The organism is Pedobacter suwonensis (genome assembly GCF_900111825.1).
GTDB classification, from domain to species: domain Bacteria; phylum Bacteroidota; class Bacteroidia; order Sphingobacteriales; family Sphingobacteriaceae; genus Pedobacter; species Pedobacter suwonensis.
Window position 1 is genome coordinate 57,672 of sequence record NZ_FOJM01000005.1, and the last position, 230,686, is coordinate 288,357.

A 230,686-nucleotide genomic window follows, 5' to 3' on the forward strand; every position below is an offset into this window, starting at 1 on the left:
ATTTTTTGGTTTTAACCGGAACGATATTTAGAAGCGCGGCATCACCCTCTTCAGAATGTTCGGTAATAAGCTGCATGCCCACACAGATGCCCAGTACAGGTTTGGTTAGCTTTTTTATGGCTTCAACCAGGCCGGTACCCTTTAATTTTTCCATGGCCGCAGCCGCATGGCCAACACCCGGGATGATGATGTGGCTGTATTTTTCGAGGTCATTTTCTCTATTTACCATGCCGTAGGTCACACTTAAGCGGTCTAAAGCTGCGGTAAGAGAGAAAATATTGCCTGCTCCATAGTTTATAATTCCAACCATAATTTAATAATTAACATTCTTTTTTTATAGGTTTGAAAATGAAAGTCAGTTTTTCATCGCGCCTGTAGTCCCGTTATCGCTTATAGTCCTCGCTACGCTGCGGGCTATTCCGCTCTATCGGGTTTATTTAACAGCGGATGGGCGTTACCCTCCGCCTTAAACCTTTCAGCCTTCCACTTCTCTTACAACATTCCTTTGGTACTCGGCAATACCATTTTCTCTGCATCACGTTTTATAGCCATTTTAATGGCTTTTGCAAATGCTTTAAAAATGGCTTCAATTTTATGGTGCTCGTTATCACCTTCCGCTTTTATATTTAGATTGCATTTTGCAGCGTCACTAAACGACTTAAAGAAATGATAAAACATCTCTGTTGGCATATCACCCACTTTTTCGCGTTTAAATTCAGCATCCCAAACGATCCAGTTTCTTCCACCAAAATCAATGGCTACCTGTGCCAGGCAATCGTCCATTGGTAAGCAAAAACCATACCTCTCAATGCCGAGTTTATTCCCCAGTCCTTTAGCAAAGGCTTCTCCCAGTGCAATACCGGCATCTTCTATCGTGTGGTGTTCATCAATATGTAAATCACCTTTAGCCATTACTTCTAAATCAACACTGCCGTGTCTGGCGATCTGATCAAGCATGTGATCGAAAAAGTTTAAACCGGTCTCGATTTTGGCTTTCCCGGTTCCGTCCAGATCAAGCTTGATGGTGATGTCGGTTTCATTGGTTTTGCGCTCATGATGGATTTTCCTGCTCCCTGCTTTAAGCAGGTTATAGATATCTTCCCATTTTTTGGTTTCCAAAATGATAACATCTAAGAGTGTTTCATGCTTATCCAGCGCTTCTGTAGAGCCTAATGCATCATTCTGGCGAAGAAAAATGGCTTTTGCACCTAAATTTTTGGCCAAAACTACATCATTCAAACGGTCGCCGATAACGAAAGAGTTTTTCAGGTCGTAATCTTCGCTAAAATATTTTGTCAATAAAGCCGTGCCTGGTTTACGGGTAGGAGCATTGTCTTTTGCGAAAGTTCTATCAATTACAATCTCGCTAAAATGTACGCCTTCACCTTCAAAAGTCTCCAGCATGAAATTATGGATCGGCCAGAAATTTTCTTCCGGATTTGAAAGTGTACCCAAGCCATCCTGGTTGGTAACCATTACGAGTTCGTAATCCAGTTCGGCTGCAATTTTCGATAAATAATATAACGAACGTGGATAAAACTTAAGCTTTGCAAAACTATCTACCTGTTCATCATCTGGCTCGATATTTAAAGTGCCATCCCTATCTATAAATAATACCTTTTTCATTTTAGAAATTTTCTAGAACAGTTAATAGTTTGTCGTTTTCTTCTTTTGTACCCACAGTGATCCTTAAACAACCTTCGCATAAAGTTACTTTAGAACGGTCGCGTACGATGATGCCTTGCTCTACTAAAGTATCATAAATTTTTAGCGCATCTGTAACTTCTGTGAGAATAAAATTTGCATCAGAAGGATATACTTTTTTTACAATATTTATTGCACTTAATGCCTTGCTTAAACGATCTCTTTCTGCAACAGATTCTTTAATCCATTCGTTTACTTGTGCAATGTTTTTTAAGGCTTCAAATGCTAAATCCTGGGTGGCCTGGTTGATGTTATAAGGTGGCTTAATTTTGTTCAAAACATCAATCACTTTTGTGGAAGAAAAGGCCATGCCTAAACGTAACGCAGCGAGTCCCCAGGCCTTCGAAAAAGTTTGCAAAACCACAAGGTTTGCGTACTCAGTTAACTCCTGAATAAAGGTCTTCTGACGGGCATAATTAATGTACGCTTCATCCACTACAACGATGCCGTTAAAGTTGGCTAAAATGGTTTCAATATCTTCCCGGTTTATCGAATTTCCGGTTGGATTATTTGGCGAGCAAATGAAAATTATTTTCGTGTTTTTATCGATCGTTTCTGCGATCTTTTCCATGTCTAACTGGAAGTCCGGAAGCAGGCTTACTTTGCGTATTTCTACATCATTTATGTTGGCCGAAACTTCGTACATTCCGTAAGTTGGAGGCAGCACAATTACATTGTCTTTTCCGGGATTACAGAAAGCGCGAAATAACAAATCTATTGCTTCGTCACTACCGTTTCCTAAAAAAGTATTCTCAATTGGCACGCCCTTTATTTTACTGATGGCATCTTTCAGGTCCAGCTGTAAAGGATCTGGATAGCGGTTATAATTGGCGGGCAGCGGTGAGCCATAACTGTTCTCGTTTGCATCTAAAAAAACAGATGCCTGACCTTTAAATTCGTCCCTTGCGGTAGAGTAGGGGCGAAGGTTTTTTATGTTTTCTCTTACTAAATCGTTAATGTCCATTATTATATTTTTATTCGTCACCCTGAATTTATTTCAGGGTCTTTTACTGTTATAGATGCTGAAATAAATTCAGCATGACGTATTGCGAAGATGTTTATCTAATTTTTAATTCGTATACTCACAGCATTTTTATGCGCTTCTAGACCCTCTGCTGCTGCAAGGATCTCTACTGTTTTGCCAATATTGTTCAAGCCTTCCTGAGATAAGTGCTGGAAAGTGATTTTTTTCAAAAACGCATCTGTTGATACGCCTGAATAAGCCTTTGCAAAGCCACTGGTGGGTAAGGTATGGTTGGTTCCCGAAGCATAATCGCCCACACTTTCTGGTGTAAGATTGCCTAAAAAAACAGATCCTGCATTTACAATCAGGGGGATAATACTTTCAAAGTTTTCCGTGGCCAATATTAAGTGCTCTGGTGCATATTCATTTGAAAATAACATCGCTTCATCCAGGTTTTTAGTTAAAACAGCATAAGAATTAGCAATGGCCTTGGCTGCTATCTCTTTTCTAGGAAGAATAGTAAGCTGACTTTCAATTTCTTTTAATGTTTCAGCTATGATTTGATTAGAGGTAGATACCAAAATAGCCTGGCTATCAGTTCCATGTTCTGCCTGTGCAAGTAGGTCTGCAGCAATAAATGACGGATTGGCAGTCTCATCTGCAATGACCAGTACCTCCGATGGTCCGGCAGGCATGTCAATAGCCACCTTATTTTGAACCATGGTTTTCGCTGTGGTTACGTAGCGATTGCCGGGGCCGAAGATCTTATATACCTGTGGCACACTTTCCGTTCCAAAAGCCATAGCTGCTACAGCCTGTGCGCCTCCAATCAGAAATAATTTTTCGATACCCAATAACACTGCGCAGTAAGCCAGGTAACAATTTGTTTTACCATCACTTTGCGGTGGAGAGCATACGATGATTTCTTTACAGCCTGCAATAAGCGCTGGTGTTGCCAGCATTAAAAAAGTGCTTGGTAATACTGCAGTTCCCCCCGGAATATACAATCCGACCTTTTCAATTGCCCTGCTTTCGCGCCAGCAAACTACGCCTGGCATGGTCTCTACTTTATCTTCTTTTTTTAACTGAGACAAGTGAAAATTTTTAATGTTTTCATACGCCGTATCAATCGCTTTTTTTGCTTCATCAGGGATAGTTGCTGCAATAGCTTTTAACTCCGCTCCATCTAGAAAAAGTTTTTCCAGTTCCACCTTATCAAAGGTTTTGGCAAAATCAAAAAGGGCTTTGTCGCCATCTGTTTTTACTGATTTTACAATGTCGGCAACACGACTTTCCACCAACTTATCATCCTCAATCTGTCTGGAACATAGTTCTTCAATTTTTGATTTAGATAAATCTGTATAATTATAGATTTTCAATGATTTATATTTTTAAATTAACTAATAGTTAATATGAAATTTTAAAAATTTATCTGATTATTTTCTCAATAGGCATCACTAAAATACCTTCGGCTCCGGCAGCTTTTAAACTGTTTATTTTATCCCAGAAATCTTCTTCTGCAATTACCGAATGTACGGCTACCCAGTTAGGTTCGAAGAGTGGAACTACCGTAGGACTTTTTACGCCGGGCAGTAAATCAACCACTTTTTGAAGGTTATCTTTCGATACATTCAGTACTACATATTTGTTTGATTTTGCACTAAGTACAGAGCGGATGCGTTGCAATAATTCTGCTACCTCCGGATTGTCGGCGATAGATTTGTTTCCGATTAAAACAGCTTCAGATTGCATGACATCAGCGAAAGGTTTTAAGCCATTACTTTTTAATGTTCCACCTGTTGAAACGATATCGAAAATGGCGTCACTTAATCCCAAACCCGGACCAATTTCTACCGATCCTGAAATGGTTCTGATATCAGATTGTATTCCTTTTTCCTGTAGAAATTTTTCGAGAATTACCGGATAAGAAGTTGCAATGGCCTTGCCGTTTAACTCTTCCAATTGTTGGATGTTGCTGGTGGCCTGAACGGCGATTTTTAAGGTGCATTTTCCAAAACCTAATTTTTGAAGATAGTCTACCTCGGCTTTGGTTTCTACAATCACATTTTCGCCCACTATACCTAAATCGGCGATGCCGTCCTGTACGTATTCCGGAATATCATCATCGCGCAGGAAAAGAATTTCTAAAGGAAAATTGGTAACAGTTGAGATGAGTGAACTTTTGTAGTTTTCGAAAGATAAACCACAATTTTTAAGTATTTCTACAGATTTTTCGTTTAACCTACCCGATTTTTGGATAGCAATTTTAAGTGTTTTCAAAGTATTGAATATAGAGTGAACAAGAAATTATTTTACGGAAAAAAGTTTTGAAGTACAAAACAAACATATCATATCGCCTATCGGCGATGGTGTAAATGTAAGTGATGGTTCAAAGTTAAGTTCATAAATTATTTCTGCCAGTATCAATACGTTAGCTGATAAGCGCTGGCAAATATAGTGTTTGATTTGTGAAAACAAAAAATAATGGCACTTAATTTGCCATTATGCTGTTTTTATTGTCATTAACCGTTAATTTATATTAAAATTTTACGCTTTTGAAAAAGTTTCACCTTCTTATTCTGCCATTTATTTTATTTATATCTGCTTGTGGGTGGTTTAAAAGCCCGCCTGAGATTGGGCAAGTGCTATCTGAACATTTCAAGAATAAAATCTATAAAGATTTTGATACTGTAGCTTACGATAGTGTTTTTGTGAAAACAATGGACAGTCTTTCAGGTAAATTCGTAAATCCCAAAGCCATAAAAGCGTTTTATAAGAATAATAATACTCAGCCTAAACTGGTTACACAATTTTACATTAATGGCCAGTTAGACTCACTGGTGAGTTATTTAGATCAAAGCACGGTACATGGCTTTAATCCAAAAATCTTTAAGGGAGATGAAATTAAAGGTTTATTGACTGTGTTAACGGCCAATAAGTTTAAGAAGGTAGAGGAAAGTTATCCTATAATTGCTAAACTGGAACTTCTGTCTGCAAATGCTTATCTAAATTATAACAATTATCTAAAATATGGAGTCGTAAATCCGCGGACCATTTTTTCGCGTTATTACATTAAAGTGAAGCGTCCGGATAGCTTGGGTATGATTAATCTTTTAAAGGGCAAAAGCCTTATAGATACCCTAAAATCCGTTCAGCCAAAGTCGGCTCAATATAAGGCTTTACAAGCTGCTTATTTAAATACAGATTCGCAAAGTGAAAAGCGGATTTTATTGTTGAATATGGAACGTTTCCGCTGGAAAATGCCGGAGACAGGAGACAACTATGTACAGGTAAATATTCCTGATTTTAGGTTGACCTGGTTCGATAAAAAAGATACCTTAATCACGATGAAAGTATGTGTGGGCGGCAAGCGTGAAAATAGTTACGAAGAGAAGCTTAAAGCCTTTTCGAAATCACGCAATTTAGATGACAAACCGAAGAATCATGAGACACCATTATTGTTCAGTAAAATCAACTCTATTCAGGCCAATCCGGTGTGGAATATTCCGGTAAGTATTGCTCAGAGTGAGATCTATTGGATGGCAAGAAAAGACCCTTATTATTTATCGAACAGTAACATCAAAGTTTACTATAAAGATCGGCTGATTGGTGAACCTGATACCATCAACTGGAGCAGGTATTCACGAGATAAATTACCTTTTAAATTTAAGCAGGGATCTGGTGGTGGAAATGCCTTGGGAAAGTTTAAATTTATCTTCGATAATAGCTCGAGTATTTACCTGCACGACACCAATAACAAGAACGGATTTAACTTAACCAACAGGGCCATCAGTCATGGTTGTGTACGCATCGAAAAGCCACTTGAATTTGCTGAACTTTTGGTGAAAGATCCATACACTTATGATAAACTTAGGGCAGAGGTTGATCTGCCACCAGTAGATAGTACGCATATAAAATGGTATAAAAAACGTATGGCCCAAAAGGCAGATACCACCAAGGCTTTTCAATTAAAACCTGCCTGGTTCGGACCAAAGAAACCAGTTCCTTTATTGATTACTTATATTACAGCCTGGTCTCAGAATAATCAGATTGAATACCGTCCCGATGTTTATGGTATGGACGATAAACTTTGGGCGGCAATGAAGAAGTTTAGGTAAGAAATTAAGTATAGCATTCGGTCTTTTACCTGAAAAGCATTAATTTTGTGTTGTTTTTACACAAATTAAGGGATGATCGATCAAAACATTAAAATTGCCGTTGATGCCATTGTATTCGGCTATGAAAAGGGAACACTCTATGTGTTGGCCGTTCAACAGCGCTTTGGTAAACTCGCCGACCGGTGGGTATTGCCCGGTGGATTTATTTTGAATGACGAACCTTTAATAAATGCAGTGGAACGTGAGCTTAGGGAAGAAGCAGGGATAACAGTGAATTATCTGGAGCAATTAGCAACATTCGGCGACAACGTTAAGCGCGACGAACGTTTCAGGGTGATTTCTGTAGCCTATTTTGCCTTGGTAAATCCTAAGAATTTTGTACTCAAGGCTGATACCGATGCCAAAGATGCCAAATGGTTTGATGTAGCGCAGTTGCCAGTATTGGGATATGATCATAATGAAATGATTAAACTTGCTCACCAACGTTTAAAAAGTAAATTGACTTATCAGCCTATCGGATTCGACCTCCTGGACCAGGAGTTTCTGTTCTCCGACCTCGAAAATTTATATTGCTCTATTTTGGAGCGGGATATAGACAGGAGAAATTTCAGAAAAAAAATATTAAGCTTTGGGATTGTTACGGAAACCGATAAAGTGGTCAAAATAGGGTCTAGTGGACGTCCAGGAAAACTTTTCACTTTTGATAAAGCAAAATATAATCAGATTTTAAAAGAAAATTTTCAGTTTGATATTAGGTTTGCGTAAAATAAACACAAATTATTTTTTGTATTCTAATAATGATTTTTATATTTGTGTAAATAATACGCAAATATATGTTAAATCTTCATCCAAGTTTTACTCCGCTAGGCGAAAATAACTTAATCGAGCACAAATCTTTCTTATTTGCAGGTGGGGAGCCACATGTAAAAATTTCAAATAATTTTGATGTAACCAAACCTGTTACCATCACACATCGAATAAATTCCTTTAATGATTTAGGTCTGATCTGCATTACCGTTGATGCCTTGAAAAGAATGGGCGTAAAGGAAATTAATCTTTTCATTCCATATTTTCCGGCGGCGAGGCAAGATCGGGTAATGGTTCCCGGAGAGCCTTTATCGGTAAAAGTTTATGCTGATCTGATTAATGCAATGGCGTTGGCAAGTGTTACCATTTTCGATCCGCATAGCGAAGTGACTCCGGCATTGCTGAATAACTGTGTGACCATTTCTAATCATGAATTTATAAAACAGGTGATTGGGAAAATTGGGAATGAGGTAAAGCTGATTTCCCCTGATGGAGGGGCTTTGAAGAAAATTTATAAAGTTTCTGAATTTTTAGGCGGGACAGAAGTAGTAGAATGCTCCAAAAGCCGCGACGTAAAAACCGGAAAACTTTCTGGTTTTAAAGTATATAGCGAAGATCTGGCCGGGGCAGATTGTTTAATTGTAGACGATATCTGTGATGGTGGTGGGACCTTTATCGGTTTGGCAGAGGCACTAAAGGCTAAAAACGCAGGAAAATTATATCTGGCGATCAGTCATGGCATATTCAGTAAAGGCTTTGAGGTGTTTGATCCATACTTTGAGCAGATTTTTACAACAGATTCGGTCAAAGATGTTGATCATGCCGGCGTAACGCAGATAAAATTAATGGATATTTTATAGAATAATATGAGAACGGTACTACCTCCAGAGATTATTTCGCCGTATGATGTGTCGGTATTTCTTGCCGGAACCATTGATATGGGACATTCGGTTGATTGGCAACAAGAATTTATTCATCAGGCAGAGATGGAAGAAGCCTTAGATGATGTAGTCGTTTTCAATCCACGAAGAAAATTCTGGGATCACAGCTGGACACAGTCGATCGAAAATATATGGTTCAGCGGGCAGGTAAACTGGGAACTGGATGCGATGGAAAGTGCTGATGTGATTTTGTTATTCCTTAAAGCAAATTCCAAATCACCCATTTCGATGATGGAGTTAGGTCTGTTTGCCGACTCGGGAAAGCTGATGGTTTGCTGTGAGGAAGGGTTTTGGAGAAAGGGTAATATCGATATCGTTTGTAAGCGCAAAGGAATCGATCAGTACGATACCTTCGATAAACTTAGTGCTGCTGTAATGGCAAAGCTTAAAAATTTGGTAGAAAGTAAATAAAGCGAAAAAGATGAAAGACATGATTATTCATAGCGCAATGTTCGGACTGGTAATTGGCGATGCTTTAGGCGTTCCTGTGGAATTTAAAACCAGGGCATATTTAAAACGAAACCCAGTTGTTGATATGATGGGCTTCGGTACGCATCATCAGCCCGCAGGCACCTGGAGCGACGATAGCTCGCTTGCGCTTTGCCTTGCCGAAAGTCTTTGCGGTGGTTATAATTTGGATGATATCTCACAAAAATTTCTCCAATGGTATAATGCTGAAATCTGGACGCCTCATGGAAAAGTTTTTGATATCGGAATTGCTACAACAGCGGCAATTAATATGATAAAACATGGGGCCGATCCTGTTTTATGTGGCGGAGCAACTGAAACAGATAATGGAAATGGATCATTAATGCGGATTTTACCCTTATCGTTTTATCTGCATGATGAAAAAGACCTGAAGATGGTTTTTAAATGCGTAAAAGAAGTTTCATCTATCACCCATGCGCATTTTCGTTCCGTTTTTGCCTGCTTTATCTACATCGTTTATGGTTTGGAGCTATTAAAAGGAATTGAAAAACGAGAAGCTTACACCAATATGCAGCTCAAGCTTAAAGATTTTATTGCGGATCATGATTTTGAACAAAAGGAAATTGATTTGTTTAAGAGGGTTTTAATAGATGATATTTCAACTGTTGGTGAAAATGATATTTATTCTTCAGGGTATGTTTTGCATAGCCTGGAAGCTGGTTTGTGGTCTATCCTAACAACCGGATCTTATGAAGATGCTGTTCTAAAAGCGGTTAACTTGGGCGAAGATACCGATACAACGGGCGCAATTACCGGTGGCCTAGCCGGTTTAATCTATGGTTTTAAATCTATCCCTAAAAATTGGATCGACTCCATTGCAAAGAAAGCTGAAATTGAAAAACTTTGCGAAAAAATGAATACTGTATTGAAGAACGTAAGTGAAGAATTTTAAGTAAAAGGCGATGATCATCGAATTAATCAAAGCGGATATAACAACAATCGAAGCCGATGCCATTGTTAATGCAGCGAACAGTTCGTTATTAGGTGGTGGTGGAGTTGATGGCGCTATCCACAGAAAAGGCGGCAAAGCGATTTTAGATGCATGTATGGCCATCAGAAATAAACAAGGGAAGTGCGACACTGGCAATGCGGTAATTACAACTGCAGGTAATTTACCTGCAAAATACGTGATCCATACCGTTGGGCCAGTTTGGAATGGTGAAAGTGAAAGAAATAATGAACTGCTTGCAGCATGTTACCGAAACAGTTTGATGCTTGCAGTAGAAAATGACATAAAGGTTATCGCTTTTCCGAACATCAGCACCGGGATTTATCATTTCCCGAAAGATAAAGCAGCAGAAATTGCCATTAGAACGGTAAATAATTTTGCTCAAAAAGAAAAAATAGAAAAGGTAATCTTCGTTTGTTTCGATGATAAGAATTACGATTTATACCTACAAAGATTAGGGAGGTAATAACTTAATAGTTATGGATAATAAGATAACAAAAGGCATCAGTAAGTCGTTAAGTTACATTTTGAGGCATTCACCAGAAACCATAAAGCTCAAGCTGGATGAAAATGGCTGGGCTGAGGTGGATGAACTGATTGCCAGATTTGACCTTTATGATTTAAAATTAGATTTTGAACTGCTTGAATATGTTGTTGAGCATAACGATAAAAAAAGGTTTGCATTTAACGCAGATAAAACCAAAATAAGGGCAAATCAAGGGCATTCCATTTCAATAGAGCTGGACCTTGATGAGGGGGAACCGCCATCATACCTATATCATGGCACAGTTGAAAAATTCCTGCCTGATATTAAAGCGCAGGGATTGCAGAAAATGAGCAGACAGCACGTGCATTTAAGTGCCGATAAAGAAACCGCCATTAAAGTAGGAGGCAGGAGAGGAAGGCCGATTATCCTCATTATTAACAGTAAAGCAATGAACAAAGCAGGATATAAATTTTATTTATCAGCCAACAACGTATGGCTTACAGCTGTTGTACCTGCTGAATATATCACATTTTAACATGGGCAGGACATTGGTAATAGGGGATATTCATGGCGGATTAAAAGGCCTGATCCAGTTATTCGAACGTGCAGGCGTTTCAAAAGAAGATAAGCTCATCTTTCTGGGAGACTATGTGGATGGCTGGAGTGAATCTGCACAGGTAATTGATCATTTGATCCGCCTGGACGAAAGTCATCAATGCATCTTTATCAAAGGCAACCATGATGCCTGGTGTATAGACTGGCTCGAGAAAGGCATTGTAGATGAGGTTTGGTTTGTGCATGGAGGTAAATTAACCATGGATAGTTATCGTAATTTATCTGATGGCGCGAAGAAAGAACACTTAAATTTCTTTAAGCGAATGAAAGATTATCATGTAGATGGGCAGAACAACCTTTTTATCCATGCAGGTTTTTCTTCCATGCACGGACCAGAAAAAGAGCGCTACTCATCAAATTATTCGTGGGACAGAACGCTTTGGGAAATGGCCCTGGCCATGGATAACCGGATTAAAAAAGATGCAGCAATTTATCCGAAACGTTTATTGTTGTATCACGAAATCTACATTGGCCATACGCCAACGCTTTATTATAACACAAATTTGCCCATGCAGGGCTGTAGCGTTTGGAATATTGATACCGGTGCAGCATTTACCGGAAAATTAAGCTGTTTAGATATCGAAACTAAACAATTTTGGCAAAGTGATACACTACAAAGCCTGTATCCAAACGAAAAAGGAAGAAATAAATAAGATCAAAATACATCAAACCATGAATCCATTATTATTAACAGATGGTTATAAAGTTGACCACCGAAGACAGTACCCTGAAAATACCACATTGGTTTATTCTAACTGGACACCTAGAAAAAGCAGGCTCGAAAACGTAAATCATGTTGTACTTTTTGGCTTGCAATATTTTATTAAAAAATACATTATCGAAGATTTTGACCGAAATTTCTTTAAACAACCGAAAGATGAAATTTTGAAAAAATATGCCCGTAGAATCAATAATTACCTTGGCGAAAACCTGGTAGGCACGCAGCACATTGCCGATTTGCACGATCTGGGTTATATTCCTATGGTTTTTAAATCACTTCCGGAAGGGGCTGAAGTACCTTTGCGCGTACCGATGTTTACGATGTACAATACCAAACCTGAATTCTTCTGGCTGACCAATTATTTTGAAACTTTACTATCGGCTGTGGTATGGTTACCATGCAATTCGGCCACCATTGCCAAACAATACCGTAGCATTTTAGATCAATATGCAACAGAAACTTCATCCGTTCCTGAATTTGTAGATTGGCAAGGTCACGATTTTTCTATGCGCGGTATGGGTGGGATAGAAGCGGCAGTAACCTCAGCAGCTGGTCACTTGCTAAGTTTTACAGGTACAGATACCATTCCGGCGATCGATTTTTTGGAAGAGTATTATAAAGCAGATTCGGATCAGGAATTGATCGGCGGCTCTGTAGCGGCTACAGAACATTCGGTAATGTGTATGGGTACGAATACCGGAGAACTCGAAACTTTTAAAAGGTTGATTTTAGAAGTTTATCCAAAAGGAATAGTTTCCATCGTTTCTGATACCTGGGATTTGTGGAAAGTGTTAACAGAATACCTGCCTGTATTGAAAGATGATATTGTTGCCCGACCTGGTAAGGTGGTTATCAGGCCTGATTCTGGTGATCCTGTTGATATTATCTGTGGAAATCCCGACGGCAAAAATGAAAATGAAAAAAAAGGTGTAATCGAACTGCTTTGGGATGTTTTTGGCGGAAAAACTAACGATAAGGGCTTTAAAGAACTCGTGCCTCAAATTGGTGCCATTTATGGCGATAGCATTACCACTGAGCGGGCTACACAGATCTGTGAGCGTTTAAAAGCCAAAGGTTTTGCATCTACCAATGTAGTGTTTGGCATCGGATCTTTTACTTACCAATATAATACACGCGATACTTTTGGTTTCGCTATGAAAGCCACCTATGGCGAAGTAGATGGTGTTGGTCGTGAAATATTTAAAGATCCCATTACCGATGATGGTACCAAAAAATCAGCAAAAGGTTTATTACAGATTTTTAAAAATGCCCGGGGAGAGTATGAACTAAAAGATCAGTGTACCTGGGAAGAAGAAGCGCAGGGTGAATTAAAAGAAGTTTTCAGAGATGGCAAACTGTTAATTGATTATTCTCTTGCCGAAATTAGAGAAAGGCTAAAGAATAGTTAACTTCGCAAAGTTTTTGAGGCTGTATCAATACTATAAAACTTTCACGCTGAGCCTGTCGAAGGGCAATAATAAAGGGTTTCGACAGGCTCAGCATGAAATATTAGTTGTTAGCTACACCTCATTCAATGAAAGACATCAAAGAAATGCAGGAAACACCTATTTTTAACCATCAGGCTGATATCGTAAATAGTGCCATCAGGTTTATGAACGCATGGTTTAAACAATCAAAGGCGATTACAATGGAACTGAACGATTTTTTTATCCTGCCTGGAAATAAAATTATTGGCAAAGATGTGATCATTGGGCGTTTGAAAGGTATTTTCGGACAATCAGACGGATATGTTGGGGGGCGTTATGATATTATTGATGTTAATTTCGAATTATTTGATGAGGTTAAAGGCATGGGCTTTGTGGAGGGCGTTGCAGGTTACCGGGATGTGATTCAAAAACAATCTAAAATTATAAGCGGACCTTTTAAATTGTATTTTGCATTAAGCAATGGCCAATGGAAAATTGTAAATATCGAATTTCCCGGGTTTAGTTATTAGGTTGAAAAGTTGAGAATATTTTTATTCCACCAAACTTCATCTTAAGGGATAGTTTATCCCATAAACTCTCGTAAGTGCCGTCCTTTAGAGCGGAGTGCAACGCAGTCGAGAACCACGAAGTGCTCAGCGAAGCTAAATCTATCTCGCTAGATCTCTCCATTCCGCGGTGCTCCAGTCGAGATGACGCAACTTAATAATTAAGGAGGAATATTATCCCCAATTCCATATTTTTTCTATCTTTGGTTTTTAATGAATTTCCTTTATCCGGGCTTTCTTTTTGCACTACTATCGGTTGCCATTCCGGTTATCATTCATTTATTCAATTTCAGGAAATTTAAAAAGGTTTATTTCTCTAATGTTCAGCTTTTAAAAGAAGTAGAGCAGCAAAATTCATCAAGAGAAAAACTTAAAAACCTGCTTATTCTTGCATCGCGGATTTTAGCGATCATCTTTTTAGTGCTCGCATTTTCCCAGCCTTACATTCCTGCTCACAACCAAAAAGCTACGGCATTAAACAATATAGTTAGTATTTACATCGATAACTCTTACAGTATGGAAGCCGTTAATAAAGACGGCAGTTTATTGGACGAGGCAAAACGTAGGGCAAAAGAACTGGTTAAAGGTTTCGGAGTGAACGACCGGTTTCAGTTATTAACAAACGATTTCGAAGGGAAACACCAGCGTTTGTTAAATGAAGAATCATTTTTAAAAGCACTGGATGAGGTGAAAATCTCGGCAGCGAGCCGCAATCTCCAGCAGATTTTAAACCGTCAGGAAAATGTTTTATCAGGCGCTGAAAATAAATACAGCTTCTTAATCTCCGATTTTCAAAAAAATATCCTATTCACCAAAAAACTCGAAACCAAAACGGATATTCAATATTCATTTTTAAAATTGAATGCCAATACCTTAGCCAATGTTGCGGTAGATAGCGTTTGGACACTTTCACCAAATCATCAGCCAGGTGCAAATGAACGTTTAGTAGTACAGCTAAAAAATTATTCGGAAGAAGATGCAAAAAATATTCCCTTAAAACTAAGCATTAACAACCAGCAAAAAGGATTGGGTTCTGTAACCATTCCTGCGGGTAAAACAGTGAAAGATACCCTGAATTTCTCTGGACTTAATGCCGGGTGGCAAAAAGGTGTAGTGAGTATTAAAGATTTTCCTGTAACCTTTGATGATACCCTTTCATTCAGCTTTAAAGTGGATAGAAGTTTTCCGGTTTTAAGTATTAACGGGCCTGATGCGGGTAATTATATCAAAGCCTTATTTGCAGCTGACGGATACTACAAATTAGCTGAAAATGTAGAAAGCAACATCAACTATAGCAATTTTACCAATTATGGCTTAATTGTATTGAATGGATTGAAAAATCCTTCCAGCGGACTGGCACAACAGCTAAGAACCTATCTCAAAGCAGGGGGTACAGTTGTGCTTTTTCCAGATCTGGATGCCGATATCCAAACTTATAATTCATTTTTAAGTGGATTGTCGCTTCCCACCATTCAGGGGCTAAATACTACCCCAAGTAGAGTTGATCAGATTGATCTTCAAAATCCAATTTTCAAGACTGTTTTTGAAGAAATTCCTAAAAATCTGGATCTACCAACGGTTTCGCGTTATTATTCTTTTGTGGAGAAAAACACATCCAATAAAGAAGATATCATGTCATTGGCGGGTAGAAGAATTTTTTTTGCTAAATATGGGTTAGGGAATGGGCAGATTTATTTGTCGGCCACCGGTTTGAATGCCAATGACGGAAATCTGGCACGTCATCCGGTTTTTGTACCGTTAATTTATCGCTTAGCCCTAAGTGGGGGGAATGAAATACCACTCTATTATCATATTGGTAATGATAATACATTAGCCAGTAAAAAAATTGCGATAGGCAAAAACCAGAGTTTAAAAATTACGGCCGATCATTTTGAAGCCATACCTGAGATACGACAGGTAGATGGAAAAACATTGATCTATATCGCCGATCAGGTTAAAAATGCAGGCTTTTATAACTTGAAACTTGCTGATTCGCTGCTTGCTGTTTATAGTTTTAACAATGGCCGGACCGAATCTGATTTACATTACCTAAGCAAAACAGAATTGGAGCAATTAGCCGGTAAAAGTAACCTGAAAATATTCGATACCGATAAGGATGCTGTTAAATTAATTGCCGGTGGCAATAAAATCGGACAAACTTTATGGAAACTTTGTCTAATTTTGTCGCTGATTTTTATTGCATCAGAAATTTTGCTCATCCGATTTTTTAATAACACAAAGAAAACAATATGAATCTCCTGGTTAAAAATGTAACCATTGCCGATCCGCAAAGTAAATTCAATAGTCAACAATGCGATGTAAGAGTAGAAAATGGTAAGATCACGAACATAGGTAAATTATCTGCCGATAAAAATGAAACCGTTTTTGATGCTCAGGGTGCTTTTTTAACACCAGGGTTTTTCGATTTAAATTGTGCCGCAGGAGATCCGGGTTTTGAAACGAAGGAAGATCTTGATACGTTAACACAAACGGCGAAAGCCGGTGGATTTACAGGATTGGCCTTGTTACCGCAAACCAATCCGGTTGTACAGTCGAAATCTCAGGTCGAATATATCGTTAATAAGGCCAAAAATAATCTGGTTGACGTTCTTCCTGTGGGGGCCATCAGCCAAAACCGGGAGGCAAAAGAATTAGCTGAACTTTTCGATATGCAACAGGCGGGTGCTGTAGCCTTCTCTGATGGCGATAAAGCCCTGCAAGACGACGGCTTTATGAGCAGAGCCTTACAATATGCCAAAGGTTTTGATGCATTGTTAATGGTTTATCCCGAAAATAAATCAATTGCAGGTAAATCGCAGATTAACGAAAGTAAAAATTCAGTGCTTCTGGGGATGAAAGGTTTGCCTGCATTGGCCGAGGAAATGCACATTGCACGCGATATTTTTTTAGCAGGCTATAACGAGACCAAAATCCATATCAGTAATATTTCAACCGCAGGTGCAGTTGCTTTAATCCGTAAGGCAAAAAAAGATGGTGTTCAGGTTTCATGCGATGTAACGGCACATCACCTCGTATTTACAGAAGAACTTTTAACCGATTTTGATAGCAATTATAAGGTTAAACCACCCTTGCGTGGAAAAGCTGATGTAAAGGCATTAATTGCAGGTTTAAAAGACGGAACCGTTGATGCAATTACTTCCCAGCACCGCCCGGAGGAAATAGAATTTAAAAATGTAGAGTTCGAAATTGCCCATTACGGCATTGTGGCCCTACAAACGGTGTTGCCGTTGTTGTTAAAAGCTGGATTGGATATTGCTTTAATTGCCGAAAAATTAGCCATTAATCCGCGAAAATTGTTAAATTTAACAGTTCCGGTAATTGAAGAAGGGGCATCAGCTAACTTCGCGGTTTTCAATGCAAGCGAAAAATGGCTATATAATGCAGCCAGTAATTATTCCAAATCGGCAAATAGTCCGCTGTTGGGTAGCGAGCTTACCGGTAAAGTAAAGCTGGTTTGTAACAATGATCAATACTGGGAGAGTTAAGGTTAAAGGTTAGAAAGTTGAGGACAAAAGGTTTTTAATGATCTCAAATGATATAGTATAAAAATTATTGATAAATTAACAGGTTATAAGGACTTAGACTGAAGCAAGAAATGATAATTTTGTTGTTCAGGTCATACAATCTTATCATCCTAAAATCTTAATCATGGATAATAGAGTAAAAAAAGCATTAAGTGCTTCAATTAATAAATATGCTGAGATTTCGGCAATCAATGTTGAAGGTTTTGAAACAGAATTATTGTCTGCTTTTGAACTGGATGTTAACTTTTTAGATAAGGCTACCGCTTTTGATGCTGTTTTTGATTCGCATCCAAAATTTGAAGAGCTGAGAGAAGTATTTTTCGATTTACTGATGGTAAATTTCTTCAGCAGCGACGTGCAAAAACTGGAAGATGATTATTTGGAAAGCGATGAATGGGCCAATATTGAAGAGGAAACCATTGACAGGGGAACCGAACTTTTAAATCTCTTGTTATATATTAAAGAGTGCAAGGATGAAGATTTGGATCCTGAACTGGGTGATTTCCTGAAAGAATTTTTGTTGGTAGAAGACGATGAATTTCAGGATGAGTTTGAGATTTACGAAGAGCTGATCAGCAACCAGCAACTGGCCGAAAGCAGTGTAGAAGAAATCTGTAAAACGGCTGCAAAATTAAATATCAGCGAAGAAATGCAGGAATTGTTCGTTCCTTTTATGGTTTTCTTCCTGGATGTTGAAGGCAGTAAGGAAACTGAAAAAGAATTAATTCAGTTTAGCCGTAACAAAGCTTTCGACGCTGCATCTTATACATTGATCACAACAATCAATAACTAAAAAATTAAAAAAAATGGACAAGAGTGCTCTTATTTCCAAATTAGCTTTAAAAAATGGATTAATGTTGGCTGCGGTTTCAATCGTGTTATCATTAACCCTGCATTTTATCGATCCCGTTTTAATTTACACCAGTTTTATGGCGCAAATATTAATATTTGTTTTATTTATCGTCTTATTGGTAGTAGTGGGGATTAACATTCGTAAAGAAATTGGTGGTTTTTGGACATTTGGAGAAGCTTTCAAAGCTTTTTTGATTGTTTCGTTAATTTTGGCATTAACGGCTACACTTTACAACGTAGTACTCATGAAATTTATTGATCCAGATCTTCCGGCGAAGGCTGCAGATGCGATTGAAACTGCGCAAAGAGCGATGATGGAAAAATTTGGAATGGCCAGTGAACAAATTGATGAAGCGATGGCCAAAGCGGGCAATATGCAGGAAAAACTCGAGCCTACCTTTAAAAATATATTTACCAGTTTTGGCGTTTCACTTGCCTTGTATGGTGTGCTTTCGCTCATACTTGCCGCTATTTTGAAAAGAAAAGAACCAGTTACCTTTAACTCGTTTCCAAAAGAAGACTAATTTCTTCTCTAAAATTTTGAAAGTGCAGGTTTTATCATTATTTTGATGAAATCTGCACTTTTTAGTTTAACTAGCTACTGGTAATGCATCATTTATATATTATTTCGGGTTGTAATGGAGCTGGTAAAACAACGGCATCATTTACTGTCCTCCCTGAAATTCTTGATTGTAGGGAATTTGTGAATGCCGATGAAATCGCCCGTGGAATATCTCCGTTTAAGCCTGAAAGCGTAGCCATTCAGGCAGGAAAAATTATGCTGAACCGGATTGATGAGCTGCTATTGCAAGAGGTAGATTTTGCTATTGAAACTACGCTCACTACTAAATCTTACTTGAATACAATTAAAAAAGCAAAGGCTTTAGGTTATCAGGTAACGCTTTTATTTTTTTGGCTAAATGATGTAGAACTTGCTATTGAAAGGGTTAAAATGAGAGTGTCTGAAGGTGGACACGATATCCCTGAAGATGTAATCAGAAGAAGGTATAATAAAGGAATACAAAATTTACAGCAGTTTGCCAATGTTGCTGATTACTGGTTAATAATCAATAGTTCAGATAGGGAATTACAATTCATAGCAGAAGGGAATTTGACGGATGAAATCACTATCTTTGAAAAAAAGACTTGGTTGAAATTTAATTTTTTACCTAATGGAAAATAAGAACAATGTTGAATTGCGGGATAAAATACGTCTGGGCCTCAATTTAGCATTCAAAAAACTTGTCGCATATAAAGCGAAAAACGATGGTGTTTTGGTTTTTTCCGATCAGGGAAAAATTATAAAAGTAAAAGCTAAAGACATCAAATTATAATCAAATCAAAAATTTTCAACGTGCAGGTTTTATCATTTAATTTGATGAAATTTGCACGTTTTAATTTAACAAACCTTGCAGGTTTCTAAACGGCGTAGCCCTCAATGAGACTGTTGAAAACAACATACAAAACGAATTAAACCTGTGAGGTTTATGCTTAAAAATGGATATATCAATTGTAGTACCCTTGTTTAATGAAGATGAATCCTTGCCGGAATTAACGGCCTGGATTGATAAAGTGATGATAACCAATAATTTCAGCTATGAAATTATACTTGTTGATGATGGTAGCACCGATAGATCCTGGGCTGTAATTGAAGATTTGAGACTTCAAAACCCTGCCATAAAAGGCATTAAATTTAGGCGTAATTACGGTAAATCTGCCGCTTTAAATGTCGGTTTCGAAGCTACGCAGGGTGATGTGGTGATTACCATGGATGCAGACCTGCAGGATAGTCCGGACGAAATACCGGAGTTGTACCGACGTATTAAAGAAGAGAAACTGGACCTGATTTCAGGCTGGAAAAAGAAACGCTACGATCCGATTACGAAAACCATTCCCACGAAACTCTTTAACGCGGCTACCCGTAAAATGAGCGGTATCGAACTAAACGATTTTAACTGTGGCTTAAAGGCTTATCGGAGTGATGTAATCAAAACCATCGAAGTTTATGGTGAAATGCACCGTTATATCCCCGTTATTGCCAAATGGGCCGGCTTTGGTAAAATAGCTGAGCAGGTGGTAGAACACCGTGCACGTAAATATGGCACAACCAAATTTGGTTTCAGCAGGTTTATCAATGGCTTTTTAGATTTACTTTCTATTTTCTTTGTGGGTAAATTCGGCAAGCGCCCAATGCACTTTTTTGGGTCGTTGGGAGTTTTAAGTTTTCTTATTGGTACTTTTATGGCACTATGGATGATCGGTGAAAAACTCTATCACCTTGCCGCACATATTCCTTACAAAAGAGAAATTACTGACCAACCGTTATTTTATATTGCGTTGGTTGCTATTATTGTAGGCTCGCAAATGTTCTTGACAGGTTTTGTGGCCGAACTGGTAACCCGTAACGCACCAGAAAGAAACCAGTATTTGATAGAAAAGGAATTAAGGTAGAAGGTTAGAAGGCGGAAGGTTTTATCCGCTCAAACCCTCAACCTTTAAACCCTCAAGCTTCAACCTCCAAAAAATGTTTTTCTCCATTATCATCCCCCTTTACAATCGTCCGCAGGAAATTGACGAACTTTTATACACTTTAACTAAACAGACTTATTTACAGTTTGAGGTTTTGGTTATTGAGGATGGCTCTAAAAACGATGCGAAGGAAATCGTTGCTTCTTATGCAGATCGACTGGATGTTAAATACTATTTCAAGGAGAATGCGGGACAGGGTTTTGCCCGTAATTTTGGCTTTGAAAGAGCTAAAGGCGATTACTTTGTTATTTTCGACTCTGACATTCTGGTTCCGGCCAATTACTTAGAGATTGTTAAAAATTATCTGTACGAACATCATTTAGACGCCTATGGTGGTCCTGATGCAGCGCATGACAGTTTTACACCTGTACAGAAAGCAATCAGTTACGCCATGACATCGCCTTTCACCACAGGCGGCATCCGTGGAAACAAACAGCATGTAGGGCAGTTCCATCCCCGCAGTTTTAACATGGGCGTTTCCCGTCAGGCCTGGGAAAAAGTAGGCGGGTTTATTTTAACGCGTTTAGGCGAAGATATTGAATACAGTATCCGCATACATGAGAACGGTTTTAAGATTGGTTTGATTCCCGATGCAAAGGTTTATCATAAGCGCCGCACCAGCTTTAGCCAGTTTTATAAACAACTGCATTTTTTTGGCAGGGCCAGGATTAATATATATAAACATTTTCCAAAAGAGTTAAAGCTCGTTCATTTTTTTCCTGCCTTTTTTACATTGGGCTTTGGTTTCACTATTTTGTGTAACTTTATATATCCTCCATTGGCATATGTTTGTAACTTCTTCTTATTGATTTACTTTATGTTGATATTTTTTTATTCATGGTCTGTAAATAAATCGTTAAAAGTTGCATTTTTGAGCATTGTATCCTCATTTATCCAATTAACTGCTTATGGTTTAGGGTTTATACAGGATTTATTTAAACGTGTGGTATTCAAATAACATGATCAATTATTTAAAAGAAAGTACTTTTGCCGTTAATGATGTGATGCAAAAAGCCTGGGGCATCACCAGAAAACACTATTTCTCAATTGCTACATTATGTTTTTTGATGTTTATTACCGCCAGTGCATCAAGTTTAATGGCCTTTTTTATTAAAGATGTGAGCAAAGCTTTAAGCGTGATCATGGTGATCATTTTCGTTCTGCTTTATTTTACCATAAATCTCTCATTGTTTAAGTACATCTTTCATTTAATGGATGATGAGGAAAACGATGTGAAGATTGTTGATACACTCCCAACCAGACAGCAGATTATCAGGTTTCTGATCGCTACCCTTTATTTTGTAGGCTGTATCCTTGGTGTTTATCTTGTTGTCATTCTGGTCGCTTTTCCATTTATTTATACCGGGATTAATTTATCGATCGTTAAAAATGTAGCCATCTCGGTAGGGATTATTGCCATTTTCATCACCTGGTTAAGGATTTCATTTTTTCCGTTTTTTATTATCGATAAAGGTGCAACACCATTTGATTCTATCAAATTAAGTTTGGCTACCACCAAAGGAAATTTCACTAAGATATTATTGCTATTGGTTGTTTTGGGTGGTGGATATTTAATTTACCTGTTATTAAATTACCTGCAATGGCCTTTAATTGCCTTTATTGTAAATATTTTAAGTTCATTCATTATTGTTCCACTATCAAGTGTGGCCTTAACCGTTGCATACCGTAAAATTTCAAGCGAGTATAAAGGTGATCAGCATCCTGATATTTTACATAATATAGTTTAACCCCCAACCCCTGAAGGGGGGTAAATCAGATTAAATTTATGGAAAGAGAACGGAACGGTAGAAAGGAAAAGTCTTCTTCAGGAGGCTGGGGATTAAAAGCAGCGTTAAGTAAACCCTTTGCGGCATTTGCAGTCTGGCAGATCAACAAATGGAAATATAATGCCGTTAATGCTCAAAATGATATATTAAAGCGGCTGGTTAAAGCCGCCGAAAATACAGCTTTCGGGAAAGATCATCATTTTAATGATATTAAAACCTATGCTGACTTTAAAAAACATGTGCCGATTCATGATTATGAAGGTTTAAAGCCTTATGTGGACCGTGTTGTGGCCGGAGAGGCTGATGTGCTTTGGAAAGGAAAACCGCTTTATTTTGCTAAAACATCAGGTACTACATCAGGTGTCAAATATATCCCGCTTTCTAAAGAATCGATGCCTGAGCATATCAAAGCTGCGCGAAATGCCATTTTAACTTATATCAACGAAACGGGCAAGGCTGATTTTGTAAACGGAAAGATGATCTTTTTACAGGGGAGTCCGGTGTTGAATGTAAAAAATGGAATTAATGTAGGTCGTTTATCTGGCATTGTGGCCCACCACGTACCAGCTTATCTGCAAAAGAACCGGTTGCCTTCTTATGAAACCAATATCATTGAAGATTGGGAACAAAAGGTAGATGCCATTGTGGAGGAAACCATCAATGAAAACATGACTTTGATTTCAGGCATTCCGCCCTGGGTACAGATGTATTTCGATAAGCTTTCAGAAAAATCCGGAGGAAAGAGAATTGCCGAAATATTCAGGAATTTCAGTCTCTTTATTTACGGTGGTGTAAATTTTGAACCTTACCGGGCAAAAATTGAGCAGAGTATCGGTAGGAAAATTGATGCCATCGAAACCTATCCGGCTTCTGAAGGATTCATCGCTTATCAGGATTCGCAGAAAGACAAAGGTTTATTGTTATTGACTGATGCTGGTATTTTTTACGAATTTGTACCCACTGATGAATATTATAATGATCATCCAACACGGTTATCGCTTGGTGAAGTTGAACTGGATACCAATTATGCATTAATTTTAAATACCAATGCAGGATTATGGGGTTACAGTATTGGTGACACCGTTAAGTTTGTTTCTAAAAACCCTTACAAAATTGTGGTAGCAGGGCGGATTAAACATTTTATTTCTGCTTTTGGCGAACATGTAATAGGAGAAGAGGTAGAACAGGCCATTTTAAGCGTAGCGAATGAAGAGCAGGTAGAAATTACAGAATTTACAGTAGCGCCACAGGTTAATCCGGAAGCAGGGCAATTGCCTTATCACGAATGGTTTGTGGAATTTTCAACTGTACCAAAAGATCTGGCTTCCTTTAGCAAAAAGGTGGATGAGGCTTTGCAAAAGAAAAATATTTATTACTTTGACCTCATTGAAGGAAATATATTGCAGCCGTTGATTATACGTACTTTGCAAAAAGATGCCTTTGTAAACTATATGAAAAGTGAGGGAAAATTAGGCGGGCAAAATAAAGTACCGCGGTTGAGTAATGACAGGAAGTTGGCGGAAGGGCTGGAGCGGTATATTGTTTAAAGAATTCATCATTGCGAGGAGGAATGACGAAGCAATCTTTTTTGTAATAATAGCTTACGATAGATTGTCATTTCGAATCCAATGCAACGCAGTGGAGAACCCGAAGGCTCAGCGAAGCCAAATCTGTTTACACGGATTTAAAATTTCAGTTCGTGCCTTCACGAAACGAAACTATAATGGTTTGTGAGGATACAAACTATGGCAGAATAAAATAAAGCTTAATTGATTTAAGCAAAACGGTATTAAATAATTGAAAAGAATAACTGATCGCCACCGCTCGTGCCCTCACGAAACGAAACTTTAATGGTTGGTGAGGACACGAACCATGGCGACTGTAACTATATAAAACGATTTGAAAAGAATAACCATATTAGGTTCTACAGGGAGCATAGGTACACAAGCTTTGGAAGTGGTCAGGGATCATCCTGGAGTTTTTAAAGTAGCGGTGTTATCAGCACTGAAGAATTCTTTATTACTCATTCAGCAAGCAAAGGAATTTAAGCCTGCAGTTGTTGTAATTTGTGATGAAAGCAAATACAACGAAGTTAAAGAGGCTTTGCATGGCCTTAATATAAAAGTTTTGGCAGGCGAAGCCGCCTTGTCCGAAGTTGCGGCTTATCCGGATAGCGATGTTGTGCTTACGGCGTTAATGGGGTCGGTAGGGCTTAAACCTACTATTGCAGCTATAACAGCGGGAAAAAATATCGCGCTTGCAAATAAAGAAACCCTGGTGGTCGCAGGCGAACTGATTACCCAACTCGCAGCTCAACACCATGTTAAAATTTTACCGGTTGATTCGGAACATTCGGCCATATTTCAATGTTTGGTGGGGGAGGAACAAAATGAAATTGAGAAGATTTATTTAACCGCATCCGGAGGGCCATTTTTAGGTAAAACAAAGGGTTTTTTATCAACTGTAAAAAAAGAGCAGGCCTTAAAACATCCCAACTGGGTAATGGGTGCAAAAATTACCATCGATTCTGCCTCGTTAATGAACAAAGGTTTGGAGGTAATTGAAGCTAAATGGCTGTTTAATCTCGAGGTAGATCAAGTTGATGTAATTGTTCATCCTCAGTCAATTATTCACTCCATCGTTCAGTTTACCGATGGTTCTATGAAAGCCCAGATGGGCGTTCCTGATATGAAACTGCCGATCCAGTACGCATTAAATTATCCCGATAGGCTAAAAAACAATTTTAAGCGTTTTAATTTCTTAGATTATCCGACTTTCAGCTTTGAAAAGGCAGATATGGAAACATTCAGGAATCTGAACCTGGCATTTGCTTCCTTAAAAAAGGGAGGGAACATGCCCTGTATTTTAAATGCGGCGAACGAAATTGTGGTCGCGGCATTTTTGGAAGATAAAATCGGTTTCCTCCAGATGAGTGATGTAATTGAACAGTGTATGGAAGAAATCGGTTTTATAGAGAAACCACAATTGAACGATTTTTTAGAAACTGACAAACATAGCCGTATCTTAGCCGGCAGATTAGTAACAAAAAGTAAAGTTTAACATCTAACATAAAAATTTTATAAGCGAATATGAACGGATTGATTATGGCGGGGCAACTGCTGCTTGGATTGTCTTTATTGGTAATATTACACGAATTAGGACATTTCTTGGCAGCCAGAGCATTTGGTATTAAAGTAGAAAAGTTTTATTTATTTTTTGATGCATGGGGTTTTAAACTTTTCAGTTTCAAAAAAGGTGATGTTGAATATGGGGTGGGGTGGTTGCCACTTGGCGGATATGTGAAGATTGCGGGGATGATTGATGAGAGTATGGATACCGAACAGATGGCGCAGCCTGCACAACCTTGGGAGTTTCGTTCTAAACCAGCCTGGCAGCGTTTAATCGTAATGCTTGGGGGGATTATCGTAAACGTAATTGTAGGTATTTTTATCTTTTGGATGCTTACGTTCAACATCGGGCAAAATTATACGGTCAACAGCAAACTCAATGATGGTATTTCTGTAGGCACAATTGGTAAGGAAATCGGTCTGAAAAACGGAGATAAGATTTTAGCCATCAATGGCAATAAACTCATACGCTTTGAAGACGCGATATCAAGCAAAGTATTGTTTGATGGGGCACAATTAACTATTTTAAGAGATAATAAAACCCTTTATATCTCCGTGCCGGATACCATTCTAAATAAAATATCTAAAAATGATAAAGAAAATTTTATCTCTCCAAGGTATACCATGGAGCGTGTGGAAAAGGTAAGTGCACCTGATGAGAAAGCAGATAAGCCATCATTTTTTGATAATTTATTTGGAAAAAAATTCGAGAAACCTGTATATCCGGCATATACTGCTGGTATTAAACCAGGTGATAGTATTTTAGCTGTGAATGGAAAACCAATCACTTTTTTCGATCAGTTTAAAGAAGAAGTTTCTGCGAATAAGTTAAAACCCATTACGGTTAAAGCCTTGCGTAAAGGAAAAGAAATCACTTTCAATCTTAAAGTAAGTAAAGAGGGTACAATCGGAATTATTCCTAACCTGAAAATGCCTGAAACTGCACATGTAGATTTTGGCTTTATAGAATCGCTTCCTGTAGGCGCTAACATGGCCTGGAGTACATTTGTAGACAATGCTAAAGGTATCGGAAAAATGATTACCGGTAAGCTAAGTGCACGTAACATCAGCAGCCCGATCGGTATTGCAAAGGTTTATGGCAGCACTTTCGACTGGGTTAAATTCTGGACGCTGACAGGATTGATCTCTATGGCTTTGGCATTTATGAATTTGCTGCCTATCCCAGGCTTAGATGGTGGGCATGTGGTGTTTCTTTTGATCGAGATGGTACAGCGTAAGCCTGTAAGCGAAAAGGTGCTTGAAAGGGCTCAGATTGTGGGTTTTGTTATCCTGATCTGTTTAATGGTATTTGCCTTTGGTAATGATATTTTAAAATCTTTCGGTAAGTAAAAGCAAATTGATATTATTGCCGCAGATGAGCAGGTCTTTTAGCTGCTCTGTACATCTGCGGCTTTTTAATTTTAACATACATCATGAGTGTAGCAGCATCAGATATTAATTATTTCGATTTCTACGAATTACCAATTCAATTTTATCCGGATCAAACTATAGTAAAAGCTAAGTTTTATGCTTTGAGCAAACAGTTTCATCCTGATTTTTATGCCAATGAAAGCGAAGAAAAGCAGCAGGAAGTACTGGAATTATCTACATTGAATAATAAGGCTTACCAAACGCTAAGCAATGCTAAGAAACGCTTAAAATACGTATTGGAATTGAAGGGTATCGTAGCAGCTGATGAATCCTATCAACTGCCGCAATCTTTTCTAATGGAAATGATGGATATTAATGAGGCTTTAATGGATTTGGAATTTGAGCCAGATGCAGAAAAGCGCACACAGGTAAAACTTGATGTTGAGACGATAGGAAAAGATTTAACTAATGAGCTCCAGGAGCTGACGAGGCAGTTCGACAGCAATCCAAAGGAAGCTGATGCGCTGTTGCCTGCTATAAAGGATAATTTTTATCGTCAAAAGTATATCGACCGGATTAGGGAGAAATTGGCTTAACAGATGAGTAAAAAGTCCGGGGTCTGGGGTCCGGAGTCCGAAGATATGTTGTAATAGCCAGATGACTGGCTCAGTGTTCTCTGCGCCTTCACTTAATGTGCTCGGTGGTAAAAGATGAGATTGGTCTGAAAGTCCGGGGTCCGGGGTCGGAAGTCCGAAGATATGTTGTAATAACCAGATGACGGACTCAGTGTTCTCTGTGCCATCACTTAATGTACTTGGTGGTAAAAGACGGGGGGTGGTCTGAGAAGTCCAGGGTCTGGGGTGCGATTTCCGAAGATTTGGTGTAATAACCGGAAAATGCGCTCGGTGTTTTTGCTTTAACTCTTTGATTGTTGTGGTTATATACAATTGATACGCAACCGAGTTTCGGAAAGGTGATTGTCTAAACCCTAAACCTTCTACCTCATAAAACACTTTATTGTAAAATCATTTTTTACTTTTTGTTAGACAAAAGCTTTGTTTTATTTTCGGAACAAACAATCAGATCAATGAACAGTTCCCTTTCTATTTTTCGTAAAGTAGCCGTAGCAGAAGGAATATCATACCTGCTTCTATTATTTGTAGCCATGCCTTTAAAATACTTTGCTAACCTTCCCTTATATGTTAAGTATACCGGATGGGTTCACGGCTTGTTATTCGTATTATATGCAGCTACATTGGTTTTGGCCTGGCAGGAGCAAAAATGGAAGTTTGGTAAAGCAACCCTGATTTTTTTGGCTTCCTTGCTGCCGTTTGCCCCGTTTATTGTAGATCGCAAGCTGAAAGACGAACGGCCGGAAAATGTAAATAGCATAAAGTAAAATAGTTATAGATTAATTGAAAATATTTTTTGGATTTTAACTTTCAATTTCTACATTTGCAACCCCGTCCAACACGAATGCCCGGATGGCGGAATTGGTAGACGCGCTGGTCTCAAACACCTGTGGGAAACCGTGCCGGTTCGACTCCGGCTCCGGGTACCAAGCCGGAAAGAGAGTTTTTCGAAACATTCTTTCCGGTTTTTTTATGCCATAAATTCTTGTTTATAAGGTGTGTCAGGCCGGCTGGGGTCAAGCAAAAAAATGCGGATTAATTTTAGGCATAAATTTTAGATCATCGGAATAGGAAGAGTTTCACATTTCTTACGCCGCTGAACTCCTTGATCTCGCATTGAAGATTCAGTATGATAACCCTGCAAACGGCCTCAGCTAATTTTTTTAACCTGAACCAGATTGCTGGTTTTAATTGTATCTGAAAAGAATCTACCGCGACGACCTCTCCACTTTTGTTGATCTTATTAACTGGTGGGTAAAGCCCTTGATATCAAATCATTTATTATAGTGACTTAAGTCATACCTTTTTTTTTGTTCAAGTGATAAATTTGAGATGACATACCATTTGCCTTAGGCGGCTAAACGACATTTCAATAGAAAATATGATGAAAAATGACCAGGCGCTGCAAAGCTGTTAGTGTTTTTTGTTATCTGGACTGAAATACTGTGTAAAACGTTGCAAAAATAATTCAACGGTAATGGAGATAAATACTTTTGGGTTTAATGGTTTGAGCGATATCCAGGTAATGGCTTCCCGGGAGAAGTACGGCGCAAACGTCTTGTCCTACAAAAAGGAAAATCCCTTCCTCGATGCTCTCAAAAAAATTATAAAGGAGCCAATGGTGATCTTGTTGCTGGCTGCGGCCCTGATTTATTTTCTTACAGGGAAAACCGGCGATGGTATTTTTCTCTCTCTTGCCGTATTAATTGTTGCTGCCATCTCCCTCTATCAGGATTCGCGGAGCCGAAACGCTTTGGAAAAATTAAAAGATTTTTCGCAGCCCAAATGCAGCGTGATCAGAAACGGGATGGTGATGGATATAAACTCAGGAGATCTTGTCATAGGGGATTATCTGATTGTTGAGGAAGGAAAATCAATAACGGCTGACGCAGTAATTGTTCATTCCAATGATTTCTCTGTCAATGAAAGCGTGCTCACCGGCGAGTCCCTGGCTGTTTATAAAGACAGTTCTTCAGACGAGAATTTAATCTTTCACGGAACCACCGTGGCAAGCGGCCTTGCTATTGCCACCGTACAGGCTATAGGAAATAAAACCCGCCTTGGCAGAATCGGGAAAAGCCTGGAGTCGATAAAAGAAGAAAAAACACCTCTTGAACTGCAGATAAACAATTTTGTTAAAAAAATGGTAATGGTTGGTGGTATGGTATTCCTCGCCGTTTGGTTAATAAACTACCTCCGCTTTCCGCATATTCTCGACAGCCTGATCAAGGCACTGACCCTGGCAATGAGCATTTTACCGGAAGAAATCCCTGTAGCATTTACAACATTTATGGCACTGGGTGCCTGGCGCATGATGAAAATGGGGATTGTCGTCAAACAAATGAAAACCGTTGAGACCCTTGGCAGTGCTTCAGTAATCTGTACCGATAAAACCGGAACCCTGACCGAGAACAGGATGAGCCTGACAAAAATATATGCCCTGCAGACCAATCAAATCAGTAATGTTGAAGGTCATGTTTTCGATTCGGCCACTCAGTAAATCTTAACCCTGGGTATGTGGGCCAGTGAACCTATACCCTTCGATCCAATGGATGTTGCCCTGCATGATGCCTACCTTAAAATTCATCAGAAGACGAGCGCCATGCCTTCCATATGATTCATGAGTATCCGCTGGGAGGGAAGCCCCCATTATGACACACCTGTTTGAAAACTCCCATGGCCATCGAATTATCTCAGCCAAAGGGGCACCAGAAGCACTTATGATGGTAAGTCATCTTAGCGAATTTCAAAAGCAAAACATCAATGAAGCGATTTTTCCTTTGGCCAAAGAGGGGTATCGGGTTTTGGCAGTAGCAGGCAAGTTTTGAAGGGGATAATTTTCCGAAAAACCAGCAGGAATATGAGTTCTCATTTAAGGGGCTCCTGGCCTTCTATGATCCTCCTAAGAAAAATATCAGCGCTGTACTGGATGCCTTTTATGCTGCAGGTATCGCTGTTAAGATTATCACAGGAGACAATGCACAAACTACTGGCGCCATCGCAAGGCAGATCGGCTTTAGGGGTGCTGAAGATTGTATAGGCGGTGATGAGCTGATGCCACTATCTTTAACCCAGCTCGGAAAAAAGGTTAAATCTGTAAATATTTTTACCCGGATGTTTCCTGAGGCCAAGCTAAAGATCATAAATGCAATCAAAAACAATAAAGAAATAGTAGCCATGACCGGTGACGGGGTGAATGACGGACCTGCATTGAAAGCTGCTCATATCGGCATCGCTATGGGCAAAAAAGGAACTGAGATTGCCAAGCAGGCCGCTTCATTGATATTGCTTGAGGATGATTTATCCAAGATGGTTGATGCGGTGGCGATGGGCAGGCGCATTTATACCAATTTGAAAAAGGCCATACAGTATATTATATCCATTCATATTCCCATTGTATTAACCGTATTTATACCGCTGGCCATGGGCTGGATTTATCCTAATATTTTCTCACCTGTTCATATCATTTTTTTAGAGCTGATTATGGGGCCAACCTGTTCGATCATTTATGAGAATGAGCCGATCGAGAAAAATACAATGCTGCAGAAACCAAGACCGCTGACTTCAACCTTCTTTAATTGGAAAGAATTATCTATGAGCATCATTCAGGGATTGGTAATTACCGCAGGGACACTTGCAGCATATCAGCATGCGATTAATGATGGAGCGGATGAGCTAATCACACGCACCATGGTGTTCAGCTGCCTGATATCCGCAAATATATCGCTCACGCTGGTCAACCGCTCTTTTTTCTACTCGCTTTTTACTACCACAAGGTACAAGAATAACCTTGTTCCCATCAAGATAGGCATTACCGTTGTCATTTCAGGTGCGTTGATCTACTTGCCACCCCTGGCATCATTTTTTGGATTTCAGTCACTTAGTTTAGTTAGACTCTTGATTAGCATTGTCTTGGGATTTGTTTCTGTCGCGGGGTTTGAACTTGTCAAATGGAGAAACAGGACATATCAGCAACCAAAATAAAAAGCCTCGGTTAAAACTGTCCGGAACTCCCATCATGCCTCTTGCTTGTAGGATAAGAAAAAAACGATGAGCAGGAGCTAGGTTGTTTAGCAGACTTTTTGAAGGTAATCAGCTATATCGGTACTGAATCTGCTCTGCTGATCGAAAACATATTTATATATGATCAATATCATCGCCGGAAAAAAGGGAAATTCTGAACTTAGGTGCATACATGGTTGTGCAGTTGCCCGGCCAGCGAAAAATTGATAAATATCCGGATCATGAAAACAATACTTGCTTTGACCGATTTTTCAGAATCTGCTGAAAATGCGTCACGCTATGCATACGAACTTGCAAAAAGGGTTAAGGCTCACCTGATGCTTTGTAATGCCATCACCGTTCCGCTTTCACAGCCCATCCCGGCGGAATGGTTTGGCCAATGGATTATGATTCGGTCATTAGCAAGAGCAAAAGAGCGCTGAAAGACTTTGCCCATCTGATCGTTGATTCAAACGGTCTTCCAGATAAAGCCTTTCCCAAAGTTTCTGTAAAAGTAAAGGTTGGCGATATCTCTGATCTCGTGCGGGAAGCCGTTCTAACCACCGAGGTTAATCTGGCCGTGATGGGGCTTTCCGGTGCCGGAGATATGCGGAGGTTTTTTCTGGGTAGCAGTACCAGGGACATGATAGACGCGGCGCAGCTACCCCTGATGCTTATACCGAAAACTGTAAAATTCAGTCCCTTTACTAAAATCGCGTTCGCAACCGATTTGAGTACCGCGGACTTTGAGGCCATCCAGTCCCTGGCAGTGTTGGCATCAGCATCCAATGCAGAGTTGCTTATCGTCCATGTTGTAGAGAATGGGATGGGGCCCGAGAGAACAGGAAAGATCAATGACTTTATTGCCCGGCTGAGGACAGACATCAACTACGATAAGATATATTATAAAAATGTATACAATAAGGATGTTGAGGGTGGACTGGAATGGCTCAGTGAACACGGGCAAATAGATTGCCTTTCTATGATTCATCGTCCGCATGATTTTCTCGACGGGGTGCTGAAGGGTAGCCATAGCCAAAAAATGGCCAGGCTTACCGAACTCCCGCTGCTCGTATTTCCTCAGGGCCATAAGGATGTTGTTTCCTAAGAATCTCCAGACAAGATATATCCAAAATGATCCTAAAACGATGAAAGCCGCTGTGATCCATGGTTTGTGATCATCCCCAGCGTATTGAGTGGGTAAAGGTCAAAAAAACAAAAGGATCCTTCGCTAAACGCATGTCGATTTGTTATCTCTCACAAATGATTATGGTTTATGCAACAAAATTTAATCAATTAAAATGTCAGGTTTTTCGTTCAAAGTTTCCCAGTCAGGATATTTTTGATACGAAATACTTAACCTGGGTTTGATATTATTTTATAAACCCTTTAGCTTTCAAATCATCAACCATAGGCTAAATAAGCATTAAAAAGCTTTTAACATATTACGTGGGCCTTAAACGGAGCAACGCTTTGCCTGATCCATCTTTTTTGTAGTATCAAAATTATGAGGAAGTCAATAAACTTTACCCGCACTAAATAATAGTTGGTCTTTTTTTGATAATACATTCATTTCGTAAATTCATAGCTTTTAACTATCTATGTCATTCATTAAGTTATTAATGGAAGGAGAGGAGAGTAAAACACTTAATATCGACCAATTCGAAATGATGTTTCGCAGAAACCATCAATTTCTATGTGCTGTGGCTATGGAATACGTTCATGATCAGTTTACAGCGGAAGATATGGTGCAGGACTTTTTCCTTGACTTCTGGCAGAGGCGTCATACCATTCAGTTCACCACAAGTTTCGAAGCCTACGCACGAAGAGCTGTAAAATATAAATGTATCGATTTCCTGCGTAAAAGTGCAGTAAATGAAAAGAGGAATTCGATGTTGGACACGTTAGATCAGGAGCAAGAAGATATTAATGAGACAGAATATAGCGAAGTCAGGCATCAGCGTTACCTAAAAATTGTTGAATTGGTTCAAAAACTTCCGGAAAGCAGGCAAAATATTTTTATCATGCATGCGGTAGACAAAATGACCTATGTAGAAATTGCAAAAAAGCAAAATATTTCTGTAAATACGGTTAAAACACAATTAAGCAGAGCTTATTCTGCGCTTCGCACTCATATAGTTCTAGTTTGCATTACTTTTACCCTTTTTCAGGGAGTATTTAAATTTATTTTAGAGAAAAAATAAAAATTTATCCATTGGCTGTCACCCATTTTCAATACATCTACGACAGTGTTGTAATATGGATAAGAAATTCAGCAATTTTACTCCTGACTGGGACAAGCTTTTAGATGAACTAGAAGCTGATGAGCAGTTATCTAATTCCCTGAGTGCCGATGAACAATTACTTTTGGCAGAACTTCGTACCATCAGGAATGCATCTGCTGACGCACTGAAAGCTTATTCTTTTTCTGATACCAATAAAAAATGGGCTGAATTAAGGGCTCAGATCGAGCCAACAGTGGCTGTACGGCGTAAGGTTGGTGTGCGTAAACTTTGGTTCAGCATCGCAGCTGCTGCGGTGCTGTTTATTATAGCCATTAGTTTTATTTATAACCGCTATCAGCAGGAGCCGCAGCCACAAAAGCTGGTCAATATGATCAAAAACGATATTGCACCTGGCAAAAATGCTGCTACCCTCACCTTAGATAACGGCAAACAAATTATCTTATCTGCTGCTAATAACGGTAATCTGGCTCAGGAAGCAGGAATTGTGATCAGTAAAACTGCAGATGGGCAGCTCATTTACACCGCAACAGGTGCTAAAACAGCTGCAGGTACACACATTCATACCTTGTCGACTGCCAGGGGTGAAACTTATCGCCTGCGTTTGCCAGATCAAAGTGAAGTATGGCTGAATTCATCTTCCTCTATCAAGTTCCCCGCATCATTTGCATCGGCGAAATCGCGTAAAGTGGAACTTACAGGTGAAGCTTACTTTCAGATTGCAAAAGATAAAGTACATCCCTTTATTGTAAAAACCAACCTTCAGGAGGTACAGGTACTGGGCACACATTTCAATGTGAACAGTTACGCTGATCATCGCAAAGCAGTAACTACGCTTATTGAAGGAAGTGTGAGGGTGTCCAATCGTTCACAACAGACAAAAACCATTAAACCTGGAGAGCAATCTACAGTACTGGACGGGCAAGACATTGCCGTTGCGCCTGCCGACATTAAAAATGTAATGGCCTGGAAAAATGGTTATTTCCGTTTCAGAAATGAGCCGATTGAAGAGGTGATGGCAAAGATCAGTCGTTGGTACGATATCGATGTGGTATACGCCGGGAAAGTATCGGGTGAGCTATTCAATGGTAACATTTCGCTTCATAAAAATATAAGCGAAGTGCTGAATATGCTCAGCTATTCAAATGATGTAAAATTTAAAGTTGAAGGAAGGAGGGTAACCGTTATACAATAGAAATATACACAATCTAATCTATCGGAAATTCAAATTCGTCCCCCCGGGACCACAAGGGGCTGCGATGCAGAATAAATTTAAATACCAGTCCGACGCCAATCGAACTGGTAATAAAAGTCCGGTAATTAACCAAACAGTTAACTAACCGCTAAAAGCCGCGAACTCGAAATACAAGGCTTTAAGCAACAACCAAACTTATCAAATGTACCAAATTTGCACTAAACCAGTGCGCTTTCTTAGCGCGCAACACAAACTATGGAGAGTTATGAAGCTAACCACTTTACTCATACTTGCTTTTATCATGCAGGTCAGTGCGGCCACCTACGCACAAAAAATTACCCTGTCGGCCAAAAACGCTGGACTATTTACGATTTTTGATCAGATCAGTGACCAGACAGGATACGATTTTGTGATCACAAATTCTGTGTTAAAGGGTTCTAAAAAAGTTACGATAGATGTTAAAAATGCTGAACTGAACGACGTTCTTGATCAGATATTCAAAGACCAATCGCTGGAATTTACGATTACCAACAAATCAGTACTTGTAAAAAAGAAAGCGCCTGCATTATTTGAAAAAATTATTAATCATTTTCAGGCGATTGATGTTACCGGTAGGGTGCTCAACGAAAAAAATATGCCTCTTCCCGGCGCTATTGTAAGTTTAAAGGGATTGAAAAAACAGGTAGTAACCAATAGTGATGGTGAGTTCAAACTGGAGAATGTGGATGAAGATGCTGTACTTGTAGTTACGTTTTTAGGTTATCAGACCAGGGAGATCAAGGCTTCGCAAAATCTTGGCAACATCGTGCTTGCTATTCAAACCAGTCAGTTGGATGAAGTGACCGTTTCAACAGGTTATCAAACGCTTTCAAGAGAACGCGTTACCGGCTCATTTTCGAAGGTATCATCCAAGCAGCTGGATCAACAGCGTCTAAGTAGTATGCAGTCGCTACTGGAAGGCAGGGTACCAGGTTACAACAATGGTCTGATCAGAGGAACAACTTCAATGAACAACCAACTGGTACAGCCTTTATATGTAATCGATGGCTTCCCTATAGAAAACCTGAAGCTGGATGCCAACAATAATGTAGCTCAAGGCATACCGGGACTAAACCTGGAAGATATTGAAAGCATTACGGTACTTAAAGATGCTGCTGCGGCATCTATCTATGGAGCACGTGCTTCCAATGGTGTTATCGTTATTGTAACCAAGAAAGCAAAAATGGGCAAGCCTCAAATCTCTGCCTCCAGTACATTCACTGTATCACCTTACAGGTTATATACCGATAACCTGACGAGTTCGTCAGACATCATAGAACTGGAAAAAGAATGGGCGGCGAATAACCCGAATTTACGGGGTGCAAATGCTGCTAATTATGCGGCCAACCTATTGCAAAATATGGCCTATCCGAGCCAGGGTATTAATGCTATTCTGAAAAATGCTGCCGGTACGCTATCACAAGCAGATCTCAACAGCAGATTAGCACAACTGGCATCCAGTGGATACCAGTATTATGATGATGTAGAAAATTACAGTAAACGTAATCCCTTTTATCAGCAATATAACCTGAGTGCCGGCAGTGCAACCGAAAAAAATGCTTTATATTCATCTGTCACTTACCGTAACAATAAAACACAGGATAAATTTGCAGGTGATGAATCCGTTGGTGTTAATATCAACAACACCACCCAGATCACCAAGTGGCTGAGCATGGAACTGAGTACATTCTTGTCTTACGTTGAGGGGAATACCCAGCCTTATAATACCTTATCACCGGGATATGCCTATTTACCTTACGACCGTTTGGTGAATGCCGATGGAAGCAACTTTACTTCTACTGCAGCGTCACGTTTATCTGCCAATACCATGGCACTGATCAATAATAACCGGCTGTACAATATGGACATTACGCCATTGGATGAACAGGCAATGAACCTTGGCAAAACAAAGAACTTTACCAGCAGGTCGTTTGTCCGCCTGGGTGCAAAAATAACCGATTGGTTATCTTACAAATCAAGTTTTCAATATGAGTATGCAACCAGCAGGCTCGATCAGCTGTATGATAAAAATTCCTATTTTGTTCGCAGTAAGGTAAATAGTTTTGCTTCTGGTAATCCTGTAGCTGGCGGAACCGCAATCTTCAATCTTCCCTATGGGAATATCAATTACAAAGAAAATCAGTTCAATAATGCATATAACTTCCGCCAGCAGTTAAACGTTGACAAAACTTTTGGGGAGAAACATAGCTTTACCGCAATTTTAGGTTCTGAGATCAGGAACAGAAAAATTGAATATTATAACCAGTCGCTTTACAATTATAATCCAAATACATTAACCTACAGCTTAGTCAACCAGCCTTTATTGGGCAGCTACCCCGGGAATATTCTCGGAGGGGGAAATTTTACTGCAAGAGATGCAGCATTTAATAGGGTCAATATAGAGCGTTTTGTCTCTTTCTACAGTAATGTTGGCTATGCCTATGATGAAAAGTATCTCTTTACAAGTAGTATCCGATGGGATAAGTCAAACCTCTGGGGTACCAGTTCAAAATATCAGCATACACCCATCTGGTCATTTGGCGCAGGCTGGAATATCAACAAGGAATCTTTCTTTAATGCAGACTGGGTAGACCGGTTGAAATTACGTGCTTCACATGGTATCGGCGGCAATGTTTACACTAATAGTGCACCATTTACCACTTTTAATTTTAACCCTAACTACAATGTAGGAGGCTTGCAGGCAACAGTAGGCAGTAGACCAAATCCAATGTTATCATGGGAAAAAACAACAACCACCAATGGCGGTTTGGACTTTGCTGTATTGAATAACCGTTTGTCGGGTTCAGTAGATTATTATCGTAAAAGAGGTACCGATTTACTTGCCAATACGCAGGGCGTGCCCACAGAGGGATTTGGTTACTCAACCTATGTCATCAATAACGGAAAGATGCTGAATAATGGTATTGAAGTGAATCTGTCTGGCGATATTATACGCGCTAAAGATTTGAACTGGAACTTAAGTGTACAGTATGCTTATAACAAGAATAAAGTTACCTACGTGAATGTCGAGGCTCCTTTCTATATTCTTCAGCTTGATTATCCGCAATCATTTCCGCGTATCGGAAATCCATACAATGCCATTTACAGTTATCAATGGGCTGGTTTGAGTGATAAAGGATTGCCACAGGTTTATAATGAAAAAGGAGAGAAGGTGTTGGCTTCGCCAACTACGCTACAATCTATTGTGTACAGCGGAACGACTGTTCCAAAATACAGCGGATCATTTAACAGTACGCTGGATTATAAAAACTTCACTTTATCTTTTCTGTTGACTTTCGAGGGCGGTCATAAAATGAGGAATACATTTTTACCTACACTTGGAGCCGGCTATAATAGTGCGCTTAACGGCTATGTAACGCAAATCAGTACCGTAAACAAAGATATTGTAAACCGGTGGAGAAATCCTGGTGATGAGCTAACAACCAATGTGCCTAAAGTGGTTTTTGCCGAAGATCCTGCGTATAACAGCCAAAGTGCCAGTATGTATGGTTATGCTGATATCAATGTGATTGATGCGAGCAATATGCGTTTAAGAAATATTTCACTTGCATATAAAGTACCGCAACTGGTGGCTAAAAAGGCAGGAATGAGCAATATACGTTTCCAGTTTAATGTGGAGAATGCATTTACACTGGCCAAATCTCAAACGGCGAAATACCTGCTTAATGGATACAGCATGCCGAATTATGTATTGGGAGCTTATCTGACTTTCTAAAAACAGTTTATACTGCACCAGCAGTAAAAGAACATTTAAAGACATAAGTGATGAAAAAAATACTTTTAAACACCATAAAATTAGCGGCTATTGCTTCAGTACTGAGCCTTAGCAGCTGCAATAAATTTATTGATATACTTCCTGTAGGGTACGGACAGATTCCTACCGCACTATCAGATTATGAAGCCCTGTTGCGCGATGAATATGGCAACCACCGCACAGATATTACCCAGGCTGTACTTTTGCTGAACGACAAGTTTGAAACCAGCGGCAACCTGAATTACTATCCCCTGTACAAGGCAAACTATAACTGGAATGAATCGGCGGATCGAATTGCATTAAACAATGCCGATGAAGGTACCTATTACAACATGTACACCGGAATAAACACCAGCAACCTGATTATCGGAAAGGCAGCCGGTACTACCGGTGGTACCGATGCACAGAAAGCTGAACTGATTGCTCAGGCGAAAGTGCTGAGGGCGTTTGATTATGATATCCTTGCCAATTATTACGCAGATACTTATGAAGAAGCAAATGCAGGCACCAAATTATCGGTGCCGCTGATCCTCAGTGCTGATATTGGCGCTCCTTATACGCAGGTATCGATCAAAGAGTTATATGATTTTATGTTAAAGGATATCAATGAGGCCATTCCAGCTTTGGGTGCCACCAGTGCAACAGTACTTCATCCTAACCTCGGATCAGCAAATGCGTTGAAAGCCAGGATACTTTTACAAATGGGAAGATATGCAGAAGCTTTGGCCGCCGCGAACGAAGCGTTGAAGTACAATGATAAACTGTTCGATTGGACAACTTTTTATAATACTTACAAAACGCAGATAGAGGCAGTTAATGTATATTCAAATGCGCCTTCGCCAATGGGCTTTAATTATGTGGAAAATTATTATTTCCGTCATGGTTCATCTAGTAATGCCGGCCGGGAACAGTCGATCCGCGTGGACCGTGCAACCCGTTTTGAACAGGGAGATGCAAGGTTTGCTTCACGCTGGAAACTCCGGACAGTTGGTGCAGATACTTATTATACCAGCATTACCACCGGATATTTCAACGTGGGTGGACTAACCACCACTGAAGTTTACCTGATTAAAGCAGAATGTCAGGCACGTCTCAATGATGTTCCAGGTGCAATGTCTACCCTGAACATGGTGAGGGTAAAAAGAATCTTTGCTGCAAATTATGCACCGCTAAGTGCAACTAACACGATCGAAGCGGTAAAACTGATTCAGCGGACCAAAAGAAACGAACTTATTTTAGGCATTACACCATTTGCTGATACACGTCGCCTGAATAAAGATGCTAATTATGCTGTTACGCTAAGCAAAACGGAAGGTGGGCAAGCCTTAACGCTTACTCCTAACTCACGTATGTGGACGATGCCATTTCCACAGGGTGCCTCAAAAAATCCGGGTAATGGCACCATCAAACAGAATGTAGATAAGTAAAGAAATACCAAGTTAAAAGCGATATAACATGAACATTTTATTTAAAACCGTATTCACCCTTGTACCTGCGACGCTGATGTGTTGTGGAGGCCCGCTATTTGCACAGAACGGGAAATATGTAATAACCGGTAAGCTGCCTGCCGCTAATGAAAAGGTATATCTTGGTCACGAAGCTGGCGACAAATATGTCATCACAGATTCAACCAAAGTTATTAATGGCAGTTTTATGTTTAGAGGAGCGGTTAAACAACCGGGCTTTTATAAACTGGAAAGCAAACACCTTAAAAACCCAATCGTTTTTATATTAGAAAACGCGGCCATCAATGTGTCTAAACCTGATAGTGTATCGCCCGTGGTGATTAGTGGTTCTCCTGCGCACGATGTGTATATGAATTTTTATAATGGCCCATGGAAAACAATCACTGCCAAGGCCGGAGGTATTTACGGAAGACTTGATCAGGCAGAGAAAGCTGGCAAGATGGATACCGCCACCCGTGCAGGCTTAGACAGAGAATTTAGAGCCCTGGATACTTTGAATATCGCAACTGTGAAGCAATACGTTTCCAGGAATCCAAGCTCAGCCGGATCGGCAGGTATCATCTATGATCGCTTCATCAGTTATCCGAATTTCCCGGTAGCTGAAGAATTATATGGGATGCTCACGAAAGAAGCACGGCAATCAGATATTGGCGAACAAATTAGCACCGCAATAAAAACGAATGCGAAAACGGCCAAAGGGAAAGTTGCTCCGGCAATTGCCATGCCTGATAAAGATGGTAAAATTGTAAAGCTTTCTGATTTTAGAGGGAAATATGTACTCGTTGATTTCTGGGCGAGCTGGTGTGGACCCTGCAGGAGAGAAAATCCAAATGTAGTGGCCGCTTATAAAAAATATCATGACAAAGGCTTTGAAATTTTGGGTGTATCCCTCGATTCTAAAAAAGATGCCTGGTTGAAAGCCATTGCAGCTGATGGCCTCACCTGGACGCATGTTTCAGATCTACAGGCTTGGTCTAACGCTGCTGTTAAGGAATATGGTGTAAAAGCGGTACCAGCAAGCTTTCTGCTTGATCCCGAGGGTAAGGTGGTAGGTAAAGATTTGAGAGGAGAGGAACTGAACAAAACCCTGGCTGGTATTTTCAAATAATAACTATACAAACATCAGTTTATAAATAGCTGCGGCCCCCGGGCTTGCAGCTATTTTTGTTTGAAATGAGGTGAATTTTGTTTGCTACATTACAATTTAGAAACCACTGCGAATTATAACATAAAATGGGAGCCCACAATTTTTAAATTTGCCAATCTCAACTGGAATGAACTGGCTAGGAAGTTAGTCAAAACTTAATCTAACAATTACCAGAAGTCACTGATCTTTTTAAAACCGTATTGACCGATCATTTATTAGCCTCCATCACATTAGCACCGATATCATGATAGGAGCCTTTTATTCCCAGCATGTCTTTTTCCAAATTATATTAGCTTTCTTAGATTATTCTGAACTTTCATGTATCGGTTTCATAATTCCATGGCTACTGAATGTATAGATGTTCTTTGCGATTCGATCCACCTACAAAGTGTCGCCCTTTTTAGGTCTAATCATCAGTCTGGTTGGCTCGATGCTCTTCTCTTCGTTTCACTTCTAAATTTTTATTCCTCTCTACCAATGCACTAAATTTTTCTGATATCGAATGATATTGTTCCTCGTCAAAATCTTCTAAATAAATTTTCTTGAATTGCATTTTCGCTTTAATAGTCGGGATTTTAACCAACATGCCTTTTTCGTTATTTGCCAAATGATCAAAATAATGCCAGTTGCTCACGTATTCGCCAGTAAGTAGATTTATACTTGCTTCACCACTACCGTCGTTTGTTGCGCTCCCCAAAGCGTACTCACTTACGCCGATTAACCTTATTCGCTTTTCATTTTTCTCATACCTAAACTGGCAGGCATAACCCGAACGCATCCAATTCGTATTCATTTCGAAACCGGTTTTTTTAGGTTCAATGAGGGTATTATCTCCAGCCGTTTCTATTTTTTTACTTTTTATTTTTTTAAAGTTTTGGGTAGATAATCTACAAGTAATTTTATGATCGTGTTCATCCAGGTAAACAGTATCCATCTTTCCATCCAAATCAATGTCTTTTACCAACTTTTTCTGCGCATAGGTTGATAAATTTAAAGTTAATATACCTGCGATAATCATTAGTTTTTTCATGTGTGCCTGCTAAAGTTGTACCTCCTGATCGTTAGTTAAAGCTGAAATTTACATATCACTGTTTATTTTTTAAATGTGCTTTACCATTGATAGGTGTTTGTATATTCTTGCCATTTTTTAAGTGACTCCTAATGGTTATGTCGTTAGTCCTCTTTGGTTATTTTAACATCAGTAAAGTGACCTAAGGTTCCCGGGCCTATCCATAATCCTATACTTCCGCGGAGATTTTTACCCTGTTTCAGGTCATTTACAATTAAAGTGGGTTGAGCTGCACCATTTACATATAGTCTGGCCGTTTCATCCTTTACCACAATTTTTATTTTGATCCATTCTGCCGGCAAGATATCTACATAAGCTTCATACTTTCCTGGTGTTTCTTTTCTTAATTTTTCCCATGGATATCCTGGAATAGAAATATACTGGCTGGAATGATTCCTCCGTAACTGGTCATTTGCACGACCATTGGTGGGACGTAAATAAAAAACTTCCGTTTTTGACGCGTCAAGAGCTGCTCTGAATGCTATTCCTACAAACCCACGTGCTGTCTCACTAGCGTTTGCAAGTGTTTGTCCCGAAATGGAGGCTTCAATTATTCCGTTATGAAAGTCAGTATCTTTTAAGATCGCAAGTGTATTGTCTCCATCTGCTTCGCCTTTTATTTCGAGGGCTAAAGCATTTTTACCTTTGAAGACAGCGGCTTTAACCGTTACCTGAAATGGAACTACATCAGATGGACTCTTTGCAAAGTTTTGTGCCTTTAGGTTCAAGCTGAATATTGTGCTTAAAAACAAGACGTATAGTATTCTACTGATCATAAGAGAAATATTTTAAGTGACTTAATTCATCTAAAATAAAGAAAATGGTTTTTCTCTTAGAATCTTTTGATAATCTTCTATTTCTCGAAATCTTTTAGCGGATGACTACAACTCAATTATCATTTCTATTGATGATATGCTATCATTTATTTGCTCCTTAGATTCAAAATACCACCACTGAATTACTAAAATAATGTACTTAAAATCACTGTACTTTTGGAAGCCCATCTTGATGAGGAATGAGATTGCAATTTAATACACTGTTTTTGCAATTTGTAAAGCATTTTATTTCCAGTTAAGCAACCCTATAGCGGGATAAGCTACCTGATAAACGGGACGATTTCTCCAAATGGAGTGCTGGTTAAACTTCCATAAAGAGACAACAGAAATAATATACCGATTACCAAAAGAAATAAGGGTTTGTATCTAAATTCTTTTTCTTTTTTTACTGTGTATCTGTAATAAAGATAGGTGCTTGTCAGATAAATTGTTGTAAAAACCAACATCATGTAAGTAACAGTCATAATTGTATTAGCTTAAGTTTTTTAGTGATATTAGATTAAATTTAAAAATCAATTTTTTATGATTTTTATGCTAACTGACATTCGTTGAATATGGTTCATTATTCGTAGGGAACTGAGCTAAATCCGTTTATGCAGGTGCTGTTCAACGCCCCCAAGACAGTTAACGCTCAACAAAAGCGGAGCGGATGATCGTTGGTAATTACAATTAAAATATTTAAAATTTGGAACAAATTAATTTAATGTTGGATACCTGACAACTTCTATATCCGTAATTAGCCATGCAAATGGAATTAAACTGTAAATAAAGGGATTCGCACGTGCTTTAATGTTAATTTTAGCCAGCTTAGGTCAATCTGGTAATCTATAGCAGGACTGCAACTACCATAAATGCCGGAGTTTTAAGGTTTAACTTAGTTTCCCACTTTATTGAAAGCATTGGTCATGATCTTACCTGGATCGCTATCTTTGAATAATACCGTTGGTATTTTGTAGTTTTTGGTATCAGTAGTGCTTGGCATATCCTCCTTCATGGTGTTAATATCGGTTTGGGTGTAAGTGCCTTTCAACAAATCAATTTTCTGTTCTGTATGCCCTCCGGCACCCATACTAAAAGCACTAACCTGTGTTAAAATTAAATCTTTGTTGATGTATTGATAAGTACTTTCAATGCTGCCTGCCGGACCGGTTGCCTGCATAGAAATAACCAGTTTTCCACTATCAATCTTAATATTTTCATAGTCGTAGATGGAGTAACCATTTTCACGGTATTTAGGCTCCACTGCCGAGAATGATTGATCATAGCGTTTATATTTTTCACCTTGTTTAAAAAGTACTAAAGTAGGGCGAAGTGCCGTGCTATCCTGCTGGCTTATGAGTACGATAACTGCATCTTTTAGTCCATCGTTGTTCAGGTCGCCTGTGGCTTCTAAATCTATTTTATAGTTGGCCGGAACAAAATCGTTAATGGTATTACCCGTACCGGGAAAAAAAGGATCTGCACTTGTGGAGTCAGCTTGTTGAGAAAGTTCCGGTTGATTTTTTACAGTATCTGCAACTATTTTCTCCGCTTGCTGTTTTTTATTTTGGCAAGCGATAATTGTTAATGAAATATTAAAAAAGAATACAAATTTTTGAAGCGGTTTTATCATGATATTTTGATTAACTTATGGAGACGTTATCATTTAAATGTTTCTGATTACGAGGCTTTAAGAGAAATGCTTTATTGTTGCAACACTTTCCTTTTAAAAGCGATGTTTAAGATATTTAATCATACTTGCTGAAAATTAAATTAGTTTTTTTTTAAAAATGCAGCGGCTTCCACCTTTTCAAATTCTTTCTTACCCTCATCCCATAAATAAGCTCTGTAGTAAACTTTTTTGTCTTCCGGATTTTCTTTGCAAATCCCGGCGATAAAAAGCCTGCTTGTTAGGTTGCCGATTGCTCTATCCTCTGCAAAAAGACATGAATTCTCTTCACCCAGCGGCAGGTCGTATATTTTTCCATCTCTTACATCAATCATAAACCCCATGATACAACTCGCGCCGCAGCCAAATACAGAAACGACATAGTATCCTGCAAAGCTGATTTCGTTGGTTTGGTAAGCTTCCGTAATTCTGGTTTTAAAATCTTTAGCATTGGGGTAGCTTGCCCAGTTTATAGGCGCATATTGGGTTACTTTTGCAGCATCTACATGATATCGTTCGAAATCAACGTTATCATGATCATCAAGCCGGACTTCTTCGGGCTTTTCCTTTGGCAGCTGAACTGAAGGTAATGAAGCGGTAGGCGTATCAACGATGACCTTTGCTGTATTATCTGCAGGACCAACTTCCACGGCTTCGTTATTACTTTTGGTTACGTTGTTACAGGCGTATGTCGTTGCCAAAATACCCAGAAACAGGCAATTGATCAGTTTTGTCATTTTCATAAAAGTTAATGCGGTTTAATCTAACTAGCAATGTCGATTCTCTTAAATTTTAGGTATTTGCCATCAATAACTGCAAAGCTGTAAATAATATTGTATTCACCTTCGCTTACAGCATTGCCTTCTTCATCTTTGGCATTGTTGGTATAAGCTAAGTTTAAACTCAACACCTTACTGGTCTTATTGTATTCGGCAATCAGTTGATATTTCGTTTCGTTTGTTGTAACTTCTGGCGTTTCATTATAACCTGTTTGGTATAGCTGATCAGCATTAATTTTCAGTAATGTTTTAACAAAATCTGCATTAAAAATTCTGCTATAATATTGTTCCAGGTCTTGTTCGTAAAATAGATCGGGATTTTCGAATTTGTTTTTTCTTTCCTTTATTTCAGCTTCGGTCAAATTGCATAAACTCCAGATGGAGGCACCATCATCTGCAACCGGGAAATCAAAATATGTTTTGAGCTTTTTGAGATCTTTTGAATAAATGGTTTCTCTAAAATTCTTAAAATCATCTGACCAATCCTTAACTTCAACATCATTTTTTGCTTGAGGTATAAGAATAGTGCCTTTTGCCGCCGTTCGAGATGTTGGTTGCTCTTTTGCCTTTTTTTGCGAGTTATTGCAGGCTGATAATAAAATAAATGCGAGAATTAGATGTATAGGTTTCATAGTAGCGTTTTCAATTTGTTTGTATAGGTTAACGCTAAAAGCTTATAATGGTTTTGACGTAAAGGTGTTGCGGTGGAAAAATAAGTATTTCTGTAAGTTCCAAACTGCTGAGTTTTGACACTTTGATTTCCGAAAACAATAGATCTGCTTCATTGGATCGTATGAAACTAAGTGAATAGGTTGCGTTGAAAAACTATCCATTAGTTTAGCATTCGGCTAATGAAAATAATGAGGTGAAGAGTGAGCGGATCTTCATCTACACAGATACAATGAATACTGAAATCATTCTTGTTTTAATAGAATGCTAAAAGGGATAGCTCAGACCTAAATTGGAATAGGTTGAAACAATACTTTCCGCTAATACGATTTTGTAAGTTCTAGAGAATTCTTAAAAATACCGTTAAATAAAAAACAAATTTCTACATTTGCAAAAACATCAACTGTTCAAAACCTTGAGTCATGTAATATCATTTCGCATATCGTGTTAAATGATCTTCTCCAATCGGGAAGGAAGTAATCTCTATTTTTAATTTTACTTATTACAATATGGCTATTTCACAAAAATATGGTCGTACTTTTCATTATCCGTTTTCGCCGGGGACAATGAGCGATGATAGAATTCAGTACGATTATTGGAAATATTTACAAAATATACCAACGCTAATACATACCGAAAAACTAGACGGGGAGAATAACTGTTTGTCAAAGAATGGTGTTTTTGCCCGTTCCCACGCTGCTCCTACAGTATCGCCCTGGACGCAGAGCCTCAGGCGCTTTTGGGAATTGGTGAAATATGATCTCGGCAATCTGGAGTTTTTTATAGAAAATCTGTACGCAATCCATTCGATCGAATATCGTAAGTTAGAACATCATTTTTATGTGTTTGGCATTCGTGAAAATCAACGTTGGTTAAGCTGGGAAGAAACTAAGTTTTATGCCAACATACTCGATTTGCCAACAGTTCCAATTATTAAAATCGAACACACTCCCGAAAATCAAATACAGTTTGAAAAAGAAATATTGTTGTTAGCCAACAACGCTGGTGCTTTTGATCCTTACGACATTGGAGAGAAATCAAAAGGCATTATGGAGGGAATTGTAACCAGAAACGCTGAAGGGTATGCCGTCGATGATTTTGCAAAAAATGTCTTCAAGTACGTGCGTAAAGGGCACATTAAAACGAATGAGCACTGGACGAAAAATTGGAAACGCGCAGCCCTAATCAATGAAGGAGGTAGATATGTGGACTATTAGTGAAAATAAAGAGTGGTCTTATCTTGAAAGCCGATTTGATTGGGTGAGGCGTATGAAGGAAGTACCTCAAGATCCTCATTATCATGCAGAAGGCGATGTTGCAACACATACGCAAATGGTGCTGCGAGCTTTGCAAAATGAATCAACTTTTCAACAGTTATGTGGGCAAGATCAGGAGATTTTGTGGGCTGCAGCTTTGTTGCATGATGTAGAGAAATATAGTACTACAGTTTTCGAGACCGATGGGCGCATTACTTCTAATGGACATGCACGGAAAGGCGCACAGTTTGTAAGGCAGTTGTTTTACGTTAATGGCCCTGTACCTTTTGCCATTCGCGAGCAAATAGTCGGTTTGGTCAGGCTTCATGGCTTACCTATCTGGTTGTTTGAAAAAGCAGATCCCTTAAAAGCTGTTGTAAAAGCAAGTATGGAAGTTAATTTAAAATGGTTATGCTTGCTGGCAAAGGCTGACATGTTAGGGCGTATTAGCAGTGATCAGGAAGAGATGTTGTACCGAATCGCTTGTTTTGAGGAGTACTGTAAAGAAAATCGATGTTGGGGCAACGCCAGAGCCTTTGAGGCAGATTATGCAAAGATGTACTATATGCAGAAGGAAGATGCTTATTTGGATTATATTCCATTTGAAAGACCAAATGCAGAGGTGATATTAATGTCTGGTTTACCGGGCGCAGGAAAGAATAGTTTTATTAAAGCACATTATAATGACTGGCCAGTCATTTCCTTAGATGATATTCGTAATGAAAAGGGTATAGCTCCAACCGATAAAGTGGGTAACGGACGTGTGATACAAGAAGCAAAAGAACGCGCAAGATATTCTTAAGAAAAAAACAATCTTTTGTGTGGAATGCGACTAATATAACCGGTCAGCTGCGTTTGCAACTGATTGATTTATTTTCAACTTATAAAGTAAGGATAAAGATCGTATATATTGAAGTCCCTTATCATAGTCTGCACCAACAGAATAAAAATAGAAATGATAGAGTGCCAACGGCAGTGATAGATAAGCTCGTTAGTAAACTAGAAGTGCCGAAATTGTGGGAAGCACATCAAGTGGCTTATCAAATTAGATGATATCTGATTATAGCACATTTGATCAGATCATTGATTAAGCCTAAATCAGATAGCGAGTAGCTTGATAAGTTTGCAGCTGGACCCACAACGCCATCCATTCATTTGGATGGCTTTATCACTCTTTTTGGCGTATTTCGTAATGCTAATTCTTAACTCGATTCCTAAGAAGCGATCTCAATTTTTTTAGGGATCTTCTTAACCTTTGGATCAAATGATAGAAGCGATGGAACCAACAATTCTAAAATATTAAGTATATTTAATGCCGAATCAGCTATGCAGGAACTTAAAAATTTGATACGTTCCAACGTTTGGTTGGAAGAAGAGGACCTTAATAAGATATTAGGGTGTTTTAATCTGAAAACGTTACAAAAGAGTCAGCTGCTGCTAAAACGTGGCCAGATCGCTTCACACTATTATTTCTTAAACAAAGGAGCACTTCGCTTTTTCTATAACGATGAACAGGAGCTTACTGCCTGGATCGTTCAGCCTGGCGAGTTTTTTGCTGAAATTTCCAGCCTGAATCCAGGATTACCTTCACGCTTTAATATAGAGGCGGTTGTAGATACTGAACTATACTGTATCCATAAGAACGATATGGATTCGCTTTACAAACAGATTCCGGCCTGGCAGGAATTTGGACGAAAACTCTGGGAAGGTATGTGTGTGCGTATGATCAGTGAGATCATTAGTTTCCAGACCATGACTGTAGAGGAACGTTACCTGGCATTTCTACAAAAGCCCGGCTTCATGCAATTTATTTCTGTAAAGCAACTGGCTTCTTACCTTGGCATAACACCAAACGCCCTAAGTCGCATTCGTAAAAATCTTCGATAATTGCATTATCTACCAAATGGTAGTTCTATTGACTTTCTATGGGCCTAGCTTTGTGAACTCAATAAGAAAGAACAATGAACAATATTATTTTAGTTGCCGGTGCTACCGGCGATCTGGGAAGCAGGTTATGCAAACACTTACTCAAAAATGGCGCTAGTGTAAGGGCTTTGGTAAGAGAACAAAGTAATCAGCAGAAAGTGAATGAACTGCACGAATCAGGAGTAGAGGTTATAGCGGTTCACTTTGCTGATGAAAAGGGACTGGTGTCGGCCTGTAAAGGTGTTTCCTGCGTAGTGTCTGTACTTGCAGGCTTGCGTGATGTGATTGTAACCGCACAAAGCCAGTTGCTTCATGCTGCCGTAAAAGCGGGCGTTCCCCGTTTTATTCCATCCGATTTTTGTACAGATTTTACTCAGCTACAGTTTGGCGAAAACAGGAATTTTGATCTGCGTAGGGAGTTCCAATCCGTGCTTGAAACCAGTAACATCCGGGCTACCTCGGTATTCAACGGTGCTTTTGCCTATGTTTTGCAGTATAACATCCCACTTTTGGATACCAAAGCGCAGACCATTACCTACTATTCCGGAAAAGCTGATTGGCAGATCGACTTCACCACTATAGAAGATACGGCAGCTTTTACGGCATACGCTGCATTGGATGATAATGCGCCGCGATTTCTCCGCATTGCAGGCTTCCGGTTTAGCCCGAACGAATTGGAAGCGCTGACCGGACGTGTTTTTGGTGAACATTTCAAACTAAAAGAACAAGGCACACTGGAGCAATTCTCGGCTTACATCCAAAAGTTGCGGACAGAAAATCCAGATGGGGAAAACCAGCTATACCCGCAATGGCAGCAGATGCAATATCTCTACAGCATGTTTGCGGCACATCATCATATGCTTGATAATGATCGGTATCCTGGTGTAAGCTGGCAAACCGCAGAAACAACACTTAACGAAATAAGTAACAACAAAATAGCGTAGTATGGAACAGGTATATAGTGATGAGCAGCTCATAAAACATTGGCCGGGCTTTACCAGCCATGTAATGGAAGTGAACGGAACACAACTGCACTTTGTAGATGGCGGCGGCGAAGGTCAGGTATTGATCTGCCTGCCCGGCTGGCCGCAAACCTGGTATTCTTATCGTTCTGTTGCGCTGCCTTTGGCTGATCGCTTCAGGGTTATCGTAGTCGATATTCGTGGTATGGGCAGTTCGGCAACACCGGCATCAGGTTATGACAAAAAAACAATGGCTACTGATGTGTACGAGCTGATGCGCTTATTGGGTATTGGTAGGGCGTATGTTATGGGCCATGATATAGGCGGTATGGTGGCCTGCAGCCTGGCGCATAATTATCCGGAAGTGGTAGAACGCCTGATCCTTGCAGATGGTCTGCATCCTAATGAAGGAATGATGCAAATGAAACTGATGCCGCCTCCTGAAACTTTTGGCGAAAAAATAGATCACCAACAACCTTACACGTGGTGGATGAGTTTTAATCAAGTTAAAGAACTGCCTGAAAAATTGCTGGAGGGCCGCTACCGTTACCTGCTAGACTGGCTTTTCGATTACGTGATGGTGGACAGTTCGAAAATGCCTGATTTTGATAGGGAGGTATATGCATACGTTTACAACCAGCCGGCGCGTATACGCGCTTCCAATTGCTGGTACCAGGCTTTTAACCAGGATATAGCCGATGCCAGAAATTATTCGAAGTTAAGGATGCCTGTTTTAGGTATTGCCAGCAATGTTTCGTACGGTTTTTATCAGTATACTTTAACAACGATAGCCGAAAATTATCAACTGCTTAACCTGGAGAATACCGGTCACTATATGTTTGAAGAGAATTCTTCAGGCGTTTGTGAAGCCATCATGGCGTATTTAACAAATAGCAACGAAGATAACGACTGAATTGCTCCAATAGTAAGTTTTTAACTATTTATTAATCATTTTTTTATAAAAAAAAGAGGCTGTATCATCTTTGTAAGTTCACATCTATTTCGTTACGTTGAGCTTCCAGAAACTTTGGGGAGGCTACCGTTGACAAAATCCGCTAGGGCGGTCGAGATCAGATAGCAATCGGATCTCGAGTATGCGGGAACCACGCAGTGCTTAGCTAAGCTAATCTTAATACATTTACGTTAAGATTATCTCGATGAGTACTCCGTGGTTCCTAATCAAGTCGTGAATGACGATCTTAGGAATATTACATAATCAAAATTTATTTGTCAATCATATATTTTGCGATACAGCCTCTTTTACTCACTCATACATTTACATTTGAGGCTTTTAAAGAATTGCTTTTTGCGTTATTGCGTGTCAATCTTCATTAGCAGGTCAATTTTGTGCAGGTAATGCAGGAATTAACCGGTTATTTTCAGTGATTTAACATATCCATCAGCTAATTGAAAATGATATTTCAAAATAACCGGACTACCCGGAAAGTTTCCTGAAGTTTTCGCTAACAGGATGTTTGCTTCTTCGTCATATCCTACCGGCTCAATAGTAGCGTGATATTCTTTGTTTGCTTTATCAATCCAGCTTTCAATTTCTGCTTTTCCGTTATGGGTTTTGCCTTCATCAAATACTTCTGCATTTTCAGTAAAACAATTTGTGTACGCAGCACTGTCAAATTCGTTTTGTGCTTTTACTAATTCGGAGATCATTTTTGGTAAATTCATCGTATTATATTTTTAAGAGTTTTAAATTGTTGGTACTGTACCGCCGTCTATTATAAATTCGGTTCCTGTTAAATAGCTGGCTCTTGGCGAAACCAGAAAGCCGACCAGTTCAGCTATTTCTTCAGGTTCGGCAGGTCTGCCGAAAGGTATGCCACCCAGGGCATCCATTACACTTTGCTGCGCTTCAGCTATGGTACTATTTGCGTTTCTTGCAATTTCACCCAGCCATGCCTCCGATGCTGCTGTATTGATCCAGCCTGGCGAAACGGTTAGCACCCGGACACCCTTAGGGGCAACTTCGTTCGATAAACTTTTACTGTAATTTCTCAATGCTGCTTTTGCGGCGGCATAGGGCAAAGTAGATTCATACAGAGGCAGTTTACCCTGTATGGATGCAATGTGAATAATGACACCGCTTTTCCTGTCGATCATTTGTGGCAAGAATCCCCTGTCCAGCCGTACCGGCGCAAGCAAATTAGCTTGTAAATTTGATTCCCAATCTTCATCGGTCAATACAGAAAAACCACCGGCCGGTGTTGATGAACCACCAAGGTTATTTACTAAAATATCCAGTCTTCCATATTTAGAATGTACTTCGCTGACTACTTTTTGTGTTCCTTCTGCCGTGCTCAGATCGGAAGCAATAAAATGCATATTGCTGTTTTCTTTTTCAGGTGCATTTCTGGCGCTGATAATCACTGTTGCTCCGGCTTGTAGTAGTCTTTCGGCAATTGCTTTTCCAGCTCCTTTTGTTCCACCGGTTACCAGGACCGTTTTACCCTGAAGTTCATTATTGTAATTAAATTGATTTTCCATTTTTCAGATTCTTTGATACAAATTTCGCAAGTATCACTTTTTCAGGCAATAACGGAAAACCGAATTGCATAGGGATAATTTTTTCCCCTATTGTACGATTTGGTACATTGGATTAAATTTGTATATGCACGAAAGAAAAATACCTTTGAATTTAAATTGCGGCCTCGACCTGATCGGCGAAGTCCTTTACGGCAAATGGAAAATTCGTTTGCTGTGGTTTATCCATCAGGGACATTTGAGGCCAAGCGAATTACAGCGTAAAATTCCGGATGCTTCAAGGCGCGTTTTAAATATCCAGTTGAAAGAACTTGAAGATCATGAGCTGGTGACAAAGAAAATTTATGCTCAGGTACCGCCAAAAGTTGAATATTCCCTTACAGATTTTGGTAAAACCTTGGTTCCGGTAATTTCTGCCTTAGGATTTTGGGGTGATGAACATGAGAACAGGCTGAGAAGGGTAATTTTAAAAAGAATGGAATCCTCACAAAACCTTTCAGAATATACTGTACTGCCATAAGGATCATGAAAAACAAAATAAAGAAGGCTTATCCCATAATTCAATTCCATTAACAATAACATTGGATTTTTAACCTTTCATGTCTTGACTCCTGATGTATTTGAGGGAAAAAGCCCTGGTGGGTTCCTGCTGTTCTTAGCTATCTTCTATTCTTGCTCTAAATGTACATTTTCACTGTGCTGATGTACCTTCAAAATGTATCCAAGGCCGTATACATTTTCAATACTCACCTGGTTAGATGCCCGGAAAAGCCTGCGCAGTCTTGAAATGAATACTTCCAGACTTTTTCCATTGAAATAGTCATCATTTCCCCATAAGGATAAAAGCAGGTCCTTTTTTTTAACCACCTGGTTAATATTACCTGCCAGCTGATCCAATACCTCTGATTCTCTTACCGTGAGGGAAATTTCTTTACCATCGGGCATTAAAACCAATAACTGATCCTTTTGGTACCTGATATCTCCCAGGTTGATATAGTCAGATTTTACAGCAGCTGGTGCTTTTGGATCAGGTGAAAATTTATTAATGATGTTTGCGATTCTCAGTACCAGTTCTTCAATTTCAAACGGTTTTGATATATAATCAATGGCGCCAATTTTAAGCCCCCTGAGCCGGTCTTGTTTTTCGCTGTGTGCCGTTAGGAAAAAGAAAGGTTGGCTGGCGTTAATTTTCACCAGTTCAGCAGCCAGTTCAAAACCGTTAATGTCAGGTAGCTGTACGTCAACAATCACCAGCTTGTTGTTAAACGGGTTTGCAGCATAATACGCTAACGCTTCTGTAGCAGTATTAAACCATAATACGCTAAAGCCACGTAATTGCAGGTATGCTGTGATAACGTTGCCTAGATCCGGTTCATCTTCAATTATTATGATATCATAAGGCATAGGATTGCAGTTTAGTTGATGTTAATCTGATTTACAGGTATGTGTACCAGAAATTCGGTTCCTTGTTCAGGTGTTGTTCTTATACTGATTTTCCAACCGTGGATATCAAGGCATTGTTTTACATAATACAAGCCAAGCCCCAGGCCTGAAACGGTATTGTCTTTAACTCCACGGAAGAATTTATCGAATATTTTTTCTTTCACATCCGCTTCAATTCCCTTTCCATTATCTTTGATATGCAGGGTATAGCCATCCTTGCTTTTTGTGATAAAGATCATCGTTATTTTAACGTCGCTTTGATTGTGTTTAAAGGCATTGTCAATGATATTCTGCAGCATGGTGGTAAATACAAAAGGATCCAGCATCACTAGTATTTCCGAATCGTAAGGATCGAATGTCAGCCTGTCTGGTGCCTGTATTTTTATTTTATAGTCGTTTACCAGCGTTAGCACAATATAGTTGAGATCTGTTTCTTCTAAATTGATATGGTTGTTCATTTCCGATACTCCAAGCATTTGGTTGATGTGGGAGTGAAGTCTCCTGGCTTGTCTCTCCACAATATTTACCAGTGTATTTACACGATTCCGGTCGCTGAGTACCTCATTTTCGTGCAGGCTTTTACTCGCCAGCAGAATGGTGGTAATAGGGGTGTTGAATTCGTGTTTGATACTGTTTAGGAAATCGGATTTAATATCCGTTTCTTTTTTCTGCCGCATCCAGCTGATATAAGTGTAATAATTGATGCCTACGATGATCAAGATGCAAAGTGCCACCAGCAAAAACGTAGGCAACATCTGATACGCCACTTTGAGTGTGCGGCCAGGCTGGTCAACAAAAAGGTTAAAGGTTATCCTGTAATTGTAAACCAGGTTACCACTGACAGAAAGATTGGTAATTCTGTTCTGCACCGTCGGATGAGTTAATGTGCCATCTATAATGATACCGAACGGTGTCTTTTGGTCTGCTTTAAAACCGGTAGGGGTATGGTTGTTAAATATGGTGATGTCTCCGATTTTGGTATCGAAGTTGATGTCTATCTGCTGAAAGGTAAGCAGGTATTGTAAGTTGCTGTCCAGGCCATTTCTTTTTACTATCGATTGGAAAACACTGTCCATCGTACTTTCCTTTTGAAGCTTCTTCAATAAGCTGTTGCTAACGCTTTGCGAAAGTTTAATAAATTCATGCCGGTTACTGAGGTAAGCATTTTTAAGTGCAGGCATATTTTTGATGAGGATGGAATCGATAATCTTTCCTCCGCCCTTATAAACCTTATCTTCAGGTATACTGCGTCCGTATTCATCATTAATCAGTGTTTTTTCCTTTAAACTATAGTCTCTATCTCTGAGTACGTAGGAGTTATAGGTTAACCTGAATTGCACAAGAAGCAATATCAGAAAGCTAACCAATACAACTGCCTTATATATCCGATCTTTCATTTTATTCTTTAAAAATAGTCCTATTATTCCATAAATGACATATCGTTAAGCTTTTGTTAGGTTTCTGTTACGTTTTTGTTCGGCAAATTGTTGCGGGGCGGGATGTAGCTTTGACAATGGATCTGGATGACCTTTTAAATCAGGTTTATCAAGCCATCTAACTCGGGTAAATAGGTGCGTAAAGCCTATTATTCGAAAAATTCACAATAACAATTAAACTAAAAAAAAGGAAAAATGACCTTTAGCAGGATTTTATCATTATCACTTATCGTTTCGGCTGTAATAGCGATGAACCCGGTCAGGGCACAGCAAAAATCTGCCAGCAAACCCCTGGCAGAGCTGCAACAAGATTTCGTTGACCTCGGATTGGGCATGTTTATTCACTACGGTATGCCAACTTTTATGGATCAGGATTGGTCTGATCCGGATGCAGATCTTTCCCTGTTCCAATCGCCAAAACTTGATGCCGATCAATGGGCTAAAGCTGCAAAATCTGCTAATATGACTTATGGTTGCCTTACCACCAAACACCACAGTGGTTTTCCGATCTGGAATACCAAAACAACGGCTTACAACGTCATGAATACACCATTAAAGCGCGATGTGGTAAAAGAATATGCAGATGCTTTCCGAAAAAATGGCTTAAAGGTAATGTTGTATTATTCTATACTGGATACCCACCATGGCATCCGCCCAAATCAGATTACACCCGAAAATGTGAAAATGATTAAAGATCAGATTACCGAACTACTGACCAATTATGGTGAGATCACCGCCCTGATTATTGATGGATGGGATGCACCATGGTCAAGGATTTCTTATGATCAGGTACCTTTTGAAGATATTTATTACCTGATTAAATCGTTACAGCCGAATTGCCTGGTCATGGATCTGAACGCGGCCAAATATCCTGCTCAAGCGCTATTTTATACCGATATCAAATCTTATGAACAGGGGGCAGGACAGTTTATTTCAAAAGAAAACAATAAACTTCCGGCGTTAGCCTGTCTTCCGCTGCAGGCCAACTGGTTCTGGAAAACATCTTTCCCTACCACTGCGGTAAAGAACGTACCCGAACTGGTGAACAAATTCATTATCCCGTATAACGGTGCATACTGCAATTTTATTCTGAATGTAGCACCTGGTAAAAATGGTTTAATAGATGATAATGCTTTAACTGCCTTGAAGGAAATGGGGCAACTCTATAAAAAACCTACTGGTATTCCACGTATTCCACCGCATGCTGCTCCGATTATCTCCAGTAATATGGCTAAACATATAAAAAGCAATAGCAGCTGGAGTGACGATATGAACATCATGGATTTTGCCAACGACGATAATTTTAGCTCTAGCTGGTCATCCAATTATACGGTTAAATCGCCTTGGTACGAGCTAAATTTTGAGAAGGCAGTGCCATGTAACATGGTGGTGCTTACCGCTGGAAATAACCAAAAAGCATCCTATCATTTACAATACTATGCAAATGGTCGATGGAATGCACTAGCCGCAAATAATGAAGGAGAAAAAAAAGTTGCCATTTTCCGGTTCGAGCGGATCTGGTGCGAAAAAATCAAAGTTACCATTACCGATTTCGATAGTCCGCCTGCTATTGCTGAACTAGGCGTATTTAACGAAAGAAAATAAAATGTGCTTAGCCGGATTGGATGTGGTCCGGCTAGGCTTTTAATACGCTAATGGACAATTTTGATACTAAGCTATCCGATACTGTTTCAGGTAGGTTTTCAAGATCTGTCTCGCCTGGTGGATATGGGTTTTTACTGTTCCTAAAGGAATACCCCGCTCTTCAGCAATTTCTTCATATTTATACCCCTCAAAATACCGCTGGAACGGAATCCGGTACTGTTCAGGCAAACTCTTCAATGCTTTTTGGATATCATCCATCACAAACTTTCCTTCCGAAGAAATCTTGGTTGAACTTTTGAGTAGGTTAGGACTTGATAAATCTTCATCCCTACTAATTACTGAATGCCTTTTTTGAGCTTTACGGTAGTCGTTGATAAAGGTATTTCGCATAATTACATAAAGCCAGCCACGTAAATTGGTGCCTTTATCAAACTTTGCGCAAAATCGAATTCCTTTAATCAGTGTATCCTGCACCAGGTCTTTCGCATCATCTTCATCTTGGGTAAACCGCATCGCATGGGAGAGGAGGGCAATAGCATGCCCATCAGCCGCCCTGCTGAATTCATTTTGATTCATAGTTTTTCAATTAGGTAGATAGGTTATTAAAGAACAGGCTGAATTAAATTATGTTTTGATTAATCTTGAGCAGCATAATAAGCCATAGCATAATAACAGACCTGTTATAGATCTAAGCATCTGGTTTAGGTATGGCCAGGCGGCTTAATGGAACTTTTTTTGTAAAATAAAATGGCTAGCCATAATCATTCAGGTGAATTTAATTCTGTTAACATCTATGTGATTGTTACATTTAAAAATAAATTTGAAGAACATAACAAAACTATTATTGTAGCATACAGGTTTTCTTAATTAAGGCTGCTTACAAACAAAAAATATTTAAGATGAATGATTGTTTAAAAATATCTTCAATAAATTTGAAGGTTCTTTCAAATGGATTTAATTCCTAATCACTATGATAAAGTCAGCTCATCTGCCTGATCTCTTCGCGCTTCAATCCATTTTTGAAGGTATTCAGGATGCCATATATTGTCATGACCTCGAATTTAGAATAACCAATTGGAGCCCTGCGGCAGAACGGATGTTTGGCTATACCGCAACAGAGATATTAGGACAGTCTATTTTTCTGCTGATTCCGGATGACAGGCATGCAGAGAAGATAAAGCTGATGCAGGAAATTTTAAATGATACACGTATCAGCCATTTCAGAACCGTCCGGCTTGACTGTTCGGGTAAGAAAATACCTGTTTCCTTAAGCTTTTCGCCGATCAAAAATCAGGATGGGAAAATTATTGGTACGTCGCAAATTGCACACGATATCTCCTTCGAACACCAGGCAGAAGAAAAACAATCCATGCTTGCTGCCATTATAGAAAGTTCTGAAGATGCCATTATCAGTAAAACGCTTGATGGGATCATTACAACCTGGAATAAGGGAGCAGAGCATATTTTTGGCTACACTGAAGAAGAAGCCGTTGGGCAACCGATCAGCATACTTCTCCCTGCCGACCGCTTGAGCGAAGAAGAAGCCATCATTGCAAGCCTGCGGCGGGGTGAGCGGGTAGGCCATATACAGACCATCAGAAAAACAAAAGATGGACGCTTATTAAATATTTCACTCGCAGTATCTCCTATCAAAAACCGCGATGGCGTGGTTATTGGGGCGTCGAAGGTTGCCCGTAATATTACTTCTCAAAAGGAATCTGAAAGGTTAATTGCCAAGCACATAGAGCGTCTGGAGCTGTTGAATGTAGTGGGCAGGAGCATCAATGGATCTTTGGATCTTCAGCAGATATTACAGCAGGTAACTGATTCGACAACAAAACTTACAGGTGCAGCCTTTGGGGCATTTTTTTATAATCAGGTTAACCAGAAAGACGAATCTTATTGGTTATATACGCTATCGGGTGTTCCTAAAGAGGCTTTTGCTAACTTTCCGATGCCACGTAACACCACTTTATTTCATCCGACCTTTAGCGGTGCGGGCGTAGTACGATCAGATGATGTTACCCTGGATTCCCACTACGGCAAAAACGGACCTTTTTTTGGAAAACCATCAGGTCATTTACCAGTGGTGAGTTATCTGGCTGTTCCGGTTAAAACCAAATCAGGCGAAGTCATTGGCGGGTTGTTTTTCGGTCATCAAGATAAGGCCGTTTTTAAAGAAGAACATGAGGAACTGGTGTTAACAGTAGCTTCACAAGCGGCTATTGCCATAGAAAATTCCAGGCTTTTTAAAGAGGTACAGGAACTAAGTGCCAAAAAAGACGAATTTATTGCAATGGCTTCCCATGAATTAAAAACACCAATGACCTCTCTTTTCGGCTTTTTGCAGCTGGCCAACCGTCATGTAGTGGAAGGTGTTTCGAAAAATCTGATTGAAAAGTCGATCAAACAATTGCAGAAAATGATCGTTTTGGTTACCGATCTTTTTGACGTTTCCAAGATCCAGGCCGGAAAATTACAATTGAACATGGAATGTCTCAATCTGGGCCTACTGGTTCAGGAAATAAAAGAATCTTTTTTACAAGCCCATCCCGACCATAACTTAACTATCGAAATGCCCGAAGAAAGTTTTGTTCATGCTGATCGCATGCGTCTTGAACAGGTACTTACCAATTTATTGAACAATGCAGTTAAATACGCACCTGAACAAAAAACAATTGAATTAAAGGTGCTGCATGTGGATAAAGTGGTACATACATCGGTTAAAGATTTTGGTCCGGGGATTAGCGAAGAAAACCAACGGCACATATTTGGCCAGTTTTATCAGGCTAAGGAAAATAGAGATAGCTCATCAGGGCTGGGCTTAGGGCTTTTTATATCAAAAGATATTATTGAAAGGCATGGTGGCCAAATCTGGGTAGAAAGCAAGCCTGGTAACGGCGCTACCTTTAATTTTTCTTTGCCATTGGCATAAAAATTCAGGCTTGCAGCAGCTGTCCATGGGATTTACTGGATAAAAAATGAGATGGCAATAGAAACGCTAAACCAACATCACGGCGGCAAACCATATAGGTAAATACCTTTTGATAGGCACCCCTGCCGTTGATCAGGTTTTTAACTCTTGATTGTTGAAATGTTACAAAGTAAACCCTACCGTATAAACCTGTTTCTTATAGGTACTGGGCGACATGCCCGTAAGTTTTTTAAAAGATTTTGAAAAGTAGGAGAGGTTGTCAAAACCGGTTTGTGTTGCAATTTCTGAATAGGCAAGCCGGCTGGTAGCCAATAAATACTGCGCACGTTCGATCCTTTTTTCAAGAATATAACTAACAGGGCGTTGCCCGGTAAAAGTTTTGAATAAACGGGAGAAGTAATCGGGATGCTGATTAATACGTGAAGCTAAACTGGTGACAGATAGTTCCTGGTGCAGATTGACGAGTATGTAACCCACTGTTTCCACGATCTTCGCGGGCGCATGCCGTTCTTCCGGTTTGCGTTGTAATTGTGGTTGGAGCAAGCGTCCCATCAACTGAAGCAGTATCCCCTGGGTTTCCAGGTAGCTGGCTAAACCCTGCATGTTGTTCAGCTCCTGATATTCTTTATAGTAAATATTTTTCTCATAAATTTTCGGATCATCAGACCGGTTAATGCCACGGCCCGGATTTATTTCGAGCAATCGTTTAAAAAGGTCAATATCCATCTGCTTTGCCTTCACTTTCGAAGCATTACGGCTTCGTGCAAAAAGAGAACTCCCATCTACAGACTCTTCAAAAAACTGCACAAAATACTGGCTTAAATATCCGTCGCAATGTAAATTACAAAGGGTAAAACTGGGTATAATATACAGGTATCCAGGTTCAAGTTTTAAAGAACCCGACTGGCCGGATATCTCACCGCTTCCTTCGTCTATATAATAAATCCGGAAATAAGGACTGATGACGTTTAGGTAATTCCATTTTTCCGATAATTTCACATAATCTACATTGAGTAGTGAAAAGGTATTCTGCAGTACTCGCTTAATCATTTTTAAATGTCGGATTTTTACAATAAATAGTCTAATTTATTTAAAAATAGACCGGATAACATGTTTATTTTTGAAAATAGTAACCAGATATAAAAATCGTTATTACACAAATGAGAAAAAAAATATCCATAGGCATTATTGCAATTTCCATGTTGCTAAATGCACAGGCTCAGCAAAAAAACACCAGCCCTGAGCAGGGTAAATTCAAACCTACAGACGAATCTTTAAAGCAGTATCAATACCCCGAGTGGTTCCGTGATGCTAAATTTGGTATCTGGTCGCACTGGGGGCCTCAGGCAGTTCCCCGTCAGGGCGATTGGTATGCCCGGGGCATGTATCTGCAAGGCAATGATCAGAACAAATATCATGTAGCACATTACGGACCACCATCTAAATTTGGTTATAAAGATATTATTCCACTCTGGAAGGCAGAAAAATGGAACCCTGAACAATTGATGGCCCTTTATAAAAAAGCGGGGGCAAAATATTTTGTGAGTATGGGTTCACACCACGATATGTTTTTCTTGTGGAACTCGAAAATCCATAGATGGAATTCTGTAAAAATGGGGCCTAAAAAGGATGTAGTTGGCCTTTGGCAAAAAGCAGCAAAAAAAGAAGGCCTCCGTTTTGGGATTTCTGAACACCTGGCTGCAAGTTTCAACTGGTTCCAACCCAGCCATGGAGCCGATAAAACCGGACCGTTTGCCGGGGTTCCGTATGATGGACATGATCCACAATATTCAGATCTGTACCATTTGCCAGCTGATTCAAGCAACATTAAAGAATGGCTGACCAATAATCCGGCATGGCATAAAAAATGGTTAACCTACGTAACCGAACTGATTGATAATTATCATCCCGATCTGCTTTATTCTGATAGCAAAGTGCCTTTTGAAGAATATGGCCGTAAAATGGTGGCGCATTACTACAACCAGGACCTGGCTAAAAACAAAGGTAAACTTGAAGCGGTTTATACCCCTAAAGAACCTTCTGAAGGTAAATGGGCGCAGGATGTGGAGCGTGGTGTGCTCGATTCGATCAGTCCTTTCCCGTGGCAAACCGATACTTCAATTGGCGATTGGTATTACCGGACAGGCCAACGTTACAAAAGTACAAATGAAATTGCCCAGCTATTGATTGATGTGGTTAGTAAAAACGGAAACCTGCTGATTAATGTGGTGCAAACCCCTGAGGGCGATTTAGAGCCTGATGTAATTAAAATTGTAACGGAGTTAGGCGAATGGACCAAAACTTATGGAGAAGGAATTTACGCCACAAGGCCCTGGAAAGTGTATGGAGAGGGACCATCTACTATCAAATCGAACCAGAAAAAAGGAGATTTTGGCGGATTGGCCGATACACGTGATTACCAAGCTACGGATATCCGATATACCACAAAAGGGGGTAACCTTTTTGCGTTTTGCATGAGCATGCCTGAAAAAGAGATCAAAATGGAATTATTAGGAAAAAATTCTAAATATCTTGAAAAACCGATTCATTCGGTTACCCTTCTGGGCAGTAAGGAAAAACTAGACTGGACACAAACCGACGATGCACTGCTGATCAAAAAGCCTAAGAATTACCCTGCCTGGGCGGTTACAGGATTTAAAATAGAATTTAAAAAATAAAAATGTACTCAATCTTCTTTGATGGAAAATAAGCGCTCCACGCTGGCGGTAATATTAATTACCTCACTGTTTTTTTTATGGGGATTTGCCCATAATCTTGACCCTATATTAATTCCGCATTTAAAACGTTCATTTACGCTCACTACGGTACAGGCTACGCTTGTAGACTCGGCGGTTTTTATCGCCTATTTTGTAATGGCGTTGCCGGCAGGTATCATCATGAAAAAATACGGCTATAAAAGTGGGATAATCATTGGCCTTTTGATATTTTCAGTAGGCTGTTATTTGTTTTTGCCTGCGGCCCAGGTACAATCCTACAATTTCTTCCTGGCTGCACTTTTTATTATTGCATGCGGACTCACTATTCTGGAAACAGCAGCAAACCCCTATATTACCTTGGTTGGAAAACCGGAAACCTCTACTTTCAGACTAAATCTTGCCCAGTCTTTTAACGGGCTTGCGGCTTCACTTGCACCAATCATTGGCGGTAAACTGATCTTGGTAGAGGGCGTATCAGATAGCGCGCTTGCAAAAATGGATCTGGCTACTCAAAAATCGGTACTGGCATCAGAAGCTACCTCTGTACAGGGACCATATTTTGTGTTAGGGACCATATTGGTTATATTGGCTGCTGTATTTTATTTTATCAAATTACCCGATATCAGAACAAATAATGAAGGGACGGCTAAACAAAGTTTTTGGCAGGTTTTTAAACATAAACATTTATCGTGGGCAATAGCTGCACAGTTTTTTTATGTTGGCGCACAGGTATCTGTATTTAGCTTGTTTATTCTTTATGCAACTAAATCAGCGGGTATTACAGATAAAGAGGCAACTTATTACTTAGGTGTTTGTGGTTTTGCATTTCTGATCGGACGTTTTTTTACTACTTTCCTGATGCGCTTTTTTAAGGCCCAATATTTATTGGTTACCTATGCCTTTATCAGTGCATTGCTTTGCTTTGTTGCCATCATGGCTTCTGGCATCACAACGGTGTATGCCGTTATTGGCATTTGTTTTTTTATGTCGGTGATGTTTCCTACTATTTTCTCTCTGGGCATTAAAGACCTTAAAGAGGATACCGAACTGGGAAGTAGTTTAATTATCATGTCAATTGTTGGTGGCGCAATATTACCACGTTTTTTTGGATATTTGAGTGACGGAACGGGAAATATCCAGAATGGATATTACGTGCCCCTGGTTTGTTTTGTTGTGATTATGCTATTTGGCTTAATGGGGCAAAAAACAACAAGAAAAGACATCATTAATCAACCGAATGAAATTTTATAATTAAAAATGAAAAGATACTGTTTAGCCCTCGATCTGGTAGACGATGAAAAACTGATCGCAGAATATGAAGCGTACCATGTTAATGGATGGCCTGAAATTAAACGTAGCATTATCGACTCGGGCATACTGGATATGCAAATTTACCGTGTTTCCAACCGCCTGTTTATGATTATGGAAACAGAAAACGATTTTAGCTTCGACAAAAAGGCACTGATGGATGCCTCCAACCCGAAGGTAGAGGAATGGGAAAAGCTGATGTGGAAATACCAACAGGCATTGCCATTTGCAAAGCCCGGAGAAAAGTGGGTACTAATGAAAAATATATTTCAGTTAAATGCTTAACGAAAATAAACAACAAGAGCCGGTACTAAATTTGCCTCCGGTTGTTTTCGGAACCAGTAGTTTGGGAAATCTTTATCTGGCAATAGATTATAATGTTAAACGGGAAGTTGTAAAAGCCTGTGTAGACTCATCAAAACCGGTTGCCTTTTTTGATACGGCAGGTAAATATGGTGCAGGTCTCGCATTAGAATCGCTGGGAAAATGCTTGGCGGATTTGAAGGTAGATCCTCAACAGGTAGTCATTAGCAATAAGCTGGGCTGGTACAGAACACCTCTTTTAACTCCTGAACCTACATTTGAGCCCGGTATCTGGAAGGATATTGAACATGATGCGGTGCAGATGATCAGTTATGATGGGATATTAAAGTGTTTTGAGCAAGGTAACGAGCTTCTGGGCCATTACAAGGCACAGATGGTGTCGGTACACGATCCCGACGAATATCTTATTGCAAGCGAAGGTGAGGAAGATTATAAAGAACGTTATCAACAAATTCTTGATGCTTACATGGCTTTGGCCGAACTAAAATCTGCCGGCTTAGTTTCTTCCATCGGGGTAGGTGCAAAAGATTGGAAAATTATTCAGGCTATCGCGGCAGATGTTGATCTTGACTGGGTGATGATTGCCAACAGCTTAACCATCAAATCGCATCCCCCTGATTTGATCGCATTTATAAAAGAGCTAGACCAGAAAAATATTAAAGTAATTAACTCGGCCATATTTAATGGCGGCTTTTTAACCGGCGGAGATTTTTATAATTACCAGCCGGTTGATGGGAATAGTTTGACGGGGAAAGCGCTTTTGGAATGGAGAGATAAGTTTTATCAGGTTTGTAAAACGTTTGAGGTACTTCCTGCTGAGGCCTGTTTTAGTTTTTCTGCAGGTTTTCCCGGCGTAAAAAGCATTGCTTTAAATACCACACGGCCTGAAAAGGTGGCTGTTAATGCTGCGCTGGCCCAAAAAGAAATTCCTGCCGGGTTTTGGCAGGAAATGAAAACACAGGGATTAATTGAATTTTTATAATAAGGATGAAAGCATTAGTTTGTAATACACCAGGAGAATTTACCTATATCAATAAAGAAATGCCATCAGTTGAAGACGGGATGGTATTGCTCAAAATGAGGAGACTGGGAATTTGTGGCACCGATTACCACGCATTTGAAGGTACACAGCCATTTTTCGAATATCCAAGAATCCTCGGCCACGAAATTGCTGCTGAGGTAGTAGAGGCTGGGGGAGGAGCAAACTTTAAAACCGGAGATCTGGTTACCATTAGTCCATATTTTTATTGTGGAAAGTGCATTGCATGCCGAAGCGGCAGAACCAATTGTTGTGTAAATATTAAAGTTTTCGGGGTTCATATAGACGGTGCGATGCAAGAGTATATCACGGTTCCTGCAACTGCAATTGTTAGTGGGGAAGGATTAACTGTAGATGAACTTGCACTGATAGAGCCATTGGCCATTGGAGCGCACGGCGTTGGCCTGGCACAGTTGAACAAAGGCGACACCGTGGTGATACTCGGCGCCGGACCTATTGGTTTGGGGACTATTGCCTTTGCCAAAATAAGTGGAGCTGAGGTTATCGTTATTGATGTAAATGATAACAGGTTATCTTTTTGCAGCGAGCGTTTGGGTATCACACACACCATAAATCCATTAAAAACCGACGTTTTAGAGCAGCTGTCAAAAATTACCGATGGAGAAATGGCGAAAGTGGTAATTGATTGTACCGGAAATTTAAATGCCATTAACAATGCTTTCAAATTTTTGGCACATACCGGTAAATTTATCATGATAGGCCTTCAGAAAGGTACGATTGAGGTGGTACATCCTGAGTTTCATAAGCGCGAAGCTGTACTGATGAGCAGTAGAAATGCCTTGCCGCATGATTTTGCCTATGTGATTGATTGCATTAGAAAAGGGTTGGTTAAACCGATGGATTTTATCACCCATAATGTTCCATTTACGGAAGTAAAAGAAAAGTTTAATCATTTGCTCCAGGCCAATGAATCGCTGATCAAGGCATTGATCAGTTTTGATGAATAATGTCAGGTATTTAATTTAATTCTAAAAAAGGAATTCCAGTAATTAAAGAGCAGGACTAGTTTTGTATATCAAATCTGATCCTGTTTTTTTATAATATGATATCGTTTTCTTATTACCGTTTTCTGTTTAACCCTTAATTTCAAGCTTATATCCCTTAGCGCGGACCACAGTAATATTGATGTTTGGATCAGGTGCCAGTTTTTTTCTCAGTTTCGATATAAACATATCCAGGCTACGGCCAACAATAATCCCTTCATCTTCCCATATTTCTTTTTGCAGCCGGCTTCTCTCTATGGTTTCGTTAGGAGACTGGGCGAAGATGAGCAGTAATCTTGTTTCCGTACCAGTTAACGCTATTGTGTCTTCATTTAGGGTGAGTTTACGGTTTTTAGCATCAAACAGAACTGAACTTAAAGTTATCAGGTCGTTATGTTCATCATCATTGGGTAAAGCCTTTATGGGTTTAACCGATCTAAAGAAGATAAAGCCAACAAACGCTAAAAATGGCAGGCTACCGAGCAGATACCCATTCTTTTTGGTGATTATGCCTGTAGGTTTCAGTTGAATGTTGATCATATATTGTGCTTTTGGTTGTTTTCTTCCTATGCAGGCTATAATTTCATCTTTTTTGTTGTGGGCTATTGCGTAGCCATAAACAGTGCTTGAATCGTTAATATTCAGCACTTTAACTACGTAGTTGTCTGTCATTGGGTCATTTGCTAGCAAACGTTTAGTCGTATTCACCAGGGTGATGGGGTTGAAACTAAATTCATGCTCAAACTGAATTTGATATTCATTTTCCGCAACCTTTTTTATCGGAAGCACCCTGGATATACTATCGCCCGATTGTAAAAGTAGTTCATCTCCGATGCGACGAAATAAGACCTCTCTTCTTGAAAGATGAAAATCATCATTATCCGAAATACTGAAAGCTGCAAAAATCATGATGAAAGATAAAAGCAATAATGCACCGAAGAGGTACATGCTTTTACCCGTGAAGAGGTTTCGACTAAGTTGCATAATGTCAATGTTTTATTTACAAAGTTTACATTTTTATTTACAATCCTGCTTCTTCAGACGGATAAATATCAAAGTAAGTTTGTTTCATTAATTTTTAAAAAGATATGGAAAATAAACAAAAAGCCTTAAACAAATCTGATTTATCAGCAGATAGATCGATGATGATCAAACCTGCAAAAAAGAGGAACAAAATGATGTATGTGCTGATTTTGCCGCTGGTGGTGGTAAGCGGATTAGCATTTGCTAACCGTGAAATTAAAAATGAGAGTAAAAGGCTCAGCTCAAAACCCCTTTCTGCTGCTCAAAGAGACGCCGAGAAGAAAAAATGGGAGGTTAGCCCTGATGGTATTAAATTTAGAAAATGGGAATCGTCACCAACAGGAAAAAATGTACATGTCAGTGCTGCTAAGATAAAAAAAGATATAAGTGAATTTACAGATATGGAAGCCGTGGTAACGGCATTAACGCTTCCGCCCGGATCAAGATTGGGGTTCGGTGTAATGGCCCGCATTAATGGTGCCGATTACATTGTAAATTTTGAGGCAGAAAAGTCTCAACTTGCACCATTGTATAGCTTAAAGATTAACGATAAGATCATGGTCAGAAGCCGTAATATGTCATACGCACCTAAGTATTCATATCCAATAGTATCTGCTGAATATGTAGAACGGGATAATAAGGTAATTTTTAAACGTTTACCCCGCAAAGGTGGTTGCTAAGCAAATTAATAACGTCGTAAATTTAATGAGGCTATTATAGCCTGTTATAAGGTTGATAACAAGTTATGCCTTCAAGAAGAAAATGGAAAGGAAGTATCTAAACTTTTCCATTTTCTTACTCATAAGTTTTATCAATCAAAAACGAAATGGCATTTTGAATTTCCGATCGTCCATCTGCACTTTTAAGGTCCAATCCACAAAATGTACAATCGTTCGTGGTGGCGTAAATGTCAAGGTAGTAAATTCCTGAAATCAGCAATGCAATAATGGCCCGGTATCTTTTGGCATTTTTCTCGAAATGAGGATCAGTAATGCCTTCAAATAAGCGCGCTCCGTTTTCTTCGCGATCGTTCGCCAGTTTTTTCAAGGATCTACGGTTGTCTAATAATCCCCAAAGCAGAATTTTCTGGATATTTTTATTCTTGAAAACATAATCGAATTGAGAGAGAAGCATGTCTTTAGAAAATTTTTTTCCTCCATCTTTTATCACAGTTCCACCCGATTCATCTTTTACATTGCTCCAAAAATCCTGTGATCGGATGTATTCATCAATCAGACCGTCCTTCCCACCAAAATAATTATAGATTAATTTTTTGTCCAAGCCTGCAGTACGTGCAATATCATTGACCTTTAGGCCTGAAAAACCTTTGGTATGCAGTATTTTTTCTACCGCATATAAAAATTTCTGTTTGCTTTTTTCTTTGTTCCTAAACGGTTTGGCTTCTGTTTCCTCTTCCATATCATATAAATAACCAACGGGAAAATTACATAATCATTTTAAATATTTTTATCACCAATTGGTGATATGTTGTATATTTGTCTAGTCGGGGCGATTGGCAAAAGAATGACGAAGCGCTCTGCAAGACCCAAACTACATTAATCTGAGCAAACGATATGAAAAAGGAAACTTCCATTTCGGCAATACCTGTAGAAGAATTGTATAAAAAGAAAAAAAGTCTGCAGGGTGCACTGCTTGGGCTTGGCTTGGTATTGCTCGTTGCTACTGCAGTTATTATCTATCTGGCCTTTTCATCTAACATGCCCAAAGTACTGATGATCGTTCCGTTTTGCAGTTCGCTAACACTATTGCCAGCTTTTATCAGCTTGTCGCAGATTAATACTGAACTTAAAAACAGAAACGCCAAATCATAGCCAGCCATGTCAACAGATTGCCTGAATTGTGGCGCTCCGGTGATGCAGAATTACTGTGCAAACTGTGGGCAAAAGTCTACTACACATCGTTATTCCATTAAACACTTTATTGAACATGATTTTATTCATGGGGTTTGGCATGTAGATAAAGGCATTTTATTTACCCTGAAAAGCCTGTTCACCCGGCCGGGGCACAGTGTCCGCGAATACATTCAGGGCAAAAGGGTTCCTTATTTTAGTTTTATTACGCTCATCCTGCTCATTCTGACGGTATCAGGTCTCATAGCGCCCTATGCACATGGCAATATGTCCGATCTGATGCCTAAGAGTGGCAAAGCAATGATGAACGATCTCGAGAAATTTATTTCTCATTATCCCAAACTAGTACTCATTATCACAATTCCTGTTTATTCTTGCTTCAGTTTAATCTGGTTTAGAAAAGCGAAGCTTAACTTCTCAGAACACCTGGTTTTAAACTCGTACCGCGTTATTGTAGAAATGATTATCGGGCTGCTTGTTTCGGTCCTGACCATATTCTATCACAATACCCAGGTGCTGTTATTTCTATACTTCGGTGTATTAAGTTTTTTAGGTCTTTTCTATAGCATTTGGTTTTATTATCAGTTTTTTTCGGCCTTTAACTATCGTAAAATCGCTTTGATTTTAAGAAGCATCCTCGTTCCGGTATCGTACAGTTTACTTGCCCTTCTACTTGGCATTGTTTACGCTGTCATTGCAAAACGTTGATTTTAACAGGCGAATACCGTTGAATAAGGAGTTTTATATTTCATTTACTAATAAAATAGGTGCTTAATTCGATTTTTTTGGCCCGGATCTGGCGTTGCGTGGTATAAAAAAAATTGATTAGGTGTGCAAATGTATCGAACCAGGTTTTGCAGGCAGACAAAAATATTGTGGTTATTGCGGGCCGCGCTGCTGTGATGGAAGATTTTATCAGAAATAATTTAATCAGGATTAATGAGGTTTTGAAGAGATATATTCTTTAAACCAAGTCAAAACCTATCTTTTCTTTCCTTGGATACCACTTTTAAAACAGACAGATTATTATGAAACATTACTCTTCGTTCAGAATGAAAGTAAGATCTGTTGGCTGCTGATATTTAAACAGCGTAGCGGAGTGGCAAAAGCAAGGTAGAAATCTCATTTTTCGGAATACATTTTGCTAAATTAAAAGTGATGATTAATGTTAGTCCCGAAACAAAACAACAAGCCTTATTATTCCTCGCAAGGGATCAGAAAGTGGCAGCCGTCAAAATAATTAAAGATCAGAGTAAATGCGGTTTAAAAGAAGCTAAAGATTATGTAGATGCCTTAGAAGTTGGAGTACAGCAACCAATAACCAATCTCGGCAATCTGGACGCTGAGCTATTGGCTATTTTAAATCAGGGCAATAAACTAAACGCCATTAAGCATTATAAGGATGCCACAGGTTCGGGGTTGGCAGAAAGTAAAGATTATGTGGAAAAGTTGATCCGCTCTGAGGTTACCGGCAATGTGATGCAGCGAAGCAGGGATACGGAGATCAAAGATATCATTTCTGACCATGTAGGGGATAACCAAAATCCCATTCAAAAATTTTTGATAAAACTATTGATTATTGTTATGGCTTCAGCAGCTTTAACTTATATTCTGTTTAACATGTAGTAAAAAGTGATGCAATATTTCTGATAGAATTAAAATGCGTGAATTAAAATCATTAATTTGATTTCACACACAAATAAATCTTTAGAATATGAAAATTACATTGGATTCCAAATCCCTTTTATTGGGATTTTTTGGCGCTGGCATTATGTTTACCGCCATCAGTTTTAAAAATAGTCAGGATCAAACGGGCGGAAGGTACCGTACGGAAGTAAATGCCACTAACATGGTTGTGATCCTGGATAGCGAGACCGGAAATTACATCATTGCACCAGAGATAAAGGATTTCGGTAAAGTACAATGGGTAAAGGGTGAGTTTAATAAGACTTTTGATACTGCGATTGATAATAGAAAGGAACTGAAATAACAAAAGGAGTATTTTTTATACCATTGTGTATCCTGTTTTAAATTGTCATCCTGGGCGCAACGAAGGATCTTTCTAGTGTGATTGACTACCTTATAGAAGGATTCTTCACTGCGTTCAGAATAACAGCAGGGCGCCTTCGTGTAAGGGACGCGTACGAAAAGCATAGCTATTCAAGCGCAGATTCCACTGCTGTTTCTCAATTTTCAAACCTGAGTGTAACGAATGATTTTTTAAAGTCAGGCTATATCTGTCAGCGATAAATCTACCCCAGCTTCCTGCCGGTATTAATTACATTAACGCCATTAAAACGTGTGGTTGCGCTACCATGCGAAACGGCGCTTACCTGCCCTGGCTGACCTTTACCATCCGAAAATGTCCCACCCAGGCGATAATCGTTTTTGTCGCAGCGCTGTACGCATGAATTCCAGAATTCCTGGGTATTGGCCTGATAAGCCGCGTCTTTTAACATGCCAACAATTTTGCCTTCTTTAATTTCATAAGCCAGCTGTGCGCTAAACTGAAAATTATAACGCTGCTGGTCTATAGAGTAAGAGTTCCGGCCAAACATATAAATACCTTTTTCTACATTTTTAACCATGTCGGCTGCACTTAATGCCGTATTTCCAGGCGCCAATGATACGTTGGGCATCCGCTGAAACTGGATGCTGTCCCAACTGTCGGCATAACAACAACCTTGCGATTCTTTTAGTCCTAAAATATGCGCCTGATCGCGGATGGTTTGATAATTTACCAAAATTCCATCTTTAATGATGTCCCATTTACCACATTTTACGCCCTCATCATCATAGCCTACTGCACCTAACGACCCTGGTTCCAGTTTGTCGCCGATGATATTCACTTCTTTACTGCCGAAATTGAATTTTTTTGATTCCCACTTATCCAATGTCAGGAAACTGGTTCCGGCATAATTGGCTTCATAACCTAAAACGCGGTCGAGTTCTGTGGGATGGCCGACAGATTCATGTATGGTTAGAAAGAGGTGTGACGGATCTAAAACCAGGTCGTATTTACCCGGTGCTATAGGTTTCGCTTTTAATTTCTCGTCAACATGTACTGCGGCTTCGCGCACATCGTCTAGCATATCGTACCGTTTTTTGTACATGGTAACCGGCCCGCCTTTTATCTTTTCTTCATCTTTGGGCTTCAGGTACTCGAAACCCATACCCATTGGTGCGCTTAAAGCATTTCTGGTTTCGAACTTGCCGCTGGCAGAATCGGTTTTTGTCAGGGTAAAGGTTGGCCATATCCTGTGGATATCCTGATCGATGTAAGATCCGTCAGTAGAGGCAAAATATTTTTGTTCATTGACCATGAAGAGATTGGAACTGATATATTTAGCGCCACCTTTCATGGCCTCGCTATTTACATTTAAGAGGAGATCAACTTTGTCGGCAATGGGCACTTCAAAGGCATTGATTTCAATGGGTGTTTTCCAGTTTACCTCGCCAAAACCCTTTTGCGCGGCTAGTCTTACAGGTTCTTCCATTAATCTGGCATTTCCTTTAGCTATGGCCACGGCAGCTTCAGCAGCCTTGGCAATGCTGCTGTCGTCCATGTTGTTTGTTGCGGCAAAACCCCAGCTTCCGTTTGCAATCACGCGAACACCTAACCCGTAGGATTCAGAATTGGAAATGTTCTCTACCCGTGTTTCCCTGGTGGCCACAACCTGGTTCAAATATCTTCCTATACGAACATCAGCATAAGTGGCACCTTTGCTTTTGGCTGCATTGAGCGCAACATCGGCCATTTTTTTCTTTAAAGCAACATCAACAGGCGTTAAAGATTCTTCAACAGAAATCATTTTGCCGAAGGCCGGGATATTTGGCATCATACCGGCGGTAAGGCCAACACCCGTCATGTATAGGAAATCTCTTCTTCTCAATTTTTGGATTATTTATTAATAAAAAAAGGGGTGTCATCTCGACTGCAGCTGCCAATTTTTCATCGGTTGTGGAATGGAGAAATCTATTAAGTTGTTCAACTATTAGATCTCTCCGTTCCGTTGCACTTCAGTCGAGATGACGATTTAACTTATGCCCTTCGACTCCGCTCAGGGTGACCTTCTGAGGGAATGGTGGTTGTTAAATAGGTATTATTCTTAAAAAATATCGTCATTTCGACTGTAGCTGCTGATTTTTCATCGGTAGCGAAACGAAGAAATCTATTTAAAGAGATTTACTGTTATAGATCTCTCCGTTCCGTTGCACTTCAGTCGAGATGATTTAACTTATGCCCTTCGACTCCGCTCAGGGTGACCTTCTGAGGGAATGGTGGTTGTTAAATAGGTATTATTCTTAAAAAATATCGTCATTTCGACTGTAGCTGCCAATTTTTCATCGGTAGCGAAACGGAGAAATCTATTTAAAGAGATTTTCTGTTATAGATCTCTCCATTCCGTTGCACTTCAGTCGAGGACGACACTACTTAAACCGCGTCTGATAATGAAGTGAATGTAAAATCCCTGATTTTCATCGGTGGGATCAATCCGCTTCCTGTTCTCACCGGCTTGCCCAAAGCTTCTACATTGTTCAGCATAATAACAGGACTTTCGTTGAACCTGAAATTCTTGATCGGGAATTTGATCTCGCCATTTTCAATGTAAAAAGTACCATCACGGGTTAATCCGGTCAATAATAAGGTTTGCGGGTCTACTGATCGGATATACCAGAAGCGTGTTACCAATATCCCTTTTTCCGTGCTCTTGATTAAATCTTCCAATGATTGATTGCCGCCTTCAATGATCATGCTGCGGCTAAAAGGAAGTGGTTTGACATTTTTTTGCGCGGCCCAGTATCTCGAATAAGACAGGTTTTTCACCACTCCTTTTTCTACCCATTGCGTTCTGGTTACCGGCAAACCTTCTCCGGTAAATGTAGCAGATGGAATTTCAGCATTCATCGGGTCAGAATAGATATTCACATTTTCGGAGAATAATTGTTCGCCTAAACGTGTACCGCCGCCTTTTTTGCTCATAAAACTCCGGCCTTCATCAGCACTGCGGGCATCAAAGCCCCTAAACATATTGCCAATAATATCGCTGGCAGCAAGCGGCTCTAAAATTACAGTATACTTGCCTGGCTCAATGGCTTTTGCCCCTGCCGAGCCATTGGCTTTGCTTGCCGCAATTTTACTGAGTGCAAGGGTATCCATTTTATCCAGATCATTAAAATCCTGCTCTACATAACCAGAACCTGTTCCCTGTTTGTTTCTTACTGTAACAGAAAAGGAAACATTTGTCCCTTTATTATAAGCAAACAAACCTTTCGAGTTCATAATGGCATTGAAACGGGTAGCATTTTCAAGGAAACCAGCAGCATCCAGGTTCGCAGCTTTAGATACGCTCAAACTTTTACCTACCATTTCAGCCCGGGTATCTGGGGTAATAGCAGCTGTTTTATCATTATAGGTATTCGATTCTGCAAAGGTTTGTGGACCTAGGGGTGGCATAAATTCGGGATTCTCTGGCGCCAGCATGGCCAGCTCTTCTGCTCTCTTTATTACTTTTTGCAAAGAGGCATCATCGAATTCATTGATAGTGGCAGAACCGGTTTTCTTTCCAAAAGTGGAACTTACGCCTAAGCTCATGGTACTGATCTGGCCTGCGGTAGAAACGGCATTACGGGCATAACGGATGTTACCTCCATCAGCGCCGGTTAAACTTACCTCACAAAAATCGGCTTTCGAATAACCGATGACTTTTTTTAATATCGCTTGGGCTTCTTCTTTACTTAATATGGCCATAATTATATTTTTCTTGCTGTATTGATAACATTAACTCCATTAAACCTGGTGGTGGCGCTGCCATGCGAAACAGCACTGCTTTGAGAAGGCTGGCCTTTTCCATCGTTAAACGAGCCACCCAAACGGTAATCACTTTCATCGCAAATGGCATTACAAGAGTTCCAGAATTCTTGTGTATTGGCCTGATAGGCCACATCATTAAGCATACCTACAATTTTGCCTTGCTTAATTTCATAGAAAATCTGTCCGCCAAACTGAAAATTATAACGTTGCTGATCAATAGAGAAACTTCCATCGCCGATGATGTAAATGCCTTTTTCAACATTTTTGATCATCTCATCCACACTTAGTTTTTCTTTGCCCGGCTGTAGTGAAACATTTGGCATACGCTGAAACTGAACATCATCCCAGCCTTGTGAGTAACAGCAGCCGTTCGATTCGGTTAAACCAATAATATGTGCCTGATCGCGGATGGCCTGGTAACTGACCAAAATGCCGTCTTTGATCAGATCCCATTTTTTGCATTTTACACCTTCATCATCATAGCCTACAGCACCTAACGATCCAACCTGCGTTTTATCGGCCACAATGTTCACTTTATCGCTGCCAAATTTGAATTTTTTCGATTCCCATTTATCCAATGTCAGGAAACTCGTTCCGGCATAATTGGCTTCATAACCTAAAACGCGGTCTAATTCTGTCGGATGTCCAACCGATTCATGAATGGTTAACCATAGGTGCGAAGGATCTAAAACCAGGTCGTATTTGCCCGGTTCAACGGATTTTGCTTTTACTTTTTCTGTAGCTACACGGGCTGCTTCCTTTACGTCTTCGAGCATATCGTAACGGCCTTTATAGCGCGTAACAATACCGGTAACTTTATCTTCAGGTCGCGCGTGCATGTATTCGTAACCCTTGCCAGAAGGAGCACTTAATGCGTTACGGGTTTTAAATTTACCCGATTCACGGTCGACTTTGGTGACGTTAAAAGTGGGATAAATGCGGTGCACGTCCTGATCGATGTAAGAGCCATCGGTAGAAGCGAAGTATTTTTGCTCATTAACCGCGAAAATGACGGAATTTACAAAATTGGCGCCGTTTTGCATGGCCACATCATTAACATTTAAAAGCAGGTCTACCTTTTCTTTTACCGGCACTTCAAAGGCATTAATTTCAATGGGTGTTTTCCAGCTTACCTCTCCATAACCTTTTTGGGGCGCCAGTTGAACCGGTTCACCCTGTATTTTGGCATTGGCTTTTGCAACCGCAACTGCTTGTTCAGCTGCTTTGGCAATGGCATCTTTAGTTACATTGTTTGTAGCGGCAAAACCCCAGCAACCATTAACCAATACACGGATGCCCACGCCATACGATTCAGTATTGGCTACACCCTGAACCCGTTTTTCACGCGTGGCTACAAATTGGTTAAGATAACGCCCGATGCGGATATCAGCATAACTTGCACCTTTTGATTTTGCTGCATTTAGTGCAACATCTGCCAGTTCTTTTTTAATTTTTACATCTACTCCGTCTAAGGCCCGTAAAGGGTCTATCGGAGTTCCGAAAGCAGAAAGGTCGGGCAGAAGCAGGGCACCCATACCCATTCCGGATAAATAGAGGAAGTCTTTTCTTTTCAATTGGTCGAGTTTAGTTAGTTTACGATTTCAATATAGCCAATTGTGTGGCTAAAAATGGAAATTTGATTATAACATTTTAGTTTCAAAAGCAGAATGGGGGGAGATTTTATAGGGAAAGTGTTCTTAACCACAGATAGGGCAGATCCTTCACTCCGTTTGGCGGCTGAACAAATTATTAACCAGCCAAAATCCTGGCTTCGTACCATAAAAAGACAGCAGCCAGTAAAAAACCGATAAAAAACCACCAAATCGAAACCTTTTCTTCTAAAACGACATCTGCTACTTTGCTTTTAGTTTCTGTCGTGTTCAGGTTTTTTATAAACTGATGTGTTTCATCCAGCTTTTGCTGGTTTTTGAGTACTTGCCAATCGGTTTTTTTATAAATGTATATGGGCTCAACATTTTGATTTACTTCCAGATAAGTCCAGCCCGGTTTTTGAGGCCAGTAAAAAGCATCCCACTGGAAAGGAAGCACCATGTTTTGCCGTGGACTTAGCAAAATACTATCGATTTTTAGTATTGGTACCTGGCCGGATGCTGCCAGATCTGCGATAATCTTCATCTTTTGATTAATTGCGGGGAATTGAGGAAAAATGTCGACGGTTAGCACATTATTTCTTTTTCTTGCCGCACTGGCTAAAAGTGCTGACCAATAGGCGGCATAATCATTTTTTTTTCCTGAAAGTAACCAGTGGAAGGTAGACGAAAGTGTAGAGGCCAGTACTTTGCCATAACCGTCGATATTACTGTTGACCAGTGTTTTTCCACTGGCATCTACAATAAGAGGCTTATCTGTATATTCAGGCTTTAAAAATAATCCTTGTTCAATTGGTAAGGCAGTAAGTTTAGAATTATCTTCAGTAAGTTTTAAATTGAGCAGTTTCCCTTTCAGAGCGGGTGATTCAAATCTGCTAAACCTGCTGCCAAGTGTTGTTGAAGATTTTAAATTAGCCACCCTGATCAATAAACCCAGTCCGTTTTTAACCGCAAGCGCTATTGATGATCTTTCATCAGGACTGATAGCAGCTAATTCTTCTTCATCAATAATCAGGATGTCGAATTTTTTTAAGGATGAGCTATTGATCCTTGTCAGGTTTAAACTATCAAGATTGAGAAAATCGAAGGCATATTTGTTTTTACTGATCTGACTTCTGAAAGCTACAGGATACTGATTTTGATAGAGCCAGTTTTTTAGAAATTTATACTCAAAATCTGGAAAAGAGGCCATGATCAATACTTTCATTGGTGTTTCATCACCAACTTGCATCGGAACCGGTTCTTTTGCCAGTGTATCGGTTTTCTGCAAACTAACCAGTTCATAAACAGCTTTTCCAGTGTGTTTTGGCGTAGTTTTAAAGGAAAAGGGTTGGCTCGATTTTGCACCGATTTCGATTGAATCTACGGTTTTGCCTAAGCCTTTGAACAAAAGTTTAACCGGCTCCATTCCTGAGTTCTGGTAAGTACCCTGAACCTGCCATACTTCGGTTGTTTTTAATTTGCCAGGCCAGTTGGCAGCGATGATTCCGGTGGGATTTGCAGCAGGATGGAAGCTGACCCGGTACCCTTTTAGTTGTGCTAATTCGGCTTTGTTTAACCCATAGCCATAAAGTTTCAGTTTCCGGATATTTGGATTTGATTTTAGGAAATAAGGAAGATCTGGAATGGTTATAACATTTGTGTTTTTCGGGTTCGCGGAGGAAAGTGCGTATTTCTTCCCCTTTAGGTTGGTAGTCGAATCCGGATGAGTGCCTTGGGTGATTAAAATAACTTCGTCTGTATTTTGTGGCCTGCTCGTTTTGTACCTGATGGGTACAATTAAAAGCACAAAACAGCTTACCGCAATAATGTTAGCCAAAATCCGCCAGATCAATCTTGCTTTATTAAACCTATGTGTCTCTTTATAAAGTAAAAAAGCCAGTAAACACAGCCCAGTCAGTATAGCGATATATTTAAATTCCATAGCTATCAGTCTGTTTTATTGAGGTTTTTAAAATAGCTCTGATACAGAGCCGAGGCTGCACCGGCATTTTGCATCTGTGGTTTTGCACCTTCGGGACCGATCATTTTTTGTATGGCTCGTTGCACCAGGTCTATATCATTAATTATCAGTTTATTACCTGTGCTTAACTTCCTTAAACTGCTAAGTGCAGTTAAATAAGTAGCAGGATGATCTGCTGCCGCGCCAATCAGGTATTTTCCCGTTTGGTTAAGTAAGAACTGATCTTGTTCAGTAAATTTCCTGCCTATTTTTCTGCTTTCCAACCTTGCAAGTGCTATTTTGAGTGTGGCAATTCTCTTTTCCTTTTGCTCAAAGGTCATTTTTTGCACGGGCTGGGTAATTTTATCCAGTTCACCACTTAAACGTTTTTCGGGTTTCAACGCTGCCGTTTTTACGGTTGTTTTGGCCACATAAGCGCGTGATTTCTGTTGGAGATCTTTCAGTAACCTGAGCGCTTTATATTCATAAGGCAAAGCTTCTTGTGGCTTATAAGTTCTCAAGCGCAGTTCAGCATTCCACATTTCAGTTAAAACAGCTTTTAGTTGTGCTTTTATTTCAGGTTCAAAAAAGGTAGCGTCTTCTGCAATATCATGTTTATGGGCGTATTTGTCCATAATGCTAGTTACATCACCAAATTTTTCACCCTCAGCCTTGTGTTCCGTATGGCCATCGTGATCGTCATGGTCGCCACCAATTTCAGTTTCGTTTTCTTCGCCCAAAAACTGCCCGTAACGCAGGCGCAAAAGCTTTTGGTCAATACCTATTTCATTACTTTTGTTTTTAAAAGTTTGTACAGGTATCGATGATTGTTCTTTCAATAATTTTTCGGTATCAATAATGATCTGCCTTTCGCTTCTGAAATATTCAGGAACCAGGTTGACACCATTTGTCATTCCAGCTAAACTCATTAATTCAGTAGTGTCTACAATGGAAACGAAATACACATCCGAACGGCTCGATTGGCCATGGTTGTCCATTGCTTTGATAAAAAAGTAAAGTTCATCGCCTGGTTTCATGCCCAGGTTTTTCAAATCAATCAATTTTGCCAGTGCGATAGTCTTCCTACTACCAAAATTGGTGTCAAATGATAGTTTTTTCTCGGTAAAACTCACACCCTCGCCTTTGCCGCTGGCCATGGTAGCCGATATAAAAGCATCGTTAATGCCATAATCATCAGTAAGCAATACTTTTAGATTGATTTTTTGTGGCTGACCAATGTCGATTGTGGTGTGCTGTTTTGGTTGGATAATTTTGATCGTAACCGCTAGGTCTGGAATCGCTTCAATCTGATAGAGATCTGATTTTTTACCATCAAGATCCAGCTGATAAAAACCAGATTTGCTGATGGTTTTGCTGACAGTCCATCGTGTATGTGCCTTGTTCAAAGCCTTTAATGGAATAATTTCAGTATTGTTAAAAATAAGGCTCAACTTTTTGATGCCAATATTCGTTTCTATTTTCCAATCTATCTGGGCACCGGTCTCGGCAGTAATGGTAAACTGTTTTTGATTCCTTTCTGCTTTTCCGGTGTAAGGTGGCGGAATAACGATGGCGCTGAAATCGGAGATTTCTGCGGGTATATTTTCTTTGATCGGCTGAATTTGATTCGCCTTTTCGCGGTCTTTTAAAGAATCATTATCGCGTAATGGGATCTGAGTAATTGCAAAACTGATCAGTAAGCCTGCTAAAAGGATGAGCAAGCCAGCATATAATTTCTTTAAAGGTTCTTTTGGCTGCGCTAATTTAGGAATGATGTTTTCGATTTTGCTGCGTTGTAATTGTTGCAGTAGGGATAATTCAGCCTCGTTTTGCAGCAGCAGATCAGCGCTTTCTTCCAGCTCGGGATATCGGTTATTCAGAAAACGCGTAATATCCTGATCGGTGGTTCTCCAAATCGGTTTGATGTACAGTAAAATACCGAGTACAACAGGAAAAATAATCGCAAAAAGCCATGGAGAATAATGCAGCGGGTAAACGCAAATAAACGACAAAACCAAAGCAGTGGCCAGGGCAATAGAAACCATGCCAATCAGATAAAAGCTAATCCATTTTATCCTTAAATTAGTGATCCAATTCCTATCTTCAGTGTTTAACATCGGCTGTTTTTTTTCTGAATGATAAAATCCGTTCGGTAACAAAGATCAATAAGGCAACTGCCCAGAATAAAGGTTGAAGCAACACATTCTGAGTATTTTCTGAAGTGGATTGGATGTCGCCGGGTTGAAAGTCAACGGTTCGCCTGGCAGATAGACGTCGCTGATCGGCAGCGTTGTTTTCAAAGCCAAATTGCGCGGTGTTTTCTGTGCTGATTACCATTGGCATTAACGCTTTTACAAATAAACCATCCCAAACCAAACCATTCCACTGCGGATTAAACCGACTGTAAAAGTGGAAAGTATGTGAATTTTTGGTTTTTTCTTCTGTTAAAATAGCATTTCCAAAACTATCCGTCCATATTTTTTCAGCGCTACCCGGCGAAGCCATTCTTTTACTCAATTTAATATGGCGGCCATCAAGTTTGATAAAGGAAGGCTCTTCAATTATTTTCCCGTTTTCATATTGAAATAAGGTTCCATTTGTTGTAATGGAAGATTTGAAATTTGCAGCTACTGCATCACCTGATAGCCAAAAACCAATGTCAGCTTTTTCTGCGGGCGGATTGATGACGATTTTCCGGTTGGTAAAACTGCCAATTGCCTTTAAGGCTGCAATAACATATTTTCCATCTGGAGTTCCGGAAGCCTGATGTATGGCAATTTTTAAAGGTACTTCGTCTCCTGAATGTAAATCCTGGTAGGTGGTATTGGATGGATTCGATTTTGCTTCATATTTCTTCCAGGCATATCCGGCAATCCAGCTGCTTAGGGTATCGGTTTGATTTAAGGGGATCCAGTTCAATTGGTAATGAAGGATTGGTAATTCATCTCCAAAACGGGTCAGGCGCCGATCGGCGAAGAGATAAACGCTCGCACCTGCAGGGATAAACTGATTGGCAGCATGAAGTAAATCACTATAGTCAATATTATCGAACTTTTCAGATTGATGTTCAGCAGTGTCTTTTAACGTTAATGCTTTAAAACCTACATTAAAATCGTGGATTTCATAACCCTTGTTGAGCAGTGAATCGATTGTATTTTTATTTGATTTGAAAACCTCTTTAAAAGTAGCGCTATCAATCAAAATCCAGCCGGTTTCCTTTTCAGTCGGGATTATTTTTTTCAAATACGGCTTTGCAAGCGAAAAAGCCAATATTCCCAAGAGCAAACAGCGAAGTAAGAATAATAACCAATCGTTGATTTTAAAGCTTTTAGCGCTCGCCTTCGAACTTTCACCAAGCAGTGCTATGCTACCAATTTTAAGCGTTTTGCCTTGTTTAACATTCCACAGGTGTATAATGAGCGGAACAATTAGTCCGGCCAGTGCCAATAAACCTATGGGAGATAGAAAATGCAATGTTTAAATTCTTAGTTTACTTCTTTGTTTTAAAAAATCTCTTAAAGCCTCATCTAAAGGTTCGTGGGTAGAAATGGTGCGGTAAAAAATTCTTCTGTCGAGCATTTTAGCTCTGGTTTCGGCTAAATAAGTTGCAAGTTTGCTCTTATAGCGCTGTCTTGCTTTTTCCTGGTCAATCTGAATCGTTTCGCCCGTTTCCAGGTCTTCAAAAGTGCTATAGCCTTTAAAATCAAGCTCAAGTTCATTCCTGGCTAACACATGAAAAACTACAATTTCGTGCCGAAGTGTACTTAAGGTGTCCAGCAATTTAATAATCTCATCATTAGTTTGATAAAGATCGGTCACAAAAATGAGCAATTCGCGTTTTTGAGTACTGGCAAATAATTCGGTGTAATGAATGGGTTTGGTAAAGTGGCCTTCAGCTTTAATCTGCTCCAGCTGATAAAACAACCTGGACAAATGTTGGTAATCCTGCTTCGCTGCCATAGCATAAATGCCCGCACTTTTTAATACGTATAAGCCAACGGCGTCGCCTTGTAAACTGGCTAGGTAGGCTAAAGAAGCCGTGAGATAACGGGCATAGTCTATTTTACTAAAATCGCCATCACTATGGCTCATCGAGGCGCTTGCATCTATTAATATACGCAGGGCAATATTGGTTTCCACTTCCGATTCGCGAATATAATAGCGATCTGACCGGGCAAACACTTTCCAGTCGAGCGAGCGCAAATCATCGCCGGGCTGATAACTTCTATATTGGCTAAACTCCAACCCTGCACCTTTTACGGTGCTTTTGTTAATGCCATTCATAAAACCATCAATCGTCATTTTTGCCGATAAGGAGAGGTCTTTAATGGCCATCAATATTTTAGGATCGAGCAGTTTACTCATTAAATATTGGCTTTTGGTTTCGAAATGGCCTTGATCAGTTCGTCAGTTACGTTGTCTGATGAAACATTTTCAGCTTCTGCTTTAAAGTTCATTAATACCCTATGACGCAGTACGGGATAAGCCATCGTTTGTAAATCTTCCAAAATCACTGCATACCGGCCTTTAAATAATGCTCTTGCCTTAGCAGTTAAAATTAAGGCTTGCCCGGCACGCGGACCTGCTCCCCAGCGTACCCATTCCTTCACGAAATTTACCGTCGTGGTTTCTGGGCGGGTAGCACGGATCATTTCGCTGACATAGGTAATCAGGTCATCGCTAATGCTTACATCACGGGTAATGGCCTGAAGTTCTTTGATTTCTTCTGCACCGATAACCGGATTGATTGTGGCCTTTTTGCTACCTGTGGTGCTGCTTAAAATCTGTGTTTCTTCTGCTGCGGTAGGGTAGCCAATCTTGATGTATAACAGGAAACGGTCTAACTGTGCTTCAGGTAGTGGATAAGTACCGGCCTGTTCAATAGGGTTTTGGGTAGCGAGGATAAAAAATGGGCGATCTAAAGGGTAAGTTTGTCCGCCAAAGGTTACTTCAAATTCCTGCATGGCCTCTAATAAAGCCGATTGGGTTTTTGGCGGAGTCCTGTTTACCTCATCAGCCAGAATAATATTGGCAAATAATGGCCCTTTATTAAATTTGAAGAACCGTTTTCCGGTGACATGGTCTTCTTCCAGTATCTCGGTGCCCACAATATCAGTCGGCATTAAATCGGGCGTAAACTGTATTCTTCTAAACGAAAGAGCCAGCGCTTCCGATAGGGTTCTTACCATCAAAGTTTTCGCCAAACCCGGTACACCTTCAAGTAAACAGTGGCCGCCTGCCATCAAGGCAATCAGGATTTCTTCAATAATTACATCCTGACCAACAATTACTTTCTGTATTTCGCTTTTTAACAGGGAGATCTTATCGATCAATATTTTTAGGTTGTTTTCTGAACGCTCCAAAATGGTTGATTTTTTTAATACAATGATATTGTGCATCAATATAGCTCATATTGACAGATAGTTTTAAACTTGTGAAAAGAATATCAAAAAATTTACAAGATAATTTGGGCAGAAAGCACAAATAATGAAAAATGAAGGTAATTTTAGGCTGTGCGAAGAGCTAAATTTACATTTGCGAGGTTAAAATATAATTCAGGCGACTGGGATACGGATCAGCGCATGCCATCTAATCTATTAAATTCGCTGTTGGAGTATACCACCATTCCATTAGATGAGGAAGAGAAAATTGTTGAATTGAGCAGTCGCGATGTGTTTAAATATCCCTTTTGTTATTTAAGCGGACATAAGCTGGTTCAGTTTACACAGCAGGAAGCCCTAAATTTTAAAACCTATGTACACAACGGGGGCTTCGTTTTTGTTGACGATTGCAACCACGATATTGATGGCTTGTTTGCCCGCTCATTTGAAACGCAGATGGGTAACCTTTTTGGACCTCAGGCTTTAAAGAAAATCCCCAATAACCATGGTATTTACAATGCTTTCTTCAAGTTTGAAAAGGGACCGCCAACAACATCTTTTGAGCTGAATGGCTGGGGTGATGATCTGGTACATGATTACCTGAAGGCCATTACCATTAACAACAGGATAGGCGTATTGTATAGTAATAAAGATTATGGTTGCGAGTGGGATTATGATTTCAGGAACAAACGTTTTTTAGCTGAAGACAATACGAAGTTCGGGGTAAATATTATTCTGTACGCTATGGGGATTAACAGTTAGTGCTTGACAGTTTCCAAAGTTTAAATAGCCGGTAATATCCATGCGGATTTTCATAAAGAACACATAACTGTTGTCATTCTGAACGCAGTTAAGAACCCGGAGGCTCTGCGAAGCAAATCTTTTAAAAGATAATAATTCAATAAAAGTTCCTTAGTTGCACTCAGGATGATATTTCAAAAACAGTGTTGGATTCCAGGTTCGCTGTTTTTGTATTAACATCTGACAGGTTTAGTTCATTCAGTAATTAAAGCTTGGAAGCAGCAGATGCTAACATCTGCCGCCACGAACACCTTTTCTGTGCTGCCAGATGTTACCATCTGGCAGGTGATATGTCTTTACATGTTTCCAAAACACCCCGTCCTGCGGACACCCCTCTGGGAGAGGGGAATGGATATGCGGATACCATATGCTCCCACGCTTAACAAATGGCAAATAATCTAAAGGCAAATAAACTATAACGCATATGCGGTTTCAGCTTTTGATTGATTCAGTACTAAAAAACTCTGTATGTTACCTACATAAGCCAGAGAACCGATATTCTCCCTCAGGAAATGGTTATAAGAAACCATATCGGGCATAGCTACTTTAAGCATAAAATCAAAATGCCCGGTAAGATGATAACATTCCATCACCTCGGGATATTTATCCATCTCCATCTTGAATGCTTTCACAATATCTTCCGAATGCATGGTAAGTTGAATATGCGGAAAAGCGATAAAATGTGACCTCAATTTATCAATGTCTACCAGGGCAACTGTTGATTTAATATAACCATTTGTTCGCAGTTTTTTAATTCGTTCTACAATATGGGTCATGCTTTTCCTGAGCTTTCCGGAAACTTCTTTATAGGTTAATAGTCCATCACGTTGTAAAAGGTTAAGGATTTCGATATCTGTCTGGTCAACTTTTGGAGGTTGCATGTTAATGCTTAGTGTATATTTTTTTTGTTTTGTTTGCTTTTGCAAAGCTTAAAAATAGTTAAATTAAGTTGTATTTAATTGATTTTTAATATTTATTTAAAAAATTACTTAGTGTATTTTTTACAATAATATTAAGGATTTCGGAGGGTCAGTAAAAATTATATTCTGTTCGTTTATTCAATGAACAGGTGAAACCAAATTTTAGCATGTAGAGGGTTAGGTAAAAAATAATTTTTACCAAAAAAACAGCTTATTGCCGTATAATGTGCTTAACTACTGATCTTTACAGTGTAATTGATCCTAACCGAATATTCTTCTTTTATGCACAAAAAACACAACTTTGGTGCCGGCCCATGTATATTGCCGCCATCTGTAATGGAACAAGCTGCCAGGGCAGTAATCAATTGGAGAGGGATGGGTTTATCTATCCTGGAAGTTTCCCATCGGTCGCCGGAATTTGAAGATGTAGTACTTAAAACCCAGCTTTTGGTTCGCGAGTTATTGGCTGTTCCCGATCACTATTCGATACTGTTTTTACAGGGCGGGGCCAGTACGCAATTTGCTATGGTTGCGATGAATTTTTTGGATACAGGAAAAAAAGCGGCTTATTTGGATACGGGGTATTTTGCACAAAAAGCCATTAAAGAAGCGCGTTTGTTTGGTGAAGTAGATGTGTTCGCTTCTTCTGGAGATAAAGATTATACCTATATCCCGGTTGATTTTAATTACGATAAGCAAGTGGCATACCTGCACTGCACGTCAAATAATACCATTGAGGGAACTGAAATGTTTGATTTCCCAAAAGGAGGTGCACCGCTCATATGCGATATGTCATCCGATATTTTTTCAAGAGAAATCAACATCACCGATTTTGATCTCATTTATGCAGGTGCCCAAAAAAATATGGGTCCTGCTGGTATGACATTGGTTATCGCAAAAAATGAGTTTATCAACCAGGCAAAAAAAGAAATTCCTTCCATGATGGATTACCAGATCTTCCGAGATAACATGAGCATGTACAATACCCCGCCGGTTTTTTCGATATATGTAGCCATGCTTAATTTATTGTGGCTTAAAGATCAGGGTGGTGTAAGTGGAATTGAACAAAAAAATATAGCAAAGGCAAAATTGTTGTATGCTGAAATAGACCGAAACCCACTGTTTCATGGAACCGCCGATGTTGAACATCGATCGCGGATGAACGTTACTTTTTTGGCGGTTAATAAAGAAGTGGAAGCCGGTTTCTTAAAATTTGCTGCAGACCAGGGAATTGTGGGCATAAAAGGTTATAGAACCGTTGGCGGATTTAGGGCTTCGCTTTACAATGCACTTCCGCTATCAAGTGTTGAAATATTGGTGGACGCCATGGCCACTTTTGAAAAAGAATACAGCGGCAAGATAGCGCTTGAACTCGAATAATCTATTAAAGATGATAAAAATCGCTCCATTAAAAGCACTACAGCCTGGTAAAGATCTGTTTGAGCTATTGATTACCGATCAGGCAAACGATAAATTGCATAAAAATGAACAGCCGTCATTTGAAGACCTGCTCAATCTTTTCGGATGTGCTTTAAACGATCTGCCTGCAATTTATATTTATGAGTTCCGTGGTGAAAACGGTGTGATGAGGGGAATTTGGGCGGCAATTGATCTTAGTCTGACACCAGAAAACACCATTAAAAGGCATGAAGAAACCTTATCATCAAAAGTAGCGTCGATTATGGTCGATCGGAAAGGTAAGCCCATTCAGAAATCTCCGATTTTATTGGTACATAAAAAAGATAAAACCTTAGATGCGCTGATCGATTTTGTGGTGCGTACAAGAAAACCTCTGGAAAATGAATGGTCGCAAATGGGCCATTTCCTTTATCAGGTATCGGAAGACCAGCTGATTGAACAATTTGTTGAGGAATTTAAAAATGTTAACTCGCTTTATCTGGCCGATGGGCATCACCGTTTGGAAGCTGCCTTTGCTTTGCAGCAAAGCAGGCCTCAGCAGATCAGTTCGCTATTGGTTTCTGCTGACATGATTTCCATTAGTGCCTTTCACAGAATGATTACAGGTACAGATACTTCTTGCTCCTCGTTTATGGAAAAACTGAAAACACATTATTATATCTCCAAAATTCCAAATAATAGACCTTACAAGCCCGATCGGAAAAATAGGATAGGTCTCTTTTTTAAAGGACAGTGGTATCAATTGGATCTAAATGGCGTCTCTGCTTTGTCTGCAATGCCCGATACGGTGATTTTACAGGATTACATTCTTGCTCCTGTGCTGGGTATTCATAAGCCCAAGGAAGACGAGAGGCTGATTTGTTTCCCGGATTGCAAATGGGCGCAATTTCTTGCTGAACTGGAGGGCGATGAAAACGCAATTGGTTTTTCACTTTTTCCGATGACCGCCGATGCATTTATAACGGTGGCAGAAAAGGGCGAATTTTTACCGCCCAAATCTACCTGGATAGCACCAAAGGTTCCGCAGGGCTTGATGGCCTGTAGTTCAGCAGCTATAGAGGCAAAAGGCGAACAGTTAAAGATAAATTAATGGTTAAACTTATACGATAAACAATATGTCAGATCTCGACTTAGAAAATATAGCACAGGTAGGTGCTACTTTTCTGATCATTACATTCTTTTTAGTGGCTTTTTTGAAAAAGCGTCTTAAAGTTAACAAGAGAAAAAATGATACAGAGCAAGATTACATGCATTGGCTCTGACCTATTTTAGCACTTCAATCGCGGCGAGTATTTTTGTTTTTTACATCAGTTTAGCTTGATAGAGAATCGGTTTTAGGATTAAAAGTATGTTTATGCGCTCATCATTGCAGTTTTGTTATCGTTAAATTTTATACTTTTGGTTGATTACAATTAACCTGATATATTTATGAAAATGCTTTTTAGGGCTTGCATACTTTCCATTTTAATTTTTTCTTCTATCAAGGCAAGTGCACAAACAGTTACTCTAGATTATTTTTTCAATCGTGAAACCCGTAAAGATAAGGACGATAAAGAGGTTCGGTTTCACTATCTGTGGGGTGAGCGGGCAATGAGTGGTTTTTCTATTTTAGGCAGTATATTTAAAAAGGAAGGATTTAAGTTGGATTCGCTTGAAACTGCACCAACTGCAGCCAGGTTAAAAGGAAGCGAAGTATACTTAATTGTAGATCCCGACCGGCCTAAGGAAAATCCGGAACCAAATTATATTCGGGCTTCAGATATTGCCGAAATTGCTGTTTGGGTAAAACAAGGAGGTGTATTGGTCATGTTTGCCAATGATAGTGCCAACGTAGAATTGCCGCATTTTAATAAATTGGCAGAGGTGTTTGGCATGCATTTTACCAATGATATGCAAAATCATGTTATTGATGACAATCATTTTGAGGATGGCGCTATTGTTATCAAAAATAATCCGGTGTTTAAAACGGCGCAAAAAATATTTATGAAAGATATTTGCGCTATTGAAACCAAAGGCGCTGCTAAGCCGGTATTAAAAAATAAAGCCGGTGCAACGGTTATTGCCCATGCTAAATATGGTAAGGGTAATGTGGTGGCCATTGCCGATCCGTGGTTGTACGACGAATACGTTAATGGCCGTTTGCCAAAAGAGATGGGTTTTGAAAATGATAAGGCTGCTGTAGATCTGGTAAGATGGTTAAAAATGCTTTCGCGGAAATAGTTACAGCTTATCCAGTTTAAAATAGCCTAAATGAATTTCATCTTCAGGTAAATGTCCTGATGATGGTTTGATCTCTATATGGTATTTTTGTTTCGATTCATCGCTTAAAATGTCTTCAATTTTATAAATATCGTCTACATCAATGCCATATTTTTCGTCGATATGCGAATTGGCGCCTTTTATAGAATTGGTTTTAAAAAATACCGTTTTCTTTGCTTCCTGTATGGCTTTGGCCCTTTCATCATGTACCGATAGTACAATATGATGCTGCTCATATAACTGATTAGTTAGATAGCCGCCAAGGTTAATAAAGAACAATTTGTGGAGCGAGGGTAAGGTATGCACGTCACGTAACCCGATGCTGATTTCATAATCATCCACCTTATTAACTTCCCTCCAGCCATCAATATGCAGGCTGGTGCCCGTCCCCGGCCAAAAAGCCTTAATCTCGGGCACCAGATCTTTTAGCGAATGGGCAATGCCGAAGAAATAGTCGTGCTGTTCGACATTTCGTTTCGGGGCTTTTGAGCCCAGTAAAATCATATATAGTTTTAATTCGTTCATTGGCGTATTAATTCATTAATGCCTTCCGGCAATCTATCATTCAAAATTCAATCTGTTAATAAAACTCACCTTTTTTAACAGAGTTAAGCTAAATAGGTTCTTAAATTTTAGGATTTTCTTCATTTCTAACCACAGCGCGCATCGAGCAGGCACGCAGGACAAGATTTGAAGAGAGACTTTAACTGTATTTTCTTCATCTTTACCGTAGCCCTGAATGTTGAGGAGAGAGATCTATCATAGCAGGTTAAAAATTTTCCATTGCTGTCTAAAGGACGTCCTAATTTCAGAACCTAAATCTCCGGACCTCTGAACCCTGACTTGTTAACTTATTAACAAACAATCCAAACAATTTTCTTTTTTTTAGATTGTATCTGTTACAAATGGATACGAAAACTGCAAAAAAGAAAATTGCCATCATTGGTGGCGGCCCGAGCGGCTTGTTCATGTATAAAAGATTAATTGAATCTGAAGTTCCCAATTTCGAAATAGAAATATTCGAACGCAAAGGCTACTTGGGGGCGGGTATGCCTTATAGTGCTGAAGGGGCAAATGTAGAACACATTACCAACGTATCCGACAATGAAATTCCGATTATATTCAACTCTATTGAAGATTGGGTAAAAATTGCACCAAAAGAGATTTTAAAAAAGTTTGATATCGATGAGGACAAATTTAACGAATACAAGGTATTGCCAAGATTGTTTTTTGGAGAATATCTTTCTGCCCAGTTTAACTTATTAAAAGAAGTTGCAGAAAATAAAGGTATTAAAACTGATGTACACTTAAATTGTGTGGTTGATGATATTGTTGATGTTTCTGAAGATCAGCAGGTTGTGGTGAGCATTAAAGGACAAAATAAAATTCGTTTCGATCTTGTAATTATTTGTACTGGTCATAATTGGCCTCAAAAATATGAAGGAAAAATTCGTGGTTATTTCGATTCGCCATATCCACCAAAAAAGATTGCATTAGAAGTGAACCACACCGTAGGTATTATGGGTTCATCATTAACTGCCATTGATGCCTTAAGAACCCTGGCGCGGCAAAACGGAAAGTTTACAACTAATGAAGATGGTACCTATTCTTACCAGTTAGCCAGCGAAGGTTTTAAAATCGTAATGCACTCACGCAGTGGGTTATTGCCAGCGGTGAGGTTCCATCTGGAAGATTCCCATTTGGGCAAAGAAGAGACGCTGAGTAAGGCCGAAATTCAGGAAAGCATTAAAGAAAATGGAGGTTTTTTGCCATTGGATTATGTATTTGAAAAGAATTTTAAACAAATGTTCGTTGAAAAAGATCCTGTTTTTTATAAAAAGATCAAAGACATGAACCTTGAGGAGTTTGTAGGTGCCATGATGGATTATCGTGAAAAAATGGAACCATTCGATCTGTTTAAGAAAGAATATGAAGAAGCAGAAAAATCCATTGAGAAAAGGAAATCCATCTACTGGAAAGAAGCACTCGCCATTTTAAGCTTCGCCATGAATTACCCTGCAAAATACCTTTCGGCAGAAGATATGGAACGCCTGCAAAAAGTTTTGATGCCACTCATTTCTATTGTAATTGCATTTGTTCCCCAAAGTTCGTGCAGAGAGCTTTTGGCCCTTCATGATGCGGGCGTATTAAGCATTGTTGCCGTTGGCGATCAGGCAGAGGTAGAGCCTTTAACAACTGGCGGAGCAGATTATCATTACAAGGTTGATGGTAAAAAGGTAACCGTCCATTTCGATACCTTTATCGACTGTATTGGCCAGCCACATCTTTCTTTTGACGATTTTCCTTTTAAAAGCTTAATCAGCAATAAGACTATTAGTCCGGCGACACTAAAATTCAAAACTGCCGAAATAGGGGAAGAAGAAATGAAACACAATGATTTAGTAACCAAAAAGGGCGATGATTATCTTTTGACTGTTCCCGGTATTACCATCAATGATCATTTTCAGGTGGTTGATGAGGCTGGTGAGGCGAATGAAAGAATTTATATCATGGCCGTTCCATACATCGGTGGTTATAATCCGGATTATTCAGGAATCGATTTTTGTGAAGCCGCTTCTGAAGCGGTATTGGATCGTATCTTAAGCTAGAGTTTTATTTTTAGGTGGAAGTAACTTGTTATTTACGCGGTAAAATTTACAAAGAAATCTGAAGTAGACCGTTCACAATATCTTTATTTAACATATTCCTTCATAAACTTTTGGGGATTGTAAAACCGTTCGTTCAGTTGTAGCTTATTAAAGGTTAACCAGCTGGCACAGCCATAATCATCAAATTTTTTCCTGATTTCTAAATGGAGGTGGTGATAATCGCCTCCATACTTTTTACTTTCCTGCGGTGTAAATAACCTGGCCAGTTTGGTATTCTGATCCACCTGCTGACCATTGCTTACATAAATCTCTTTCAGGTGTTTATAAGAAGTGAACATCGTTTGGCCATTAGGCAGTTTATGTTTGACCACTACGGTACGTTGGTTTTCCCCTAAATGTACAGAACAAACTACTCCGTTGGCCATGGCATAAACACCAACAAGTTTACTTTTTGGTTGAGCAGGATTGATATCAATAGCCGTGTGAATATGGCCTTTAACATAACTGTCGCGGTGATCGCCAAAAATGCTGATGATTTTAATGTTGATTGTCTTTTTACGGTTAGCTACATCAAAGGGTAAAAACCATTGATCTGCAGTTTTTGCAGGAGCGACATTGGTGTAATAAGGCTTCCAGCGGTCGCGGTCTTTCTCAATGGTTGGCGTTTCAAATAATAGCATTGATAAAAAAATAAATAATAATGTTTTCATGCCATGAGGTAATTTAAAGCAAGATAACGATTTTAATAGATAAACTATCTTTGTAGTTAAAATAATATTATGGTTATTTCAACTAAAGCGCAGTAAAACGAAGAAATCGGTCTGAACAGATTTAACTTCAAGGGCTTTTGGGTTTTTAATTGTTTTGCAATCCACTCAAACTGGGCGATCCATATTATTTTTATGGCCGATATTAATCTGGAAAAGAGAAGGTTTATTTGATTTCATCAATCGCTCGATTTACCCAAAGTCAGATGGCAACGTCTGACTGCACCTTCAAATGAATTCCTTGGTTGGTGTCTCACCGACCGATCAAGATGTTTATTCCGAGTGGTCTGTGGGGACACAGACCACGGCGTTTGCGTTCGTTATTCCCAACTTGATTGGGAATCGTAATACTTTAGCTGGACTTGTTACTTGCATAAGATTCCCGCCTGCGCGGGAATGACGATTGCGTAGACAACAAATCCCCCATCCCGGGGCATTTGTTGTTTATTTTTTCTTCAACTCTATCACCGTAATCTCTGGCCAGATCCCGATCCGGCCTGAAAAACCCAGAAAACCAAAACCCCTGTTTACGTTTAAAAACCTGCCATTTTCGGTCTTAATGCCTGCCCAGTGTTTGTAACGGTATTTCACCGGACTCCATTTGATCCCGAAAGCTTCTATGCCAAACTGCATGCCATGGGTGTGCCCGGCAAGGGATAAGTTAATTTTAGACGGATAATTTTTTACCTGTGCATCCCAGTGCGAAGGATCGTGCGAGAGCAAAATCTTGAAATCGGTAACACTGGTATTCTGTAAGGCCTTATTCAGATCACCACGTTCTCCAAAACCAATTCCCCAGTTTTCTATTCCAGCTAATATAATTTTTTCGCCGTTCTTATGCAGTTCTACATGTTCATCCAGTAAAAGTTTAAAGCCAAGTTCATTGTGGTACGCTTTTAATCGGTTCAGGTTCTGTATTTTATCTGCTTCTGTAGGCCACTTGATATAATCGCCATAATCGTGATTTCCTAAAACAGAAAACTGTCCGAATGGTGCTTTAATCTGCGAAAAATGGCCTATGTAAGGTACAATTTCTGATGCGGCATTATTGACCAGATCGCCGGTGAAAACAAACAGATCACTTTTTTGCGCATTAATCATATCAATCCCTTTTTGAACGGCTTTTGGATTGGTAAAACTTCCCGCATGTACATCAGAAATTTGCGTTAACGTAAAGCCATCAAAACTTACAGGCAGATCATCAAAGTATAAAGTATTTTTAATTACGCGGTAAGCATATTTTCCCTTGGTAATGCCATAAGCAAACAGGGCAATGGTTAAACAGAACATTATAAAAGCAAAATCTACCCAGTAGTTGTTTCTGGCAGCGATATGAAATCCACCTGATTCAAAACTAATAGCAACTGCCATCAATAATCGGAAAACATCGCCGAGCAGCAGAAAAAAAGCGAATACAATTTCTGCTGCAAAAACAATCAGGAAAGTGTGGCTGACGATCTGGAAAAATTTATTGATGCCCTGAATCCGCATTTGCTGAATGGCAAAAAATAAGGCAAAAGTTAAACCGGTAATAAATACCCAGAAAATGGGGCTTAATAAGCTGGATTGACTGATTGCACCCAGGCCAGATAAAACATAAGCGTTAAAGGCAAAAAATATAATTGCAACGATGATGAGCGGCAATAGATTGAGTTTTCTTTTCATGATTAGATCTGCAATTCAGAATAGTGCGCAAAAGTAGATTTTAAACGCTGATAATTGACTTTCTGTTAAATGATGAAGTTATTTTTACGCCCGTTTGATTAAAGCAATGATCATTATTCTGCGTTATATTTATCAATATGATAGCAGGAGGAATTAAAATCAACTTCCTGTTGCATATTTTATAATTTACTTTCTTTTATTAGCTTTGTACAAATATGCTATCCAAAAAGACAAAATATGCCATAAAAGCGCTTGTGGCGTTGGGCAAAAATTTAGATAAACCACCCATGCAGATTTCGAAAATTGCAGAGGAGGAGCATATCCCTAAAAAGTTTTTGGAGCAGATTCTGCTCGATTTGCGTAACGCAGGCTTTCTATATAGTAAAAAAGGTGCCGGAGGCGGTTATAGCCTCAACAAAAAACCTGAAGAAATCTTTTTGGTACATGTAATGCGTGTAACCGATGGACCGATCGCCATGGTTCCCTGTGCGAGTTTAAACTTTTACCACAAATGTGATGAGTGTGTAGATGAGAAAACTTGTGGAATCAGGAGTGCTTTTATTGATGTTAGAGATGCTACGCTCAAGGTTTTAACCGAAACCAGCATTGCCGACGTAATTGGCCGCGAGGATAACCTAAAAATCGGTATCGTTAATTTATAGTTTTTAGAACTTTCTCCTAATGGTCTGTTACCCTGAACCGCGTAAAAACCTATCAGGTTTTTTAAACCTGATAGGTTTAAGCATACTAAATCAATTGGCAGTTAGCAATTTGTAGTTTTCAGTTACCCTAATTTAAGAATTTAATTTACAGATTTCTCCATTTCGCTGCGCTCCAGTCGAAATGACGTTCTTCTATGTAAATTTTTTTATAATAAATTACTACTATTCCTATATACTTTATATATTTGGCATATAAATTTCAGTTTTATGCCTGAAAAGTTAACTGCTGTACAGATGATGTGCTGTTGCAAAACGCAATAATTGGAACCTACAGATCACTTTTAGTATAAAACATGGAATGCTTCCCGGTGAAAGGGAGGCATTTTTAGAATTAGCTAACAACACATATGCAAAGTTTCAGAACAGAACTCGAAAATCCGATTGTCGAGCAGGACATTATCGATTTGGAGAATAAGATTAAAGCTTTCAGGGATGGAACCATTCACGACGAAAAGTTTAGAAGCCTGCGTTTGGCCCGTGGTGTTTACGGACAAAGGCAACCGGGTGTGCAGATGGTGCGTATTAAGTTGCCGTTTGGCAAGGTAACTTTTAAACAGTTATTGCGTATTGCCGATATTGCCGATGAGTACGGAAGTGGTAACCTGCACTTAACTACCCGTCAGGATATCCAGATCCACTATGTAAGTTTAGACCGCACACCAGAACTTTGGGCAAAGCTCGAACAGGATGATATTACCCTTCGCGAAGCCTGCGGAAATACGGTGCGCAATGTAACCGCTTCTCCAAATGCTGGAATAGATGCAGAAGAGCCTTTTGATGTTTCACCTTATGCTCAGGCAGTATTTGCCTACTTTTTACGTAATCCCATCTGTCAGGAAATGGGCCGTAAGATTAAAATTTCTTTTTCATCCAGTGATAGGGACACCGCATTCAGCTACATTCACGATTTAGGTTTTATTCCTAAAATAAATGAAAAAGGCGAACGTGGCTTCAAGGTTTTATTTGCCGGTGGTTTAGGAGCACAACCTTTTCTGGCCAATGCCGTTCACGAATTTTTACCTGAAGATCAGTTAATCCCTTTTACTGAGTCTGTTCTTCGCGTTTTTGACCGTTATGGCGAGCGTAACAATCGCAATAAAGCACGCTTAAAATATCTTGTTCAAAAACTGGGTCTGGAAGAGGTTTTGCGTTTGGTTGCTGAAGAACGCACCGCCAACAAAGTAAAAACCTTTAAAATTGATGTTAACGCTGTTCAACAACCACTCTTGCCTTTAGAACAAGAATACCCTTCGGTAGAGATACTGAATGAAGCCCATTATAAACACTGGTTAGCTACCAATGTAATTGAACAAAAGCAAGCAGGGTTTTATGGTGTTTATGTAAAAGTTCAGGTAGGAGATATCAAAACAGATAAAGCAAGGGCGTTTGTTGATGCCATCAGGTTATATGTGGCTGATGAAATCAGGATTACCCAAAACCAGGGCTTATTGTTGAAATTTGTACGGAAGGAAGCTTTGCCTTCTCTATACACCGCTTTAAATAAAATTGGTTTTACGACAGCCGGTTTTGATAGTTTGGCCGATATTACGACTTGTCCAGGTACTGATACCTGTAACCTGGGTATTTCCAACTCGATGACACTTGCTGAAGTTTTGGAAGAGGTTATTTATACCGATTTCCCCGAGTTTATTTACGAAAAAAACATCAAGATCAAAATCAGCGGCTGTATGAACTCTTGCGGTCAGCATGGTTTAGCTGAAATCGGTTTCCACGGAAGCTCGGTAAAAGCCGAAGGAAAAGTGGTTCCTGCCGTTCAGGTGATGCTTGGTGGAGGTACTGTAGGTAACGGCGTAGGCCGCGTGGCAGAACGGGTAATTAAAGTGCCCTCAAAAAGGGCAACAAGTGTTTTACACTATATTTTAAATGATTTTAAGGCCAATAACCTGGCTGATGAAAACTTCCATCAATATTATGATCGTAAAGGTAAAGACCATTTTTATCAGTTGTTGAAGCCATTGGCCGATTTAACCAACCTTAAAACAGAGGAGTTTGTAGACTGGGGGCATGTGGAAGAATTTGTAACAGCCATTGGTGTAGGCGAGTGTGCTGGTGTAGTAATTGATCTCGTAGCTACCTTATTATTAGAGGCTGATGAAAAATTTGAATGGGCAAAGCAAAACTTAGATAAAGGTGCTTATGCAGATTCTATTTACCATACCTACAGCACTTTTGTAAGTGCTGCAAAATCGCTGTTGTTGGATAAAGGAGTAAATAGTAGCACACAGGTTGGGGTAATTCGCGAATTTGATAGCCACTATGTAGAAACCGGCGAATTTAATTTGCCTACCAATTTCTCAGACCTGGTTTTACAGATCAATAAAAATGAACCAACTGCCGAGTTTGCAAAGAAATATTTTGAAGAAGCCAATCAGTTTCTAAATCAAATTAAAGAGAAAAGAGCGGTATTGGTGAAATGAGATTTGAGATGATAGATGTGAGAACTGTGAACGCTAAGCGTCAAACAACTCTTTATCCAGTTTTTCAAAATAGAATAATTAAAAAGATACATGGTTAATCAAAATATAGAATCAAAAATTACCCTTTTGGGGGCAGGTCCAGGCGACCCGGATTTATTAACCTTAAAAGGCGTAAAAGCATTGCAAACTGCTGATGTGGTATTGTATGATGCTTTAACCAACGAGGCATTATTAGAGCATGCTCCGGCAGCCGCCATTAAGGTATATGTAGGGAAACGTTCTGGAGAGCATTCCTACCCGCAGGATACCATCAACAAATTAATGATCGATTATGCTCTAAACTACGGTCATGTAGTGCGTTTAAAAGGTGGTGATCCATTTGTTTTTGGCAGGGGATATGAGGAATTGGACTATGCTGCATCGTATAGCATTCCGGTTAGTGTTATTCCGGGTATTTCAAGTTCGATCGGCGTACCTGGCCTACAACAGATCCCGGTTACGCACCGCGGTATGAGCGAAAGTTTTTGGGTAATCACCGGAACGACGACTTCCGGAGAAGTATCTGCTGATATTTACCAGGCAGCACAATCAAAAGCTACGGTACTGGTACTGATGGGACTCAAAAAACTAGCTAAAATTGTAGAGATCTTTAAAGCTGCAGGCAAGCAAAATTTACCAGCTGCAGTAGTGCAGAATGGATCTGCAGAAGATGAAAAATTGGTTATCGGCGTGGTTGAAACCATAGAAAGGTTGGTGCTACAAGAAAATATTAAAGCACCTGCATTATTAATTTTTGGAGAAGTTGTATCATTACATCCGTCATTTAAAAAATTAATTAAACAATATGCAAGTATTGCCTAACCAATCTGATAGTGCAGCGTCTTTTTCTGAAGAAGAAAAAGGTAACCAGCTTTTTCCTGTTTTTGTAAAGCTGAACAAGCTGCGTACATTATTAATTGGTGCGGGCAATATCGGGTTGGAGAAGTTAACGGCAATTGTAAATAATAGCCACAGCGCTACCATTACCATCGTAGCAGAGCAGGTATCGCCAGAGGTTTATGCACTTGTTGCAAATTATCCGCTGATAAAAGTTAAACAAAAAACTTTTGATGTAAATGATTTAAATGATATTGATATCGTTTTTGCTGCGACCAATAATTATATTTTAAATGACGAAATCAGAAAGGTAACGCATGAGCGTGGTTTGCTGATCAATGTGGCCGATAAGCCAGAATTATGCGATTTTTACCTGGGGTCAATCGTTCAAAAAGGTGATTTGAAGATTGCCATTTCTACAAATGGAAAATCGCCAACCATTGCTAAACGTTTAAAACAAATTTTAAATGAAGGTTTACCTGCAGAGCTGGATGAAACGCTGCAGAATATGAGTGCTTTGCGCCAAACGTTAAATGGCGATTTTTCTGCAAAGGTTAAAAAACTGAATAAGGTTACCCAAAGTTTAATTAATCCGAAAAAAAGCTTTGCCGAGCAGAATATCAAATGGTTAATCTGGGTAGCATCGGTTTTACTCATTGTCGCTATCGGATTTTCTCTGTGGAATACCGAGCCGGAATTCCAGCAATTTTTAATCAATATCGATCCGTTGTTTTATTGGTTTTTAGGTGCCGGATTTGTATTCGCATTAATAGATGGTGCCATTGGGATGTCGTATGGTGTGACCACCGCATCATTCTCGCTTGCGATGGGTTTGCCTCCCGCATCCGCAAGTATGGCCATCCATATTTCTGAGGTAATGAGTAACGGAATTGCAGGATGGATGCATTACCGGATGGGGAATGTAAACTGGAAATTATTTAAAATTTTAATCCTTCCTGCTATCATCGGAGCCGTTTTAGGCGCTTACATCCTATCTTCATTAGAACACTACAGCAGTTATGTTAAACCGGTTGTTGCAGTTTATACACTTTTTCTGGGGGCTGTTATTCTAATGAAAGCGTTTAACATCAAAAGGAAAAAAGCGGATCAGAAAATCAAAAAAATTGGTTTATTAGGTTTTGTAGGAGGTTTTATAGATGCAGCCTTTGGTGGCGGATGGGGATCGATTGTATTATCCAGTTTAATTGCAGGCGGCAGGCATCCCTTGTTTTCTTTGGGCACTGTGAAAATCAGCCGCTTTTTTATCGCCACGTTGAGTTCGCTTACCTTCTTTACCATGTTAGGTGGCAAACACTGGGAGGCCGTTGTAGGTTTAATTATCGGTAGCGCAATCGCATCGCCAATAGCCGCAAAAGTATCCAACAAAATTTCGGCAAAAACCATTATGGTTGCCGTGGGGATTATTGTGATGATCGTAAGCTTAAGGAGTGTAATCATGTTTATTTTAAAATTAATATAGTGATGGGGAACTTAGAGGAGATAAAAGCAACACTGGAAGGCTTAAGTACAGTAGATAAACTGAAATTTTTGGCAACTGAATACGCCGGGCGTATTATATTTTCAACCAGTTTTGGCTGGGAAGACCAGGCAATTACCCATTTAATTTTTGCCAATAATATTCCGATCAAGGTTTTTACTTTAGAAACCGGACGTTTGTTTCCGGAAACCTATTATGTTTGGAACCGTACCTTAGAAATTTATAATAAACCCATTCATGCCTATTATCCGCAGAACGGACTCTTAGAGGATATGGTCAACACAAAAGGCCCTAACAGTTTTTACGAATCGGTAGAGAATAGAAAAGAGTGCTGTTACATCCGTAAAATCGAACCCTTAAAAAGAGCATTGAAAGGTAATGATATCTGGATAACAGGGATCAGGGCCGATCAAAGTGCCAACCGCGAGGATATGCATGATTTGGAATGGGACGAAGGAAACCAATTGATCAAATTTCACCCTATTTTTGATTGGACTTTGGATGACGTAAAAACCTACATTAAAGAAAACAATATTGTGTACAATACTTTGCATGATAAGGGTTTTCCTAGTATAGGATGCGCACCCTGTACACGAGCAGTACAGCCCGGCGAAGATTTCAGGGCCGGTAGATGGTGGTGGGAAGACCAGAGCAAAAAAGAATGCGGTTTACATGCCGCAGGCTGATGGAAGAAGTAAAATGGTAGATATGGAATGGAATTTAAGCCTTCCAACTTTTCGAACCTTCCGACAATTAACAACAACAAATATAACTTTGAGTGTTTGGAACATTCAATATTTAAACATTCCAACAATTGAAATGAGTACATATAATTTTGATTATTTAGATGAGCTGGAGGCCGAAGCCATTCACATCTTACGTGAAGTTGCAGGTCAGTTTGAAAAACCAGCCCTTTTGTTTTCAGGGGGGAAAGATTCGATTACTTTGGTTCGTTTGGCAGAAAAAGCTTTCCGTCCGGGTAAATTTCCTTTTCCGCTGGTACACATAGACACCGGTCATAATTTCGAAGAAACCATCACCTACCGTGATCAAATGATAGAAAGGATTGGTGAGAAACTTATTATTGGCTCTGTTCAGGAATCTATCGACCAGGGTAAAGTAGTAGAACAGACCGGTAAAAATGCCAGTAGAAATGCATTGCAAACCGTAACCTTGCTCGATACCATTGCCAAATACCAGTTCGATGCCTGTATTGGCGGTGCCCGTAGAGATGAAGAAAAAGCCAGGGCAAAGGAGCGTATTTTCTCTGTCCGCGATGAGTTCGGACAGTGGGATCCGAAACGCCAGCGTCCCGAACTCTGGAACATTTACAACGGTAAAATCCATAAAGGCGAAAACATTCGTGTATTTCCGATCAGTAACTGGACAGAATTAGACGTCTGGAATTACATCCGCAGGGAGAAAATAGAACTTCCGAGCATTTATTTTTCGCACGAACGAGAGGTAATTACCAGGAATGGCCAGCTGATGGCCGCTTCGCCTTTTTTAAATATGGATGAGGAAGATGTGGTACAACGTAAACAGGTGCGTTTCCGTACGGTTGGCGATATGTCTTGCACCGCCGCAGTAGAATCAGACGCATTTTTGATCGACGATATTATTTCAGAAATCAGTGCCTCAAAAATTTCAGAGCGTGGTGCACGTTTAGACGACAAGGTTTCTGAAGCCGCAATGGAAGACAGAAAAAAGGGAGGGTATTTTTAAAGGAGACGTGAGATTTTAGATGTGAGATTTGAGAATCTTGCATCTGTCTAATCTCATATTTATTATTTTTAAGGGTAGCGTGAGATCTGACAATCTTGCATCCGTCTCATATCTATTATCTCATATCTCAAATCTCAAAAAAATGAACATATTAAAATTTTTCACAGCAGGCAGCGTAGATGATGGTAAAAGTACCTTAATTGGCCGTTTGTTATACGATACAGATTCTATTTTGGCTGATCAGTTAGAAGCTTTGCAGCGCTCCAACCGCAAAAATGACGATGGGACAATAGACTTAGCCATTTTAACTGATGGTTTAAGGGCAGAACGTGAGCAGGGTATTACCATTGATGTAGCCTATAAATATTTTCAGACAGAAAAGCGTAAATTTATCATTGCAGATACCCCGGGCCACATTCAGTATACCAGAAATATGGTTACCGGAGCTTCTACTGCTAACTTAGCCATCATCTTAATTGATGCCCGTAACGGTGTGGTAGAGCAGACTATCCGTCATTCGTATATCGTTTCTTTACTGGGCATTAAACATGTGGTGGTCTGCATCAACAAGATGGATATGGTGGATTATAGTGAAACCGTGTATAGTGCCATTGTTGAAAAATACAAAGTTTTGGCGCAGCGATTAAAGTTGGTTGATGTAACCTATATCCCCGTGAGCGCATTAAAAGGCGATAATGTAGTACAAACATCAGAAAATATGCAATGGTATGAAGGTGAAAGTTTGTTGCATTTTCTGGAAAAGGTAGATACCGACCACTTAGATCAATCTCAACTGGCGCGGATGCCAGTACAATGGGTAGTTCGTCCGCAAACAGCAGAGCTGCATGATTACCGGGGTTATGCTGGGCGTGTGTTAAGCGGAACTTTCAAATTAAATGATAAAGTTACGGTCCTTCCTTCAGGAGCAAGTTCTGTTGTAGAGAAGATTGAGTTTTTTGATGAAGAACTTGATGCTGCACACGCTGGTCAATCGGTTATCATTCACTTAAAAGACGATGTCGACATTAGTCGTGGTGATACCATTGTAAATGCATCGGCTTTGCCACAGGAAACAAAACTGATTGAAGCAGATCTTTGCTGGATGGATACGCGTGCCCTTGATACTTCCATCATGTATAATATTCAACATAATAGCAAGGTTACCAAATGTAAAATCAGCGAAATTCTACATAAAGTAGATATCAATACTTTAGAAAAGCATGCTGCAGAAGAATTTAAACTGAATGATATTGGCCGTGTAATTGTGAAAACCGCTGATGCGCTGGCTTTTGATTTATATGATGATAACCGGGCAAATGGTTCTGCTATTTTAGTTGATACCCGGACCAATTTAACCGTTGGCGCACTCATGTTTAGGGCGGCAGTGGAGTAGGCGGTAAGATGGAAGATGTTGGATGGAAGATTTGAAATAGCCAATAAGCAATTTTCAATGATCAATAATGGATAGTGTTGTAGGGTACGGCTAAAATCTTGATATTCTTAACGCATTAATGATGGAAGAATGGACGATGTGAAATGTAAGATGGAAAATAAAAATTAATAAATCGCTAAATCAGTTACTGATCCTAAAATCTCGTAATCCAGAAAACCTTAGCGTGGAGAACCACAACCAAATATAATAGTGAAAGCTTTAGATTATTCTAATGCGAAAGCAATTTCAGCGGGGCACCAAATGGTGCCCCGTTTTTCTTTACAGGTTTTTTGTATATTTAACTTATGGAAACGATTCAGATTTTTCATCTCGTTATTACAATATAAACGGAAACCCAAATTCCAAAACATGAAAAAAAATCTCTTGTATTTCGCTTTAGCGGCTATGCCCTTCGTTTTTGCCTGTAACCAATCTCAGAAAAAGACTGATACTGCAAAAAAAGATTCGGTAGTCAATCAAACCTGTTATGCCGCTTTCTTCGAAAAAGACAGTGCTGCTATGATTGTAAAAACAATGGCATCTGGCAAAATAACCGGTTCACTTTTGGTAAAATATGCTGACAAGCCTGAAAATAACGGCAAAATAAGTGGAAAATTTAACGGCGATACTTTACTGGTTGATTATCGGTTTAATACAGGTAAAGATACCACAAAGGCATTTACCAACCCACTGGCTTTTTTAAAGAAAGATGGTAAACTCATTATGGGAGTTGCACAGATTGAAACCACGCTGGGAAGATCCTATTTTGTAAAAGGAAAGCCCATTAATTACGAAGCCGGGAAATTTACTTTTTCAGAGGTGGATTGTAAATAAACGCTTGATCTTACATCCTGAGGGATAATTAGTTTGTCATTGCTCCAAAGACGCTGGTCTTAGCGTCTCGCTAAGACCTTGTTCAATTTTTTTGCCACGGAGGCGTAAAAGCACGAAGATATTTTCTAACGCTATCCGTCACCCTGAATTTATTTCAGGGTCTATCATATCTCCCGTTTTTCTGTCGCTCCGGTTCAGATACACAAATGAAGTTTGCCCTAATGTATCGATTATAGTTTATTTTTGCCACTGATGCAGAGAAAGCACGGAGATTTTTTTCGCTTGTTAGGCTCCATTTGCGGTACTATCATTTCGGGCGATAGTTATAAGATCGAGTGGTAGCTATACAGATATCCTTCAATTTGTTCTGAACGACAGTTATAAAATTATTTTAAAATAAATTACTACAATTTCTATAGACTTTATATATTTGTATTGTTAACGAATGGATAATGGACATAAACTTTCAGTTATGATTTTGAATAAAGTAGAAAAAGCGAACATTGAACCAAAAATTACATTAATAGGTGCTGGTCCTGGTGACCCGGATTTATTTAGTTTAAAAGGGGTTAAGGCATTAAAAACAGCTGATGTTGTTTTGTATGATGCAAATGTAAACGAAGCTTTATTGTGTCATGCACCAGATGGTATCCCTAAAGTTTATGTAGGCAAACGTTCTGATGATGAATCATTTTCTCAGGACGCAGTAAACAGGCTCATCATTGACTATGCTTTAAATTATGGTCATGTTGTACGTTTAAAAAGCGGCGACCCGTTTTTCTTTGCAAAAGGGTATGAAGAAATAGATGCAGCAGAATCTTATAGTATCCCTACTGAAATCATTCCTGGGATTTCGAGTGCCACAGGTGTGCCAAGTTTGCAAAAAATCCCTATGATTTATAAGGACATGAGCGAAAGTTTTTGGGCAGTAACTGGAACCAATTCTAAAGGTGAAATTTCGGAGGATTTGTACATAGCTGCAAAAACGAAAGCTACGATAGTTGTTTTAAACGGCATTGAAAAAGTAAAAGAGATTGCAGCCATTTTTCAGGCAGAAAGTAAAAATCTGTTGCCAGTTGCCGTTATCCAAAATGGTTCCACACCTGACGAAAAGATTGTGGTAGGTATAGTTGAAACCATTGCTGAGATTGTGGAAGATAAAAGAATAACGGCCCCGGCTCTATTGGTTTTTGGCGATGTGGTTTCATTACACCCTCAATTTCAACCCATCCGCGATTTCTACGAAATTATCGCTGAAGAGTACTAGATATTTTTAAGAAATATATTTGTTTTGTTGTTAAAAACCGCTTATGGATTTAAGCGGTTTTTTTATGTTTGCATTTTCATATTATATGATGTGGCTTCACGCTCAAATTATTTCAGGATCTCTGGCGTAAATAGCTGTTTTGAAAAATCTCCGCGTTTATCTGCGAAATCAGCGGGAAGTTATCAGCCACTTGTTCCCGCAGAATTAAAAAGATCACCGCTGAAAAGTCTAAATTAAAACCATGCGAACAGAGTGTAAGATTTCATCGTTCCGCATTGCTCCAATTTAGAACTCAACAGAAAATTGTTCCCAATACCACATTTCCAGCGTTTGACGGGAAACCAACTTTGTTTATAAGCCTGATTGTAGCGGTAAGCCCGGAACGCAGTGAGGACTTATAGCGGAAAGCAGGGCTGCAGGCCGCCACAGAAAACAGAACATTCACTTTCAAAAAAACACAGAAGTAAATTTATATGAATTAGATCTCTCCGTTACGCTTTGCTCCAGTCGAGATGACGATATTTGATAGAATAATCAACTAAAAATATAATTTTCATTATTTGCAAAACTCAAAACAATTAGTAACTTACTTCAGTTATCTACTGCAAATATTTGATGGAAATTATACATATAAGTGCCGAGTGTTACCCAGTTGCAAAGGTTGGTGGTTTAGCCGATGTAGTAGGGGCCTTACCAAAATACCAGAATAAACTAGGCCATATTGCCAAAGTGGTTGTGCCTGCTTACGATACCAAATTTATCCGCGAAAGTGAATTTGAGGTCACTTATGATGCCTGGGCAAATTACGGGAATAACCACTTTCAGTACCGTATTCTAAAAGAAAAAACCAATAAACTGGGTTTCGACTTATATATTGTCCATATACAGGGCTTAACAGACCGCCCAAATGTATATGGTTACGGCGACGATACGGAAAGATTTATGGCTTTTCAGATTGCTACCCTCGATTGGATGGTGCAATGGGAGCATCGCCCGGACGTAATACATTGTCATGATCACCATACAGGATTGATTCCTTTTATGGTTTCAAATTGCATAAAATATAAGCCTATAAGCATTGTGCCTACGGTGCTAACCATTCATAACGCCCAATATCAGGGCCAGTTTGGATGGGATAAATTGTACTATTTACCCGCATTCGATTTATGGAAAGGTGGTTTACTGGGCTGGGATGATGCCATAAATCCCCTTGCTTCTGCTATTAAATGTGCCTGGAAGGTAACTACGGTTTCGCCAACTTACCTGGAAGAAATGATGGGCAATGCGCGCGGACTGGAAAGTTTGTTACGACAGGAACGTTGGAAATCAGTTGGGATATTAAATGGAATTGATAACGAAGTATGGAATCCTGAAACAGACCCCATGCTGAATAAGGGTTATACTATAAAAACTGTAGAAGCTGGGAAATTGGCAAACAAAAAAGCACTTTGCGATGTTTTTCAATTAGATTCATCTAAGCCCCTGTTTACTTTTATAGGAAGATTGGTTGACGAAAAAGGTGCCGATATTTTACCGGACATTTTTTATACCGCTTTGCAACAGCATGGCGACAACATCAATATTTTGGTTTTAGGCTCGGGAGATAGTTGGGTGGAAGGAAGGTTAAACCAGTTGAAGGATTTCTTCGGAGGCAGATACAATGCTTATATCGGTTATAATGAACAGGTTTCGCATCAAATATATGCAGGTGCGGATTTTCTGATCATGCCATCAAGAGTGGAGCCTTGTGGACTGAACCAGCTTTATGCCTTACGCTACGGAACGGTTCCGATTGTGCGTAGGGTTGGAGGGCTGAGAGATACTGTGATCGATATTGGCGACAATGGTTTCGGGATCTGCCATGACCAAACGAGTATTTGGGATGTTACACATTCTATTAACCGTGCAGTTGGATTTTACAATGATAAAAAAGCCTTTAAAGCTGTAAGAAAAACCATGATGAAAATTGATCATTCATGGGATAGGGCAGCCTTGAATTATATAGAATTATACCAAAATTTAAAATAAGCTTAAGCATGACTGACAAAGTTTTAGGCGTTATCCTTGGCGGTGGCCAGGGCTCTAGATTATCGCCACTAACACAAACACGTTCTAAACCGGCAGTTCCGATAGCTGGTAAATACCGTTTGGTAGACATTCCAATCTCGAACTGCCTCAATTCGGGTATCCACCGTATGTTTGTGTTAACCCAGTTTAATTCGGCATCCCTAAACAAACACATTAAAAATACCTATCACTTTAGTCACTTCAGTACGGCTTTTGTTGATATCTTAGCTGCCGAGCAAACGGTGCAAAACTCTGGCTGGTTCCAGGGTACTGCAGATGCTGTCCGTCAGTGTATGCATCACATCGTTTCTCATGAATTTGATTATATTTTAATCCTTTCGGGTGATCAACTTTACCAGATGGATTTTAAAGATATGATTGAGAAACATATCGAAGCTGCTGCAGAAATTACCATCGCTACCATTCCGGTAACGGCAAAAGATGCAACTGATTTTGGTATTTTAAAGGCTGATGAGGAAAACATGATTACTTCTTTCATCGAGAAACCTAAAACCGGATTAGAGGATTGGGTTTCTGATACGGGGGAAGAAATGCAATCGGAAGGGCGCAACTTTCTGGCATCGATGGGGATCTACGTTTTTAACCGCGATTACCTGATCAATATCTTAAACGAAAACGAAGAGGAAAAGGATTTTGGTAAAGAAATTTTGCCTAGAGCTATTAGGGAAAGCAGGGTTTTAAGCTTCCAATATGAGGGTTATTGGACCGATATCGGTAACATTTCATCTTTCTTTGAAGCCAATTTAGGACTGACAGATGAAATACCGAAGTTTAATATGTTCGATAGCAACCATGCTATTTTTACCAGGGCAAGGATGTTGCCACCTTCGAAAATTTCGGGTACCACTTTAGATAAAACCATTATTGCTGAAGGCTGTATTATTCAGGCCAGCAAGGTAGAACATGCTGTTTTAGGGATCAGGTCGAGAATAGGAAAGGATACGGTGATTACCAATGCCTATATTATGGGTAGCGATAGGTACCAGACTTTAGAAGAGATACAGGAAGAAAACAGTAAGGGAAATTCTTTGATTGGAATAGGCGATCGTTGCTTCATCAATAACGCCATCATTGATAAAAATTGTCGTATTGGTAACGATGTTAAAATTAATGGCGGCGATCATTTGGAAGATGGCGATTTTGAGCTTTATGCTGTAAAAGATGGTATAGTGGTTATTAAAAAAGGTGCTGTTGTACCAAGTGGTACAGTAATTTAAGATATATTGTCATTCTGAGCGAAGCGAAGAATCTTTCAAGACCTTACAGATTTCAAAAATCTGTGAGGTCTTTTCCGTTTATTCCAGCGAAAACCCTGGATATATCAGGTCTTTTTATCTTTCTACCCAACATTTTCCCGGTAAGCTTGTTAGTAAATAAACAAAAAATAGTTTATGACCGATCATCAACACCTTTATCAAACAGGAATTATAGGGAATTGCGCTTTTATCGCTCACGTAAATAAAAATACTGATATATCCTGGCTTTGCTGGCCACGTTTTGATAGCCCTTTTGTATTTGGCAGTTTATTGGATGAAAAAAAAGGAGGTGAATTTTCGATTTTGCCACAGGGCGAATTTACTTCTCATCAATATTACATCGAGAATACCAATGTTCTAAGAACGGAGATTAGCGCTGAAGACGGAAAATACCGGATTACCGATTTTGCACCCCGTTTTCATTTATACGATCGCTATTTTAAACCACTGATGTTTATCAGAAAAATTGAGCCTTTGGAAGGTAACCCGCGCATTACCATTAAGTGTGAGCCGGTTTGCGATTATGGAAAAGGTAAAATGAGATCAAGCAGGGGAAGCAATCACATCGACTATTTGGGCTGTGATGAAAATATACGCTTAAGTACCAATGTATCACTTACCTATATTTTCGACGAGAAAGCATTTGTGCTGAACGAGCCAAAGTATTTGGTGATGACTTATGGACAAAATTTAGAAGCACCGATCGTTAGTACAGCCGAGAATTTTTTAAGGGAAACCATTTCTTATTGGCGTTTATGGATCAAACATTCATCAATAGCAGGTTTTTACCAGCCATTTGTAATCCGTTCGGCCCTCGTTTTGAAAATCCACCAATACGAAGACACAGGTGCCATTATAGCCGCAAGTACCACCAGTTTGCCCGAATCACCAGGTAGCACAAGAAACTGGGATTATCGCTATTGCTGGCTTCGCGATTCGCACTATGTGCTCACATCCTTAAACCATATCGGACATTTTGAAGAAATGGAACGGTATTTTAATTACCTGTCCGATATTTCGCGTGCTGAAGATGTGCGTTACCAGCCTTTATACGGTATTGCGGGCGAAAGACAAATTACCGAACGCACTCTTGATCATCTGGATGGTTATAGAGGAGAACAGCCCATTAGGATCGGAAATCAGGCATACGAACACATTCAGAATGATATTTATGGGCAGGTTTTGATTTCTATGCTGCCACTTTATACCGACCACCGTTTTGTTTTTTCGGAACGGGGTGATTCAGTAAAGTGGATTGAAAGTGTACTTTCTAAAATTGAACGTACCATTGATGAAAAGGATGCCGGAATATGGGAATTCAGAAACATTGCCAATGTACATTGTTATAGTAACCTTTTCCAATGGGCAGGTGCACAGGCTGCTTTAAAAATGGCTAAAACCATTGGTAATGAAGATTTCGAAAGACGTGCAAATCTGCTGATTGAGAAAGCTTCAGCACATATTGAAGCCTGCTACGATCCGGAAAGAAAAGTGTATACCAATGCTGTAGGAAGTCCGCATTTGGATGCCAGCACACTACAGCTGATTATGATGAATTATCTTGATCCCGCTTCTGACCGGGCAAAGGACCATTTAATTGCTTTAGAAAAGGAACTCAAAACTGAAGATGGACTTTTTTACCGATACCTGCATGCTGATGATTTCGGTAAACCCAAAACCACATTTTTAATCTGCGCATTTTGGTATGTAGAGGCTTTGGCCTGTGTGGGACGTACTGACGAAGCGATAAAGGAGTTTGAAAATATCGTTAAATACTGTAACCACCTGCTATTGTTTAGCGAAGATGTTGACGCCAAAACAGGTAGTCAATGGGGTAACTTCCCGCAGGCTTATAGTCATGTAGGTTTGATGAACGCCGCTTACCGCATTGCCATTAAGCTGGATAGGCCGATATTTTTGTAAGATTATAGATTAAACTTTGACAACTATGATATGTAAAATACATATTTGACGTTGTCAAAGCTATTTTCAAAAAGGTCTGTGGTGACACAGACCCTGGCTTAGGGCGGGAGAGATTTTTCCTGTAAAAAAGACCCTGAAACAAGTTCAGGTTGACGTTGCAGAGAGATTTAATGGATAGGATAAAATTCAATAGAAAGCATCGCCATCTCTACTGAAATGCAGAGGAATGGAAAGATCTATTTGAAAATATATCTCTAATAGATTTCTCGACTGCGTTTCACTCCGCTCGAAAAGACGATATCTTTCATAAGAAATAGGTCTGTTAGGACAAACACCTTCGTATTAGATTAATAGATTTGGGCGAAAATCTGCGAAAATCATATTGAAATCTGCGGGATTCTTTAAAATTATAGTTGAAAAAAGGTCTGTGGGGACACAGACCCTGGCTTCGGGGCGGGAGCGATCTTTCCTGTAAAAAAGACCCTGAAACAAGTTCAGGTTGACGTTGCAGAGATTTAATGGATAGGATAAATTCAATGGAAAGCATCGTCATCTCTACTGAAATGCAGAGGAATGGAGAGATCTATCTGAAAATATCTCTCTAATAGATTTCTCGACTGCGTTTCACCCCGCTCGAAAAGACGATATCTTTCTTAGGAAATAGGTCTGTTAGGACACACACCTTCGTATTGGACTAATAGATTTGGGCGAAAAATCTGCGAAATCATATTGAATCTGCGGGATTCTTTAAAATTATAGTTGAAAAAAGGCCTTTGGGGACACAGACCCTGACTTATGGACGGTAGAGATCTTTCTTGTAAAAAACACCGTGAAACGAGTTCAGGGTGACGTTGCAGAGAGATTTAATGGATAGGATAAAATTCAATAGAAAGCATCGTCCTCTCTACTGAAACGCAGAGGAATGGAGAGATCTATCTGAAAATATTTCTCTAGTAGATTTCTCGACTGCGTTTCACTCCGCTCGAAAAGACGATATCTTTCATAAGAAATAGGTCTGTAAGGACAAACACCTTCGTATTGGATTAATAGATTTGGGCGAAAATCTGCGAAAGTCATATTGAAATCTGCGGGATTCTTTAAAATTATAGTTGAAAAAAGGCCTTTGGGGACACAGACCCTGACTTATGTACGGTAGAGATCTTTCTTGTAAAAAACACCGTGAAACGAGTTCAGGGTGACGTTGCAGAGAGATTTAATGGATAGGATAAAATTCAATAGAAAGCATCGTCCTCTCTACTGAAACGCAGAGGAATGGAGAGATCTATCTGAAAATATTTCTCTAGTAGATTTCTCGACTGCGTTTCACTCCGCTCGAAAAGACGATATCTTTCATAAGAAATAGGTCTGTTAGGACAAACACCTTCGTATTGGATTAATAGATTTGGGCGAAAATCTGCGAAAATCATATTGAATCTGCGGGGATTCTTTAAAATTTAATTGAAAAAAGGAGGCTGTCTCAGAAATGATTTTGGAGATTTTTGGCAGAATAATATTTTGAAAGGGCGTCATTCCCGTGAAAACGGGAATCTTAATGCGATAGAACGGCAACTAAATAAGTCCTTAACAGAGCATTAAGATGCCCAGTCAAGCTGAGCATGACGACATACCCAAATTTAATTCTACTGCTATTATTTAATCTGTTATTTTGAGACAGGCTCTTGGCATTATGGTATTAATTAACTATACATTTATTAACCCCGTTCAATAAACTCCTCTTTTACTAAACTCCAAAGTAACTTTCTTACCTCTTTAAAATCATTTAAGTAATACTTTGCTTCTGAAATATTATTGCCAACTTTTATGGTAAAAGCATTATCTGGCAGTACTTTGAAAATGTCTTCATCGGTATGGTCGTCGCCTAATGCCAGAATGAAATCAGGGTTTTTATCATATAACCAGTTTAAAGCAGCTTTTCCTTTATTAACTTCTATATTTTTAAACTCGATTACTTTGTTCCCTGGCATCAACTGTAATCCTTTATCAGCAGCCAGAATTTTCATGTGGCTTACGATTTCATTGGCCCGTAAATCACCTAATCCATCTTCTGCTTTTCGATAGTGCCATACCATTGAATAGCTTTTTTCCTCAATGAATGATCCTGGAGTACGGTCGGTATAGGTTTCTAATAAAGTCTTTATTTCCTGTTTCCATTGGTCGGTAAGCAGGGGCAGACTATTCCACTTATCTCCATACGACTTTTGCCATGCGCCATGTTCAGCAATCAGATCTACCTTTAAATGCCCAAACCACTGCTCCAGCGTTTCATGTCGCCTTCCGCTTATAATGATCACTTTATTGGCATGATCAAGGGTCAGGTTTTCGATTAGATCATAAAGTTCGTCGTCAGGAGAGGCATCATCAATGTTCCCGGTAAAATCTACCAGTGTGCCATCATAATCTAAAAATAGAACCCTATCGGTTGTTATTGCATATTTAGCAGCAATTACTTCATTAATCGAATTTACTGCGTGTTTAGTTAATAATGATTTTTGAGAATCTTTCACTTCGTTTAATCTTAAAATAAAATTGTTAACCCAATGTTTAACGTTAAATTTTTCCACTATAGCCCGCATGGCTTTCATGCGTTGCTGTTGTTCTTCCAAAGGCATTTTTAATGCAGTTACGATGGCTTCCATAATGTCGCCTATATTATTTGGATTAACAATTACAGCATCAGTTAATTCTTTGGAAGCACCTGCCATTTCGCTTAAAATCAATACACCATCTTCGTGGTTCCGGCTAGCTACATATTCTTTACTTACCAGATTCATCCCATCGCGCATCGGCGTTACCAGGCAAATGTCGGCAGTTGAATAAAGTGCAGAGAGTACTTCAATGGGGAAAGAGCGATAAAAATAATTTACTGGAATCCAGTTTATGGAGCGGTACCTCGCATTTAAATTTCCAACAAACTGGTCAATCTGGTCTCTTAACTCGCTATATTGTGGTACGGTATCCCTTGAAGGGACTACAATCATGAAAAGTTCTATTTTACCAATATATTCGGGATGTTCCTGAAGTAGTAATTCCATGGCTTTCAACCTTTCGAGTATACCTTTACTGTAGTCTAACCGGTCGATAGAAAGGATTACTTTCATCTCTTCTTTACCAGTCCTGAAATAATCAATTTCTTTTTTTACTTTTTCAGTGACAGGTAGATCAGAAAATTTATCGAAATCAATTCCCATTGGAAAAGCTTCTATCACAATTTGTCTTTCGTGACTATTAAGTACGTTTGATGATGAGTTTACGGGTAGCAAACGTGTGGCGGTGCTGATAAAATGGCGTACATCATCGTAAGTATGGAAACCAATTAGATCGGCACCAATCAGGCCATTTAATAGTTCTTCCCGCCAGGGGATGAGCCTGAAAATTTCGTATGACGGAAAGGGAATATGCTGAAAAAAACCGATGGTAGCATTCGGGAGTTTCTCTCTTAAAATACCTGGCAACAGCAGCAATTGATAGTCTTGAATCCAGATTTTATCCTTTCGATCCAGTACATGCATGGCACTTTTGGCAAATTTCTCATTTACCGATCGGTAGCAATCCCAATAACTTTGTTCATAATTTGCGTAGGTAACCAGGTAATGAAATACAGGCCATAACACTTCATTTGAAAAGCCTTCGTAATATAAATTAATTTCGTTTTGGGTAAGAAAAACCGGATAGAGGTTTAGTTCGGCAAGTTTTTGCGTAACTTCTTCCTGACGTTCTTCCGGAACCTCAATTCCGGGCCATCCGATCCAAATGGAGTTGCCTGATTTATATACATCGCCAAGGCCGGTGGCAAGGCCGCCCTCGCTGGGAATAAACGTGTATTCGTTGTTCTCTTCAATGATTTTAACGGGTAGTCTGTTCGATATTATAACTGTCTTCATGCTTTTATTCGATGTATCTATATCTTAAAAGCATTATCATTCTTATTTTGTTTGAATTTTTAGGTCAAAAAAACATTCAGATGATTAAACGTAGTTAAATACCAATGAAAAAGTTGTACCACTTTCGGGAGTAGAAATAACTTCGATACTGCCTCTGTGCATTTTCATGATGTTACGGCTGATGGTTAATCCTATACCCGATCCATTTTTTCTGGTGGTATAAAATGGAACGAATATTTTTTCAAGATCATCAGCCGCTATACCTTTTCCATTATCACTAACATCGATATATAGCTTGGTGTTTTCTAAACGGTAATTTACATTGATATGAGGCATATCCTTATTTTCGACCGCATAAATACTGTTGGTAATCAGGTTAATTAATACCTGTTCTATCAATTTCAGATCCAGCTGAATGGTGATTTTTGATGAAGTCTGTTCTACATCCAGCACCACATTTTTAACTTTAGCAAATGGCTGCATCAGTACCTTAATGTGCTTTAATATTTCTCCAATGGTATGCGGCTCAAGGTTTGGTGTAGGCAGTTCGGCAATTAAACGGTAATCTTTTACGAAATCCAGTAAACCGGATGAGCGCCTTTGGATCGTATGAAGTGCTGTTTTAAGGTCTTCCATTTCATCTTCAGTTAAGTCCTTTTTATCGGTTACCATTTTGTTGATAGTATCTGATAAGGAGCTGATAGGCGTGATGGAATTTAAAATTTCATGCGAAATAACACCGACTAACCTGTTCCAGGCTTCAGTTTCTTTTTGCTCAATTTCATCTTTAATGTTCTGAAAACTAATGATGATGTAGTTCTTCCCGTAAAGGTTTAAAGGAATCACTTCAGTAGATAACTGGGTTAGTTTATCCTGAATCTTAAGTTCCAGAAACCTTTTTCCACCTGTTGAAATCTGCTCTATTTCTGCTCCGAACGCTGGCAAATGCTCTTTTAACCGATGCCAGTATTTATAGGCGGGCACACCTAAAAGGTTAGAAGCAGCCTGATTGAAAAATGCAATCTCGTTATCTTTTTCTGCTGTTGTATTGCTCACCACGATTACCCCAACCGGAACCTGCTCTAAAATGGTTTTGATCAGCTGAAACATGGCTTCCTGTTCCAGTTTAATCTGTTTGTGAACCTGTAAAATATCAGTAAACGATTCGTATAGCTCCGGGAAACTGCCTCTGGTTGTTTTGTTTCTGAAGTTTAAGGTATGATCTCTCGTTTTTACGGCCAAAATGAAACGGTTAATATCGGACCGGATCTGATTGATATAGTAATAAAGGGAAATAATGGTACCCAATAAAATCAGTGCAACGCCTGTAATGGTAAACCAGAGTTCGGTGTTTTTAATGAGGTAAAATAAAAGATAACCCAGCAGATTGATGGTCAGCAGGCGGAATATTAAACGGAAGGTAAAGCGTTGATAGAACATTGTTAAGGTTTAGGGTTTAAGGTTTATGGGTATAGGGTTGAAGAAACGGTATTATAACCTTACGCCTTAAACCCTATACCTCAAACCTCTCTTAGATTCCAAATTTTTCAATTCTTCTGTAAAGTGCTGCGCGGGTTAAGCCTAATTCTGCTGCTGCTTTTGATATGTTTCCTTTGTGTTTATCAATGGCCTTCTGCACCATCATTTTCTCCATATCTTCCAGAGCCATTTCATCTGGTAGTGTGTTGTTCTGTGCGTAACGTTGCGGACTTAGCTGCAGATCATCTTCGGTAATATCAGCTCCATCGCTCATAATAACGGCTCTTTCCAACACGTGCTGTAATTCGCGTACATTGCCTGGCCATTGGTACTTTAATAGTGCTTCCTGCGCCTTATTGCTTATTTTTTGCAAATTTTTATGGTATTTGGCACTAAAGACCTGCAAAAAGTGATTGGCCAAAAGTAAAATATCTTCGCCACGTTTACGTAATGCCGGTAATAAAAGTTCTACTGTATTAATGCGAAACAATAAATCCTGCCTGAATGTATTTTTTGCGACCATTTCGTTCAATGGCATATTGGTTGCCGTAATGAGGCGTACATTTACTTTACGCTCTTTGCTTTCGCCCAAACGGGTAACCGTTCGGTTTTGCAAAACACTTAATAATTTGGCCTGAAGTGGTAGTGTTAAATTTCCAATCTCATCTAAAAAAATCGTCCCCCCATCAGCTAGTTCAAAGCGGCCCGGTTTATCTTCTTTGGCATCGGTAAAAGCACCTTTAGCATAACCAAATAATTCACTTTCAAATAGATTTTCGTTTAGGGCACCTAAATCCACATGCATAAATACCTGGTTTTTCCGGTGTGAATTTCCGTGGATCTCATAGGCGAATACCTGTTTTCCGGTTCCGTTTTCACCCAGGATCAGCACATTTGCATCAGTAGGGGCAACTTTTAATAGCGTGTGCTGTAATTGCCTTATTTCAGTAGCTTGACCAACAATATTCTCAAATCCTCTTGCAAGATCTTTTTGAAGCGATGTGTGTATCTTTTCAAGCTTTTTAACCTTTTTGGTCGATTCTCGAAGTTTTGATGCCGATGAAATGGTGGCAAACAGCTTTTCATTTTCCCAAGGCTTAAGGATGAAATCGGTAGCACCTTTTTTTATTGCTTTTACTGCAAGTTCAACATTACCAAAGGCAGTCATTAGTATCACCACATAATCTTTATCAATTGATAAAATATGTTCTAACCAATAAAGGCCTTCTCGGCCATCACTGGCGCCTTTTTGATAGTTCATATCCAGCAAAATGATATCAATTTCATTTTTGCTCAATAAAACGTTAATTTCTTTGGGCGATTTACATGTAATTACCTGCTTTACCTGTTGCTTTAAAAACAAACGGGCACTTAGCAGGATATCGTCATCATCGTCAATAATTAAAACAGTGGCGTCTAACATAACCTTGCCTCTTCCAAGTTAGTATTTCTTATTTTTTGCTAATGTTATCCCATCAATAAGGTGCTGAAAGGATGGGGCAAATTTAATAAAACTGTCCGCTCCCGCACATTAACTGTCCGATAACGAACATATCAAAAATAAAATAATTAATTAGTGTTTGGTAATCAGCGTTTTAAGTATGATTTGATGTTTTGGCACAAGCTTGGTTACTAGCAGACCAAACAGTAAACCAAACAATGGACAAGAAAATAGAGAAGAAGAGATTTAGCACTAAAACCCTGTTAATAATGGGTGGCACAATTGCTTTTGTAGCAATTGTAATTTATGGCTATACTTTGTCACTCAAAAAAGTTTATAGTGCCGATGCAGATAAGTTGACCATCAGTAGAGTAGAATATGGTGATTTTGAAGATGTAGTGCTGTTAAATGCCAGTGTAGTTCCCTTAACCTCGGTAATTGTAAGTTCATCAGAAGGAGGGACAGTTGCGGAAATTTTTACTGAAAATGGCGCATCTGTAGTGAAAGGTACACCACTGTTACGGATTGCAAATTCGAATGCCATGTTGGGGTATACTTCGCAACAGACAGCTGCTACCGAACAAATTAATCAACTACGTAAATCGAGGTTGGATTTAGAACAAAATCAAAGAATCCTGAATCAGGATGTATTGGATGTGGAGAATAATTTACGTACTGCAACCCGCCAGTATCGATTGGATAGTGCACTTTTTGCCAAAAAGGTAATTACACTCCAGGAATTTAATAAATCTAACCAGGATTACGAATATTACCAGGGTAAATTGAAAATCGTTCGCCAGGCGATTAAACAGGAAAATCAGAGCCGTAAAATGCAACTGGCCCAGATTGACCAATCGATGGGGCAAATGAATGAAAGTTTGGAGATGATCCGCAAGAACATTGAAAATATGACCATTAAAGCGCCGGTTTCCGGTAAACTTTCGTCTTACGATCCGGTAATTGGTAAATCTTATAATGCCAACGAAATGATCGGAAAGATTGATGTGTTACAAGGTTACAAACTGCAGGCAGGGGTTGATGAGTATTACATTAACCGTGTAAAAGAAGGACAAACCGCCAACTGTGAATTTAATGGTAAAACTTATAATTTAACCGTAAGCAAAGTCATTCCTGAGGTTACAGCGGGTCAGTTCCAGGTAGAAATGGTTTTTAAAGGTCCGGCACCTGAAGGTTTGCGACGTGGATTATCTTTACAAACAAAGTTAACTTTGTCTGATAATAGTAAATCATTGCTCCTTGCCCAGGGACAGTTTTTCCAGAGCACAGGTGGCTCGTGGGTTTTTTTAGTAAAGAATGGAAAAGCAACTAAGAAAAACGTTAAAATCGGGCGAAAAAACTATCTGTATTATGAAATATTGGATGGTTTGCAGAAAGGCGACGAAGTAATTACTTCATCTTACGATCAGTTTAATCAATACGACCAGGTGGAGATTAGTAAGTAGGGCGTTTGGCGTTTGGCGTTTGGCGTTTGGCGTTTGGCGTTTGGCGTTTGGCGTTTGGAGTTGGAGTTTGGAGTTTGGAGTTTGGAGTTTGGAGTTTGGAGTTTGGAGTTTGGAGTTTGGAGTTTGGAGTTTGGAGTTTTTTAAGAAAATGGGTTTAAAGTTAAACAAAAAATATAATCAGGTCTTGATACTTGCTACTAAATACTTGCTGCTCAATACCTGATACTAAATACTTGATACTAGAATTATGATTAAAATAGAAAATCTGGAAAAAGTTTACAAAACAGAAGAAGTAGAAACGACAGCACTCAATGGCATCAATCTCCATGTAGCAGCAGGAGAGTTTGTTTCCATTATGGGGCCATCAGGCTGTGGGAAATCTACCTTGTTAAATGTAATGGGTTTATTGGATAAGCCCGAAAGTGGAAGCTACAAATTTATTGATACAGAGCTTTTAACCCTCAACGACAGGGAGCGCTCAAATTTCCGAAAGAGAAACATGGGTTTCGTTTTCCAGAATTTCAATTTGATCGATGAATTGACCGTTTTTGAGAACATTGAATTGCCCTTAATTTATAACAAGGTTCCTGCCGGAGAGCGTAAGAAACTGGTAAACGAAATCATCGAGCGAATGAATATTGTAAACCGTAGCGGGCATTTTCCACAACAATTATCGGGCGGACAACAGCAAAGGGTAGCGGTAGCAAGGGCCTTGGTTACCAAGCCGAAATTGGTTTTGGCCGATGAGCCTACCGGAAACCTGGATAGCTCACATGGTAACGAAGTAATGGAGTTGCTGTGCGAACTGAACGAAACCGGAACCACCATCGTAATGGTAACCCACTCCAGCCACGATGCCAGTTTCTCTAACCGGATCATTAACCTGAAAGATGGTCATGTGATTTCGGAAAAAATAAATAAGAGTAGAAACGAAGAACTGATATAGAGGTTTGAGGTAAAAGGTTTAAACCGTAGGGCTTAGGGCAACTTAAACCTTCAGTCCTAAACCTTACACCTAAAAAAAAGATTTTAGTTTAGTTAATGATAGCCGCCCAATAATCTTCCCGGATGGGAAGATCTGGGATTGGCAAATAAGGTAAAAGGTTCATAGGTAGAAGGCGTATGGTTTATGCGCTGAAACCTTCCAACCTTTAGCCTTCCAACTTTCAACCTTAGCAATATGTTCAAATTAAACCTGAAAATAGCCTTACGGAACCTTTGGAAAAACAAGGGTTTCTCTCTGATCAATATCGGTGGCTTAGCCATTGGCTTGGCCAGTTGCATGGTTTTGTTACTTTATGTGGCTTACGAGTGGAGTTACGATAAGCAATTCTCCAATCATGATAAAACTTATGTAGTTTATCAAAACATGAAGGCAAGCGGTAAAACTTTTAGCTGGGCCTGGACACCCAATGTGATGGCTAAAGAAGTGCAGGAAAAAATCCCTGGTGTTAAATATGCCGCTCACACTACTTATCCGAGAAAACAGCTCGTTACTGTTGGCGACAATAAAATAAATAGTAGTGCCATCTTTGCTGACCAAAATTTCATTAAAATACTGGACTACAAATTTCTAGAGGGAAGCCCCGTTCAGGTTTTGAAAGATGTAAACACCATTATCCTCACCAAATCTTTTGCAAAAAAGTTATTTGGAAATGAAGATCCTATTAATAAAATGGTAAAGCTTGAAAATCAGGATGTATTAAAGGTAGAAGCCGTAATAGAAGATGTGCCTGCCAACAGTAGCCTGGCTTTTGAGTGCATTATGCCTTGGGCACTGTTCGAAAAACGGGAAAGCTGGATAAAGGTGGGCAATTGGGGCAATAATATGTGCCTAACGCTTGTCCAGTTAAAGGATAACAACTTTTTCAGCGCTGCAAATAATTTGATGCATGATATCTATAAACGCAACCAGAAAGATAACATATCTGAAGCATTATTACATCCATTAAACAAATGGCATCTGTACGATGATTTTGTAAACGGCAAATCGGTAGGTGGTAAAATAGATCAGCTTAGGATATTTTTATTGCTGGCATTTTGCATTTTGTTGATCGCCTGTGTAAACTTCATGAACTTATCTACGGCACGCTCAGAGCGCAGGGCAAAAGAGGTTGGCGTTCGTAAAGCAATAGGGTCAACGCGCAAAGCGCTGATCAATCAGTTTTTTTTAGAATCCTTACTCCTCACTTTTATCGCAACCGTCTTAGCTTTTATCTTAATTGAGGTTAGTTTGCCATATTTTAATAGCTTGTTAGATATTAAACTAACAATAGACTACCATAATGGCCTGTTTTGGTTAACCTTATTGGGGTTAATGATTTTGACAGGATTGGTTGCCGGCAGTTATCCGGCGCTTTATCTAAGTTCTTTCGAGCCTATAAAAGTTTTAAAAGGGTTCACCCTTAAAACAGATTCATCCGCTGCGGTAAGGAAAGTATTAGTGGTGGGCCAATTCGTTTTTGCTGCAGCTTTAATTGTTTGCACAGCGGTCATTTATCAGCAGCTCAATTATGTTAAGAACAAACCCATTGGTTACGACAAATCCAATTTGATTCAAATTGCTGTAGTAGGAAAAATAACTGATCCTGTTAAATTGGACTTGCTTAAAACCCAACTGTTAGCATCGGGCGCTGTAAGCAATGTCACCTCTTTCAGTACAGATTTTACTGAAGGAGGAGACAATACTACGGCTGTATACTGGGAAGGTAAAAACCCTAATGAGGCCATTTCTTTCAATCATAGGGCAATAGGATATGATTTTGTTGAAACGATTGGCACTAAAATGATCAGCGGCAGGGAGTTCTCTGTGAAATTTCCTGATGATACCAATAGCGTATTGTTAAATGAAGCAGCCGTGAAAATGATGGGATTGAAAAATCCGGTCGGCAAGGTAATCATTTTCTGGGGTAAAAAACTAACTACTGTTGGTGTTGTAAAAGATTTTGTGGTAGAAAGTGCTTATCAAAGAGTGGCCCCGATGATTTTTAGGGCAAATACAAATGGCGACGCGAGGGTACTTATAGCAAGATTAAGTCCAAATCAGAACATCAGCTCTTCTCTGGCCAAGATTGATGATCTGGTACAACAAATGGAGCCAAATTATCCTGTAAACCGAAAATTTGTGAACGAATCTTTTGAAGAGAAATTTAAAAATGAAAAATTATTGGGTTCACTTTCAAACTGGTTTGGTGGTTTTGCCATTTTCATTTCTTGTTTAGGCTTATTGGGTCTGGCGCTTTTTATGGCCGAACAACGCAAAAAGGAAATCAGTATCCGGAAGGTTTTAGGTGCGAGTACCGGCAATATCCTGGTGTTGCTGAATAAAGACTTTATAAAGCTGGTAGCCGTTGCCAATATGATTGCCTTTCCTTTAGCTTATATTATCATCAATAAATGGCTATCTGCTTTTGATTATCGTGTGGCTATTTCGTTTCTACCCTTTCTGCTCGCCATCGTCATCTCTGTTTTAATTGCAGTGTTAACGGTCAGTTTGCAATCGGTAAAAGTGGCAAAGGCCAATCCTATTGATGCACTTAAATATGAATAATGGAGAGAAGGCGAAAGGTTTTAAGGTAGAAGGCTAAAGTGTCCAAAACCTTACAACCTGCAACCTTTCAACTTTTAAACTTAAAAAGATGTTTAGACTCAATCTAAAAATAGCCTTACGCAACCTTTGGCGCAACAAAGGCTTCACGCTGATCAATCTGGGCGGGTTGGCCATTGGTTTGGCCAGCTGCATGATTTTATTATTGTATGTAGCCTACGAATATGGTTATGATAAGCAGTTTACCGATTATGATAAAACTTATGTGCTTTACAATAACCAAAAAACCGCTTCTGAAACCTTTAGCTTTATGGCCTTCCCAGGTCAGTTGAGAGATGAAATCAAAGAAAAAGTTCCTGGTGTGGCCAAGGTAAGCCGTTTATCTTATGCTGAACCGATGCTTTTATCCTACAATCAAAACAACTTTAAAATGAACGCCGTTTTCGGCGATCCGGATCTTCTTAAGATGTTCGATTATAGGGTGTTGAAAGGTAATCCAAATACTTTTTTGAACAGTGTAGATGGGGTAATTCTGACAGAGACACTGGCTAAAAACCTTTTTGGTAATGAAGATCCGCTTAACAAGGTAGTTAAACTGGATAACAAGGAGAGTTTGAAAGTAGAAGGCGTTATTGCTGATCGCCCTAAAAATTCGACATTGGGACAAGATTATATCATGTCCTGGAGATTGTACGAAAAATTAAATCCATGGACTAAAGACAGTGGCTGGGGAAACAATTATTGTATGTTGTTTGTGAAACTTCAGGATAATTCCTTTTTTGCTCGTGCCAATAACCAGATGAAAGGCATGATCAAGGCCCACGATAAAGCAATTAATGGCGAACCTTTTATGCATCCTTTATCTAAATGGCATTTATACGATAAATTTGAAAATGGGAAAAATGTAGGCGGAAAGATTGATCAGTTGAAGATTTTTTTCCTTTTGGCTTTCTGCATCCTGCTAATTGCCTGCGTTAATTTCATGAACCTTTCTACCGCCAAATCAGAAAAGCGGGCACGCGAAGTTGGAGTGCGTAAAGCTATCGGCTCTTCGAGAAATAACCTGGTAGGCCAGTTTATGTTCGAATCAGTTTTATTAACCACCTTGAGTATGCTTGTAGCTTTTGTTTTAATTGAGGTAAGCCTGCCATATTTTAACAATTTATTGGGCATTACCCTGGGGATAGATTATAAAGATTATAAATTTTGGTCGGTATTTTTAGTTTTAACCTTGTTAACTGCAGTAATTGCCGGCAGTTACCCTGCTTTTTACCTTTCTTCTTTCGATCCGGTTAAAGTTTTAAAAGGATTCAAAATTTCTGGGGGATCTTCATTGTCCATCCGTAAATTCCTGGTTATTTTTCAGTTTGTATTTGCAGCATGTTTAATCGTTTGTACTGCAGTAATTTATCAGCAGTTAAATTACATTAAAAATAAACCTATTGGTTACAATAAGGCAAACCTAATACAGATTTCTACAGAAGGCGAGTTCTCTAAAAAAGAAAAACGCGAAATCCTAAAAGATGAATTGCTTAAATCGGGAGCCATAACTGCCTTTACAGAGTACAGTTTGTCGTTAACCAGCGGAGGTAACAATACTTATGGAATCAACTGGCCGGGTAAAAACCAAAAAGATAAAATCCTGGTCAACTTTAGGTTTACCAACCTCGACCTTACCAAAACTACTGGTATGGAAATTTTAAAGGGAAGAGACTTTTCTAAAGATTTTGTAGATACCGCTAATGTATTGGTTAATGAGGCATTGGTTAAGGTGATGGGAATGAAAGATCCTGTCGGTAAAATGATTGAATGGGGGCAGCCAGTAAGGATCATTGGAGTGGTTAAAGATTATGTAATGGAATCTCCGTATCAGAAAGCAATTCCTTTACTTATTGCGCAAAATCCTGATAATGTTACTACCATTATTATGAGATTAAACGATAAAAACAACATCACCTCATCTGTTAACCAGATTAGCGAAACAGCGAAGAGACTAAATCCTGCTTATCCGGCCACGATAAGGTTTGTTGATGACAACTTTGAATTAAAATTCAAAAATGAAAAACTGTTGGGAACACTTTCTAACTGGTTTGGAGGTTTTGCTATTTTTATTTCTTGCCTGGGTTTATTGGGGCTGGCTTTATTTATGGCCGAGCAGCGCAAAAAGGAAATCAGTATCCGGAAGGTTTTAGGCGCCAGTACGGCAAATATCCTCACTTTATTGAATAAAGACTTTGTCAAACTGGTTGCCATCGCCAACCTGATTGCATTTCCGTTAGCTTATATCGTTATCAATAAATGGCTTTCAGCTTATGAATATCGTGTTTCAATTTCCCCTTTGCCGTTTATCATCGCCATCGGATTATCGGTATTGATAGCCATTTTAACGGTTAGCGTACAATCGTTAAAAGTGGCCAAGGCAAATCCTGTTGATGCTTTGAAATATGAATAAAGTTCGGAAGTAAGAGGGCAAGAAGGTAGAAGGCTAAAGCGTCCTAAACCTTCCAATCTTTAAACTTTCAATCTTCAACCTAAAAAATATGTTCAAATTAAATCTAAAGATCGCGTTGCGGAACCTATGGAGAAATAAAGGGATTGCGGCCATTAATATTGGCGGGTTGGCCATTGCTTTAGCTGCATTTATTTTGGTAACGCTCTATTTTACCTATGAAACCAGTTTCGATAAGGAAAATCCGAATTACGAGAATATTTATGTTGTTGGAATAACATACCCGGAATTTAAAACCAATTATGTTGCGGCCCCTTTTGCTGAAGCAATCAGGCAAAATTTTCCAGAAGTTGTGTCGGCAGGTGTGATAAAAGATAGTGCTTTTGAACTGACAATTAAAAAAGGAAAAAATACGCTGTTTACTAAAAAAATTCTACAGGTAAGTTATGATGCCGCCAAAATTCTAAATATCCAGCCCGCTAATGGTCTCATAAAACCAGCAGGAGAGACGGAACGACTTACTTATCTGAGCACTGAAAGCATGAAAACGCTTTTTCCGAATAAACAGGACGATGAACCAGAAATGGTTGGTTTTGGAGCAAGCACTTCTGGAATAAGCGGAGTGATTAATGGATCTATAAAAAATAACCTGCATTCCAACTTCACTTTTGATGGTGTTAGTATTGGTAATGAACTTGGCAAGAATGATCATTATAACATGAATGATTACACCATCTATTTACAGGTAAAACCTGCAACAGATGTTGAAAATCTTGAACAAAAAATTACCGGTTTATACCGTACTGAATTATTGAAGGACAAAAGCGAGGAAAAGTCAATAAAAGAAATAAAGGGTATCTCTACTTTTTTAGACCCATTGGCTAACCAGCATTTAAAGCCAAAAGCGGGTAACGATGCTCCCTATAAAATATTAATAGCAATTTCTGTCCTGGGTGTTTTGATTTTGGTGATTGCGTGTATCAACTTCACTAATTTGAGTATAGCACAAGCAGGTAAACGCGCTAAAGAGGTCGGTATAAAAAAAGTTATGGGTGCTTATCGTTTCCAGTTAACCAAACAGTTCCTGGTAGAGATCTTGATGCAATGTTTAGTCGCCATTATTTTAGCCTTAATTATCGCAGAATTAGCTTTACCTAGATTCAACAGCCTGTTTCAGGTTCACTTATCTATCTGGGATACTGCGAATGGTTTATTCTGGAAAATACCTCTTATTTTAGTATTAATTACCTTTTGCGCAGGCATTTATCCGGCAATTGTTTTGTCAGGTTTTAAGCCATCGCTCGTACTTAAAGGCAATTTCTCTACCAGTAAACAAAGTTATTGGCTACGTAATGCTTTGCTGGTTTTCCAATTTAGTATGGCGGTTATTTTCATTATTGGCTTATTCATTATCAATTCGCAATTAAAATACATGCGGAGCGAAGATTTAGGCTTTAATGTCAATCAGGTTGTTTATGTGAAAAATTTAACAATGTTTAATAATCCGGCCAAATTTGGCTCAATTGATTTCGAACCTGTCAGGCAAAAAATGTTAAAAGTTCCAGGTATCAAATCAGCAACTGTGGCTACTTTTATTCCTGGTGGCCAAAATGGAATAAATAGCTATGCTGCAAATGGTATAAAAGCAAATATTGATTTTGTTAATGTAGAGTTTGACTATTTTGAAACTTTAGATATTAAATTAAAAGAAGGTCGTTTTTTCTCAAACAAATTTAAAACTGATACGATAAATTCGGCAATTGTAAATGAAAGTGCAGTTGCCAAATATGGTATTAAAAATCCAATCGGAAAAATTATTAGGGGATGTGATATTGATTATAAAATAGTTGGTGTAATCAAAGATTTTAAAACGCAGGGTTTCGAAAACGCAATTCAACCTACAATTTATACCATTAAAGATCCTTGCGGCAGTTTTAAAACCGAAATCTTGCTTAAGATTGAGCAAAATAAAATGGCCGATGTATTGGCTACCTTAAAAGCGCAGTGGCCCGAAATTAATAAACTTGATGGGGAAGATTTTCGCTATGTCTTTCTCGACGAACTTTACGGCAAGCTGTTCAAAAAGCAGGAACAATTGGAGTCGGTATTTTTCACTGCTGCAGTACTCACTATTTTTATTGCATTACTGGGTTTATATGCATTTGCCAAATACATTACCAATGGGCGCTTAAAAGAAATTGCCGTGCGTAAAATTTTGGGTGCAACTGATGTGCAGTTACTTAAACTGATCAATAGTTCATTTTTTTACCTGGTGGTTGTTGCGAACATCGTTTCCTGGCCAATTGCCTATGTGGTTACCAATATGTGGCTCAAGACCTTTGCTTACCGGATCGATTTTCCTGTTTTGCCATTTGTAACTACCACATTGATAACAATTTTATTAACCATTATAACTGTAAGTATACAGGCCAAAAAAGCAGTAAATGCCAATCCTGTTGATGCTTTGAAATATGAATAATACAAGGTGGAAAGGTAGAAGGTAATGAGGTGGAAGGTTTAAACGCCCAATCCCTCAACCCTCAACCTTTTTGCCCTCAACCTCAAAATATATGTTCAAATTAAACTTAAAAATCGCCTTACGCAACCTCTGGAAGAATAAAACTTCTTCCTTTATCAACGTAGTTGGTTTAGCTATTGGCCTTGCTGCCTGTTTAATGTTGCTCCTGTATGTTACCTACGAATGGAACTTTGATAAGCAGGCTAAAAACTGGCGGAATGTATATGTTGCCATGACTAATGTTCCAGGGGATGGTAATAAAATTGCCGCAACTTTTAATGGTACTACCACTGCTCTCGGTCCATTATTAAAAGCGCATTTACCAGAGGTGAAATATGTTGCCCGCATGGATTACGGCAAAAAAAGTTTAATTGCTAACGGACAAAACAGCTATAAAAAGGATTCAAAATTTGCTGAACCTGACCTGCTTAAAATGTATGATTATCAGTTTATTTCAGGTGATCCGAAAACCGCGTTAAAGAATCCTCTTTCTGCGATCTTAACGGAAAGTACAGCAAAAACTTTGTTTGGAACCACCGATGCTTTAAACAAAGTTGTCCGTTATCAGGATAGGGAAAATTTAACCATTACAGGTGTAATCAAAGATTTGCCAGAAAACAGTTCTAATCGTTTTGATTTCTTAATGCCCTGGTCGTTCTATGAAATTCTTGATCGCGATGTTAAAGATTTAAACTGGAATAATTACAGTTTCGTAACGATGGTATTGTTAGATCAGAATGCAGATATTGATTTGGTAAATCGTAAAGTTGATGGTTTGGTGAAAGCAAATGCGCCACAAAATGCACAATCGCAACCACATTTTCTGTATCAAGCAAGCAAACTGCACTTGTTCGGGAAGTTTGAAAATGGCAAACCTATAGGTGGCAATATTGAGCAAATTTACCTTTTTGTTGGTTTAGCATTTGGAATTTTATTGATCGCATGTATCAATTTTATGAACATGGCTACGGCAAAATCGGAGAAGAGAGCAAAGGAAGTCGGTATTAAGAAAACCATTGGAGCAAACCGCTCGTCACTAATTCTTCAGTTTTTAACCGAATCGATGGTTCTTACATTCATTGCGGTTATACTCGCCATTGCTTTACTTGAACTTTCGCTTCCGGCATTTAATCGATTACTAAACTTCAATATTGGCATTTCTTATTTTAGAGTGACGAGTTGGCTTGGGATATTGGGAATTGTATCAGCCACGGGGCTAATAGCAGGTAGTTATCCGGCTTTTTATCTCTCATCCTTTAATCCAATCCAAACCTTAAAAAGAAAAATAAATGCCAAAGGATTTCCAAATATCAGTTTAAGGCAGGTTTTGGTGATCGGTCAATTCTGTTTCGCTATTATACTCATTATTGCAACGTTAGTTATCTATCGCCAGATTCAATACATTAAAAATAAGCCCGTGGGCTTTGATGTTAATGCCCTGGTCGAAATGCCCCAGGAGGGAGAATTGAAAACCAAATTCGATTTATTTAAAACTCAATTGCTAAAAGCAGGAGCTGTTACGTCGATGTATCAATCATCTGTTAGTCTTTCTCATCATGGCCGAAATTTTATGGATATAAAATGGGATGGAATGACTAAGCCTGCAAATACAGTCATGTTCAACCAAGTGGCTACATCATACGACTTTATTAAGACCAATGGCATTAAATTACTGGCGGGAAGAGATTTCTCAGAGCGTTTTGCCTCAGATACCAGCGCAATTATGGTTAGTGCATCGGCTGTGAAAGTATTTGGCTACAAAAATCCGATTGGTAAAAAAGTAACACTTTTCGGTACAAACGCACACATTATTGGCGTGTTTGATGATTACGTATGGGATTCTCCATACAAATCGAACAATCCACAAGTTGTTTTCATCAATTTAAAGCAAACCGGTACCATCACCATGCGTCTCAATAATGCAAATAGTTTGCAGCATAATATCGAAACCATTAATAGAATTACAAAAGCATTTAACCCGGCTTACCCAACTGAGATCTCATTTGTAAATTCACTATATCAGGAAAAATATAAGTCAGAACAAATATTGGGAATATTATCTAACCTCTTTGGCGGATTGGCCATTTTTGTTTCCTGCCTGGGTTTGTTTGGCCTTGTTGCCTATAGTTCCGAACAACGTACCAAGGAATTTGGTGTAAGGAAGGTTTTAGGCGCATCTGTAGCCAATTTAATGCAGTTACTATCCCTGTCTTTCCTAAAAATGATCGCTGTAGCCATCGTAATTGCCATACCAATCGGTTATTTGTCAATGGTAAAATGGTTAAATAATTTTGAATATCATACAGAATTTAGCTGGTGGATTATGCCGCTAGCTGCTATTGGAACTTTAACTATAGCATTATTTACGGTGAGCTTTCAGGCTTATAAAACGGCCAAAGCTAACCCTGTTGATGCACTTAAATACGAATAATACAAGGTGGAAAGGTAGAAGGTAATGAGGCGGATGGTTTAAACGCCCAATCCCTCAACCCTCAACCTTTTTACCCTCAACCTCAAAAATATGTTCAAATTAAATCTAAAAATCGCCTTACGCAACCTCTGGAAACACAAAGGCTTCACATTAATTAATGTTGGTGGCCTCGCCATTGGCATGGCCTGTTGCTTAATGTTGTTGTTGTATGTCAATTACGAATGGAGTTTCGATAAACAGTATAAAAATGCAGATAAGGTTTATTTTGCCACTTTAAACCTGAAATATAACGGCAGGTTAGCTACAACCATGGCGGTGCCAAATAAGTTGGCAAATGCTGCCATGACAGAACTGCCAGGTATCAAAAATGCTGCACGCATCACCATGCCTGGCAACTTCAGGCTTTATAGCCATGATCAGAATCATTTTAAACTGGAAGCATTGAGTGCAGATCCCAGCTTTCTGCAAATCCTTGATCAGAAATTTATTTATGGTAATCCGGAAACAGCATTGGCAGAACCGAATAATGTATTGATCAATGCTTCTACAGCTAAAAAGTTGTTTGGCAATCAAAATCCGCTGGGCCAGCTTATTACTTATGATAATAAAATCAGCCTGAAGGTAAGTGCAGTAATTGAAGACCTGCCTAAAAACCAGACCATTCAGTTTGATGTTTTACAGCCCTGGACATTTTATGAACAGGAAAATCCGGGCGAGAGAGAAAACGGATGGGGCGCTATCACCTGTTTAACTTTATTCCAGCTAAAAGATAATGCCGATTTAACTGCTACTAATGTCGCCATCAAAAACTTTATCGTGAATAAAGAAGCTGATCTGAAAGAAATGACTTACCAGCTTTTTCTTTTTCCTTTGGCTAAATTCCATTTGTATGATCATTTTGAGAACGGAAAGTCGGCTGGAGGTAAAATAGATCAATTGCGTTTATTTGTTTTTCTGGCCATTTGCGTATTACTTATTGCCTGCATCAATTACATGAACCTTTCTACGGCAAAATCAGAAAAACGCGCCAGGGAAGTTGGTGTGCGAAAAGCTTTGGGTTCCACCCGAAATACCATTATGGGACAATTTATGATCGAATCGCTATTATTATCAGTTATAGCGATGGCCATTGCTTTCATTACGCTCGAACTTTCCTTGCCCTATTTTAATAACCTGCTTAATATTTCCATTAATATTGATTACAGTTCTTACCCATTTTGGATGCTGTTGCTGTCGATGGTATTGATTACAGGTTTGCTTGCCGGAAGCTACCCGGCATTTTACCTTTCTTCTTTTATTCCGGTAAAAGTGCTTAAAGGTTTTAAAGGTTCAACAGGTTCATTATCTATCCGTAAAACATTGGTAATATTACAGTTTAGCCTTTCCATCTGCATGATTATCTCTGCTATTGTAATTTATAAGCAGATGCAGTACATGCGAGATAAACCACTTGGATTTGATGTCGCTGCACTTGCCCAGATCGATTTGGAAGGTGTGTTAACAAATCCAGGTAAACTGGAAGTTTTCAAGAACGAACTTAAACGTGCTGGTGCAATTGAATCAGCAACAGAATATGCTAGTTCATTTACGCGTGGCGGAAACATTACGAGCGATATTTCGTGGCCTGATAAACCCAAAAACGATGTTTCGGTTATAAGTTATAGAAGTACCGGTTTTAACTTTGCCAATACTGCAGGCATTAAAATTGTTGCAGGAAGAGACTTCGCCTCGAAATTTCCTGCAGATACGGCAACTTCTTTATTATTAAATCAGGAAGCCGTTAAAGTAATGAGATTGAAGAATCCCGTTGGAACGGTTATTACCTGGGGCGATAATCCACCGCTAAAAGTGGTCGGTGTTGTACAGGATTTCTTTAACGAATCTTTAGGAGCCAAAGTTTCACCAACCGTTTACTATTATAATGCGAAAAAAAGCGAGACACTGTTGCTTAGGCTGAATACTAAGCAGTCATTGACAGCGTCGCTGGAAGCTATTAAACAGGTCAGTCAACGCTTAAATCCAGCATATCCGGCAGAAATAAGATTGGTAAGTGATGGTATGGCTGAAAAAATAAAAAGTGAAAAGCTTTTAAGTGTACTCTCTAATATCTTCGGAGGTTTTGCCATTTTTATTTCATGCCTCGGTTTGTTAGGGCTGGCGCTCTATATGGCCGAACAGCGCAGTAAGGAAATTAGCATCCGTAAAGTGTTGGGCGCCAATCTTTCAGATATTTTAGTTCTGCTGAACAAAGATTTTATGAAACTGGTGGTTATTGCGAATCTGATTGCTATCCCGGTAGCTTACATCCTCGTAGCTAAATGGCTTGAAAAATATGATTACAAAATTTCGATAAATCCCTGGCCTTTTTTGCTGGCACTTTTAACATCGATACTGATTGCTTTGATTACAGTAAGCCTGCAAACGTTTAAAGTCGCCAAAGCCAATGCCGTTGATGCACTTAAATACGAATGAGGCAGAAGGTTTGGAGGTTGAGGGCGTAAGGTGAAAGCGCCCAGACCTTAAACCCTACACCCTAAACCTTAAACCATATGTTCAAACTTAATCTTAAAATCGCCTGGCGAAACCTTTGGAAAAACAAGGGTTATACATTGATTAATATCCTTGGCCTGTCTATAGGGATGGCAAGCTGTATCCTGATTTTCATTTTTATCCGTTTTCAGCTCAGTTTCGATGAAGGTTATAAAAATGAGGATCGGATTTATCGGGTGGTTACCAACTGGAAATACAGCGCCTACGAAGATTTTTCTTCAGGAGTACCCGTGCCTTTTGCTGCGGCTGCCCGAAATGAAATTGCTGGATTTGAAACAGTGGGTTCAATTGTAAAAAGAAACGCCTTTCTGCAGATAAACGATGCCAACGGAAAAGAGAAAATGAAAAGCCAGGAGGCTGTATATTATGCGCAACCCGATTTTTTTAATGTCTTAAGTGATATTAAGTGGATCTACAGTGCGCCGGAACTTGCCCTGGCAGAACCCAATACTGTTGTGCTGTCAGCAAAATATGCTGAAAAGTTTTTTGGTAGCGTAAAAGATGCAATTGGAAAAAACATGAGGCTTGGCGAAAAAATTAACCTGAAAGTAGCTGGCATTATTCAGGATATGCCACAAAACAGCAGTTTCCCTTTAGAAATTGTGATTAGTTACGAAACCTACAAAGGTCGGTTCAATAATAACTGGGATTCAGTCAACTCCGCCTTTTGTAGTTATGTCCTGCTAAAAGAAGGTCTTAGACCTGAAGATTTACAACAATCAATAGCCAATTTTAATAAAAAATATTATCCGGTTGATAAAATAGCGGGTAATCAGGAAAACAAATTACAGGTATTAAGAGCTATTCATTTCAGCGATAAATACGATAATTTCGCAAATGCATCTATCAACCGTAGTCAGATTTATGGGCTGGCTATAATTGGTCTGTTCCTGATCATTACTGCTTGTATCAATTTCATTAATTTAAGTACTGCACAGTCGGTAACCCGATCAAAAGAGGTAGGTGTTCGTAAAGTAATGGGCAGCAAACGTAGCCAACTGATCTATCAGTTCTTAACCGAAACTTTTGTAGTCAGTTTAGCCGCTTTACTTATTGCGTGTGTAATTACTGAACTGGCCATACCGCCCATGCAGCATCTTTTCAAGGGCAGGATCGAATTCAGCCTTTTTGGTCATCCATCAATCTTTGCATTTATGGCATTACTGGTTCTATTCATTGCTTTTCTTGCAGGATTTTATCCGGCACTTGTTATTTCCGGTTTTAAACCTGCCCTGGCTATAAAAAATAAAATAGCATTGAATAAACGAGGGTTGAGCCTTCGGAAAATTTTAGTTGTAGCCCAGTTTGCAATTACCATAGTGCTTATCGTCGGAACTTTGGTAGTGATAAAGCAGATGCAGTTTGTGCAGCAAAAATCACTGGGATTTAATCCGGATGCCGTTGCTATGGTTGGTATCCCTAATGACAGTTTAAGTAAAATCAAATACAACACTTTTAAAGAGCGGATAAGCAAACTTCCGGGTGTTGAAGATATTAGTTTTTGCCAGTCGCCGCCATTATCCGGTAACATCAACTCCAGCGATTTTACCTACAATGGCGTCAAAAACAAGGATTTCGAATTAAGGAATATTCGGGCAGACGAAAATTTCTTTAAGGTTTTTGATCTGAAATTAATTGCCGGAAAATTATATCATAAGAGTGATACCGCAAATGCCTGTGTGGTTAATGAAACCTTCCTAAAGAAAATGTCGATTACAAACCCTGAGGAGGCAATAGGAAAAGTAATTTATGCGAGTGGGAATACAGTGCCTATTGCAGGTGTGGTAAAGGATTTTAACGACCAGTCATTACGAGAGCAGATTTCGGCACTTGCCATTTTTCCCGGAAAAAATGATTATTGGAATGTGTCGGTGAAAATAGATAGCAAACAAATTGCCGCTACAATGAAAGAGATCGATAAAATATGGAACAGTACTTTTCCTAATGGGGTTTTTGATTCAGCTTTTGTAAATGAAACCATCAACAGTTACTATGAAAGTGAACAGATTATGGGGGTGTTGTTTAAAATATTTGCCGGTGTGATTATTTTCATTTCATTTATCGGTTTATTTGGATTAATATCATTTGTGGCCACGCAAAGAACTAAAGAAGTTGCCATACGGAAGGTTCTGGGAGCCTCAACGCTTGAACTTGTAAAAATGCTGAATGGTTCTTTTCTCGTTATGGTCTTCGTTGCCAACATCGTGGCATGGCCCCTTGCTTATCTTTTTGTTTCGAAATGGTTAGCCGGTTTTGCCTATCGAATTGATGTCAGTATCTGGCCATTTGCATTGGCTATGGCCATATCAATGGCAATTACGCTGGTCACGGTCAGTATCCGCTCATATAAAGCGGCCTCGGCAAATACTATTGATGTACTTAAATATGAATAATGGCGGGAAGGACGAAGGTATTAGGGTAGAAGGTTCGACCGTCTGAACCCTTAACCCTCAACCTTTAACCTTCCAACCCTCAACCTTACAACTATGTTCAGACTTAACCTCAAAATCGCTTTACGCAATCTTTGGAAAAACAAGGTATATGCCACCATAAATATTGTTGGCCTGGCCCTTGGACTAACTGCTTTTGTACTCATGATTTTGTATATCAATCATGAAGAAAGTTACGATAAATGGTCTCCAGATTTAAAAAATGTCTATCAGATTAGGGAAAAACATGATTTTTTTACCCCTGATAATAAGGAGCACTGGAATGAGGTTTCAAACAGCCGCATCGCAAATTTGATCAGGACGAAATTACCACAGGCAGTTGCAGTAACTAAAGTAGATAACGACTGGAGTTTTGGCAGTGGTTATTCGGTTAAAACAGACAACGCCGATCCGGTTATGGTGAATAAGATCAAAGATTCGGATAGCAGCTTTTTTAAGGTTTTCGATTATCAGTTTGTTCAGGGTAGTGCCGACCAAGCCCTTGAAAACAAGAATACAATTGTTTTGAAAGAGGATCTGGCCTTGAAGCTTTTCGGTACGACAAGAGCCCTGGGTAAAACAATAAAAATCATACGCTGGAGGGATGATAAAGGCGATTTATTTACGGTCACCGGTATAGTCAGTGAGCCTAAAACGCCACAAAGTGTTCATTTTAGCGCTATTATGAGAACCGGAAATAAAGATAGAGACCCTGATGAACCAACCAATAACAATTACTGCCTGATGTTCACTAAACTGAATAAAGCCAGCGACACGTTGGTATTGAACCAGACTTTACAGAAGTTATATGTCGATTTCAGGAAAAACTTATTGAAAGGGCAGGAGGAGGATTATGAAGATATGCAAAAACCTAAAAAGTTGCCGGGCTTAAAAGTCATCCCGTTAGCAACTGTGCATTCCAATCCGCCGTATACCCTGAGCTGGTTCGAAAAGTTAAAACCTGTAATGGCCATATCGGCATTTTTACTCCTGGTTTCGATCATTAATTTTATCAATCTGGCCACGGCACAATCTGTGCAGCGGGCCAAGGAAGTAGGGGTAAAAAAGGTACTGGGTTCTTATAAAAGCCAATTGACCGCTCAGTTTTTGGTTGAATCCGGGTTGCAGAGCCTGATTTCGCTTTTTCTCTGTATTGTTTTAATTGAAATGGTTTTGCCAGCTTTTAACCAGCAGTTTAATGTGGCTTTAAGTTTTTGGCACAATGCCAGGTTATTGGTCCTGATTGCCCAGCTGGTAGGCCTGTTTGTGTTTGTAACCTTACTTGCAGGTTTATACCCGGCCTGGGTTTTATCTAATTATAATCCTGTAGCTGTTTTAAAAGGCAATTACGAAAACGGTTTGCGAGGTGTAGTTCTTCGTAACGTATTGGTTGTCTTTCAGTTTGTTATTTCGGTAACGTTCATCATATCCATTGGTGTAATGGAAATGCAGTCCCGGTTTATGAGTAGCAAGGATTTAGGCTTTGAACGGGGAAATCTTATCAATATAAAGACTAATTATGAAGATAACTTTGCCGAAAGGCTCAAGAAAATACCAGGTGTCCAGTATGTAGCAACGACTACTCAGGTATTAGGCAATAGTTTTAATGTGCCTGAAGAAATTAAATACAAGGGTAAACCCATAAAGTTAAATACCGTTACCGTTACGATGGACGCACTGCCGGCGCTTGGTGTGAAAGTACTGCAAGGCCGGATTTTTTCCAGGGAATATAAAAGCGATACGGTTAATACTGTAGTTTTAAACGAAGCAGCGGCAAATTTATTCGGAAAAAATTTAATCGGGCAGACCTATCAAAAAACCGATTGGGAAGGTAAAGACAATATTTTCCAGGTAGTAGGCATTATTAAAAACTATCATAACGAAGGCTTTGATAAAGCAGTTTTGCCAACGGTTTATAAGGTAACCAGACTTGGAGGTACTTCAAATACAAACAATTTACTGGTGCGTTTCAATACGGCTCAACATAAAGAGATCATCAGCAAAATTGAAAAGGAGTGGAGAATGCTGTATCCGAACTTTCCAATAGAGTACAATTCTCTTGACGATGCTTTTTCGAAAGTCCTCGAAGAGAATAGGCGGTTTATGAATATGATTGTATTGTTCAGCCTGGTTTCTGTCTCCCTGTCATTACTTGGTTTATTTGCACTTTCTACATTCGTGGCTAAGCGGAAAACCAAGGAGATTGCAGTAAGAAAAGTGCTTGGGGCATCAAACATCCAGATTGTAAGCTTACTCAACAAATCCTTTCTGATTCTGGTGGTTGTGGCAAATTTAGTCAGCTGGCCTGTTGCTTATATTATTATAAAAAAATGGCTTGAAGGCTTTGCTTATCGGATAGAAGTGCCCTTTATACCTTTTGCCGCTGCTACGTTAATTTCAGTAATTATAGCCATCCTTACGGTAAGTATACAGGCACGAAAAGCCGCTGTAACCGACCCGGTAAACGCACTTAAATATGAATAACACCCGCGTATAGCGTTTTGTGTTTAGGGTAGATTTTTCACTCACCGCCAAACGCATTGCGCTAAACCCTAAAAGATGAATAATGGCCAAAGGTTTTAAGGTAGTGAAGTAAAGATTAATACGCCTAAACCCCATGCCCTAAGCCCTATGCCTTAAACCTTAAAATATGATACAACTTACCAATATCGAAAAATACTACGCCAGCAAAGGCGTTAAAAATTATGTGTTACGCTTAGTAACCACTACCATTAATCAAGGCGAATTTGTTTCTGTTATGGGGCCATCCGGTGCCGGAAAATCTACCTTGCTTAACATTATCGGCATGTTAGAAGAGCCCACTTACGGTAATTATCATTTTATGGGCGAAGATGTAACCAGTTTAAATGAACGTAAACGAATTGAGCTCTACCGAAACCATATCGGTTTCGTGTTTCAGGCTTACCATTTAATTGATGAGATGACGGTTTACGAAAACATTGAGGCGCCACTTTTATATAAAAAGGTGGGTAGCGCCGAACGCGCCAGCAGGATAGCCGATCTGCTCGACAGGTTTAATATCGTGGCTAAAAAAGATTTATTCCCAAATCAATTGTCGGGCGGTCAGCAGCAGTTGGTAGGTATCGCACGGGCCCTGGCTGCGCAGCCTTCCATTATTCTGGCTGATGAGCCTACAGGGAATTTACAGTCGGCCCAGGCTGAAGAAATTATGAGCCTGTTTAAAAAGCTCAATGAAGAGGAGGGTATTACCATTATACAGGTTACCCATTCAGAAAAAAATGCCCAGTATGGAAACCGTATATTACACATTGCAGATGGCCTTATAAAAGAAGATATCAAGATTCAAGCTTAACATATTTCCAGTAGAAACAATCCTTTTTAACTGTGGTTAATTACCTTTGCGCTATGCAAAAAACGTTTACCGATCAGATGGGGCGGGCGGTGATCATTAATTTTCCACCCAAAAGGATTGTTTCTGTGGTGCCCTCTCAAACGGAGTTGTTGTTCGATCTTGGCCTTGATACTGAAATTATCGGTTTAACCAAATTCTGTATCCATCCGATAGAAAAATTTGCGGAGCGTACCAAGGTGGGCGGTACCAAAAAGCTGAATATTGATCTGATTAAGGATTTAGAGCCAGATCTCATTATCGGCAACAAAGAAGAAAACACACAGTCCGATATCGAAGAATTAGCCGAATATTTTCCGGTATGGATGAGCGACATCTTTACTTTGGATGATGCCATGAAAACCATAGCGCAAATAGGCGAGCTGGTAAACCGGCAGCCAGAAGCCAGTTACCTCAACCATTTAATATCAGCGGGATTTAATGACCTGAAAACACTTGCGCTTCAAAATAAAATTGATAAAAAGGTGGCCTATCTTATCTGGCGGAAGCCTTATATGGCTGCGGGAAAAAATACATTTATTGATGATGTTTTGTTAAGCAATGGTATGATGAACATCATCCATCAGGATCGCTATCCCGAAATAACGCTTGAGGAACTGAAAACTTCGAACTGTGAACTGATTCTGCTTTCATCAGAACCTTATCCTTTTAGCGAAAAACACATAAAAGAAATAAATGAGGCCATTCCAAATACTAAAGTAATGTTGGTTGACGGCGAAATGTTCAGCTGGTATGGAAGCCGATTGGTTAAAGCAGTTCAATACTTTTTTGAATTCCAGAAGCAAATTATTGATCGTTAGACGCAATTTTTTATCATTTGTAGCATATCTTTAATTTGGATCGTTATCATATTATAATAAGTTGTTATTCAATAATCAATATTGGTAAAAACATAATCATATGAAAAAGATATTAGTATTAGCCTTATTTGTAGCGGCAATTTCTGGTTGCAGTTCAGTTAAAAATGGAGAAAAAACCAGTACGGTTACCGCAAGTGGAACAATAGAAAAGCCAGGGATCACTACTTTTCAATATGGTACGCATTTATTAAAAGCTGACCATAAAACTTATGCTTTGAAAAGTGGAACCATAAACCTGGATTTGTATTTAGATAAAAAGGTTACCATTAAAGGAAAAAAGGTTGCTGGTTATCCTGTCGACGGTGGTCCGGAACTGGTTGATGTAACGCTGGTAAGATTTTAATTAAATGGAATTGTAAGGTATTAAGCTGGTCTGCCTGATGCTTTCCTTGGTTTGTGTGTGTCACGCACCTTCCGGATCAATTTTTTTTAATTCATAAAAGTTTGATTATTCAATTAAGTTTCTATCTTTGCAGTCCTTAAAACATCCTATCTGCGGAAGTGGCGTAATTGGTAGCCGCACCAGACTTAGGATCTGGCGCTTCACGGCGTGGGGGTTCGAGTCCCTTCTTCCGCACCATATATAAACCGTTCTGATATCCAGGGCGGTTTTTTTGTGATCAATGGTCATGTAGTCGACGACCTATCTATAATGATAATCGATTAAAAGAGATACCCATCGACTCCGTTCACGGTGGCACCAATTTTATATTTTTTATACGTCAAGGATATGGTTCGGTTTGGTTCCGAGGAACGTTTGGTGTTTTAAAGATTAAAGGAAGTTCTGTAGCCGCTCATTTTCAAATTCCTCTCACGGGTATCTTCGTCTGCTGAAATAGATATTGAGATAGGGGCAAAGCCGTTTTATAAGTACACGGACTTGTGGAAAATGCATTCGCCGGTAAAATTTTCTCCTTAAAAATTAATGAGTTAGCATTTATTTTAAAGAATACACACTAAAATATGGGTGATACCTTTTGATTATCCAATCTTGTTTCTATCTTTGCAGTCCTTACAACATCCTAACTGCGGAAGTGGCGTAATTGGTAGCCGCACCAGACTTAGGATCTGGCGCTTCACGGCGTGGGGGTTCGAGTCCCTTCTTCCGCACAACAAGATAAAGGCCGTTCCGATGTTTACATCGGAACGGTTTTGTTTTTAAAAAACATTGATTAATAAAAATTGATGTACTGTTTCGGTTGTGTCGATATATGATTTTATCATGTCTCAATGCCCCGATCTGAAGCACATCTTAATATATCTCAGAAAAAATGAATATTACACAGGAAAAAACCGGCAACTTAAATGCTGTTGTAAAAATCAAGATCGCACCTGCTGATTACACTGGAAAAGTAGATAAAGCTATTAAAGATCAAGCTAAAAAAGCACAATTACCTGGTTTCCGTAAAGGAATGGTTCCTGCTGCCCACATTAAAAAGATGTATGGCAAAAGTATCTTAGTAGAAGAGGTAAACAACTTGTTGAATGATACCTTATCTAACTATATCGCTGAGCAAAAACTGGAAATTTTAGGTCAGCCACTCCCTAAAATGGACAATGAACGTGAATTCAAATGGGATAATACCGATGATTTCGAGTTTGATTATGAATTAGGTTTAGCTCCGGCTTTCGACGTAAATATTTCATCTAAAGATAAGTTTACCGAATACGTGATTAAAGCTGATCAGGAAACGTTAGAAAGCCGTATCAAAAATATTCGTCGTAGCTACGGCAAAATGACCAATCCTGAGGTTTCAGCTGATGGTGACGTGCTTTACGCAGAATTGACCCAGGTGGCTGAAGATGGTACCGCTGTTGAAGGTGGCATTACCAGTACAGGAAGTGTTCGTTTAGATCAAATCAAAGATGAAAATATTCTTAAATCGCTAATTGGTTTAAAGAAAGACGATGAAGTAACCATCGATATCCAAAAAGCTTTCGAAGATGCTGCTGTAATTGCAAAAGCTTTAAACATTTCAGAAGAAGAAGCTGCTGCGCTAAAAGGGGACTTTAAACTTCATGTTAAAAACGTTAACCGTTTAGAAGAGTCTGATTTAAACCAGGAGTTTTTTGATAAATTATTTGGTGAGGGTACGGTAACTGACGAAGCTGGTTTCAGGGCAAAAATCACCGAAGAAGTAGAAAGTATGTTTAAACAAGATGCTGAGCGTAAATTATCTAATGATATTTATGAAGCATTATTAGCTAAACACACATTTGAATTGCCTGATGAATTCTTACGTCGCTGGTTAAAAGCTACAAACGAAAAACTAACGGATGATGAATTAGCTGAGGGTTATGATGATTTCGCTAAAAATCTGAAATGGACGTTGATCGAAAACAAAATCATCAAAGATAATAGTATTGAAATCAAGTATGAGGATGTTGTTCAGGCAGCTAAGGCTAAATTGGATGCACAATTCAGAATGTACAGCCCAAGTCCGCTTCCTGAAGATCAGTTGGCTCAATATGCTGTTCAGTTTTTACAGGAAAAAGAAAATGCAAACCGTGTTTTCGAAGAAGTAAAAGCATTAAAAACTTTCGAACAAATTAAATCTGTTGTTACTTTAGAACAAAAAGATATTGATTACGATAAGTTTGTCGAGTTAAATAAAGCATAGTGCTTTTAGCATGGGGCATGGTGTCAATTACTACGGCATTGTCTCCGATTGCAAACCCGAATAAAAAATCTTATTTTGTTGAATGGCAAAATTTAGATTTCAAGACTTATTAATTTGGCAAAAAGCTATTTTAATAGGAAATAAATTAATTGATATTTCTGAAAGATTAGAAGAAATAAAAAAGTTTAGATTTGCAGAGCAGCTTCGAGGAGCTGCTCTTAGCGTATCCAATAATATTGCAGAAGGTTCCGGCTCCAATTCAACACCTGATTTTAAAAGGTTTTTAAATTTTGCCCACCGGTTTGTATTTGAAAATGCTAATATTCTATTGGTATTGAATTTAAGGTTGTTAGTTTCTGACAGGGATTTGGCTGAGCTGCTGGAAGATTTAGATGTTTTAGCCAGGATGATTTCCAATTTTTCGAAAAGTTTGAAATAGACCGTGCAATATTGTCAGACATTTTTATGTGGTATACTCTTTGTCTAAATAAAATATAATTAAAATATTATTGATATTTTGGTTTATATTATTCACGAAACGATGAGGAGCAAAGCGCTCTGCGCTATGCCCTCTGCTAAAAAACTCAAATAATGAACATAGACTCACAAGAATTCAGAAAATTTGCCGTTAAACATCAGGGAATTGGCGGTTTACACGTAGATAAATTTATTGCACAGGCTAATCTGAACCCTCAGAACATGACGCCTTATATTATTGAAGAACGCCAGCTGAATGTGGCCCAGATGGATGTTTTTTCAAGGTTAATGATGGATCGCATTATCTTTTTAGGCGATGCAATTTATGATCAGAATGCAAATATCATTCAGGCGCAGTTATTGTTTTTACAATCAACAGATGCCGATAGGGACATCCAGATTTACATTAACTCTCCAGGTGGCTCGGTGTATGCCGGTTTAGGTATTTACGACACTATGCAGTATATACAGCCGGACGTAGCAACAATCTGTACCGGTATGGCCGCATCAATGGGCGCTGTTTTATTGGTAGCCGGTGCCAAAGGTAAACGTGCTGCATTACCTCACTCAAGAGTAATGATCCACCAGCCGTCAGGCGGTGCACAAGGTGTGGCGTCTGATATGGAGATCAACTTAAGAGAGATGTTGAAATTGAAAAAAGAATTATACGATATTATTTCAGAGCACTCTGGCCAGACCTATGATTGGGTAGAGAAAGCTTCAGATCGCGATTACTGGATGACAGCTGATGAGGCTAAAGGATTTGGTATGGTTGATGAAGTATTATCGAGAAACGCAAAAAAAGATGGCGAAACAAAATAAAGAATCCCGTTGCTCATTCTGCCATTCTGGCAAGCATGAAACGTTGATGTTGATTGAAGGTATGGATGCATTTATCTGCGATAAATGCGTTACCCAGGCCAATCAGTTGCTTGCACAGGAATTAGGTACTAAAGGCACGAAAAATATTCAGGAGGTAATTAATTTACTAAAGCCTCTTGAAATTAAACAACATCTTGATCAGTATGTTATCGGTCAGGATGATGCAAAAAAAGTATTGTCTGTTGCGGTTTACAACCACTATAAACGCCTGAATCAAAAGGTAGATAAAGACGAGATCGAGATTGAGAAGTCGAATATCATGCTGGTGGGCGAAACAGGTACCGGAAAAACCTTACTGGCTAAAACCATTGCGAAAATTTTGCATGTGCCTTTTTGTATCTGCGATGCTACGGTTTTAACTGAAGCGGGCTATGTTGGTGAAGACGTTGAGAGTATCCTTACCCGATTGCTTCAGGCAGCAGATTACGATGTAACCGCCGCCGAACGCGGTATTGTATATATAGATGAGGTAGATAAGGTAGCGCGTAAAAGCGATAATCCTTCTATTACGCGTGATGTATCGGGCGAAGGTGTTCAACAAGCCCTACTGAAAATTTTAGAAGGTACGGTGGTAAACGTTCCGCCTCAGGGCGGACGTAAGCATCCGGATCAGAAAATGATTCCGGTAAACACCAATAATATTTTATTTATCTGTGGTGGCGCATTTGATGGTATTGAGCGTAAAATTGCCAACCGTTTACGCACCCAGGCAGTAGGTTATAAAGTAAAGAAAGATGAGATGGTATTAGATCTTAAAAATCTTTATAAGTATATTACACCTCAGGATTTAAAGTCATTTGGATTAATTCCGGAATTAATCGGCCGTATACCAGTTCTTTCTCACTTAAATCCATTGGATAAAGAATCGTTAAGAAATATTTTAACAGCGCCTAAAAATTCACTCATCAAACAGTATGTGAAGCTTTTTGCTTACGAAGATGTGAAGTTGGTTTTTGAAGATGAAGTTTTGGATTTCATTGTAGATAAAGCGATGGAATACAAATTGGGTGCACGAGGTTTAAGATCAATCTGCGAAGCGATTATGTTGGACGCGATGTTTGATACGCCGACACAGACTGACGTGAAGGAATTGCACATCAATCTCGATTACGCGATAGAAAAATTTGAAAAAGCAGACTTTAAAAAGTTGCAGGCCGCATAAAATTCAAATCCTCTCGCGAAAGCGGGAGGATTTTTTGTAATACGCTTAACGCATGGCGCAGAGCGCTAAACTAATTGTTATGAATGAAGAAAAAGATGTAAAAAAAGACGAGGAGATTGTCGAGAAATCAAAAAAAATAAAAGAAGTTGAAAGTCCGGTTAAATCAGGATTAAAATCAAAAGAGGAGATTGTTAAAAACTGGTTGCCGCGTTACACAGGCAGGCCGTTAGATCAATTTGGTGATTATATCCTGTTAACCAATTTCAGTAAATATGTAAGCATGTTTTCCGAATGGAATGATAATGCGCCGATTATGGGTTTGGACAAGCCGATGCAAAGTGTTACCGCAAATGGTATTACGATTATCAACTTTGGTATGGGAAGTCCATTAGCCGCAACCATGATGGATTTGCTAACGGCCATTAAACCTAAAGCAGTGCTTTTTCTGGGTAAATGTGGTGGATTGAAAAAGAAAAACCAGCTGGGTGATTTAATTTTACCTATTGCTGCCATTAGGGGAGAAGGTACCTCAAATGATTATCTGCCTGCAGAAGTACCTGCCTTGCCAGCTTTCGCGCTTCAGAAGGCAATTTCCACAACAATACGTGACCATGGCAGGGATTACTGGACTGGGACCTGTTATACTACCAACCGCAGGGTTTGGGAGCATGACAAGGAGTTTAAAAAGTATTTGAAAACATTGCGTGCAATGGCAGTGGATATGGAAACAGCAACGATTTTTACCACAGCCTTTGCGAATAAAATCCCAGCCGGCGCCTTGCTTCTGGTTTCTGATCAACCGATGATTCCTGAAGGCGTTAAAACTGCAGAAAGCGATAGCACCGTAACCGAAAGGTATGTGGAAACCCATTTACGTATTGGTATCGATTCATTAAAGCAATTGATCAATAATGGATTAACGGTTAAACACCTGTTATTTTAAGAGGAAGAAGCTGTCACCCTGAACTTGTTTCAGGGGCTTTAATTTCAATAGGAAAGATATTAGAACTTTCTTAACACTATCAGATCAGTATGAACTATATCCCGAAGTTTAAGCTGTGAATCCAGATAAGTAGCCATGTGTGATCAGGTCATCTGCATTATTGATGGTATAATTACATTTGTTATGCAGCAATACCACCCTGTCAGAAATATCCAAGATAGACTGGTAGTAATGATCGGTAAGAATAAAGCCTTTTTTTGCTTTTTCTTTATTGATATGCTTTTTTAATTCCTCTATCCATAATGGAGATAATTGCGAGAATGGCTCATCAAGAAGTATATATTCCGTATCGCTGTAAATCATTAACAAACATTCCATAAATCTTCGCTCTCCGCCAGATAAATTATAGAATTTTGCACTCAAATGATTGGTCACAAAGTCAATTTGCTTTAATTCAGCTTTTTGCTTTTTGCAAAAAGTATCAACAGCCTGCAAAACAGTGATCTGGTCTGGGATAAAATTATCTTGCGGTAAATACGAAAGATTCTTAGACTGGTAACCTTTATGATATACTTTATTATTGATGTTAAGGTGTTTGAAATTTGCTTTTACGCTCCCAAAAATGATTTGTAGCAAAGTGGATTTACCTGATCCGTTTCTGCCCAACAAACCGACTACTTCACCGATTTTACAGTTTAAGTAAACACTGCTTAATACTTCGCGGTCTGCAAAAAATTGATTAACACTGTCGATAGAAAGTCCCTGCATATTGATGATGCCACTAAGATTCCAATAAAAAAAAATAAATCATATAAAACCAGGTTAAGCATGATTTTTCTAAATCCTATGCCTTGATTTTTGAAAAAGTAGGCTGTGGATTGATAAAACATAAAGTATATACCTGCAGAAAATGACCAGCCGATAAGTTTGATGAATATGGCGAAAGAATAAATGCCCGGTTGCGAGAAACCATTTAAAATGAAGAATACCGCAGTTAAAAGACTAACCAGTATATTCCATAAAAAGATGGGTTTGTATATAGTTATGGATTTTTTGAGCAAAGCAATCGACATGATTTAAAGATATAAAATCATAACGATAAATTTAGTTGCGTATAATAGAAAAAGATTTGGCGGAAGTAGCATCTTTCCTATTATTGTTGACAAACCTGTTAAATAACAAAAGACCGGCATTTGCCAGTCTTTTGTTATTTCTTTGAATCTGAATTACTATCCTAAATAAGATTTTAGGATTTTGCTTCTTGAAGTATGACGTAAGCGTTGTAGCGCTTTATCTTTAATCTGGCGAACACGCTCACGTGTTAAATTAAATTTCTCGCCAATTTCCTCTAACGAAAGTGGGTGGTTAGAACCCAAACCGAAGAATAAAACGATAATTTCTCTTTCCCTTTCGGTTAAAGTAGATAAAGAACGTTTAATTTCTTCCGATAAAGATTCGTTGATCAATGAGCTATCCGTATTTGGCTCATGGTTTTCCAATACATCCAATAATGTATTTTCTTCACCTTGAACAAACGGGGCATCCATAGATACGTGACGGCCTGAATTGCTTAAAGTATCTGAGATTTTATCAACCGTAGTTTCTAAAATATCTGCCAATTCTTCCGGAGAAGGCTCACGTTCATATTCTTGCTCGAGCTTAGAAAAAGCTTTGCTGATTTTACTTAACGAACCTACCTGATTTAAAGGCAAACGTACAATACGGCTTTGCTCAGCAATAGCCTGCAAAATAGATTGACGGATCCACCAAACCGCATAAGAAATAAATTTGAAACCTTTAGTCTCATCAAAACGCTTTGCCGCTTTAATTAAACCTAAATTGCCCTCATTAATTAAATCGCCTAAAGTTAAACCCTGGTTTTGATATTGTTTTGCAACAGACACAACGAAACGCAAGTTGGTTTTGGTTAACCGCTCTAATGCAGCCTGATCGCCCTCACGAATCTTCCTTGCTAAAATTACTTCCTCTTCTGCCGTTATTAAATCTACTTTACCAATTTCGTGCAGGTATTTGTCTAACGACTGACTTTCACGGTTGGTAATGGATTGCGTTATCTTGAGTTGTCTCATTTATACGTTTTGTGTGCTCTTTTAATTATTGAAGTGTGCAAAGTTACGAAATTGTATTGCAATTTGAAAGGATAAAATGCTGAAAATGTTACCGTTTGCACACGTTTTTTCTACTTTTACTTACAACAAAAATCATTCCAATAAAGTTTTTGGTGTATTTTGGCTTTCTGATGTGTGTATAACTGTTTTTTAATAATTATTTATTGTAAATCAATAAAAATATTTTGATTAGTAATAATTTTATTTTATTCTTGTACAGTAAATTTTAAATAAATATGACCTTTCTGTTTCTACTAATGAAACAGAGAAATACAAAAAAAGGTATTCTTTACTGACTAAAGTCAACATGATTTTATGTCAGTGAGGTAAACATTATACAGAAGGCAAAAAACTGACCATTTTACACATTTTATGAACAAGCTTATAAAGATTTTTAGGTACTCCGGATTTTGTTTGATTTTTATCGCGCTCACGTCTATAGCTAATCATTTAATTGATGCTATGGATCATTATCATGCAGGAACGCTTTCGATTAATTTAGTTGAAAATAACGTCGTGCAGGAAGTAAAAACTATTGGGAAGGCCAGGTTTACCAATAGCCATATCGGTTCATACGCATTTAAACCAACGTTAAAGCAGGCTATTGTTTTATCAGGCGCAGGGATTGATGGCCTTGGTTCTCATGCTGCTTTTTATCTCATTCTGGGAAGTATAATACTTTTTATAGCTTACAAGCGGCCAGAATGGCTCGAGAACTTAACCGAAGTTAAATTGTGGCAATGGGTAGGCGCAGGTATTATTTTATTTTTTAGCCTAAAATTTGTTTCTTTTTGGGCCATGAAAGGGTATGTTGAGGATTTGACCGGTAAGGCATTTAAATACCAGCCTATAATTGCTGAAAATATAAATTTGGGCGTAATTTCGCTCATTGCTATACTTAGCGTAATTTACGAGTTGCTTTCGTATTCCAGAAGCCTTAAACAGGAAAATGATTTAACCATTTAGGTTAAATGAAAACATTTTAATTTTATTTACTCAAATGCCTATTATTATAAATTTAGATGTGATGCTCGCCCGTCGCAAAATGTCGCTTACCGAGTTGAGCGAGCGGGTGGGGATAACGATGTCTAACTTATCCATTCTTAAAACAGGCAAGGCAAAGGCCATCCGCCTGGAGACTTTGGAAGCCATTTGTGCAGTTTTAGATTGTCAGCCTGGTGATATTCTTGAATTTCGTGCTGAATAAACCTTATAGGTTTTTAAAACCTGTAAGGTTCGGTGTTACAAAGAATCAGCTGCCCTGGTTACGTAAACCTGATAGGACGGAAAGCCCGGAGCGCAGCGAGGACTTGGAGGGATAGCAGGGCTTTCGGAGCCGAAATGTACAGGACCTTGCTTTCCAAAAAAATATTGACCAACTAAGGCGACTTGGTCAATTGAAATGAAATTGACTGAGTCGAGTTTCGTTTCACCATGAACCGAAACTAAAATAGATTATTCGCATACGATACCCCTTCCTGCGGACGCACCTCTGATAGAGGGGAATAAAAAAAACCTTCCAGTTTGCACTGAAAGGTTTTAAAATATGTATTGCTTTAAGCTTTAGTTTTTTAGCTTTCGCTTATGCTTTTTCAGCCAAAACTTTGGTTACTAAATCGGCTGCTTCTTTTAAAGCAATCGCTGAATAAACCTGTAAGCCAGACTCATCAATTAATTTTTTAGCTTCTTCGGCATTTGTACCTTGTAAACGGCAGATAATAGGCACAGGGATATTTCCAATTTCTTTGTATGCATCGATAACACCCTGAGCAACACGGTCGCAACGTACAATACCACCAAAAATGTTGATCAGGATCGCTTTAACGTTAGGATCTTTCAAAATAATATTAAAAGCCGCTTTAACTGTTTGTGCATTTGCAGTTCCGCCTACGTCAAGGAAGTTAGCTGGCTCACCACCCGCCAATTTGATAATATCCATGGTAGCCATTGCCAAACCTGCACCGTTCACCATACAGCCTACGTTACCATCAAGGTTAACGAAGTTCAGGTTGCTCGCACTGGCTTCAACTTCCATTGGATCTTCCTCGGTAACATCACGCATCGCAGCATAATCAGGGTGACGGAATAAACCGTTCTCATCCAGATTCACTTTGGCATCTACCGCGATTACTTTATCATCAGAAGTTTTTAATACCGGGTTGATTTCGAACATGGAAGAATCGGTTGCTTCGTAAGCTTTGTATAAAGCAGTAACGAATTTTACCATTTCTTTAAAAGCATTACCGCTAACACCTAAGTTAAAGGCAATTTTACGTGCCTGGAAACCTTGTAAGCCAACTTTAGGATCGATTTCTTCTTTGAAGATTAAATGTGGCGTGTGCTCGGCAACTTCTTCAATATCCATACCGCCTTCGGTACTGTACATGATGATATTACGGCCTTTCGCACGATCTAACAATACAGAGATATAGAATTCTTTTGTTTCAGAAGCACCTGGATAATAAACATCCTGCGCCACTAAAACTTTGTTCACTTTTTTACCTTCTGGTCCGGTTTGAGGAGTTACCAATTGCATGCCGATGATGTCGGTAGCACGTTGTTTAACCTCTTCAAGGTTTTTGGCCAATTTAACACCACCACCTTTACCGCGGCCACCAGCGTGGATTTGCGCTTTAATTACAACCCAATCAGAGTTGTAATCGGTTTTCAGTTGCTTAGCGGCCTCAACAGCTTGTTCAGGAGTATCGGCAACTATTCCTTCTTGAACGTTAACACCGAAACTTTTTAATATTTGTTTACCCTGGTATTCGTGAATATTCATCTGTTTATATTTTTGTCTTTATCTGTCAGATGGAGCCTTTTACTATAAAGATGGTTACTTTAACAGCATCGGGTTCATTTGCTACAAAATTTGCCCAAAGCTACAATTTCACAGCTTTTAAACAAATAGAATTTGCCGATTTTTTAAGAAAATGAACGTTTTATGTTAAACGGGAAATTAGTGTTTGTCATGTACGTTGGTTTATGGTATCCGGCTGATTTGGCAGATATTCTTTATTTGCAAGTGACGGGGCAGTTTCTGATGGCGGCCGGTAGCCCTGCTTTCCGCTATAAGTCCTCACTACGTTCCGGGCTTACCGCTGCAATCAGGCTTAAAAACAATGTTTGTTAATACCAAACGCAACAAAATATATCCTCTGCATTAACCATCTTAAATCTGCCCGAACGAAACGTTAATGGCATCGGTTAACTTCCTGCAAACCGCGTTCCGAAGATCCCAACGGCCAATTCTGCCCAGACGAGGAATAAGGCTATCAATATGACAATGAGAACTATTGTTCTTAACGTGCCACTTTTCAAGTTCCTGATTACAAGTTCCAGGGCCAATCCGGTGCTGAATAATAAGGCGCCGGCTACCAGAAAATCGGATAAATCCCACTTTACTTCAGTTGTAAATTGCATGGCGATCAGCGGAATGCTTAAAATTAATATTACAACGCCAAATATAATGGCGATACGTGTTGATGGTGACTTAAATCCTGACTGTAGATTTTTCATAATTTCTAAGGTTTTAATATACGATTAATTAATTTTTAATTCCCCCGATGCGTTTGCATCAGGGGAAAAATTTCCAACTAAGGTTGGAGAGGTGGAGCGGTTAATTATAAGTGGATCTCTGTTAATAATTTAGGCGGTACCAGTTCTTTTCTATTTTGAAATTATCCCCTTTGACTCTTAATCTGATATAATTTTCTATGCGTTTAATTTCGTCTGGATCATTGGTGTAAACAAATGCTGAATAGTGATCTAAAAAACCACGATTAATAAAAAATGTTACCGTTAATTGGTTTTTGGCACCTAGTTGTATTACGATATCGTTTCCTCCATTGGATATCAGTGAATACTTGAATTTTTCAAGGTAAAAGGTTGATTTGTCAGGATTATACTTTAAATTTCCATTTTTAAGTTTTGCGATGATTTCTTTCCGCTGATTTTTTCTAAGGTGCCAATCTATTTTTTCAATGTAAGCTTCACTAAAGAGTGAAGTTGCACCTATCGTTATACTGAAAACTAGTGCTATAACATGAAATTTAGTTGTTCTCCCTCTTTTTGCAGCAATTTGATGGAGTAATAACGCTGAGAGAAAGAATCCCGCCAAGATATATGGCCCTAGGAGAAAAAGAGCTCCAAGCCCCCATGTATAAAAGTATATAAATGGTCCCTGAAGGATTGCCAGGATAATAACTGATAAAGCCAAGACATTCTTTAACATATTTTAATTCTTTTGATCGACCCCAAAATATTTCGCTGTATTCCAATCCTGCAAATTCCATGATAACCAGCTTTCCTGATGATAACGCTCTTTAAAATAACCGATTCGTTGATCCAGTTTTCTCATTAAAGCTTCTTGTGGCTGGTCTACTTTGGCAATTTCCGAATCGTTATTGGTTGAGGGATGTATTTTTGACCGGTTTTTATCTAAAATAGGCAAGGTCTTTTCTGATAAAGAAGTGAGGTAGTAAGGATCGATAGAAACGGTGTCGACGTGATTGAGGTTGTATTTTACAATTAAAACATCCCAATTGATAAAGGTAAAGGTCAATAGCAGGGCAAACCATACATTTCCGTTTACTTTGAAGAGATAGAATATGGTTTTCTGTTTAGCTACTTTAAAATAAACCGTTGCCAAACCAATAATGCAAAGGGTGGCGAATACTAAAACACCGATTCTTTTATGGGTTAAACCATGAAATTCGATGTAGTAACCATCACGGATGAATACGGATATGATCAGGATAAAATTCTGGACCATCCAGGCATAGGCCAATGCCCTTAACGTTTTACTTTTTGGGTAAAAATTTAAATTTCCCCTGAAATAGTATAAGATTACTGCCATGGCCATTACAATGCTAAAGATCAATGAATTTGTGCCCTGGTGCAGTTCACCTGAGAAATTACCCGTAGGTTCGTAGCCAAACCAAAGTGTGGTAATGTCAATGGTATTTAGCATTAGCAAGAGCAGGTTAAGCGCAGCGAATGAAATGACACCAACGATATACTCTGTTTTTAATGCCATTTTCCGTGTTAACAGGTTGCCTGTAAATGTTTTTGCGATATTATACCATATTGTTTTCTGTCCCAGGCTTCTTCTGATCCGGTGCAATTGTTCTTTACCTTTCAGCTCTGTTTTTTCAAGGCTTTTATCAAAAAATGCCAGTAGTAAACCTCCTGTTAAAACCAATCCAAAACATAAATGCATAATGCGTTCAAAACTCAGGTCTTTAAAAAAGAAGTGTAGTAATTGATCTAAAAAGTCGCCAATGTGATTTAAGATGTTTTCTGCATAATGTGCAAAAACATTATTTGCAGCTGCATAAAGGCATGAAAATAGGATTACAATGATAACCGGTACGAAGATATATTTAATCAGAGTGAAAAAGGGCTTAAGGCTTACATTGCCCATACTGATTTGGCTGAGTTGTTTTATGGCATTAAATGGCACGGTGACCATCTGAAGAATGGCTGCTAAAAAAGCAGTAAAAATGGTCCTGATTTGTTGTTGATGACCAAAGCCAATAAATAGCAATAAACTGATGTAATAAGTCACCACGGATAAATCAGAATTGTTAATAACCACTAATATCGCTGCCAGCAGGTGTGCCAAGCCGTAAATTTTTAGTTTGGTGCTTTTAATCACATCCGGATTAATAAAAGTGATTGCCAGCAGATATATACTGTAAATAAGCAGATTGAGCGCAAGTCGTTCTTTCCAAAAAAGAAAAGTAAACAGCAGGCCGCCCAGTAGGGTAGAGAGGAGTAATAAGTTGGATTTTGTTTTCATTTTGTTTAAGGTTTATAAATTGAAATGGCTTAGGATGAAAATGTACAGGAGTACTAAAGGAATATTTAATAGCATGCAGATGACCGTAACTATGGAGTTTCTCCAATAGGACTTATTAAAAATAAGCTCTACTAAAATTATCGCTAGCACGAAGACGTTTGAAATCGCAGCTCCAATTGTAAAAACAGCCCCTGCTATCATTAAAAAAAGAGAGTTTGATATTAAATAGGTTACAAATATCAATGTTCCAACAAGCGCAGAATAGTAAGCTATTTTTTTGCCTAAGTAATTCATTTGAGATTCAGGTATTTCTTCCATTATAATGTTTTAAAAGTGCTTTGAAATTCAAAGTTAAAGTTCAAAAAAAACAGCTTACAGCTTCCTGATCATTTTTTCAAGTGCATCTAAATGCGCTTTAAAAGCTTGCCTGCCCAATTCGGTGATGGAGTAGGTGGTACTCGTTTTACGCCCAATAAAACCTTTGTGTACCTTGATAAATTCAGCTTGTTCTAATGTGTTCAGGTGTGAAGCCAAATTTCCATCCGTTAATTCCAGCATTTGTTTTAGGTCATTAAAGCCAATTTCATTATTTACCACCAGCATAGACATAACGCCCAGCCTGATCCGGCTATCGAATATTTTGTTTAAATCTGCTATCGGGTTTTTCATCGTTACTGACCTCGCTCATATTTAAAATACATTAAAAGACCATAAACAATGTGTAGTATGCCGAAGCCCAAAGCCCAGAAAATTAATCCATAACCCAAATAAAACATACAGATCAATCCTAATATCACCTCGCAAAAGCCTAAATAACGGATATCACTGTAGGTAAACTTACTGGCGTTAATCAAGGCTAAACCATAAAAAATGAGGCAGCTCGGCGCGATAATGCTATAGGTATTTGGGTGGTTAATTAATAAAGCGATGATAAATAATCCTCCGGTAAACAAAGGAATAAATAAGTTGATTAAAAGTGATTTAGAGGTTTTATCCCAGATTGGGAGATTGTTTTTCTGACTTTTTCTGTAGGTAAATAAAACACCGCCAGCCAAAGCAATTACCAAAACAAAGAGCCCTAGTTTGATCAGGTTAAATTCGAGATCCATTTCCCCATCCACGCCATAACCATAACCTCTTTTATTAATGAATTTGTTGATTTCATCATTTGCAAAATAAGCACCAATTAACGCTATCGCACCTGCGAAAACACCTGATAGACCACTCAAAGAAATAAATCTTGATGACCTGTCCATCATATTTCTGATATCTTTTAAGGTACTTAGTTGTTCTTCAGGGCTGTTCATTTTTAAAAGTGCTTTGTTTTTCAAAGTTAGATTGAATATTGAGATTTGCAAATCTTTTTTGGTTTTTTCTTTTGTGGCCGATTGCACAGGTTATTGGATTACGCAGGTTTTAAAAATGCTAATTTTGCTATGCTTCCAGTCTTTGTGCTTTGGTCTTTACTCTTTAACCTTTTTTATTAAATTTGAACCATGCTAAAAGCCACTGGAATCAGAAAATCGTACGGAAATCTGCACATTTTAAAGGGAGTAAATTTTGAAGTACAAAAAGGGGAGATTGTGAGTATTATTGGTCCATCTGGTGCCGGGAAAAGTACTTTGTTACATATTCTAGGTACATTGGATAGGCCTGACGAGGGATCTGTAGAATTAAAAGGTACGGTTATAAATAAACTGAATGGCGATCTGTTGAGTAATTTCCGAAATCAGAATATAGGTTTTGTATTTCAATTCCACCATTTGTTGCCAGAGTTTAGTGCCATCGAAAATATCTGTATTCCAGCGTTTATTGCTAAAACGAGCAAAAAGCAGGCTGAAAATAGGGCTTTTGAACTTTTAGATTTGTTCGGACTTAAGGATAGGGCGCACCATAAGCCCAATCAGTTGTCTGGCGGTGAACAACAACGCGTGTCCATAGCACGGGCATTGATCAATAGTCCCTCAATTATATTGGCTGATGAGCCCTCTGGAAATTTAGACTCCGAAAATGCAGCAGGATTACACCAACTGTTTGTGAGTTTGCGTGATAATTTCCATCAAACATTTGTAATCGTTACGCACAACGAACACTTGGCCAAAACCAGCGATCGGGTGGTGAGTATGAAGGACGGATTGATTGTATAAGATTATAATTATTCTTCCATTCAGTTATTCACTAACTCAGTCATTCACCAATTTATTCATTCAATCATTAAATTTTGAAAATACTCATTACAGGCGGCAATCATGCAAAAGCTTTAAAGCTGATGAAAGCCTTTCCTACGCATTTTGTTTTATTGGCCGATTATGGTGATGTACCGGGTATGGTAACTGAAAACTATGCGTTTTCATCTTTGGGACTGCTCAATAAAGATAGCATAGCGCATATTTTATTAAATTTTTGCATTACTGAGGGGATTGATAGTATTATTCCGCTACATCAATTTGAGGTTGAGCCGATTGCTAAGTCGGCTGTACTTTTTGGTGAGTATGGCATTCAGGTTTTATTGCCTGATACGAGTTTAATAGCTGGTTATATAGCTAACGAACAAACTACTTTTCAAAATTTTGCAGTCTTTGTAAAGGGGGAATGCATATTTGCGAGCGGAAAGGAAATTTTTGTCAGCACTGATGAAAAATTAACCGGGGTGTTCGGCTACAATGTTGCTGATGATGAACTGAAACTTTTTACTATTTAATATGGATGCAAGCGAATACATTAAAGATAAGCAGCTGGTAATTTTTGAGCTCGATGATGTGTTATTTCCGGAGAAAGATTATTTGCTACAGGTTTATTATCTTTTTTCACGATTTATAGAGTATACCGAGCAAAAAAACGCACAGCCCATTCTGGAGTTTATGCGTAACGAATACGAAAACATTGGTACTGAAAATCTTTTTCAGAAAACAGCTAACCAGTTTGGCATTGATACCAAATATGAATATAACTTCAACCTCCTGCATCAGAATGCCCGTTTGCCCTTAAAGCTTTTGCTTTATAAAAATATGCTAGAATTTATGCAGGCGCTGGTGGTAGACCGTAAAAAAATTGTAATTGTAACAACTGGCAATCCTGAGCAACAGCTTAATAAAATTAAGCAGACCGAATGGAATGGACTAGAGCAATATCTTACCGTGTACTTTGTTGAGGAACTGGGGCAGCCAAAAGCGGAAATTTTTCAGAACATATTAAGTGACAACAATTTATTAGCCAGCCAGGCGTTAGTTGTTGGTGCAAATAAATTTGATGAGCAACAATCCAAATCAATTAATTTGCAGTATATTGTATCATTAGAAATTTACAAATAATATGCTTAGAAAGTTTATTTCACAGAACACCTTTTTCTGTGCTTTGATTATTTTGCTTGGGTTTACAGCATCCTGTAAAAAAGCGAATAATACCCCAGATGGGCAAGGTTTACCACAGGGTACATCAGGTACCCGGGCAGAATTAACCAAAGATTCGATTTACCTGTATGCACAGCAGACTTATTATTGGAATGTGGGGATGCCGAGTTACTCTGCTTTTAATCCCAGGCAGTATAGCTCAAACAATGCTGTTTTAGCTGCCCTAAAGGCTTTGCCAAGTACAGGCGGAAAAGATAAATATTCATTTATTGATGATGGAACTGTCGCTGGCGAATTAGGTGGAGTAGGTGGAGATTTTGGTTTCTCGGTGTTCTTTGCCGGTACAAACGATTTAAGGGTAAAATATGTATATACCGGGTCTCCTGCCGGTGTTCAAGGTTTAAGGAGAGGTTATCAGATTACAAAAATTAACGGAAGTACTGATATTAATACTACCGATGAAAGAATTAATTTTATAGTAAATGCTATTTTCGGTGCAAATCCGACTGTTACGATGACGGTCTTAAAACCAGATGGCACCAGTCAGGATGTAACCATAAATAAGGCGAGTTATAATATCAATCCTATACTTTTTACCAAAACTTATACCATTGGTGCAAAAAAAGTTGGCTATATCGTATTCAACAGCTTTACGACCAATTCAATTGATTTGCTGGATGCAGCATTTGCAAAATTTTCAACAGATGGCGTTACCGAACTGGTTGTTGATTTGCGTTATAATGGGGGAGGTTCGGTTGGTACATCAGAAGCCTTTACCAATTTGATTGCTCCCGCGGCTCAAAACGGTAAGGTAATGTATACCACGTACTGGACACAAACCATGCAGGACAATCAGGCCACTATTCTTCAAAACCAGAAGTTCTATGCCAAAGGTAATGATGGTGTAACGCGGATGTATTCTTATTTTGATTATTCTTATAAACCAACAGTTGCAGCCGGAAACCAGGAAGTTTTTGCAAAACGAGGATCGCTTAATGGCTTGAACAGGGTTTACTTTATTGTAACTAATGGTACTGCGTCAGCAAGCGAATTATTGATTAATAACCTAAAACCTGTAATCGATGTTAAATTGATTGGAAAGAAAACATATGGCAAACCAGTGGGTTTTTTCGCTATCCATATAGATAAAAACGACCTTTATATTCCACAATTTGAAACCAAAAATCAATTAAATCAGGGGGGCTATTTTGATGGAATAGCAGTTGATAAAGATATTTTTGATGATGTGACCAAAGATTTTGGAGATCCAACAGAAAAACTATTGGCGCAGGCCTTATATTATTCGGCCAATGGCATTTTTTCATCTGTGTTGAAAGATAATATCATTAGCAGTACCTCAACTTTACCTAAAAACGTTGTCGAGGATCTTTCTGGTAAAATGGATCATGAGTTCAAAGGAATGGTCGAAACCAGAAAACTGAGGTTTAAATAATTGATAAGATTTTGCACCAAAATGGCCGGTTTTGTATTCCAAATCTGGCCATTTTTATATATTTATTACAATATCTGATCAAATAAGTATTGCATTTTTTTAAAAAAATTAATAAGCTTGTTTAACATTAATCGTTAAAGAGAGCCATGCCGATAGAAATTGTAGAAAAGGAACACATCAGTTATTTAAATATCATCAATGCAAAAGAAGATCATTCTCAGGAACTGAAAACCAAGCTTGCTGAAGCGCAAAGATTGGGTAATGAATTTAAATCAAAAGCCGTTATCACTTTTAATACGACTATTGGACCAAAACGTGTTGATACTACCGTTTGGGCAGTCACAGAAAAATACATACAGCTCAAAAACAATATTCATATTCCATTAAAAAGTTTAATAGATATAGATTTTTAAGCTTGCTTTAAGGAAATAAAATCATCCCGAATTTATTTAACCTTATTAGATGATGAGCACGCTACATAAAATTGCCTTAACTTTTATTAAGTCTATTGGCCCCGTAACGGCCAAAAACCTGCTGGCCTACTGTGGAAATGCCGAAAATGTATTTTCTGCAAGTAAAAAGCAGCTTCTGCAGATTCCGGGCATTGGAGAAAAAACAATTGAAGCCATTCGTGGTAGCGATGCGCTGACGAGGGCCAGGCAAGAATTGGATTTTGTTGAAAAGCATGGGATAGAAGTATTGTTTTTTTCTGACGAAAAATATCCTAAAAGGCTAAAGAATTGCATCGATTCACCCATACTGCTTTATGCCAAAGGTACAGTTGATTTTAACCAGCAACGGATCATCAGCGTTGTTGGAACCCGTAACGCAACAAATTATGGTAAAAACCTCTGCAAAGAACTATGCGAAGTTTTAGCGCCATACAATGTTTTAATCGTGAGCGGACTGGCATACGGTATTGATGTAACCACGCACAAAGAATGTCTGGCCCATCATATCCCAACCGTTGGCGTACTTGGCCATGGCTTAGATCGGATGTATCCAAAAATCCATAAAGCGGTGGCTCAAAAAATGGTTCTGAATGGAGGTCTGCTCACCGAATTTCCAATCCTAACCAATCCCGACCGTCCTAATTTTCCGCAAAGAAACCGGATTATTGCGGGTATTGCAGATGCTACGGTTGTAGTTGAAGCATCCATTAAAGGAGGTGCATTAATTACTGCAGAAATAGCAAATTCTTATAATAAAGATGTATATGCTTTTCCAGGTAGAACGAACGATGTGTTTTCGGAAGGATGTAATTTTCTAATTAAGACCAATAGGGCCGGATTAATTAATAATGCCAACGACCTGATCTATTACCTTGGTTGGGATGAAGAATTGAAGGCCAAACAGCATGTCAAGCAAACTACCCTGCAATTAAGTCTTACCGCTAATGAGCAGGGGGTTGTAGATGCTTTACAAAATGGTCAACTTTCCATAGATGAACTTTCCCTTCAGTTAAATATTCAGCAAAGTAAACTGGCTATTGTTATCCTTACCCTGGAGATGCAGGGCATTATTGTTTCTTTGCCCGGGAAAATTTATAAACTGACATAAAACGATATCCTCACGGTAAAACCTATTATTTGTTAAAAGTTGAATGTTGAGATCTAATTTTTGATTTAGAAATAACCTCCTTTTAGAGGCTGGGACGAACAATTAAATCGCATTTTACCCAATAATCAATCTATAAAGCCGATCAAAATTATGGATTATAAAATTAAATTCTTTTAAAATTAAATTTTAAAAATTATGTTTTGAATAAAATATAGTTTATAAAATACTTGATGCCTTTTCTTAATTTTGTGACATGTGGTACAATAATATTCTAGAAACCATCGGTAATACACCTCTGGTTAAATTAAATACGATAACAAAGGGAGTTCCGGGAACAATTCTGGCAAAAATCGAAACGACTAATCCGGGCAATTCGATTAAAGACCGTATGGCGGTTAAAATGATTGAAGATGCCGAGAAAAGCGGGAAGTTAAAACCAGGCGGAACTATTATAGAAGGTACATCAGGAAATACCGGGATGGGCCTTGCCATGGCGGCCATTATTAAAGGTTATAAATGTATATTTACCACAACTGATAAACAATCGAAAGAAAAAGTAGATGCCTTACGTGCCTTTGGTGCCGAGGTAATTGTTTGTCCTACGAATGTTGATCCTGAAGATCCCCGTTCATATTATTCTGTTTCCTCACGTTTGGAGCGCGAGGTTCCAAATTCCTGGAAACCCAACCAGTATGATAATTTAGCCAATTCACAGGCTCATTATGAACAGACTGGTCCCGAAATATGGGAACAGACAGAAGGTAAAATTACGCACCTGGTGGTTGGAGTAGGTACAGGTGGAACCATTTCCGGAACAGGGAAATATCTGAAAGAAAAGAATCCGAATATTAAAATCTGGGGAATTGATACCTATGGCTCAGTTTTTAAAAAGTATAAGGAAACGGGTATTTTTGACAAGGATGAAATCTATCCCTACATCACTGAGGGCATTGGCGAAGATTTCCTTCCGGCAAATGTAAATTTTGACGTGATTGACCTGTTTGAAAAGGTTACAGATAAAGATGCTGCGTTAATGACCCGTGATATTGCACGCAAAGAAGGAATTTTTGTAGGTAACTCTGCCGGCGCTGCAATTGGGGGCTTAATCCAGTTAAAAGATCAACTAAAGCCGGAAGATGTAGTGGTGGTTATTTTCCATGACCATGGTAGCCGTTACATGGGTAAAATGTATAATGAAGACTGGTTGCGTGAACGTGGATTTTTACAGGACGAAAAACTAACGGCGAAATCAATTTTGTCTAAAAAAGAAAGTACAGAGATTGTAACCCTTGATGCACAAAAATCTGTGCTTGAAGCCATAAATACCATTAAATCAATGAATATATCTCAAATTCCGGTAACCCAACAGGGAATGATTGTAGGGAAAGTTGCTGAAAGTGATATTTTAAGTGCCTTATTGGAAAATCCGGGATTGAAATCGGCGCCGATTTCAGAAATTATGACCGCTACTTTTCCTTTTGTAGACCTGAATACTTCTATTGATAAAATTTCTTCACTGATCAATAAAGAAAATTCAGCAGTTCTGGTGGAAGATGAATCTGGAAAGATCGAAATTATTACTCAGTATGATATTATAAACGCGATATCGGGGTAAGAAAGATGCAAGATGGAAAATATAGGATGGATGATGTAAGATAGAAAGTTTCGGTACTTAACTCTTTAATTTACCGTCATTTCGAGCGGAGTGTAACGCAGTCGAGAAATCTGTCTCGAGAATAGATCTCTCTCCCGAACGTTCGGGACTGCGCTTCAGTCGAGATGACGCTACGTTTTTAACTCTTTCAATGGGTAACGATGAGCAAGGCAGTTCCTACGATCGTCCTCCTGAACTTGTTTCAGGATCTTTATAAGCTCATTTTGATTATCATGTTGCCTCTAGGTAGCTTATATCGGCTTTTTGATCAAGCAGCGGTCACCCTGAACCGAGCCTTAGCGAGCTCACCAAAGGTAATTAATTTCAGGGTCTTAATGTTAAGAATAATAGATGCTGAAATAAATTCAGCATGACGATTCCCCTTATAAGGTAACCATAAAAAACGCCCTGATAAATTTTTACCGGAGCGTTTTTCATTATGCTATTTTCGCTTTAGATTTTACCTTATGCCTTAAACCTTTTGCCTTAAACCTGATTAGTGGCTCGGTGCATCGGCATTTACACGCTTAATTTGCGCGCCTAAAGCACGCAAACGGGTGTCGATATCCTGGTAACCACGTTCAATCTGTTCAATGTTATAAATGGTCGATTTACCTTCTGCAGACAAAGCTGCAATCAGTAAGGAAACTCCTGCTCTGATATCAGGAGAAGTCATGCTGATCCCGCGGAGTTTATATTTTTTATCGATACCGTTAACCGTAGCACGGTGCGGATCGCAAAGGATAATCTGTGCGCCCATATCAATCAATTTATCCACGAAGAATAAGCGGCTTTCAAACATTTTCTGATGAATGAGTACATTTCCTTTTGCCTGCGTAGCTACAACTAACACAATACTCAATAAGTCAGGGGTAAAACCCGGCCATGGAGAATCGGCGATGGTTAAGATAGAGCCATCAATAAAAGTGTCAATTTCGTAATGTTTTTGAGATGGTATGTAAATATCGTCACCACGGCGCTCTAATTTAATACCCAGTTTTTTGAAAACCTCTGGTATCACGCCAAGTTCATCGTAACAAACATCTTTAATGGTAATTTCAGATTCTGTCATCGCTGCCATACCAATAAAAGAACCAATTTCGATCATATCAGGCAGCATTCTATGCTCGGTTCCACCTAAAACCTTTACACCTTCAATGGTTAGTAAATTAGAACCAATGCCCGAAATTTTTGCACCCATGCGGTTTAGCATTTTGCAAAGCTGTTGTAAATACGGTTCGCAGGCTGCATTGTAAATGGTAGTTGTACCTTTAGCCAGAACTGCCGCCATAACAATGTTTGCCGTTCCGGTTACCGATGCTTCATCTAACAGAATGTAGGCACCTTGTAAATTGGTGGCATCTACATTAAAGAAAGCCTTTTTGCTATCGTAAACAAACTTTGCGCCCAGTTTTTCGAAACCGATAAAGTGGGTGTCCAACCTTCTGCGACCGATCTTATCGCCGCCTGGTTTAGGGATAGCAGCCTTGCCAAAACGAGCCAATAATGGTCCTACAATCATGATCGAACCACGTAAGCCACCGCCTTTGGCTTTAAAAGTATCAGATTCAAAGAAATTTAAATCGATATTTTTAGCTTCAAAGGAATAGGTATCTTTATTAATGCGTTCAACAATAACGCCCAAATCGCCAAGTAATTCAATCAGTTTGTTTACGTCTTTAATATCAGGAATATTACTGATGGTTACTTTTTGTTCGGTCAGCAATACTGCAGATAAAATCTGTAAAGCTTCGTTTTTGGCACCTTGTGGAGTGATTTCGCCTTTTAATTTAATTCCGCCGGTTATCTCAAATGCGTTCATATATTTTGTAGTAATTAGTATCAAGTAGTAAGTATTAAGGTCAGGTAGACATTTAACCTTCCGCCTTTTCACCTTCTCACTTTTACCGTTTCTTAATATTTGGGTTTATTGTTGTTGCGTTGACGGTTATTATTGTTATTGTTGTTCTGGCGGTTTTTACCGTTATTGTTATTATTGTTGTTTCTTCCCCGGTTATTGTTATTATTATTTTGACGTGGATTTTGCGCTCTAAACTCCACTTTTGCCAAATTAACGCCTTCATCTAATGATAACAGTCCGCCAGAAAGATACTTTAGATCTTTAATAATGGTATCATCACTCACGTTATCCTTATTCCAGGTAACATAAGCCATTTTCATAAAATTTGCAATGCTTTGAACCATTGCCTTCTTAATTTCTGGATTCTCTTCGCGCATGGCTTTTTCGATTAGATTCTCAACCGTTTTGCCGTAATGTTTGTAGGTAATTCTTTGTTGAGGATAGGCCAGAGGAGCTGGTTTAATATAGGCATTTTCGATTAATGGCTTTGGATATGGGCTATCTACATCTATCTGGTAACCAGAGATAATGTGCAGGTGATCCCAAAGCTTATGTTTAAAATCGGCAACATCACGCAGATGTGGTTGCAAGAACCCCATCAGGTCTATCACTGCCTGGGCATATTTATTACGTTCTTCTATGGTGGGCAATTCGCAGATATACTTCACCATGTTTTGTACGTTGCGGCCATATTCAGATAAAATTAAATGGCTACGCGTAGTATTATAGTCAAAATTCATGTACAGATAATTAATGGGTAAATTTTCCGGCGATACGAATTATGAAATAACCAGAGGAGTTTAGGTTATGAATTCACCGAAATGTCTATTGCCGGACTTTCGTTTTATATTTTCAAAGTTAGTAAAATTATTTGATTCGTGTTATTCTTATCTAAATTGAGATCTTTTAGTTTATTTTTTGGAAATGTTCGTTCAGTGGTTCTTGGCTTGTTCAGCCCCGTTATCCGCTATAGTCCTGATGAAGGATCAGGAGCTGCCGCTACTACCGGGTTTATTAAACCAGGTGTTTTGCTCGTCCGAGAAACCTGGCCAGCTTGTCTATCGTCCTCGTTTGTAACGATGAAGGAAGAGAATGGCAATTTCATTGCCTTAAGGCTGCCAATCGCATTGCAAATGCGGTTCTCACTAATCCTCGTTTTAAACGAGGACGATTTTGTGAGTGGCAATTTCATTGCCTTAATGCTACCAATCGCATTGCAAATGCGGATCTCGCTGATCCTCGTTTTCAATGAGGAATATTTGTGATAAGTGCCTTAAACCTCATCACTATTTTTCGGGTAATCAAAAAACACCAGTTCTCCCGTTCCTTTACTTACCATTTGCCATGAATCAAAAGGAAAAGAAATTAATACCATACCTGCAGTTGGAATGTTATAAATGTCGGCATCGCATAACTCGTTTGCAAAATCTGTAAAACCAGGATTATGACCAAACATCACGATATGATCCGCGCCATTATTCAAACGATTAACTACTTTAAGTAAAGCGGTGGTATTCGCCTCGTAAATAGATTCTTCGAACTGAATGTGGTCTATATTGTAGGCTTCTGCAAAATATTTAGCGGTAGATTTGGCTCTTTTTGCCGGGCTGCTTACCATCAGGTCGACGTTAAAACCGCGTTTGATTAATCTTTCGGCCATTTCTGGTGCATTTTCTTTGCCGCGTTTGTTCAATGGGCGATCGAAATCACGTAAATTTGTATTTCCCCAGTCCGATTTCCCGTGGCGGACGAGAAGTAATTGTTTAGCCATTTAATTTCTCTTTGATTTTGTTAACAATGGTTTCAGGCTTAATCAAGTCCATACAGTTTTCAACACCGCAAAGGCAGGGTTTATTTCCATAAATAGAGTTTGGCCTTGCCGGATGATCAATCTGAATACAATCATTTTCTAGCTGTCCATATCCTAAAAAACCAGCGTAAGGATGGGTCGGCCCCCAGATAGATATGACAGGTATACCAACAAGCGATGCCATATGCATGCCGGAGGAGTCCATGCTTAACATTAAATCTAAGTTGGAGATAATGGCAAGTTCTTCCGTTAAATTAAAGTTTCCAATTAAATTATAAGTGTTCTGATACGTTTTGGCCCATTTTTCGGCAATGTCTTGCTCTGATTTACCACCTCCAAATATAAAGAGCTCATAACCTGATTGGCTTAATAAGGCAATCACTACTTCCATTTTTTCAAACGGATATACTTTATATATATGCTGTGCAAAAGGAGAGATGCCGATTTTTTTTGTGGTTTGATCGCTAAACAATGCTTTTGCCTTTTCGGGTAAAGCCTGTGCTGACTTATTAATCCGATGACTAAGTTTAATGCTAAATTTTAATTCGCGGAAAACATCGGCATAACGCTCAACAGTTTGTCTGAGCGGCTTAAATATCTTTTTATTGGCACGGGTTAAGGCTTTTTTTTCAGCTCTTCCTTTATCTATGCGTTTAATTTTTGTTCCTGTTAAACGAAAAAAAGTAGAAATTGCCCTGCTTCTTAAATTATCATGTAAATCGGCTATAGCATCTGGCTTGTAGCGGCGGAGTTCCTGATAAAGTTGATATAGTCCACTTATCCCTTTGTGGATGGTTTTTGGTTGGATAGGATGGAAAAGCAAGTTGGGAATATGTTCAAAAAAAGGTTTAAAAGCCGGCCGGCTAACCATAATGAGCTCAACCGCAGGATTCTGCGCTCTAAATTCTTGTAAAACAGATGCCACCATGGCTACGTCACCCATTGCTGAAAAACGTAAAACGATTATTTTTTGGGTTGTTGACATGTTTTTCAAGTAGGTCGTCATTGCGAGAAGGCTTTTTCAGCCGACGAAGCAATCTTAAAACGATTGCTACTAGCGTGCGCATTAAGATAGCTTCGTGCCTCGCAATGACGATTTGAACTATTATGCTTTATTATACAACACCGGATTTAAACTCGGGTCGTTATACATTTTCATTTGTTTATACACTTTCATGTATTTTTTGCCAGCTTCGATATCTGCGAGTAACTCATCAATACTGGTCGAAAGGTCTGCTCTTTGAGCTAGCAGTACATTGAGTTTAGTTTGGCATTGCGCACGGTGTTCGGCAGATGCGCTTTCGCGTTCAGCTTCTTCCTGCATATGGTAAATTTTCAGGGCCAAAATAGAAAGCCTGTCTATTGCCCATGCCGGACTCTCCGTATTGATTTTTGCATCTGGCAAAGGCGTAATCCCTTGATAAAGGTTTAAGAAATAGCCATCAATAAACTCTACCATATCGGTACGTACCTGGTTTTGGGCGTCAATGCGTCTCTTCCAGCTCAAACCATCAACAGGATCAATCTGTGGATTGCGCACTACATCTTCCATGTGCCACTGAGCGGTATCAATCCAGTTTTTGATATAAAATAGGTGCTCTAAAGTTTCGGCATCGTAAGGGTTTTCAACGGGGTGGTCAATATCATCAAATTTGTGATAGTCTGTAATAACCTGATTAAATATGCGGTTGGCAATTTCACTGATCATGGGGCAAAGATATTAAAAGATTTCTTATGGTTTAAATACGCAGATTTGGGGAACATACAGATTTTTCCTGACGGGATGATTACACAGATTAGGAGATTCCACCGATGTTTTTGAAGATATTTTAAACAAGCTTTCTTGAGTTCTGTTAAACCCTAAACCCTAAACCCTAAACCCTAAACCCTAAACCCTAAACCCTAAACCCTAAACCCTAAACCCTAAACCCTAAACCTTCTTACTATTAAAGTATGCAGTAATCTCCTCTAAGGTGAAAGCATTCAAACATTTGTCGGCGCTTAAACCGCCTTTGCGGGCTACTGAAATACCGTAATGCATGTCATGAAAACCTTCGGTACGGTGGGCATCGGGATTTACAGACAGTAATACACCTTTTTCAAGCGCATAGCGGTGCCAGCGCCAATCTAAATCTAAACGTAAGGGATTGGCATTGATTTCGATTACTACGCTATTGGCCGCACAGGCGTCGATAATTTTTTTATAATCAATAGGGTAGCCGGCCCTGCTCAATAACAAACGTCCGGTGGGATGTCCTAAGATAGTGGTATAGGGGTTTTCAATTGCTTTTAATAAACGGGCGGTTGCTTTGGCTTCATCCATACGGAGGTTACTGTGCACAGAAGCTACCACAAAATCGAATGTTTTAAGGATGTCATCTGAATAATCGAGCGATCCATCGCTTAGAATATCACTTTCAATCCCTTTGAAAATTTTAAATGGAGCAAGTTTTTTATTTAATTCATCAATTTCCTGGTGTTGCGCAAAAACACGCTGTTCGTTTAATCCTTTGGCATAAACTGCGGTTTTAGAGTGGTCACAGATACCGAGATATTGAAGGTTTAAATTATCCTTACAATACAGCGCCATTTGCTCTAGTGTATGCACACCATCGCTCCAGGTAGAGTGGTTATGCAAACTACCCTTCAAATCCTCATATTGGATTAATGCTGGAAGTTTATTTGCTTTAGCCAGTTCAATTTCATCCAAATCTTCACGTAGCTCTGGCTCGATAAAAGCTAATCCAGCCTTACTGTAAATTTCTTCTTCATTTGTGAAAGGGCCGTTGCCTGCTAAAGCCAGTACTTTTTCAACGTGTTCTTTATTTCCGGTTAAGGCAAACCATTCTAAATAAAAGGCTGATCTTTCCGTCACATAGATTTTGATCCTGAGTCCGGCCTCAGTGGTACAAATGTAAGATTGCTCCGCTTCAATAAGAGAAAGTTGTTCAAACGAAGGCAAATTTTGCTTTATGGCATCAATATGTTCTGTACCAATCACCATTTCGAGTTCATCAATAATCTCATATGCACGGCGGTACTGACCAGCAAAGCCTAAAAGTGCAGTTTGGTCAATTTTTTCGGCCCAACCTGCAAGTTGTGTAAACAAGGTTTTAGCAAATCCTTCTACCTGTGCATATAAAAATCTGCCGTTGGCAGCCAGTTTAAATTCAATGGCATTTTTAATTTCTTCCTGCGTTTTTAAACCAAAACCCTTGGCTTCAATCAATCGGTTTTCATTGCAGGCGTAATATAGTTCACCGATATTTTCAATTCCCAGCGTACGCCAGATGATGAATATTTTTTTTGGTCCGATGCCTTTTATACCCAGCATTTCTACCACACCTTCGGGTGTTCTTTGGAGTATTTCATTAAGCTCTTGTAGTTCTCCTGTTTGAAGAAGTTCTATGATTTTAGAAGCCAACCCTTTACCTATACCATCAATTTTATCCAGTTCATCCAGAGGTTTGTCTTTTAAGGCAAAAGGCAGTTTATCTATCTTAAAGTAAGCATTGGCCACTGATTTTATCTTGAAGGGATTTTCTTCATGCAGTTCCATGAGCTGCGATAAGAGACGTAAGGTGCGGGCGATGGTCTTGTTTTCCATAAAGGGTAAAATTAGGAAATAATGCCTCAAATTTTGATCATGCTGATCAGTTTCTAAACACAATTTTCTTAAAGCGTTGTTTTACACTCATGAAAATTACAAAAACAGTCCTTTTAGGGTTAAGTATAAGTTTCCTTGCTTGTCAATCTGAAAGGGAAACTGATGAAAATAAACCAGATTCGTTAACAGGTACTACTTCTGTTTCCGCACAAGCGGTTGATGAACGGTTCCTGGTTGTCGCAGGTCATTCAATAGGAGAGATAAGTCTTGGCGAAGATATGCAGCAGGTAAGCGCAAAACTTGGAAGACCTGATTTTAGCGATGCAGCCATGGGCAAAGCCTGGGGAATTTGGTACAGCAGCGATTCAACAGCCAACGGAAAGAATGAGGTGGCTATTTATTCTTCTTACCGGGATACCAGTATGCAGGTGAAAGATGTAAAGCAGATCAGGATCACTTCAAATGAATTTAAAACAAGGGATGGTCTAGCTACCGGCGTTAGTTTGGAGGACACTAAGCTGAAAATCCAGGGTATTAACAAACTTTACGCTTATCTGAATGAAAAAAAAGATACGGTAGTTGTTTATGATGCGAAAAAAGAGGGGATCGGTTTTGAGTTTTTAAAAGGGAAAAGCATTGCCTTAACGGTACATCCGGCAAATATTGCGCTTAACCAAACTTATCTGACCTTGCACCCGGAATGGAAACTGATTAATTAGGGATAAAGTAAAATGTAAAATGGAATAGGGGGTAGCTCCGTCTTCCATTTTACATCCTCTCCATCTTACATTATTTTATAACTGCTTCAAATGGCATCCTGGCCTGTATTCCAGAGCTTGCCATCACTTTTTTCATCTGTTGGTAAAACATATAATTATCGCCCAGTTCCTGTTTGGTATAATAGGTTTTAATCTTGTCTGTACCTTCATCCAATAACGATTTCCATGGGTCTATTACATCCGGATATTCCACTACCTTATAATCCTTTAGTTTTGCTTTTTTGGCCGCGGACTTAATGGCATCTTTAAAACCTCCGATTCTATCAGCCAGTCCAATTTGAACGGCATCTGTACCAATCCAAACGTGTCCACCGCCAATACTGTCGATATAGGCTTTACTTTTTTTTCTGCCATCGGCCACACGACTTACAAAACCACTATAAACCCTGTTCAGTTCATTTTGAATAATAAATCTTTCGCCTTCAGTCATCGGGCGGTTAGTGGCCATGATATCTGCATATTTACCCGTCTTCACACCATCAAATGTAATTCCCAGTTTGTTGGTCATTAAATTTTGGAAATTTGGAATAATGCCAAACACCCCTATCGAACCGGTAATGGTATTCGGCTGTACAAAAATGCTGTCGGCAGCGCAACCAATATAATAACCACCTGAAGCGGCCACATCGCCGAAAGATGCAATAACCGGTTTTTCTTTTCTGGTTAACACAACCTCTCTCCATATGACGTCAGAAGCTAAAGCACTGCCTCCGGGTGAGTTGATGCGGAGTACAACTGCTTTAATATCATCATCTAAACGTGCCTTCCTGATTGCCCTGGAAATGCGCTCCGAGCCGATCTGGTTGTCAGAACCTTCGCCGCCATTAATTTCACCATTGGCGTAAATTACCGCAACTTTGTCTTTACCTTCTCCGGTATCGCTATTATTCTTCGCATAATCGTTAATCGAAACAGAACGGATATTCTCTCCTCTGGTTCTGCCGGATAATCCTTTTAATTCCTCTAAAATCTGATCTTTATATTTTAAAGCATCGATCATTTTAAAGTTTACTGCATCTTGCGGCTGTCGTATTTTGTAATTATCAGCGATGTTATACAGGCTATCTTTCTGGATATTTCTGCTTTCGGCAATATCACTTAAGAATGTATTATATAATCCACCAACATAAGCCGTTACCTGCTTACGGTTGTAATCGCTCATTTTATCTAAAATAAAAGGCTCAACGGCACTTTTGTAGTTTCCAACACGAATTACCTGCATTTCTACACCAACTTTTTCTAATGTGCCTTTAAAAAAAGTAAGTTCTGAGCTGAAACCTTTAAATTCTAAAGCCCCCTCAGGATTTAAATATACTTTATCAGCAACTGAAGCCAAATAATAGGCTCCCTGGGTATATACTTCGCTATAAGCAATGATTTTTTTATGCGATTTTTTAAAATCAATCAGTGCATTTCTAACCTCGCGTAAAGTAGCAAAACCTGCATTCGGACTGCTTACATTCAAATAGATACATTTAATATTATCGTCTGTTTTGGCTTTCTGCAACGCCTTTAGGAAGTCGTTCAGGCCTATCGCATCTTTTTCATCACCACCAACAATTGGCAGGTTACCAAATGTTTTTTTTGGCGTACGTTCTGTAATGGCTTGATCTAGATTTAGGAATAATACTGAATTGTTAGAAACCGTAATGGTTTTGTCAGTATCAATAGAAGATACTAATCCCACTACAACGATGAAGCAGATTACAAAAACGATTATGATTGATAAGAAAAAGCCCAACATGGAGGCAAATAAATACTTAAAGAATTCTCTCATTTAAATTTTAATTTTGTGCTGTAAAGATATAAAAATACATGATGCTTAATCAAGCTTTAGAGTACCATACGGCTTATTTGTTACTAGGTGGGAATTTAGGCGATAGAGTGGCAAATCTGAAAAAAGCCATTGAACTGTTGAATGATAAAGTGGGCGGGGTTTTATCCGTTTCATCCCTTTATGAAACGGCTGCCTGGGGCAAAACCGACCAGCCTGCATTTTTAAACCAGGCTGTTGCTTTGCAAACCCGTTTAAGTGCTTTGGAGGTTTTGGATTTTGCATTAAATATTGAGCAGGAGCTGGGGAGGGTGAGGAAAGATAAATGGGGGGAGCGTTTAATTGATATTGATCTTATCCTTTTTGGAAATCAGGTGATCAACATTCCCGATAAACTTCAGGTGCCTCATCCGCATATGCAGCATAGAAAATTTGTGATGGAACCTTTGGCTGAGATTGCCCCTGATGTTTTGCATCCTGTGCTTGGAGAAACCATGTTGTCGATCTGCCGAAATATAAGCGATCCGCTTGAGGTTAAAAAGTTTTAATTGGTCAAGAATAGCTAAATCATTCAGCCAATCCTATACGTAAGGGAAAGACTAAATCCTCTGATCTGGCGTTGTTCCTTTAAAATGAAGAAAAGATAAAGCAATATACAGTATCAATACAAAAGGTATCGCCGCAAATTGCAGAAATGCAATTAATATGGCCGAGAGCATGAGGAAAATAAATTTGATTTTATTTTTCGCCCAGCTCAAATTGCTAAATTTTAAAGAGAATATTTTTATTTCGCTTACCAGTAAAAAGCTGGTGATCGCCGTAATAGCAATCAGCAAAATGCTGGAGGAAATAATCTGTGGATAATCATGCGCAATAAAAGGCAGCGAACAGATGAATAGGGTATTCATTGGCGTATTTAAGCCAATAAAATCTTCCGTTTGCCGGCTATCGTTGTTGAATTTTGCCAATCTGATTGCAGAGAAAACTGTGATGATAAAACCCAGGTAGGGAAGGTATTCAGAAGAATAGTCACTTGCTTTTAGTAAATGAAAAATAATCACCCCAGGTAAAAAGCCAAAACTCACCATATCCGCCAAAGAATCCAGATCTTTCCCTATGGCCGATTTAACATTTAATAAACGGGCAACCATACCATCAAAAAAATCAAATATTCCGGATAAAATAACGAAATAAGCTGTGGTTTCTAAATGATCTTTAAATGCAAAAACGATCCCGATGCAGCCAGAAAAAAGATTTGCACAGGTAATCGCATTAGGAAGATTTTTTTTTAACATGGGGTTAGGCGCTAAGCGCATGGGGTTTGAAACGCATTACTCCAAACCCCAAACGCCAAACTTATTTAGCTGTTCATCGAAATTAAGAACTCTTCGTTACTTTTTGTTCCTTTTATTTGAGATTGAACAAATTCCATTGCTTCCTGGCTGTTCATATCAGCAAGGTGGTTACGTAAAATCCACACACGCTGTAACGTATCTCTGTCGTGCAATAAATCATCGCGACGGGTACTTGATGCTGTAATATCGATAGCCGGGAAAATACGTTTGTTAGATAATTTACGATCTAACTGAAGTTCCATGTTACCGGTTCCTTTAAATTCTTCGAAAATTACCTCATCCATTTTAGAACCGGTATCGGTTAATGCGGTAGCTAAAATGGTTAATGAACCACCGTTTTCGATGTTACGTGCCGCACCAAAGAAACGTTTTGGTTTGTGCAGGGCGTTAGCATCAACACCACCTGATAATATTTTACCAGATGCAGGTGCTGTAGTGTTATATGCTCTGGCTAAACGGGTAATCGAATCTAATAGAATAACTACATCATGTCCGCTTTCTACCAAACGTTTCGATTTCTCTAAAACAATGTTGGCAATTTTAACATGTCTCTCAGCTGGCTCATCAAAGGTTGAGGCAATTACCTCCGCTCTTACACTGCGAGCCATATCAGTAACCTCTTCCGGACGCTCATCTATTAATAAGATAATTAAATAAACTTCCGGATGGTTTTTGGCAATGGCATTGGCCACCTCTTTCAATAAATTGGTTTTACCTGTTTTAGGCTGTGCCACAATTAAACCACGTTGTCCTTTACCAATTGGCGTAAATAAATCCATAATACGGGTAGAATAGTTGTTCGTATCCGTAAACAGGTTTAATCTTTCTGTTGGGAAAAGTGGTGTTAAATAATCAAAAGGAACGCGGTCACGTACTTCAGCAGGGATCCTGCCATTAATGGTTTCTACACGAACCAACGGGAAATATTTTTCTCCTTCTTTAGGCGGACGGATGCTACCTTTTACGGTATCACCGGTTTTTAATCCAAAGAGCTTGATTTGAGACTGTGATACATAAATATCATCAGGAGAAGTTAAATAGTTGTAATCTGCCGAGCGTAAGAAACCATATCCATCAGGCATAATTTCCAGAACTCCTTCGTTTGTGATGACGTTATCGAAATCCAGGTTAGAGTAACTGTTTTCGTTTTTGTGATGATTGCCACCGCCTGGTTGCTTTTGCTGGCGGTTTTCATCACGTTGTGGCTTTTCCTGTTTTTCTTTAGGCTCTTGTTTTTGCTTAGGTGCTACCGGAAGTACTTCTGCACTTTCCTCTATCAAAGCCGAAATCGGTTTTACACTTTCTTCACTATCATTGGTTCTGTCGGGCTGCTTCTCGTGCTGAGGCTCGTCAAACAAAGTAACCGCATCTCTTCTTTTTTCAACCGGTGCAGCAGATTCAGTTTTTGTTAACCTTGTTCTTTTTTTAACCGGCTTTTCATCTTTAGCGAGAGGTTTCTCATCTGTAGTAGCGGCTTTTTCAGCGATTACCGAAGAAGCTGCTGTTGCTGCTGCGGCAACTTTCGGTGCTTTTGCGGCTTTGGTTTTAGGTGCACGTGTGGCTGTAACAGGTTCAGTTTCACTATAAGGATCTGCACCTGATTTAGCAGCATTTATAATTTCTTGCTGGTGTAAAAGTACTTCAACAAGGTCGATTTTTCTTAGGGAGTCGGCACCTTCAATGCCATAGCTTTTTGCCAGCTCACGTAATTCTGTTGTGAGCTTATCATTTAATTCTGTTTTACTAAACATTCTAAATATATATGTTTCAAGAAATTTTTCATTTGTTTATAACGGATGTTTTCTGTTATAAATTTGCACAGGCTTAAAAAATATTTGTGTTAGCGCAAGCCCGGCTTTCATTGTGCATAAGTTCTTAAGGCTATAAAACATTAATTGAGGTCACTAGAGATAGTGCTCAAATTGTTTCATAATTGTTTACAAGCTGAATAAAAAGCAATATTTGCTTTTAAAAAATGGTAACAAAAAACAAGTCTTGATAAATTTTTCTGGGATATTCAGATAAACGATTGAGAAATTATGGTGCAATTGTATGTATTTGAAACGTAATCTGCAAGCAAAAGTTTAAAATGTTTATAAAAATAATTAATGTGAACATTATTTTGTCGCTCGGAAAACTTAAAAATCTTCATATTTGCAGCAAATAAGCACATATATGACCAAGCAACAACTCTTCGAGCAGATACAAAAAAAACGTTCTTTTTTATGTGTAGGGCTGGATTCTTCGCTAGATAAGATACCACAACACTTGTTAAGGTACGAAAATCCAATTCTGGAATTTAATAAGCAGATTATCGATGCTACGAAAGATTTGTGTGTTGCTTATAAACCAAACACCGCTTTTTATGAATGTTATGGTAAAAAAGGCTGGGAGACTTTAACTGAAACCTGGAAATATATACCAAACGATATTTTTTCTATTGCAGATGCTAAACGTGGCGATATTGGCAACACCTCTGCCATGTATGCGGAAACATTTTTTAATGAGGTATCATCTGAGATGAGTTTCGATTCGGTTACCGTTGCGCCGTATATGGGGAGCGATTCAGTAAGTCCGTTTTTGACTTTTAAAGATAAATGGGTAATTCTACTGGCTTTAACTTCAAATGCAGGGCATGCCGATTTTCAATTGCAGGAAGTTGGAGAAGATAGGCTGTTTGAAAAAGTGATTAAAATCTCACAAACCTGGGCTACAGATGAGCAGATGATGTATGTAGTTGGTGCTACGCGCGGTGCGGCATTTGGTGATGTACGCAAACTTGCCCCGGATCATTTCCTTTTGGTACCCGGAGTTGGTGCACAAGGTGGAGATTTAGGTGAAGTGTGTAAGTATGGATTAAATTCTCAATGTGGATTACTGATCAATTCATCAAGGGGAATTATCTATGCCAGCCAAGGTGAAGATTTTGCCGAGAGAGCCAGGGAAGAGGCTTTAAAACTGAAAGAGGAAATGGAGCAGATTTTGGTTAAGGCGGGGCTGGTGTAAGGAAACTGAATATCGCTTGTTACTTGAGAAATATTTATCGTATACAATTCAGTATTAAGAGCCTGTTTAAAATTAAGTGAAATTTATTTCGTATGTCAGTCTGAGCCTAGTTGAAGACAATCTTTTTATAGTTAAGAGAAGCACTTCGACAGGCTACCATTGACGTTATTTTGCGATGATTTATTAATGAGCGACATGTAGAATCTATGCATTTCCGCATAGCTTGGCCGTAGCACCATATCTCCGTTCTGCTTAAATCCGGCCTAACAAATTTTTCGGGCTCCACTGACCAAGCCATCCCATTGGCTTCGAAAGAAAACGGCGAAGCTCTCATGAATGCCGCTGAAAATTGTAACAACCAATGAATAAATTTTCAGCCGGTGTTTTATTAATAGTTTTTCATGGTTTTCATTTGTATTAATGAGCTCGGCAATGCCTCGGTTTTGTTTCTTTTTGACATCAAAAAGAACGAGCCCTTCGGCGGCGGCGAGCCGAGGCAAGACCGCGGTAGGATAAGAGAAGACAATTTTACGTCACTCGTATTGATTTTAAACAATTTAATTATCCCTCAGTGTGACAAACCAGAAGAAGTAATGTAATAGACTTTAAACAGGCTCTAATAATATATAATTGATTATTTTGCCTATAGCTCATTCTTTTTCTTTACGAAAAAATCCTTATATTTAATTGTTTAGACCTGGCTTATGACTAACCCTTTCGACAATATGGACTTTAAGTCATTACTAGAGCATATAAAAAAACTTTCAGCTGCCGAAAAAAAGGAACTGATACAGGTTTTAAGTCAAGACCAACTTCCGGTGGTTAATGAAGAGCAGATAGCTTATGTTAAGACGTCGGTTAAGGATACCTCTTTTGATGAAAAGTGGAAAGAAAGTATATCGTCTTCTGAATTTAAAGCAGCAGCCATTAGGCATATTAATGCCTTGCCTTGGAAATAGTGGTACGGTTCCATCCCTCGGTTTTACTTTATCTTAACGAATTGGTTGATGTGCTCTTTTATGAAAACTATTTCAGTATCCGCGAAAGTGCTATAGATTATGTGACCAGATTGATCGATACGGTTGAAAGGAAGATCGGCAAAGCGCAATATCACATTGCTCCAAAGGTTATTGCACACCGGGGCAGTTGGTTCATCCATTTTAATATCAGTCAGAAAACAACCTGGTATTTTTTATTTGAAAAAAGTGGGAACCATTATTTGATTACTTATGTTTTTAACAATTATTCCAAAGAAGCCCAAAATTTAAACTTATAAGTTAGTTATAGCCAGATAAATTCATTATCTTCAAGGATGAATTTTCCAGAAGATTTTCTTCATTATGTATGGCAGTTCAGGTCGTTTGATTATAACGGACTGCAGACCTGCGATGGTGAAAAACTGGAAATCGTCAATACCGGATTGCTTAACCTAAATGCAGGTCCGGATTTTAATCACGCCAAAATTAAGATAGGTGAAACCACCTGGGCCGGAAATGTAGAAATTCATTTAAAATCGTCAGATTGGCTAAAGCACAACCACCAGGTTAATCCCGCATATGAAAATGTAATTTTACATGTTGTTTACCAGCATGATGCCGAAATAACCCGGATGGATGGAACCATTTTGCCTGTTCTGGAACTTAAAGACCGCATTTCTGCTGATCTGATCAGAAGGTACGAAAACCTTTTCCTCACCTTAACAGATTTTCCCTGCATTGCCCAGATTGGGAGAGTAGACGAGTTGATTATAGATTCCTTTTTATCGAGAACATTGGTTGAACGTTTTGAGCAGAAAACAAGTGCGGTTACAGAGACCTTAAACGAACTAAATGGGAATTGGGATGAGACATTCTACCGTCTTATGGCGCGTAATTTCGGATTCAAAATAAATGCCTTGCCTTTTGAGCTTTTTGCCAAAGCAGTTCCGCAGCACATTTATGGCCGGCATAAAAACAATCCGCACCAAATAGAAGCATTGGTTTTTGGCGCGGCAGGGTTTTTAAACGATCATTTTGAAGAAGCGTATCCACAAAAGTTGAAGGCGGAGTTTCAGTTTCTCCAAAAGAAATACAATATTAAACCCATTAATGTTTCGATGTGGAAGTTTATGCGCATGCGCCCACAGAATTTTCCAACCATACGTTTGGCACAATTTGCTGCATTAATTACCAAAGCCAATCATCTTTTTTCTAAGGTTATGGAAATAAAGCAGGTGGCTGAGTTGCATACCTTATTTGAAAATCTGCCTGTAAATGAGTACTGGAAAACGCACTACCATTTTAAAAAGGTAGCATCTTCAGTAAATATTCAGATAGGAAAGGCATCAGTAGATAATATTCTTTTAAATACTGTGGCCTTGTTTCTATTTGCTTATGGAAAACATACCGCAACACCATATTTTATCAATAGGGCGATAAAACTGTTGGAAAGTTTGCCTGCTGAACAAAATGCCATTACTGATAAATTTACCGGGGCTGGAGTGAAGATCGCAAACGCATTTGCCTCTCAGGGAATTTTACAGCTAAAAAAGCGGTATTGCAATGAGAAAAAATGCTTATCCTGCGGCATTGGAATTAAAATTTTGAAACAGGCCTAAGCTGTTTCCCGTTTTTGCAAAACTTTATACTTTAAATTTTGTTTCTGTATTATGGAATTTCCACACGAACTAAAAGAATTATATCCTGATCAGATTATCGAGGTAAGGGGGAATGCTGATGCCTTAACAATTATTTTAAATAAGGATGTTGATATTCATCAGTTTAAAGCAGAGTTGATTAAAAGGTTTTCAGGACTGGAAGAGCAACAAACGCTTTTTATCAAACACCAAGATAAACAGGATTTTGAAAAACTGATTTTGGAATAATTGCTTTAATTTTGCGATTGTGCTTAATCAATTAATTTTGCTAAATTAGACTCTGTAAGCAAATAATAGCTCGTGTTTTGGAGCGTTCTTACTTAGTGCCGAATGATAAGATTTTAAAATAAGCTTAAATGTTCCAGAGAATTGTGACTTATTTTGAACAGCAGAGTTTTGGGGTTTCTACGTATTTGGCTAATAAGCTAAATATGAGTACAGCTAAAGTCCGTCTGTTTTTTATCTACTCGTCATTTTTGGCGGTAGGTTTTCCCATATTGTTCTATTTTTTAGCCGCTGTGGTGCTTGATATCAGAACATACATGAAAAGAATGCGATTGCGGATCTGGGAATAGTTCAGTTTTCAGTTTTCAGTTGGCAGTGTTCAATTTGCAGTTGACAGTCGTCATTATCCAGTTGTCAGGACTAGAGACTTACGATTTTAGACTCAGGACTCTCTAATCATCGTCTCTTAAAATTTCTGCAATTTCATTAAAGCCTTTTTCAGCAGCTAGATCAGCAGGTTTTTTTCCGCCTTCCATCCGTAGAGAAACTTCAGCACCATGTTCCAATAATAAAATAATTAATTCAATGTTTCCCAGTTGAGCAGCTGTGTGTAAAGGAGCTACGCCTGCTTTCTGACAAACATTTGGGTATGCGCCGGCATCCAGAAGCATTTTAGTGATATTGAAATTGTTGGTTGCAACTGCCGAGTGGATGGGAAATACGTTAAAGCCATTTTTCGATGCCAGATTAACATCAGCCCCTTTTAAAACAAGAAAACGGGCCAATTCCTCATGCCCGAAGTAGCAGGCTAAACCAAGCGGGGTAAAGCCATCTTTGGAAAATTCATTGATACTGGCAGGGTTTTGAAAAATCAAGAGCGTAGCCACATCAAATTTTCCAATAGCACAAGCCTCAAATAGGGTTAATTGATCTACAAATTCGGCAATCAGATCAGCTATTTCTCTTTTTTTATAATAGCAGGCCAATAAAAGTGGTGAAATGTGATGAGAAGTATCCACATTTGCCAGTTTTGGGTTTTCAAGCAAAATTTCTTTTACTGCGTGAAAATTTCCAGCTTCAATTTGTTCCTCAAGTTGCGCTATACTCATCATAATGTTTTAAAAATCGCTTTAAATTAACAAAAATTGAGAACTTTAAAGTTTAATTGCTAAATATATATCGTGCAACGCAATATGCAAAAAGCTTATGCAAATAAAAGGGACTTAAAATCGTTAGAGAGCGCCTGGTAATGATGGAAGACCGGAACTAAACCTTCACTTCCCCTGGCACGGTATTAAAGAAAATGCTGAATTTCTAGATTTCAGCCATCTGTATAAAGCTGTATATAATATGAAATTTAACAGTTAGCGATCAGATCGTATGATAGCTGCGCTTTTATTGAGTTCTTTTCGCGATTGCATAAGAACTTTGGAAATAAAAAAAGACGAAGTTTAATTCGTCTCGTTAGTTATGTGAAATCACGGAAATCTTTTGATCTATTACTATCCCAAAATCTCTTTCAGTTTTTCGGTTTGGTGGTCAGCCAGTTTTTGAAGTGGGCCTGATGCCAGCATTTTCATCATCATATTTAAATCAGCTGAAATGATGTGTTTTGCTGTAGTAGTTCCATTTCCGTTATCTGCTAACGTCCATTTTAATTCTACATCAAAAGGCGCTTTTTCGCTCGGAATTGCTGTTATTTCCTGATTCTCTATTCTGTTCGAAATTTTAATGGCCAATTTTGCCATATTTTGAATGGTAAACCGTGCATCATCTTCGGTTGATTCCCAGTTATAGATGTTTTCTGGCATCAACTGCTGGTGGTTGTTCATATTGGATAGAAAAGTATAAACCTCAGCAACCGGTTTATTAACTTCTACTGTGCTATCGATAACAGTCATTGTATAATTGTATAAAATTGTTTTTATTCCGAATTAAGAGCCTGAACTTAGAGCCTGTCCTTTTCCCCATTCTGAAGGATTCAAGCGCCATTTCCCCAATAACTCCATGTCGCTTTTGGCAATGATACTGTGTTCGGCAGCATAATCGATCAATGCGCCATAGTTTGATAAAGTTAAGTAACGGCATTTCGCAGCCGCAAAATTTTCGTCGGCTTTTTCGAAACCATAGGTGAAAATTGCCGCTAAGCCAGCTACTGATAATCCGGCTGCTCTAAGCGCTTCAACAGCCTGTAAACTGCTTTTTCCGGTTGAAATTAAATCTTCGATAACCACCACACGTTGACCTTCAACCACTTCACCTTCGATTAAACTTCCTGTACCATGTTCTTTGGCTTTCGCTCTCACATAGATAAATGGTAAACCCAGTTCCTGAGCAACTAAAACGCCTTGAGGGATTCCGGCAGTTGCAACACCTGCAATAACATCTACTGAGCCAAATTCTTCTTGTATGGCTTGCGCAAGTTTTTGCCTGATGTAAGTTCTAACCTGAGGATGGGAAAGGGTAATTCTGTTGTCGCAATAAATTGGCGATTTCCAACCAGATGCCCATGTGAAAGGGTTATTTGGCTGCAATTTGATTGCCTTTATCTGTAATAAAAATTCCGCTACTTTTAATTCAATATCACTTTTATTATACATGGCTCAAAATTACAGATTTATTTGTGTTTGTCATAACGTTTATTAAACCCCATTATTTTGCGTTTGGGATAAGAAAATGTCAAAATCCGGATTTGATTCAGACATTTCAACAATACAAATATTGGAAATTTTGATGGATGCTAAAAGCGCTTTATTGTCACTTGCTGTAAATCAGTTGGATAAAGAATAGTTTGTTTGAAAAAAGGATGATAAATAACTAACGATCTGCTGAAGGCGGTGGAAAGGTTGACAATTGATCGTTCGGCCATCTTCATATTGATTTATTAAACGGTTACCGAGTATACGGATATCCCGTTTGATTCGAATTTGTTTACCTCAGGGCCGTTATAATTGGTGACTATAATATCTACAATTGATAGATCATTAAATTTCAAATACGAAGTTTTTCCTATTTTACTGGCATCACAGAGCATATATGTGCAACTGGTTTGTGCTGCCATTGCCAAAGTATTATTAGCTTCGTGCTCACTACCGGCATACAATCCTTCGGCGGTAATGCCATCTACACCTAAAAAGGCTTTAGAAGCATGGTATCTGGAAATATGTTCGAGTGCCATAGTGCCATGAACAGCTTGTCTGGTTACGTCAACTTCACCTCCAATCAGGTTTATAGTTACTGCACTGTGCTGCAATTCATTTACGACCGGTAGCGAATTGGTAATTACCTTAATGTTTTTGTTTTTAATAAACTGGCATAATCTAAAGGCTGTACTGCCACAATCAATAAATATAACATCTCCATCAATAATATCTGCTGCCGCCCTTTTGCAGATTGCATCTTTTGGCTTGAGATTAACCTCGGCTTTAGTGGCAAATGAAACCGGTTTTATCACATCACTTATTTTCATGGCCCCTCCATGTGTACGGTAGAGCAGTCCCTTCGCAGCCATGCTGTTCAGGTCACGCCTTACCGTTACTTCAGAAACACCAATATAATTAGCTAACTGGCGGATATCAACTTCGCCATATGTTTCTAAAAGTTCCAGAATTTTATGTGCCCTTTTTTGAAATGTCATATATAATGATTTAATTCGGTCAAATTTAATCATAATTAATCAAAAGTGATCATAATGAAAAATATTAATATTCTGGATACTCAAATTCTATCTGATAACTGGTATACCCTCAAAAAAGTCAGTTTCGAAAAGATAGATAGTGACGGTACCATATCTATTTTGGAACGCGAAGCTTATGATCGGGGAAACGGTGCAACCATTTTATTATATAATAAAGAAAATCAAACGGTTGTACTCACGCGTCAGTTCAGGTTACCGACTTTTATTAATGGTAATGATACCGGTTATCTGATTGAGTGCTGCGCCGGATTATTAGATCAGGATAATGCGGAAAATTGTATCAGAAGGGAAACGGAAGAAGAAACCGGTTTCAGGATTGATCAAGTAGAAAAAGTTTTCGAGGCTTATATGTCTCCCGGCTCAGTTACAGAACTATTGTATTTTTTTGTTGCGGCTTACGCAAGTGATATGAAATTGCACGATGGAGGGGGATTGCAGGAAGAAAATGAGGATATAGAAGTGCTGGAATGGCCTTTCGAAAAGGCACTTAACATGATGAAATCTGGTGAGATAAGGGATGGAAAAACAATTATGCTGCTGCAGTATGCACAGTTAAAGGGATTGATGTTGTAGCTGATTGTTTGAATTTTGTAATGATTAATTTGATTTGCGTAATTATCTATAACAAATAGCTGTTTACATTTGTTACCTCTAATTAATTTAAATTTTTATGATAGCAACAAAAGGATATGCGGCACAAAATGCCGAAACGGATCTTGCACCCTGGAATTTTGAACGTCGGGACGTAGGACCCCATGATGTTCAGTTCGAAATACTTTTCTGCGGGGTTTGCCATTCAGATCTGCACCAGATCAGAAATGACTGGTTTGAGGGAATATTTCCTATGGTTCCTGGTCACGAGATAGTAGGTCGCGTAGTGAAGGTTGGAGATCACGTGAAGAAATTTAAAGTAGGAGATCTGGCCGGAACAGGCTGTATGGTCGATTCATGTCAGGTTTGCGAAAACTGTAAGCAGGATTTGGAACAATATTGTTTGGAGGGCAATACGCAAACTTATAATAATTTAGCGAGAGACGGTAAAACACCAACTTATGGTGGATATTCGGATACGATTGTAGTGAGAGAAGAATTTGTACTTCATGTGTCTGATAAATTAAATCTGGCCGCTGTAGCACCTTTGTTATGTGCAGGTATTACCACTTATTCTCCGCTAAAGCACTGGAAAGTAGGTAAGGGGCATAAACTGGCTGTATTAGGTTTAGGTGGTTTGGGCCATATGGCGGTGAAATTTGGCGTAGCTTTTGGAGCTGAGGTTACCGTATTAAGTACTTCACCCAAAAAAGAAGAGGATGCCAAAAAACTTGGCGCCCATCACTTCGTTGTAACCACTGATGCTGAACAGGTAAATGCAGCAAGAGGTACTTTCGACTTTATATTGGATACGGTTTCAGCAGAACATGATTTCAACATGTACCTTTCGTTGTTAAGCACAAATGGCGTACATATTTGTGTGGGTGTTCCACCTAAACCGGCAGAAATTGCAGCTTTCAGCTTAATCGGAGGTAGAAAAAGCCTGGCTGGATCTGGTATTGGCGGTATTGCCGAAACTCAGGAAATGTTAGATTTCTGTGCAGAGCATAATATCGTATCGGAGATTGAAATCATCGATATGAAAGATATTCACCATGCTTACGAGCGTATGGAAAAAGGTGATGTACGCTATCGTTTCGTGATTGATATGGCTACACTATAGGCTGAACCAATCGGATCAAATTGATGATTGGGGTTCAGCGATAGCGATATTTCTGAATCCCTCTCTTTTTAATATTAGCTAATAATTTAAAACATCACCGTTTTTCTTTACAAATTCGGCTAGCGAGATATGATGTGCTGATTCTATTTCAGCTAGCTTTCTTTTGTTTTCAATTAATAGGTTATCTAATGTTTTCAGCGAATCTTTAAGATAGGTTATCGATAAAACATATGAAATCCTGTTCCTGATTTTATCGGCAAGAAACAGTTCAATCAATATCAGGCTGATTATAAAAATATAGTGATTGAAAATAATATTATTGGAACTCTTCGAGAAAGTAGGAGAACCAGCCAAACCGAAAAATAAATCTATAATTAGCGGAATACCGATAACAGCAAGGAGTGAAAGTGACCTTACTTTTAAAGTAATTCCTTTTTCAGCAATCTCAATTTGTTCTTTAAAGGCGGAAAACTTGCCTTTGAGCGGGGTTTCCCTGTTTCTCTCTTGTTCTTCTAGTTTTTGAAGCGCCTTACCATGCTCAATATCGATTTTCCTCACTTCCTCCACAATATAGGTTTCAGCATTATTCAGCTTTTCCTGGTCTGCTATAATAGATTCCTGTTCGGCAATAATTTTGTCCATTACCAGAAGATCTTCCGGAATGCCATGTCTGAGTTTTTGTTCGGCCGCAACAATCCGGTTATCGAGTTGTTTAAATTGTTTTTTCAGTTCAGCGATTTCTTTGTTGAAATGCTCTTTTTTCGAGGTGTAACTACTTTCGAGGCTGTTAAGCGCCGAAATATATTCAAAATCTGTAAGCAACTGTTCATTGGTCGCAAAACGCTGGTACAACCCATTTAATCTGTTAAAGAGTTCGTCAGTTGATTTTTCCGGATTAGAAAGATCATTTCGGTATATTTCCAGATCTGTTTCTGATAATAAAGGTATGGACATGGCAGATTAAAAAGTTAAAATTATAAAAAAAACGTTATCGCTGGGAAATTATTAACCGTTGTTCCTACCTGAATGTTCTTCCTGATGACAATTATCATTAGTTTTTACAAATAACATATCTGGTAAATAAGCGTTTAAGATTATTTTTAATTAATCGCTGTTTTTTTTTCTGCACTTTAACAAATTGTTATATATTTGTAGCAAGCAAGGGGTGAGAGCCTTGCATCAATCTTTGATTGAGAGCGTTAATTTAGATAAGGTTACAACATTAATTGTTGTAACCTTTTTTTATATCCTATAAATAACTCAGCAATTTTTTTACTTTAGGGCAAGCAAATATATTGCTGTATTAAAAAATCCTTTGATGGGTTAAAGAAGAAATACCGATTTTGCCATAGGGGCCATTTACGCCTCCATTTTAATATGCTTTAAACTACATGCCAAGAAACTATAGAATTTACATCAACGATAATACTTTGTTTATCTCGGACTTTTTGCCTGAGCAGAAGGAAAAAATTCAACAGCTGGAATTTCAGGATTTCAATCTTGAAACATTCTATAAAAAATTAAAAAACGGATCTAAAAAGAGCTATATATTCTTGACAAAAAATCCTCAGGAAACTTTTAAAAAATTAAAGAAAGATTGCGCCGTTATAAAAGCTGCCGGCGGTTTGGTAGAAAGTGCAAATGGCAATTATCTTTTTATTTTCAGGAACAAAAAATGGGATCTGCCAAAAGGAAAGCTGGAAGACGGTGAAAAAATGAAGGAAGCTGCTGTGCGCGAGGTAGAAGAGGAGTGTGGAATCAGGGTTTTTAAACGGGAAGAAAAGCTTTGTAAAACTTACCACGTTTATCCGATGGGCAATAAAATGGTAATCAAGAAAACCAACTGGTACAAAATGAAGGTTAAAGGCGAACCTAAATTGGTTCCCCAAAAAGAAGAAGGCATCGATGAGGCTGTCTGGTTAAATAAAAAACAGATTTCACCTGTTGTTCAAAATACTTTTCCGTCTATTATGGATGTGTTGAGGGCAGGTAAAATATTATAAATTTTTATTAATTGTGGTGTCAGTTAGAAATAGCCGACATCACAATCGTGATTAAAATAAAAATCCATATTGCAATTGCAGCTGGCAACTTCTGATATCGGGAAATACCGGTTTACTCGTAATCTAATTCATCAACTACTTTTTTAACCTGTTTAAGGTATTTTCCATAACAATACCAAGCCCATAGTTCTGTTATCAGTCCAATAATTAAGACCGTAATAAAACAGTTCAATAAAATATATACAATCGATAGCCTGGTTAAAATCTTTGCGAAAACGGTTGCTTTTTCGATCAAGAAGTAAGCTGACATAAATCCTACTATTATGAAAACTATAATATAGGTTAAGGCTTTATATAGCTCAATATTCAATTTCATTTCATAATAAAACCAAAGGATATTTTTGCGGGTATCCATGCTCATATCATACGAATTTTTATAAAACCTATAGAATTTTAAAAAGTAATAGGCTGTAAAACCACAAATGATGGCGTATGTCATAAAATATAACTGATTTAGCGCAACTGAAAACTCAGCTATAAATGGGATAAATACCATAAATACTAAAAAGGCAAGTTGATAAAAAAATTCATGTTTCATCTTCGCCCTGATTTTATCAATAGGAGTGTGCGACTGTTTTATCTTAAGCATATCCGAAGAAATGTTGCTTCCTTCCGTAGTTTCAGCATTCCATTCTTTTTTTAAATCGTCAAAATTCATAACCATTTTTCTTTATGATGAATTGTAATTTTTCTTTTGTCCTGTTAAGTTTTACACGCGCATTACCCTCGCTTATTCCCAGATTTTCGGCAATTTCGCGATGTGATTGATTTTCGAGAAAAAGGAAGATCAATGCTTTTTCAATTTCATTTAATTCTTGAACGGCAGCGTACAAATAAGTTAGTTTTTCTTCTTTCCCTTCATTTTCGTTAACATCTATTACATCAGTATGTATATCAAATGGGGTTTTATCTACTTTTCTTCTATCTTTTTTTAAATAGATTAATGCTGTATTGACGCAAACGCGGTACATCCAGGTGGTAAATTTGCTATTCCCTTTAAAAGAAGGATAAGCTTTCAATAATTGTAATACCATTTCCTGAAACAGGTCACGCTGTTCTTCGGCGTCGTTCATATACATTTTAGAAATCTTATGTATAATCGCTGCGTGCTGATTGATCAGGGTAAGAAATATGTTTTCTGTTTCTTTCATTTAATATATACCCAATTGGTAACAGGTTTTTAGAAACGTTACAGGTTTATTTAAAAATAATTTTTAACCACAGATAAAGAGAAGGCAGATAAGATTTTATAATGAAATATCCTTCTTGATCACGTAGCGCTCGTTTGAAGCGAAGTCCTCAGTTCTCGCTGCAGAGCGCAGTATATAGAGTTTAACTGCGCTGCATTCCGCTCGTAAAGATCCGTTGAGGTAGGTATGGCTTAAGATATAGCTGGTCAGTCACTAATATTTTACGCATACTGATACAAAACCCTGTTGTGCGCGGTTAGTTATTCCCTCTGGAAAAGGAGAACCGTGTAACTTTGATGAACCTGGATTTAAATCTGTGTTTATCCGTGTACATCTGTGGTTAACAAAAACTATAAAAATGCCAATGCTTCTTTGGGTACAAATGGACTAACATCGCCATGATTTCTTAAAATATCGCGGACAATTGTCGAACTGATGGCAGAGTATTCCGGTTTACTTAACAGTAAGATGGTTTCTACTTCAGGCATCATGGTTTGATTGATCTGCGCAATAGCCCGTTCATATTCGAAATCAGCAGCTGAGCGGATTCCGCGCACCATATGGGTGGCATTTATTTTCCGGCAGAAATCTACAGTTAAACCTTCATAAGTTTGGATTTCGATGTTCTGATAACCGCTAAAAACAGTCTGTAAAATCTGAAGACGCTGTTCAGCACTTAAAAAATTCTGTTTAGAACTGTTAAGTCCAATGCCTACTATAATTTTATCAAAAAGTGGGGTGGCCCGTTGTAAAATATTGACGTGGGCAATCGTGATCGGATCAAATGAGCCTGGAAATAGCGCTATCTTCATGATTCAAATATAGGTATAATAGTTAAAAGCGGAATAGTTTAGCGCTGAGGGTTTAGTGGTTAGCGTGGTGTATATAACAGGAGTGAAACACATTATGGAAACAGGTGATGCAGTAATAAATACATTCTCTAATATGGTGCGAGAAAAAAAAGGGCAAGGCCATAGGTATGGATATGGCAGAAAGAACTATGGGAGAATAAGGGAAATTGAAGAAAGAAGGTTGAGTATATAAAAGGGGTTTGGAAATGAAAGGGGGGAAGATAATTGGGGTGTTTCAGTCCCGCTCTCTGCTAAACTCGGCTGAAAAAGCCTTCGTACCGCTGACGATCGGGTTTATAAACAAAGGTGAGTCCCTGTGGGGGCCTTCATCCAGAACCGTAATTCTCACTGGGAAGCGCGGATTAATTGAATAAGTCAATTATCAATAATCTATTAACAATTATCAGCAAGCCAATCTTTAACTTTTAGTTGGCAGCAGATTGAACCAATAAACCACTGACTAATGACCAATTACCAATTACCAATGACCAATAAAATTCAACTTGTAGTTGGTAGCAAATTGAACCAATAACAAATACAAATAAACCAATGACGAAGTACCAATGACTAACGAACCAATAACAAATAACAAATAAACCAATGACCAATTACCAATAACCAATAAACCACTGACTAATGACCAATAAACCAATGACCAACAAACCAATGACCAATCTAACTAAACTCAAAAAAGCTGAAGGAAGAATTTCCGTATTTTCTCGTTTCGGTATAACCCGGCTGGCTGTTCAGTTTCATATTACTTTGGTGTTCTACAATTAATAAACCATTGGGCTTTAGCAACTGTTGGGCTTCAACCATTACCGGAATCTGCGGAATATTAGTCATGTTGTAGGGTGGGTCGGCAAAGATCAGGTCGTAACTGCCGGTCATTTGTTTCAATAATTTAAAAACATCACCCTTGCGTACATCAATCTGATCAAACTGGTATTGTTTAGCTGTATTTTTTACCCAGTTTACACAGCCGTAATCCATATCAACCGCTAAAATACTTTCTGCTCCACGTGAAGCAAACTCAAAAGTTAAATTTCCGGTGCCGCAAAATAAATCCAATACAGCACAGGTTTCTAAATCGTATTTATTGTTTAGGATATTGAATAGTGCTTCTTTGGCCATATCCGTTGTGGGGCGTACCGGTAAATTTGCAGGGGGCTGCAAACGGATTCCCTTTAATTTGCCACCAATTATCCGCATAAATCTAAAGCAAGAAGGCCGCTGAAATAGTGTTTAGGCATGTCTGCCAGTAACTCGCTATTTTGTTTACCAGCGGGAAGAAAGAAATAAAGTTGGTTAAAGTATTTTAATAAACAGGTGTAGTGCTCATCATCTTCGTTAATGATACCTTGTAAGTAAACAGGGATAGTGTCATTGAGACCCAATTGTTCAATCATCAGCAATAGAAAATAATTAAATTCTTCAGCATTTTCTGATTCGTAGTGGTTTTGAAAAATGACCTTCTTATCTTTTAAATAGAGTACATTAAACGATACTGCCGTAAAATCGACTAATAAAGATTCGTTTGCAAGGTGATCAAATAAAACCATTAATGGTTCAGATTGCGGATAAAGATCGGTTTGTTCTGGCAGATTTGCTTTTAAATCCTCATCTAAACAAAAAACAGTATTAAAACCCAGCTTTTCGTTGTGTTTGGTGTAAACTTTAGCGTCAGAGCCCAGGTATTGCGCATAAACAGCCAGATTTTCTCTGTCAAACCATTCATCAGGGATAAAAATAAAGTTTGATGTATGGATAGCAGCCTTAACGGCTCCATAATTTAAAGAAAGATAATGGTCGGTTTCAAAGGCCTTTTTAAGGTCTTTTTCAACATCTTTGCATCCCTGTTTATCAAAAATGAGATGAATCTCTTTAGTATCCTGGTTAACCACGGCATAAGAAAAGCTATCATTTGTTATTTTCAATAATAAATGGCAGTTTACAGATGTGTCAGCTTTGAAATTTGGGTCAGCCAATAAGAGACTATTGTTACGCATTGAAACAAAAATAGACTTTTTTGAGGATTAAAGGTAAAATGAGGTTAAATTTTTGATATTACCACAGAATTATTGGCTGATAGTTTACAAGGTAGCTTGCTACTTTGTTTTTTTACCACAGATAAAAAGGATAAACACGGATTGCTTGTGTAAACTAACTTAATAAATAAACTGATATTCATTAGCCACGAAAACAAAGAAGGCATAGAAATAATTCTTCAACACGTTGATCACTATTTGCACAGGGGATAAATTAATTCATGAGACTTGTTCTACAGCCTAAGTTTGCCTAATAAATGAATTTAAAGGCAAGAATATACAATAACTTTGTATTTAACCCTTTTTTGATTTGCAATTAAAAGTATATCAATAATATCTGTGTTTATCAGTGAAAATCTGTGGTAAAGAGATTGTGTTTTTTTACCAAAATCAAACTTTTAGGTTATTCAAAAATCGGAAAATTCGGCTTAAATTCGGAACATGAGTTATAAGCCTACCTATAAAGCGGCAAACACCATTGCGGCAACAATAGAAGAACATTTTGTCAAACTGCATAAAAATGCAATTGCGCAAGGCGAAATAGATTTGGCTACTCAACCAGATCAAAAAAATATTGAAGCGATCATTGATGTGGCTTTTTGGAGCAGTTTACGTAAGGAGGAGGGGCATTCGCCCAGGATTTCGATTGCTTTTTTACCTCCTGAGCAAACCTCAAAACCATTGCGTTTTGCTAAAAAATTATCCTTAAATGCAAATAATTTAACCAAAATAGCCCCTGGAATTGAGCGTTCGGGAATACATCTGGGTGTGTGGGAGGAAGACGGTGAGCTTTATATCTGGGGTACAACCCTTAATATTCCTAACTTTTGTTTTGTAGTAGATGTTTCGGAACCCGGCTTAATTGTGATCAAGCACCGCAGGATTTATGGTATTGGTAAATTTACCAATGTGGCTGTGTTAAAGGGCGAACAGATCCGAATCGTTGATGATAGAAGCTGTAACAATAGAGATTGTCCGCCTATTTTGCAAGCCTTACTGGATTTAACTGTATTGGCAAGCTGGAACGACCCGATCAATATTTTAATTCAGTTTTCGGTTTCTATGCGGGCGCACGGCAGGGGCGGAGCCTTGTTAATTGTGCCTAAGGGTGATGTAAAATGGGAGGAATCCATTATCCACCCTATCCAGTATCTGGTTGAACCTCCATTCTGTGGATTATCCAACCTGGCGAAGCAAAATGGTAACCAAAGCGAGATTTTCTCGCAAGGGGCTGTGCGCCGCGAGGTGGAACATTTAGCTGGTTTAACCGCGGTTGACGGCGCAACGATTATCAATGAAGAATTCGAACTGATTGCATTTGGGGCCAAAATAGGCCGTGCAAAGGGAAAACCTACTGTAGAACAGATTGCTTTTTCGGAGCCGATTGTTGGTGGAGAAGATACAATTCTTTATCCAGGGCAACTTGGCGGCACCCGCCATTTTTCTGTTGCCCAGTTTGTAAACGATCAGCCTCAGTCTATTGGTCTGGTAGCCTCGCAGGATGGTCATTTTACCATTTTCAGCTACAGCAAAAAACAAAACATGGTAATGGCTCATCGTATTGAAACGCTACTTTTGTAATAGCAGAAAGCATAGGGCATAGCGCGATTGCAATTATTTGGAAAGGTAGCTTACTGCTAATCGGATGCTGTAGTCCGTCTTTCCGTTAAGTTCCCGATCACACTTTTGCTAAAAAACAAATGACTATTGAGATCGGGAGATATCGCTTCAATACGGTTTAGTTAAATAGGGCTGTGCTGGAAACCTCAATTACTGTTTCATGTACACTAAGCAGTTAACCGATTAACCGTTTAAACAATTAACCATTAGAGATGATCTACGACAAAAGCCAGCTTATCGCTTCAGCATACGAACATCAGCCGACCAAGGAGCAAATGCTGTTTTGCCAACGGATGTCGGCATTTTTGCAACAGGACGATGAGTACCGCTGTTTTGTACTGAAAGGTTATGCCGGTACGGGTAAAACCACCTCGGTAGCAGCTTTGGTAAAGGTGTTAAGGCAGTTTAACCTGCGAAGCGAACTGCTTGCCCCAACCGGAAGGGCGGCAAAAGTAATGAGTCAATATTCATTTCGTAAAGCTTTAACCATACATAAAAGGATTTATAGAAAACGCTCAGCAGCATCGCCGGAGATGCAGTTTCAGCTGGCGCCGAACCTCTCCGAAAATACGCTGTTTATTATCGATGAAGCTTCGATGATCGCTGATGAATTTAATGAGACTGGCTCTTCGATATTACGTGATCTGCTGGAGTTTGTGTACAATACCAAAAACTGTTTTCTGCTTTTTGTGGGTGATACCGCTCAATTGCCTCCGGTAGGAAGTTTAGACAGCCCGGCACTAAACGAACAATACTTAAAAGATAAATTCGCCTTAACGGTTTCATCGGTGGAGTTAAAGGAAGTGGTTCGTCAGGGCAAGAAGTCGGGTATTCTGGCCAATGCCACCATGCTGCGGAACCAGATTGCCAAAAACCCTGAACATCCGTTACCTAAATTCCTGACCAAAAACTACACCGATATTTACAACATGGCTGGTGCACGATTGGTTGAAGGCCTGGAGTATGCTTACCGGAAATTTGGTATGGAAAATACCCTGGTGGTTTGCCGTTCCAATAAATCAGCCAATGTGTATAACCAACAGATCAGGGCAAGGTTATTATACCGTGAAGAAGAATTAACTGGCGGTGACCAGATTATGGTGGTGCGGAATAATTATTTCTGGCTGCCTGAAAACGAAGATACTGCCTTTATTGCCAATGGCGACATGGCCAAAGTGATTCGTGTAAGGGGAGAAGAAGAACGTTATGGTTTCCGTTTTGCTGATGCCACTTTAGAGTTTATGGATTTTCCGGCCGCGGGTCAGATTAGTTGTAAGGTGATGCTGGATACTTTGAATTTAGAAAGTGCAAACCTGCCTTACGAAAAGAATAAAAAGCTTTTTGGTGGCCTCAATGAAGATTACGAACATATTGCCAATAAGCGGCAGAGAATGTTGGCAATTAAAGCTGATCCCTTCTATAATGCACTCCAGATCAAGTTTGCTTATGCGGTAACCTGCCATAAGGCACAGGGCGGCCAGTGGGATGCTGTTTTTGCCGATCAGGGTTACCTTACAGAAGAAATGATCGATGTTGATTTTTTACGTTGGTTGTATACCGCTGTAACCCGGGCAAAAAAAGAGTTATATTTAGTCAATTTTGCGCCACAGCTTTTCGCGAAAACGGCACAGGAGGATTATTTTTAACACCTGATTACACAGATTTAAGGATTGCACGGATCTACTTTCCTGTACCTGTAACATATTAACCGATTATATTATGAAATTTGCCTTTAGCCTTAAAAATAAGCTAAAAACTGCTTTTTTGCTTTTCTGTATTATGTGCTGCACCTTGATGATCCGCTTTTTGGAAGATAAAAGTGTAGAAAAAATCAATGACTCTTTCATTTCGATGTATAACGACAGGCTTGTTCCGGCTACAGACTTATATTTCATTGCTGAAAATCTATATTATAAAAATGCCATCCTGCAGGAACTGTTGCTTGGAAACGATGCTGCCGAAGGTTTAACAATGCTTGTAAATATGAATAACCATAACCGGAAAATTGATTCAGTAATTAATAAATACGAACTTACTTTTTTGGTAAAACAGGAAAAAAACTATTTAAATGAGTTCAAAAAGGCGTTACTTGTTCAGCAGCGTATAGAAGCCAAAATGTTGAATATGGCCAGTGCAGAAGAAGGAAGGTCAATTTACGAATCGACAGGAAAAAAAGCAGTGAATCAAACGTTGGTTAAGCTATCAGCACTGATTAAAATACAGTCTAAGGTGGGTAATGAACTGATTAAAGGTTCAAGGATTTTTGTTTCAGGGACGAAAGTTTACTCTACATTGCAGGTTATTTTGGCTATTGTGATCGGAATTATGATTGTCAACATCGTTTCGGCTTCGAACATGGTTAAGATTACAAACGATAAATTCAATCTGAATTAGATTCGTCTTTCGGTAGTTGTGACACCAACCGATAAAAAAACTCTGCTGGTTCGTGTCGCACCAACCAGCAGAAAATAAGGTTATTCAGCGTCTTCGTCTGACAGCAATCTGATCGAGTCGTCGGAAAGCAGAATCAAACGTTCTTTGTATAAGGAGCCAATCGTTTTTTTGAATGCACTTTTACTGATCTGAAAACGGTGGTAAATATCTTCAGGGGAGCTTTTATCGCCCAGTTCAATCACCCCGCCACTTTTTTTAAGTTCTTTCAGAATCATCTCTTTCGAATCAAGGATATGGCCGTATCCGCTAGGTTGCAAGGTTAAATCAATTTTACCTTCTACGCGGATTTTCTTGATCCAGCCTTTACGCATGTCGCCCGGTTGGATATTATCGAAAACTTCATTATTGTAAAGTAAGCCAATGTAGGTATTGTTGATGATGGCATTGTAACCAAGATCGGTTTCTTCGGTAATCAATAAACTCACTTCATCACCTTCTTCAAAATCAAAACCATCTTCTTCAACAAAATCATACAATTTAGATGAAGCCAAAAGTCGATCGTTATTTTCATCTAAATAAAGGTAAACCACATACTTGTAGCCTTTTTGCATAGGCCTTTTTTGTTCGCGTTTAGGTACATACACGTCTTTATCGATTCCAAGATCCATAAAAACCCCGTCCTCGCCATCAGAAACTACCTTTAAAAAGGCAAAATCGCCAACTTCAGCATAGGCCTTCTGAGTAGTGGCAGTTAAGCGGCCATCTTTTTGTATAAATACAAAAACATTAATGTTATCACCAATTTCTACTCCGTTCGGAACGTATTGGTAGGGGAGCACGACCAGTTTATCACCGTCCGTTAAGTTTAATCCGGCTTCTGTTTTACTTAAAATCCTTAACTCGTTGTATTTTCCTATTTCAATCATTTGTTTTGGGTTTAACCATTTTCTCCAATGGCTTTTATTGCAAAGGTAGTAATGTTTAGTGGTAAATGGGTTTTAAATCATAAGTAAACAACCTGGTTTGTTCGTTTATAAATATCTTTCTTCTTTAATATCTTTCTTACAAACGATGTCAATTAATTCGGCTAAATTTGGAAACTACAAATTAAGGTATCTTCATTGATATGAGAAAAACCAAAGAAGCCAAAAAACCAGGTATTTTCAGTCTACTTGGAAATTATAAGGGCTTAATTTTTATGCTGATCCTGTTTGCGTTGCTCAGTAACGGCATCAACTTACTTTTACCGAAGATTATCGCCAATGGTATTGATGCTTATACCCATAAAACTTTCAACCTGCAATCCATTCTGCTTCAGTTTTCGCTGGCCATAGCGTTTGTTTTTATTTTTACTTATTTACAGAGCATTGTTCAAACCTATGCTTCTGAACGGGTGGCCAGAGATTTGAGGACAAAGTTGTCTGATCAGATTTCGCGGCAAAGCCATGCTTACATTATTCAGGCTAACCCCTCAAAACTGCTGACCAACCTCACAGCTGATGCCGATTCGATCAAAATGTTTGTTTCGCAGGCTATCGTTTCCATTTGTTCATCTATTTTTTTAATTGTCGGGGCAAGTATTCTACTGCTTACAATCAATTGGAAACTGGCGCTCTGTGTAATTGCCATCGTACCAATTATTGGAGGGGCATTTTTCTATGTGTTGAGCAAAGTTAAGGTGCTTTTTAAAAAGAGCAGGGAAGTAATCGATTGGCTCAATAAAGTGATTAGCGAAAGCATTATGGGCTCAGCTTTAATTCGCATCATCAATTCGCAGATGCTGGAATACAACAAGTTTTTGGATGCAAATGCAAAAGCGAGGGATTTGGGTATATCCATCCTCCGGATGTTTGCAGCTTTAATTCCGGTTATTGTTTTTACAGCCAATTTATCTGGTTTATGCATTTTGGTACTGGGTGGTCATTTCGTCATTACTGATTCGATGACATTGGGGGAGTTTGCTGCTTTTAACAGCTACCTTACGCTCATCGTATTTCCCATTTTGGTAATCGGTTTTATGAGTAATGTTATTGCACAGGCTACAGCATCTTACCAGAGGATTGAAAATGTGCTGAATGCTGCGGAAATTATCCATCCCGGAACGTTAAGCACTTCTTTAAAAGGCGATTTGGAGGCGAAAAATATCAGCTTAAGCTTTGGCCAAAAACCAGTTTTGAAATCAATTTTTTTTACTGCCCAGGCAGGCTCAAGAACAGCTATAATTGGTCCTACAGCCGCTGGGAAAACACAACTGCTTTATATTTTGACAGGTTTGATCGATGCTGATGCCGGATCTGTATTATACGATGGGCAGGAGATTCAACAATACAAACAGGAAGATTTCCATAAACAGGTTGGTTTTGTATTTCAGGATAGCATTATGTTTAATATGAGCATCAGGGAGAATATTGCCTTTAGTGATACGGTTACAGACGAGTCGCTGGCTAAAGCCATTGATACTGCAGAATTGAAAGATTTTGTAAATGCCTTGCCCGATCAGCTAAACACAATTGTGTCGGAGCGGGGAAATAGCCTTTCCGGCGGACAAAAACAACGGATTATGCTGGCCAGGGCCTTAGCAGTGAATCCGAAGATCCTGTTACTGGATGATTTCACCGCCCGGGTTGATACCTCTACAGAGAAAAAGATTCTGGAGAATATCCAGCAAAATTATCCGGGTTTAACTTTAATTTCCATTACCCAAAAAATAGCTTCTGTTGAACATTATGATAAAGTGATCTTGCTGATGCAAGGCGAAATTATTGCGGAAGGAACCCATCAGGAGTTGTTAAAAAGCAGTCCTGAATATGTTCAGATTTACAATTCACAACAGAGCACCAGTAATTATGAACTACAATCTTAACGAGCTTAATAGCGGGCGGGAAAAGCAATCTACATATAAAGCGCTGAAAAGCCTGCTAAAACTCATTTCTACCGAGCATAAAAACCTTTGGCTGGCACTGATCGCCATTTTGGTGAACTCAGGATTATTGCTTTTGGGTCCGTTACTGGTAGGTCATACCATCGATACCTATATCCGTACCAAACAATTTCATGGTGTGCTGATTTTTGGCGGGATACTATTGGTGATGTATATGATTGCTATGGTTACGGGTTACACGCAAACAAGATTAATGGGCGGGGTAGGGCAGCGAATGTTATATACCTTAAGAAATGCCATTTTTAATAAATTACAGGAGTTACCGGTTTCTTTTTTTAACCAGAATAAGATTGGAGACCTCATTTCGAGGGTAAATAACGACACTGACAAACTGAATCAGTTTTTTTCACAATCCTTAATGCAGTTTATCGGCAGTATCGTTACCATGATCGGCGCCGGCATTTTCCTCCTTTCCATTAACGTTGAATTGGGTGCCGCTACGCTTGCGCCAGCCGTAGTTATTGTGCTTTTTACGGTGGCTTTATCGCCCTGGGTAAAAGCCAAAAATGCTAAAAATTTAAAAAGCGTTGGCGGAATGAGTGCCGAGGTACAGGAAAGTCTGAACAATTTTAAAGTTATTATTGCCTTTAACCGCAGGGATTATTTTAGGAAACGTTTTAACGAAGCCAATACCAAGAATTACAAAACGGCTATCAGTGCGGGTTTAGCCAACAATACTTTTGTGCCTGTTTACGGTCTGTTATCCAGCATTGCGCAATTAATTACTTTGCTATTTGGTATTCATTTGATTGCGAAGGGCCATTTTACCTTAGGTTTGTTGGTGAGTTATATCTCTTATACCACCAATTTTTATAATCCGTTAAGGCAATTGGCCGCGCTTTGGACCAGTTTTCAGGTGGCGATGGCCAGCTGGGATAGAATTTCGCAGATTTTATCTTTGGAAAGCAATTTAAAACAACTGGCATTGAATGAGACAGCTACTTCAACTGCATTGATAGAATTCAAGAACGTTCACTTTTCTTATGATGACAGTAAAGAAATCTTGCATAATATCAATTTAAGGTTTGAGAAAGGAAAAACCTATGCCTTAATTGGGCCAACCGGCGGCGGAAAAACCACAACAGCTTCACTCATTTCCCGTTTATACGATCCTACCAAAGGAACGGTTTTGTTAAATGGTAAAGATATCAGGTCGTTTTCTGCAGCAGAAAGAACACAAAAAATAGGTTTTATATTGCAGGAGCCATTTTTGTTTACCGGAACGGTGAAAGAGAATATTTTATATGGCAACAGTCAGTATAAATCGGTTACAGATGCTGAACTGCAAAAAATAATTGAAGAAGCAAATCTGAATGCGCTATTAGCCATATTTGATGAAGGATTGAGTACACAGATTACTTCAGGATCAGACAGTATCAGTTTAGGGCAGAAACAGTTGATTGCTTTTATGCGTGCGGTGCTTAGAAATCCTGAATTGTTGATTCTTGATGAAGCTACAGCCAACATTGATACCATAACCGAACAACTTTTGGGCAGTATTTTAAATAAGCTTTCTAAAGAAACTACATTGGTGATTATTGCACACCGCCTGAATACCATTGAAAATGCCGATGAAATCTATTTTGTAAACGAAGGTGAGGTGCAAAAGGCCGGGACGCTGGATGATGCATTAAATATGTTACTCAAAGGAAAGCGGGTAAGTTGATATATTTACTGAAACAGACCTCGCAGGTTTTAAAAACCTGCGAGGTCTGATCACACAATTAAAAAACACAAATGAAAAAATATTTTCTCTTTATGGCTTGTTCGGCCCTAAGCTTGGCTTGCTTTGCACAAAGTACTGAACAAAACCTATTTATTCAGGATAGTTTAAAGTTGATTTCTTCACAGTTTAAGTTTACAGAAGGTGCATCGGTTGATAAACAGGGAAACGTTTTTTTTACAGACCAACCGAACGACAAAATCTGGAAATACGATATTCATGGTAAGCTGAGTCTGTATATGGATAAATCAGGAAGGGCAAACGGTACTTATTTTGATAACAAGGGCAACTTGATTGTATGTGCCGACGAAAATAACGAGATCTGGTCTATTGATCAAAACAAGAACATAAAGGTACTCTTTAGTGAGTATGAAGGTAAAAAAGTAAATGGGCCGAATGATATCTGGCTGGATAAGAAAGGTGGGATATATTTTACCGATCCTTATTATCAGCGAGATTATTGGACGCGGAAATCGCCCGAAATTAAAGGCCAAAAGGTCTATTATATCCCCAAAGGAAAAAAAGAGGCAATTGTAGTTGCAGATGATGTAATTAAACCTAATGGAATTGTAGGTACTCCTGATGGTAAATTTTTATATGTGGCCGATATGGAGGCAAATAAAACATACCGTTACCGTATTGGTGCCGATGCCAGATTAACAGATAAACAACTCATTCTTAACCAGCATTCTGACGGGATGACTTTGGACAATAAAGGAAATATTTATGTAACAGGAAAGGGAGTAAATATTTACAAACCTACAGGCGAAAAAATCGCCCATATAGATGTGCCTGAGGAGTGGTGCGGTAACATTTGTTTTGGCGGGAAAAATAAAAATATACTTTTCATCACGGCTTCAAAATCGCTTTATACCATCCCGATGAATACAAGAGGGGTTGAGTAGTTTTTTTATTTTCAGTAAATTTTGAAAGTTTAATATTTTTATTTTATGTTTGGTATTATAAATATTAAATAATGAAAGCATCTGTAGATAAAGAATTTTTAGGTTTTCTGGTTCCCAATATTTTAATTATTAGCATTATCGGGATAAACAGATTTGTACTCCAGCCTCAAAGTGGGGGTATTTTAGTTTTTTCTGAATTCATTATCCTTCCGATATTGATGGGGATATTAGCCGCATGGTATTGGCGTGATTTGAAATTCAGCAGTAAAAAGCTGATCTGGAATTCTATATTGAACGGCTTTTTTGCTATTGTACTGAGTTTTTTCTTTCTTGGTGAAGGAACCATCTGCCTGCTTATTGTGTCGCCGCTCATTTTTGCTTTTGTTACCACGGGTACTTTTATTGGAAAGGTTATGTTTAAAAAGAACAAACAAACATTAAACATAAGCTTTGTTTCATTGCTGTTTGCCGTTTTTGTAGTCGATTCGATATCAGATCATCGTTATGAAAATATGGTTTCTGATGAGGTGATTATTAAGGCCAGCCCTGAAAAAATCTGGAAACATGTGGTTGCTTTTAATAAAATCAATAAACCAAACAACTACTGGCTTTTTAAAGTAGGGATGCCAAGTCCTATGCAAACAACAGTTTCCGGATACAAAAATGGTGCGGGCCGCAAATGTATTTTTAGCAATGGCTATACTTTCGACGAAAAGATAGTAACCTACGAAGAAAATAAAAATTTAACTTTTGATATTGTCAACCAACCTAAAGATCCTGAAATAATGGGGCATATTGATATTGAACGCGGGCAGTTTTTATTATATAATAATGGTGATGGAACCACAACTTTGATTGGAAATAGCTGGTATAAACTGCACGTTTTTCCAACCTGGTATTACGATTTATGGGCCGAAAGCATTACCAGAAATGTACATTTAAGGGTAATGGAACATATTAAAAACCTTAGCGAAGAATAATGTTCCGGTTTATCGTTTATCGGCTCAATTTCCTCAAAGGCATACCACTGTTTGCACTGATTTATGATAGCTGTTTAAAAATTGCAATGTTGCTGGTTGCGCCCGAAAGACTAGCCTGGTTTGACGAAATTGAAAACGAGGTACTAAGTTGGGACGGAACAAACGTGAGCTTGCATAAATTTGGAGGAATGCAGTTTAATTACGGACAAAAAGAGATCGGTCATTTACACAGTAATGGGCTGCTGGATATTTTATTCACCAGGCAGGTTAAGCAAGAGTTACTCGCTTCAGGAAAGGCAGAAGTGCATCATGTTTTTAAAAAATCTGGCTGGATCAGTTTTTATATTTTAACTGAAAAAGATCTAATAAACGCAAAGTATTTATTGAATGAGGCTTATCGAAGCAGGGTTTAGCTACCTTTAATAAACTCAAAATATAATGCCATTTTTTTTCTGTTCAGTTTATTCAGACGCCAAAAATATAAATTACAATAATTAGCTTTGAAATTCCTACTTATAGGGATAGACGACTATGAAAAAGCCCTCTCAGGATTGAAGGGCTTTTTTATTTACTCCGATCCTGGAAAAATCTGATCTTATACTGCTGCATTTTATTTTATATATACTGTTATCATTAATTTATGCCAAGGATATAGCCATTTCTCACCTTAAATGGCATATTGATGTTGACACTTTGTCGGGCAGGTAATTGTATTGGAATTCCCGCCAGTGTGGTACTGAAATGGATGTAAAATGTCGTTATTCCAAGCGCTATTGCGATTGTATGTTAGGTAGTTTTTTTTGCTAAGCAATAATGTTCTCTCCTAAGCAGCAATAACACTATGGAGAAGTGTTCTCCATGAATAGGACTCTTGTCGCTACAGCAAATTTTAATAATTAATTGATTGTATAGGTACTGTTACAATTAATCTAATTTGGAATATTTTTTTAAATTAGCATATATTAAAAAACCTGATAAGCTTATGGAAAATCTAAAGGAAGAAACCAAAATCAAGGCTTTTCTTAACAGGATAAAAGCAGAGTGGCCGGGAGTGGTAGAACGCTTTGAGTTTAAAACTGGCAGTGTGATTTATGTCCATTTAAAAGAAGGCATATCGAGCATGGATTTTCTGGGTAAACTTTCCAGACAGGTTGAACGCTTTGTGGATTTCAGTAAGCCGATTATCTTATATCATATTGAAAGTGATGGCATGAACTTAAGGTCGCATCCCATTAACTGGTACTCGACGCTTAGGTAGGGAAGATCAATTGTCGATGTCTTACTTATATTGAGATGTTTGTTATAATTTTAGTTTTTTGAATCTTTTTACAGATAAAACGTAATTTTATTTGCCAGTAATTTTGGTTTTTGGGTTTTAATCCTATTTTTGATTTTTAATTTAAAACATCCAGTATAATGAAAAACGGAACAGTAAAATTTTTTAACTCAGAAAAAGGCTTTGGCTTTATCAAAGAAGAAGGCGGATCTGAGATTTTTGTGCATGCATCAGGCCTGATTGATGAAATCAGAGAAAATGATACAGTTGAATATGATGTTCAAGAAGGCAAAAAAGGCCTTAATGCAGTGAAAGTAAGAGTTGTTTAATTCTTCCCCCAAAAGATTTTGAGCAGGATTTAGTCCTGCTTTTTTTTTGCCTCGATTTTTTTTCGTAATGAAAATTTAATCACCGGTAGTCTGAATAAAAAGATGAAAAAATTTCCTGCTCATTTCTAGTGGATTACTGATCCGGGTGTTTTTTATACACAATCCTGATTATCGTTTTTTAATCGGGATTTTTATTTTTGCCAATGCCGGAGCAATTCGGCCAGAACCAACAAATTAAATATTTTTGCAACTTTCTATTTTTTCAATTCAGGAACCTGCTAACTGCAGCAAACCCCTTGATGGAGGCAGCTTTATGGCCGCCGCGCAATTTGTTATGGCTCTTAATTTTGCTCACGAATTTGAGCTTTTAAGTTTATCGGCTATTAACAACCGGCCAGGTGTTGCCAAAAAGGGTGGATTAGTATTTGTGCGTAATGGCAAACTTAAAATGCATCCCGGAATTTATGACCATTTGGCATTGATCTCCATATCATCTATCTGTGCAGGAAGTATTTATAACCACGGTCTTGATAAAATGGCTTCAGAAATTATAAATCTTCCTTACAGTGAAGGCCTTTTAAGCTTAACAGGTGCAGAAGAAGATTATATGGCATTTAAACGATTGTGCAGCCCGATATCGCGATTTTTTTTGCTGCACACTAAAAAAGTACAATGGTCTGCAATCTTATCCGTTTTTCGGTTTTTAATGATTGATGGTATTTGGGATGTAGTTAGTTTTGTTGCAGATAAACTTCGCCATTCTGACACAGATATACTCGCTTGTACACAACTTTTAGAAAGTATGCAAAAACAGGAATGGTATGTTGATTTCAATCAGTCCCTTCATGATTTTCATGCTTCGCGTTATCCTTTAAGTAAAGTTGGCTTAGCGGCAGAATTGCCTGAAACGGCTTAACTTATTTCAGGTAATTCTCTAATAAAGCGTTTATATCCTCTCCCACAGCTCTACTGCCCATATTATTGAGTTTCTGTTGCGAAGAATTATGCTTTTCGATATAAGTGGCCTCTGTTTTGTTAAATTTAAGATAACCCTGTTCAAAATAGCGTTCTTCAATTTCAGTAGATGAATCCATTGACCTAAACCATAATTTAATTAGTGATCCTGTAATTTTATCAAAGTAGAGCCAATGGTAAGTCGCCTCTGCATCTGCATTTTCAGGCAGGCCAAGACGCTGAATTTCGAGGATAGTGGTATCAGAATTTTGGAAAAAGTATAAAATCTTATATTTAGGCGACATGGCGCAAAAATAGAACATAAATTTGATCACAAAAAAGATTCTTGCGGTTTAAATTTAATATTGTCAATAGTGATATTGGTCCAGGATCCTGACCATGGTACTACGAATTTTAATCTGATTATATCTATTGTTTTGAAGATTAGAGATTCTTCACTGCGTTCAGAATGACATCAGGTTAATATCAATGTTTCTCGCCTTTAATTACCTTGAATAAATGCAAAACCTGTGGGAAGAGTGCGTCCATACTTTCTTCAGCGCCGCTTTTAGAACCTGGGAAAGTAAGCACCAAAGTTTTTCCGATAAAACCAGCTACACCACGCGAAAGCATGGCATAGGGCATACGCTCCTGACCATAGTGCCTGGCAGTTTCCATAATCCCATCGATATTCCTGTCGATTAGTGGTGCAATGGCCTCCGGAGTTACGTCGCGTGGTGAAAGGCCTGTTCCGCCTGTAAAAATGATTAAGTCATAGCCAACTTCACTTAATTCGCTTGCTTTATTTCCGATTACATCGATTTCATCCGGAACGATTTCATATTTCCCGGTATGGATGTCCCATTGTTCCAAGCGCGAGATAATGGCTTTTCCTGCGGTATCCTGTGCCTTATTTTCAAAAATAGAATCAGAACAGACTACAACGGCAGCTTTGATTTCAGGGAATTTGGCATTTTTAAATTCTGATTTTCCACCTGCTTTTTTTAGTAACCGGATATTTTCTATCTCAACACCTTTGTCAATCGGTTTTAACATATCATATATCGTTAAAGCGGTAACTGATGCGCCGTGCATTGCCTCAACTTCTACACCTGTTTTGTAAATGGTGTGTACTTCAACATTAATAATGATGGATAAACCTTCAATTTCATAACTAATAGCTGTATATTCAATCGGAAGCGGGTGACAATCCGGAATAACATCACTCGTTTTTTTTACGCCGAATAAACCTGCTGCCCGGGCAAATTCAAATACATCGCCTTTTGGTATCTTGCGCTGTTCAACGGCATCAATGGTTTCCTGTTTCGATACTTTCACAGTAGCAGTTGCAACGGCAATTCTTAAGGTATTGGATTTTTTTGTGATGTTTACCATGTTAAATATTTTCTTTCCACTGGTGGGTTTCGTCTTCGAATATTTCTTTGCCCCAGATTGGTAATTCTACTTTTAACCGATCTACCACGTCACTACAAGCTAATATTGCGGGCTTGCGGTGGACTGAAGAGGCAAAAACAAAAAGGCAGATTTCGCCTGCTTTAACGGTGCCTAAGCTATGGTAAATATGCATGCAGCTAAGCGGATATTTTTCAAAAATTTCTTCCCTGATCTGATGCATTTTTTCAAGAGCCACTTCCTCATATGCAGTATATGTTATCGCCGCAACAAATTTGCCGTCGATTTCGTCTTTTCTCACCTGGCCCATAAAAATACTGTGTCCGCCAATAGCGGTTTTACTATTATGTTTGGCAATGCTATCTGCTATAAAAGCGGGTGCTATCGGGCCATTAACAAATATGTTTTTTATCTTTTTTTCGCTCATGTTAAGATTTGAGAAAATGGTCTCTCCATTTAATGATACCACCTTTTAAACTATAAATCTTTTTGCTATCGCCATATTTTTCCTGCATGGCCTCTGCTGCAGCTACGCTTCTAACGCCATGTTGGCAAATTAACACCACATTTTTTTGATAAAATTCCTTGCCTATAAAGGCACCAAATTCTGACATTGGTACCTGTGTAAAGATTTGTTTATCCAATACCGGTACTTCATGTCTTTCGCGAACATCAATTAATATAGTCGATTCCGATTGCTGAAGTTTCACCAGTTCGGCGGCGTCAATTTCTATATAGCCTTGCGGCCCTTCGCTCGTATCCTGATAATCCATATTTAAAAATTCATCAACAGTTTTGGGGATGACATAACCCTTACCATGAGTAATGCTGATGGTATACTGTTCTTGCGTAAGTAAATTATAATTTAATATTCTGTTGGTCAAAGGTAATCCGACTTTAGCGATTAGTTTGATGGTTTCTGCGGCAGCCATTGTTCCTAAAATACCTGGTAAAACACCTATAATACCATTTTCGGAACAATTAGGCACTTCATCTTTACCTGGCGGAACAGGAAAAAGATCACGGTAATTGGTGCCGGGGGTTAACTGGTCAGGAACATTAAATATGGCCAACTGGCCTTCGAAACCTGATACTGCTGCAAATATGAGCGGTTTATTTAATAGGGCACAGGCGTCACTAATCAGGTATCTCGATTCAAAATTGTCTGTACCATCCAATATGTAATCATATCTGGATAAAATATCGAGGGTATTATTTTTCTGTAAGCGGATGGGGTGACGGATAATCCCGATCTGGGGATTCATTTCTTGTAGTCGCTTTGCTGCTACCTCTACCTTCAGCTTCCCGATATCGGCAGTAGTAAAAAGAATCTGCCGATGTAAATTAGATAATGAAATGGCATCATCATCAATAATACCGATATGGCCGATGCCGGCAGCAGCCAGGTATTGCAATGCCGGGCAGCCCAGGCCACCGGCGCCAATAACGAGAACTTTTGCTCTTAAAAGCTTTTGCTGTGCTTCCTCCCCAAATCCTTTAAGGATAATCTGTCTGTTGTATCGCGCTGCACCCATATTGTTTAACCACCAGAAAAAGGTGGCATGATGGCTATTGTAGCCTGGTTTGTAATTTCAGTATTGTGTTGAACAATGTTTTTGTTCAGGGCAAGTTTGTATTTTAAGTTTTTCAAGGCCGGAAACCGATTTTCGATGTATTTGCTAAAAGCATCGGTATCAGTAATGCCATCTACTTCAATTTTTTGATTATTGATGAATTCGGTAATCTGTCCAAAACTGATGATTTCAATTTCCATGCTGCTAATTTACTCTTAAGATGCTACTTTTATGTACTATGAGAGGTTGAAAATTGTCATTCTTTGCAAATAACGGATTTATAAGTATTTAAATTGCCTGCGGTGCAAGTTAATGGACTGATAAATCTCTTCTCGATCGGCAATTAATTATTTTGTATCATCTGCATCAAACATAATAATAAAGCCCCATTGATTAATTATGCCTGTGTAAAGAGCAGTTTGTACGCAGCTAATGCAAGTACAAAGGCCAATACATTTTTTAAAACGGTTTGCGGAAATTTTAAGGCACCAAAATAAGCGCCGCAAATGCCTCCGGCAAAGGCTACTGCAACATAAGCGAGCATGTGGATGTTAAATTCGAATCCCTTAACAAGCTGGCCGCCTAAACCAGCAAGCGAATTAACAAAAATAAATGCTGCACTAATGGCTGCGGTCTGTTTTTGATCGGTCCACTTTAGCAGCAACAGGATTGGTGAAAGGATTATGCCGCCCCCAATACCAATCATGCCCGAAAGTAAGCCGATAATGCCTCCTATAGTGAGCGATAGTGAAATATTTGATGGCCTGAAATCTTTAGGGTCGGTATTTTTAAAAAAGAAAAAACGGATAACCGGAATCAGTAGTAGCAATCCCAAAATTTTCTTATAAACAGCACTTTGGATAACCATCATGCCACCAACAAACGAAAGTGGGATAGAGGCCAGTGCAAAAGGCCAAAAGGTTTTCCATTTAAAATGACCACCACGGTAAAACTGGATAAATGAGGTGGAAGAAACAAACAGGTTGAGCAGCAATGCCGTGGGTTTCATGATGGATGGTGAAATGGCAAAAATAGCCATAAGCGCTAAATAGCCGCTTGCTCCACCATGCCCAACCGACGCATATAAAAAAGCCACTACAAAAAGTAAACAGTAAAAGAGCATGAAGCTTTCTTGCATAGTTTAGGCGGGTAAAATCAATACGTTTAGGATTTCATTTTCTGTAAAATACGCCTTTGTTTCATCAAGGCATATAAGGCAATTAGCTTGCGCAAAGGAGCTTAACCGATAAGATTCCTGTGCATGGAGCGGAGTGACCATTCCGTTTTCATATTTGCCTTTCAGGAAATGTGTTAATCCTGAAGGTTTAGCATAGGCATGTGTAAGCCGCGCCTGAACTTCAATTATACTGTTGTTTTTAAGGGATAAAGCTTTGACGGCCGGTAATACATAATTATAATAGCAACTGAGTACAGATGATGGGTTTCCCGGAAGTCCGAATATGAGTTTTTGATCCTTTGTGCCAAAAAACAAAGGTTTGCCGGGTTTCTGTTTTACTTTTTGGAAAATCTGTTTGATGCCGCAATATGAGGCGGCTTCGATTACGAAATCATAATCGCCAACACTTACGCCGCCTGTAAGCAGCACAACATCGCAGTCTGCTACTGCAGTTTGTAATACTTTCTTAAGGATCTCGAGGTCATCATCGGCTTCGAAAACTGCAATCTGTTCAATGCCTTCCTGTTTTAAGGCAGCATATAGTGAATAGGAATTTGATTCATATACCTGTCCAAATTCGAGGACTTCCCCCGGATGTTGTAATTCTTTTCCTGTTACAATTATAGAAATCTTTGGCATGGGATAAACACTAACTTCGTTAATACCGATGCCTGCGAGAAAGCCGATAGCCGCTGGGCTAAGCAAATCTCCTTTTTCCATTGCCAGTGCACCGGTTTTAATTTCAGAGCCCTTTTCCCGGACATTTGCGCCTGGTTTTAAATTTGGGTCATTTAAAGTGATATTTCCATCCCTCCTCGTAATTTTTTCCTGCATCACTACCGTATCGGCGCCTGTAGGCAACGGAGCGCCTGTAAATATTCTACTGGTTTCGCCATTTTGGATGGCGATTTCGGTTGCCGCTCCGGCAGCCATTTCCCCAATTATGCGGAGTTCTTGTTGATGATCTTCAAACTTTAATGCATAGCCATCCATTGATGATTGCTTAAATGCCGGAATATCATATTTAGCATAAACATTGGCTGCAAGAATATGTCCGGACGCGTTCGCCAGATCAACTGAAACGGGATTTAATGTGGTGGTGTGTTGAGAGATAAGGTATTTTGCTTCTTTAACGCTAATCATGAAAATGTTATCCTCCAATGGTAATCATACTTCTGTTTTGAATGGTCGTTGCATCAATTTTTTTGAAATCGCTTACCATTTGTCCGCCCAATGCTTCCTTTTTGCTCCAAATAGCCGATTGAATTAACGGAATTACATCTTCGTTTTTTCGCAATGCAGTTAACAAATCGGTTTCGTTATCCGAGAAAAGGCAGTTTTTCAGTTTCCCATCCGCTGTCAGGCGCATGCGGTTACAGCTACTGCAAAAAGGATGAGTCATGGTGCTGATCACGGCAAAAGAACCCTCATGGCCGGGAATCATAAAGCTTTTGGCCGTATCGTGGGCATCTCCTTTAACAGGTAATACCGAAAAATCCTGTTCTATTACAGCCAGTATTTCATCCAAAGCAAACATCTGGTTACTCGTCCATTTGTTACCACTAAAAGGCATAAACTCAATAAACCTGACCTGGATCGGATTAAATTTGGTCCAACCGATGAAATCGTTGATTTCATTATCGTTGAGTCCTTTCATCACCACCATATTTACTTTTACCTTGATTTTATGCTGTAAAAGCAGTTCGATATTGCTGCGTACCTGATGAAAGACATCCCGTCTTGTAATCATAAAAAACTTTTCAGGTTGTAAGGTATCCAGACTGATATTAACGGTTTTAATACCTGCTGCCTTTAGTACAGGCAACATTTCTGCAATGCGGGTGCCGTTTGTGGTCATCACCAGTTCGACCGGAAGTTTACCCAGCGCCGCAATAATTTGGGCTGCATCTTTTCTCACCAAAGGTTCGCCACCAGTAAGCCTGATTTTTTTTACGCCATGGGCCACGAAAATTTCCGCCAGTTTGATGATCTCGTCTGTCTGCATTAACCGTGAGGCAGGCGTAAAATCGTATTCTTCTTCAGGCATGCAATAAAAACAGCGAAAATTGCAGTTATCGGTGAGCGATATCCGCAGGTAGTTGTGTACTCTTCCATAAGAATCTGTTATCATCGCCGGCTAATTAAATGGTTATAATCTGTTTCTGTATCAATATCAATTCCCCCTCGCTCAAAAACCACTGTTTCCAGATCTTCTGAATATTGTTTTAATATATTTTTTGCTCCTTCTGCGCCTTTGAGCAATAAAAGCGCTTCAAAGTAATCTTTTTTAAAAAGAACAGGTGTGCCTATTGTTTCGTTATATGAACTGGCAATAATCTTTTTGCCTGTTTCTTTTTGCTTTGCGATTAAGTTATTAAAGTTACGCTTTTTTATAAAAGCCTGATCGGCCACAGCAATAATAATACTTTCTATTTCGCTATTATTTTTGACGATCGTTGACAGGCCTGCAACAATACTTGATCCCATTCCTTCTTTCCAGCTTTGATTTATAACCACGTTAATTCCGTTATGCCTGTGCTGGTCAGCTATTTCTTGTGCGTATGCGCCTAAAACAACAATAACAGGTTTGCAGTCTGTTGCTAAAGCCTCATTAATTACCGTTTGCAGGAGTGTTTTTCCATTGTAATCCAAGAGCTGTTTGGGTTTCCCCAAACGTGAGGAACTGCCGGCTGCCAATATGATGATGCCCGTTCTCAATGCCTGGTTACATTTTATCGTAGACGTGGATCGGTTTCTTCTTCTCTTTTAAAAACATGGCCGAAGCACCTGAAAAAACAGATTTAATCTCTGCGAGGATAGAAATGGCAATTTCTTCTGCAGTTTCTGCGCCAATATCCAGTCCAATTGGACCATGTACCCGGGTTTCGTTTTCAGGTGTTGCTAAATCCAGTTCATCGAGCATCCTGAGCAGCTTTTTCTTTGGGCCTAAGGTACCAATGTATGTTGCTTTTGTATCCAACAGATATTTAAGTAGCTCAAGGTCATAATTGTAATTATGTGTCATTAATACGAAAGCGGTTTGCCCGTCTATCTGAGTATGAGACAGTATGCTTTCCGGCTTACTTACCAAAATTCTGATTGCATTTGGAAAACGTTGCGGCGTAGCATGTGTTGATCTGCCATCGATTACGGTTACTTCCCAACCCAACAGATAAGCCATTTCGGCAAGAGGTTGTGCGTCATTACCCGCACCGGCTATTATTAATGAAATGGGTGGTTTTATAAATTCCAAAAAGACATCAGTTTGCTGATCATTCTGTTCATAAACCTTAAATGCTGAAGTTTTATTTTCAAAAACAGCTTCAATATCTCCGATTACTTTATCGCTTATTGAAGTTGGAATTTTAGAAAGAACAGGTTCATTTCTAAAAAGCATTCCGGTACCCAATTGAAACCTATCTCCCAGCGAAAAAAAAGTTGCCAGTACGGCACTTTCCCTTTTGCTTTGCAAGGCCGTTAAAATGGCAATTGGATTCAATTCATCCACCTCTGTAACAGGCTCGAACAGGATATGGATAATACCATTACAGCCCAGCTGAACGCCAAATTTGGCATCATCTTCATCAGTCGTATCATAAGTAACAAGCTTGTTTTCCTGTTGTACTATTGCCGAAAGTGCTTTGCGTAGCGCGTCGCCCTCAAGGCAACCGCCGCTAATGGCTCCTGTCAACTGGCCATCCTCGGTAACGAGCATCCTTGCACCTGGCCTGCGGTAAGCAGAGCCCTCTACCTTAACTACCGTTGCGAGCGCAGTGCTTTTTCCTTCCTTGATCGCTTTTTGATACGCTTTTATAATATCGGTAATTTCTTTCATAAGGGATTGATGCCGTGGAAAAGGCAAATTAATGATAATCTATTACAAATGGTTAAATGTAAAAGGAAAGATATAATACTTAAAGTGGTGGTTGGGCAACTGTGCAGTCAGATGTGACCTTCTGACTGATCATTCAACTTAATCCGGATTGCCCTGAAATGGCTATATATGTGCAGTCAGATGTTACCATCTGACTGATGAATAAAGTGTTCTTATTTTGAATGACGTGGTTAAAAAGGCGCTGAATGAAAAATTTCCAGGTTGATACAATGCAATCCAATGCTGTTAAAAAGTTCGGTGATTTCTTTAGTCCAATCTTTTGGTGAATCTACCCGAAGGATTTTGTCGGCATCCCACAAATCAATGTTCCACTTAATTTCTTTGAAATGGCTGTTCAGTAGTGGGCTGATGGTGTTTAACTCGCTATCAGTCGATACATTTGTTTTGAAAACGGCTATCATATAGATAAGTTTTTAGGTTTGTTATTGGCAGTAGACGTACAACTTTAGAAATTACTTTAAATCGGGTGGATTTTTTTTAATTTTTTATTCGGCTCATTTAATTAAGCTCATTTTCTAAAAACATAAAATAATTTGTAAGGACATTTGATTTCATGCGACTAACCAATTAAGCAGTATATTTATAATGAGATAATACGAGAACATGCTAAACAAAACGGACCAGGAATTTGGAGAAAAGTGCCTTCATTCAGACCCAATAAGCTGGGTAGAAAAATATGCTGATTACCTGTATGGCTTCGCCATATCGAGAATAAGAGATGAAGAGGTGGCTAAAGATTTAGTTCAGGACACCTTTTTGGCAGCTCTGCAGCGATTAGACGGTTTTGAAGGCAATAGTCAGGAGAAAACATGGCTAACGGCTATTCTTAAAAACAAAATAGCCGATTTTTATAGAAAACGTTCAAGTAGTAGTGTAAAAGATTTAAGAGAAATGGATGTTGAAGGTGAACTGAAGGATTTTTTTGATGCTGAATCAGGGCATTGGACCGAAAAAGATTATCCGAGGGCATTTGGTTTGGAGATGTATAACCCTTTGATGATGAAAGAACTAGGATTTGTATTGAATAAATGTTTGGCTAAACTTCCAGGGTTATGGTTTTCAGTGTTTTCAATGAAACACATGGACGATCTTGCTTCGGAGCAGATTTGTAACGAATTGAAGCTTACAAATGCTAATTTTTGGGTGATCATGCACCGCACCAAACTTAACCTGAGGGCCTGCCTTCAAAAAAATTGGAACTGATATGACGAGCGCGCTAAGGAATATAATTTATAACTGTAAACAGGCCACTTTTTTGATCGAAAAAAGAATTGCTGGAAAAATCACTGCTGCTGAAACACTACAATTGCATGTACATTTGAAAGGTTGTTCGGTATGCAAAATTTACCAGCGGCAGAGTATATTGATTAACAAGGTGTTTTCTGACTTTGAAAACAGTGATGTTAAACTTGATGAAACCTTTAAAAAAATATTAAAGGATAAGATTGAAAAAGAAATCAATAAAAATTAATTTTCGCTGTAAGGTTAATGCTGCTCGTTCGACTAAGAGCTAAAACATAAAGACAAAATGAAAAGAATTATCTTATTTACAGCTTTAGCTGTTGTTTTAACATTGCAAACAAAGGCACAGCAAGGTTTAAAAGCGGGAGATAAAGCTCCTGTGTTCACCGGAGTAGATCAAAACGGCAAAATAGTAACTTTGAAGAATGCTCTTAAAGCGCACCGCAATGTGGTATTGTTTTTCTATCGTGGTCAGTGGTGTCCCTACTGCAATAAACACATTAAAGAACTTCAGGACTCCTTAAACTTGTTAACTGACAAAGATGTTTATGTTATCGGTGTTACACCCGAAACAAAAGAAAACATTGATAAAACCATAAAAAAAACAAGCGCAGGCTTTTCTATCCTTCAAGATAAGGATGATGAGATTATGAAAGCCTATCAGGTTAACTTTATGATGGATGAAGCAACCTTTACCAAATACAAGGGCTATGGAATAAATTTAGAAGAAAACAACGGAAATACCCGGCATACGCTGCCAGTACCTGCAACTTATATTATTGATCGTACAGGTAAAATTAAGTATGTACATTTCGATCCTAACTATCAAAAAAGGGCTTCGGTAAAACTTTTGCTTTCCAAACTTTAGGCCGATTTCATAGTAAGTTCCCTCCAAAAGGGTTGCAGCTAATATGCGAAGTGGTTATTATTTGAGTTCTTACAGCTGTTTTAATATTTAATATCGGTTGATAAGAATTATCTGAATCAATAAATGTTAATACAGTAAAGCGGATTACAATCGTATGGTATCAGATGTATTCGCTTTACTTCCTGGTAAAATCATCCATTAATTTCATGGTAACCCATGCATCTTCACCGCTACATGGATTTTGACCTTTGCCTAAAAAGTAATCAACTACTTTCTCAATCATGGGTTGTTGCACATGTTTTAAAGGCTCAAATACATATTCTTCGGTTTTTTGGTTGGTTGTAACCGTAAATTTGTTGCCAAACACTGGAAAACTGATCTGACCGCGCGCGCCGTATATGATGCAACTATCGGCCTGATCTTGTGCCGCTACTGAGAAACACCAGTTGCCACTGAAAACCACCCCGTTTTCAAAAAGTATATTGCCCATAACCAGATCATCTACTTCAGCATCTTCCTGTTGCCTTGCCGCCATGCCGCTGGTATTTTTTACAGGACCGAAATAGTAAGTCATGAGGTCTAGCTGATGTGGTGCCAGATCATGAAATAAACCACCGCCAGAAATGGCTGGGTTAATCCGCCAGTTGTCAGCACTTTTTGCAATAAGCGAGGTGTTCGGCGATTGGAGCATTTTTAATCGGACTAAACGGATATCGCCAATGACCTGTCCGGCCAATAGTTCTTTGATTTTTAAGAACATGGGTTGAGCCCGCCGGTAATGGGCAACGCAAAGCTTCACATTTAATTTATGGGCTGCATCCGTCATGCGTTGAGCAGATGCAGCATCTAAGGTCATTGGTTTTTCTACGTATACAAGCTTTCCGGCGGTTAAGGCTTCAATCGTGTAAGCCTCGTGTTGCAAGGGTGGGGTAGCAATATAAATCGCATTAACCTCCGGATCCCTGATCAGCTGGATGGCATCATCATACCATTTAGCCACTTGATGCCGTTTGGCATAGTCAGCAGCTTTGGCACCATCCCGACGCATTACTGCAACTAATTTTGAATTTTTCACCTGATTAAAAGCAGGTCCGCTTTTAATTTCGGTCACATCTCCACAGCCGATAATACCCCATCTGATTTCTTCCATTGTATTTGATTTATAAGATTGAATTTAGAAATATTTTCTTTCCCAATCGACTGACAGACAGTTTTGTAAAAAAAAAGGGATTCACAACGAGCGTGATCCCTAATCAACTAACCAAACAAATCTATTCCGGAAACCACCCCGGAATCAATCTATAAACGGGATAACAACGGGATTGTTTTAAAAGATTGTATTTTTTTATTTTTCAAAAAGGGAAAAAATACGGTTGGTTAATCTGGAATTCGTCTCGCTTTTTTTAGCTTTGTGTTATGCAAAATCTGTCAGAAAAGCTTCAAATCGATCTTATAGAACTTAAGGCAAAGTATGCCTTTATAATGGAAGAGCTTGAAGTGACATTTGCAGATGCTTACTTAATGAAATTGCAAGCTAAACAACGGTTGGCGGAGCAGATGATGATTGAGATGGAACGAATCCTAACCGGAGAAACCGGAGCAAATGAAAACTAAGGTAAGGTAGATCATCCAGAATTTAAAGACTAAAGAAGTAAACCTTCTATTTATGGGCTCAAGCAACATTAAATTATACTATTTTTTAATATTAAGTATTTGTTTTTTAGGTGCTTGCTCACCTAAAGTCAATCAGCAGGTTGAATCAGAGCGCAATAAGGTATTGCGTGTCATGTCTTACAATATCCACCATTGCAATCCGCCATCAAAAGCGAAAGAAGGTGTTATCGATGTTGATGCCATTGTCAAAGCGATTGCACAGCAAAAACCAGATTTCGTAGCCTTGCAAGAGGTAGATGTGAATACCAAAAGATCGGGAAATATTAACCAGGCTGTTTTATTGGCGACAAAGTTGAAGATGAATTTTTATTTTGGTAAAGCGATTGACCATGATGGGGGCGACTACGGTGTAGCCATTTTATCACGCTTTCCTTTATCTGCGCAACAGACTTTTATGCTGCCTAAAAACAACGATGCCAAGGCAGAGCAAAGGATTTTGGCTATTGCAACGGCAGAAATTGCCAAGGGAGTATTTATCCGTTTTGCTTCTACCCATCTTGATGCACAACGTTCTGAAGAGAACCGGATTCTTCAGGCTAAGGAGCTTAACCGGTTAACGGCAAAAGAAACCTTACCGCTAATCCTTGCAGGTGATTTAAATGCCGATCCAGGTTCGGAAAGCATCAGGATATTTGATTCGAATTTTACCAGAATCTGTAGTGATTGTAGTTTTACCATTCCAGCGATCAATCCAGGAAAAACAATTGATCATATCGGGTTTAAAACCGGAAATCCATTTAAAGTGGTTTCCCATGAGGTTGTTCCTGAACGTTATGCCTCAGATCACCTGCCTGTCGTTGCAGTACTGCAACTGGAAAAATAACTGTTACTATTTCTGATTTACGCTATCTCTTTATTAAAGCAGGTGGAATGTTAAATGTTGGTTTTTTGTCTGCATCTTTAAAGTCCACTTCCATAAAGTAACGCTTTTGTTTCAAAATGTAATGATCTATAAACCATAAGATATCAGGTAAGTTCTCAGTCATTGGAGAACCCGCTATTTCGTGCCCCATATCCTGCACATACTGGAAATAATACGGATAGTGATTCTTTTTAAAAGTTTTAGCAAGATATTTAGAACCAAAAAAGCCCCTGTTAAGCAATCTCACTTTGTTATAAGGCACAAGTTTATCGGCCGTGCCGTGGAAAAACATCGTTGGTGCCGGCGGTATAGCATATTTTGGTGCGCCTTGATAACTTAATATGGCTCCTGCAAAAGAGATTACGCCTTTATATTGAAAATTTCTGGGTAATTTGGTTGATAATGCGGTAGCATTCCGTTTGTTATAATCGGCGTGCAGTGCCGTGATCGCGCCCGCGCTTGATCCCGACAGGATAATCATTGAAGTATCAATACCAAGTTCTTTCGCATTTTTGATGAGATAGGCTGTTGCCGTAAAAACATCAGTTGTGGCTGTATCGATTGCGGCTTTTAAATTAGAAGTATTAAACGGACTGGGAAATTTCTTTCCCTTAAGGCCCAATCGATAATCAACTGAAACCACTTTATATTGATTGGCTATTAACGTGTTGAAGTACTGGTCAAATAATTTGCTGTCTCTGCGCCCCATTACAAAACCACCGCCAAAAATAAAAAGTACTGTTGGCTTAGTGTCTGTTATTTTTCCACGGTAATAGATATCTAACTTCAGTGTGCCGGAATCGGTTTGAGAAAATGTTTTGGTTTCTACATGATCTTTTTTATCCTGAAGTACAATCTGTCCCGTTGAAGATAAAGAGCTGAATAGGATTACAATGAAGAGCGAGCTGAATAGATATACTTTGTTATTGGGCATCATGTTTTTAGGGAAAAGGTTCGTTGTCAGCTATTCTGATCGACGTTAGTTCATTTTGCTAATTTATTTCATTTTCGGTTCAGGTGCAATTAGATTTAAACGTTATTTGTTAGCTGTAATTACGGATGCATTATTTTTTTTATAGCCATTTAACTTAAACAATAAAATATTTTTACATACGGCTCCATTTCTGAAAATAGGGAGAATGATTGGTAGTGAACAACTCTGAAATTGGGATTTAATGAAGTTGATGCTGTTTTCGTCGTAAAGATTAGAGGGTATAATATAATATGCATTGTCGCCAACAGCCAATTTTGGCTTGCTTGGGTTATACCAGTAATACTGATGAAGATCGAATATTTCTCCTAGGCCATAAGTATGCAAACCAGTTTTCCTGCAGACATAAAAATCTAAATGGGCAGCAGGAAACCACTTTGTGATCACAATGGTATGAACTTTTTTATTCTTTTCTAATGGTTTATCCAGTCGATAAATAGAATCAATTATCTTTCCTGTTTCTTTCCAGCCGTATAAATCCAATGTGGGATCGCCGGCGCCCAAACTGAGGGCTCCTGTTTGTGTTGAAAATGTACCCTTGTAAAAATTAATAGTGAAGAGACCTGCACTTACCACGAACAGGAAAAACAGTATGCTTGCACCAATAATCGTTTTTATTTTTTTATCGTTAAAAGATTCAAGTTTCAATGCAGAAAGAAATATTAAACAACTATATGCCGGGCCAGACCAATGGGGCAGGGTATCTCTAAAAATGGAAAGAAAAATAAGCGTAACAATAAGTGGTAGTGAGCAAAATAATAAAAGTTTGATTTCGCTCTTAAGGAAAAGATTTTTGGTGTTGATGAAACTCAAAACCGCCACCCAGGCCAGAAAAAAAATAATGGGATTGTTGTAGAATAGTTGTCCGCCAATTTCTCTGGCAAAAGCCAGTGGGTTGATGCCGGCATGGAATAAACTAACCCGATTACTGTGGTAGGTATAGGTAATAAAATGATGCCGGATATTCCAGATGATCAGAGGAGATACTATCATCAAACTAATTAGTGCAGAAATATAGATGCCCTTTTGTACCAATAGTTTTCTATCGCTAAAAAGCACAAACAGGATCATGCCCACCCATAAGTAAACACCATGGATCTTACACATCATGCAAAGTCCTGCCGCTAACCCAAACCAGCACCAGAGGCTTAAAGTAGGTAAACCTTGCCCGGTGGATCTGATAATTTTAAGCAATAAAAAGATACTCCACAGCCAGAAAACCATTTGCGGACTATCGGGCAAAATAAATGTTCCGGCAATGATGCTGCAATAAAAAGACGAAGAATAAAGTAAAGCGGCAAACCAGCCGACACGGTTATTTCGTAGGAGTTTTCCCGTTTTAAATACGATTACAGTGCCTATAGTAGAGGATATTATGGCGCCCAGCCGAACCGCCAATTCGCTGTGGATAGATAAGTTTGCTGTTGTTGTTCTGATCAACCAGGCTACAAATGGAGGATGATCAAAATAATTCCACTGCAGATTTAAAGCGTATGTCCAATAATATACTTCATCATTTCCAAGCGCTGTTACTGAGGCTATAATCACTTTGATTACAGCCATTGCCGCTATAAATAGCCATAATTTAAAGGGTATTTCTTTCACTTAGATAGGAATTGACTGATTGGCGATTTTAAACTGTTTATATCTTTTGTTTAGCTTAGCCGATCTGAAAAGCTTAAGGTCGTATACCTGGTAATAGCCCGCAATTGCGCATGTGATACCAGTTACTGCACCAAAAATTACATCAATAAGAAAATGTTGCGCCAGGTATATACGTGAATAACCGATTGAAAAGGCAAAAAACAGGCAATAAAAAGATATTTTCTTTTTCTTGAAAATTAAAACCAATACTGTGGCTAATGCAAAAGCAGATGCGGTATGCCCTGAAGGAAAAGAATTTTGATTATGCGTGCTTACGCCCTCTACAAAATGAGTATAGTGAAATAATGTCTGCTCAAAAAAATATTTAGGCCGTGGCATGTGAAATACTCTCTTGGCGATCTGAATAATCAAGCCCGAGTAAGTGTAAGCAAGGGCAACGGTCATTGCTTTTTTCTTTTTTCGAACTGCAAGCAGAATGGCTGCTACAAGGATACTGATTAAGCCATCTCCAAGATTGGTGAAATACCTGAAAAAAGTATCGAGCCATATTGGGTGAAACCTGTTTAAAATAATGAATCCATCTGTTTTGGAAAAGCTAAAATTAAAAGTAAGTGCCAACAGCAGTATTGATATCGCAGTAAAGAAATAATACCGGAGTTTGCTCAGTCTTTTCGTGGTACGCATGAGCTGTTCTTTACACAAAAATATCAGGCATACGTCATCTCAAGGTTAAGCGATTATCATGTTTACATCAGCAGAAATTTGTTTAATTAGCTATTTTTTGCCTGGAATACTCCGGTTTTCAATGTAGAGGCACCGATTTGAATGTAATCCCAGACTAACATTTGTTAATAAGTTAATATTGATATAGTGATAACTTAAAACACATTACGTTGCTTTGCGGCCATAGAACTAAATTAATTATGCAAAACAATCAGGTAAAAGTTAGTCCCGATTTACAACGGTTTATTGACAAGTTTGAGCCTAGCAAATTTAAACTCATGCCAAGTGGTATCGAGATTAGAGGGATAAACGATATACACCGAAACATCACTCAGGCGAAAGAAATTATAGCAAGATTAAATCTTCGGCTAATTGTTTCACACAATGCCGAAATGCTTAGTTATAGAGGATTTGAAGTAAATAACTTTTGAACCAAAATTAATTTTAATTCCGCTAAATTTACTTTTGGGATGTCATTTGTATAATCTTACCAGATACATTAAAAGGGGAATAAATTAAGCAATACGGCTATCCTTCTAGGCTTTAGTTCAGCAGAATAGTTGGGGTAGCGGTAACATTTTACCGGCTCTTCACTGTGTTCAGATTAAAAGAAGTTGAAAATACTGATTGGTTGTTGACTCACAATTTTTCATCTCTGCATTACCGCCAGCAAATTTTTTCTCTATGGCTGCAATAAACCTGTGTAGCCGCTTTTAAGAATGGTATCTGTTCTATAAATCTTGATCTAAATATAAATTTCATTAAGGTATTTTGGCTTATAGCTGTTGCGATATCTACTCTTTTTATTATCCGATTTAAGGATAATTTATTAAATTGCCTTTATCTAATTTAAACCGATCTTGATGAAAAACTCCGTCTCATGTATCATCGTTGACGATGATCCTACTGCCATTAATATTTTGCAAGATTATATTGTAGAAATGCCAAGATTGAAGATAAACCGAATCTTTACTAAACCAGTAGAGGCACTTAGCGAAATCAGTATTGAAAGCAATAGGCAGTTAATTTTTTTGGATATTGATATGCCTGCACTGTCGGGTCTACAGCTTGCCGATAACCTTAAGCACAAATCGCACAATATTATTTTTACCACATCCTATCCGGAATTTGCACTGGATGCATTTAAAGTTAGGGCAAAACATTACCTGTTAAAACCTTTTAATATGGGGGATTTTGCCGTAGTTGTTAATGAAGTGCTTTCGGAATGTTATGATGCACAGCATATTGCAAAAGAAAATGAAGGTGCATTTTTCTTGCGTACAAACGGCGAGCGTGGCAGATTAACCAAAGTACTTAAGAAAGACATCATCTATCTGCAGGGATCTAATAATCATGTACATATTTATACTCCGACAAATGATTATTCGGTGTATATGACCATTAAGGAGATGGAAGAAAAACTTCAGGAGAATGGACACTTCTATCGTGTCCACAAATCATATATTATCAATACCGCCTATGTAAAGGAGATCAATGGGCACAAAATCGACCTTGGAAAGTACGAAGTGCTTATGACCCCACAATACAAAGAGGCATTTATGAGGTTTATTGAAGACCAAACCCTGGTCTCAAAACGTTTAAGGGACCAACATTTGTAAATCTGATTGGCTTGTTAATGTTGTAATTGCCGTAATCGTACTGGTTGTTGGATCACTCTTTGAAAAGCGCATACCTGCAGCTTTTTGTGAACGGAAAACAAATGCAGTTTTCCGGGTCGATTTTAAGTCTATTATTGTTTTCATAGACGAAAATTAGCTCCGCCAAAACTGCGAAAAGACTACATTACGCTAAGCAGTCGTTGACTGTTGTGAAACCGATTTTTAACAAAAAAAATGAAAAACTGGCTAAAAAATTATCGCTGGCACCTTATATCATGGGCCACCTTCATTCTTTATGAATATATATTGGTTTCGTTAATTCTTAAAATAAGGTCGCCGATATTAAATTATTGCATTCATTACATTATTAATATTGTACTTTTCTACGTTCATGCAGAATTGGTATTAGCCAGAAATCTGAGACTTAAAAGGCCTGCTTATTTAAGCATCATTATATTTACGTCAATTGAAATTTTGTTGCACACCATTATTGCTTACTTTGCAGATCGTTTTCTTTCAAAAACAGCTATAATTTCTTTTGATAACCTAACCACTGTAAACTGGAAATATTTATCCGTAACAACATGGCGGGGAATCTATTTCTTATTGTTCTCTACTGCTTATTATTTTATTAAAAGTTATATCCAACAAAAACAGCGGACAGTAGAACTGGAAAAAGAAGCAATTGAAGAGATGTTGAAGCAAAAGCAAATGACACTTGAACTTGCAAATGCTAAAAATGCTTACCTGAAAGCACAAATAAATCCACATTTTTTGTTTAATACCTTAACCTATATTCACAATAGCACACATAAAAGCGAACCCCGCGCTGCAGAAGCAGTCCGGTATCTTTCTAAGCTGATGCGCTACGCCTTGGAATGCGAACACGGTCCGGAAATTATGCCGCTTGAAGCGGAAATCCATCAAGTTGAAAACCTCCTGCGACTTTGCAGAATAAAACAGCCTGACTTATTTATAGATTTTGTTTATGATGATAAAATCATAGCAGTAGAGGTTATTCCATTACTCTTGCTTAGCCTGACGGAAAATATGGTTAAACATGGAAACCTGAGCCAGCCTGAAGATACCGGAAAAATTATTGTAAAATTGGAGGATGGTATCTTTAGCATCCAGACCAGTAACCTGATTAACACAGGCTTGAATGATACCGGCTTTCATACGGGGCTTGAAAATACCAGGCAAAGGTTATTTCATACGTATGCAGAAAAAGCATCGCTCTGTGCCAGGGTGAAAGGTAAGTATTTTGAAGTATTGATAACCATTAGCTTATAGGGAGCAATCTGCAATTCTATAACACGTTTATTTCCCAATTTTAAATGTAAACTCAAATAATCTTAGCAGTTTTCCTCGTCGACCGAAAAGTGAATACCTTTTAGCGATTTATCATTGCTCACCATGATAAATCGCTTGTAGATGACATCATCCTTTACATTTTTCCATCATCGATCCGTACCGGTATCATTTTATCTGCTTTTTTGCGATACGACCAATAAAATACGATCGGATAAACAAATAGATTAAATAATGTATTGGTAATCAATCCGCCAATTACGACAATGGCCAATGGCTTTGAAGCTTCTGAACCGATCCCGGTAGAAAGCGCTGCAGGCATCAACCCTATAGCGGCCATTAAAGCCGTCATCAGCACCGGTCTGAACCTGCTGGCAATTCCATCACGCATGGCATCGGTAAAAGTCCAGTGCGGATGGTATTTCAGCTCTGCAATATTGGTTTTGAAACGGGTAATAAGAATTACACCATTTTGCACGCAGATCCCAAATAATGCAATAAAACCAATTCCGGCCGAGATGTTAAAGTTTACACCAGCGGCCAACAATGCTAATATGCCACCAATCATGGCAAATGGAACGTTGTTCAATACCAGTAAGGCATCTTTAATATTGCCGAAAAGTACAAAGAGAATAAAAAATATAAGCAATAAACTTACTGGTACAGCCTCTGATAATCTGGCAATAGCCCTTTGCTGGTTTTCAAAATCGCCGGCCCACTCCAGCTGATAACCTTGCGGCAATTTGATTTTGGCATTTACTTTCTGCTGTGCTTCGGCAATTACGCTTCCCATATCCCTGCCGCGGATCGAGAATTTGATGGCGCCGTACCGTTTATGTTTATCACGGTAAATCATACTTGGCCCCGTAATCTTACTAATGCTTGATATTTCGCCTAATTGAACATTAGAACCTGATAGGGTAGGAATGCGTAATTTGCTGATCGAACTTTCATCATTTCGAAAATCTTCAGGATAACGGATAATGAGGTCGAATTTGCGTTCACCTTCGTAAATCTGTGTAGCAGCTTTACCGCCAATGGCCATTTCGATTACTGCATTGGCATCTGCTGTGCTTACGCCATACAAGGCCATTTTTTTCTGATCAAGGTTAATCTGCAGTTCGGGCTGACCAAGATTCCTTAAAATACCCAAATCTTCAATACCCTCAATTGTTTTTAAGATATTTTCTATTTTTTCCTCTTCCTGTTCAATATATTCAAAGTTCTCGCCAAATAATTTCACCACAATGGATCCCTTTACGCCTGAAACCGCTTCTTCTACATTATCAGAAATGGGTTGCGAAAAATTGAGGCTGATGCCCGGAAAGCTTTTTAATTTTTCCTGCATGCGTTCAATCAGCTGTTCTTTGCTTTGCTTACGTTTCCATTCTTTCCGGGGATAGATATCAACATGAAATTCCATATTGTAAAAACCAGTTGCATCTGTCCCGTCGTTCGGACGGCCAGTTTGCGACATTACCTGTTTTACTTCCTCAAAACTTAAAAAGATCTTCCTCATTTCGTTTGAAAGTTTTTTGGTTTCATCCAGCGAAATACTCAAAGGTCCGGTTGCACGGACATAAATGGAACCTTCATCTAAACTGGGAAGAAATTCGGTGCCCAAAAAATTAAAACTGAACGCACCTGATAGCAGTACAATAATAGAGATGCTAAAAACAAGTTTCTTTTTTTTGAAGCAGCTATCATAAAATTTGAGGGTTGCTTTGGTAATCCACTCTAAAAAGATATTGTGTTTCTCTTTCACATTTTTTTTCAAAAGTACGCTGGCCATGGCAGGAACCAGGGTAAAGGTCAAAATTAGCGCACCCAATAAGGCAAAACTCAAGGTCCACGCCAATGGAGAGAACATCTTACCTTCAACTTTTTCGAAAGTGAAAATGGGTAGCAAACCCGTAATAATGATCAGTTTAGCAAATAAAATACCCTTTCCGTTTTCGAGACTGGCTTTTTTTATAAAACCGAGCTTGCTCATTTTGTTGAACTTTTCCATGCCCAGTTTTTTTGCCTTGGCATCCAATACGACGAAGATTCCTTCAACCATCACCACGGCACCGTCTATAATAATCCCGAAGTCGATAGCACCCATGGATAGCAGATTGGCCGGCATACCTTTTAATTTAAGACAGATAAAAGCAAAAAGCAAGGCCAATGGAATAATAATCGAAACGATTAAGGTGGTGCGCCAATCGGCCATGAAAAGAAACACAATCAGGGTAACAAATAAAATCCCTTCCAGCATGTTGCCCATTACCGTGTGCACGGAGTAATTAACCAGGTCTTCGCGGTCGTAAAACGGTTTGATTTTTACATCATCAGGCAAAACAGTGCTGTTGATGGTATTGATCTTTTCTTTTAACCTAGCAATGACCTCGCTGGGGTTGCCGCCTTTTCTCATAACAATGATGCCTTCTACTACATCGGGATCCCTGTCGCGCCCAACCTGACCCAATCTGGGTAGAGCTGATTCAGCCACTTCGGCAATGGTTTTAACATAGATAGGGGTGCCATTAATGTTGTCAACCACTACGTTTCTGATTTCGTCGATATTGTTAAGCACGCCGATGCCCCTTACCACATAGGCTTGTCCGCTCTGCACAATCACATCACCACCTACATTAATATTACTTTTAGATACTGCTTCGAACAGTTCGGTTGCACTTACACCATATTGAATGGCCTTCTGCGGATCGACCGTGATCTGGTAGGTTTTAACCTCGCCACCAAAACTAACTACATCGGCAATGCCTGAAACAGATAAGAGTTCGCGTTGGACAACCCAGTCTTGTAAGGTCTTTAATTCTCTGACCGACTTTGTATCGCTTATTAAAGTATAACGGAAAATCTCGCCGGTTGGCCCATAGGGTGGCTGTACTTCAGGTTGGATACCTTCAGGCAGATCGGCTTCATCAAGATGGTTGTTTACCTGGACCCGGGCTTCAGCGTAATCTACATCGTCTTCGAAACTTACCTTTACGATGGATAAACCAAATAATGAGGAAGACCGGATACTAGTTCGCTTTTCGGTAGGGTTCATGGCAATTTCCAGCGGTCTGCTCACAAATTTTTCTACTTCCTCGGCGCTACGGCCCGGCCATTGGGTAATAATGGTAATATTAGTATTGGTTACATCGGGAAAGGCATCTATTGTGGTATGTTTGAAGCTTAAATAACCTCCAACGATTAAGATAAATGTGGCAAAAAAGATGAAATATTTATTTTTGAGTGCAAAGCCGATAATGCTTTTTATGAATTTATTCATTTTTGAAATCTAGGGTGATAAAAAGAAATTATTGTGTTTTTAAGCTTTCGAATAAGAAAACCTGTTTGGATGCAATAATGCGGTCGCCGGCCTGCACTCCTTTGCTGATGTAGGTTTTATCGGCGGTTTTACGCCCTATTTCGATCTCCTGGATTTTTACTTTATGATCCTGCCCCAGAACGAGCACATAGTTTTTGTTTTCGTCGAAAATTACGGCCCTTGAGTTTAAAACCGGGAGATCAATAGATGAATTAGCCGAAACCTTTACCGTTCCAAGCATACCAGGTTTGAGCAAAAAGCCTGGATTTGGGATCACCACCCTTGCATTCATTACTTTGCTGTCCTGGTCAACCTGGTTGTATAATTTCTCTATTTTTCCTTTAAAAACTTTATTGGGGTAGGATAGGGTTGATAAACTTACCTCATCGCCTGCCTTAACACGCGAAATATCCGACTCGTAAATATTGATCATGGCCCAAACGTTGGAGAGATCGGCAATGGTAAACAGGCTTTTATCATTGTCGCCACGCAACTGCATGTTCTGCGTAACATTTTTTTCGATTACAAAACCGCTAATCGGCGATTTAATTGCATACAATCCTGTACTGCTACCTCCATTGAGTTTTAATACAGAACTGGCTCTTTTTGCTTCTGCTTTTTTGATCTGATAGTCATTTTTTGCTTCTTCAAGTTCTTTTGCTGATGATAAACCACTTTGGAAAAGTTGTTCGGCTTGTTTTACCGCTCTTTCTGCATTTTTAAGTTCGGCATTTGCGGCAATAACTTCTTTATCAAAACCTGCCATTTCAGAACTGGTGAGCGTAGCCAGTGTTTGTCCGCTCGAAACCTGATCACCTAACCTTACCCCAACACGGTTTACAGTTCCACTTACCATGGGAAAAAGTTCAGATCTGCGCTCCTCATTTGCGGTGATTTTGGCCGAGAACATCAGTTCGGTTTTACCGTTAGCCTGTTGTACAGTATCGATTAATAATCGGTTGATCAAAGAATCTGTAATGGAAAATTTATCATTTGGTGCAGCCGTTTTATGTTCGCCACAGGCAAAGAATAAACTGGTTGCAGCAATGAGTACAGTGTGTTTATAGCGATTTTGCATGAAATTTTATTTAAAAAATATTAGAACCAGTTACATAATTGAGTTCAGCTCGTGTACTCATTCTTTCGGATTGGAGTTTATTGAGCTGAAGCGTATTTTCTTTATAGGCATCATAGAGATCCAAAAATTCGATCAGGCTGATGTTACGTGCCTTAAAATTTTTGATCAGGCCTGAAATCAGTGTATTAAAATCGGTACCAAAGGCAGGATCAATCTCTGCATATAGTTTTTCGTTGCGTAAAGCAGTTTTATAGCTGTTAAATACTTCATTCTCCAACAGAGCTTCTTGCTTTTTAATATTTACATCTGCGGCAGTAATGCCAATCTGTGCTTTTTTAATTTCACCCTGGTTTCTGGAGAAAAGCGGAATGGGGATTTTAATGCCTAAACCAGTGTATTTTTCAGGATAATTTCCTTTAAGGTCGTAGCTCAGCCCAATTTCTATATCGGGAATGGCCATTGCTTTTTGCAGCTTTAAATTACGTTCGTTATAAAGCAGGTTGGTTTTGGCCAGTTTAAGGTCAGCGCGGTTTGCCCTGGCCGAATCAAGTAAGGCCTGATAGGGAATTTTATCTACAGTAGGTGATTTGAGCATTGCTTCATCTAAAACCAAAGTAATTGAGGTTGCAGCATTAATGCCACAGAGCAACTTCAAATCTTTGTAGTAATCTTCCAGTTCATTCATTAGCCCTGCCTGTTCTGCTTTGAGGTTGATCAATAATGATTTTATCCTGATTACATCCTTCGCCGCAACGTTCCCCGTTTTTAACTGAAGATCATAAGCTTTCGCGAGCTGCGCTGTAGAACTGATTTGTTCCTGATATACTTTAACAGATTGTGCAGCAAAATAAGATTTGTAAAAGGTGTTAACGAGTTCAAACTTTAAGGTTCTGATCAGGTCAAAATACTCGTATTCGGCCATTTTAACCCCGGTTTGGGCCAGCTTGATATTCTTATTGCGTTTGCCAGCAAGTTTAAACAGCTGAAAAATAGATCCGGAATATTGACCGTGGGCATACGAGGTTTGCAGGAATTTTTTGGTGTCCTTATTGTAAAAAAGATTTTCGTATTCCAGTGTGGGATTTTCGAAAAGTTTAGCCGTGATGATTTCTGCTTTTGCCTGATCAATTTCATAATTGCTGGCCAATAACTCGAAATTATTCCTCAAAAAAAGGCTTTCCGCCTGGTTTAAGTTTAAGCTTAATGTATCGCGCTGTGCGAAAGCCGTAGCGGCTGTTAATGCCCAAAAAAGAATGAGCCATGAAAATACCCTTATCATATCTGCAAAGCTATCTTTGCCAGATTAAAAGCGGATTAAATCGGGCTTAAAAGGGGATTAAAGTTGCGGACATGTTTGTACTCGTTTCCAAAAAAGTGCAAGAATAGGTATACGGTTTCATCGTTTGTAAACGATATGTTATTTAACGCTCGTTAGAAACGATCGTTAGCGGGATTCGAAATGAGCGTGAGCGAAACCGTAAATGTGCAGCCACCCTGATCTGGATTTTTAATGGTGATCTCGCCTTTAAGCAAATCGATAATTTTTTTAGACATATAAAGCCCCATACCTTCGCCGTGCCGGCCATGTTCTTTCGCACGGGTATAAAAAGGGTTAAAGATATCTGCCTGATCATCAACTAAAATTCCCTGTCCATGATCTATGATGTGGATAAAAACATGGTTTTTACGAGTTTCGACCTGGATATTTACTTCTTGGTTATCGGAAAATTTAAAAGCATTTGAGATGATATTATCCAGGGCAATTTGTAACAAAGTGGCATTGGCCAATATTTCAGGTTTGGTATTAATGGGCTTTTGATAGGCAATGTTAAGGTCAAGACCTTTCTGCATCTTCCATTCGGTTTGGATTTTAGCAAGCAGATCATCAAGTTTGATCGGAGCAAGTTGAGAATTGATCAGATCAAGATCCATTTTTGCCAGGGCCACCAAACCTGTAATGATGTGTTCCATTTTTTCTGCATCTTCAAGCATCGAAATAATCACTTTTTGATAAGCAGCCTGATCTCTTTCTTTTGATAGGGCAAGTTCAGCGTTCATCATAATCCGAGTAACGGGCGTTCGAAGTTCATGTGAAGCATTGGCTACAAAGGTTTTCTGCAGTATAAAAGCCTGTTCGAGTTCTTCCATTAAATGATTAAAACTCTGTGCAATGAGATTAATCTCGTCCTTATTGTTATGTTCTTCTACTCTAAATTGCATGTTTTGAGCGCTTGCCTGTTTTACTTCGAGCATAAATTTTTGCAGCGGTTTCAGCATTTTCTGGGCAATCCACCTGCTCAATAATAATACGATAAGCGAGATAAGGATAAAGATAAAAATCATGATCTTCAACAACTTGTCGAGCCTGTTGTGTGAGCCCTGGTCGTCGGCCGAAGCGAGGATAACGAAGTCGCCCTGGTTATCCTTATAATAAATACCAACTACCTGTCGCTGACCGTCCGTATATTTTAAACGGCCTTTCCGCCGTACCTGATCAATGGTGGCAGGGGTCCAATATTGGGCCGTATCGCCGATAAAAGTGGCCCTGTTTTTTTGATCATAAATGCGAATTACTTCACTGTTCAATTTTTGAAGGTATTTGTGGCGTACTGTATTTAATGCATCTCTACTGATTTCATCTGCTTCAAGGTACAGTTTAGCAGTTACCATGGTGCGGTCGGTGAGGCGTTCGAAGAAATCGGCCTCTAAAAATTTCATAAAGGTAAAATATACCGTGCAAAGCACGGCGAAGAGCATTGAAGTGCTGATCAGCGTAAAATATAGTGCTATCCGGTCCTTTATTTTCATCTATTTTAGGATGTATCCCATATTGATTTTGGTATGGATGAGTTTGCGTTCAAAACCCTTTTCAATTTTTTTCCGCAGAAAATTAATGTATACATCAATTACATTGGTACCGGTTTCGAAACTGATGTCCCACGCTTGCTCGGCTATAAATTGTCTTGAGAGCAAACGGTTGGGGTTGCGCATAAAAAGTTCGAGCAGGATAAATTCTTTGGCGCTTAATTCGATCGGTTTACCCGCACGGCTTACCTCTTTGCTGTAGCGATCAAGTACGAGATCTTCAAAATATAATTTATGATCTGTTTTATTTTCAACAGGTGGCTGTCTGCGTAATAGGGCTGCAACCCTGGCCAAAAATTCTTTCAGGTGAAAGGGTTTGACGAGATAATCATCGGCACCGGCCTCTAAACCGGTAACTTTATCATCAATAGTACCCATTGCCGTAAGCATGAGGATTGGTGTGTGTAAAGCATTTTCTCTGAGGTGTTTACAAAGCTGGATGCCGTTTAAGCCAGGCATCATTACATCGATAATCAACAGGTTAAAGCTTTCCCTTAAAAAAATGTCCAGCGCGTCAATTCCATTGGCTACGGTAAGTACCTGATAATTATTTTCTTCGAGTGCCGACTTCAACAGTTCAGCAATTTTAGGGTCGTCTTCAGCTATTCCGATCTTTAGCATTTAACAAAAGTAACCATCTCATCTTAAAAAGGGATTAAAATAGGGGTTTTTCCGTTACCTTAGGGATTGAAATTAATCTCATGCTCCCATAATGAATAATTGTATTGCATAGGGTTACGGTTATATTGGATGCTATCGTTCATTGTCTCACCAACCGAAACGAAATTATATTAAAATAGCTATATTTTTATGTTCGAAAAATTTGACCAGACCAGTTATCATCAACTTTGTGATTTGTTAGGTGGCCATCATCCGGATTTGCAACTGATTTTGGATCGATATGGTTATCCACCCTTTTGGTCGCGTCCAAATACTTTTGAATCGTTAGTGCATATTATTCTTGAACAACAGGTTTCTCTGGCTTCGGCATTGGCCGCAATAAATAAACTAAAAGAAAAAATTGATGAGGTTACTCCTGCAAGGATGTTATTGCTCACTGATCAGGAATTAAGGGAATGTTATTTTAGCAGGCAAAAAACGGAATATGTTCGTCATTTGGCCCAAAATATCGTTAGCGGGACATTGT

206 protein-coding genes and 3 tRNA genes (2 of these 209 only partly in view) are annotated in these 230,686 nt (G+C 38.9%); 128 read left to right on the forward strand and 81 right to left on the reverse strand.

All coding sequences use genetic code 11. The annotated features are described in order from the left end of the window. The 5 genes from hisH to hisG all read right to left on the reverse strand — a co-directional run. Nucleotides 1-310: the 5' portion of an imidazole glycerol phosphate synthase subunit HisH gene (gene hisH / locus BM107_RS07690; protein WP_090981946.1), read on the reverse strand. It extends 284 nt beyond the left edge of the window; the window shows 310 of its 594 coding nt (coding positions 1-310); it begins with the start codon at nt 308-310; its stop codon lies off the left edge, out of view. 182 nt (nt 311-492) lie between these two features. After that, nucleotides 493-1,626, reverse strand: a complete 1,134-nt coding sequence (gene hisB / locus BM107_RS07695; RefSeq protein ID WP_090981948.1) for a bifunctional histidinol-phosphatase/imidazoleglycerol-phosphate dehydratase HisB — start codon at nt 1,624-1,626, stop codon at nt 493-495. A 1-nt stretch (nt 1,627) separates the two neighbouring features. Then, nucleotides 1,628-2,668 carry a histidinol-phosphate transaminase gene (hisC, locus tag BM107_RS07700; RefSeq protein WP_090981950.1) on the reverse strand — a complete coding sequence of 347 codons (1,041 nt, stop codon included), beginning with the start codon at nt 2,666-2,668 and terminating at the stop codon, nt 1,628-1,630. 98 nt (nt 2,669-2,766) lie between these two features. Next, nucleotides 2,767-4,047 carry a histidinol dehydrogenase gene (hisD, locus tag BM107_RS07705; protein WP_090981952.1) on the reverse strand — a complete coding sequence of 427 codons (1,281 nt, stop codon included), beginning with the start codon at nt 4,045-4,047 and terminating at the stop codon, nt 2,767-2,769. A gap of 49 nt (nt 4,048-4,096) precedes the next feature. Then, entirely contained in the window at nt 4,097-4,948 is an 852-nt protein-coding gene (hisG, locus tag BM107_RS07710; RefSeq protein WP_090981954.1) for an ATP phosphoribosyltransferase, read from the reverse strand. Between the two features lie 275 nt (nt 4,949-5,223). On the opposite strand from hisG, the gene BM107_RS07715 reads away from it, so the two are divergent. The 34 genes from BM107_RS07715 (at nt 5,224) to BM107_RS07870 (ending at nt 41,460) form a co-directional block, all read left to right on the forward strand. Beyond that, entirely contained in the window at nt 5,224-6,786 is a 1,563-nt protein-coding gene (locus tag BM107_RS07715; protein WP_090981956.1) for a L,D-transpeptidase family protein, read from the forward strand. 72 nt (nt 6,787-6,858) lie between these two features. Next, nucleotides 6,859-7,551, forward strand: coding sequence for an NUDIX hydrolase (locus tag BM107_RS07720; protein WP_208864357.1), 693 nt, complete (start codon nt 6,859-6,861; stop codon nt 7,549-7,551). Nucleotides 7,552-7,619: 68 nt separating this feature from the next. Then, on the forward strand, nt 7,620-8,453 hold the full coding sequence (gene prs / locus BM107_RS07725; protein WP_090981958.1) for a ribose-phosphate diphosphokinase: 834 nt from the start codon (nt 7,620-7,622) through the stop codon (nt 8,451-8,453). A gap of 6 nt (nt 8,454-8,459) precedes the next feature. Continuing rightward, on the forward strand, nt 8,460-8,945 hold the full coding sequence (locus BM107_RS07730) for a nucleoside 2-deoxyribosyltransferase domain-containing protein (RefSeq protein WP_090981960.1): 486 nt from the start codon (nt 8,460-8,462) through the stop codon (nt 8,943-8,945). 10 nt (nt 8,946-8,955) lie between these two features. Then, complete coding sequence (locus tag BM107_RS07735) at nt 8,956-9,915, forward strand: ADP-ribosylglycohydrolase family protein (RefSeq protein WP_090981961.1); 960 nt, start codon at nt 8,956-8,958, stop codon at nt 9,913-9,915. 10 nt (nt 9,916-9,925) lie between these two features. Then, complete coding sequence (locus BM107_RS07740; protein ID WP_090981963.1) at nt 9,926-10,438, forward strand: O-acetyl-ADP-ribose deacetylase; 513 nt, start codon at nt 9,926-9,928, stop codon at nt 10,436-10,438. A 13-nt stretch (nt 10,439-10,451) separates the two neighbouring features. Continuing rightward, complete coding sequence (locus tag BM107_RS07745) at nt 10,452-10,994, forward strand: RNA 2'-phosphotransferase (protein WP_090981965.1); 543 nt, start codon at nt 10,452-10,454, stop codon at nt 10,992-10,994. A 1-nt stretch (nt 10,995) separates the two neighbouring features. Beyond that, nucleotides 10,996-11,727, forward strand: a complete 732-nt coding sequence (locus BM107_RS07750) for a metallophosphoesterase family protein (RefSeq protein WP_090981966.1) — start codon at nt 10,996-10,998, stop codon at nt 11,725-11,727. Nucleotides 11,728-11,746: 19 nt separating this feature from the next. Next, complete coding sequence (locus BM107_RS07755) at nt 11,747-13,204, forward strand: nicotinate phosphoribosyltransferase (protein ID WP_090982352.1); 1,458 nt, start codon at nt 11,747-11,749, stop codon at nt 13,202-13,204. 125 nt (nt 13,205-13,329) lie between these two features. Beyond that, nucleotides 13,330-13,752 carry a hypothetical protein gene (locus BM107_RS07760; RefSeq protein WP_090981968.1) on the forward strand — a complete coding sequence of 141 codons (423 nt, stop codon included), beginning with the start codon at nt 13,330-13,332 and terminating at the stop codon, nt 13,750-13,752. A 249-nt stretch (nt 13,753-14,001) separates the two neighbouring features. Next, nucleotides 14,002-16,041, forward strand: coding sequence for a vWA domain-containing protein (locus BM107_RS07765; protein ID WP_090981970.1), 2,040 nt, complete (start codon nt 14,002-14,004; stop codon nt 16,039-16,041). Further along, nucleotides 16,038-17,294, forward strand: coding sequence for a dihydroorotase (locus BM107_RS07770; protein WP_090981972.1), 1,257 nt, complete (start codon nt 16,038-16,040; stop codon nt 17,292-17,294). The genes BM107_RS07765 and BM107_RS07770 overlap by 4 nt, the downstream gene beginning before the upstream one ends. A 163-nt stretch (nt 17,295-17,457) precedes the next feature. Beyond that, complete coding sequence (locus BM107_RS07775; RefSeq protein WP_090981974.1) at nt 17,458-18,126, forward strand: hypothetical protein; 669 nt, start codon at nt 17,458-17,460, stop codon at nt 18,124-18,126. Nucleotides 18,127-18,139: 13 nt separating this feature from the next. Next, nucleotides 18,140-18,709, forward strand: coding sequence for a DUF4199 domain-containing protein (locus tag BM107_RS07780; protein ID WP_090981976.1), 570 nt, complete (start codon nt 18,140-18,142; stop codon nt 18,707-18,709). An 83-nt stretch (nt 18,710-18,792) separates the two neighbouring features. Further along, entirely contained in the window at nt 18,793-19,368 is a 576-nt protein-coding gene (locus tag BM107_RS07785; RefSeq protein ID WP_090981978.1) for an ATPase, read from the forward strand. After that, the gene (locus BM107_RS24855; RefSeq protein WP_166672314.1) at nt 19,358-19,519 is read left to right on the forward strand and encodes a hypothetical protein; all 162 of its coding nucleotides are present in this window, start codon (nt 19,358-19,360) and stop codon (nt 19,517-19,519) included. The genes BM107_RS07785 and BM107_RS24855 overlap by 11 nt, the downstream gene beginning before the upstream one ends. A gap of 163 nt (nt 19,520-19,682) precedes the next feature. Beyond that, entirely contained in the window at nt 19,683-20,636 is a 954-nt protein-coding gene (locus BM107_RS07790) for a glycosyltransferase family 2 protein (protein ID WP_090981980.1), read from the forward strand. 73 nt (nt 20,637-20,709) lie between these two features. Then, nucleotides 20,710-21,672: a glycosyltransferase family 2 protein gene (locus BM107_RS07795; RefSeq protein ID WP_090981982.1), complete on the forward strand. Its 963-nt coding sequence runs from the start codon at nt 20,710-20,712 to the stop codon at nt 21,670-21,672. A gap of 1 nt (nt 21,673) precedes the next feature. After that, nucleotides 21,674-22,462 (forward strand): hypothetical protein, encoded by a 789-nt coding sequence (locus BM107_RS07800; protein ID WP_090981985.1) that lies wholly within the window; start codon nt 21,674-21,676, stop codon nt 22,460-22,462. A 38-nt stretch (nt 22,463-22,500) separates the two neighbouring features. Beyond that, a complete protein-coding gene (locus BM107_RS07805; RefSeq protein ID WP_090981987.1) occupies nt 22,501-24,048 on the forward strand; it encodes a GH3 auxin-responsive promoter family protein in 1,548 nt (515 codons plus the stop codon). Nucleotides 24,049-24,400: 352 nt separating this feature from the next. Further along, a complete protein-coding gene (locus BM107_RS07810) occupies nt 24,401-25,561 on the forward strand; it encodes a 1-deoxy-D-xylulose-5-phosphate reductoisomerase (RefSeq protein WP_090981988.1) in 1,161 nt (386 codons plus the stop codon). 29 nt (nt 25,562-25,590) lie between these two features. Then, nucleotides 25,591-26,979 (forward strand): RIP metalloprotease RseP, encoded by a 1,389-nt coding sequence (gene rseP / locus BM107_RS07815; protein ID WP_090981990.1) that lies wholly within the window; start codon nt 25,591-25,593, stop codon nt 26,977-26,979. Between the two features lie 83 nt (nt 26,980-27,062). Continuing rightward, nucleotides 27,063-27,596 carry a Fe-S protein assembly co-chaperone HscB gene (hscB, locus tag BM107_RS07820; RefSeq protein ID WP_090981992.1) on the forward strand — a complete coding sequence of 178 codons (534 nt, stop codon included), beginning with the start codon at nt 27,063-27,065 and terminating at the stop codon, nt 27,594-27,596. Between the two features lie 491 nt (nt 27,597-28,087). Then, complete coding sequence (locus BM107_RS07825; protein ID WP_090981994.1) at nt 28,088-28,399, forward strand: DUF3817 domain-containing protein; 312 nt, start codon at nt 28,088-28,090, stop codon at nt 28,397-28,399. 79 nt (nt 28,400-28,478) lie between these two features. Then, nucleotides 28,479-28,561, forward strand: a tRNA-Leu gene (locus BM107_RS07830). 548 nt (nt 28,562-29,109) lie between these two features. Continuing rightward, complete coding sequence (locus BM107_RS25065; protein ID WP_244278760.1) at nt 29,110-30,132, forward strand: HAD-IC family P-type ATPase; 1,023 nt, start codon at nt 29,110-29,112, stop codon at nt 30,130-30,132. A gap of 425 nt (nt 30,133-30,557) precedes the next feature. Continuing rightward, nucleotides 30,558-31,616, forward strand: a complete 1,059-nt coding sequence (locus BM107_RS25070) for an HAD-IC family P-type ATPase (protein ID WP_244278771.1) — start codon at nt 30,558-30,560, stop codon at nt 31,614-31,616. 260 nt (nt 31,617-31,876) lie between these two features. Beyond that, a complete protein-coding gene (locus BM107_RS25195; RefSeq protein ID WP_090981996.1) occupies nt 31,877-32,077 on the forward strand; it encodes a universal stress protein in 201 nt (66 codons plus the stop codon). Further along, nucleotides 32,035-32,742, forward strand: a complete 708-nt coding sequence (locus BM107_RS07845; protein WP_159435212.1) for a universal stress protein — start codon at nt 32,035-32,037, stop codon at nt 32,740-32,742. Before BM107_RS25195 ends, BM107_RS07845 begins: the two co-directional genes overlap by 43 nt. A 493-nt stretch (nt 32,743-33,235) precedes the next feature. After that, nucleotides 33,236-33,838, forward strand: a complete 603-nt coding sequence (locus BM107_RS07850; RefSeq protein WP_090982000.1) for an RNA polymerase sigma-70 factor — start codon at nt 33,236-33,238, stop codon at nt 33,836-33,838. 55 nt (nt 33,839-33,893) lie between these two features. Then, on the forward strand, nt 33,894-35,072 hold the full coding sequence (locus BM107_RS07855; protein ID WP_090982002.1) for a FecR family protein: 1,179 nt from the start codon (nt 33,894-33,896) through the stop codon (nt 35,070-35,072). 265 nt (nt 35,073-35,337) lie between these two features. Next, nucleotides 35,338-38,847 carry a SusC/RagA family TonB-linked outer membrane protein gene (locus BM107_RS07860; RefSeq protein ID WP_090982004.1) on the forward strand — a complete coding sequence of 1,170 codons (3,510 nt, stop codon included), beginning with the start codon at nt 35,338-35,340 and terminating at the stop codon, nt 38,845-38,847. Between the two features lie 50 nt (nt 38,848-38,897). After that, nucleotides 38,898-40,313: a RagB/SusD family nutrient uptake outer membrane protein gene (locus tag BM107_RS07865; RefSeq protein ID WP_090982006.1), complete on the forward strand. Its 1,416-nt coding sequence runs from the start codon at nt 38,898-38,900 to the stop codon at nt 40,311-40,313. Between the two features lie 28 nt (nt 40,314-40,341). Next, nucleotides 40,342-41,460 (forward strand): TlpA disulfide reductase family protein, encoded by a 1,119-nt coding sequence (locus tag BM107_RS07870; protein ID WP_090982008.1) that lies wholly within the window; start codon nt 40,342-40,344, stop codon nt 41,458-41,460. Between the two features lie 445 nt (nt 41,461-41,905). Here the strand turns inward: BM107_RS07870 and BM107_RS07875 are convergent, their stop codons facing one another. From BM107_RS07875 to BM107_RS07900, 5 genes are all read right to left on the reverse strand, one after another. Further along, entirely contained in the window at nt 41,906-42,529 is a 624-nt protein-coding gene (locus BM107_RS07875; protein WP_090982010.1) for a hypothetical protein, read from the reverse strand. Nucleotides 42,530-42,672: 143 nt separating this feature from the next. Then, nucleotides 42,673-43,344, reverse strand: coding sequence for a hypothetical protein (locus tag BM107_RS07880; protein ID WP_134203908.1), 672 nt, complete (start codon nt 43,342-43,344; stop codon nt 42,673-42,675). A gap of 934 nt (nt 43,345-44,278) precedes the next feature. Further along, on the reverse strand, nt 44,279-45,016 hold the full coding sequence (locus BM107_RS07890) for a hypothetical protein (RefSeq protein ID WP_090982016.1): 738 nt from the start codon (nt 45,014-45,016) through the stop codon (nt 44,279-44,281). 140 nt (nt 45,017-45,156) lie between these two features. Next, nucleotides 45,157-45,795, reverse strand: a complete 639-nt coding sequence (locus BM107_RS07895; protein WP_090982018.1) for a hypothetical protein — start codon at nt 45,793-45,795, stop codon at nt 45,157-45,159. Between the two features lie 20 nt (nt 45,796-45,815). Then, nucleotides 45,816-46,463: a hypothetical protein gene (locus BM107_RS07900; protein WP_090982020.1), complete on the reverse strand. Its 648-nt coding sequence runs from the start codon at nt 46,461-46,463 to the stop codon at nt 45,816-45,818. 546 nt (nt 46,464-47,009) lie between these two features. Between BM107_RS07900 and BM107_RS07905 the strand changes: the two genes are divergently transcribed. The 6 genes from BM107_RS07905 to BM107_RS07925 all read left to right on the forward strand — a co-directional run bounded on the left by BM107_RS07905 (nt 47,010) and on the right by BM107_RS07925 (nt 51,557). Continuing rightward, nucleotides 47,010-47,717: an RNA ligase family protein gene (locus tag BM107_RS07905; RefSeq protein WP_090982022.1), complete on the forward strand. Its 708-nt coding sequence runs from the start codon at nt 47,010-47,012 to the stop codon at nt 47,715-47,717. After that, complete coding sequence (locus BM107_RS07910; protein ID WP_244278761.1) at nt 47,689-48,558, forward strand: HDIG domain-containing metalloprotein; 870 nt, start codon at nt 47,689-47,691, stop codon at nt 48,556-48,558. Before BM107_RS07905 ends, BM107_RS07910 begins: the two co-directional genes overlap by 29 nt. Nucleotides 48,559-48,575: 17 nt before the next feature. Beyond that, on the forward strand, nt 48,576-48,809 hold the full coding sequence (locus BM107_RS25075) for an AAA family ATPase (protein ID WP_244278762.1): 234 nt from the start codon (nt 48,576-48,578) through the stop codon (nt 48,807-48,809). 273 nt (nt 48,810-49,082) lie between these two features. Then, complete coding sequence (locus BM107_RS07915) at nt 49,083-49,643, forward strand: Crp/Fnr family transcriptional regulator (RefSeq protein WP_090982024.1); 561 nt, start codon at nt 49,083-49,085, stop codon at nt 49,641-49,643. Nucleotides 49,644-49,717: 74 nt separating this feature from the next. Next, nucleotides 49,718-50,626 carry an NmrA family NAD(P)-binding protein gene (locus tag BM107_RS07920; RefSeq protein ID WP_090982025.1) on the forward strand — a complete coding sequence of 303 codons (909 nt, stop codon included), beginning with the start codon at nt 49,718-49,720 and terminating at the stop codon, nt 50,624-50,626. Nucleotide 50,627: 1 nt separating this feature from the next. Continuing rightward, a complete protein-coding gene (locus tag BM107_RS07925) occupies nt 50,628-51,557 on the forward strand; it encodes an alpha/beta fold hydrolase (RefSeq protein ID WP_090982027.1) in 930 nt (309 codons plus the stop codon). Between the two features lie 452 nt (nt 51,558-52,009). Here the strand turns inward: BM107_RS07925 and BM107_RS07930 are convergent, their stop codons facing one another. Then, entirely contained in the window at nt 52,010-52,327 is a 318-nt protein-coding gene (locus tag BM107_RS07930; protein ID WP_090982029.1) for a hypothetical protein, read from the reverse strand. A 21-nt stretch (nt 52,328-52,348) separates the two neighbouring features. Beyond that, nucleotides 52,349-53,143 carry an SDR family oxidoreductase gene (locus BM107_RS07935; protein WP_090982031.1) on the reverse strand — a complete coding sequence of 265 codons (795 nt, stop codon included), beginning with the start codon at nt 53,141-53,143 and terminating at the stop codon, nt 52,349-52,351. A gap of 124 nt (nt 53,144-53,267) precedes the next feature. Between BM107_RS07935 and BM107_RS07940 the strand changes: the two genes are divergently transcribed. Further along, on the forward strand, nt 53,268-53,660 hold the full coding sequence (locus BM107_RS07940; protein ID WP_090982032.1) for a winged helix-turn-helix transcriptional regulator: 393 nt from the start codon (nt 53,268-53,270) through the stop codon (nt 53,658-53,660). A 146-nt stretch (nt 53,661-53,806) separates the two neighbouring features. On the opposite strand, the gene BM107_RS07945 is transcribed toward BM107_RS07940, so the two are convergent. Continuing rightward, entirely contained in the window at nt 53,807-54,544 is a 738-nt protein-coding gene (locus BM107_RS07945) for a response regulator transcription factor (protein ID WP_090982034.1), read from the reverse strand. A gap of 11 nt (nt 54,545-54,555) precedes the next feature. Further along, a complete protein-coding gene (locus tag BM107_RS07950; protein WP_090982036.1) occupies nt 54,556-55,980 on the reverse strand; it encodes an ATP-binding protein in 1,425 nt (474 codons plus the stop codon). A gap of 234 nt (nt 55,981-56,214) precedes the next feature. Between BM107_RS07950 and BM107_RS07955 the strand changes: the two genes are divergently transcribed. Further along, on the forward strand, nt 56,215-57,624 hold the full coding sequence (locus tag BM107_RS07955) for an alpha-L-fucosidase (protein ID WP_090982038.1): 1,410 nt from the start codon (nt 56,215-56,217) through the stop codon (nt 57,622-57,624). Between the two features lie 66 nt (nt 57,625-57,690). Here the strand turns inward: BM107_RS07955 and BM107_RS07960 are convergent, their stop codons facing one another. Beyond that, entirely contained in the window at nt 57,691-58,200 is a 510-nt protein-coding gene (locus tag BM107_RS07960; protein ID WP_090982041.1) for an RNA polymerase sigma factor, read from the reverse strand. A gap of 394 nt (nt 58,201-58,594) precedes the next feature. On the opposite strand from BM107_RS07960, the gene BM107_RS07965 reads away from it, so the two are divergent. Beyond that, entirely contained in the window at nt 58,595-60,559 is a 1,965-nt protein-coding gene (locus BM107_RS07965) for a sensor histidine kinase (protein ID WP_090982043.1), read from the forward strand. A gap of 162 nt (nt 60,560-60,721) precedes the next feature. On the opposite strand, the gene BM107_RS07970 is transcribed toward BM107_RS07965, so the two are convergent. After that, nucleotides 60,722-61,609, reverse strand: coding sequence for a helix-turn-helix domain-containing protein (locus BM107_RS07970; RefSeq protein WP_090982045.1), 888 nt, complete (start codon nt 61,607-61,609; stop codon nt 60,722-60,724). Between the two features lie 110 nt (nt 61,610-61,719). Between BM107_RS07970 and BM107_RS07975 the strand changes: the two genes are divergently transcribed. The 5 genes from BM107_RS07975 to BM107_RS07995 are packed head-to-tail and all read left to right on the forward strand — an operon-like array spanning nt 61,720 to nt 66,915. Then, entirely contained in the window at nt 61,720-63,237 is a 1,518-nt protein-coding gene (locus tag BM107_RS07975; RefSeq protein WP_090982047.1) for an alpha-L-fucosidase, read from the forward strand. Between the two features lie 21 nt (nt 63,238-63,258). Then, the gene (fucP, locus tag BM107_RS07980) at nt 63,259-64,527 is read left to right on the forward strand and encodes an L-fucose:H+ symporter permease (protein ID WP_090982049.1); all 1,269 of its coding nucleotides are present in this window, start codon (nt 63,259-63,261) and stop codon (nt 64,525-64,527) included. A 6-nt stretch (nt 64,528-64,533) separates the two neighbouring features. After that, entirely contained in the window at nt 64,534-64,869 is a 336-nt protein-coding gene (locus tag BM107_RS07985; protein WP_090982051.1) for an L-rhamnose mutarotase, read from the forward strand. Continuing rightward, entirely contained in the window at nt 64,862-65,890 is a 1,029-nt protein-coding gene (locus BM107_RS07990) for an aldo/keto reductase (RefSeq protein WP_090982053.1), read from the forward strand. The genes BM107_RS07985 and BM107_RS07990 overlap by 8 nt, the downstream gene beginning before the upstream one ends. A gap of 5 nt (nt 65,891-65,895) precedes the next feature. Then, a complete protein-coding gene (locus tag BM107_RS07995; RefSeq protein WP_090982055.1) occupies nt 65,896-66,915 on the forward strand; it encodes a zinc-binding alcohol dehydrogenase family protein in 1,020 nt (339 codons plus the stop codon). 126 nt (nt 66,916-67,041) lie between these two features. Here the strand turns inward: BM107_RS07995 and BM107_RS08000 are convergent, their stop codons facing one another. Then, nucleotides 67,042-67,935 carry a winged helix-turn-helix domain-containing protein gene (locus tag BM107_RS08000; RefSeq protein WP_090982057.1) on the reverse strand — a complete coding sequence of 298 codons (894 nt, stop codon included), beginning with the start codon at nt 67,933-67,935 and terminating at the stop codon, nt 67,042-67,044. Nucleotides 67,936-68,039: 104 nt separating this feature from the next. Between BM107_RS08000 and BM107_RS08005 the strand changes: the two genes are divergently transcribed. Then, nucleotides 68,040-68,654: a hypothetical protein gene (locus BM107_RS08005; RefSeq protein WP_244278763.1), complete on the forward strand. Its 615-nt coding sequence runs from the start codon at nt 68,040-68,042 to the stop codon at nt 68,652-68,654. A 115-nt stretch (nt 68,655-68,769) separates the two neighbouring features. Here BM107_RS08005 and BM107_RS08010 read toward each other — a convergent pair whose 3' ends face one another. Continuing rightward, nucleotides 68,770-69,393, reverse strand: coding sequence for a TetR/AcrR family transcriptional regulator (locus BM107_RS08010; RefSeq protein WP_090982059.1), 624 nt, complete (start codon nt 69,391-69,393; stop codon nt 68,770-68,772). 155 nt (nt 69,394-69,548) lie between these two features. On the opposite strand from BM107_RS08010, the gene BM107_RS08015 reads away from it, so the two are divergent. The 4 genes from BM107_RS08015 (at nt 69,549) to BM107_RS08030 (ending at nt 71,835) form a co-directional block, all read left to right on the forward strand. Next, nucleotides 69,549-69,806, forward strand: coding sequence for a hypothetical protein (locus tag BM107_RS08015; RefSeq protein ID WP_090982061.1), 258 nt, complete (start codon nt 69,549-69,551; stop codon nt 69,804-69,806). Between the two features lie 6 nt (nt 69,807-69,812). Beyond that, a complete protein-coding gene (locus tag BM107_RS08020; RefSeq protein ID WP_090982063.1) occupies nt 69,813-70,553 on the forward strand; it encodes a DUF3667 domain-containing protein in 741 nt (246 codons plus the stop codon). 450 nt (nt 70,554-71,003) lie between these two features. Further along, nucleotides 71,004-71,471, forward strand: a complete 468-nt coding sequence (locus BM107_RS08025; RefSeq protein ID WP_090982065.1) for a hypothetical protein — start codon at nt 71,004-71,006, stop codon at nt 71,469-71,471. A gap of 88 nt (nt 71,472-71,559) precedes the next feature. Next, nucleotides 71,560-71,835 carry a hypothetical protein gene (locus tag BM107_RS08030; protein ID WP_090982067.1) on the forward strand — a complete coding sequence of 92 codons (276 nt, stop codon included), beginning with the start codon at nt 71,560-71,562 and terminating at the stop codon, nt 71,833-71,835. Nucleotides 71,836-72,097: 262 nt separating this feature from the next. Here BM107_RS08030 and BM107_RS08035 read toward each other — a convergent pair whose 3' ends face one another. The 8 genes from BM107_RS08035 to BM107_RS08070 all read right to left on the reverse strand — a co-directional run bounded on the left by BM107_RS08035 (nt 72,098) and on the right by BM107_RS08070 (nt 84,611). Continuing rightward, nucleotides 72,098-73,738 carry a TldD/PmbA family protein gene (locus BM107_RS08035; protein WP_090982069.1) on the reverse strand — a complete coding sequence of 547 codons (1,641 nt, stop codon included), beginning with the start codon at nt 73,736-73,738 and terminating at the stop codon, nt 72,098-72,100. Nucleotides 73,739-74,280: 542 nt separating this feature from the next. Further along, the gene (locus tag BM107_RS08040; RefSeq protein ID WP_090982071.1) at nt 74,281-75,597 is read right to left on the reverse strand and encodes a TldD/PmbA family protein; all 1,317 of its coding nucleotides are present in this window, start codon (nt 75,595-75,597) and stop codon (nt 74,281-74,283) included. Nucleotides 75,598-75,599: 2 nt separating this feature from the next. Continuing rightward, nucleotides 75,600-77,234, reverse strand: coding sequence for a TldD/PmbA family protein (locus BM107_RS08045; protein ID WP_090982073.1), 1,635 nt, complete (start codon nt 77,232-77,234; stop codon nt 75,600-75,602). 175 nt (nt 77,235-77,409) lie between these two features. Then, nucleotides 77,410-79,194, reverse strand: a complete 1,785-nt coding sequence (locus BM107_RS08050) for a hypothetical protein (protein ID WP_090982075.1) — start codon at nt 79,192-79,194, stop codon at nt 77,410-77,412. 5 nt (nt 79,195-79,199) lie between these two features. After that, nucleotides 79,200-81,329: a DUF4175 family protein gene (locus BM107_RS08055; protein ID WP_090982077.1), complete on the reverse strand. Its 2,130-nt coding sequence runs from the start codon at nt 81,327-81,329 to the stop codon at nt 79,200-79,202. Next, a complete protein-coding gene (locus BM107_RS08060; RefSeq protein ID WP_090982079.1) occupies nt 81,316-82,686 on the reverse strand; it encodes a BatA domain-containing protein in 1,371 nt (456 codons plus the stop codon). Before BM107_RS08060 ends, BM107_RS08055 begins: the two co-directional genes overlap by 14 nt. A gap of 3 nt (nt 82,687-82,689) precedes the next feature. Then, complete coding sequence (locus tag BM107_RS08065) at nt 82,690-83,577, reverse strand: DUF58 domain-containing protein (RefSeq protein WP_244278764.1); 888 nt, start codon at nt 83,575-83,577, stop codon at nt 82,690-82,692. Then, nucleotides 83,577-84,611 carry an AAA family ATPase gene (locus tag BM107_RS08070; RefSeq protein WP_090982081.1) on the reverse strand — a complete coding sequence of 345 codons (1,035 nt, stop codon included), beginning with the start codon at nt 84,609-84,611 and terminating at the stop codon, nt 83,577-83,579. The genes BM107_RS08065 and BM107_RS08070 overlap by 1 nt, the downstream gene beginning before the upstream one ends. Before the next feature lie 114 nt (nt 84,612-84,725). Between BM107_RS08070 and BM107_RS08075 the strand changes: the two genes are divergently transcribed. Then, nucleotides 84,726-85,355: a DUF4159 domain-containing protein gene (locus BM107_RS08075; RefSeq protein ID WP_090982083.1), complete on the forward strand. Its 630-nt coding sequence runs from the start codon at nt 84,726-84,728 to the stop codon at nt 85,353-85,355. 452 nt (nt 85,356-85,807) lie between these two features. Here the strand turns inward: BM107_RS08075 and BM107_RS08080 are convergent, their stop codons facing one another. Beyond that, nucleotides 85,808-86,275 (reverse strand): Lrp/AsnC family transcriptional regulator, encoded by a 468-nt coding sequence (locus BM107_RS08080; RefSeq protein ID WP_139222281.1) that lies wholly within the window; start codon nt 86,273-86,275, stop codon nt 85,808-85,810. A 321-nt stretch (nt 86,276-86,596) separates the two neighbouring features. On the opposite strand from BM107_RS08080, the gene serC reads away from it, so the two are divergent. The 3 genes from serC (at nt 86,597) to BM107_RS08095 (ending at nt 89,953) form a co-directional block, all read left to right on the forward strand. Then, on the forward strand, nt 86,597-87,694 hold the full coding sequence (gene serC / locus BM107_RS08085) for a 3-phosphoserine/phosphohydroxythreonine transaminase (protein WP_090982087.1): 1,098 nt from the start codon (nt 86,597-86,599) through the stop codon (nt 87,692-87,694). Between the two features lie 10 nt (nt 87,695-87,704). After that, nucleotides 87,705-88,823 carry a DUF1015 family protein gene (locus tag BM107_RS08090; protein ID WP_090982089.1) on the forward strand — a complete coding sequence of 373 codons (1,119 nt, stop codon included), beginning with the start codon at nt 87,705-87,707 and terminating at the stop codon, nt 88,821-88,823. Between the two features lie 338 nt (nt 88,824-89,161). Further along, nucleotides 89,162-89,953 carry a DUF4350 domain-containing protein gene (locus tag BM107_RS08095; RefSeq protein WP_244278765.1) on the forward strand — a complete coding sequence of 264 codons (792 nt, stop codon included), beginning with the start codon at nt 89,162-89,164 and terminating at the stop codon, nt 89,951-89,953. Here the strand turns inward: BM107_RS08095 and BM107_RS08100 are convergent, their stop codons facing one another. Further along, on the reverse strand, nt 89,954-90,517 hold the full coding sequence (locus tag BM107_RS08100) for a DUF1543 domain-containing protein (protein ID WP_090982090.1): 564 nt from the start codon (nt 90,515-90,517) through the stop codon (nt 89,954-89,956). A gap of 380 nt (nt 90,518-90,897) precedes the next feature. Here BM107_RS08100 and BM107_RS08105 point away from each other — a divergent pair, with 380 nt between their 5' ends. Next, nucleotides 90,898-92,601, forward strand: coding sequence for an FAD/NAD(P)-binding protein (locus BM107_RS08105; RefSeq protein ID WP_090982092.1), 1,704 nt, complete (start codon nt 90,898-90,900; stop codon nt 92,599-92,601). A gap of 83 nt (nt 92,602-92,684) precedes the next feature. On the opposite strand, the gene BM107_RS08110 is transcribed toward BM107_RS08105, so the two are convergent. Together BM107_RS08110 and BM107_RS08115 are read right to left on the reverse strand one after the other, a co-directional pair. Beyond that, nucleotides 92,685-93,311: a M23 family metallopeptidase gene (locus tag BM107_RS08110; RefSeq protein ID WP_090982093.1), complete on the reverse strand. Its 627-nt coding sequence runs from the start codon at nt 93,309-93,311 to the stop codon at nt 92,685-92,687. Between the two features lie 501 nt (nt 93,312-93,812). Next, the gene (locus BM107_RS08115) at nt 93,813-95,033 is read right to left on the reverse strand and encodes a metallophosphoesterase (RefSeq protein ID WP_166672313.1); all 1,221 of its coding nucleotides are present in this window, start codon (nt 95,031-95,033) and stop codon (nt 93,813-93,815) included. 215 nt (nt 95,034-95,248) lie between these two features. On the opposite strand from BM107_RS08115, the gene BM107_RS08120 reads away from it, so the two are divergent. The 12 genes from BM107_RS08120 to BM107_RS08180 all read left to right on the forward strand — a co-directional run bounded on the left by BM107_RS08120 (nt 95,249) and on the right by BM107_RS08180 (nt 111,092). Continuing rightward, the gene (locus BM107_RS08120; protein ID WP_090982095.1) at nt 95,249-95,695 is read left to right on the forward strand and encodes an RrF2 family transcriptional regulator; all 447 of its coding nucleotides are present in this window, start codon (nt 95,249-95,251) and stop codon (nt 95,693-95,695) included. A gap of 407 nt (nt 95,696-96,102) precedes the next feature. After that, nucleotides 96,103-98,193: a HEPN domain-containing protein gene (locus tag BM107_RS08125; protein WP_090982097.1), complete on the forward strand. Its 2,091-nt coding sequence runs from the start codon at nt 96,103-96,105 to the stop codon at nt 98,191-98,193. 90 nt (nt 98,194-98,283) lie between these two features. Beyond that, on the forward strand, nt 98,284-99,054 hold the full coding sequence (gene cobA, locus BM107_RS08130) for a uroporphyrinogen-III C-methyltransferase (protein ID WP_090982099.1): 771 nt from the start codon (nt 98,284-98,286) through the stop codon (nt 99,052-99,054). Next, a complete protein-coding gene (locus BM107_RS08135) occupies nt 99,038-100,549 on the forward strand; it encodes a TSUP family transporter (RefSeq protein ID WP_090982101.1) in 1,512 nt (503 codons plus the stop codon). The genes cobA (BM107_RS08130) and BM107_RS08135 overlap by 17 nt, the downstream gene beginning before the upstream one ends. 2 nt (nt 100,550-100,551) lie before the next feature. Beyond that, the gene (locus BM107_RS08140) at nt 100,552-101,253 is read left to right on the forward strand and encodes a phosphoadenylyl-sulfate reductase (protein ID WP_090982103.1); all 702 of its coding nucleotides are present in this window, start codon (nt 100,552-100,554) and stop codon (nt 101,251-101,253) included. Between the two features lie 133 nt (nt 101,254-101,386). Beyond that, complete coding sequence (gene cysD / locus BM107_RS08145) at nt 101,387-102,292, forward strand: sulfate adenylyltransferase subunit CysD (RefSeq protein WP_090982362.1); 906 nt, start codon at nt 101,387-101,389, stop codon at nt 102,290-102,292. Between the two features lie 142 nt (nt 102,293-102,434). Further along, the gene (locus BM107_RS08150; RefSeq protein ID WP_090982105.1) at nt 102,435-103,685 is read left to right on the forward strand and encodes a sulfate adenylyltransferase subunit 1; all 1,251 of its coding nucleotides are present in this window, start codon (nt 102,435-102,437) and stop codon (nt 103,683-103,685) included. A 408-nt stretch (nt 103,686-104,093) separates the two neighbouring features. Next, nucleotides 104,094-104,558 carry a hypothetical protein gene (locus BM107_RS08155; protein WP_090982106.1) on the forward strand — a complete coding sequence of 155 codons (465 nt, stop codon included), beginning with the start codon at nt 104,094-104,096 and terminating at the stop codon, nt 104,556-104,558. A gap of 472 nt (nt 104,559-105,030) precedes the next feature. Further along, the gene (cobA, locus tag BM107_RS08160) at nt 105,031-105,825 is read left to right on the forward strand and encodes a uroporphyrinogen-III C-methyltransferase (RefSeq protein ID WP_090982363.1); all 795 of its coding nucleotides are present in this window, start codon (nt 105,031-105,033) and stop codon (nt 105,823-105,825) included. 615 nt (nt 105,826-106,440) lie between these two features. Next, the gene (locus BM107_RS08170; protein WP_090982110.1) at nt 106,441-107,853 is read left to right on the forward strand and encodes a glycogen synthase; all 1,413 of its coding nucleotides are present in this window, start codon (nt 106,441-106,443) and stop codon (nt 107,851-107,853) included. An 8-nt stretch (nt 107,854-107,861) separates the two neighbouring features. Continuing rightward, nucleotides 107,862-109,130 carry a glucose-1-phosphate adenylyltransferase gene (locus BM107_RS08175; protein ID WP_090982112.1) on the forward strand — a complete coding sequence of 423 codons (1,269 nt, stop codon included), beginning with the start codon at nt 107,862-107,864 and terminating at the stop codon, nt 109,128-109,130. A gap of 174 nt (nt 109,131-109,304) precedes the next feature. Next, the gene (locus BM107_RS08180; protein WP_090982114.1) at nt 109,305-111,092 is read left to right on the forward strand and encodes a glycoside hydrolase family 15 protein; all 1,788 of its coding nucleotides are present in this window, start codon (nt 109,305-109,307) and stop codon (nt 111,090-111,092) included. 1,712 nt (nt 111,093-112,804) lie between these two features. On the opposite strand, the gene BM107_RS08185 is transcribed toward BM107_RS08180, so the two are convergent. From BM107_RS08185 to BM107_RS08195, 3 genes are all read right to left on the reverse strand, one after another. After that, the gene (locus BM107_RS08185; protein WP_090982116.1) at nt 112,805-114,994 is read right to left on the reverse strand and encodes a bifunctional alpha,alpha-trehalose-phosphate synthase (UDP-forming)/trehalose-phosphatase; all 2,190 of its coding nucleotides are present in this window, start codon (nt 114,992-114,994) and stop codon (nt 112,805-112,807) included. A gap of 84 nt (nt 114,995-115,078) precedes the next feature. Further along, nucleotides 115,079-116,434 carry a sensor histidine kinase gene (locus BM107_RS08190; RefSeq protein WP_090982118.1) on the reverse strand — a complete coding sequence of 452 codons (1,356 nt, stop codon included), beginning with the start codon at nt 116,432-116,434 and terminating at the stop codon, nt 115,079-115,081. A gap of 91 nt (nt 116,435-116,525) precedes the next feature. Beyond that, nucleotides 116,526-117,896: a sigma-54-dependent transcriptional regulator gene (locus tag BM107_RS08195; RefSeq protein WP_090982120.1), complete on the reverse strand. Its 1,371-nt coding sequence runs from the start codon at nt 117,894-117,896 to the stop codon at nt 116,526-116,528. 236 nt (nt 117,897-118,132) lie between these two features. Between BM107_RS08195 and BM107_RS08200 the strand changes: the two genes are divergently transcribed. The 19 genes from BM107_RS08200 to BM107_RS08295 all read left to right on the forward strand — a co-directional run bounded on the left by BM107_RS08200 (nt 118,133) and on the right by BM107_RS08295 (nt 145,637). Further along, the gene (locus tag BM107_RS08200; RefSeq protein ID WP_090982365.1) at nt 118,133-119,377 is read left to right on the forward strand and encodes an efflux RND transporter periplasmic adaptor subunit; all 1,245 of its coding nucleotides are present in this window, start codon (nt 118,133-118,135) and stop codon (nt 119,375-119,377) included. Nucleotides 119,378-119,624: 247 nt separating this feature from the next. Continuing rightward, complete coding sequence (locus tag BM107_RS08210; protein ID WP_090982122.1) at nt 119,625-120,323, forward strand: ABC transporter ATP-binding protein; 699 nt, start codon at nt 119,625-119,627, stop codon at nt 120,321-120,323. A 234-nt stretch (nt 120,324-120,557) separates the two neighbouring features. Further along, the gene (locus BM107_RS08215) at nt 120,558-122,927 is read left to right on the forward strand and encodes an ABC transporter permease (RefSeq protein ID WP_090982124.1); all 2,370 of its coding nucleotides are present in this window, start codon (nt 120,558-120,560) and stop codon (nt 122,925-122,927) included. A gap of 88 nt (nt 122,928-123,015) precedes the next feature. Next, nucleotides 123,016-125,376: an ABC transporter permease gene (locus tag BM107_RS08220; protein WP_090982126.1), complete on the forward strand. Its 2,361-nt coding sequence runs from the start codon at nt 123,016-123,018 to the stop codon at nt 125,374-125,376. 88 nt (nt 125,377-125,464) lie between these two features. After that, entirely contained in the window at nt 125,465-127,852 is a 2,388-nt protein-coding gene (locus tag BM107_RS08225; RefSeq protein ID WP_090982128.1) for an ABC transporter permease, read from the forward strand. A 91-nt stretch (nt 127,853-127,943) separates the two neighbouring features. After that, nucleotides 127,944-130,322 carry an ABC transporter permease gene (locus BM107_RS08230; protein ID WP_090982130.1) on the forward strand — a complete coding sequence of 793 codons (2,379 nt, stop codon included), beginning with the start codon at nt 127,944-127,946 and terminating at the stop codon, nt 130,320-130,322. Nucleotides 130,323-130,412: 90 nt separating this feature from the next. Next, nucleotides 130,413-132,794 (forward strand): ABC transporter permease, encoded by a 2,382-nt coding sequence (locus BM107_RS08235; protein WP_090982132.1) that lies wholly within the window; start codon nt 130,413-130,415, stop codon nt 132,792-132,794. Between the two features lie 77 nt (nt 132,795-132,871). Next, the gene (locus BM107_RS08240; RefSeq protein WP_090982134.1) at nt 132,872-135,265 is read left to right on the forward strand and encodes an ABC transporter permease; all 2,394 of its coding nucleotides are present in this window, start codon (nt 132,872-132,874) and stop codon (nt 135,263-135,265) included. Between the two features lie 93 nt (nt 135,266-135,358). After that, nucleotides 135,359-137,785 (forward strand): ABC transporter permease, encoded by a 2,427-nt coding sequence (locus BM107_RS08245; protein ID WP_090982137.1) that lies wholly within the window; start codon nt 135,359-135,361, stop codon nt 137,783-137,785. A 166-nt stretch (nt 137,786-137,951) separates the two neighbouring features. Then, nucleotides 137,952-138,635 carry an ABC transporter ATP-binding protein gene (locus BM107_RS08250; protein ID WP_090982139.1) on the forward strand — a complete coding sequence of 228 codons (684 nt, stop codon included), beginning with the start codon at nt 137,952-137,954 and terminating at the stop codon, nt 138,633-138,635. A gap of 53 nt (nt 138,636-138,688) precedes the next feature. Beyond that, on the forward strand, nt 138,689-139,492 hold the full coding sequence (locus BM107_RS08255) for a helical backbone metal receptor (protein WP_090982142.1): 804 nt from the start codon (nt 138,689-138,691) through the stop codon (nt 139,490-139,492). 100 nt (nt 139,493-139,592) lie between these two features. Next, nucleotides 139,593-139,895 carry a lipoprotein gene (locus BM107_RS08260; RefSeq protein ID WP_090982144.1) on the forward strand — a complete coding sequence of 101 codons (303 nt, stop codon included), beginning with the start codon at nt 139,593-139,595 and terminating at the stop codon, nt 139,893-139,895. A gap of 152 nt (nt 139,896-140,047) precedes the next feature. Next, nucleotides 140,048-140,132: transfer RNA gene (locus BM107_RS08265), tRNA-Leu, on the forward strand. A gap of 448 nt (nt 140,133-140,580) precedes the next feature. Then, nucleotides 140,581-140,662 (forward strand) — tRNA-Leu (locus tag BM107_RS08270). A gap of 161 nt (nt 140,663-140,823) precedes the next feature. Further along, nucleotides 140,824-142,173, forward strand: coding sequence for a trigger factor (tig, locus tag BM107_RS08275; RefSeq protein WP_090982146.1), 1,350 nt, complete (start codon nt 140,824-140,826; stop codon nt 142,171-142,173). An 82-nt stretch (nt 142,174-142,255) separates the two neighbouring features. Next, complete coding sequence (locus BM107_RS08280; RefSeq protein WP_090982149.1) at nt 142,256-142,612, forward strand: four helix bundle protein; 357 nt, start codon at nt 142,256-142,258, stop codon at nt 142,610-142,612. A gap of 152 nt (nt 142,613-142,764) precedes the next feature. Beyond that, nucleotides 142,765-143,472: an ATP-dependent Clp endopeptidase proteolytic subunit ClpP gene (clpP, locus tag BM107_RS08285; protein ID WP_090982152.1), complete on the forward strand. Its 708-nt coding sequence runs from the start codon at nt 142,765-142,767 to the stop codon at nt 143,470-143,472. After that, complete coding sequence (clpX, locus tag BM107_RS08290) at nt 143,456-144,694, forward strand: ATP-dependent Clp protease ATP-binding subunit ClpX (protein WP_090982154.1); 1,239 nt, start codon at nt 143,456-143,458, stop codon at nt 144,692-144,694. Before clpP ends, clpX begins: the two co-directional genes overlap by 17 nt. Before the next feature lie 79 nt (nt 144,695-144,773). After that, nucleotides 144,774-145,637 (forward strand): AMP nucleosidase, encoded by an 864-nt coding sequence (locus tag BM107_RS08295; protein ID WP_186462428.1) that lies wholly within the window; start codon nt 144,774-144,776, stop codon nt 145,635-145,637. 108 nt (nt 145,638-145,745) lie between these two features. On the opposite strand, the gene BM107_RS08300 is transcribed toward BM107_RS08295, so the two are convergent. Next, a complete protein-coding gene (locus BM107_RS08300) occupies nt 145,746-146,405 on the reverse strand; it encodes an ATP-binding cassette domain-containing protein (protein WP_090982156.1) in 660 nt (219 codons plus the stop codon). Nucleotides 146,406-146,866: 461 nt separating this feature from the next. Beyond that, nucleotides 146,867-147,727 carry a sigma-70 family RNA polymerase sigma factor gene (locus BM107_RS08305; protein ID WP_010601359.1) on the reverse strand — a complete coding sequence of 287 codons (861 nt, stop codon included), beginning with the start codon at nt 147,725-147,727 and terminating at the stop codon, nt 146,867-146,869. A gap of 501 nt (nt 147,728-148,228) precedes the next feature. On the opposite strand from BM107_RS08305, the gene BM107_RS08310 reads away from it, so the two are divergent. Both BM107_RS08310 and BM107_RS08315 read left to right on the forward strand, forming a co-directional pair. After that, entirely contained in the window at nt 148,229-148,732 is a 504-nt protein-coding gene (locus tag BM107_RS08310) for a hypothetical protein (protein ID WP_090982158.1), read from the forward strand. A 34-nt stretch (nt 148,733-148,766) separates the two neighbouring features. Continuing rightward, nucleotides 148,767-148,973 carry a helix-turn-helix domain-containing protein gene (locus BM107_RS08315; protein WP_090982160.1) on the forward strand — a complete coding sequence of 69 codons (207 nt, stop codon included), beginning with the start codon at nt 148,767-148,769 and terminating at the stop codon, nt 148,971-148,973. A 375-nt stretch (nt 148,974-149,348) separates the two neighbouring features. Here BM107_RS08315 and sucC read toward each other — a convergent pair whose 3' ends face one another. The 6 genes from sucC to BM107_RS08355 form a co-directional block, all read right to left on the reverse strand. Beyond that, nucleotides 149,349-150,548 (reverse strand): ADP-forming succinate--CoA ligase subunit beta, encoded by a 1,200-nt coding sequence (gene sucC, locus BM107_RS08320; protein WP_090982162.1) that lies wholly within the window; start codon nt 150,546-150,548, stop codon nt 149,349-149,351. Between the two features lie 425 nt (nt 150,549-150,973). After that, entirely contained in the window at nt 150,974-151,285 is a 312-nt protein-coding gene (locus tag BM107_RS08330; RefSeq protein WP_090982166.1) for a hypothetical protein, read from the reverse strand. Nucleotides 151,286-151,406: 121 nt separating this feature from the next. Beyond that, entirely contained in the window at nt 151,407-152,000 is a 594-nt protein-coding gene (locus tag BM107_RS08335; protein WP_090982168.1) for a hypothetical protein, read from the reverse strand. 3 nt (nt 152,001-152,003) lie between these two features. Next, nucleotides 152,004-153,569: a DUF4153 domain-containing protein gene (locus tag BM107_RS08340; protein WP_090982170.1), complete on the reverse strand. Its 1,566-nt coding sequence runs from the start codon at nt 153,567-153,569 to the stop codon at nt 152,004-152,006. A gap of 372 nt (nt 153,570-153,941) precedes the next feature. Continuing rightward, nucleotides 153,942-154,238: a winged helix-turn-helix domain-containing protein gene (locus BM107_RS08350; RefSeq protein WP_090982174.1), complete on the reverse strand. Its 297-nt coding sequence runs from the start codon at nt 154,236-154,238 to the stop codon at nt 153,942-153,944. 2 nt (nt 154,239-154,240) lie between these two features. Beyond that, a complete protein-coding gene (locus tag BM107_RS08355) occupies nt 154,241-154,900 on the reverse strand; it encodes a hypothetical protein (RefSeq protein ID WP_244278766.1) in 660 nt (219 codons plus the stop codon). 165 nt (nt 154,901-155,065) lie between these two features. Here BM107_RS08355 and BM107_RS08360 point away from each other — a divergent pair, with 165 nt between their 5' ends. From BM107_RS08360 to BM107_RS08390, 7 genes are all read left to right on the forward strand, one after another. Continuing rightward, on the forward strand, nt 155,066-155,716 hold the full coding sequence (locus BM107_RS08360) for an ABC transporter ATP-binding protein (RefSeq protein WP_090982176.1): 651 nt from the start codon (nt 155,066-155,068) through the stop codon (nt 155,714-155,716). A gap of 74 nt (nt 155,717-155,790) precedes the next feature. Next, on the forward strand, nt 155,791-156,270 hold the full coding sequence (locus BM107_RS08365) for an ATP-grasp domain-containing protein (RefSeq protein WP_090982178.1): 480 nt from the start codon (nt 155,791-155,793) through the stop codon (nt 156,268-156,270). A gap of 1 nt (nt 156,271) precedes the next feature. After that, the gene (locus BM107_RS08370; RefSeq protein ID WP_090982180.1) at nt 156,272-156,880 is read left to right on the forward strand and encodes an HAD family hydrolase; all 609 of its coding nucleotides are present in this window, start codon (nt 156,272-156,274) and stop codon (nt 156,878-156,880) included. A gap of 1 nt (nt 156,881) precedes the next feature. Then, a complete protein-coding gene (locus BM107_RS08375; RefSeq protein WP_139222282.1) occupies nt 156,882-158,372 on the forward strand; it encodes a S41 family peptidase in 1,491 nt (496 codons plus the stop codon). 146 nt (nt 158,373-158,518) lie between these two features. Beyond that, entirely contained in the window at nt 158,519-158,785 is a 267-nt protein-coding gene (locus BM107_RS08380; protein WP_090982182.1) for a hypothetical protein, read from the forward strand. Between the two features lie 52 nt (nt 158,786-158,837). Beyond that, nucleotides 158,838-159,932: a DNA-processing protein DprA gene (gene dprA / locus BM107_RS08385; RefSeq protein ID WP_090982184.1), complete on the forward strand. Its 1,095-nt coding sequence runs from the start codon at nt 158,838-158,840 to the stop codon at nt 159,930-159,932. 253 nt (nt 159,933-160,185) lie between these two features. Beyond that, nucleotides 160,186-161,547 carry a pyridoxal-phosphate dependent enzyme gene (locus BM107_RS08390; RefSeq protein ID WP_090982186.1) on the forward strand — a complete coding sequence of 454 codons (1,362 nt, stop codon included), beginning with the start codon at nt 160,186-160,188 and terminating at the stop codon, nt 161,545-161,547. Nucleotides 161,548-162,082: 535 nt separating this feature from the next. On the opposite strand, the gene murA is transcribed toward BM107_RS08390, so the two are convergent. The 6 genes from murA to BM107_RS08430 form a co-directional block, all read right to left on the reverse strand. Continuing rightward, nucleotides 162,083-163,408: a UDP-N-acetylglucosamine 1-carboxyvinyltransferase gene (gene murA / locus BM107_RS08400; protein ID WP_090982190.1), complete on the reverse strand. Its 1,326-nt coding sequence runs from the start codon at nt 163,406-163,408 to the stop codon at nt 162,083-162,085. Between the two features lie 92 nt (nt 163,409-163,500). Then, nucleotides 163,501-164,187, reverse strand: a complete 687-nt coding sequence (locus BM107_RS08405; RefSeq protein WP_090982192.1) for a DUF4290 domain-containing protein — start codon at nt 164,185-164,187, stop codon at nt 163,501-163,503. A gap of 533 nt (nt 164,188-164,720) precedes the next feature. Continuing rightward, nucleotides 164,721-165,218, reverse strand: a complete 498-nt coding sequence (locus tag BM107_RS08415; RefSeq protein WP_090982195.1) for a SixA phosphatase family protein — start codon at nt 165,216-165,218, stop codon at nt 164,721-164,723. After that, the gene (locus BM107_RS08420) at nt 165,211-166,242 is read right to left on the reverse strand and encodes a glycosyltransferase family 9 protein (RefSeq protein WP_090982373.1); all 1,032 of its coding nucleotides are present in this window, start codon (nt 166,240-166,242) and stop codon (nt 165,211-165,213) included. Before BM107_RS08420 ends, BM107_RS08415 begins: the two co-directional genes overlap by 8 nt. 120 nt (nt 166,243-166,362) lie before the next feature. Continuing rightward, complete coding sequence (locus BM107_RS08425; RefSeq protein WP_090982197.1) at nt 166,363-166,965, reverse strand: DUF4254 domain-containing protein; 603 nt, start codon at nt 166,963-166,965, stop codon at nt 166,363-166,365. A 222-nt stretch (nt 166,966-167,187) separates the two neighbouring features. Continuing rightward, entirely contained in the window at nt 167,188-168,864 is a 1,677-nt protein-coding gene (locus BM107_RS08430) for a helix-hairpin-helix domain-containing protein (protein ID WP_090982199.1), read from the reverse strand. A gap of 89 nt (nt 168,865-168,953) precedes the next feature. On the opposite strand from BM107_RS08430, the gene BM107_RS08435 reads away from it, so the two are divergent. Beyond that, on the forward strand, nt 168,954-169,583 hold the full coding sequence (locus BM107_RS08435; protein WP_090982201.1) for a hypothetical protein: 630 nt from the start codon (nt 168,954-168,956) through the stop codon (nt 169,581-169,583). A gap of 70 nt (nt 169,584-169,653) precedes the next feature. On the opposite strand, the gene sppA is transcribed toward BM107_RS08435, so the two are convergent. Continuing rightward, nucleotides 169,654-171,420, reverse strand: coding sequence for a signal peptide peptidase SppA (gene sppA, locus BM107_RS08440; protein ID WP_090982203.1), 1,767 nt, complete (start codon nt 171,418-171,420; stop codon nt 169,654-169,656). Between the two features lie 38 nt (nt 171,421-171,458). Here sppA and folK point away from each other — a divergent pair, with 38 nt between their 5' ends. Continuing rightward, nucleotides 171,459-171,965: a 2-amino-4-hydroxy-6-hydroxymethyldihydropteridine diphosphokinase gene (gene folK, locus BM107_RS08445; protein ID WP_090982205.1), complete on the forward strand. Its 507-nt coding sequence runs from the start codon at nt 171,459-171,461 to the stop codon at nt 171,963-171,965. Between the two features lie 51 nt (nt 171,966-172,016). Here folK and pssA read toward each other — a convergent pair whose 3' ends face one another. Beyond that, nucleotides 172,017-172,712, reverse strand: a complete 696-nt coding sequence (gene pssA / locus BM107_RS08450) for a CDP-diacylglycerol--serine O-phosphatidyltransferase (RefSeq protein ID WP_090982375.1) — start codon at nt 172,710-172,712, stop codon at nt 172,017-172,019. Between the two features lie 65 nt (nt 172,713-172,777). Then, the gene (gene rho / locus BM107_RS08455) at nt 172,778-174,523 is read right to left on the reverse strand and encodes a transcription termination factor Rho (RefSeq protein WP_090982208.1); all 1,746 of its coding nucleotides are present in this window, start codon (nt 174,521-174,523) and stop codon (nt 172,778-172,780) included. 424 nt (nt 174,524-174,947) lie between these two features. On the opposite strand from rho, the gene pyrF reads away from it, so the two are divergent. The 6 genes from pyrF to BM107_RS08490 all read left to right on the forward strand — a co-directional run bounded on the left by pyrF (nt 174,948) and on the right by BM107_RS08490 (nt 178,988). After that, nucleotides 174,948-175,778, forward strand: coding sequence for an orotidine-5'-phosphate decarboxylase (gene pyrF, locus BM107_RS08460; RefSeq protein ID WP_090982211.1), 831 nt, complete (start codon nt 174,948-174,950; stop codon nt 175,776-175,778). 725 nt (nt 175,779-176,503) lie between these two features. After that, entirely contained in the window at nt 176,504-176,737 is a 234-nt protein-coding gene (locus tag BM107_RS08470; RefSeq protein WP_208864358.1) for a hypothetical protein, read from the forward strand. Beyond that, nucleotides 176,728-177,054, forward strand: coding sequence for a hypothetical protein (locus BM107_RS08475; RefSeq protein ID WP_090982217.1), 327 nt, complete (start codon nt 176,728-176,730; stop codon nt 177,052-177,054). Before BM107_RS08470 ends, BM107_RS08475 begins: the two co-directional genes overlap by 10 nt. 36 nt (nt 177,055-177,090) lie before the next feature. After that, entirely contained in the window at nt 177,091-178,374 is a 1,284-nt protein-coding gene (locus tag BM107_RS08480; RefSeq protein ID WP_090982219.1) for a DUF2851 family protein, read from the forward strand. 51 nt (nt 178,375-178,425) lie between these two features. Then, nucleotides 178,426-178,641 (forward strand): hypothetical protein, encoded by a 216-nt coding sequence (locus tag BM107_RS08485; RefSeq protein WP_090982221.1) that lies wholly within the window; start codon nt 178,426-178,428, stop codon nt 178,639-178,641. 128 nt (nt 178,642-178,769) lie between these two features. Next, the gene (locus BM107_RS08490; RefSeq protein WP_090982223.1) at nt 178,770-178,988 is read left to right on the forward strand and encodes a PspC domain-containing protein; all 219 of its coding nucleotides are present in this window, start codon (nt 178,770-178,772) and stop codon (nt 178,986-178,988) included. 102 nt (nt 178,989-179,090) lie between these two features. On the opposite strand, the gene BM107_RS08495 is transcribed toward BM107_RS08490, so the two are convergent. From BM107_RS08495 to BM107_RS08510, 4 genes are all read right to left on the reverse strand, one after another. After that, the gene (locus BM107_RS08495) at nt 179,091-179,750 is read right to left on the reverse strand and encodes an ankyrin repeat domain-containing protein (protein WP_317614797.1); all 660 of its coding nucleotides are present in this window, start codon (nt 179,748-179,750) and stop codon (nt 179,091-179,093) included. A gap of 390 nt (nt 179,751-180,140) precedes the next feature. Continuing rightward, nucleotides 180,141-180,539 (reverse strand): SRPBCC family protein, encoded by a 399-nt coding sequence (locus BM107_RS08500; RefSeq protein WP_090982227.1) that lies wholly within the window; start codon nt 180,537-180,539, stop codon nt 180,141-180,143. A gap of 33 nt (nt 180,540-180,572) precedes the next feature. Beyond that, the gene (gene pyrE, locus BM107_RS08505; RefSeq protein WP_090982229.1) at nt 180,573-181,238 is read right to left on the reverse strand and encodes an orotate phosphoribosyltransferase; all 666 of its coding nucleotides are present in this window, start codon (nt 181,236-181,238) and stop codon (nt 180,573-180,575) included. A gap of 284 nt (nt 181,239-181,522) precedes the next feature. Beyond that, nucleotides 181,523-182,275, reverse strand: a complete 753-nt coding sequence (locus BM107_RS08510; RefSeq protein WP_090982377.1) for a DeoR/GlpR family DNA-binding transcription regulator — start codon at nt 182,273-182,275, stop codon at nt 181,523-181,525. A gap of 54 nt (nt 182,276-182,329) precedes the next feature. Here BM107_RS08510 and nudK point away from each other — a divergent pair, with 54 nt between their 5' ends. Both nudK and BM107_RS08520 read left to right on the forward strand, forming a co-directional pair. After that, the gene (gene nudK, locus BM107_RS08515; protein WP_090982231.1) at nt 182,330-182,908 is read left to right on the forward strand and encodes a GDP-mannose pyrophosphatase NudK; all 579 of its coding nucleotides are present in this window, start codon (nt 182,330-182,332) and stop codon (nt 182,906-182,908) included. Nucleotides 182,909-183,005: 97 nt separating this feature from the next. Continuing rightward, nucleotides 183,006-184,049 (forward strand): NAD(P)-dependent alcohol dehydrogenase, encoded by a 1,044-nt coding sequence (locus BM107_RS08520; protein ID WP_090982233.1) that lies wholly within the window; start codon nt 183,006-183,008, stop codon nt 184,047-184,049. Nucleotides 184,050-184,127: 78 nt separating this feature from the next. Here BM107_RS08520 and BM107_RS08525 read toward each other — a convergent pair whose 3' ends face one another. Further along, on the reverse strand, nt 184,128-185,003 hold the full coding sequence (locus BM107_RS08525; RefSeq protein WP_090982235.1) for a hypothetical protein: 876 nt from the start codon (nt 185,001-185,003) through the stop codon (nt 184,128-184,130). Between the two features lie 437 nt (nt 185,004-185,440). Between BM107_RS08525 and BM107_RS08530 the strand changes: the two genes are divergently transcribed. After that, nucleotides 185,441-186,052, forward strand: coding sequence for an NUDIX hydrolase (locus tag BM107_RS08530; RefSeq protein WP_090982238.1), 612 nt, complete (start codon nt 185,441-185,443; stop codon nt 186,050-186,052). A gap of 112 nt (nt 186,053-186,164) precedes the next feature. Here BM107_RS08530 and BM107_RS08535 read toward each other — a convergent pair whose 3' ends face one another. From BM107_RS08535 to BM107_RS08555, 5 genes are all read right to left on the reverse strand, one after another. Next, nucleotides 186,165-186,770, reverse strand: coding sequence for a hypothetical protein (locus tag BM107_RS08535; protein ID WP_090982240.1), 606 nt, complete (start codon nt 186,768-186,770; stop codon nt 186,165-186,167). Beyond that, nucleotides 186,760-187,263 (reverse strand): RNA polymerase sigma factor, encoded by a 504-nt coding sequence (locus tag BM107_RS08540; RefSeq protein ID WP_090982242.1) that lies wholly within the window; start codon nt 187,261-187,263, stop codon nt 186,760-186,762. The genes BM107_RS08535 and BM107_RS08540 overlap by 11 nt, the downstream gene beginning before the upstream one ends. Nucleotides 187,264-187,652: 389 nt before the next feature. Then, on the reverse strand, nt 187,653-188,114 hold the full coding sequence (gene coaD, locus BM107_RS08545) for a pantetheine-phosphate adenylyltransferase (protein ID WP_090982243.1): 462 nt from the start codon (nt 188,112-188,114) through the stop codon (nt 187,653-187,655). 714 nt (nt 188,115-188,828) lie between these two features. Beyond that, nucleotides 188,829-189,365: a 16S rRNA (guanine(966)-N(2))-methyltransferase RsmD gene (gene rsmD, locus BM107_RS08550; RefSeq protein WP_090982244.1), complete on the reverse strand. Its 537-nt coding sequence runs from the start codon at nt 189,363-189,365 to the stop codon at nt 188,829-188,831. Then, the gene (locus tag BM107_RS08555) at nt 189,356-190,162 is read right to left on the reverse strand and encodes a DUF3822 family protein (RefSeq protein WP_090982247.1); all 807 of its coding nucleotides are present in this window, start codon (nt 190,160-190,162) and stop codon (nt 189,356-189,358) included. Before BM107_RS08555 ends, rsmD begins: the two co-directional genes overlap by 10 nt. Nucleotides 190,163-190,642: 480 nt before the next feature. Between BM107_RS08555 and BM107_RS08560 the strand changes: the two genes are divergently transcribed. The 3 genes from BM107_RS08560 to BM107_RS08570 all read left to right on the forward strand — a co-directional run bounded on the left by BM107_RS08560 (nt 190,643) and on the right by BM107_RS08570 (nt 194,215). Continuing rightward, entirely contained in the window at nt 190,643-191,782 is a 1,140-nt protein-coding gene (locus BM107_RS08560) for a putative sensor domain DACNV-containing protein (RefSeq protein ID WP_090982249.1), read from the forward strand. Between the two features lie 251 nt (nt 191,783-192,033). Continuing rightward, the gene (locus BM107_RS08565; RefSeq protein ID WP_090982251.1) at nt 192,034-193,467 is read left to right on the forward strand and encodes an ATP-dependent DNA helicase; all 1,434 of its coding nucleotides are present in this window, start codon (nt 192,034-192,036) and stop codon (nt 193,465-193,467) included. Between the two features lie 73 nt (nt 193,468-193,540). Then, a complete protein-coding gene (locus BM107_RS08570) occupies nt 193,541-194,215 on the forward strand; it encodes an MCP four helix bundle domain-containing protein (RefSeq protein WP_090982253.1) in 675 nt (224 codons plus the stop codon). Nucleotides 194,216-194,295: 80 nt separating this feature from the next. Here BM107_RS08570 and BM107_RS08575 read toward each other — a convergent pair whose 3' ends face one another. Beyond that, nucleotides 194,296-195,141, reverse strand: a complete 846-nt coding sequence (locus BM107_RS08575; RefSeq protein WP_090982255.1) for a CvfB family protein — start codon at nt 195,139-195,141, stop codon at nt 194,296-194,298. A 200-nt stretch (nt 195,142-195,341) separates the two neighbouring features. On the opposite strand from BM107_RS08575, the gene BM107_RS08580 reads away from it, so the two are divergent. The 8 genes from BM107_RS08580 (at nt 195,342) to BM107_RS08615 (ending at nt 203,285) form a co-directional block, all read left to right on the forward strand. Continuing rightward, a complete protein-coding gene (locus BM107_RS08580; protein ID WP_090982257.1) occupies nt 195,342-197,078 on the forward strand; it encodes an ABC transporter ATP-binding protein in 1,737 nt (578 codons plus the stop codon). After that, nucleotides 197,062-198,822: an ABC transporter ATP-binding protein gene (locus BM107_RS08585; protein WP_090982260.1), complete on the forward strand. Its 1,761-nt coding sequence runs from the start codon at nt 197,062-197,064 to the stop codon at nt 198,820-198,822. The genes BM107_RS08580 and BM107_RS08585 overlap by 17 nt, the downstream gene beginning before the upstream one ends. A 71-nt stretch (nt 198,823-198,893) precedes the next feature. Further along, complete coding sequence (locus BM107_RS08590; RefSeq protein ID WP_090982262.1) at nt 198,894-199,784, forward strand: SMP-30/gluconolactonase/LRE family protein; 891 nt, start codon at nt 198,894-198,896, stop codon at nt 199,782-199,784. Nucleotides 199,785-199,855: 71 nt separating this feature from the next. Continuing rightward, nucleotides 199,856-200,764 (forward strand): hypothetical protein, encoded by a 909-nt coding sequence (locus tag BM107_RS08595; RefSeq protein WP_090982264.1) that lies wholly within the window; start codon nt 199,856-199,858, stop codon nt 200,762-200,764. Then, the gene (locus BM107_RS08600; RefSeq protein WP_090982265.1) at nt 200,764-201,177 is read left to right on the forward strand and encodes a luciferase domain-containing protein; all 414 of its coding nucleotides are present in this window, start codon (nt 200,764-200,766) and stop codon (nt 201,175-201,177) included. The genes BM107_RS08595 and BM107_RS08600 overlap by 1 nt, the downstream gene beginning before the upstream one ends. Before the next feature lie 569 nt (nt 201,178-201,746). Then, nucleotides 201,747-202,022, forward strand: coding sequence for a hypothetical protein (locus tag BM107_RS08605; RefSeq protein WP_090982380.1), 276 nt, complete (start codon nt 201,747-201,749; stop codon nt 202,020-202,022). Between the two features lie 158 nt (nt 202,023-202,180). Further along, a complete protein-coding gene (locus tag BM107_RS08610; RefSeq protein WP_090982267.1) occupies nt 202,181-202,369 on the forward strand; it encodes a cold-shock protein in 189 nt (62 codons plus the stop codon). A gap of 334 nt (nt 202,370-202,703) precedes the next feature. Then, complete coding sequence (locus BM107_RS08615) at nt 202,704-203,285, forward strand: hypothetical protein (RefSeq protein ID WP_134203879.1); 582 nt, start codon at nt 202,704-202,706, stop codon at nt 203,283-203,285. Nucleotide 203,286: 1 nt separating this feature from the next. Here BM107_RS08615 and BM107_RS08620 read toward each other — a convergent pair whose 3' ends face one another. The 11 genes from BM107_RS08620 to BM107_RS08670 form a co-directional block, all read right to left on the reverse strand. Next, a complete protein-coding gene (locus BM107_RS08620; RefSeq protein WP_139222284.1) occupies nt 203,287-203,646 on the reverse strand; it encodes a hypothetical protein in 360 nt (119 codons plus the stop codon). Between the two features lie 163 nt (nt 203,647-203,809). Next, nucleotides 203,810-204,718: a bifunctional molybdenum cofactor biosynthesis protein MoaC/MoaB gene (gene moaCB, locus BM107_RS08625; RefSeq protein WP_090982273.1), complete on the reverse strand. Its 909-nt coding sequence runs from the start codon at nt 204,716-204,718 to the stop codon at nt 203,810-203,812. 1 nt (nt 204,719) lies between these two features. Beyond that, nucleotides 204,720-205,163: a molybdenum cofactor biosynthesis protein MoaE gene (locus tag BM107_RS08630; protein WP_090982275.1), complete on the reverse strand. Its 444-nt coding sequence runs from the start codon at nt 205,161-205,163 to the stop codon at nt 204,720-204,722. A 1-nt stretch (nt 205,164) separates the two neighbouring features. Further along, nucleotides 205,165-206,271 carry a ThiF family adenylyltransferase gene (locus BM107_RS08635; protein WP_090982277.1) on the reverse strand — a complete coding sequence of 369 codons (1,107 nt, stop codon included), beginning with the start codon at nt 206,269-206,271 and terminating at the stop codon, nt 205,165-205,167. A gap of 5 nt (nt 206,272-206,276) precedes the next feature. Beyond that, on the reverse strand, nt 206,277-206,510 hold the full coding sequence (locus BM107_RS08640; RefSeq protein ID WP_090982279.1) for a MoaD/ThiS family protein: 234 nt from the start codon (nt 206,508-206,510) through the stop codon (nt 206,277-206,279). A gap of 197 nt (nt 206,511-206,707) precedes the next feature. Further along, nucleotides 206,708-207,448 (reverse strand): sulfite exporter TauE/SafE family protein, encoded by a 741-nt coding sequence (locus tag BM107_RS08645; RefSeq protein ID WP_090982282.1) that lies wholly within the window; start codon nt 207,446-207,448, stop codon nt 206,708-206,710. Nucleotides 207,449-207,451: 3 nt separating this feature from the next. Then, on the reverse strand, nt 207,452-208,630 hold the full coding sequence (locus BM107_RS08650; protein WP_090982284.1) for a molybdopterin molybdotransferase MoeA: 1,179 nt from the start codon (nt 208,628-208,630) through the stop codon (nt 207,452-207,454). Nucleotides 208,631-208,637: 7 nt separating this feature from the next. After that, nucleotides 208,638-209,618 carry a GTP 3',8-cyclase MoaA gene (gene moaA, locus BM107_RS08655; RefSeq protein ID WP_090982286.1) on the reverse strand — a complete coding sequence of 327 codons (981 nt, stop codon included), beginning with the start codon at nt 209,616-209,618 and terminating at the stop codon, nt 208,638-208,640. Beyond that, nucleotides 209,615-210,205 (reverse strand): nucleotidyltransferase family protein, encoded by a 591-nt coding sequence (locus BM107_RS08660; protein ID WP_090982287.1) that lies wholly within the window; start codon nt 210,203-210,205, stop codon nt 209,615-209,617. The genes moaA and BM107_RS08660 overlap by 4 nt, the downstream gene beginning before the upstream one ends. 7 nt (nt 210,206-210,212) lie before the next feature. Next, complete coding sequence (locus BM107_RS08665) at nt 210,213-211,322, reverse strand: XdhC family protein (protein WP_090982288.1); 1,110 nt, start codon at nt 211,320-211,322, stop codon at nt 210,213-210,215. A 230-nt stretch (nt 211,323-211,552) separates the two neighbouring features. Next, nucleotides 211,553-211,783: a hypothetical protein gene (locus BM107_RS08670; RefSeq protein ID WP_090982290.1), complete on the reverse strand. Its 231-nt coding sequence runs from the start codon at nt 211,781-211,783 to the stop codon at nt 211,553-211,555. Between the two features lie 202 nt (nt 211,784-211,985). On the opposite strand from BM107_RS08670, the gene BM107_RS08675 reads away from it, so the two are divergent. From BM107_RS08675 to BM107_RS08685, 3 genes are read left to right on the forward strand one after another with little or no spacing between them, the layout of a single operon-like run. Then, on the forward strand, nt 211,986-212,585 hold the full coding sequence (locus tag BM107_RS08675) for a sigma-70 family RNA polymerase sigma factor (RefSeq protein ID WP_090982292.1): 600 nt from the start codon (nt 211,986-211,988) through the stop codon (nt 212,583-212,585). 1 nt (nt 212,586) lies between these two features. Continuing rightward, a complete protein-coding gene (locus BM107_RS08680; protein ID WP_090982293.1) occupies nt 212,587-212,853 on the forward strand; it encodes a zf-HC2 domain-containing protein in 267 nt (88 codons plus the stop codon). 57 nt (nt 212,854-212,910) lie between these two features. Further along, nucleotides 212,911-213,492, forward strand: coding sequence for a peroxiredoxin family protein (locus BM107_RS08685; protein WP_090982296.1), 582 nt, complete (start codon nt 212,911-212,913; stop codon nt 213,490-213,492). A gap of 175 nt (nt 213,493-213,667) precedes the next feature. Here BM107_RS08685 and BM107_RS08690 read toward each other — a convergent pair whose 3' ends face one another. Then, nucleotides 213,668-214,642: a Gfo/Idh/MocA family protein gene (locus BM107_RS08690; protein WP_090982298.1), complete on the reverse strand. Its 975-nt coding sequence runs from the start codon at nt 214,640-214,642 to the stop codon at nt 213,668-213,670. Nucleotides 214,643-214,908: 266 nt separating this feature from the next. On the opposite strand from BM107_RS08690, the gene BM107_RS08695 reads away from it, so the two are divergent. Further along, complete coding sequence (locus tag BM107_RS08695) at nt 214,909-215,106, forward strand: hypothetical protein (protein ID WP_090982300.1); 198 nt, start codon at nt 214,909-214,911, stop codon at nt 215,104-215,106. A 172-nt stretch (nt 215,107-215,278) separates the two neighbouring features. Then, nucleotides 215,279-215,989, forward strand: a complete 711-nt coding sequence (locus BM107_RS08700) for an endonuclease/exonuclease/phosphatase family protein (RefSeq protein WP_090982382.1) — start codon at nt 215,279-215,281, stop codon at nt 215,987-215,989. A 22-nt stretch (nt 215,990-216,011) separates the two neighbouring features. On the opposite strand, the gene BM107_RS08705 is transcribed toward BM107_RS08700, so the two are convergent. The 3 genes from BM107_RS08705 to BM107_RS08715 all read right to left on the reverse strand — a co-directional run bounded on the left by BM107_RS08705 (nt 216,012) and on the right by BM107_RS08715 (nt 219,308). Further along, nucleotides 216,012-216,965 (reverse strand): alpha/beta hydrolase, encoded by a 954-nt coding sequence (locus tag BM107_RS08705; RefSeq protein WP_090982302.1) that lies wholly within the window; start codon nt 216,963-216,965, stop codon nt 216,012-216,014. A 99-nt stretch (nt 216,966-217,064) separates the two neighbouring features. Next, on the reverse strand, nt 217,065-218,624 hold the full coding sequence (locus BM107_RS08710; protein ID WP_139222285.1) for an ArnT family glycosyltransferase: 1,560 nt from the start codon (nt 218,622-218,624) through the stop codon (nt 217,065-217,067). After that, nucleotides 218,625-219,308, reverse strand: coding sequence for a phosphatase PAP2 family protein (locus tag BM107_RS08715; protein WP_090982306.1), 684 nt, complete (start codon nt 219,306-219,308; stop codon nt 218,625-218,627). Nucleotides 219,309-220,210: 902 nt separating this feature from the next. Here BM107_RS08715 and BM107_RS08725 point away from each other — a divergent pair. Next, nucleotides 220,211-220,966, forward strand: a complete 756-nt coding sequence (locus BM107_RS08725) for a LytR/AlgR family response regulator transcription factor (RefSeq protein ID WP_090982311.1) — start codon at nt 220,211-220,213, stop codon at nt 220,964-220,966. Between the two features lie 234 nt (nt 220,967-221,200). Next, nucleotides 221,201-222,259, forward strand: a complete 1,059-nt coding sequence (locus BM107_RS08730) for a sensor histidine kinase (RefSeq protein WP_090982313.1) — start codon at nt 221,201-221,203, stop codon at nt 222,257-222,259. A 154-nt stretch (nt 222,260-222,413) separates the two neighbouring features. On the opposite strand, the gene BM107_RS08735 is transcribed toward BM107_RS08730, so the two are convergent. The 5 genes from BM107_RS08735 to BM107_RS08755 all read right to left on the reverse strand — a co-directional run bounded on the left by BM107_RS08735 (nt 222,414) and on the right by BM107_RS08755 (nt 230,160). After that, a complete protein-coding gene (locus tag BM107_RS08735; protein ID WP_090982315.1) occupies nt 222,414-225,557 on the reverse strand; it encodes an efflux RND transporter permease subunit in 3,144 nt (1,047 codons plus the stop codon). Nucleotides 225,558-225,585: 28 nt separating this feature from the next. After that, a complete protein-coding gene (locus BM107_RS08740) occupies nt 225,586-226,674 on the reverse strand; it encodes an efflux RND transporter periplasmic adaptor subunit (RefSeq protein ID WP_090982318.1) in 1,089 nt (362 codons plus the stop codon). A 10-nt stretch (nt 226,675-226,684) separates the two neighbouring features. Then, complete coding sequence (locus BM107_RS08745) at nt 226,685-227,953, reverse strand: TolC family protein (RefSeq protein ID WP_090982321.1); 1,269 nt, start codon at nt 227,951-227,953, stop codon at nt 226,685-226,687. Between the two features lie 152 nt (nt 227,954-228,105). Then, nucleotides 228,106-229,482, reverse strand: coding sequence for a HAMP domain-containing sensor histidine kinase (locus BM107_RS08750; RefSeq protein WP_090982323.1), 1,377 nt, complete (start codon nt 229,480-229,482; stop codon nt 228,106-228,108). Continuing rightward, on the reverse strand, nt 229,483-230,160 hold the full coding sequence (locus BM107_RS08755; RefSeq protein WP_090982326.1) for a response regulator transcription factor: 678 nt from the start codon (nt 230,158-230,160) through the stop codon (nt 229,483-229,485). 189 nt (nt 230,161-230,349) lie between these two features. Between BM107_RS08755 and BM107_RS08760 the strand changes: the two genes are divergently transcribed. Then, a protein-coding gene (locus BM107_RS08760) for a DNA-3-methyladenine glycosylase family protein (RefSeq protein WP_090982328.1) crosses the window boundary here: on the forward strand, nt 230,350-230,686 show its 5' portion. 293 nt of this gene lie beyond the right edge of the window; 337 of the gene's 630 nt are visible here — the first part of the coding sequence; its start codon is at nt 230,350-230,352; its stop codon lies off the right edge, out of view.

Bases quoted from the DNA above. Each gene is read 5' to 3' on its own strand.
- hisB (WP_090981948.1), bottom strand. From the start codon at position 1,626: ATGAAAAAGGTATTATTTATAGATAGGGATGGCACTTTAAATATCGAG.
- hisC (WP_090981950.1), bottom strand. From the start codon at position 2,668: ATGGACATTAACGATTTAGTAAGAGAAAACATAAAAAACCTTCGCCCC.
- BM107_RS07720 (WP_208864357.1), top strand. From the start codon at position 6,859: ATGATCGATCAAAACATTAAAATTGCCGTTGATGCCATTGTATTCGGC.
- prs (WP_090981958.1), top strand. From the start codon at position 7,620: ATGTTAAATCTTCATCCAAGTTTTACTCCGCTAGGCGAAAATAACTTA.
- BM107_RS07730 (WP_090981960.1), top strand. From the start codon at position 8,460: ATGAGAACGGTACTACCTCCAGAGATTATTTCGCCGTATGATGTGTCG.
- BM107_RS07735 (WP_090981961.1), top strand. From the start codon at position 8,956: ATGAAAGACATGATTATTCATAGCGCAATGTTCGGACTGGTAATTGGC.
- BM107_RS07740 (WP_090981963.1), top strand. From the start codon at position 9,926: ATGATCATCGAATTAATCAAAGCGGATATAACAACAATCGAAGCCGAT.
- BM107_RS07745 (WP_090981965.1), top strand. From the start codon at position 10,452: ATGGATAATAAGATAACAAAAGGCATCAGTAAGTCGTTAAGTTACATT.
- BM107_RS07750 (WP_090981966.1), top strand. From the start codon at position 10,996: ATGGGCAGGACATTGGTAATAGGGGATATTCATGGCGGATTAAAAGGC.
- BM107_RS07755 (WP_090982352.1), top strand. From the start codon at position 11,747: ATGAATCCATTATTATTAACAGATGGTTATAAAGTTGACCACCGAAGA.
- BM107_RS07760 (WP_090981968.1), top strand. From the start codon at position 13,330: ATGAAAGACATCAAAGAAATGCAGGAAACACCTATTTTTAACCATCAG.
- BM107_RS07765 (WP_090981970.1), top strand. From the start codon at position 14,002: ATGAATTTCCTTTATCCGGGCTTTCTTTTTGCACTACTATCGGTTGCC.
- BM107_RS07770 (WP_090981972.1), top strand. From the start codon at position 16,038: ATGAATCTCCTGGTTAAAAATGTAACCATTGCCGATCCGCAAAGTAAA.
- BM107_RS07775 (WP_090981974.1), top strand. From the start codon at position 17,458: ATGGATAATAGAGTAAAAAAAGCATTAAGTGCTTCAATTAATAAATAT.
- BM107_RS07780 (WP_090981976.1), top strand. From the start codon at position 18,140: ATGGACAAGAGTGCTCTTATTTCCAAATTAGCTTTAAAAAATGGATTA.
- BM107_RS07785 (WP_090981978.1), top strand. From the start codon at position 18,793: ATGCATCATTTATATATTATTTCGGGTTGTAATGGAGCTGGTAAAACA.
- BM107_RS24855 (WP_166672314.1), top strand. From the start codon at position 19,358: ATGGAAAATAAGAACAATGTTGAATTGCGGGATAAAATACGTCTGGGC.
- BM107_RS07790 (WP_090981980.1), top strand. From the start codon at position 19,683: ATGGATATATCAATTGTAGTACCCTTGTTTAATGAAGATGAATCCTTG.
- BM107_RS07795 (WP_090981982.1), top strand. From the start codon at position 20,710: ATGTTTTTCTCCATTATCATCCCCCTTTACAATCGTCCGCAGGAAATT.
- BM107_RS07800 (WP_090981985.1), top strand. From the start codon at position 21,674: ATGATCAATTATTTAAAAGAAAGTACTTTTGCCGTTAATGATGTGATG.
- BM107_RS07805 (WP_090981987.1), top strand. From the start codon at position 22,501: ATGGAAAGAGAACGGAACGGTAGAAAGGAAAAGTCTTCTTCAGGAGGC.
- rseP (WP_090981990.1), top strand. From the start codon at position 25,591: ATGAACGGATTGATTATGGCGGGGCAACTGCTGCTTGGATTGTCTTTA.
- hscB (WP_090981992.1), top strand. From the start codon at position 27,063: ATGAGTGTAGCAGCATCAGATATTAATTATTTCGATTTCTACGAATTA.
- BM107_RS07825 (WP_090981994.1), top strand. From the start codon at position 28,088: ATGAACAGTTCCCTTTCTATTTTTCGTAAAGTAGCCGTAGCAGAAGGA.
- BM107_RS25065 (WP_244278760.1), top strand. From the start codon at position 29,110: ATGGAGATAAATACTTTTGGGTTTAATGGTTTGAGCGATATCCAGGTA.
- BM107_RS25195 (WP_090981996.1), top strand. From the start codon at position 31,877: ATGAAAACAATACTTGCTTTGACCGATTTTTCAGAATCTGCTGAAAAT.
- BM107_RS07845 (WP_159435212.1), top strand. From the start codon at position 32,035: ATGGATTATGATTCGGTCATTAGCAAGAGCAAAAGAGCGCTGAAAGAC.
- BM107_RS07850 (WP_090982000.1), top strand. From the start codon at position 33,236: ATGTCATTCATTAAGTTATTAATGGAAGGAGAGGAGAGTAAAACACTT.
- BM107_RS07855 (WP_090982002.1), top strand. From the start codon at position 33,894: ATGGATAAGAAATTCAGCAATTTTACTCCTGACTGGGACAAGCTTTTA.
- BM107_RS07860 (WP_090982004.1), top strand. From the start codon at position 35,338: ATGAAGCTAACCACTTTACTCATACTTGCTTTTATCATGCAGGTCAGT.
- BM107_RS07865 (WP_090982006.1), top strand. From the start codon at position 38,898: ATGAAAAAAATACTTTTAAACACCATAAAATTAGCGGCTATTGCTTCA.
- BM107_RS07870 (WP_090982008.1), top strand. From the start codon at position 40,342: ATGAACATTTTATTTAAAACCGTATTCACCCTTGTACCTGCGACGCTG.
- BM107_RS07875 (WP_090982010.1), bottom strand. From the start codon at position 42,529: ATGAAAAAACTAATGATTATCGCAGGTATATTAACTTTAAATTTATCA.
- BM107_RS07880 (WP_134203908.1), bottom strand. From the start codon at position 43,344: ATGATCAGTAGAATACTATACGTCTTGTTTTTAAGCACAATATTCAGC.
- BM107_RS07890 (WP_090982016.1), bottom strand. From the start codon at position 45,016: ATGATAAAACCGCTTCAAAAATTTGTATTCTTTTTTAATATTTCATTA.
- BM107_RS07895 (WP_090982018.1), bottom strand. From the start codon at position 45,795: ATGAAAATGACAAAACTGATCAATTGCCTGTTTCTGGGTATTTTGGCA.
- BM107_RS07900 (WP_090982020.1), bottom strand. From the start codon at position 46,463: ATGAAACCTATACATCTAATTCTCGCATTTATTTTATTATCAGCCTGC.
- BM107_RS07905 (WP_090982022.1), top strand. From the start codon at position 47,010: ATGGCTATTTCACAAAAATATGGTCGTACTTTTCATTATCCGTTTTCG.
- BM107_RS07910 (WP_244278761.1), top strand. From the start codon at position 47,689: ATGAAGGAGGTAGATATGTGGACTATTAGTGAAAATAAAGAGTGGTCT.
- BM107_RS07915 (WP_090982024.1), top strand. From the start codon at position 49,083: ATGCAGGAACTTAAAAATTTGATACGTTCCAACGTTTGGTTGGAAGAA.
- BM107_RS07920 (WP_090982025.1), top strand. From the start codon at position 49,718: ATGAACAATATTATTTTAGTTGCCGGTGCTACCGGCGATCTGGGAAGC.
- BM107_RS07925 (WP_090982027.1), top strand. From the start codon at position 50,628: ATGGAACAGGTATATAGTGATGAGCAGCTCATAAAACATTGGCCGGGC.
- BM107_RS07930 (WP_090982029.1), bottom strand. From the start codon at position 52,327: ATGAATTTACCAAAAATGATCTCCGAATTAGTAAAAGCACAAAACGAA.
- BM107_RS07935 (WP_090982031.1), bottom strand. From the start codon at position 53,143: ATGGAAAATCAATTTAATTACAATAATGAACTTCAGGGTAAAACGGTC.
- BM107_RS07940 (WP_090982032.1), top strand. From the start codon at position 53,268: ATGCACGAAAGAAAAATACCTTTGAATTTAAATTGCGGCCTCGACCTG.
- BM107_RS07945 (WP_090982034.1), bottom strand. From the start codon at position 54,544: ATGCCTTATGATATCATAATAATTGAAGATGAACCGGATCTAGGCAAC.
- BM107_RS07950 (WP_090982036.1), bottom strand. From the start codon at position 55,980: ATGAAAGATCGGATATATAAGGCAGTTGTATTGGTTAGCTTTCTGATA.
- BM107_RS07955 (WP_090982038.1), top strand. From the start codon at position 56,215: ATGACCTTTAGCAGGATTTTATCATTATCACTTATCGTTTCGGCTGTA.
- BM107_RS07960 (WP_090982041.1), bottom strand. From the start codon at position 58,200: ATGAATCAAAATGAATTCAGCAGGGCGGCTGATGGGCATGCTATTGCC.
- BM107_RS07965 (WP_090982043.1), top strand. From the start codon at position 58,595: ATGATAAAGTCAGCTCATCTGCCTGATCTCTTCGCGCTTCAATCCATT.
- BM107_RS07970 (WP_090982045.1), bottom strand. From the start codon at position 61,609: ATGATTAAGCGAGTACTGCAGAATACCTTTTCACTACTCAATGTAGAT.
- BM107_RS07975 (WP_090982047.1), top strand. From the start codon at position 61,720: ATGAGAAAAAAAATATCCATAGGCATTATTGCAATTTCCATGTTGCTA.
- fucP (WP_090982049.1), top strand. From the start codon at position 63,259: ATGGAAAATAAGCGCTCCACGCTGGCGGTAATATTAATTACCTCACTG.
- BM107_RS07985 (WP_090982051.1), top strand. From the start codon at position 64,534: ATGAAAAGATACTGTTTAGCCCTCGATCTGGTAGACGATGAAAAACTG.
- BM107_RS07990 (WP_090982053.1), top strand. From the start codon at position 64,862: ATGCTTAACGAAAATAAACAACAAGAGCCGGTACTAAATTTGCCTCCG.
- BM107_RS07995 (WP_090982055.1), top strand. From the start codon at position 65,896: ATGAAAGCATTAGTTTGTAATACACCAGGAGAATTTACCTATATCAAT.
- BM107_RS08000 (WP_090982057.1), bottom strand. From the start codon at position 67,935: ATGCAACTTAGTCGAAACCTCTTCACGGGTAAAAGCATGTACCTCTTC.
- BM107_RS08005 (WP_244278763.1), top strand. From the start codon at position 68,040: ATGGAAAATAAACAAAAAGCCTTAAACAAATCTGATTTATCAGCAGAT.
- BM107_RS08010 (WP_090982059.1), bottom strand. From the start codon at position 69,393: ATGGAAGAGGAAACAGAAGCCAAACCGTTTAGGAACAAAGAAAAAAGC.
- BM107_RS08015 (WP_090982061.1), top strand. From the start codon at position 69,549: ATGAAAAAGGAAACTTCCATTTCGGCAATACCTGTAGAAGAATTGTAT.
- BM107_RS08020 (WP_090982063.1), top strand. From the start codon at position 69,813: ATGTCAACAGATTGCCTGAATTGTGGCGCTCCGGTGATGCAGAATTAC.
- BM107_RS08025 (WP_090982065.1), top strand. From the start codon at position 71,004: ATGATTAATGTTAGTCCCGAAACAAAACAACAAGCCTTATTATTCCTC.
- BM107_RS08030 (WP_090982067.1), top strand. From the start codon at position 71,560: ATGAAAATTACATTGGATTCCAAATCCCTTTTATTGGGATTTTTTGGC.
- BM107_RS08040 (WP_090982071.1), bottom strand. From the start codon at position 75,597: ATGGCCATATTAAGTAAAGAAGAAGCCCAAGCGATATTAAAAAAAGTC.
- BM107_RS08050 (WP_090982075.1), bottom strand. From the start codon at position 79,194: ATGGAATTTAAATATATCGCTATACTGACTGGGCTGTGTTTACTGGCT.
- BM107_RS08055 (WP_090982077.1), bottom strand. From the start codon at position 81,329: ATGTTAAACACTGAAGATAGGAATTGGATCACTAATTTAAGGATAAAA.
- BM107_RS08065 (WP_244278764.1), bottom strand. From the start codon at position 83,577: ATGAGTAAACTGCTCGATCCTAAAATATTGATGGCCATTAAAGACCTC.
- BM107_RS08070 (WP_090982081.1), bottom strand. From the start codon at position 84,611: ATGCACAATATCATTGTATTAAAAAAATCAACCATTTTGGAGCGTTCA.
- BM107_RS08080 (WP_139222281.1), bottom strand. From the start codon at position 86,275: ATGCAACCTCCAAAAGTTGACCAGACAGATATCGAAATCCTTAACCTT.
- serC (WP_090982087.1), top strand. From the start codon at position 86,597: ATGCACAAAAAACACAACTTTGGTGCCGGCCCATGTATATTGCCGCCA.
- BM107_RS08090 (WP_090982089.1), top strand. From the start codon at position 87,705: ATGATAAAAATCGCTCCATTAAAAGCACTACAGCCTGGTAAAGATCTG.
- BM107_RS08095 (WP_244278765.1), top strand. From the start codon at position 89,162: ATGAAAATGCTTTTTAGGGCTTGCATACTTTCCATTTTAATTTTTTCT.
- BM107_RS08100 (WP_090982090.1), bottom strand. From the start codon at position 90,517: ATGAACGAATTAAAACTATATATGATTTTACTGGGCTCAAAAGCCCCG.
- BM107_RS08105 (WP_090982092.1), top strand. From the start codon at position 90,898: ATGGATACGAAAACTGCAAAAAAGAAAATTGCCATCATTGGTGGCGGC.
- BM107_RS08110 (WP_090982093.1), bottom strand. From the start codon at position 93,311: ATGAAAACATTATTATTTATTTTTTTATCAATGCTATTATTTGAAACG.
- BM107_RS08115 (WP_166672313.1), bottom strand. From the start codon at position 95,033: ATGAAAAGAAAACTCAATCTATTGCCGCTCATCATCGTTGCAATTATA.
- BM107_RS08120 (WP_090982095.1), top strand. From the start codon at position 95,249: ATGCTATCCAAAAAGACAAAATATGCCATAAAAGCGCTTGTGGCGTTG.
- BM107_RS08125 (WP_090982097.1), top strand. From the start codon at position 96,103: ATGCAAAGTTTCAGAACAGAACTCGAAAATCCGATTGTCGAGCAGGAC.
- cobA (WP_090982099.1), top strand. From the start codon at position 98,284: ATGGTTAATCAAAATATAGAATCAAAAATTACCCTTTTGGGGGCAGGT.
- BM107_RS08135 (WP_090982101.1), top strand. From the start codon at position 99,038: ATGCAAGTATTGCCTAACCAATCTGATAGTGCAGCGTCTTTTTCTGAA.
- BM107_RS08140 (WP_090982103.1), top strand. From the start codon at position 100,552: ATGGGGAACTTAGAGGAGATAAAAGCAACACTGGAAGGCTTAAGTACA.
- cysD (WP_090982362.1), top strand. From the start codon at position 101,387: ATGAGTACATATAATTTTGATTATTTAGATGAGCTGGAGGCCGAAGCC.
- BM107_RS08150 (WP_090982105.1), top strand. From the start codon at position 102,435: ATGAACATATTAAAATTTTTCACAGCAGGCAGCGTAGATGATGGTAAA.
- BM107_RS08155 (WP_090982106.1), top strand. From the start codon at position 104,094: ATGAAAAAAAATCTCTTGTATTTCGCTTTAGCGGCTATGCCCTTCGTT.
- cobA (WP_090982363.1), top strand. From the start codon at position 105,031: ATGATTTTGAATAAAGTAGAAAAAGCGAACATTGAACCAAAAATTACA.
- BM107_RS08170 (WP_090982110.1), top strand. From the start codon at position 106,441: ATGGAAATTATACATATAAGTGCCGAGTGTTACCCAGTTGCAAAGGTT.
- BM107_RS08175 (WP_090982112.1), top strand. From the start codon at position 107,862: ATGACTGACAAAGTTTTAGGCGTTATCCTTGGCGGTGGCCAGGGCTCT.
- BM107_RS08180 (WP_090982114.1), top strand. From the start codon at position 109,305: ATGACCGATCATCAACACCTTTATCAAACAGGAATTATAGGGAATTGC.
- BM107_RS08185 (WP_090982116.1), bottom strand. From the start codon at position 114,994: ATGAAGACAGTTATAATATCGAACAGACTACCCGTTAAAATCATTGAA.
- BM107_RS08190 (WP_090982118.1), bottom strand. From the start codon at position 116,434: ATGTTCTATCAACGCTTTACCTTCCGTTTAATATTCCGCCTGCTGACC.
- BM107_RS08195 (WP_090982120.1), bottom strand. From the start codon at position 117,896: ATGTTAGACGCCACTGTTTTAATTATTGACGATGATGACGATATCCTG.
- BM107_RS08200 (WP_090982365.1), top strand. From the start codon at position 118,133: ATGGACAAGAAAATAGAGAAGAAGAGATTTAGCACTAAAACCCTGTTA.
- BM107_RS08210 (WP_090982122.1), top strand. From the start codon at position 119,625: ATGATTAAAATAGAAAATCTGGAAAAAGTTTACAAAACAGAAGAAGTA.
- BM107_RS08215 (WP_090982124.1), top strand. From the start codon at position 120,558: ATGTTCAAATTAAACCTGAAAATAGCCTTACGGAACCTTTGGAAAAAC.
- BM107_RS08220 (WP_090982126.1), top strand. From the start codon at position 123,016: ATGTTTAGACTCAATCTAAAAATAGCCTTACGCAACCTTTGGCGCAAC.
- BM107_RS08225 (WP_090982128.1), top strand. From the start codon at position 125,465: ATGTTCAAATTAAATCTAAAGATCGCGTTGCGGAACCTATGGAGAAAT.
- BM107_RS08230 (WP_090982130.1), top strand. From the start codon at position 127,944: ATGTTCAAATTAAACTTAAAAATCGCCTTACGCAACCTCTGGAAGAAT.
- BM107_RS08235 (WP_090982132.1), top strand. From the start codon at position 130,413: ATGTTCAAATTAAATCTAAAAATCGCCTTACGCAACCTCTGGAAACAC.
- BM107_RS08240 (WP_090982134.1), top strand. From the start codon at position 132,872: ATGTTCAAACTTAATCTTAAAATCGCCTGGCGAAACCTTTGGAAAAAC.
- BM107_RS08245 (WP_090982137.1), top strand. From the start codon at position 135,359: ATGTTCAGACTTAACCTCAAAATCGCTTTACGCAATCTTTGGAAAAAC.
- BM107_RS08250 (WP_090982139.1), top strand. From the start codon at position 137,952: ATGATACAACTTACCAATATCGAAAAATACTACGCCAGCAAAGGCGTT.
- BM107_RS08255 (WP_090982142.1), top strand. From the start codon at position 138,689: ATGCAAAAAACGTTTACCGATCAGATGGGGCGGGCGGTGATCATTAAT.
- BM107_RS08260 (WP_090982144.1), top strand. From the start codon at position 139,593: ATGAAAAAGATATTAGTATTAGCCTTATTTGTAGCGGCAATTTCTGGT.
- tig (WP_090982146.1), top strand. From the start codon at position 140,824: ATGAATATTACACAGGAAAAAACCGGCAACTTAAATGCTGTTGTAAAA.
- BM107_RS08280 (WP_090982149.1), top strand. From the start codon at position 142,256: ATGGCAAAATTTAGATTTCAAGACTTATTAATTTGGCAAAAAGCTATT.
- clpP (WP_090982152.1), top strand. From the start codon at position 142,765: ATGAACATAGACTCACAAGAATTCAGAAAATTTGCCGTTAAACATCAG.
- clpX (WP_090982154.1), top strand. From the start codon at position 143,456: ATGGCGAAACAAAATAAAGAATCCCGTTGCTCATTCTGCCATTCTGGC.
- BM107_RS08295 (WP_186462428.1), top strand. From the start codon at position 144,774: ATGAATGAAGAAAAAGATGTAAAAAAAGACGAGGAGATTGTCGAGAAA.
- BM107_RS08300 (WP_090982156.1), bottom strand. From the start codon at position 146,405: ATGCAGGGACTTTCTATCGACAGTGTTAATCAATTTTTTGCAGACCGC.
- BM107_RS08305 (WP_010601359.1), bottom strand. From the start codon at position 147,727: ATGAGACAACTCAAGATAACGCAATCCATTACCAACCGTGAAAGTCAG.
- BM107_RS08310 (WP_090982158.1), top strand. From the start codon at position 148,229: ATGGATCATTATCATGCAGGAACGCTTTCGATTAATTTAGTTGAAAAT.
- BM107_RS08315 (WP_090982160.1), top strand. From the start codon at position 148,767: ATGCCTATTATTATAAATTTAGATGTGATGCTCGCCCGTCGCAAAATG.
- sucC (WP_090982162.1), bottom strand. From the start codon at position 150,548: ATGAATATTCACGAATACCAGGGTAAACAAATATTAAAAAGTTTCGGT.
- BM107_RS08330 (WP_090982166.1), bottom strand. From the start codon at position 151,285: ATGAAAAATCTACAGTCAGGATTTAAGTCACCATCAACACGTATCGCC.
- BM107_RS08335 (WP_090982168.1), bottom strand. From the start codon at position 152,000: ATGTTAAAGAATGTCTTGGCTTTATCAGTTATTATCCTGGCAATCCTT.
- BM107_RS08340 (WP_090982170.1), bottom strand. From the start codon at position 153,569: ATGAAAACAAAATCCAACTTATTACTCCTCTCTACCCTACTGGGCGGC.
- BM107_RS08350 (WP_090982174.1), bottom strand. From the start codon at position 154,238: ATGAAAAACCCGATAGCAGATTTAAACAAAATATTCGATAGCCGGATC.
- BM107_RS08360 (WP_090982176.1), top strand. From the start codon at position 155,066: ATGCTAAAAGCCACTGGAATCAGAAAATCGTACGGAAATCTGCACATT.
- BM107_RS08370 (WP_090982180.1), top strand. From the start codon at position 156,272: ATGGATGCAAGCGAATACATTAAAGATAAGCAGCTGGTAATTTTTGAG.
- BM107_RS08375 (WP_139222282.1), top strand. From the start codon at position 156,882: ATGCTTAGAAAGTTTATTTCACAGAACACCTTTTTCTGTGCTTTGATT.
- BM107_RS08380 (WP_090982182.1), top strand. From the start codon at position 158,519: ATGCCGATAGAAATTGTAGAAAAGGAACACATCAGTTATTTAAATATC.
- dprA (WP_090982184.1), top strand. From the start codon at position 158,838: ATGAGCACGCTACATAAAATTGCCTTAACTTTTATTAAGTCTATTGGC.
- BM107_RS08390 (WP_090982186.1), top strand. From the start codon at position 160,186: ATGTGGTACAATAATATTCTAGAAACCATCGGTAATACACCTCTGGTT.
- murA (WP_090982190.1), bottom strand. From the start codon at position 163,408: ATGAACGCATTTGAGATAACCGGCGGAATTAAATTAAAAGGCGAAATC.
- BM107_RS08405 (WP_090982192.1), bottom strand. From the start codon at position 164,187: ATGAATTTTGACTATAATACTACGCGTAGCCATTTAATTTTATCTGAA.
- BM107_RS08415 (WP_090982195.1), bottom strand. From the start codon at position 165,218: ATGGCTAAACAATTACTTCTCGTCCGCCACGGGAAATCGGACTGGGGA.
- BM107_RS08420 (WP_090982373.1), bottom strand. From the start codon at position 166,242: ATGTCAACAACCCAAAAAATAATCGTTTTACGTTTTTCAGCAATGGGT.
- BM107_RS08425 (WP_090982197.1), bottom strand. From the start codon at position 166,965: ATGATCAGTGAAATTGCCAACCGCATATTTAATCAGGTTATTACAGAC.
- BM107_RS08430 (WP_090982199.1), bottom strand. From the start codon at position 168,864: ATGGAAAACAAGACCATCGCCCGCACCTTACGTCTCTTATCGCAGCTC.
- BM107_RS08435 (WP_090982201.1), top strand. From the start codon at position 168,954: ATGAAAATTACAAAAACAGTCCTTTTAGGGTTAAGTATAAGTTTCCTT.
- sppA (WP_090982203.1), bottom strand. From the start codon at position 171,420: ATGAGAGAATTCTTTAAGTATTTATTTGCCTCCATGTTGGGCTTTTTC.
- folK (WP_090982205.1), top strand. From the start codon at position 171,459: ATGATGCTTAATCAAGCTTTAGAGTACCATACGGCTTATTTGTTACTA.
- pssA (WP_090982375.1), bottom strand. From the start codon at position 172,712: ATGTTAAAAAAAAATCTTCCTAATGCGATTACCTGTGCAAATCTTTTT.
- rho (WP_090982208.1), bottom strand. From the start codon at position 174,523: ATGTTTAGTAAAACAGAATTAAATGATAAGCTCACAACAGAATTACGT.
- pyrF (WP_090982211.1), top strand. From the start codon at position 174,948: ATGACCAAGCAACAACTCTTCGAGCAGATACAAAAAAAACGTTCTTTT.
- BM107_RS08470 (WP_208864358.1), top strand. From the start codon at position 176,504: ATGGACTTTAAGTCATTACTAGAGCATATAAAAAAACTTTCAGCTGCC.
- BM107_RS08480 (WP_090982219.1), top strand. From the start codon at position 177,091: ATGAATTTTCCAGAAGATTTTCTTCATTATGTATGGCAGTTCAGGTCG.
- BM107_RS08485 (WP_090982221.1), top strand. From the start codon at position 178,426: ATGGAATTTCCACACGAACTAAAAGAATTATATCCTGATCAGATTATC.
- BM107_RS08490 (WP_090982223.1), top strand. From the start codon at position 178,770: ATGTTCCAGAGAATTGTGACTTATTTTGAACAGCAGAGTTTTGGGGTT.
- BM107_RS08495 (WP_317614797.1), bottom strand. From the start codon at position 179,750: ATGATGAGTATAGCGCAACTTGAGGAACAAATTGAAGCTGGAAATTTT.
- BM107_RS08500 (WP_090982227.1), bottom strand. From the start codon at position 180,539: ATGACTGTTATCGATAGCACAGTAGAAGTTAATAAACCGGTTGCTGAG.
- pyrE (WP_090982229.1), bottom strand. From the start codon at position 181,238: ATGTATAATAAAAGTGATATTGAATTAAAAGTAGCGGAATTTTTATTA.
- BM107_RS08510 (WP_090982377.1), bottom strand. From the start codon at position 182,275: ATGACATTTCAAAAAAGGGCACATAAAATTCTGGAACTTTTAGAAACA.
- nudK (WP_090982231.1), top strand. From the start codon at position 182,330: ATGAAAAATATTAATATTCTGGATACTCAAATTCTATCTGATAACTGG.
- BM107_RS08520 (WP_090982233.1), top strand. From the start codon at position 183,006: ATGATAGCAACAAAAGGATATGCGGCACAAAATGCCGAAACGGATCTT.
- BM107_RS08525 (WP_090982235.1), bottom strand. From the start codon at position 185,003: ATGTCCATACCTTTATTATCAGAAACAGATCTGGAAATATACCGAAAT.
- BM107_RS08530 (WP_090982238.1), top strand. From the start codon at position 185,441: ATGCCAAGAAACTATAGAATTTACATCAACGATAATACTTTGTTTATC.
- BM107_RS08535 (WP_090982240.1), bottom strand. From the start codon at position 186,770: ATGAATTTTGACGATTTAAAAAAAGAATGGAATGCTGAAACTACGGAA.
- BM107_RS08540 (WP_090982242.1), bottom strand. From the start codon at position 187,263: ATGAAAGAAACAGAAAACATATTTCTTACCCTGATCAATCAGCACGCA.
- coaD (WP_090982243.1), bottom strand. From the start codon at position 188,114: ATGAAGATAGCGCTATTTCCAGGCTCATTTGATCCGATCACGATTGCC.
- rsmD (WP_090982244.1), bottom strand. From the start codon at position 189,365: ATGCGGATAATTGGTGGCAAATTAAAGGGAATCCGTTTGCAGCCCCCT.
- BM107_RS08555 (WP_090982247.1), bottom strand. From the start codon at position 190,162: ATGCGTAACAATAGTCTCTTATTGGCTGACCCAAATTTCAAAGCTGAC.
- BM107_RS08560 (WP_090982249.1), top strand. From the start codon at position 190,643: ATGAGTTATAAGCCTACCTATAAAGCGGCAAACACCATTGCGGCAACA.
- BM107_RS08565 (WP_090982251.1), top strand. From the start codon at position 192,034: ATGATCTACGACAAAAGCCAGCTTATCGCTTCAGCATACGAACATCAG.
- BM107_RS08570 (WP_090982253.1), top strand. From the start codon at position 193,541: ATGAAATTTGCCTTTAGCCTTAAAAATAAGCTAAAAACTGCTTTTTTG.
- BM107_RS08575 (WP_090982255.1), bottom strand. From the start codon at position 195,141: ATGATTGAAATAGGAAAATACAACGAGTTAAGGATTTTAAGTAAAACA.
- BM107_RS08580 (WP_090982257.1), top strand. From the start codon at position 195,342: ATGAGAAAAACCAAAGAAGCCAAAAAACCAGGTATTTTCAGTCTACTT.
- BM107_RS08585 (WP_090982260.1), top strand. From the start codon at position 197,062: ATGAACTACAATCTTAACGAGCTTAATAGCGGGCGGGAAAAGCAATCT.
- BM107_RS08590 (WP_090982262.1), top strand. From the start codon at position 198,894: ATGAAAAAATATTTTCTCTTTATGGCTTGTTCGGCCCTAAGCTTGGCT.
- BM107_RS08595 (WP_090982264.1), top strand. From the start codon at position 199,856: ATGAAAGCATCTGTAGATAAAGAATTTTTAGGTTTTCTGGTTCCCAAT.
- BM107_RS08600 (WP_090982265.1), top strand. From the start codon at position 200,764: ATGTTCCGGTTTATCGTTTATCGGCTCAATTTCCTCAAAGGCATACCA.
- BM107_RS08605 (WP_090982380.1), top strand. From the start codon at position 201,747: ATGGAAAATCTAAAGGAAGAAACCAAAATCAAGGCTTTTCTTAACAGG.
- BM107_RS08610 (WP_090982267.1), top strand. From the start codon at position 202,181: ATGAAAAACGGAACAGTAAAATTTTTTAACTCAGAAAAAGGCTTTGGC.
- BM107_RS08615 (WP_134203879.1), top strand. From the start codon at position 202,704: ATGGCTCTTAATTTTGCTCACGAATTTGAGCTTTTAAGTTTATCGGCT.
- BM107_RS08620 (WP_139222284.1), bottom strand. From the start codon at position 203,646: ATGTTCTATTTTTGCGCCATGTCGCCTAAATATAAGATTTTATACTTT.
- moaCB (WP_090982273.1), bottom strand. From the start codon at position 204,718: ATGGTAAACATCACAAAAAAATCCAATACCTTAAGAATTGCCGTTGCA.
- BM107_RS08630 (WP_090982275.1), bottom strand. From the start codon at position 205,163: ATGAGCGAAAAAAAGATAAAAAACATATTTGTTAATGGCCCGATAGCA.
- BM107_RS08635 (WP_090982277.1), bottom strand. From the start codon at position 206,271: ATGGGTGCAGCGCGATACAACAGACAGATTATCCTTAAAGGATTTGGG.
- BM107_RS08640 (WP_090982279.1), bottom strand. From the start codon at position 206,510: ATGGAAATTGAAATCATCAGTTTTGGACAGATTACCGAATTCATCAAT.
- BM107_RS08645 (WP_090982282.1), bottom strand. From the start codon at position 207,448: ATGCAAGAAAGCTTCATGCTCTTTTACTGTTTACTTTTTGTAGTGGCT.
- BM107_RS08650 (WP_090982284.1), bottom strand. From the start codon at position 208,630: ATGATTAGCGTTAAAGAAGCAAAATACCTTATCTCTCAACACACCACC.
- moaA (WP_090982286.1), bottom strand. From the start codon at position 209,618: ATGATAACAGATTCTTATGGAAGAGTACACAACTACCTGCGGATATCG.
- BM107_RS08665 (WP_090982288.1), bottom strand. From the start codon at position 211,322: ATGAAAGAAATTACCGATATTATAAAAGCGTATCAAAAAGCGATCAAG.
- BM107_RS08670 (WP_090982290.1), bottom strand. From the start codon at position 211,783: ATGATAGCCGTTTTCAAAACAAATGTATCGACTGATAGCGAGTTAAAC.
- BM107_RS08675 (WP_090982292.1), top strand. From the start codon at position 211,986: ATGCTAAACAAAACGGACCAGGAATTTGGAGAAAAGTGCCTTCATTCA.
- BM107_RS08680 (WP_090982293.1), top strand. From the start codon at position 212,587: ATGACGAGCGCGCTAAGGAATATAATTTATAACTGTAAACAGGCCACT.
- BM107_RS08685 (WP_090982296.1), top strand. From the start codon at position 212,911: ATGAAAAGAATTATCTTATTTACAGCTTTAGCTGTTGTTTTAACATTG.
- BM107_RS08690 (WP_090982298.1), bottom strand. From the start codon at position 214,642: ATGGAAGAAATCAGATGGGGTATTATCGGCTGTGGAGATGTGACCGAA.
- BM107_RS08695 (WP_090982300.1), top strand. From the start codon at position 214,909: ATGCAAAATCTGTCAGAAAAGCTTCAAATCGATCTTATAGAACTTAAG.
- BM107_RS08700 (WP_090982382.1), top strand. From the start codon at position 215,279: ATGTCTTACAATATCCACCATTGCAATCCGCCATCAAAAGCGAAAGAA.
- BM107_RS08705 (WP_090982302.1), bottom strand. From the start codon at position 216,965: ATGATGCCCAATAACAAAGTATATCTATTCAGCTCGCTCTTCATTGTA.
- BM107_RS08715 (WP_090982306.1), bottom strand. From the start codon at position 219,308: ATGCGTACCACGAAAAGACTGAGCAAACTCCGGTATTATTTCTTTACT.
- BM107_RS08725 (WP_090982311.1), top strand. From the start codon at position 220,211: ATGAAAAACTCCGTCTCATGTATCATCGTTGACGATGATCCTACTGCC.
- BM107_RS08730 (WP_090982313.1), top strand. From the start codon at position 221,201: ATGAAAAACTGGCTAAAAAATTATCGCTGGCACCTTATATCATGGGCC.
- BM107_RS08735 (WP_090982315.1), bottom strand. From the start codon at position 225,557: ATGAATAAATTCATAAAAAGCATTATCGGCTTTGCACTCAAAAATAAA.
- BM107_RS08740 (WP_090982318.1), bottom strand. From the start codon at position 226,674: ATGCAAAATCGCTATAAACACACTGTACTCATTGCTGCAACCAGTTTA.
- BM107_RS08745 (WP_090982321.1), bottom strand. From the start codon at position 227,953: ATGATAAGGGTATTTTCATGGCTCATTCTTTTTTGGGCATTAACAGCC.
- BM107_RS08750 (WP_090982323.1), bottom strand. From the start codon at position 229,482: ATGAAAATAAAGGACCGGATAGCACTATATTTTACGCTGATCAGCACT.
- BM107_RS08755 (WP_090982326.1), bottom strand. From the start codon at position 230,160: ATGCTAAAGATCGGAATAGCTGAAGACGACCCTAAAATTGCTGAACTG.